This window comes from Bacillus sp. ABR (assembly GCF_056172715.1).
This window is the reverse complement of sequence record NZ_JAOYSL010000004.1, coordinates 1-230,686: the sequence shown is the minus strand read 5'-3', so window position 1 is coordinate 230,686 and position 230,686 is coordinate 1. Positions and strand designations below refer to the sequence as shown.

Genomic DNA, 230,686 nt, shown 5'->3' with positions numbered 1-230,686 from the left:
TTTTGTCTGCTTGATGATGCTTTAATTGTTCATTTTCCCAATGTACATAATCTGTCCATTCGATTTCTAAGGCTGGGAGCTGCGGCGTTTCATCTGCAATCAGTGCGTCATATGCCACTTCTAATTCCTGAATGAGCAGGCTGAGTGACCATGCATCTGAAATGATGTGATGCTGCGCGCAAAGAAGATAATATTCCTCCTTGCCCATATCTACTATCGTCCACTGCGCAAGAGGTCCTCTTTCTAAATCATAGACGCGTTCTGCCTCTTGCTGAATGAGCTGCTTCAGTCTTCTCGCTCTTGTTTTTTCATTAAATAACGAGAAATTTGCCACAGTCACAGATGGCGGAAGGTCTTCTCGAATGAGTTGGACCGGCTTGCCGCCAAGTGATTCGAATGTTGCCCGAAGTGCTTCATGCCGCTTTGTTAAAAGGCCAATCGCTTTTGTTAATGCTTGAATGTGTAATGATCCTGTCAGCTTCCAAGCACCTAATATATTGTAATGATGGCTCTTTTCTAATGTGGATAAGAACCAAATGCGCTTCTGGGCATGTGACAGCTCATAGCTTGTTTTCTTTTCAAGCTTTGGAATTTTGGCTTCCTGAACGGCTGGCGCCCCTTTGATGTCATCAATCATTTGCGCCAGATGTGCCAGATGTTTGCTTTCAAATAATATTTTTAAAGGCGCCTTCATTGAAAATTCATGATTGATCCGAGAAATGGTTTGAGTCGCTTTTAGTGAATGTCCGCCAAGGTCGAAGAATTGATCCTCTTTGTAGACGCGATCCACATCTAAAATGTCCTCCCATATGACGGCAAGAAGCTGCTCTGTCTTCGTTTCTGGCAATTGCTTTTCAAGGCTTTGTACGTTTTTGCCATGGTTCAATTTGAGAGCTTCATGATCAATTGAGCCATCTTGCTTTTTCGGTATTTCCTGTACTTGCTGAATGTCCCATTTACCTTCTGCGATGCTCTTGATCTCTTCAACATGCACTTCTTTGCCAGGCTGAACAGTGTAAAAAAGCTTTTTTTCAAAGACCGGTATTGGAGCTGGCTGAAGATACCCGGCGATGTCTGGGTTTGCTCCGTCCAATCCGATAAATAGATGCGCTTCATTCAGCCGAACACCTAGACATAATGAATGGAGACCTTGCTTCTTTCCAATCAATTGAAATCCCTTGCGAACGGTGAGAGCTGCTCCGGTATGCCCCTTAGACAAACCGAGATTATCCCACATACTGAAGTTCAAAGAAATTGCTCGTCTTCCTTGTTGAAAGGTGAGAGCGTGGGCGAGTCCATCTAAAAAGCTGTTGGCCGCAGAGTATGCCCCAAATGTCGTGCCGCCAAAAAAGCCATTGACCGATCCAAAAAAGACAAGCGGTATTGTCGGATCATACTTAAAGGCTTCCTGCAGCACCCATGCCCCGTCTGCTTTCCCTGACATTTCTTTTGTGAAATCCTCTTCTGACGTATGAGCCAGTGTATACTTGTCCGCCTGCTGAAAATGCTCAGACACATTGCCAGCACCGGCCAAATGCAGCACACCTCGGATCGATTGTCCAAAATGCTTTTCTGCTTCATAAATCGCCTGTTCGACGTCAAATAAGTTGGTCACATCCGCTTGGACATAAATGACGTCACCAAAACCTTTTAACTGTGAGAAGGCTTCTTTCTTTTCCAAGCTGCCTTCCAGAGATGTCCGTCCAATCAAGACGAGCTTTAAGCCAAATTGGAGCATCTGCTTAGACAGCTCAAACCCAATCCCGCCAAGTCCTCCAGTCAATAAATAAAGACCTTCATATTCTAAAAACCCTTCTGTTTGAGGTGCTTCCATCATATTGACTTTTTCCAGCTTTGGTACGAACCTGTCCCCATTTCGGTAAGACACTTCTGCTTTTATATGGATAGCAGACAATTCATCCGCAATATGCTTGGCATCCTGTTCTACATTCTCCGCTTCAATATCAAGATGAGACACCTCTGCTCCTTCCCATTCTTGCGGAATGGTTTTTAATAGACCTACAAGCGGCGTTTTCTCCACATGAAGATCGTCTTCAGGCTGCACAAATTGTCCACCTTTTGTCACAACGACAAAACGGCTGGGCTCTTTATTTGCTTGTCTCAATGCTTGATACAAGTACAAAATGGATTGATTGGTGCTGGCATGCAGCTCTTTGAAATGCGCAGGATCAACGATGTCTTCTTTGTCTGACACATTCCACAGATGGAGCATACGCCCGGTCTTTAGTTCATCTGCTTCAAGTGCTGCAATGAGCCTGACGTAATCCCCCTTGATTCTCGGGTTTATCTGATACATCCCTTTAGACAGACGCAAAAATTCATGCCCTTTTCTCACAGAAATATATGGCTGATTCTTTTGCTCAAATTGGGCGTAAAGCGATTGATAAAGTCCTTTTTCATCTTCGAAAACGAGTACATGGTCAGCAAAAGGCTGAGCTGGACCGATATTCTCCTTAGCCCAAATGCGTTTAAAAAACCAATCTGGGAGTGTTTGTTCATTTTCAGAAGCAAGATCCAGTGCCTGTTCAATGTCACGGAAGGCTCCATCTTTTAGTGCTGCGCCTAACTGAGCACGCTGGATTTTCCCACTCTCCGTTTTCGGAAATTGATCTTTTTTCACCGGAATGATGTGATCAGGCTCTATGCCGATTTTTCGAATGATGGCCTCTCTAATCTGTTGAATCATTGTGATTTGTTCCTCTATTGAATCCCTTTGTGAGACAAAAAAGACAGCAAGCGTGTCGTTGCTTGATTCGGGATTATAAATGCCGTACGCAGCGGCAAAGGTGACTTCAACCCCGTCCACCTCTTCTACAACCGCTTCAATTTCGTAATTTAAATAGTTAGCGCCGTTGATAACAATGATGTCTTTTTCTCGACCTGTCAGAACGAGACGCCCTTCGTGAATAAAGCCTAAATCCCCCGTGTGAAACCAGCCGTTTTCCGCAAATACTTCTTGATTGGCTTCCTCATTTTGATAGTAGCCCATCATAATTGTTGGACTCTTCACCTGCAAGCGCCCAACCTGATCTTCTGGCAGCACCTCGTGATGCTCATCTACAATTCGAATCCATACAGACGGAATCGGTGTGCCGACTTCTGTAAACGTCATCTTGTTCGGGTGATCGTGCGTCACATATTCGATCTCACTTGTTAATGAATTTTGATCAATCGTCAGCTGGCCATCCTGTTCACCGTTCCGCATAAATTTCTTTGACTGAACAATGGCTGAGGATGTTTCTGACATGCCGTAAGCAGGTACCATCGCATGACGGCTTAATCTGTGCTGACCCATGATGTGCATGAAGCGCTGTGTGACTTTCGGGACAACTGCTTCCGCTGCATTCATGATATAAGTCAGAGTAGACAGGTCCCAGCTCCCTTTACGAATGTCCTCCTCATATTCATTCATCATGGCAAAAGCAAAGTTTGGCGCCCATGTTCTTGTCACACCGTATGTTTCTACCCAATCGAGCCACACCATCGGCCGCTCGATAAATTGATCGATGGATGGACTAATCTGCTGGCAGCCAAGGTAGACGTCATGTACATGAAACATGACAATTCCACCAACATGATCAAGCGGCATCCAGTTAAGCGACACATCCTCATGTGTAAAGCCGTTTACCTGCTCAAAAGCCATAATTCTAGATAAAATGCTTTGATGATGATGACGGATACACTTTGGTACACCCGTACTTCCTGAAGACAGCAGCTGCAGCACAGGCTCATCCGGCTCCGGCTCATAATGCTGTTCATCTGGTTCATACGCCAGCAATGTTTCAATTGTTAAGATAGGCATGGTCTTTGCTTCAAATGTCTCACGCAGCCCAGCAATGTCCTCAGCATTTGCTTCATTCGTAATAATGAAAGGTTCATTTTGCAGCTGAAACACGCCCTTCAGCTTATTCACACCTTGATTCATTTCATCATAAACAGGCGGCACAGAGACCGGGGTCGGAATGATTCCTCCGAGAATACAGCCCCAGAACACCGTGATAAAATCTTGATGATCTTTCAATTGAAGTAACACTTGATCACCGTTTGTCAGTCCTGCTGCCCTTAAACCGGACAGAACCCGTTCAGCGCTTGTTAGTAATTCAGGATAGGTTTGGGTCAACGTATGCCCGTCTTCTTTGAAATAAGTCACCCCGCGGTCTGGTGACATAAAAGCTGCTCGAATCAGCACCTCTGTCAGTGTGACAGGTGTGCCTGGCTTTTTGATCACATCTCCGCCATACACAAGTGCAGGCGGCTTCTCATGTACAGATGATTGCTTTGTCTCGCTCGCTTCCTTCTTCGAAAGCGATCCGTTCCCTTGAGTATGCTGTCGATTAGGAAACAGGTCATCTAAGTGATAGGGCGTTTGTTTTTCTGACTGACTTTCAATGAAAGCGGCCGCTTCCTCTACTCCATCTATAGCTTTGGTGCGCTCTTCTATCTTTCTTAATTCCTCTTGATCTATGATTTCAATTGAAAGCAGTGCCTCTGTGTCGACTGCTCCACTTTCTGTCTTTGGCAAAGAAGGTAATAAGACAAGAGCAGCTGGCACTTCATGAGGGTGAAGTGGACCTTTCATCAGGTCCTCCCTTGTCAGCGAAGGGTCCTTCGCCTGTGCAAATAGCACAAGCGATAGACTGCCTTCTTGATTTTTCTTCGGAATGATGGCACATTCCTTAAGCGGAAAATGAAGCATCATGACTTGCTCTAATGCTTTGAGATCCATCCGTTTTCCGTTGATTCTGACGATATGATTTGCTGCATGTCCTTTTCGTCTACTCACTAACATCGTTCTTCTCCTCCTACATCCAATCCAAAATCTGAATCTTATTTTTTTCAGTCCAAACGCCGACATCACCTGTCGGATAGAGGTATTCGCCAGTTTGATGTTTGAATGGATGCGGAATTTTATGCGTCTCCATCCAATCAGCAAGCTCCCCGCAAAGTGCTTTGATATCCTTTGCGCCGATAAAAATATCTCCAGGGAATCCTATCGGCATGAGCTGATGCTCTTCGCTCAGGACATATATTTCCGTCTCACAGGAAGGATCATGCACACCTGAATAGACCTCTTCTTGATCTGGGTACAGCACACTGACTTGTGCGTTTTTCGCCCAATCGGTGATCATCCGCTCTTTTTCTTCATTCGTCACGATTGTGAAGGAAGAAAGGGGTGTCTCCATTTGTTCTGTCATCGCTTCAAGTGTGTGGATCAGCTGCTGCATCAACGATTGTATTTGCTTTTCTGTATATTGATTGAGGCGATATGTGACCCGAAGCTCCAGCGTATCTCCCGGAACTGCCACAAGGGTCAGGTCATAGTTCGTTTCTTCATGACTCGCAATGTCTACAATACGCACTCCGTATGGCTCGATAGATTCAATCGGATAGTTTTCAAACACGACAATGCTGTTAAACAATGAATCTCCATTCGGGATGTGGGTCAGCTGCTGAATATCTGGCAGTACGGTATATTCGAATTCCCGCATCTGAAAAACTGTGTCCTGCGTATGTGCCAGCAGCTTGGAAATGGTCCACTCTGGCGTGATCGGCAAACGGAGCGGCAATGTGTTAATAAAGAGCCCTGTCATGCTTTCAACCTGTGGTAAATCCGCCGGCCGTCCTGATACTGTCACTCCGAACACGACATCATCAGATCCTGAATGAAGATGCAAAAGCAGCCCCCATGCTGTCTGAATCAGGGTGCTCATTGTCACCTTCTGCTTGCCTGTCATCTTTTCGAGTTTCTCCTGCATCTCGGGCGTTAGTTTGATACTTAGCTGATCAACACCTGCATCTTCATCTGAAGCATGCCCATCGTCTCCTGGAAGTGGCGTAGTCTCCTCTACTCCTGACATATAATGTTTCCAGAACGCTAGCGCCTTCTCTTGATCCTGCTTTTGCAGCCACTCGATAAAATCTTTATATGGACGGACAGCAGGAAGATCCACCTCCCGTTCATCCACAAGAGAGCGGTACAAAGAAAAGGATTCTTCAATAAAGCTGAACAAGCTCCAACCATCGATTAAAATATGATGAAAGCTAAAAACAAACGTGCATGTGTTTTCATCACGATGGAATAAAGCAATACGAATCAGCGGTTCATCCGTATCTTCTAGTTTGAAATCCTTTAAACGATCTGTTTGCAAATATTGCTCGATGGCTTCCTTCTGATCCGTTTCACTCAGGTGGCGCACATCGTGCTGAGTGAGGTGAATGCTTCCTTCTGATTGAATCAACTGAACAGGCTCCTTTAGCCCTTCCCAAGCAAATGTTGTCCGCAAAATCGAATGACGTTCCACAAGCAGATTCCAGGCTTTTTCATAGGCTGCACCGTCCGTTAAGCCTTCGAGCGTCATATGCACTTGACCAAAATACGCCTGTGACGCTTGATCTAATAAAGCATGAAACAGCATCCCTTGCTGCATTGGAGATAGTGGATACACATCCACTACATTGTCTGGGAGATCATCGATTTGCTTTTGCGTCAGCTGAACCATTGGAAAATCAGATGGCGTAAAACCGCCTTTTGTTTCTACACAATGCGTCAGAATATCCTCCATTTTTTCTTTGAATCGTTCAGGTAACAGGCGCACCTCTTCATACTGAAGCAGTTCACGATTGATCATAAAATTCATCTGAAGCTGACCGTTCACAACATATCCGTACACATCGATCAAATGCTGTCTTTCTGCTTTTGGATCATGTACATGTCCATTTCGTTCATCAGCTATATAAAGGTGTGTCTCACCGTCTATTTGATCTAACTGTCCAAGGTAATTAAAGCTCATCTGCGGCGCTGCCTTTTTGAGTAAACGAGATGCTGTCATGTATTGAAGTAAGCCATAGCCTATTCCCTTTTGCGGCACAGCTCTTAAGGTTTCTTTGACATCTTTGATTTGTCTCTCAACATCGGTTTGAATAAAAGGAATAAAAATAGGATAAGAGCTTGTAAACCATCCGACTGTTCGTGACAAATCCATCTGTTCAAATAAATCCTCGCGTCCGTGCCCTTCTAACGTAATAAGCAGCGGCTTTCCAACGGCTTGCGTGAGTCCTGATAAAAGTAAATCGTTTACCTCTGTTCGATACGCTTGAGATGCCTGTCTTAGTAAAATATCTGTTTGATCCTTCGTTAATTGAATAGACAGGATCTCTGCATGTTCTTCTATATTGAAAAGCGCAGGTGTTTGAAAAGGAGAACCCTCTTCCTCTTGACTGATGATATTTTGCCAAAAAGGAACCTGCTCTTGTAATTGATCGGTTTGTGCATATTCATAAAGAGCCTCAGCCCACTGCTGATAGGACGCAGTTTTCTTTGCAAGCGCGATTTCCTGCCCTGCCGCAAGCTGCTTCAGTCCATTTAATAGGTCTTCCTGTATGATGCGCCATGAGATTCCATCCATCACAAGATGATGGGCAGCGATAAAGAGTTCAGACATACCATCACTTGTGTGAAAAAGAACGGCTTTGATGACTTCCCCTCGCTCTAATGACAACGTTCCTTGACAAGCGGCGGTCTCCATGCGGATTTGTTCCAGCGCTTCCTCCTGAGAAACACCCGTCAGATCAAAGAAGGTGACACAAGGGGTGATGCCAGGCGCACGAATGGTTTGAATCCACGAGCCATCTGCTGCTTTTGTATAAATCGCTCTCAGCATATCGTGATGATCGACAATGTTTGAGAGAACCTGTGTCAGCTGCTTGAGTTGTATGGATTGCTTGAATTCCATATACGCAGATAAATTCCAGTAATCTTGGTTTGTCAATGATTGCTCAAAGAACCATGATTGGATCGGAAGCAGACGAACAACTCCTGTGACAGGCGACTGATCATAGAACGCAGCAGCATCTGACTTTTTCATAGCCAGTGCCAGTTGTGAAATCGTCTGTTTTTCAAATACATCTCTCGGCTGAATGACGTAGCCTTCCTGTGCTAAGCGCGCCACCATTTGTATGACAATAATCGAATCTCCACCAAGCTCAAAGTAGTTATCATGTACGCCAATCGAAGGAGCGCCGAGCAACTGAGTCCACACTTTTTCCAGTACACGTTCTTCCTCACTGAGTGCCTTGTCAGCCGGTTTGTCTACTTCTTCCTGTCTCCACTCTGGCGGCGGGAGACGTTTTTGGTCTACCTTGCCATTTGCCGTGAGCGGGAGTTCCTCCAGCTCTATTAATAGGCTTGGCACCATATAATCTGGCAGTATTTCTTTTAATTGATGGCGAATGTCTTGCGTGGTCACGCTGCCCTTTTGGACAAAATAACCGATCAACCGCTTGTGGCCACTCTCATGCTGGTGCGGAATGACTGCACATTCTATGATGTCTTCAAAGCGCAGCATAGCGGCTTCAATTTCCCCGCATTCGACGCGGTGTCCGCGAATTTTCACCTGATGATCGATTCTTCCTAGGCAGTCGATGATGCCGTTTGGCAGCCAGCGGCCCATATCGCCTGTTTTATATAAACGCGCTCCTTCTTGGAAAGGATGCGGGATAAATGATTGTGATGTTTTTTCTTCATCTCCAAGGTAACCGAGTGCAAGCCCTGTACCGCCTACATAGATCTCTCCAATGACACCTTGCGGAACCGGCTGCAGCTGGTCGTCTAGTACATAAGCTTGTGAATACGCAATTGGCTGACCGATAGGAACCGCCACCTGCCCCTCATCCACTGCCCGAATGTGATGCACACAGGAGAACGTCGTATTCTCAGTTGGTCCATAGCCGTTTAAAAGGCCTTCAGGTAAATACGGCAGCGCTTTACGGATATGAGCAGCTGACAAAGCATCACCACCGACCAATAAGGCATTGAATCCAGATAAAGCTTCTGGATGTTCCTCTGTTAATCGGTTAAACAGCGGCACTGTCAGAAATCCTGTTGTGATCTTGTAAGATGTCAGCGTGTCAGCCAGCGTATCCATTGATAAAATCGTATTTCGATCGGTCAGTATCAGCCTTCCTCCGTTGAGCAGGGCTCCCCATATTTCATACGTAAAGGCATCAAAGGAAAAGCTAGCGATTTGTAAAATACGCGTATGTTCATCAAGGGTGACATAATCTGTTTCACATACAAGCCGGATGACCGCTTGATGCGGAATCAAAACCCCTTTTGGCTGACCGGTTGATCCTGATGTGTAATTGATATAAGCGAGTCCATCAGGTTTGAGGGCAGCAGGTTGGAGTTCTCCCTCCGATAAAAACTCTTCATATCCCTGATCAAGACAAATGAGCTCGGTTTGACTGATCGAGACTTGTTTCAGCCATTCATTTTTTGTTAGTAACAGCTGAATACCTGTATCCCTCAGCATATAATCAATTCGTGCATCTGGATATTCAGGATCAATTGGGACATAGGCCCCGCCTGCTTTCACAATCGCCAGCACCCCAAAAATCATTTCAGGCGACCTGTCGATCAGCAGCCCTACTGGTTCATGCGGCTTCACTCCTCGCTGCTGCAGATAAGCGGCAAGCCGATTGACTTTCTCTTGTAACTCCTGATACGTCCACTGGTCTTCCCCAGATTCGAGGGCAATCGCATGAGGTGTCTTTTTCACCTGTGCTTCAAACCTTTCTGTGATGAGAAGCGGGCCTGCTGGTTGTTCTGTTTTGCCGCTCCATTCATAGAGCAGCTTCTGCTTCTCTTTCTCTGGCAGATAATTCATTTGTCTGATCGGCTGTGCTGGATTTTCACAAATACACGCAAGCAGCTGTTCGTAGTAACGAAGCAACCGTTCCATCGTGTCGTCAGAAAATAAGTCTGCATCATACTCTAGTTTTAATTGAAGACCTTCCGCCCCTTCAAAAACAAACAGGGATAGATCAAACTTGGCCGTATCGTTATCTTCAATGGCTAAAACGGATGTCGCCTCACCCATCGGTGATGCTTCAAGAGGCAGGTTTTGCAGAACGAACATGACCTGAAACAGCGGCTGCTTCCCAGCCTCACGTACAATATTCAGTTCATCTACGACCATCTCAAACGGCACATCTTGATGTGCATAGGCACCCATTGTTGTTTCCTTCACTCGCTCTAATAGCTCTGTGAAAGCCGGATTCCCGCTATGATCGATCCGAAGTGCCAGCGTATTCACGAAAAATCCGATGAGCTGCTCCATCTCCGTCCGATTTCTCCCGGCAATGACGGATCCAATGACAAACTCATCCTGTGAAGACAATCGATGCAGCAAGGTAGAGAAAGCCGAAAGTAATGTCATATAAAGGGTGCTATCTGTTTTCTTAGAAAGAACCGCCAGCTGTTCTGATAACGGCTTCGACAAGCGGTATTTTTTCGTTTTTCCCCTATAGGATTGAACGGCCGGACGCGTGTAGTCATACGGCAGCATCAACTCTTCCACAGGTACCGCAAATTGCTCCTTCCAATAGGAAAGCTGCTTCTGAAGTGTTTCTCCCGTCAAATACTCCTTCTGCCATAGTGCGTAATCTGCATATTGAATTGGCAGTGGTGAGAGATCAGGCTCCCTCCCCTCGATCATCGCTGTATACCATTCGGATAGCTCCCTTGCGGCAATGCCAATCGACCAGCCATCTGACACGATGTGGTGAATGGACATCAGCAGCAAATGATCTGTTTCTGACAGCCGAATTAATTTCGCGCGAAAAAGTGCATCTTGCTCTAAGCGGAAAGGTGTGCCCGCTTCTCTTTTCGCCCATTCAGCCGCTTTTTGTTCTTTTTCTTCCTGTGATGCCAGCTCTGATACATCTACCACCTCAAGCGCTGGAAGAGTCATATGCTCATGTATGATCTGTACCGGTTCATCGCCGTTCATCGCAAAGGATGTTCTGAGCGATTCATGCCTTTGCACCATTTGCTGCAGGCTGTGCTGAAGCACCTTTACATCTAAAGGTCCATTCATCCGAAAGGAAATCGTATTATTGTATAATGCTAGATCGGGCTGTAATTGATAGAGAAACCACTGTCTTTGCTGAGCATAGGACATCGGAAGCTCCTGACCCTTTTCTATTTTCCGTATCGGAATCGCTTCATCGGCTTTGGCATATGAATCAATCCAGTCCGCTAACTCTCCAAGTCTCGTATGCTCAAAAAGAACGGCGAGCGGCACGTCAAATCCCGTTTTCTGCCTAACAGTTGACAGCATTTGCGTTGCCTTGAGCGAATGACCTCCGAGTAGAAAGAAATGATCACCACAGCTGATGTTTGAAACATCAAGCAGTTCGGACCAAATGCGCGCCAAGAGTTTTTCCGTCTCAGTTTGAGGTGCTTTGTCCTCTGAACCCTGTCCACTTTCCTTTATTAATTCATTGAAATGCACTTCGTCCGGCATCCCATCCTCTGTTTCTTTCCAGTATTCTTCAGGATAGAGATGTACGGAACATTCCCCAGATAGACGAGACTGTATACACGTATAAATGGACTGATACAGCCTTTCTTCAATAGCCGTTGTTTGATCAGTCTTGAAAAAGACATATACGGCCTGTTCTGTTTGAATATCCCCCTGTATCATTTCTTGAATATCCTGCTTCGATCGATCCAACCCGATATAAATGAGAGGAGTATCTGTCATCAAGCATGCCAGCATTGTTTGAATGCCTGCCCGCTTTGGAATCGGGAGGTAGCCTCTTTCTTTTAGCATGCCTTTGATCATTGAGCCTTCACTCATTCCCGTCTCATCCCACATACTAAAGCTAAAGCAATACGGCTTTACTGTAGAGGTGAGCCTCTGATAATGAGCAAATTGTTCAACGAACTCATTGGCCGCGCAATAAGCGCCAACGGTCATCCCGCCCTTTAACGTTCGAGCTGACGAGCTAGAAAGGAATAAGACATTCTGCCGTTTAGAAGCTGCTTCATGTAGCGCAATCGTGCCATATACCTTCGCTTCGTACATCGCATGTAATGACACAGACGTCATGTCACGAAGCAGCTCTTCTTGAATGATGCCAGCGAAATGAATGACGCCATGCAGCCTTTTGCCTAAAGCTGCCTCCTGTTTTGAGATCAAGGCTTCTATGGCTTTTGCGTCAGTGATGTCCACCTTTTCATAAAGAACTGTGCCGCCGCGCTTTTCCGCTAATTTCTCAAGTGAAATTAATACATCTTGCTGCTCCACAGATAAAGCCTCTCTCGCCTTTCTTCCAACCAGCACAAGATGCGCTTGATAGGATGTCAGCAGGTGCTCACTCAGCAACCGCCCAATACCGCCAAGCCCGCCTGTTATCACGTAAAGCCCGGATGATTCAAACGGCGGCTTCTTCCTCCTTTGTTCTTTTTCCAGATGAAGCGGCGTTAAAAGAGGAGTATAACGAACACCTTCGCGATAAGCGGCGATATGATGGCTTGTGTCATGTGTAAGCTCTGTCATAATCGATGATGCATGAGAACGGCCTGCATCTGATTCTGCCAGAGAAAAATCAAGACACCGCACCTTGATAAACGGCCATTCATGCTGAACAGCTGTCATCAATCCTGCTGTCGTTGCTTTCTCCACATCATGTGTTTGATCTTCCGGCAAATTCATCGCATGAGCAGAGACAAAGGTGATCTCTACTGGCTCCTCATAGGCAGCGATCGCTTTTGTTACATATAATGCACTCATGCTGCCAGTTTTCTGCGCTTCTTTTGCCAACGCTGCATGAAGTGTGTCTTCTTGAGTTGTGTAGTTCCAAAGGTGAATGATTTGTTTCACCGAAACGCCATACGAACGGAGCGTCTCAAAGAGTTGTTCGTAGTCAGACGGCCGATTCGGGTGGATGATGAAGTGTGTATGGGTGAGTTGTGTGAATGCTTGACCCGGTTCAACCGTAATATAGGTTTCTTCATTGCTTGAAAGGGATCTCAATTGATCTGCCAGCCCTAAAGTATCTGCAAAGATCACCGTGTTCCCTAATGTTTGTTTTTCAGCTTCATGGAGCGGAGCAGGTATCCACTTCTTTTGTAAACTCCAATCAGGCAAGGTGTGTTCATTTTCAAGTCTGATGTCCAGCTCCTTGATGATTTCATCGAATTCGCCTTCCTGCCATCGCTTCTTAAGCTGTGCCCTCTCTATTTTTCCAGAGCTTGTTTTCGGAAAGGCATGCTTCTGGACAGGGATCACACGCGATGCAGATAGACCCATTTTTGTTGCAATATGGGATTTAATATTTTGACTTGCCCTCATGATATAAGAAGGTTCATACAGCTTCGGTGTAAAAAAGAGAATCAGCTCGTCGGATGCAGATGCTTCCATCCGAGCGGAACAAGCGGCGACAAAGCTCGTTTCGACGCCAGGTACTTCCTCTGCAATGACTTCAATTTCATAGTTGTGATAATTTTTCCCGTTGATGATGATCATGTCTTTTTCTCTACCGGTTAATGTCAGCCTTCCTTCGTGCAGGAAACCTAAATCCCCCGTGTGGAACCAGCCGTCTGTTTGAAAAACTTCTTGATTCGCTTCGTCATTCTTGTAATAGCCCTTCATTGTCGTCGGCCCTTTAATTTGCACACTGCCAATATGATCTTCGGGAAGAAGCTCATGCTGATGGTTAACGATACGAATCGTAATACCCGGAATTGGTCTTCCCAGCTCTGTAAAGCTGACGGTTCCTGTCTCCCGTGCCTCCGCTGGTCTTAGCTGCTCTGTGAGTGATGTTTCCTCAAAGGTTAGGACCCCGCTGCTTTCATCTCCCCGTTCTATCGCAAAAGAGAAGACAACGGCTGAAGAGATTTCAGACATGCCGAATGCTGGTCTAATGACGTCTCCCTTTAAGCCGTGCGGAGCCAGCAAGTGTAAAAATCGGTGAATCGTCTTCGGTACGATCGCTTCTGCCCCATTGATCATACAGGTCATAGCAGAAAGATCCCAAGATCCTGACGAGATGTCTTTCTCATAATCATTGATCATCGCAAATGCAAAGTTAGGCGCCCATGTCTTCGTTGCACGGTAGCGGTCCATCCAGTCAAGCCAGCGCAGCGGCTGAGCGATAAAATCATCTGTTCTTGCCCGAACCTGCTCACAGCCCGTGTACACATTGACAAGGTGAAACATCACAATACCGCCAATATGATCTAAAGGCATCCAGTCTAACGACACATCCTCTTGTGTAAACCCGTTGGCTGCCACTGTTCCTTTGACATTCGCCAGCACGCTTCGATGAGAATGTTCTACGCATTTGGGCATCCCTGTGCTTCCAGACGTTAAGATAAAAAAGACTGAATCATCCGGTGACGCTGGATAAGCTTCTATATCTCTTTCTAAAGAAAGCATCGGCTCAACGGCTGCGACACGTAACTTGTCTGTATGCCACAATAAAGCTAAGCCTTGCACCTCATCAACCAGCGAGTCATCTGTTAAAATGAGCGGATGCTCCAGCAGGTTCCACGCATGATGAAGCTTCTTCACGGAGGCATTCATTTCCCGATAGGTCGGTGCGGCGGACACTAGTGTTGGAACAAATCCGCCTAACACACACGCCCAAAAGGCTGTTACCATCGCATGATTGGATGAAAACTGAAAGAATACAGGATCACCCGGTTCAAGTCCTAACGCCCTCAAACCTGTCAGAACCCGCTCGGCGTCCTCCTTTAACTGCGCGTAGGATTGTGTGAGTTCATTTTCACTATTGACGATATAAGTCAGACCATTTTTCGTTTTTGCCGCCTCTGTTAAGGCGTCCTGCAAGGTTTGGGCTCCTGCCTTAACATCTAGATCCCCTCCATAGGAAAGGGCGGGCGGCATGTCCGCTAAAGCAGGGGAAGCCATTTGCATCTGTATCGATTCAGCTGCGGCCTCCTGCTCCATGTGATTGTCGAGAAATAAATGAGAGAGGTGATATGGCCGCGGTCGAATGGTTTTTTCACGAGAAAAAACAGCGAAGCGTTCGATTTCGTTGGTTTGTAAAATCGTTCTCTGTACATCTTGTAAAATCGTATCCATTGATTCATGTACATTTGATTTATTTATAATTGATGGTTTCATATGAGTTCCTTTCCTTTTTTGACAGGCAGGGCTGCCAATATGCACCCCTGCCTGAACTAAAGTTTACAAAACGGCTTCTCTATTTTTTTGATTCACGATCTTTTGGATCAGCTGGGCATTTTGGGCTGCACACTCTTTGTTTTTGAACATGTCAGCGTGTTGACCATAGCCTTGATAATAGCGATATGCACCGGTCGTCGCCTTTTCCCAATGATCCATCCAGTCTGGAATCTCAATTTGCTCTTCTGATTGGATGAAATCAATATCTGCTTGTATCTTTCCTTGATTCACCCCCTTAACAAATGTTTCATAATAAGCCCGCGTTTTTTGAGCAAGCGCTTCTTGAACGAGCTCTTCTTGGGCAAGTTCACTTTGCTTTGATTGATGAACAATCGCTTGGATATCGTCCTCGATGGATCGTCCTTCTAAATCACTTTCTCCAATTTTCTTATAGGAATCGATCATGATGACCTTATCCACCGTCCGTCCTGCTTGTTCAAGCGATTGAACGAGATCAAAGGCCAGATAGCACCCGCCAGAGTAACCCATCAAAGTCAGAGGCCCTTCAGGCTGAAGATGCTGAATATGCTGAACGTATTGCGTCATGCGGTGATCAGCTTCAATAAAATCAAAGGCGATCAAACGAACACAATCGAGCGTTTTGGCGGCTTCCTGATAGATAAAGCCATAGCCCGGTAATGGCGGAAGAGCAAAGACTGTTGGCGTTTGAGATTCATTGAATACAAGATAGCCGGCAGCTTCATGATCCTGCTGTTGAATATAACGGCTGATCGCTTCAATTGTAGGTGTCTCAAACAACAAGTGAATAGGCACCTGAACATCGAATTCCTTCGACACCTTTGATAAAAGCGACATCGCTTTTAAAGAATGACCTCCAAGCTCAAAGAAATGGTCATCTGTACTGATATCATCTCGTTCAAGCACTTCACGCCACATGACAAGCAGCTTTTGTTCTACCTCATTTGCCGGAAGCTTCACATGGCGGTTTCCTTGAGGCGCTTCTGGCTTTGGCAGCTGACGTTTATCAACTTTTCCATTTGGTGTCAGCGGCATTTTCTCAAGTCTGATCAGCTCATGAGGCTGCATGTAAGCCGGAAGTTTCTCTTTCAGCCCTGACTTGATCACATCAACTTTGTCCTTCCACTCCTCCTCACATGTCATATAGGCAAGCAGTCTTGTATGCTGCGAGCCATGCTGATCCGTTATAAGGGCAGCTTGCTTTACGCCTGGATGCATGAGAAGGTGGGCTTCAATTTCTGTCAGCTCAATTCGGTGGCCGCGAATTTTCACCTGATCGTCCACTCTGCCTGCATACTCAATCAGACCGTCTGCTCGAAAATAAGCCAAATCTCCCGTACGATACAGCCTTTCTCCCGCAGCAAATGGATGTGTGATAAAGGCTTCTTTTGTCAGATCAGGACGATTCAAATACCCCTTCGCAAGCCCTTTGCCGCTGAGACAAAGTTCTCCGACCATTCCAATCGGCTGAAGCTGTCCTTGCTGGCTCAATATATAAGCACCCGTTTGGTTAATCGGCTTTCCGATTGGAATAGAATGCGCTTCTATCGGCGGAGCTTCATCTACAGGATAATAGGTGGCAAAAACGGTTGATTCGGTTGGGCCGTAGACATTGATTAGTCTGCCTTTTCCCATGACATCAAAGGCTTTTCTCACATGCTGTACAGATGCACGCTCCCCTCCGAACAACACCTTGCGCACACTGCGCATCCAATCGGTGTCTTCATCAACGAGAAGATTAAATAAAGCAGTTGGAACAAACATGACAGAAATGCTTTCTCTTTTAATGAGCTTCGTCAGCTCGTGCATATCTAAAATGGTGTCTTTTTTCGGCAGGACAAGTTTCGCACCATTTAAAAGCGCACCATATACATCAAAGGTAAAGCCATCAAATACGCTGTTGGATAGTGACAGCAGTGTATCTGTATCTGAAATGGTTAAGTAGTTCGTATTTTTGACTACCCGGGCAATATTGGAATGGGTTGTCATGATGCCTTTTGGCTGACCCGTTGTGCCTGATGTATACATGATATATGCCGTATCGTGTAAACCTGCTTCTAGCGGCAGATTCTCTGAGCTCATAAGTGAAATTTCCTGATCATCTGCAAACAGATACGTACCAGTAAACCCGAGTCCCTTCGCCTGACCAATAAAGGTTGAGTGAGTCAGAAGATGCGTCGCTCCGCTGTCTTTAAGCATGTATTGAATGCGGCTTTCTGGATAATCAGGATCAATTGGCACATAGGCTGCGCCTGCTTTTAAGACTGCAAGCAGACTGACAATGAGTTCAGGTGTTCGATCGGCTAAAATGGCGATGACCGTTTGATGTTCAGTCCCATTTTTTTGCAAATGCCTTGCCAATCGATTGGCCTGTTCATTCAGCTCGGCATATGTCATCGTTTGCTCTTCTGCTGATAGTGCCACTGCATTTGGCTGTTTGCCGACATTATGCTCAAACCATTTCGACAAATACAACTGGTCATGCTCAAGCTCAGGTGCATTCCATTCCTCAAGAATCTGCTGTTTTTCCTGCTTCGTGACGAGCGGGAGTGTATGAACCGATTGATCGGGATGCTTGACCGCCTCATGTATCAATAGACTGAGCTGTTCCTTTAACTTGTGAACAAATGGAGGATCAAACGCTCTTTTGTTAAAGGCCAGCTTCAATAGTAATTCTTCTCCAGGCGATGCGAGCAGATTGAGATCATAGTTTGATTTTTCATAGACATTCATGTTCTCCACCGTGAACCCTAACCGTGCCTCTTGCTCCTCCTTCTTTGCGGCTGGGACATTTTCAAACACGACAATATGATCAATGAGCTGCTGCTGACCTGTCTTTGCCTGAATATCATAAATCGGAATATATTGGTGCGGCTCGGCTGCAAGAGACTGCTGCTGTGTTTCTGACAGGAGTGCACGAAATGTCATGTGATCTGTCAGCTGAATTCTTCTTGGGATGACATTGATGAACAATCCAACCATCCTGTCAACGCCAGCCAAGTCTGCCGGGCGTCCTGACACAACTGTTCCAAACAGCACATCATTTGACCGCTGATACCTGCTCAGCAGAACCGACCAAACGGATTGAAGCGCACTGCTTAACGTCGCATTTTGCTGCAGCGCTAACTCTGACAAAGCAGCCGTTTCTTCTTTGCTCATGGACCATTCAATTTCGCCTAATTCATGTTCATTCGTTTGTTTTCGCTGTTCTTTAAAGGTTGATTGTCCATCAAACCCTGCTAATGATTGCTGCCAATATTGAAGTGATGCTTGTTTATCTTGTTTTTCCAGCCACTTTATATATTCTTTATATGGTTTGACCGGTTCTAGCTTATAAGGAACGTCATGTAAAAGTGCATGGTAAATCGCAAACAACTCCTGCACCACAAGTCCAAAGCACCAGCCATCCAGAAGGATATGATGATAGCTCCATATCCAGCGATAGCTGGCAGAACCCGTTTGGAAAACAGATGCCCGCATGAGAGAATCCTTCGAGAGGTCAAATCCTCTTAGCTGATCCTGTTGTTTGAATTTCTCGATACGTTCAAGCTGTTCGTCTTCAGAAAGATCTTGCAAGTCCACAACATCAAGTGTAAAAGGACGCTCCTTTAGCACAACTTGGACAGGGCGCTTTACTTTTTCGTGGAGAAACACGGTACGAAAAATATCGTACCGCTCCACGATGATATTCATGCTTTTCTCAAGTAAGTCATGATGCAGTGTGCCCTTAACGTTCATATCCATTTGCTCTACATAAAAGCCCTTTTCTTGATGATGGAGGGTATGAAACAGCATTCCTTCTTGCATCGGTGACAGATAATACATGTCTTGAACTTGATCCCTTTTAAATTGACTCATCTATTTCATCCTCCCTTCCTATTTTTATGACTGATCTCGTGTGTTGTTAAGTCAATTTCTCCTCAAGCATGTCAAAAATGTCGTCCATTTCATCCATTTCAAGGTCAGCCGCAGAGAAGTCACTTGGCGTAAATTCCCGTTCTTGCTGCGCTAAGCAATGGGTGATGATGGATTGGATTTTTTCCTTCAACAATGCCATGAACTGCTGTATCGTCTGTTCTTCATATTCACTTGCACAATAGGAGCAAGACAAAATGAATCGATTGTGTTGAACAAGACCACTAAGGTTCAGCTTATAAACAGCTTCCGAATCAGGGCTTGCTTGTCGTCCCATATCATGGATGGACGGCCCAAAGAGTTCTGTCGTCACTTCCTGATCAATCTGTCCAAGATAGTTCAAGCTGATTTCAGGATGTACATGGTGCCCTGACGGTTCAGTGGCTGTCATGTATTTTAAAATCCCGTAGCCAATCCCTTTATTTGGCACACGGCGCAGCATTTCTTTCGTTCCTTTAATAGCATCAGCTATGGTCTGATCCGGCTTCGCTTCAAGAACAACTGGATACATACTCGTAAACCAGCCAATTGTGCGAGAGACATCCAGCCCTGATAAAATATCCTCTCTTCCATGACCTTCAAGCTGCACATGTACATGGGACTCACCTGTCCACTCTTGAACAGCAAGACCGAGAGCACATAAAAGAATATCGTTCATTTCCGTTGTGTACGGCAGATGAATATCGGTCAAAAGATGCTCAGTTTCTGTTTCTGTCAGCTGCATTTGAACCGATTTGGTTTCGGCAACTCTTCTTTTCGTCACTTCATGATCAACAGGTAGTGCGGTTAATGGTTTGCTTTCAATTTCTGCCCAATACTCCTGCTGACTTTTTAATGGCTGTGACTGTGCATAACGTTCAATGGCCTCTGCCCATTCTTTAAAGGAATGAGTTTTCAGCGGCAGGACAAGGGCTTGTCTCTGAGATGCCTGCTGATATAGAGACATAAAGTCCTCTAGTAAAATTCGGCATGAGACACCGTCAATAACTAAATGGTGTGTCACGATGAGTAAATGATCGCCATCTTCTGCATGGAAACAAATCACTTTCATCAATGGACCTGTTTCTAGGTTCAGCTGACGCTGATACTCATTGGCATATGTGGAAATTACCTTTTTCACATCGTGCTCTTTTGAGACATCATGAGAAATAATCGCTATCGGTTCCGGTAGCTCCCGCTGGTTGTATTGCAGGATGCCGCTATGTTCCTGCTTGTATACCATACGCAGTGCATCATGATGTGAAAGTAGTTTTTGCATGACTTGTTCTGTAATGGAAAGGTCAAATCCATTTGGTGCATGAAGCATCATCGAGAGATTCCAATGGTGCTGATCACTGAATGCTCGTTCAAAGAACCAGCGTTGAATCGGTGTTAAAATGACTTCTCCTTCGACAGCTGATTGGTCGGCTGTGAGAAGATCGGCTTCCTCGATATATGGGCGCAGCTCCGCAATCGTCGGGTACTGGAACAGAAGTTTCATATCGAGCTTCCAACCTGCTTGCGTGAGTCTGCTTGCCATTTGGATACCTTTAATCGAATCTCCGCCAAGGAAAAAGAAGTGATCGTGAATGCCGACTTGGCTGACGCCAAGGACATCTTCCCAAATGCCGCAAAGAAGTGTCTCAACTTCGTCTCTTGGTGCTTCGTATACCGTTTGGTTCGCTTCGATATCAGGAGCTGGCAATGCTTTCAGATCAACTTTTCCATTTGCCGTCATTGGAAATTGGTCTAGCTTGATGATCCATGATGGCACCATGTATTCAGGCAACGTTCGTTTTAGGTTTTCTTTCAGGGCTGTTGTTTCTTCAGCCGCGATGACATAAGCGATAAGTGCATCTTGATCACTCACATCTTTGACTGTTGTCACGACGGCTTCTTTCACCGAATCCAGCGTCAGAAGCTGGGCTTCAATTTCTGACAGCTCAATACGGAAGCCGCGGATATTGACCTGATGGTCTATTCTGCCGAGATAGATCAGCTCGCCATCCTCTGTCCATTTCACTAAATCGCCTGTGCGGTACATGCGCTCGCCTGGATAAAATGGATCTGGGACAAATCGTTTGTCTGTTTCCTCTGGAAGATTCCAGTAGCCTCTTGCCAGTCCTTTTCCTGCAATCACGAGCTCACCCGGTACGCCTGGCGGCGACAGGTCATATAACGAACCCATGATGTAGAAACGAGTATTGGCAATCGCTGTTCCAATCGGAATCGTGCTTTGTTCTGGATCGATGACTCCACTTGTCGCTACAACTGTATTTTCAGTTGGACCGTAGTTATTGACGAGTTGATATGGAACTGACTTCACCTGTTTCAGCTTGTCTCCACCTGTTAGTAAATAGCGCAGAGAATGGTTGTTCATTGACATAAACTGCTCACATAACTGCGTTGGCAGGAAGGCAATCGTGATCCCTTCTTCATCGAAATACGCATTGAGCTTGATCATATCTAAGCGAATTGCCTCATCAATAATGTGCAGCTCTGCGCCGGCGATCCACGTCGGGAACATCTCCCAAATGGAAGCATCGAAGCCAAAGCCGGCATATTTCGCAGTTCGATCCTTGTGCGTCACTTGGAACGCATCATTGTGCCAGAACGCAAGATTCACAAGGGACTGGTGCTCGACCATGACACCCTTCGGCTGTCCCGTTGTCCCAGACGTGTAAATCATATAAGCGAGATCTGTTGGCTTCACATGAACCTGAATCTCGTGAGCTTCTCCTTCTACCGCATCTTCTATGAACAGCACATGTCCTGTGAAAGAATTTGGCGCAGTGAGTCCTTTCTGCATCAGAAGTACCTCTGCCCCGCAGTCTTCCAGCATGTACGCAATACGCTGCGCTGGATAATCCGCATCAATTGGAACGAATGCCGCACCTGCCTTGAGGACACCAAAGACAGCGGCTGTCATGTCAAGAGATGGACGGGTGAGAATGCCGACGCGGTCTCCTGGTTTTGTGCCGCTGGCGATGAGCCTTGAAGCCACTACATTCGCCCGGCTGTTCAACTCTTTATACGTCCAGCTCTTTCCACAGAAGGTCGCCGCTTTTTGATGCGGTGCTCCTTGTGCCTTCGCCTCAATCAGGGCATGAACGGTTTGATCTGACGGGACGTCTAGGACAGGTCCTGACCATTCATTGATCAGCTCTCGTTTTTCCTCTTCAGTTATGAGAGATAGCGCTGAAATCGGCTGATTCAGCTTAGTCACCATATCGTCTATGATTTTTTCAATATATCGGCTCCAGCGCTGAATGGTGCTCTTTTTAAACAGAGCCGCTGCATACTCAAAGCGCAAGCCCACTTGATCATTTTCTTCAAATACACCAAGCGTTATATCAAATTTTGCATGAACGGTATCTTGCTGCTTTTGTGACAGCTTGAGTCCATTCAAATCCGGTAACGTCAGGTCACGGTCATCTGTAGTCAGCATGACACTAAACAATGGATTGCGGCTCGTGTCTTTCGAAAGATCTAACTGAGCCACCAATTCCTCAAACGGAAATTCTTGATGTTCATAGGCTGATAGGCTGCGATCTTTCATTTTTTCAAGCAGTTGTGCTGTCGTGTCTTCTGGCTGCACTTCGTTTCGAAGAGCAAGCGTATTGACAAACATGCCTGGAACTCGTTCGATTGAAGCATGCGTACGTCCTGCGGTTACAGCGCCTATGACGATATCTGTCTGCCCAGTTAATTTCGAAAGGAAAATGGCAAATGCTGTTTGCATCACCATGTTCAAGCTCACACCTTTTTCCGCCATGAGCGTTTTGATAGATTGCACCTTTTCAGCAGACAACCATCTATCGACTCGCCCTCCTTCAAATGACTGAACTTGAGGACGCGGAAAATCAAGGGGCAGCGCTAAGTCTTCTGGCGGCTGTGCATATTGCCCCAGCCAATACTGCCGCTGCTTCTCAAGCATCGCCTGCTGATTTTCTTCCTGCTGCCATACCGCAAAATCCTTGTAATGCAGCTGAACTGGCGGTAACGTCTTTTTCTCATACAGCTCTGCCAGTTCTTGAATGAGCAGGCTGCGTGTGACACCATCTGCAATGATATGGTGCATATCCATCATGAATACATATTTCTCATCAGAAAGCTTCGCCACTTTTGCCCTCATTAATGGTGCTTGATGTAGTGAGAATGGTGTAATGAATGACTCGATAACAGACTGCTCCTGATCGCCCTCTATTTCATCAACCTCTAATGTAAACGGCACTTGGCGATAGACTTTTTGAACGGGTACGCCGTCAATTTCTACAAAGGCGGTCCGCAACGATTCATGTCTGTCGATCAAGGCTTGAAGCGCTGCTTCTAGCTGCTTCACATCAAGGCTGCCTTCCATCATTAAAACGGCTGGCATATGATAAGTGACTGCATCTGGATGCAGCTGCTGCAGTACATACATCCGCTTTTGAGCAGAAGAGACGGGATAGAAATCTTGCTTTTCTGCCGGCTCAATGGATGTAACCACCGAAGAATCCGTTTCGTCCAAGTAGGCAGCCATCGCTCGTATGGTTGGTTTTTCAAACAGAACTTTGAGCGGCACATGCTTGTTCAGCTTTGCTTGCACCTTCGAAATGAGCACCATGCCCTTGAGGGAATGACCTCCTAATTCAAAGAAGTGGTCAAGAACACCCATTTGTTCCACCCCAAGGACTTCTGACCAAATGTCACACAGCGTCCGCTCAAGTTCCGTTTCTGGTGCCACATGCGCCGTACGGTTCATATGCACTTCATGTGGAAGCGGCAAAGACTTCGCATCCACCTTTCCGTTTTGGGTAAGTGGAATGTGATCGACTTTCACAAAGTACGTTGGAATCATATAATCCGGCAGTGTCTCCGCAAGATTTTCTCTAAACGTCAGTGTTCCAATGTGTTCAGGCGCTGTGTAATAGAGTGCAAGCTCCGGCAAACCGGACAGGTGCAGAACTTTCACATAGACTTCTTGAATAGATGCCAGAGCACGTGCGGCATGCTCAATTTCCTGTTTCTCAATGCGATAGCCGCGGATTTTCACTTGATCATCGACTCTTCCAAGAAACTCAATATCTCCATTTGCATGCTGTCTGACCAAATCCCCTGTTCGATACATTCGCTCTTGAGGGTCATATGGATTTTCAAGAAAACGTTCCGCTGTTAACTCAGGCTGATTCAAATATCCTCTCGACACGCCTTCCCCAGATATATAAAGCTCTCCCGGCGCGCCATAAGGGACAAGACGCTGCTGCTGATTGCATACAAGTGCTCTTGTGTGAGCAATTGGCTGTCCGATCAAAGATCGTTCCTTCAGAGCGTCCAGCTCTTGCGGTGTGATCAGCTTGGTCACTGTACCAATGGTTGTCTCAGTCGGACCGTAATGGTTCATTACTGCCACGCATGGATGCTGCTTCATAAATGTTTCAACATCCTCAGGAATGATCGGTTCTCCTCCAAGTACCACTAGGCGTAAAGCGTTAAATGAATGTTCTTTAGAATCTGCCATCATATGAAATAAGGATGGTGTCATTTTGATATAAGTCAGCTCTTGTTCATCAATCAAACGCATCAGACGTACAGGGTCTGTATACACCTCTTCACGAGGAACATAAAGTGTCCCCCCTGCTTTTAAAACAGGGAAAATGCTTGTGTAACCAAGATCATATGCATAAGAAGAAAGCAGTGCTGTCCGATCACATTCTTGCAATGTCACCTCATTTGTCAGCCAGTTGACATAGTGTGATAGATTACGATGCGTGAGCTGTACTCCCTTCGGCTTCCCTGTTGTCCCAGATGTGTAAATCACATAAGCGAGCTGATCGACCGATACTTCTGGCAGTTCTAGTGAATAGCTTTGTTGCACTGCTTGTTCAACCTGCACCACTTGAATCGACTTGCGATTTTGATAGGAATCAGCAAGAGACTCATTTGTTACGATGACTTGTGCACCTGAATCCTCTAATGTGTAGCGGATTCGTTCAGCCGGAAAAGCTGGATCAATCGGGACAAACGCTCCTCCTGCTTTCATCACACCAAGCATGGAGACGATCACATAGACAGAGCGGTCAAGAATCAGTGCCACAGTTTTTTCTTTATCTACGCCTCGTTTCTTAAGTTCACAGCCAAGTGCATGTGACATGTCTTCCAGCTCACGGTAGGTGAGTTTTCTTTGATCATCCATGACGGCGATAGCATCCGGTGTTTCCTTAGCCTGACGTGAAAATTGGACATGGAATGGCTCATGACGATTCGTTGGCCCTTCGGCTTTTTTCTCCAGACGCTCTATTTGTTCATGCTGATCCAGTATACGGAGCAAGCCGATCTGTTCCTCTGGATGGCGAACCGCCTCACGAATAATCGCTAGGAGGTGAGTTCCGAACCGGCGGACGGTCTCTTCTTTAAATAATGCCGCTGCATAGTCAAAGCTCAGTTTTAATGCTCCCTCGCGTTCAAATGCTTCTAAAGATAAATCAAATTTGACCGAGTGATGCTGAATGGCATAAGGCGAAATGTGCAGATCGCCGAGCTTTAGCGCTGGAACCTCCATGTTCTGCATGTTAAATGACACGCTAAAAAGCGGGCTCCGAGTTGTATCACGGTCTAACGGAAGATGTGCAATTAACTCTTCGAGTGGATAACTTTGATGTGCAAAAGCGTCAACACTTGTTTCTTTTATTTCTTCAAGCAGCTGCAAAAATGTTTTGGTTTGTTCTGGTTTTCCGCGCAATGCAATGGTGTTAATAAACATCCCCGGCATGTCCTGGATATCAGGGTGTGTCCGTCCAGCAACAGGCGAACCCACAATGATATCTTCCTGACCGCTATAGGAGGCAAGCAGCACTTGAAAGGCGGATAACAAGAACATATACATGGTCGTATCGGTTTTCTGAAGCAGTTCATGAATGCGCTGAGTCGTTGCTTGATCACAGCCAAACATGAATCGTTCTCCAGAAAAATCACGTTCTGCTGGACGCGGATAATCAGTTGGCAGCTCTAAAACCGGTAAATCTCCTTCAAATTGCTTCAGCCAATATGCTTCATGTTGCTTCAGTTTCTCCGTTTCTTCTTCACTTAGCTGCCAGACAGCGTAATCTTTATAATGAATGGCTCTTTCAGCAAGAGCTTCTCCATCATAAGCCTTCGCCAAATCTTGAATGAACGTCTTCATGGAGCTGCCATCTGTAATGAGATGATGTGCTTCCAAAACGAGAAGATGACGATTCTCACTGACCTTTAGCAGCTGAGCTCGTAAAAGGGGTGCCGCTGTTAAATCAAATGGCGATTGACGTTCAGCAAGAAATGCCTCAGCCTCTTCTTCCTTGATGTCATGAACAGGAAGGTCAAATGCTGACCATTCATGCACCCTTTGGACAATGTCTTCTCCATTCATATGAAAACTCGTTCTTAAGATTTCATGCGTTTGGATTAACTGATTAAATGCTGATTTGAGCCGCTCATATTCGAGTGTTCCTTCAAGCGTTAAGACGATCGGAATATGATAATTCGTGCTGTCAGGTTCAAGTGTCTGCAAAATGTATAAACGGCGCTGAGCTGGTGATACCGGATATTCGCCCGCCTGCTCTGCTGGTAAAATAGGATGTCCAGCATCTTCTTGACCTTCCTGATCGATGTAAGCCGCTAATGAGCGAATCGTCGGCTTCTCAAAAATCATTTGAATCGGCACTTCCTTTTGAAGCGCTTCTTGAACCTTCGCAGACATCATCATCGCCTTGAGCGAGTGCCCGCCAGCCATGAAGAAATGCTCGTCTATCCCAATCGTTTTTCCAAGAAGCTCCTCCCAAATGTCAGCGAGTACCTTTTCTGTCTCGGTCTCAGGCGGCATGATTTTGATCTCTTCGCGATGCACTTCGTCCGGCTTTGGTAAAGCTTTTCGATCTAATTTCCCGTTCGTTGTCAGCGAAAAGGTATCCAGCTTCATCACATAGTGCGGCACCATATAAACTGGCAGCTTTTGATTGAATACATCTCGCACCTCTTCTTCTGTGAGCGTTCCTGTGAAGTAGGCGATGATTTCTTTTTCTTCTGAAGAAAGCTGCTGAACAAGTACAACCGCATCATCGATACCCGTTTCTTGGCGAAGCACCGTTTCAATTTCACCAAGCTCAATACGGAAGCCTCGAATTTTCACCTGATCATCTGCACGGCCAAGGAATTCAATCTGACCATCCGCACCATATCTAGCCAAGTCACCTGTTCGATACATCCGTCCTGACGGCTTAAAAGGATCTGCCATGAATACTTGATCAGTCAAATCTGGACGTTTGATGTACCCTCTTGAAACACCATCCCCGCCTACATACAGCTCTCCTGGCGCTCCAATTGGCTGAAGTCTTTGATAGTCATCTAAAATATAAGCTGACGTATGATTGATCGGCTGACCAATTGGGATCGGACCCGTTTCATCTCCTCTTACTTCGTAAATGGTCGAGATGGTTGTATTTTCTGTTGGACCATAGACATTCAGCAAGGTAAGTGATGGATGATGCTTTTTCACAAGCTCCGCACTTTTCTCATTGATCACATCACCGCCGGTGAATAATGTTTTTAACCCTTTGAACATTTGCGGCCGCTGCTGAGCGAGCTGATTAAATAAACCAGTCGTTAAAAAGAGCGCCGTGATTTGATGTGTTTGGATAAATTGTTCGAATCGGTGTATATCCAATAAAGTATCACGGTCAACAGGATAAAGCGTCGCCCCATTCAGAAGCGTAGTGAAGATTTCAAGGGTAATCGCATCGAAGCTGACAGCTCCTGTATGCGCCATACGATCCGACGTGTTCAAGCCCAATTTCTCCTGAGAGCATGCTAACCTCACAATATGCTGATGCTCAATTTGCACTCCTTTGGGCCGTCCAGTTGATCCCGATGTGAACATGATATATGCCAATTGAGATGGAGACGTCTCGACTGATAACTCCGCTTGTGAGTGATGAGTCATGCCGGTCACATGAATTGCTTTGATGCTTTCATCAACCGGCGGCTGGCTGTCAGCATAGAGCAAAATGGCTGCGCCGCTGTCTTCAAGCATCCAACGGATTCTCTCCTCAGGCTGAGCTGGATCAATCGGCACATAGGCAGCCCCTGCGTGTAAAATGGCTAAAATGGCGATCACCGCATCTGCCGATCGGTTCATATACACCGCGACAGCATCCTCCGGCTGAACGCCGTTTTCTACAAGGCTGCTGGCTAAACGACGAATTTCTTGTCCAAGCTCTTCGTATGTGAATGTTCGCTCGCCTTCGACTAATGCCAGGTGGTTTGGCTGCGCTTTGATACGCTCATTGAGCAGCTCGGGAATGGACAGGTGCTTCGGATAATCTCTCTCCGTCTGATTCCACGCTGCAATCTGCTGCTTTTCTTCTTCTGTGATACATGTCACTTCATGAAGATACATGTCAGGATTTTGAATGATTTGCTTTATGAGATTGGTCAGATGTTTCGATATATTTTCAATAACTTTTTCTTCAAACGCCACCGCATTGTATTTGATTTTCAATGTCCACGTTTCACCCGGATAGACAAGAAGATTCAGATCGAAATTCGTTTGTTCAAATCCGTCCTTTACATCAATGGCAAAACCGAGACGTGCAGACATGGTGTCACCAGACAGCTCCTGATCTAAAGGATAGTTTTCAAACCCAACCAAATGATCAAAGAGCTTTCCTCCAGCAGCTGTTTTCTGCTGAATGTCATAAAGCGGCATAAAATCATAGTTTTCCGCTTCCAGAGCATGCTGCTGAACCTTTTGAAACAGCTGTTTGAAGGTCTGTTCCTGATCCAATGTCACCCGAACAGGTATCGTATTGATAAACAGCCCTGCCATTTGCTCAATTCCAGACACACTTGGAGGTCTGCCCGATACGACTGTTCCGAATGTGACATCATCTGCTGCATGATAGGTGCTTAAAAGAACGGACCAGACAGCCTGAAAAAGGTTCGGTGCTGTCACTTGGCATTGTCTTGCCGCATCTTGAATGGCTTGTACCGTTTGTGCATCCCATGTAAACGTCCATTCCTGATGGTCATATTGTCCGTTCGCCTCTTTTTGCTGCAGCAGCCCTTGGTGCTGAACAGCACCCTCCAGCCGCTCCTTCCAATAGTCTTCCGCTTCTTGTTTGTTTTGCTTTCCAAGCCACTGGATATAGTCCGCATAAGGCTTACCTTGTGAGCGATCCGGGGTTCGGCCGTTCCGATAAGATTCATAGTAATGAAACAGTTTTTTCATCAAAACACCCATGGACCAACCATCCATGATGATGTGATGGTTGCTCCAAATCAGGTGCCAGTTTGTTTCATTTAATTGAAAAACAGCGACTTTCAACAACAGATCATTCGTTAAGTGAAATCCTTGCTTTCTCACTTGCTTTTTATATTGATCCAATACCTTTTTCTGCTCTTGATCATTCAGATGAGATAGATCCTCTCTATACACATCTAAATGACGTTCAGCCAATACAACCTGACGAGGCTTTTGTAATTGCTGATAGACAAAGGCTGTACGCAGAATGTCATATGTCCGTACGAGTTCATTGAGGCTCTTTTCAAAAAGATCGAGATCAAAATCTCCGCTTATTCCAAGCTCAAGCTGTGTGAAATAAGAGGAGGAATCAGGGTCTAGCATGGCATGATACAGCATGCCCTCTTGCATTGGTGTTAAAGGATATACCTTTTGAATTTTCTGCTTGCTCATAAGTCCACCTCTTCATTTTGCTTAAAATAGATCCATTAGCTTTTCAAGTTCATCCATGGTAAGATCATCATCCCCCACATCACTAGGTGTGATCTGACTCTCATCCTGTGATAGACAATGTGAGATCAATGTCTTCACATTCTTTTCTAGGAGTTCCTTGAACTGTTCCATCGTCCGCTCTTCGAATTCAAGGTGATGATAGGAAATCGTCACATGGAGCATTGCTTGTTCTACGAAACCAACAATATCTAGCGCATGAGGTTTCTCGGATTCAGGGCTCAGCGATTGTCCTGCATGCCATGCAGAGCGTCTCATTTCACCGCCACCGATCTGTTCATCAAACTGGCCAAGATAGTTAAAGCTGATATCTGGTGTGACTTGAAAATCAATATCGTCCTTCATCTTGTCAGGCGTTAAGTATTTTAAAACGCCATAGCCGATCCCCTTGTTCGGAATGTGTCTGAGTTCCTCTTTTAAATGCTTGATTTGATAAGAAAGATCGTCTGCATGCGACATATCCAGTAACACAGGATACATGCTAGTAAACCAGCCGATGGTCCGTGACACGTTAACCGCAGGGAGGATGTCCTCTCTCCCGTGCCCTTCAAGATGAATAAAGTGCCTGTCTTCACCTGTCCACTCTTTCATGGACAATCCTAATGCCGTCAGCAAAATATCATTGATTTCTGTTTGGTAGGCTTCATGTACATCCGTCAGCAGCCTGTGCGTTTCCTCTTCAGACAATGTAAAACGAATGGTTTCTGTATGAAGCATTCGTTGATCCTCCGTGACATGATCCTTTTGAAGCGGAGGAACGGAATGCGCAAGTACCTTTTTCCAATACTCTCTTTCCGATAGCAGCTCATCTGACACAGCATATTCAGTCAGCTTCTGGGCATATTCTTGGAAGGAGTGTGTTTTTTCAGGGAGGGTAAGAGTTTCCCCGCGCTTCGACTGTTCATAAAGAGCCATGAAATCTTCAAGGAAAATGCGCCATGACACCCCATCAATGACAAGATGGTGTATAGCAAGCAATAAATGATCCCCTTGATCCGTTCGGAAAATAGCAGATCTCACTAAAGGCCCGTCTGCTAGCGATATACTCGCCTGCACTTCATTTGCCAGCTTTTCTACCTGCCTGATTTGCTGCGACAGCTCTCCTTTTACTTCCACCACGTCAATTGCCACATTGTTTTCCTCGATTCCTCGATGACGCTGGATGACGCGCCCTTCTTCGAGCGGATACACCAGTCGCAAGGCATCATGATGAATCATGAGCTGTTCCAGTACTTGCTGAACGACTTCCTCATCCAAACCATTTGGTGCTTGGAGCATAACCGATTGGTTCCAATGATGCTGATTCGTAAAGTTTCGTTCAAAGAACCAGCGCTGAATCGGTGTTAAAATGACTTCTCCTTCGACAGGTGATTGGTCGGCTGTGAGAAGATCGGCTTCCTCGATATATGGGCGCAGCTCTGCAATCGTCGGGTACTGGAATAGAAGTTTCATATCGAGCTTCCAGCCTGCTTGCGTGAGTCGGCTTGCCATTTGGATGCCTTTAATCGAATCTCCGCCAAGGAAAAAGAAGTGATCGTGAATGCCGACTTGGCTGACGCCAAGGACATCTTCCCAAATGCCGCAAAGCAGTGTTTCAACTTCATCTCTTGGGGCTTCGTATATCGTTTGGTTCGCTTCGATATCAGGAGCTGGCAATGCTTTCAGAGCAACTTTTCCATTTGCCGTCATTGGAAATTGGTCTAGCTTGATGATCCATGATGGCACCATATATTCTGGCAACGTTCGTTTTAGGCTTTCTTTTAAGTCTTCTGCATCAGTATCGCTCTCCGTGATCACGTAAGCGGCAAGGGCGTCCTGATCACTCGCATCTTTGACCGTTGTCACGACGGCTTCTTTCACCGAATCCAGCGTTAGGAGCTGGGCTTCAATTTCTGACAGCTCAATACGGAAGCCGCGGATGTTGACCTGATGGTCTATTCTGCCGAGATAGATCAGCTCGCCATCCCCTGTCCATTTCACTAAATCGCCTGTGCGGTACATGCGCTCGCCTGGATAAAATGGATCTGGGACAAATCGTTTATCTGTTTCCTCTGGAAGATTCCAGTAGCCTCTTGCCAGTCCTTTTCCTGCAATTACGAGCTCGCCCGGTACGCCTGCCGGCGATAGGTCATATAACGAACCCATAATGTAAAAACGAGTATTGGCAATCGCTGTTCCAATCGGAATCGTGCTTTGATCTGGGTCGATGACTCCACTTGTCGCTACAACCGTATTTTCAGTTGGACCGTAGTTATTGACGAGTTCATATGGTACTGGCTTCACCTGTTTCAGCTTGTCTCCACCTGTTAGTAAATAGCGCAGAGAATGGTTGTCCATTGACATAAACTGCTCACATAACTGCGTTGGCAGGAAGGCAATGGTGATCCCTTCTTCATTGAAATACGCATTAAGCTTGATCATATCGAGGCGAATTGCTTCGTCGATGATATGCAGCTCTGCGCCGGAGATCCACGTCGGGAACATCTCCCAAATGGAGGCGTCAAAGCCAAAGCCGGCATATTTCGCAGTTCGATCTTCGTGCGTCACTTGGAACGCATCATTGTGCCAGAACGCAAGATTCACAAGGGACTGGTGCTCGACCATGACACCCTTCGGCTGTCCCGTCGTCCCAGACGTGTAAATCATGTAGGCAAGGTCTGTTGTCTTCACATGAATCTGAATCTCGTGAGCTTCTCCCTCTACCGCATCTTCTATGAACAGGATATGACCTGTGAATGAAGGTGGTGCAGTAAGTCCTTTCTGCATCAGAAGTACCTCTGCCCCGCAGTCTTCCAGCATGTATGCAATACGCTGCGCTGGATAATCTGCATCAATCGGAACAAATGCCGCACCTGACTTGAGAACGCCAAGGACAGCAGCTGTCATGTCAAGAGATGGGCGGGTGAGAATGCCGACGCGGTCTCCTGGTTTTGTGCCGTTTGCGATGAGCCTTGAAGCGACTACATTCGCCCGGCTGTTCAACTCTTTATACGTCCAGCTCTTTCCACAGAATGTCGCCGCTTTTTGATGCGGTGCTCCTTGTGCCTTCGCCTCAATCAGGGCATGAACGGTTTGATTTGACGGGACGTCTAGGACAGGTCCTGACCATTCGTTCAGCTGTTTTTGCTGCTGCTGCGGTGACAATAATTTCATTTGATCTAAAGATTGATCTGGCGCTGACACCATTTGTTCCAGCAAATGAAGGAAATATTCTTTCCACTTTTCAATTGACGTCTTTTGAAAGATAGAACAATTAAAATCAAACACGAGCTCAATTTGATCTGCGGATTCGTTTCCAGTTAAGGTCAAATCAAATTTGGCGATATTCTCCTCGAATGGCTGTGGAACAACGTGAAGCCCATCCATCGATAAATCACGAATATCCGCATTTTCCATTGAGAAGACCACATCAAAAATTGGATGACGGCTTGTGTCTCGAACCGTTTGCACCTGATCTACCAATTCTTCAAATGGGTACAGCTGATGCTCGTTTGCCTCTAACACAAGCTGATGGACATTTGACGCAAATTCAGCAGCAGTCTGATGTCCTGCTGGTCTTGTTCTAAGTGCCAGCGTGTTCACAAACATGCCAATCACAGATTGAATATCAGGATGGGTTCTACCCACAACCGGAGAACCAATGATGATATCCTCTTGTCTTGAAAGCTTGCTTAAAAGAATACTGTAGCCAGCAAGCAGGACTGTATAGGTCGTACTGTTGAGCGTTCTAACGAGTTCGTCCAATTTTGATTTAAGCGAACCTTCAATTGTAAATGAGACACGATCTCCAGCGAATGTTTGCACTTTTGGCCTTGGCAGGTCTTCCGGCAGTGCCAGTACAGGCAGCTCTCCTTGTAATTGATCCAGCCAGAATGCCTCTTCATCTGCTTTTTGCGCAGCAGATGCCTCACTTTTTGACCAAACTGCATAATCCTTATATTGAACAGGCAATTCCTCTAGTTTGTCTCCTCGATACAGGGCTGAAAGCTCCTCAATTAAAATGCCAACAGACGCCCCATCTGAAATGATATGATGCATATCAATCAGTAAATAATGGACATTTACGGAGACGGAAACTAGACCTATTCTGAGTAAAGGCGCTTTTTCTACATCAAATGGCCTGATAAAGTCATTCATCAATTGCTGTATGTCTCGGCCGTTCTGTTCAATTTTTTCAATGTTTATTGAGACATTTGTTTCAATACGTTGAACAGGTTCATTCTGAACAAAATCAAAGCTCGTTCGGAACGCTTCATGACGTTGGACTAGCTGATCAATTGCCTTTTCAAATCGTTTTTCATCAAAGACGCCTTCTAGCTTTAAGGCAGCCGGCATATGGTAGCTTTGCTCCGCATCAGTCATTTTCTCCAAAACAAACAGTCTTTTTTGAGCAGATGTCACTGGATAATAGGCCGCCTCTTTGGCAACTTCCACTCGCTTGATCTCCGTTTGATCCGCTTGATCTACCGCAAGCGCGAACGCTTCTAATGTTGGGGATTCAAATAAAGATTTCAAAGTGAGCTCCACCTGCATCTCTTCATACAACCTGTTCAGCATTTTCATGCCGCGCAGCGAATGGCCCCCGCATTCAAAGAAATGATCGTGTTTGCCGATTCGCGGTACTTCAAGAACTTCCTCCCAAATGTTCGCCAGCAGACGCTCTGTTTCTGATTGAGGAGAGGTGTATTCATTTGCCCCTTGCTCACTAAGATCAGGTGCCGGCAGCGCCCGCCTATCGACCTTGCCGTTATTCGTTAAAGGAAGCTCCTCTAATTGCATGAAAAATGCCGGCAGCATATACACGGGCAGTTCACGTCCTGCTTGCTCGCGCAAATCAGTTAATGAGACAGATCCTTCTGCTGTGAAATACGCACATAACGTGTCATTCGGAGCAGCAATCACGATAGCTTCCTTCACCTGAGGATGCTGCAGCAGTTGATGTTCAATTTCCCCAAGCTCGATACGCTGTCCGCGAATCTTCACTTGATGATCGATCCGTCCAATGAATTCAATATCTCCATTTGACAGCCAGCGTGCAAGATCGCCCGTTTTATACATGATCTCTCCAGGGCGGAAAGGATTTTTGACAAACTTTTCGCTCGTTAGTTCTGGCTGCTTATAATATCCTTTCACAAGTCCATCACCAGCGACACATAGCTCTCCTGCCACGCCCGGCGGCTGTACATGTCCAAATTCATCTACAATATAAACAGCCGTTTGACTCACTGGCTTTCCGATTGGGATGGATAACGCCTTCTTCTCAATGTGGTTCACAGGATAATATGTGGTGAAAATTGTGCTCTCAGAAGGGCCGTACATATGAACAAGCTTGTCTTTCCCCACTGTCTCAAGTGCAGTCACCACATGAGGCACGGAAGCACGTTCCCCGCCAAACAGCACTTTTCTTACGTTCTTCAGGCTGTCTTTTTTCATATCGATGAGTAAGTGAAAAAGAGCTGTCGTGATCATTAAAATACTGACTTTTTCCTTCTCAATCGCTCCAGAAAGCTCATTCATGTTTAAAATATGGTCCTTTGGCAGAACAATGAGTTTTGCTCCGTTCAATAAAGCACCAAACACATCAAACATAAAAGCATCAAATACATAGTTTGAGATGCTCATCACCGTATCTTCATGGTGAATGGTGAGATAATTCGATTGCTTCACCGTTCTCAAAATGTTCCGGTGTGTCACCATATTTCCTTTAGGTTTACCGGTTGTACCAGATGTATAGGTCAAATTCGCCAAGTCCTCAGGTAAAATATGAGCATCTATTGGGCTGTCTGACTGCTGAGCAATCGCTTGATTTTCTGTTTCTATGATGATTCCCTCAAATGCAGTGAGCACCGAGCGATGGCGCAGCACTTGATGTGTCAATAAGAATTGTGCACCGCTGTCTGTTAAAAAGTGCTTCACGCGCTCATCAGGGAAATCGGGATCAATTGGTACATAGACGCCCCCCGCCTTAAGCACAGCTAGAACAGAGAGCACCATTTCATTGGATCGTTCAAAGAATAAGGCTGCTTTCATTCCTTTTTCAAAACCATTTTTACGCAAATAATGTGCCAGCTGATTCACTCGGTCATTCAGCTCTTGATAAGAAAGGACCACATCTTCACATTGCAATGCAGGCTGATGACCAAGCTGCTGCACCTGTGCTTCAAACTGCGTCACAATGGTTTCTTCTGCTGGATAAGGCGCAGGTAACGGATTCCACCTATTTAGCTGAGCTTCTGCTTCTTGTTCAGACAATAATCGATAGGATTGGATAGCTTCCTGCGGCGTTTGAACCATCTGTTCCAGCAGATAAACATAATGTTTGAGCATCTGCTCTGCTGTACTTCGTTTAAATAGCGCCGTACTGTAATCGAGTACAAAGGATAAACCTTCATCTGACTCCATCGCTTGCAGTGTTAAATCAAACTTTGCAATATGGAAATTGGTTTCTTCGACTTCGACCAGCATGTCTCCAATATGCTGTGCTGTTGAATGACCCGGCGCAAGTGTAAAGACGGTATCAAACAATGGATGACGGCTAAAATCTCTTGGTACATTCAGTTTTTCAAGCAGCCGCTCAAACGGATATTGCTGATGCTCAAATGCCTGCATCGTCTTTTCCTTTACTTGCTCAATCAACTGAGACATGGTTCCATTCGGATCTACCTCTGACCGCAAAGCAAGTGTCTGGACAAACATACCGATCATGTCATTCAAATCTGTATGCACACGCCCTGCTGCCGGTGTTCCGACCACAAATTCCTTTTGACCCGTATATTTCGCAATCAATGTATAGTAAGCAGAAAGCAGCACCGTATACAGTGTCGTGTGATGGTTTGCTGCAATCTCCTGTAATTGATTCTTTAACGCCTCATCGATTTCTTTGATGACACGATCACCTGCGAAAGACTGGACAGCTGGACGCTGATAATCGGTCAGCAGCTGTAAAGCAGGGATATCCCCCGAAAATTCTTGCAGCCAGAATGCCTCTTCTTTTTGAAAGTCTTGGTGCTGTTGCCAAACAGCATAATCTTGATATTGAAGCTTCAATGGTTCTTTCACCGATCCCTCGTAAGCATCTGACAGCTCACGCAGTATTAAATCGATCGAAAGACCATCTGAAATCAGATGATGCATATCGAAAAAGAGCAAATGCTCCTGATCATGCAATGACTGCAATCCTATTCGAAGAAGTGGCGCACACTCAAGATCAAAAGGTCTGACAAAGTGCTGCATGTTTTCTTCCATCGTACCGCCTGTCAGCTGTTCTATTTCAAAGAAAACGGATGAAGCGATCCGCTGACGAGGGACACCTTTTATCGTATGAAAAGAAGTACGCAGCATATCATGACGTGAGATCAGTCTGTCAAAGGCTTCAGTCAGCTTCTCAAGCTGCAGAGCTCCTTTTAACCTCACAACAGCAGGCATATGATAGGCAGTGCTTTGCTCCAATTGACTCACCATATAGACGCGCTGCTGTGGAGGCGATAATGGATAATGATCTACAGCCGGCGCTTTTGGTATCTCCGTTGCTGTAGACTTTTCTGCTTGCTCAATATAAGTAGCAAGAGCAGCAATCGTCTGCTGTTCAAATAAAACAGAGAGCGGCACCTCCACTTGAAAGTCTCGCTGAACCTTTGTAAGTACGGTCATCGCTTTGAGCGAATGCCCGCCTCGATCGAAGAAAGAATCATATACACCGATTTGTTCTTGATCAAGAATGTCTTCCCACAAATGAACAAGCTTCGTTTCTATATCGTTTCTAGGTGCCGTATAAACAGCATGAACCGCTCTATCACCTTTTAAGGCAGCAAGTGCACGACGGTCGACTTTGCCGCTGACTGTGAGTGGAAAAGCATCGAGTTCTTTGAAATAAAGCGGCATCATGTAAGCTGGGAGCTGATGTTTGATAGCCGCTTGCAGCATGTCAACAGACACACCATCATGACGAGCTTGATAGTAAGCACTTAACGCCTTTTCCCCATCCGCTTCATCAACTACTAGCACGACAGCCTTATCAATTCCATCTACCTGCTCCATCACCGCTTCAATCTCACCTGTTTCTATGCGGTAACCCCTTATTTTCACTTGATCGTCCATTCTGCCAAGATAATCAATCGTGCCATCTGGAAGCCATCTGACTAGATCCCCTGTTCGATACATCCGCTCATTCGGAGAAAACGGATCTGCCGTGAATACCTTCTTCGTCAATTCAGGCTGATTCACATAGCCTCGCCCAACACCTATACCGGCAATGCAAAGTTCTCCTGCAGCCCCTGGCACCTGTAATTGATCATGTTCATTTAAAATATAAATACGATGATGACCAAGCGGTTTTCCAATCGACACATAGCGCTGTTCAGTTGATTCGCTCAGCTCACTGAGATTCAGGCGATGAACCGCCGCATCCACACACGTCTCAGTTGGACCATACACATTCCATAGAGTAAAATCAGGCTGACTCATACGAACCGCTTCGATAAGTGAACGTGCTGCTTTCGCAGGCAGCGCTTCTCCCCCAATCAACATGTGCGTCAATGACAGACCGTCCAAATCCGCTGCAAGTAAAAGCTGCACATGCGCCGGAGTTCCATCTGCCGCTTCAATTTGATGTTTTCTGTAATAAGCCGCTAGCTGCATGCCATTTCTCGTCGTTTCTCGCGGGATGATATGAAGCGTATGTCCAAATAAAAGGGCAGCAAATATTTGTTTCACCGATGCATCGAAATGGAATGGGGCTAGAAGCGCCATTTGAAGCTCATTCGCCCCTTGATACATCTCATGATGCAAAGCATGGACCAAATGATGAAGCTGAAGATGCTCAATCATGACGCCCTTCGGCTTTCCAGTCGTACCCGATGTATAAATCATGTAGGCTAAATCTTCGGGCGCCGTCTGATCGAGAAGCTCAGGCAGCCGTCCATCATCTAATAATAGTTGCTGCTGCACGATCAATTTTTCCGAGAGGGCTGGGTACTCTTGAATGAACGATTCCTCTGTTAACACGATAGAAGCACCTGAATCCTCCACAATAAATTGAATGCGCTCCTCAGGTAATGCTGGATCTATTGGTACATATGCCCCGCCAGCCTTTAGTATGCCGAAGACTGCTACCATGGCATCTACCTTCCGCTCCATCAAAACAGCAACAGGCACATCACGTGAGATACCTTTCATTTGTAGAAAACGTGCAAGCTTTTCTGCCTGTTGTTGCAGCTCTCCATAAGTAATTGTTCCATTTTCTGCTACAACAGCTGTTCGATCTGCATATTTGTTGGCTGTCTCATCAAACATGTGATGAACCGGTTTTGCTGCTGGTCTTTCAAACGATTCTCCCTCAGATAATTGCAGCAGTTCCTTTTGTTCACCTGCTGAAAGTAAAGGCAGTGTCCCGATCAGTTGATCAGGCTGAGTGACCGCCGCTTCTAGTAAAATCAAGAATCGATCAAACATCTTACTCATTTCTTCTTCTGTGAATACATCTGTACGGTAATCCAAATCAATGGTCAATGTATCAGTATCCCAGCGGTCTTTCACATGTATTGAAATATCATTCATTCCGCTCCCGCTAAAAATCGGTTCAGTAATGAACGACAGGTTCTCTTTTTTCTGCCACTGCATGACCTGATATTCTAAAGAAATATCAAAAAGGCGTCCTGTAAACCCTTCTCTTTCCCGCAAATCATTCATGAGAAGATTGTAAGGGTATTTTTGGTGTCGCAAGATCTTCATTTGATCCGCCATGACCTGCTTTACGAAATCAACAAACGATTGCGACCCTTGAACAGATGCACGCATTGGAATCGTCGATACAAACATCCCAATCATCTTTTTCTCTTTGGCATTCGTCCGGTTACCCATAAAGGTTCCAAGAACGACATCCTCCATACCGCTAAAACGATGTAAGTAAATATAGACAGTGGACATAAACATCGAAAGCATACTGACTTTCTGTTCTTCACAAAAGACACGAAGCTTCTCCTTTAAAGAATCTGGAACATCCCCTGAAAATCGCTCCGCATGTAAACTCATCTCATATCCCTTATGCGGTTTTAAAGATGCGAAGTCTGGAATATGAACAAATTGCTCATTCCAAAAAGCTTGGTCTTTTTGAAAACGTTTAGAAGATTCATAGGTCTGCTCACTCATAATGTGATCAACGAAGGAAATCTCCTCAACTGGCGAGATGTCTACTCCTTGCAGCATGTTATGATATAAATCAATAATGCGATTTCCCATTAAAATGATAGAAATCCCATCCGCGACAATATGATGTGCTTTACAGAACAGCCAGCACTCTTGATCACTGATTTGAAATACCGTAAATTCAATCAAGGGGCTGTCAATCAATGGCATCGGCTCACGAATTTGCTCGTTCGCCCAAGCCCTTACTTCCTCTTCACTCAAGCCCTTTTCCATTCGAATCGGCTGTTTTTCATAAGGTTTGATATATTGAACAGGCTCCTCCTCTTCATCTCGATACACGAGCCTCAGCCGAAGAGAGTCAGTTTGTCGAATATACGCTTGAAGCACATCGACGACCAAAGAAGGATTGAGACCTGATGCTGATCTCAACCTGGCGAATCCACCCAAATTAGAAATACTTGTACCTGGATAAAATCTTTCCGTGTAGAATACTCGCTTTTGCGCATGTGTTAAGGGGTAATAAACTGTATTCATTCTCATCCTCCGCCTCTTCTATGTTTTCTCCACCAATTTCACCCTGCACCCTCTATATCAAAAGAACCAAGTCTATTTCATTAAAATAGACGCTTTAACAGAAAAGGAGCCCACCCCGAATAAAACGGAGGGACTCCCATTTTGATTCGGTAGCCTGCCGACCTTAGCAAAAAAGAATCATTTACCTTAGGACATGGCTTTGCGTCTCTATGTTTCCATAGATTTGCCTTTTTCTTCTTTTCTTTTAGATATTTTCTATTTACGTCCACTTTATATGAAAATATTGTTTTTTTCACCGAAAAATGGGTGTAAAGATTCATGCGTTATACCGAAGGGTTTACATGATAATTGACGATATTTACCGAAAATAACTAATAATAGTTGCGTTCAACCGAAAATAATCGACTAAATACCGCAAAAATTTCATATTTTCCCTTAAATATTGAAAATATGGCCGAAAATCTAGGATAGAGGTCTCCTTTCGTTTCCCGCAAATTCTTAAATCTTAAGAACTACATTCCCTAAAAAAATGAATTTTTTTACTGTAAAAACAACAAAAAAAAGAGCTGCCATTTCAAATGACAACTCCTTGTTTCTTCATTATATTTACATCACCTTAGACAGACCAATCGTTTTCTCAATAATGAGCAGCGCAATGATAGAAATGATAATAAATATGACAGATATCGCATTGACACTTGGATCAAAGGTCTGCTCAATGTAATTAAAGGTCCTGACCGGAATTGTGATGGTTTGAGGTGAGGAAACGAATAAACTGATCGATATTTCCCCAAATGACGTCACAGCTGAAAACACTCCGCCTGCAATGATTCCCGGCTTAATCAAAGGCAATGTGACTCGAAAAAACGTGCGAATGGGTCCTGCGCCAAGATTCATTGAAGCCAGCTCAAGACGCGGATCTAAATTCGAAACACTCACACCTACCGTTCGAACCACATAGGGAAAACCAATGATGACGTGACCAATGACGAGCGCCCACAAAGACCCTGTAAAGCCCATAGCCGTAAACAAGTAAAGCATAGCAATCCCTAACACCACTTGAGGAATCATGAGAGGTGACAGAATGAAAGCTTGGACAGCCTCCTTTCCCTTAAAGGAAAGCCTTGCTAAAGCATACGAAGCCATTGTCCCTAAAAGAACCGTGAGAGGCGTCACAATGAAAAGCAGAATCACACTGATCCGAAGCGATTCCATCCATTCTGGATTTGACACGACCTCATGAAACCAGCGAACAGAGAACGAAGTCGGTGGAAATTCAGGAAAGGCATTTGGACTAAAAGCAGATAGGACGATCACAAGAACAGGAATGGTTAAAAAAAGATAAACCAATGACCCAGCAGTCCAAATCAGGATAGAAAGCAAGCGGTCACCTATTGACTTTTTACGCATGCATCCTCGCCTCCCAACGCTTCAATAAATAGCTTAGTAGACTGACCACCACAAGCACACAAACCAATAATGTAAAGGACATAGCTGCAGCAAGAGGCAGGTTATACACCTGCATCACCTGCTGATAAATTGACAGCGGCAGCAGCGGCTGCATCCGTCCGCCGACTAACAGCGGAGTGATATAACTTCCTGCTGCCAGTGAGAAGACGATGATCGCGCCTGTCACCATGCCTGGAATGGTCAGTGGTAAGGTGACATGAAAAAAGGTTCGAATCCGGCCAGCTCCAAGACTCATAGAAGCCGGTTTTAAGTGACGATCCATATCGGTTAAACTTGTTGCGATCGGCAGTACTGCAAATGGCAGCATGACTTGGACATAGGCAATAATGACCGCATTCATATTCCACAGCATCGAGAGCGGCTTCTCAATCACATGTAAATCTAGTAACATACCATTGATCAGACCATTTTGCGAAAGAAGAACAATCCATGCAAACGTCCGAATCACAACACTTGTCAAAAGCGGCGACACAAGTAAGATATAGAAAAATGCCCGCAGACGCGGATTAGGTGCCTTGACGAGCACGTATGCTGCTGGGTATGCCATCAATAAACAAATCACCGTTGTCTGTAAAGCCACCCACACGGTACTTCCAATCGCCTTTACATATGCATCTGTCGTGAACACATGAATATATTGAGAAAAGCTATACGTTTGTAATGTATTCATCATCGAATCGACATCGCGAAAACTGAGAACGAGCATCATCACAAGCGGAGCTAGTAAAAATACAACAAGAAACAAACAGGCTGGCAGCAGCATAAACCAATGAAATCGTTGATTCTTTTTCTTGATTCGCATCACGTATGCACCTTCGAATCTAAGAAAACGATATCTTCAGGCTGCCAATGGATATGGACGGTTTCTCCAACTTCAGGCAGCTCGGGAAATGCAGCATCAGAAGCATGGACAATGATTTCACCATTTTCAAGCCCCACAACCAAACGTAATGAATGTCCAATATAACTCACATCTGACAGCACGCCTGATACATGGTTTGGCTGAACTTTCTCCTGCTCAGAAGAGATGCTGATTCTTTCAGGACGCAGCATAAGCAGTTGCTTTTCCCTCTTCTCTTGATGTGCCGCAGCCTGCAGCTGAAGATGCTGACCGTTTGAATGGGTTACATGCGGAACCGTAAATGCAGCATCAGCTTCATTGTACACGGCCTCAAAGATATTCACCTGTCCGATGAATTCAGCTACAAATCGATTGTTTGGCTGGCGGTACACCTCTAAAGGCGTCCCAATCTGCTGAATTCTACCCTCTCCTAAAATTCCAACTCGATCAGAAAGGCTTAAGGCCTCCTCTTGATCATGTGTCACAAGAATGGTTGTAATCCCAACATTTCTTTGAATATTTCGCAGCTCTGTCTGCATGTTTTTTCTTAGTTTGGCATCTAGGTTGCTGAGCGGTTCATCAAGAAGGAGAACAGACGGCTGAATCGCCAGCGCTCTTGCTATCGCTACCCGCTGCTGCTGACCACCGCTTAATTGGTGGGGCATCCGTTTCGCAAATGCCTCTAATTGAACAAGAGACAAGCTTTCCATCACTTTCTCTTTGATTTCCGCCTTCTTTTTCTTTTGAACCTTAAGCCCGTACGCCACATTATCAAATACAGTCAGATGCGGAAAGAGTGCATAGCTTTGAAAGACCATACCTGTTTTTCTTTGGTAAGGCGGCAAAGCTGTCACATCCTGATCACCAATATAGACGACGCCTTTTGTTGGTTCTAAAAAACCGCCAATGATGTTTAATAACGTTGATTTCCCGCAGCCGCTAGGACCGAGAAGGGAGAAAAACTCTCCCTCATTCACAGTAAGACTGACATCGTTGAGAGCAATCTGCTCACCGAAGTGCTGACTGATGTGTTCTAAATGAATTCCACTCATGCGATCACCTATTTTCCTCCGCCTAATACTTCGTTCCATCGATTTGTCCAATTGCCCAGCTCAGAGGTTGCTGTTTCATAATCTACCCAAGTCAGCTTGCTGTAATAATTTTCTCCAACTTTCACTTTCCCCTTAATCTTGTCATTGTACTTCACATCAGAATTCGACATGCCATAATAAGATTTTTCCGAGAAAGCCTCCTGAGCTTCTTTTCCACTCAAGTAGTTTAATAGTTTGTATGCCGCTTCTTCGTGCTGACTTCCTTTCGTTAAAGCCCAGCTCGCTACAGCTGCAACAGCGCCTTCTTTCGGATATGAGAAACCAATATCCATTCCTTCTTCTTCAAGTGCAAATACTCGCCCGTCCCAATACGGAACAGCTGCGACATCCCCACGTTCTAACAAGGTTTGAATCGATCCTGGGTTATCCGGAAAAGCAGCGACATGACCTTTTAATTGCGCGAGACTTTTAAATGCTTTATCAATATCCTTAGGATTTGATTCTGTCCCCCCTTGTGCATGAACAAGTGCAGAGAAAAATTGCAAACCAGCTGAATAAGTCGGAGATGAAATGGCTACCTTCCCTTTCAACTGACTGCTCCATAGGTCTGTCCAGCTGTTTGGTTCCTGCTTGACGAGATCTTTTCTATAAGCAATTCCAAGCTGCCCCATACTAAAGCCTGCTGCATATTGTTTTCCATTCACAGTAAGCTTCTTTTGGACAGAACGGTAAAGCTTTTTGACGTTCGGCGCTTGATCTTCATCGATAGGCGCAAGAACGTTTGCTGCAATACCTCTTTGAATCGTGTCAGGCTGTAAGATTAGTAAGTCATATGGTGGATTTTTCCCATTTGACGCTTTTAATTTTGTAAACCATTCAGAATCCGCTCCAGAGACGGTCTGCACTTTAATTCCCGTATCTTTTTCAAACTTTTCAAGGATTGGTTTGATATTCTTTTCCCAATCGCCTCCATATACGCCAACAATCACAGTCTGCTGCTGTTTGCCTTGATCCTTTCCATTTCCACCACAAGCGGTCAGCAGTACAACGATGGATAGGATACCTGCAACAATAGCGATTAATCTTCTTTTCATGATTCATTTCCCCCTTTTTGTCCATTCATTTGACGAAGTGCTTGAGTAATATCTTCCTTTGTTAACGGCTCATTTCTATGACTGAAATATTGATGAACTGCATGTTTATAGTGCGTACGTTCATTAGCCGGATAGGAACGCAGCTGAACGGCTAGCTCACTACTGGCTTCGTCCGTCCATACTTTCTCATAAGCTGCTCTTTGTTCTCCGAAATCCCACACATCAGTAGCTGCAGGATCACCAGCCTTTTCACGCACCTTGCTCGTCTGCTCCTCATCAATCTTCCATTCATTTTGCTCTAAATACACTTGAACACCATATTGCTGCAGCGCTCTTTCTTCACTTAATAGACCAGCTTCCACTTCCTGAAGGACTTTTTCTTTCTTTCTGGCAAATGGATTCCCCCAGCCGCCTCCACTTGGTGAAATCAATTGAACGATATCGCCTTTTTCAAGTCGCAGAACATCTATTTTGGGCTGGTCTTGTTTCTCACCATTAGCTGTGATCAGCTTGACCTCACCAACCGCTCCTGCTCGGCCGCCCATTAAACCCCAAGGCTGAAACTTCATCCGTTCCATTCCTCGTGCTGTCACCATCGATTCAGGCTTCATCATTTCAAATTCCAAACCAATCGCATGTCCGCCTCGATTTTCACCAGCTCCACCTGTATTCGGCAGAAGCTCATATCGGTGAACATGAATATCAATATGCTGTTCCAAACTCTCAATTGGGGTATTCTTCAAAAAGCCTGACGAATGATCAATACCGTCAACTCCATCAGTACCATTTTGAGCACCGCCGCCTCCGCCTAATGGTTCGACAACGGACATTTTCCTGCCACCCGTTTGATCATCAGGTACAGAGAGAACCACAATGGCAGATTGACCTGCACCTGCTGCCGGTACTGCTTCAGGCAGCAGCTTACCAATCGCACCTAGCACGACATTGTACAGCCTCATCGTAATCGAATGACGAATCCCGACAGAGGCTGGATATTCTGGATGCACCAGCGTTCCTTTAGGAGAGATCACATCGATTGGATACGTTATTCCACCATTAATCGGTATAAAAGGATCCTTACTAATGATGTAATTAATCAACCCTTGATAAAGAAAGGAATGCTTCTGACCATTGGTAACAAGGTTAAAGGCTGTTTTTACTTGCGGGTCACACTCAGAAAAATCGAGCGTCAGCCGTTTGCCTTTGATCGTTAGCTTGATTTTCAACCGAATAGGGACGTCTGAAATCATATCATCATCTAAATAATCAGCAAATTCACTCGTTCCATCCGGTATAGCTTCAATGACCTTTCCAGCACGATCCTCGGCTTGCTTCAGCAAGTCTATCATTCCTTGTTTCACTTCGTTTTTTCCAAATTTCTCAATCATTTCTTTTAACCGAATATCTGCTGTATTCACTGCAGCAATCATCGCATTGATATCACCATCGTTTAGATGACTAGCGCGGCTGTTAGCTCTCAAAAAAGTACGTACGACCTGATTCTCTTTCCCACCTTCATAAATTTTTACTGGCGGAATTCTTAATCCTTCTTGATGAACATCCGTTGCTGTCGGTGAAATACTCGAAGGCACAAGGCCACCCACATCACTGACATGAACAAAAGACCAAGCATAGCTTACGATTTCACCATCTACAAAAATCGGCTTAATGATATGGACATCTGGCAGGTGAGTCGCCAAACCATCTGTCGTATAAGGATCATTAGTGATGATAATGTCTCCTGGCTGCATCTGTCCGCTTTCTTCAATTGCTTTTTTTAGACTCAGCCCTAAAAAGATCGTCACACCCACTGTCTTCGGATAAACAAAGAAATCTCCAGAAGGTGTGGCTAGTGCTGTCGCAAAGTCAGCAGATTCTTTGACGAAGGTCGTAAACGACGTCCGTTCAATGACATGCCCCATACCTGATGCAATCGCATTAAAATAACTGCGCATCATCTCAAGCTTTGCTGGGTCAGTTCTCATGTAAAGCCGCCTCCTTTGAAATCACTAAGTTACCTGATGGATCAATACTGCCTGTCCAGTTTGGCAAAATTAATGTTGTCGTATCATCCTGCTCAATCACGGCAGGCCCATTTACAATAGAACCTACTGACAGCGTATCCCGATTATAAACCGATGCTTCGTATTCTTTTTCTTCTATAAAAATTCGTCTATATTCATTTGGTTTCAAAGACTGTCCCATGCTTTCTTGAACAGGTGAAAAAGGCAGCGGAGGCGTCTCACCTATGACTCGAACGCGTAAATGAGTAAACTCGATTTTTGCCTGATCATCCCTATGACCATATTGACGCTGATGCAATTTGTGAAAGGCTTCAATAAGTTGGTGGATGTCTTGTTCTTGCTTTAACCAATCAATCGATAATGGCAATTCAATCTCAAATGCCTGCCCTTGATATCGTGCGTCTGCTAATAAGAGAATGGATGTCTGATTGATATGCTGAATGTTCTGCTGGCTGACCCAATCAGTCGCTTTTCGTGACAGCTTCTCATAATCTTGTTTTAGTTGGTTGATCGAATAGTCTTGTAAACATATTTTCTTCGACAGCACCGCATCATGGATAAAATCAGCTGTTAAAGCACCTAACGCACATAATGTACCAGGACTTGGAGGAACAACTACATTTTTCGCATGAATTTCTCTTGCAAGGAAATTCGCCACAACCGGTCCTGCTCCGCCAAACGCCAGCAAACTAAAATCTCTAGGGTCAAATCCTTGCTGCTCCATCACATTGCTTAATTCTGTGTACATATTGGCTACGGCTACTTGAATGAGCTGGTCAGCCGCCTCTTCAAGCGTTTTGTTGAGCTGATCAGCAATTGGCTGAAAGGCCTTTTTCGCCGCAGACAGTTGTAAATGTAAATGTCCTCCGGCAAAACGTTCTTGATTGAGATAACCGCATATGAGAAACGCATCAGTTAAAGCTGCTTTTTCTCCCTTTCCATACGAAGCTGGTCCCGGGTTTGAGCCAACTGATTCCGGCCCCGCTTTGAGAAGTCCGCCCTGATCAATCCATGCTACCGAACCTCCTCCTGCTCCTATTGAATACATCGCAACAGATGGAAGAATGATTGGGAAGCCTGAAAGCTGATTGGATTGAGCCATTGTAGGCTGTCCATTTTGAATGATTGAGATATCTGCACTCGTCCCCCCAACATCAAAAGTGATCAGATTGGGTTCACTCGCTGATGCTGCAATTCTCGCCGCACCGATGACACCAGCTGCCGGACCAGAAAAGAGAGTCTTAACAGGCGAGGTTGCCGCACTTTCTGCATCCATTAAACCACCATTTGATTGTGTAATGTATGGAGAAATTGGTACACCTTCTTCCTTCAAACGGCTTTTCAATGTTTGCAAATACTGTTTCACCTTTGGCTGAATGTACAAATTAACAACAGACATCACTGTACGCTCGTATTCCCTCATTTGAGGCCATAATTCAGATGAGGTAAGGACTTCTAACTGTGGATAATGATGATTGATATAGGCTTTTGCCTGTAATTCATGAACTGGGTTTTGATAACTATGTAAAAATGAAATGACGATACCTGCTAGCTTTTTAGATATAACATGCTGGACCGCATCATCTAATTGCTGCAGATGGAGAGGTTTTTTGATCGTACCATCGTGTATCAACCTTTCAGAGATTGGATATACATGCTTCCGTGGTATCAATGGTTCTGGCAAACGAGAATTGAAGTCATAAGGAACGGGTAGTCGTAAACGTTGAAGTGACAATATATCTTGAAATCCTTCTGTCACAAAAAGGGCTAAATCTGCTCCTTTTCGCTGTAATAATGTATTCAGACCGATTGTCATTCCGTGAACGAGGTATTGGATGTTGGATAAATCAACACCTCTTTTTTTTAGAAGATTTAACCCATTGATAATTCCTTGGGCTGGGTCATCAGTCACTGTAGGCGTTTTGAGTTCAGTCAGCTCCCCTGTTGCTTCATTTATCAGCGATAAATCAGTAAATGTTCCGCCTATGTCTATTCCGAGCCGGTATGAGACATCCGCCATTTGTACTTCCCTCCTACAATGTAATTAGAATCATATTTTGATAAATTACGACATTTTTTGATATTTGACTCCATATTATTAAAGCAGATCGGTCTAGTCAATTTTATTTTTTTGAAATTTCTGTGTGTTAAATTCTTGAAATTAGCCAAAAAAGCAGTGATAAAGCCATTTTGGATGAGCATATTCGTTTTCTGACCCACAAAATTAAAATTTTTATGAATTTCTACAAAAATGAAAAGCAAGAAATCAGGTAAAAACTGTTTTTTGAATTTTAAAAGACGTTTTTTCAAAACCAGGAGAAATTGGTAAGTAATTCTGCTATACTTCTGTTTACAAAATACGCAAACAAGAAAGAGAGCCAGCATCTATGAAACTTCTTAAAATGATTCTCTTGCTTTTATTGATTGTCATTGGTGTAGCAACAGGCTATATCCAGCTAGAGCAAGGGAAACAAGAGACAGCGAATTCATCTTATGACAAAACCATTCATTTTCCATCAGACCGCTATCCAGAAACAGCCAAGCACATAGAAGAAGCCATTGATGAAGGTCATTCGTCCATTTGTACAATTGACCGTAAACATAGTGATGAGCAGAGAGATCGATCACTACATGGCATTCCAACAAAGCGCGGGTATGATCGGGACGAATGGCCAATGGCGATGTGCAAAGAAGGAGGCAGTGGAGCTTCTGTCAAATATGTACGCCCTTCTGATAATAGAGGCGCAGGCTCGTGGGTTAGTCATCAATTATCGGATGATCCTGACGGCACAAGAATTCAATTTATCATCGATTAGCCGCCTTTCCCTTTTCTATATTAAAAAAACTTTCACATGACTGCTTGCAGGTATTTTAAACACTTTTTTCATGCCGATAATCCTTAAGGAGGGATATCCTACCTTATACCTAAAGGAGTCAAAAATCATGAAGAAAAAGGGAAAACTGAGGCTAGGCGCCAAAATTTTGCTGATCTTTTTAAGTGTCCTCATCATCTTTTCTGCGGTTGTTGGTTATGTTGTGAATCGCGAAATGACAGAAAATATTAAGCAAATGGCAACTGAAAAAGCAAAAGGTGACTTAAAACTAGGCTACGCCTACCTAAATGAAAAAGTGTCAGGCTCGTGGCAGATTAAAGAAGACAAGCTATTCAAAGGAAATACGCAAATCAATGATCATGACACATTGGTTGACCAATTAGCCGAATATACCGGTGATACCATCACGATTTTTCAAGGAAATACCCGTGTTGCTACGAATGTCATGTTAAACGGGAAACGAGCTGTAGGTACTGAAGTCTCTCCTGAAGTGAAGACCACTGTTTTAGACAAAGGAGAAAATTATTACGGGACAGCAAATGTTGCTGGGAAAGACTATCAAACGGCTTATATGCCAATCAAAAATGAAGCAGGCGAAACAATTGGTATTTTTTATACTGGCGCTAATCAAAGCATGATTTCACAAATGCTTCAGTCATTCTATATACAATTTGTCATCGTCCTTTTGTTAAGTCTGATCGTTTCAGTCATCATTATTTCTATTTTCACTAAGCGGATTCAGGTACGTCTCAAGCATTTGGCTTCTGCCATTAAGAGTGCAGGCGAAGGTCATTTAACCATCAATGTGACGGATACTGCCGGAGATGAATTGTCTGATCTGGCTGGACATTTCAATAAGATGCGTGAAAAACTAAATCAAACCATTCTAAATGTCATGAACACGTCTGAATTAGTGGCCACATCCTCTGAACAGCTGTCAGCTAGCGCAGAAGAAACGAGTGCAGCATCAGAAAAAATCACCCACACGATCCAAGAAGTGGCACAATCTTCAGAAGAACAGTCCGCTCAAATGACAGCTAGTGAGCACAAGATGATTCAAGTATCAAACGAGCTGGCAAACATCACTGAAAATGCCGGACAAATGGCTTCAAGAAGTCACTTCGCACAAGAAATTGCCCAAAAAGGTGTACACAATATCGGTGAAGTTCATTCACAAATGACATCTATTGCAAAATCAATTGAAGAAAACGGTACAGCAATTCAAGCATTGGAAACACGTTCAGCTGAAATTGATCATATTTCCAAAGTCATTACAGATATCGCCAGCCAGACAAACCTGCTAGCTCTTAATGCAGCAATTGAAGCAGCACGGGCAGGTGAGCATGGAAAAGGGTTTGCTGTTGTCGCAGACGAAGTGAGAAAGCTCGCTGAAGAATCTCAAGCATCATCAAACATGATTTCCCATCTCATTTCTGAAATACAAAAAGAGATGACTCATTCGACGAATGCCATCAAACAAGTAAGAGAAGAAGCAGCTCAAGGGGCTGTCCTTATCTCTCATACAGAAGAATCTTTTCATGATATCCAGCAGTCCATGAGAGAAATGGCAGATGGCATTAAGCATTTATCGAGTGCATCACAAAAAATCGCAGCTTATACTAACGATGCGAAACAGTCTTTTGCGTCTATTACAGAAGGCGTTAAACGAACGAGTGAACATTCACAGCAAGTAGCAGGTTTAACAGAAGAACAATTTGCTGCAATGGAAGAAGTAACAGCTTCATCAGAAGCACTTGCCCATTTAGCAGGAGATTTAAAAGCAATGGTCTCGCAATTTCACATCTAGATCCCACAACAAATAGCGCAAGACGGCTGCAATCGTCTTGCTGCCTAACTTTCTCCTCAAGAATGACTCTTTCAACCATTTACGTTTCAACGAAAATCCATGAATAAAGGAGTTTTTTATATGAATCTCTTAAATCAAACCTATTCTCTATCTATCTCCTACCACCAAATCACGGTATACACCGGAAGCGAAACACCACCTATCATTGATTGGACAGATGAGGACATTCTTCAAGGATTCGCAACTGGAGATCAAGGAGTTTCCTTTGAAGGAATCAATAATGGAAAGGCGTCTATTATTGTGACATTAAATAGCGATGAGCCCCAAGTCTCTATTGATAGAGCTATAACAGTGCCCTTTACGCATACAAGGGATCAAGTTTATATCACAAGCGTCATGGCTCATGTACTGTCTTTCCCCATTCCAAAAGGAGACTATCAGCTTACCTGCTATACCTCACAGCAGCCTGATCAAGATGTTTATTATGTAAATTTCCAAACAGTGTAGATTACGACTGATCGTATAAATCAAGCCACTTTTCCGCATAGTCTACCGATTCTCTCACTGGCAATAAATATGAACTGGCAAGTCCGATTTGATTGTGCTGATGGAGGCCTCCTGATTGCAGAAAATCACGGCCAATCTGTTCAAATAGTTCTTCTCTTGTGATGATATCTTGGTACTCTTTCCATACTCTCCACCCATTTTCTAAAATAGGGGCTCCTCTTGTCATGAGGTCCTGCTGGGGGATTCGGTATTCAGCTAGATGAAAAGCTGTCATGCTTTCAAATGTTGTACCAAGCAGCAGCACTTGAGCATGAAGATCATACATGCGACCAAGAGGCGAATGCTCTCCTAATCCAAAGGAAAGTGCATGGTGTTTCAGAATTTCATGTTTTCTTTTCCCCCAGGCTGTGAATGAAAAATGGGGATGGTTGCTTCTCGCCACGCCTGGGTATTTCCAAAATGTTTCCGCTACCTTTCCCATTGCTGTTGGCGTCGTGTAAGCTGGATCAAATGCAGGCATTGTTTCTTTGATCGATTTCCACCATGAATAAGGAACAGGCGGATCAATCCAATCGGCAGGATCAGAAAGCTCTAACGTTTGTGCCGGCATAATGAGTGTCCCCTCTTCTGTTAAGGTTTCCATCAATGCTTGTATGACGGCTACAGCGCCTCCGTTTACCCAGCCGATGGATGATAAAGATGAGTGAACACATAAAATCATGCCCTTTTTCACACCAAGTTGTTCCAAGTCTGCTTTGATTGTTTCCTTTGTCATCGGTTCAGCTTGATTTTCGATTAATTTTTGCATCGTTCCTTTTCCTCCTGCGTCTCTTCGATTATTGATGAATGAGACGTTTAACCGCAATAGACAGTTTGTAATTTGCGTAATTTGTCAGCTCCGTTAAAAACTGATCAAGCTCATCATGACTCGAGAAATGTCCTTCAGCCATATAACAGCCCTCACCACTTATTTTGAACAAATTCTTGATTTCTTCCTTTTCATAAAGAAACGACAGAAGTGGTTCATGATGATGACTCCGGGTATAGAGCTGCAAAAATGTTTGAATCGTCTTTTGCGTCTGCCAATCAATTGAAATGGTATATGCTTCGATCACGCCTTCTTCTTCTAGCTTTAACACCCGATTTGCAACAGCTTGGCCGGTTAAATGAACTTTTTCACCTAGAGCTTTCATCGTTAATCGGCTATTCTTTGATAGTTCTTTTAAAATATTCATATCTGTTTGGTCTAGCATTGGCTCACCTCTTTCAAAAATCAAGCCCTTCCGATAAAAGACTTTCATGATCCTCTGTCACATAGAACTCTTTTAATATACTGTAAACTTAATCAGAAAAAAAGGAGGCCTTTTTATGAAAATTACACTCATTCGCAATGCTACTTTATACCTTCACTATGGTCATTCAACTTTTTTAATCGATCCCTTTTTGGCAGCAAAAGGAACATATCCACCGTTCCCTCATACAGCCAATCAACATTTGAACAACCCTATTGTGGAGCTTCCTGTAAATATAGATTTAGACAGTCTGTTACACCCAGATGCTGTCTTACTCTCTCATTTACATGTGGACCACTTTGACGACGAGGCCAAAAGGAAATTAGCTCAAGATGGGCCAATTTATACTCAATCGGAGAAGGATCGAAAAGAAGTTGAAGAAGCTGGATTTCAGCATGTCACATGCATTGAAGATGAAATGGACATTTGCGGCGTTCATATTAAACGTACAGGTGGACAGCATGGGACGGGAGAAACGGCGAAGCGAATGGGGCAGGTGAGCGGTTTTGTTTTCTCTCACCCTGATGAACCTACCCTTTATATTGCAGGTGATACCATTTGGTGTGATGAACCGAAAGAGGTTGTGAATACATGCAAGCCAGACGTCATTGTGGTCAATAGCGGAGCTGCTCAATTTTTAGAAGGCGATCCGATTACCATGACTAAGGAAGAAATTTTAGACATTCACCGTTCTCAGCCAAAAGCTCAAATTGTCGCCTGTCATCTTGAAGCTGTGAATCATTGCTTGTTAACAAGAGCTGCTTTGGAAGCTTACATTCAAGAGCATCATGCAGATCAAGCCATTTTTGTCCCTCAAGATGGGGAAAGTCTCACCTTCTGATCACAATAAAAAACCGGCACCTCGCTGCCGGTTTTATCATTATTATGGGCGATGGTGCTGTGGTTTTTTCAGCAATGGAACAAATCCGTTCTTTTTCAAATGATTGTAATGCTCATCCATTCGTTTCGTGATGTGTGTGCCTTGTTCCTTTGTTAACACGCCATACTGTACATATTTCTCAATGACTGCTTTTCGTTTAGAAAGAATTTGCTGCTCAAGGATTTCAATTTGTTTTTGTTGTTCTGCTGTTAATTTCACTTGGTGTGTCACCGGGCGCTTTTCCATTTGAGGTGTTTCTCCATGAGCCGTTTCTATCTGAAAACCAAATAACAGCATCATCGACAAGATGATCAAACCGCTTATTTTTTTCATCATTGTTGTTCCCTCCTTTATTCGCCTTTATTTTGCGCTCACTTTCCTTTTTTATACATTATTTCAACACGCAAATTGCTTATAATATTCTTACTTTTTCACTTTTCTTCTGAAAACGTTGTCCTATCAGAAAAAGCGTGCTATGTTTTGTTTTGTATCAAAAATAGAGGAGGATTCTTAAATGAGTCGTTTTTATCATAAAAAATCTATATGGATCATGCTTGTTGTATCTGCTTGCATCTTTATCATGTCTGCTTGCAGCCAATCAGGCTCATCTCAATCTGGAGACACAAAGTGGGATGAGATTAAAAAGAAAGGAAAAATCGTGGTTGCAACTTCAGGCACCCTTTATCCAACTTCTTATCATGATACTTCTAATGGCAAGGATCGATTAACTGGCTATGAAGTAGAAGTTGTCAAAGAAGCGTTTAAACGTCTTGATGTGAAAGTAGAATTTAAAGAAATGGGTTATGACGGGATGCTGAGCGCCATTAATTCTGGTCAAGTGGATGCCGCTGCAAATGATATCGACATCACAGATGACAGAAAAGACAAGTTTGCCTTTTCAACCCCTTATAAGTATTCCTACGGAACGGCTATCGTACGGAAAGATGATTTATCTGGCATTAAAACTTTAAAAGATTTAAAAGGAAAGAAAGCAGCAGGTGCTGCCACGACGATTTACATGGATGTCGCTCGTAAGTACGGTGCAAAGGAAGTCATTTATGATAATGCGACAAACGAGCAATACTTAAAGGATGTTGCAAACGGCCGAACAGATGTCATTTTAAATGATTATTACTTGCAGACACTGGCTCTTGCTGCATTTCCTAAATTAAATATTACGATTCACCCTGACTTGAAATACATGCCGAATGAACAAGGTTTTGTCATGAAGAAGGACAACAAAGAGCTTCAAAAAGAATTGAATCGTGTATTAAGCGACATGAAAAAAGACGGAACAATGAAAAAGATTTCTGAGAAATTCTTTAATCATGCAGACGTCTCAAAGAAAATTGATGCTGATGTCGAAGATGTCGACATTTCCAAATAAGGAGCCGCAATCGTGGGAGATATTCATTTAGAATATATATTTAATCCTGCACTGGCAAAGGCGTCATTTCCGTTTGTCATGAAAGGCATCTGGCTGACGCTGCTCATTTCCTTTGTGAGCATGTTTTTTGGTACCATTCTTGGTTTTTTTATCGCTCTTGCCAGGATGGCGAATTCATGGATTCTTAAGCTGCCTGCACGGCTGTATATCTCATTCATGCGAGGCGTGCCCATTCTGGTGATTTTGTTTATTCTTTATTTTGGGTTCCCTTATATCGGCATTGAGTTTACAGCAGTCACTGCCGCCATTATTGGGTTCAGCTTCAATAGTGCTGCCTATATTGCAGAAATTAATCGGGCGGCCCTCTCCTCTGTTCCAAGTGGACAGGTGGAAGCGGCTAAATCATTAGGTCTCAGCTATTGGCAAACGATGCGCGGTGTCATTTTGCCTCAATCCGTCCGCATCGCCTTGCCGCCATTGACCAATGTCATGCTTGATTTAATCAAAGCTTCCTCACTGGCAGCGATGATTACTGTACCAGAGCTCTTCCAGCAAGCAAAAATTGTAGGCGGACGAGAATTTGATTATATGACCATGTATATTTTGGTCGCACTCATTTACTGGGGCATTTGCAGTGTCGTCTCATTGCTTCAGGACTTTTTAGAAAAACGCTATGCGAAATATCTGTAGCAAAAAAAAGAGCAGATCTCATGGATCTGCTCTTTTTCAGCATGATAGAAAACCTTTGCAGCCCTAAGCACCGGAGCGCAGACCTGCGGGCGAATGCGAGGGTTTGTTATACACGATAATTAATGAATAAGCCATAACCACACATATAATCCGAGTAAAGTGAGGATCAAGGTTGGGATGGTCAGGATGATTCCGGCTTTCATGTAAGCCCCCCAAGAGATATGAACGCCTTTTTTCTTTAAGACATGAAGCCACAGCAATGTCGCCAATGAGCCGATTGGGGTCATTTTCGGTCCAAGGTTGGAGCCGATAACATTGGCATAAATCAGTCCGTCTCTCATGACACCTGCTGTATCTGTATGTCCAATGGCAATCGCATCAATTAAAACGGTCGGCAGATTGTTCATCACAGAGGACAGCACTGCGGCAAGTACACCCATAAACATCGTTCCTGCAAGCAAGCCATGTGATGCCCCTTGCTCGATCCATGCCGCCAATATTTCAGTAAGGCCAACATTTTTCAGTCCATATACGACGACATACATACCGATCGAGAAAAATACAATGGACCACGGCGCTTCTTTGATCACTCGCTTTGTCGCCACTTGCGGACTTCTTCTCGCCAGCCACAAGAAAGCAAGGGCAATCCCGCCTACAATAATGGACACTGGAACACCGATCAGCTCGCCCGCAAAATAACCAACAAGCAGACAGCCGAGCACATACCAAGACAAACGGAACATACGGATATCTCGAATAGCTGATGCCGGCTCTTTCGCCTGTGACAGATCGTAGGTTTTTGGGATAAGCTTTCGGTAAAACACATACAGAACCAGCATGCTCGCCCCAAGCGACACAAGGTTTGGCACGAACATATTCGCTGTATATTCTAGAAAACCAATATGAAAATAGTCGGCTGATACGATATTGACCAGGTTACTAATGACAAATGGCAAGGAGGTTGTATCTGCAATAAAGCCGCTTGCCATCACAAAAGGTAGCACCATGCGCTCATCCAGCTTCAACGCTCTCACGACAGATAAGACGATTGGGGTCAAAATCAGTGCCGCTCCATCGTTGGCAAAAAAAGCAGCCACAACAGCGCCGAGCAATGTTAAATAAATAAACATGCGGACACCGTTGCCTCTTGCGGCTTTTGCCATATGCAGTGCAGCCCATTCAAAAAAGCCGATCTCATCTAAAATTAACGAAATGATAATAATACCAATAAAAGCAAAGGTGGCGTTCCATACAATTTGCGTAACTTCCCACACATCGCCCAGATGAACGACGCCAAAGGCAAGCGCAAGAATGGCGCCCCCACATGCTGACCATCCTATGGTGACACGTCCTGGCTGCCAAATGACAAGGACGAGGGTCATGATGAAAATCAAAATGGCTAAGGTGACTGAACCCAAAGGTGGCCCCCCTTTCATTTTTCTCATAAAATCTTTATCTATCATACAACGAAATACATCAGTTGTATGCCATTTTCGCATTTCACATGAAAATCCGCAGGTGATCCCGTGCACCTGCGGATTCCATCATATATTATTGATCTTTTTTCATCAGCATCAATTCAATAAATAACTCACACCGCTGGCTAAAATGACTTAAGTCGATCGACGTCATGTCAAAAATTTGTTTCATTCGATAGTTTAATGTATTTTGATGAATAAACAACTGCTCCGCTGCTGGCTTTAGCTTGCAGTTATTCAATAAGTAGACTTCAAGCGTTTTTAAAAACGAAGTTTGACTTTCGCGGTCTTTTTCCTTCAAACGTAACAAATCTGGATTGAAGTCGTTTTTCTTTTTTTGATGACTGTAAATGGAGTCTAAAAACCGGAAGACCCCTAAATTCTCATAATCGTATGGAATCAGTTCTTGTCCTCCAACAATTTTCACTGCCTTGACGACCTCTATCGCTTCAAATCGACTTGTACTCATTTTCATGACATCACGATACTCTCTTCCCATTCCGATATACAAAGGGGAGGGATGCGCATGCGTTTTCGATTGCAGATGTGCGATGACATCAGCGGCAGTCGCTTTCGGTGAGTGCCGATCTGACAGGCTGCCTAATATAACAACGATATCTGCTTGAACCGAATAGACGTGATTCACTTTATCCTCTAGCTGCAAATACGTTCGAATGACATCCTTCACATCTTCTGCCGTCTCACTTTTGTTATCGGCAGCGTGCACGACCATGACGGTAAATACGGCTGGCAGTGGAATGCTTAAGTTCTCAGCCTCCCATTTCAGCTCTTCTTCTGTATAAAAATGATCATCCATGACCTTTTTGAAAAACTCTTCAATCTTGCCTTCCTTTTTCTCAAGCTGTTTCTTATTCTTATATATCACTTTTCCAACCTGAAAGGAAGCTTCGTGTAAAAATTGCAGCTCTTCCTGAGTAAGGGAATCCTCAATGTCCTGCACCCAAATAAAGCCTACTACCTCTTGTTTATGCTTGGCACTCACAGCCACCCGCCGATTAAATCCGAGCTCGTCATGACCGCTCACATAAAAAGGCTTTGATTCCGCGAAAAGCCGCTCGATTACCCCTGTTTTCTTTAACCAATCGACCACAGACCCCGGACATTCCTTGGAGAAAATCGTTTGCTGATTGACTGGGTCAAACTGCTGAATGCTGTAAGAATTATAAGCAAGGAGCTGACACTCTGTGCTTTCTAAAATGACTGGCTTCTTTAAATACCCGCTAATAAATGCAATTAATTTATCGACATCAAAAAATGTATGAAGCTTTTCTAATATCTCTTCCATCCCGATTGCTCCCTGATTAAGTGATACATTTATCATACTTCTTTCCAGTCAGATTTGTATAGAAACAAGTCGCAGACAGGCAAAAAAAGCATGAACCCATCAGTGCAGGTTCATGCTTTTTCCATATTAAAACATTTCACTAATCGTTTTTGCCTGCATGTGCAGAGCTAGGTAATCTGGACCGCCTGCTTTTGAATCCGTTCCTGACATTTTGAAGCCGCCGAATGGGTGGTAACCAACGATGGCACCTGTGCAGTTACGGTTAAAGTAAAGGTTCCCCACATGGAACTCCTGCTTCGCACGGTTGATGTGATCACGATTATTCGTAATGACAGCACCTGTTAAACCGTATTCTGTGTTATTGGCTACCTCAAGTGCTTCATCAAAGCTTGAGACTTTCGAGAAAGCCAACACTGGTCCAAAGATTTCTTCTTGCATTAAACGGGAAGTCGGCTCAAGATCTGCAAAAATGGTCGGGTGGATAAAGTATCCTTCCGAATCATCACTCGTTCCGCCAGTGACTAAGCGGCCTTCCTGTTTGCCAACCTCGATATAATCCGTGATCTTGTCAAAGGACGCTTGATCAATGACAGGTCCCATGTAAACATCCGCAGAAAGCGGATTGGCTGTTGTTTTCGTTTCTGTGATTTCTTTCACTCGCTCAACCACTTGGTCATACAGCTTCTCATGGACGACTGCCCGCGATCCAGCTGAACATTTTTGACCTGAAAACCCGAAGGCTGATGTGAAAATGGCATTAGCCGCTAATTCAACATCTGCATCCGCATCAACAACTACTGTATCCTTACCGCCCATTTCAGCAATGACACGTTTTAAATGCTGCTGGCCTGGCTGCACTTTTGCCGCACGTTCAAAGATACGTGTCCCTACTTCTCTTGATCCAGTGAATGTAATCAGACTTGTTTTCGGATGATCTACTAAGTAATCCCCAACCTCTGCACCGCTTCCTGGTACAAAGTTGACAACACCCTTTGGAAGACCGGCTTGCTCAAGCTCTTCCACAAAACGGGCTGCAATGACAGGCGTCGCACTTGCTGGTTTTAAAACAACTGTATTTCCAGTGACGATTGGCGCTACTGTTGTTCCTGCCATGATGGCAAATAAGAAGTTCCACGGCGGAATGACGAGCGTCACGCCAGTTGGTGTGTACACATATTGATTGCGTTCCCCTTCGCGGCTGTTCACTGGTTTTCCTTTCGCCAGCTCCAGCATTTGACGAGCGTAATACTCTAGGAAGTCAATCGCTTCTGCTGTATCTGCATCCGCTTCATTCCAAGGCTTACCTGCTTCTTTTACAAGAAGGGCTGAATACTCATGCTTTTTACGGCGAATGCTTGCCGCAGCACGGAATAATACGCCTGCTCTTTCTTCAGGAGACGTATAGCGCCATGTTTCAAATGCTTTCGCTGCTGCTTGAACCGCTTGTTCTGCCTCTTCCTTCCCGGCCTTTGAGACGGTTCCAACCACTTCATCCTTTTTCGCTGGATTGATTGAAACGATCTTGTCTTTCGTTTCAATTCTTTCTCCATTTATCACGAGCGGATAGGTTTGACCAAGTGATTCTGTTACTTTAGCTAATGCTTGTTCAAACGCTTTGCGGTTTTCTTCCTGGCTAAAATCCGTGAATGGTTCATGCTTGTAAGGTGTTGTCATTTTTGTCACGCTCCCGTTTCAAATTATTTTTTCGTCATTCCTTTTAAAGCAAAGGCAATGTTTGCCGGCCGTTCTGCAAGACGTCTCATGTAGTAGCCATACCACTCTCGTCCATACGGAGTATAGACCCTCATTTGATAGCCTTCTTTCACAAGTGCTTGCTGTGTTTCTGATCTCATGCCGTACAGCATTTGAAATTCGAACTGACTTGTCTGTATATTGTGTTTTTTCACAATATTTTTCGTGAACTCAATCATTCGATCGTCATGTGTCGCAATGGCTGTATAGTTCCCTGAGAGCAATTGCTTTTCGATCAGCTTTTGATAATTCTGATCGACATCTTTTTTGTTTGGATACGCCACTTCGGCGGACTCCTTATAGGCACCCTTTACAAGTCTTAAAAATGGCTGCAGCTTATTTAGGTCATCAAGATCCTTTTCTGTTCTGTACAAATACGCCTGCAAGACCGTACTGACATACTCATATTGAGATTTCATCTCTTTAAAAATGTCCAGCGTTTTTTGACAGCGCTGTTCATCCTCCATATCGATTGTCACCATGATACGGTGCTTCTCTGCCGTATCTAAAATCCTTTTCATATTGCGATACACAAGGTCATCGTCAATATCCAGGCCAAGTGATGTCATTTTGAGTGACACGTGAGAATTGAGTCCCGCCTCTGCAATCCGCTGAATGGTTTGAATACACTCAGTCGTCCGTTCATTTGCAATCTCTGCCTTTGTGACAAACTCACCAAGGTGATCAACTGTCACAGCCATTCCTTGGTCATTTAATCGCTTAATCACAGGGATGGCACTCTCAAAGTCCTTCCCTCCGATGATTTTCTTAGATGCAACAGCACTTCCCCAATTACGAGCAATATGGTTCAAGAGACTGCTCTTTGACAAAAACAAGAAGAAATTTCTTGTGACCGACTCCATAAAGGGCACCTCCCACTCTTTGTAAGCTATGTCTTTATTGTAAGGCTCATAAGCTGTCCGCTACAATATTTGAAGATGACAAAAATTCTGACTTTTTTTGTGGTTTTATCACAATAACAGATAAAAAAGAGCCTGCCGCGATCCGGCTGGCTCTTCCCTGCCTACGCCCACACCTCATCAAGGGTAGACTGCAGCAGCTCATTTAATTCTTGCATCAGGTTGTCTTTCGGCTGATTGTAGCTTTTCACCAATTCATCAAATCGCTCGATCTCTTTGTCGATAAATGGATGGACATAAGCGAGGCGGTTTTCTACATCCATTTCTTCGCCGTCCATTTTACGTTTGAGCAGCTCATGGATTTCCGCTAAAAGCGGTCCTTCCTCCACTAGTTCCTCGAGCAGTTCATGAAAGTCCATCGGCGGAACCGTCCGGTAGCGTTCAATCCACTGACAGGCAAGTAGCGGACGAAGCACATAGAAATACTTCTTGATTCGCACCTGCTCTCCTCGTAAATGCCTGCTTTCATTCCGCTTCGCCATATTGAGGTAATGATACATCAATGCTGCGGGATAAAACGCTCGATCCTTTAATTCTCTTAGCTGCTTTGCCAAAGAGAAGGATTCAGCATAGATGATGTCAGAAGACAGCCATTCCATGATGGACGGATTCGATTTATTGAATAAGCGAAGTGCCTTTCTAATCTCCCAGCCGCTGATATCAAGCATGTCATCAATCGGCCGTTCAATGACATCACGATGCTCTTCCATCGCCCAATACCATTCTTTTCGAGGCACATATAAAAAACGAACATCGTAGTCACTATCAGTCGAAGGGAATCCCCATGCTCTGCTGCCTGATTCGACCGCGAGGCAAATCTTGACGTCATACGTTTCTTCGATGATTTTCAGCTCTGCCTTGATTCTCTCTCTCATCAACCATCAACTCTTTCTATAGAAATCTGCATGACTTCATCACGATTTGGTAAAATACGAATAAGACATATATGAAAAAGGAGTTGGATCTCATGTCTATATCTCGCATCATGAAATGGATCACCGGGATTTTTGAAGCCTGTCTTGCCATCCCTGTCATCGGAGGACTATTTATTATTAGCAATGGCTATTCACCGCTCATGGTCATGCTTATTCTGCATATTATCACACTCGTCTTATCGAAGCGAGACCAAGGACCAATGATTGGCAGCATCATTGGGATTATCACATCCTGCCTCGCCTGGATTCCGATACTCGGATTCATCCTGCATATCATCACAGCTCTTGCCCTGATCATCACAGCGTTAGTGCCTGATGAAAAAACGAGGCAGAATACGAGTTATTAAAAAAGAGGCCCTCCTAGAGCGGCCTCTTTGTTTTTTTATTTGAGCAAGTGCTTTTGTAAGAAGGCGAGCTTCTCTGTTTGAAAAGTCGGGATAAACTCGTGTCCAAAATAGCGATATATCTTCAGGTCTTTTTCTGCTTCTAAATGGTTGTATGCCGCAAACACAGTAGATGGCGGGGTTATTTTGTCAATCAGACCGATCGCCATCAATGTTGGCTGTTTGACCCATCCAGCTAAATTGATTAAATCAAAATAGCTTAATGTCTCAAATGCCTTTTCTTCCACTTTTGGATCACTATTTCTTCGAAAGTATGAATTGATTTCTAAATAAGGCTGCTCCAATGCCACATCCACTGCACGCTCGAAGTTTGATAAATAAGGGTAATCTGCTGCTACGACCTTCGGAATGTCTGAAAGGGCTGCGGCGGCTACCGCTAATGCACCTCCTTGGCTTCCACCAATCACGCCGATTCGGTGTTCATCTACTTCGGGGAAGGATTGAACCACTTCGAGTGCACGGACGGCATCTAAATAAACGCCGCGATAATAGTAGGTTTCCTTTGATAAAATGCCTTTTGTCATCCATCCCAAAGCGTGACCGCCTGGTGTCACTGCCTGATCTTCACTGCCGCCTTGACCGCGGACGAGCATACCAAATGTTGCATAGCCGTGCAGCGCCCAGTTGACGATGTCGTGAATGCCGCCATCATAGCTGGCATTATAGCCATGAAAACGAACGAGCGCTGGATGCGGACCAGTTTGATCAGGCACAGCATAAAAGCCTTCAATTTTAGAATGGCCAAAGCTTTGATATGTCAGGCGGTACACTTTGACGCCTTTCACTGGATAGTCATAAGGTTCAAGCGCTGGATCTGCCTTCACTTGACGCAGTTCTTCAAGCGATGCCTTCCAAAAGTCTGAGAAATCAGGACGTGCTGTTTTCTTTGGTTTATATTTTTTTAGATCTTCTAATGATAAATCGAACAATTGCATATCCTACTATTCCCCTTTGTTTTATTAGTTATATATATCATACCACTCATTTCTTGATTGAGAAAGTCATTTACCAAAACCTTCTGACATTTCTATTGGCAAAGATGATGGAAACCTTTATGATAAAGAAACTGACCATAAAGACTAGATGTTCTCAGACAGAATCATCCTTTACAATATATTCATGAAGATGATCGATCGTTCATGAATTTTCACATGACATATAGCGAAAAAAGGAGGAATCCCTATGAAAGTCGCCCTTATCCAAATGGATGTACAAATTGGAGAACCTGAATTGAACTTTAAAAAAGCAGAAGCTTTCTTAGAAGAAGCAATTCACGAGCAGCCTGACCTGATCATTTTACCTGAAATGTGGAATACCGGCTACGCCCTTGAACAAGCCGATCAACTTGCGGATGTAAACGGTGAACGCACAAAACAACTTTTCTCTTCCTTTGCACGCAAGCACCAAGTACATCTCATCGCAGGCAGTGTCTTAAATAAGCGAACAGAAGATGAAAACATCACCAACACGATGTATGTCTTTAACCGCCAAGGTGAGCTTCTGTTAGATTATGATAAAATTCACTTGTTCCGTCTAATGGATGAGCACAACTATTTAACCGCTGGTGATCAGCTTGGTTTATTTGACTATAGTGAAGATGTGAAAATTGGCGCGATGATCTGCTATGACCTCCGCTTCCCGCAGCTTTCTAGAACACTTGTGAACAAAGGGGCGAAGGTGCTCGTCAATACGGCGCAATGGCCATCAGCAAGAGTGGACCATTGGCGCAGCCTGCTCATCGCAAGAGCGATTGAAAACCAGTCATTTATGATTGCTGTAAACAGAACAGGCACAAGCAGAGACACAGAATTCCCTGGACACTCCATGGTGATTGACCCACTCGGCCGCATACTGCTTGAAACACGCGATGACGAAGACATTTATTATGCGGAAATTGATCTTCAGCTAGTGGATGAAGTCAGGCAGCAAATTCCAGTTATGACGGATCAGCGTCTGGACTTATATTAAAAAGCAGGGTGCTCCCCTGCTTTTTGCGTTTAATTAAACGTTTGTTTAAGCTTTCCCTTGATTCTGATATAGGTCCATGAAGGCTTGAGCGGCTTTCGTTAAATACCTTTCTTCCACATATGCAAACACAAGTGTGCGGGTTGGGCATGAATCAATTTGCAAATAAGTGACTTGGTTCCTATCCTCTTGTGCCACCATTTTCGGCACAACGGTCACCCCTAGTTCGTTTTTGACCAATGCCTGTGCTGTTTGAATATGGCTTGTTTCAAAAGCCACTTTTGGCTGAAAACCGTGATGACGGCACAGTTCTGTGACCACTTGCCGAAAACCGTATCCCTCTTTCAGCAAAATAAATGGGATACCTTCAAGAAGCTGAAAGGGAACGATTTCGTGACTGGTCTCTTTTTGCCCTGCCTGCTCAATGATCTCGTTCAATGCCTCTGATAACCAGGGCTGAGCAGCTTGCGGAACTGCAAGAAGGAGCGGCTCGGTCAGCATTTGTTTCGTTTTCAATGATTCGTGCTCAACAGGCATCGATAAAATAGCCAAATCCAGCTTTCCAGCCAATAGAAGTTTTTCGAGCTCACGTGGAGACTCTTCTATCAGTTGAACGTGAACATGAGGATACGTTTGACAAAAAGTTTTTAATAAACCGGGCAAGACATATCCCCCTGTGACTGCTGGCGCTCCAATGTTCAGCTCTTTCCCGATTTCATAAGCTGCTTCTTCCATTTCACGCAGCAAATCATCTCTTTCCTTCAAAATATTCTCAGCCCTTTTAATGAATCGTCTCCCTTGAGGTGTGGGCGTTACTTGTCCATATTTTCGAATAAATAGTGGTGTGTCTAATTCCTCTTCCAGCTTCTTTATTTGCTGGCTTAGAGAAGGCTGTGCAATGTGAAGTTGATCCGCTGCTTTTGTAAAACTTTGCTGCCGGTACACTTCAATGACATATTCCATCATTCGTATATCCACTTTCATCACCTCATAGGTTTTAACTATTCATGCCATATCTTTTATGTCTTAGACAAATAACAGAAGGAATTCTACGATAAAGAGACCACAAAGGGGGAAAAGAAATGAATCCATATGCTAAAGCAGAGAACCAATTCTCACAAAATGCCGAGAACTATCGAGATTCACCTATATTTGCTGCTGGAGAAGAGCTGGAATGGATGAAAACAACAGCAAATGCGAAGGGACATGAGCATTTACTTGATATTGGCTGTGCGGCAGGACATACCGTTTTTTCCTTTTCAGACGTTATCTCTAAAGGGATCGGCATAGATGTCACACAAAAAATGATCGAGGTTGCAGCAGCACTTGCGGAAGAACGCCAACTGAACCACATTACTTTTGAGCAGGCAGCCGCAGAAGCATTGCCCTTCTCTGATGAATCATTTGAATTAGTGACGTGCCGATTTGCTGCTCACCACTTTCCAAACCTTCCAGCAGCCATGTCGGAAATCAGTCGAGTCTTAAAGAAAGGCGGCAAATTTCTCCTCGTTGATCATTATGCACCCGAAAACCCTGCACAGGATTCATTTATTAATCATCTAAATAGACTGAGAGACCCTTCTCATGTGCGGGAAAGCTCGTTATCAGAATGGAAACAGCTCTTTGCTGACAACCATTTGACTAAAGAAGATATTCGTTACTGGGATCTGCATATTGATTATCAGGACTGGATTATACGTGGACGCACACCAGAGAATGTTCAAAAGGAGATCGTTTCCCACCTGCAAGCCGCAGACTCTGACACAAAGCAGCTGTTTCAGCTTCAATTCGATGCACAGCATCAGCCTATTTCCTTCTGTTTAAAAGCTGCACTGCTTCAAGGAATCAAGCATTAAACTGATAGAAAAAAGTCTACCCTAAACGGTAGACTTTTTTTATTTCGAATATAAATCCCAGCCAAGCTTGAGTGTGTCCACAATATAATTGGCGACTTCCTCAGCCTCTAAATGATCTGTTTCCACTCTGGAGTTATGAAGAGAATAAATTTCCCGGCGTTCTTCAAACAGCTCTTTCATCTCATCAAGCGTCCGGTTGTGAAGAACAGGGCGATTTTCGATTAAAATATCCAGCCGCTGCTTCCAATTCTCCCAAGACAGGTCTAGGAAAAGAACGGTACAATGCTTCAAGCAGGCGCGTTTGATTTCCTCCTGTTTGAATGCACCGCCTCCAAGGGAAACGATCTTGAGCTGTGTATGTTCACATAAATCGACGATATAATCCTTTTCAGCCTGCCTGAAGAATGCTTCTCCTTTTTGCTGAAACATCTCTGGAATCGTCATGTTGTACTTTTTCTCAATCTCCTGATCGACATCAATAAAATCTCTATATAGCTTTTTGGCAACCAGCTGCCCAATGGTTGTTTTTCCAACACCCATAAAGCCAATGAGGACAATATTCCGCTGTCTTACAGGAATTTCTCTATTGATTTTCATGGTCGTGACACGTCCTCCCTACGACAAGGAATGCTACATAATGTTTCTATTATATGATAAATGGAGCGCGAAAAGATAGACCATCTTAAAAATTGTGTTTAACGACGTAGCCGAGCTGTTCAGAGAGCCTCTGTGCTTGTTCTTTCACTTTTTGCTGCAACTGGGGAATGACTTCTTCAGTAAACCGATGGGTTGGACCAGATATGGATAAACAAGCTTTCACTTCCCCATGAATATTAAAGATTGGTGCCGCTACTGCCGCAGATCCTACCTCTCGTTCATCGATACTGCAAGAAGTATACGTGTCAAGAATATGTTTACGTTCCTTTTTCCAGTCGTCTCCCATCACATGATCAGCCTCAGCCGCAAATACTTTTTGTTGAAATTCTTCACTTTGAAATGCCAATAATACCTTTCCGCCTGCACCTGCGTATAATGGCAGCTTCTCACCAATCTTGACAAGATGCCGAATCGATTGCAGCCCTTCCGCTTGTTCAATACAAACCCTGCTTGTTGAATCGAGTACATACAGGTTGACGGTTTCCTTTGTTTCATCACGAAGTGCGTACATGAGTGGTTTAGCCAGTTCTCTCAATTGAATGGACTTCCCTGCAATGTACCCGAGGAGATAAAGCCTTTGACCCAATCGGTATTTCATTGTTTCTTGATTCTTTTCCACAAAATGATTCATTTCAAGTGCCTTGAGCAGTCTCGTTGTCGTAGACATTGCTAAATTCATCTCTTTTGAAATATCCGTTAGCGTCAGCTCTTGACGTTCTTCACTAAAACAAGAAAGAATATCCAAAGCGCGCTGAACCGTACGCAGTCCTGATTCTTCTTTTGACTTCTTATCAGCCATGTTCACTTTCTCCTTTTCCCCTTTGATTTCTTATCGACATAAACGATCGATTTTGCTATAATCCATTTTAAATGTTCCACTAAAAGAAAACAAATTCTACTAGACGGAATAAAATCAATTGAAGATGTTTGATGGAGGAGATATTTGAATGTACCTGGTCGTTTTTACACTTCTGATTAGCTTATATATTGTTCATCAACTATTTCCTGCTCCCATACTCTCCTACTTTGTTGGTCTGCTGGCCGCTATCTCGCTCACCATTTCTTTTAAGAAAGCCAGTGGGCTTTATTTGAGAACAGGTGCTGTGTTTCTCATCATTGGTTTGTTCTTATTCTTCTTATCCGGCCAGCCATTGCATACGTTTGTTCTTCACTTTCATTCCATGCTAGGCTTGCTTTCTCTATTTTTCATGCTGCCTTTTATTCATTCTCTCATACATGTTGGACATTTCGATACACAATTAAATAAACTGCTCACACTGCATACAACGAGTCCAAACCAGCTTTATCGCAAGAGTTCATTTGTCACTCATATTCTTGGCATGTTTTTAAATATCGCGACGATCCCCTTACTATATACATCACTCAAACCGTCGCTGGAATCCCTAAAAAAACAGGTGCAGCAACATCTTTATACACGCAACCTCTTAAGGTCATATGCATTATGTTTAAGCTGGAGTCCTGTTGAAGTGCTAGTCAGCGTCACCATTGATGCAACCAAACTAAAATATTATCAAATTGCACCCATTACTTTTGGTTTAATGATCGTGGTGCTGGCGACAGATTGGATGCTTTTTTCTCGGCAAAGCAAACGATTACCAAACATCATTCAGTCAGCACAAACAAACTCCAACCCTCATCGAATTAAGCGAAAAACCCTTCAGCTCTCTTTCATGCTGCTGAGTTTTATGACAGCCGTCTCACTTGTCGATGCATGGATTGGAAAAGGCTATTTATTCGCTGTGGTACTGACGATTATTCCATTTGCTCTATTATTCTCATCTGTTATCAAAAAAAGAAAACAATATATAGCGGTCTCTGTGCCTCATTGGAAAGAAAGAACCAATCAGCTCTCCAACTATATGTGTCTATTTTTAAGTGCCGGCTTCTTTGTCGATATGCTACTTGCCACAAACAGTATGCAGCCGATTCAAGCATTTATTGTCAGTATAGCAGACCATGCCATTTGGGTTTATTGTGTCATTGGGTTATATTTTCTGATCACCGCTCTTTGCGGTTTTCACCCGCTCGTCTCGCTTGCTTTATTAGTCAGCATGATGACACCTGTCATTCATGAACTGCCTGCTCTTCCCATTGCTATCATGCTGATCGTTGCTGGCACATCAACTGTTATGTTTAGCCCTTTTAATGTTTCTGTCTCCTTATTGGCAGATTTGATGAAGGTCAACCCTTACCGTATCACGCGGTGGAATATTTGGTTTGCTGGCTTTTATATCATCATGGGTATCACATGTGCAACAGTTATCACCGTTATTTTTTATTCATAAAAAAAGAGAACTCGTCTTGATATGAGTTCTCTTTTGCTTTCCCGCTACGGTTTTAATTGAATACGTTCAATTTTACCTACGATGAAAATGTACGACAATGCCCCGCCTAATGCGACTAAACTGACGAATAAAATTCCCCCGTTGTAAGAGCCTGTCGCCGACACGATGAATCCGATAATCAGCGGAGTGATGATCCCAGCTAAATTAGCAAAAAAGTTAAATACGCCGCCAGCAAGCCCAACCATTTCCCTCGGTGCCACCTCGGACAGCATCGTCCAAGAGATATTAGACAGTCCTTGCGCAAATGAAGCGATGGATAAAATGGTCAGCACAAGCGGGATATTCGTTGTAAAGTTTGCTAAAACAATGGTACTCGTCATCAGCAAGCCAACCACTACCGGCAGCTTTCTCGCTACATTCACTGATACGCCCTTTTTAAGCAGCCAATCAGACACATAACCTCCAAACAAGACCCCAAAGAATGCGGCAATATAAGGAAGAGATGCAGCAAAACCTACCTTGAGAAACGCCATATTTTTCGCCTCTGCTAAATAGGTCGGAAACCATGTTAAAAAGAAAAATAATGTAGACGCAACAGAGAATTGGCCAATATAGAGCCCGATCAATTTACGATATTTTAGAAGGGCGGCAAAGTCTGCCCATTTCAGCTTCTCCTGTGAGGCTACTGACAGCCCTTCGCCTTGCCGGATTAATTCTAACTCATTTTTATTTACCTTCGGATGCTCTTTCGGTTCGTGATAATACTTGTACCAAAAGAAAGCAAATATGATACCGAGCGCACCTGCCGTAATAAAGACGGTTCTCCAATCGAAAGTCGTCATGATCCAAAAAAGAAGAGGTGTCGCAAATGCAAGACCCACATACTCTCCAGCTGTGTATACTCCTGTTGCAAAAGCCCGTTCCCGCCTTGGAAACCATGTAGTGACAATACGATTATTTGCAGGAAATGCGGGAGATTCTGTAATCCCAATAAACAAACGGCAGCCAAATAAAAAGGCAAAGCTGTTCGCAAACGCTTGTAAGCCTGTAAAAATAGACCAAGTAACGAGTGATATCCCATACGTTACCTTTGAGCCAAATTTATCGAGAATAAAACCGCCTGGAATTTGCATCGCTGTATATGTCCAGCTAAATGCCGAAAAAATCAGACCTAATAAAGCAGGATTTAATTGCAATGAAGATTGAATAGCAGGCGCAACAATAGACACACTGGCTCGATCAATATAATTAATAGCGGTAATAAAAAACAACAGAATCAATATGCCAAAACGGGCTTTCGTTGGTTTCACATATGCGGGCTGCAATTCATTCCCCTTCAGTTCTGAATGCACTTTCATAACCATCCTCCTTTGTTTCCGCAGCGTGCGGTTCGGTTGAACGTCTTAAATAACCCCTTTTTCTTCTAACTGCTTACACTCTTCTTCTGTTAAGCCAAGCATATTTGTTAAAATCTCATAATTATGTTCGCCTAAATCAGGTGCAATGTGACGGATACTTCCAGGTGTTTTTTCAAATTTCGGAATGATCCCAGGCACCTTCACTTTTCCAAGTCGAGGGTGATGCACTTCGACGATATTCTCTCTTGCTTTAAATTGTGGATGTTCAAAAATATCCCGAATACTTAAGATCGGGCTCACAGGGACACCGTGAGTATCTAGAATTTCTAATACGTCATCCCTTGTTTTCGACGCGATCCATTGCGAAACAATCGCATCCATTTCTTTGTTATGCTTCAGCCTGGATGCATTAACCGCGAATTTTTCATTCTCTAATAAATCTAATCGATTCATCGCCTCAGCCAATCGATTGAAGGTCGAATCTGTACTTGTTACAAGAACCAAATAATGCCCATCCTTTGTCTCATAGGTTCCAGCAGGGCTTGAATGACCACTTAGCCCCGGTGAACGCTCACGCACCTTCCCAAGCTTGTCATATTCTGCAACCAAAAACTCTAACATACGAAACACAGATTCATAGAGGGCCAAATCCACCATTTGCCCCGTTCCTTCTGGATGTGTATCCCTGTAATACATCGCTGTCACAGTAGCAAATGCCACATAGATGCCAGCAATATAATCAGTTAGAGAAAATGAAGGGCTGACTGGATGCCGGTCTGGAAACCCTTGAATATATGTAAAGCCGCTAAACGCCGTCGCTGGCGTTCCAAATCCGGCCTTGTCCTTAAACGGGCCCGTTTGACCATAACCCGATACACGAATCATAATTAAACGAGGGTTGATTTCTTTTAACACATCATACCCAACGCCCCATTTTTCGAGTGTTCCAGGACGGAAATTTTCGATCAGTACATCGACCTGAGCTGCAAGCTTTTTAAAAATGTCTTTTGCTTCGTCTTTGTGCAGATCCAGTGTAAGGGATTTTTTATTCCGTGAGAGACCTGACCATCTAAGTGGTTCCCCATCTGCAAAAGGGCCGACATGCCGCAGCGTATCGCCTTTACCAGGAATCTCGACTTTGATGACTTCTGCTCCAAAATCCCCTAGAAGCACCGCGCCATAGGGTGCAGCGATCATTGTAGAGACGTCTAATATTTTTATTCCTTCGAGCGGTGTATTCATATTCATTGCTTGACTCCCTTTCATTCAAGTGATGAAGGGCTAAAATCATTTCTAATTTAGCCCTTTTCATCTTTCTGATTGACCCGTAAGGCCCTGATGATTCAAAAGCAGGGCTCACCGGTGCAGGTTTTTAATCCTTCGGAAGCTGCCCTTGCGGCGTGTAGAGCCAAATGAGCCATAAAGGTTCATCGCCTGTATTCACATGCTGGTGCGGGACACCGTCAGGAATGAACATAAAATCATTTTGTTTAAAGGGCTGCCTTTCTCCATCACAAATGACTTCGCCGGACCCTTTAATCACAAAATCAAATTCCTCTGAACCCGGGTGATTGTGCACTGAACTTGCTTCCCCTGGTTCAAAAATGGTGAGACCCGCCATCATATGTTCTGATCCAACGGTATCTGGTGTAATCGTTTGAAATACCTTTCGAATCATTTGTTCCTCTGGACGATCTAAGCCTAACCATAATGGGTTCCCATCTTGAAACGGATTCAATACTTTAATTTTCATTGTTGATTCCTCCCTAGTAATGTTTAGTTCACACTGACATGTGAGCGTTTTGTATTTGGTGAATAAATGTCATTAATATTCCAATGTCCATCCGTAGGAACAGGATCATTTTTCATCGCTACATCAATGACGCAAGGCTCCTGAGAGGCAATGGCTTCAGCCAAAGCTTCTTTGAATTCAGACGCAGAAGTGATTTTAATCCCCTTCATTCCATAACCTCTCGCAATGGCAGCAAAATCCGGAGAATAGCTTTCTCCACCTTTTCTAAAAACAGTGCCGTACGTTGTTTCATAGTGCGCCATTTGCAAGCCGGCTATTGTGCCAAACGCACTGTTATTCATCACAATCCACACAACAGGAATGTTTTCTTCAACGGCTGTTGCAAGAACGGATGGATTTTGACCAAATCCGCCGTCTCCAACGAGTGACACAACGACACGGTCAGGCTGGGCAATCTTTGCTCCAAGTGCGGCAGGGGCTCCAAATCCCATTGTTGCAAAACCGCCTGGGGTTAAAATTGTTCCTGGAGTGAATACAGGAAATTGCTGTCCTACCCCATTTTTATTCCAGCCAACATCTGTTGTAATGAAAGCATCTGGCGGCAACACTTCCCGCACTTCCTGCAAAATACGCTGCGGTTTCATTGGGAAAGACTCGTCTTGAATATTCGTCAAATTGCTCTTTTGAAATTCCTCACGATATGCCGCAATGTCCTTTTTCAGTTCAGGGCGATCGATACCTTCTGGCAGCCTTTCTTTCGCCACGCGATTGAGTACGGTCAGTGCCTGCTTGAGATCGGCTACCGCTCCAATTTCAACAGGGTAGTTCCGGCCAATTTCATTCGGATCAATGTCAATATGAATGAGCTTGGTTGATTGGAAATTGAACGTATACTCCGATTCCCACGAGCTCGCATCAGCTTCAGCAAAACGGGTCCCTAAAGCCAATATATAGTCCGCCTCTTTACACTGATCATTAATAAATTTTGTCCCCCAAAACCCCGTCATTCCAAGGGTCATTGGGTGATCATCCGGCATGGCTCCTTTCCCCATCAAAGAATGAGCAACAGGGATACTTAGATGGTCAGAAAATGCCTTTAATTCTTCAGCTGCATCAGCTAATAAAATGCCTCCCCCTACATATAAGAGCGGCCTTTCTGCCTGCAGCAATCGGTCTAATATCCGATTGGCCGTTTGATCATCAATAGAAGGTTTTTCAATGGTGTGTGTATGATGGTTCATTTGTTCAAACAGGGACACATCTAGATCTTTTGAGAAAACGTCCATCGGAACAGAAATAAGCACCGGGCCAGGACGGCCGCTTTCAGCTAACTGAAATGCTTTTGATAAAATCTCTGGAAATAATTCTGGAATATCGACTCGCCATGCTCTTTTCACAAACGGCCGGTAAATTTCGTATTGAGAGGCATCGGAATGAAGATTAATCTCTTGGTGTGGGTGCTTTCCGTAGTAATGACTTGGGACATCTCCTGCAATGACAACCATTGGAATGGAATCAAGTGCTGCATTCGCTACCCCTGTTGCCGCATTGGTGAGTCCAGGACCTAGATGACTGAGAACAACAGCCGTCTGTTTCTTTGCTCGCGCATAACCATCTGCTGCATGTGCCGCTATCTGTTCATGTCTGACATTTACAAATTGAATCGAGCTTTTTTCAAGCGCTGATAAAAAAGCAATATTCGTATGACCGCATAGACCGAAAATATGCTCGACTCCCCGATTTTCTAAGTACTGAATAACCTGTGTAGAAATATTCTTCTTCATGTTTCTCTCCTCTCACGGTGCAGCTTGAATCTGCTACTCACTTATTCTTTGAAAACACAATAGATAGAATGCTGTTCAAATCCTTTATCGCCACTTGCCCGGGAGCTGAGCTTTCTTTCCCTACAGCAAAGGTCATGACAGATCCAAAAAGTCCGCCAACCATTCTTGTAAAAGCCCCATATTCCCCCATCGCCATCGAAATCACGGGAATTGACAGCTGCTTTTTCGCATGGCTGGTCGCTGAGAGCAGTGTTAATGCATCGTCATAGGAATGCGGCATCACTGCGATCTTTGCGATGTCGGCGCCCACTGATTCTGCATTGACGAGTAGCTGCACGAGACGATCTATTTCAGGGGTGCGATGGAAATCGTGATACGACACAATCAAGGTGACGCCATTTCTTTTAGCCGCCTGACTGACTTGCTGTATATGTGCCACATCCTGCATCAATTCATAATCAACAGCGTTCACAAGCTGTGTGGAACAAAGCTTAGCAAGCAAAGAAACCTTCTCAGTTTCTGAGAGTGATATACTTTCACCGCCCTCCTTTTCAGAGCGAATGGTGAATAAAAATGGGATGCCCTTTGCCTTTTCTACCATTCCCTTAAGGGTTTCTATCACTTGTTCCTTGTCATGAAGGTGATGAAAAAAATCTGCCCGCCACTCGATCACATCAGGCTTCTTCTCTGTTAACACCTCGACCTCATGAAACAATTCTTCCTTTGTTTGTCCGATGAGCGGCGTACAAATCATTGGCTGACCGCCTGTCTGCACACTTTTTACTTTTTGTTGAAATGCATTCACATCCCTACGCTCCTTTCACAGACCATTTGGGAGCACGACCATTTTGGTTTCGGTCATCTCCTCGATGGCGAAACGCGGACCTTCTCTTCCAAGACCACTTCGCTTAATCCCACCATAAGGCCAATGATCCAGTCTAAAATTCGATGTCCCATTGATGACAACACCGCCTGTTTCAAGCTCTTTTGCAGCGTGTAATGCCACATCCAGCTGATTCGTAAAGATCCCTGCCTGCAACCCATATCGACTATCGTTTGCTTCTTTGATTGCCTCCTCCAGCTCCTCATAAGGGAGAACGCTGACAACCGGGCCGAACACTTCCTCACAGACAACCTTGGCCTGTTTCGGAGGGTTTAACAAAATAGCCGGTGTGATGCTCGCTCCATTTCTTTTTCCCCCATATAAAAGCTCAGCCCCCATGCTCTCTGCCTCTTGTATCCATGCCTCAACACGCTGCGCGGCCTGGACATCAACCATACAGCCGATATCACTCTCACTAGACAGCGGATCTCCAACGACAAGCTGCTCTACTTTTTGTTTTAATACCTCAGTAAACGACGGCATAATTTGCTGGTGGACATAAATTCTTTGAACAGAAATACAGCTTTGACCGGAATTACTAAAGCCTGTTTTGGCACAAAGGGATGCGGCTTGTTCAATATCTGCATCGTGATGAACAATTGTCGCTCCATTCCCTCCGAGTTCGAGCAGTACCTTTTTTAATCCCGCAGAGGTTGTAATATGTTCGCCTCCGGCAGCCCCGCCGGTAAAAGAGATGAGATTCGTTCTTTCATCAGTGACTAACTGTTTCCCAGCCTCGACTCCGCCAATTACAAGCTGCAATCCAGCCTCAGGAAATCCTGCTTCTAGAAGGAGTTTGACAAACGCTGTGGCAACAGCTGATGTTTGCGGTGCAGGCTTCAAAATAATGACATTCCCTCCCGCAAAGGCTGGACCGACTTTGTGACAAATTAAGTTGAGCGGTGCATTAAAAGGGGTAATCGCCAGCACAACTCCGACTGGTACTTTAAATGTCATGGCCATTGCTCCCTGTCCACGCGATGATACATTGCCAGGAATGGTCTCACCTATTAATCGATTCGCTTCTTCCGCCGACTGCGCCAGCGTCTCGATTGATCGCGACACTTCATCTCTTGTATTTTTAAGTGGTTTGCCTAGTTCTAGCGAAATCAGTTTTGCAAAGTGGTCTTTTTGTTCTTCAAGTAAGGTGGCTGCTTTTGTTAGAAGCTTTGAGCGTTCGATTGCCGATATTCCCGCTATTTGTTTTTTAGCATGCTGCGCACTAGAAAGTGCCTGTTCTATGTCTTCTGATGAGGCGAGATAGGATGTACCGATCCTTTCTCCTGAGTAAGGATTGATGATATCAGTTTTGACACGATCGGTATCCAGCCACTCGCCGTTTATATATGACAACGCTTTGAAACCACTCAAATTTTTTCTCCCTCCTTCAAGTGCCGCGTTCCATGCCCTGCATAACGAACCAATCTTTCTTCATTCGGACAAGGTCCCTTCACGAGGGCTCCCTTTGTCAGCTCCTCATATGCATGCGCCACGATGCCCATTCCTCTGGATAAGGAAAAAATGCCTTTTGCTGCTTCTGCCGGAATGTTTAATTCACATTGGATGGCAGCAGATACACCATCTATATTCATCGTGATTTTCTTCCCTTTCAGCTGTTCAAGCTCATGTCTAATCGCTTCGGCTAACCGTAAATATGTCCCGCTGATAAGACCTTGCTGGACATATGTGTGACTCAGCTCATATAGACGCCTCACCCTCGGATCATCATCATGAAGCTGATGTCCGATTCCCGGAATCTTTTCCTTGCGAGTTAACCATGTTTGGCACACTTGCTTTGCCGCAGACTGTACATCCTTTTGATCATCATAGATCGCTTTGGCTTCGTATAACATACGCATGGCCTTCTCTCCGGCTCCGCCATGAATGTCACCTAATAGATTCACCCCTGTTGCAACAGAGGAATTAAACGAAATGCCGCAAGTCACCGCCATTCTGGCTGCTGCAATAGATGGCGCCCTTGGTCCATGGTCCGCACCTGCGACAAGAACACTTTCAAAAAGAGCTGCTTTTGAATCATCCAATAATTCACCAACAAGCAGTAAATAGAGCATTTGTGGATACGAAAATTCACCAATCAGTTCTTCAATCGGATACCCTCGAAGTTCAATTGAATTTTTTTGAATATGACTAATCTCAGTCTCCCACCAAGCGCCTCCCTCTTTGTAAATTTCCAGTGCACTTCGATTTTTCATTGTGTCCATCATTCCTTTAGCTTCTTATTTGGAGGTGAACCACCCCTTTATTCCATCCAGTGGAATCTAATTTCACTTTTCGGAATGTGGTTTCATTGTAAGCGCATTCTTTTTCTTCGTCAATCATTTTTTCTGAAAATACTGTCAATAGAAATGAAATTAAGTGAATCGAACTAATGATGCTTGCTTTTTTTGATCAAAAAAACCGATATTTAGTGAAATGGACTTAAGTATATCGTTCTACTAATTTAATGAAATTTTGGTTATTTTGTCAAACCCACTTGAAATTCGACATAAAAAACCTCTCCATCTGGAGAGGTCTCTGATTATTGACAAAGGGCTAAAATGATCTTTATTTTAGCCCTTTGTCTTCTTTTCAGCGTGATAGAAAACCTTTGCAGCCCTAGGAAGGACGAGTACCGGCGCGGAGCGAATGTGACATTCGTGAGCACCGGCACGCAGACCTGACACCGAATGCGAGGGTTTGCCTACACGCTGAAACCTCTCCATCTGGAGAGGTCTCTTTTTTATTTCCACCAATCATCAAACATAGAAGCGGGTACTTGGCGTTTATGCTCTGATTGAACATAGCGCTTTTCAATCGCTTCTGCTGCTTGATCTGACACTGGTTTGCCTTCTAAGTAATCATCAATTTCATTGTACGTAATGCCGAGTTCTGTTTCATCCGTTTGCTGAGGTTTGTCGTCCAGCAGATCGGCTGTTGGTTTCTTTAAATACAGGCGTTCCGGTGCTTCTAGCGCTTCGAGTAACGTCCGACCTTGGCGTTTTGTCAGACCTGTGAGCGGAAGAACATCTGCACCGCCATCACCATACTTCGTGAAGAAGCCGGTTACTGCCTCAGCTGCATGATCTGTACCGATGACAAGCAATCCTTCCTCACCGCCGACAGCATATTGCGCGATCATTCTCATGCGTGCTTTGACATTCCCTTTATTAAAGTCAGACAATGGGCCGCCTGTTTCCTTTTGATATTGATCACTGAATGCTGATACGGCAGGTGCAATATCATATTTCCAAGACTTGTCTGGCTGAATAAATGATAGAGCAAGCTGTGCATCATCTTCATCCTGCTGCACACCATGCGGAAGGCGTACCGCAATAAAGACTGCATCCTCTTTTCCTTCTTGACGAAGCTCACTGACAGCAAGCTGTGCAAGACGTCCGGCAAGCGTTGAATCCTGCCCGCCGCTAATGCCGAGTACAAATCCTTTTGCCCCGGTTTTTTTCAAGTAATCCTTTAGAAATCCAACCCGTTTTTCGATCTCCTGCTTTGGGTCAATTGAGGGCTGCACATGCAACTCTTGGCTGATCTTTTTCTGCAAACTCATACACTTTTCCTCCTAAGCATCCTCTACATGAAGAGAACAGGTTTTACACACAATTCATTGATTTAACAACGTTTTTTGAATCTCCATTATACCATGTTTTCATCAAGAACATTTTGTTAGACGTTCCCCTATTTCTAAGATGATCAAACATTCACAAGTGAAAAAGACCACGTCTTTATGGACTGGTCCTTTTCTTTTTTAATCGATTTCTACCCGTATAGATGTACAGCTTGAACCATTACACTTCCCAATATCAGCAGGACAAGCGGACACGGCCACAATGAGATCCATTTCAGCCCTCAGGCGAATGTAGTCACCTGGCAGCGATTTTGGCAGCTCGACAGACAGCTTTCCTTTTTCATCAATGACTGTATTCATAAAGGCATTAAAAGGATAATACATATCCTCCTTTGGAATTCCAAAGGGCTCAAAGGCAGTCCGCAAATTGTCGTAGCATGTATGCATGACCTCCAAGTGCGTCCGGCCGTATAATAGCTGATACATTTCTTGCCGGCAGGCGGGCATGTATAAATCATGGCATTCTACTGTATCTTCAATGATCGTAAACATCGGTTTATATAAATTAGAATAGAGCTTATCGCCTTTTTTCACTTTGGATGAAAATAGGCTATCCATTGTGGCACCTTGGTCAAATTTTTCATAAAAATCCTTTTCATGATAGGCCATCACATCTGCTACTTGCTGGCCTTCGACATCAACCACTCGCATACATTGGCCTTTTCCTAAACGAAAGCCGAGTCTACCCTTCGGTAAAATGACGTATTCTCCGTTCATCACATGCACTCCTTTCCATGACAGTATGCCCAAAATGTCCCCTTGATCATGTATAAAAAAAAGAGGTGGTCACAAGCTAATGTCATTGAAATCGAAAGGTGTTGCACTTGCATTGAAAGAAGAACAATCTTTATCTTGGTGGCAGCTTTCTCTCATCGGAGTCGGCTGTACAATTGGCACTGGGTTCTTCCTTGGCTCCAGCATCGCCATTACAAAATCCGGTTATTCCGTCTGTATCTCCTTTTTGCTTGCTGCGGTCGGAACGTATCTCGTTTTTAAACATTTGGCTGCGATGACAGCCGATAATCCTGATAAAGGGTCGTTTTGTTCTTATGCTCGTAAAGCATACGGACGCTGGGCAGGATTTAGTAATGGCTGGGTGTATTGGTTTGCAGAAATGCTGATTACAGGAAGTCAGTTAACCGCCATTTCTCTATTTACCCGTCACTGGTTTCCTTCTGTTCCGCTTTGGGTGTTTTCTGCGATTTATTCTGCTCTTGCCCTGCTTGTCATTATCATAGGGCTTTCTTCTTTTCAAAAGACAGAAAATGTTCTGGCGGTACTGAAAACAGCGGCGATTTTTCTATTTATGATTCTTGCGGTGCTTGTATTATTCGGCATTTTGACAGAACATAAACCGACCCTTCATCTTCCTAATAAGGATCACGAATGGATGCCTCTTGGTCCGCTTGGTCTTTGGAATGGTTTGATTTATGCGTTTTATGCTTTTGGGGGAATTGAAGTCATGGGGCTGATGGCGGTTCATTTAAAGGACCCGAAAGATGCAGCAAAGGCTGGACGTGTCATGCTGATCATTCTAGCAGTCATCTATATCGTCTCAATCGGACTTGCTCTCTTGCTTGTCCCAGTGACAGCCTTTAATGAGAACAGCAGTCCATTTATTACTTCATTAGAGCCGTTTCATTTATCGATCTTTCTTCATATCTTTAATGGCATTTTTATCATTGCCGGTTTTTCGACATTGGTTGCCTCTCTCTATGCAGTCACAACGCTGCTCGGCACAATGTCAGAGCATCAGGATGCACCTGCTTGCTTTAAACAAAAAGATCCATCGCATGTGAGATGGTCTTCGATTATCTTAACTGCTGCTGGCTTAATTGTCTCGATTTTGCTTGCACTCTTTTTGTCCAAACACATCTACGAGCATCTCACAACAGCAGCCGGTCTTACCTTGCTGTATACATGGATCTTTATTCTGTTCTCAAGTAAAAAGCTATCCAAGCCATCCACTCGCCAAACGTGTGAAATGATTCTTGCGCTGCTCTTAATTGGAGCCGCCGTTTCAGGCACATTAACAGAGGCAAGCGGACGACCTGGCTTTTTTATCAGCCTTGGAATCATTGCAGTGATTGCCGTCATGGTGCTATTTATGAGAAAAAAGTGGAAACAGGATCAAACCGCATCATAATTTCATCATGTTTTTTAATGCAGTAAATGGACATTTGGCGGAGGCTGGTTTCTCCGCCTCTTCATCTGGGAGAAAGTACTGCTTCCATTCATGATTGGTCGGATCCCCGTACCATTTTAATGATGGATGAACACTGACCTCATCATATGCTTTGAGCCGCTTGCGAACGAGCTGGCTCATTTTTTGTCCAAACTTGGTCGATCCATTCAATTTCTCAAACACCCATCTAGGCTGAAATGCCATCATGACATAAGGGAAGTGGCGGCTTTTTCTGAGTTTGTGAGCAGGTGTGGAACATAAAATAAAATACGCTTCACCATGGAAGCAATACTCCCACTCATGATGATGAGTATCTAGCGGAATCTCCTCAGGCCATGGTTCTTCATCTTTATGATGCAGCCGTTGAAGCAGCGACCAAAACTGCTGCTCAAACTCTTCAAGCGAACTTTCCTTTAAATCCTGCGGTGTTTCAAAAAAACAGATAAATGAAGCATATTGACCGGTTTCTTTCGCACAGCTTTGATATTCTTTAAGCAGCTGGGCTAATTCATCCACTGCTTCCTCTTCCCTCGGGTCACCAACAAATCCATAGCGTAAATGATCGAGAAAAAATCCCTGTCTTCCGGGTACACAAGGGAATGTATCTGCTTCATCTCCGACCATCTCGCCAAATTGTTTGAAAGCATCCTGCTTCCATTCTTCTAGTGATCGTAGATTTTGATCAAGGCAACTTTTTGCATACAGCTGGGCCATTTCCTTCCACCTCGTTTTAGCGTCTTCTCCACAGCCTATGAGGTGGAAATGGCTGTGGTGACTGTCCTGAAACGACTTAGTTTTTGATCAAAAAAAGAAGCAGGCTTCAGTTTGCCTGCTTTTTATTTAGTGGTCTCATTCTTAAATTCTGATCTGTGTTAACAAAACTTCATGATATTTTGTTTAGAAGTTTCCCTATAATAATAATTAATATCGCCAAGCCAACAAAAGTACCGATAGAACTTGGTTCAATCTTGAAAAATGTAGGAAATATAAACAAATTAAATATAAATATGAACGTGGCTAATATTAGTAAAAATCTGTACAATGTACAATTCAACTCCTCATATCCTCACATTACTGCCTCCATGGAATTCCGTTAGCATGATAGATATCACCTGTTAATGGATTTCTCACCATATGATAACCTATTCCATACTTCCCATTTCCAGAAATAAGTTTTATAGCTGAACCTGCAAAAAATAATATGCCAGAAATAGCACCAATATAAGGAACAAACTTCGCAAATTTTCCAGTAGCCTTAAGAGCACCAGCTATACTGGCTATAGCTCCAGTTGATCCATAACCACCATCTATTATATTTACTATTTTTTTAGTAGTACATGAATCTAAATATAGAGTCGCTCTAGTTCCTGCCCAACTTATTTGAGTTCCATTTTTCCCTTTACACGATGCACTTGTAGATATACTTTGTTTACTATTTACTAACTCTTCTGTCGATTCGATTAAATCATTTCTTTTACTATTTTTAATTGAATACTTATTAACCTGAATTTTTTCATTTTCTTTATCTGGATTTTTAGTAATAACTTCATATTCATAGACTTCGTTATCGCTTTCAATAACATTAAACACTGTTTTATTTTTTCCTGTTTCAATTAATAAAAAATTATTAGGATCAAAATCGTGAGCTTTTGATTCAGATGCCTTAGCTGTTGCCATAGCACTTAATGATGGAAGAATTGTAGAAAATATCAATACTACCACTAACAAAATACTTACTTTCTTAAACATAAACATATCTTCCTTTCAATTAATTATACCCTAACCCTAACACCCCTAAATTATCCATTCAAATGAAAAAAGACCTAATTTTACCTAAAAAATCAGTATATTTATAACACCAAATCAAACAAACAGACTGAATAATCAGCCTGTTTGTTCACTCTTATGAACCAATCAACGCCATAATCCCTTGATACCCAAAATAGGCGCCGAAACCAAGTAACGATAGACCTGCAAGAACGGATAAACCATGTAACACACGTTCACTTAAATAACGCCTAAACGAACTAGCAAGCAGCGCCATGCTGAAATCCCAGATCAGCATGCCGATAAAAATAGCCATACTGTACATGAGCATTTGGGAAGCTCCATACTTTTCGATCGTATTGGCTAAGATGCTGCCGTAGATGCCAAGCCAAAACAAAATACTGAGCGGATTAGATAAAGAAATGAAAAATCCGGTCATGAACGAATGGCCAACTGATGTGTTTCCGCTATCCTTTTTCGGACTCTCCTGTAAATTGATTTTACGCAGACTTTCAATACCGGTATAGGTCAGAACGAAAAAGCCGAACAGCCACAAAAAGGTTTTTACAAGAGGTGCAGTCAAAAGCTGGGCGACACCAAAATAGATGAGAAGCATATAGACAATATCCGCAGCCATAGCCCCCACACCAAAAATCCACGCATGCCAAAATCCACTTTTAATCCCTCTGTCGATTTGGGCTGCATTGACTGGCCCAACAGGCGCTGAAAGTGACAACCCTAAAAAGATATAACCAAAAAACACCGCCACATAGACGTCCTCCTTTTGATGCTGACTTGTACATGTTATTCAAACTTTCTGCGTTTTAGTACAAGTCCTTTGTCATCATTTCAGGTGGACCAGCCGCTGGGTCATTCGCTTAGCGATCTGCTTTCAGTTCCGTCTGCTGCGCGTGTACTGTTTCTTTTTTCTTAGAACGATTCATTTGAATCGCAGCTGCAAACAAAAGAACAGCTAAGAAAGCAAATACAAAGACGGCACTTGCCGCTCCTGCCCATTCCAGACTAAATCCAATTAAAAAGGACAAGCAGGCTCCGCCTAAGCTCGCGGCTGCAATAAAATAACTCGTCGCCTCATCGATGGCATTTTCAATCATTAAGGCAGATGCTGTCAGTGCGATTGGGAACATGCCAGCTGCGCAAAGCCCGATGAAAAAGATGAGGATCAGCTGCGCAGTAATGTGGGTTGTCAGAGCGAATATCACAAGCAGCAAAATCATCAGTGATGCGCTTAGCTTTAAAAAACGCAGCGGATGCAGTTGATCAGCTTTTCTCGCAATCACAGTCCTGCCAATGACGATCGCTGTCCAGAAAGTAGAGACCGCAAAGAGGCCCCAATTTTCTCCCCCCTTTTCCAGCATGATCGACGGCAAAAAGTTCGCAAAGTTCGTTTCAATCCCTGCGTAGAAAAAGGCAAAACAAATCATAATGACCACGATCATTCGATTATTTCGATCAACAAGCAAGGACGGTTTCCTCATCCCTCCTGTGGAAGGAGCATCCATCTGTCCATGAGGCAGTTTGTTCATAAAAACAAGCCAGAGCATGAGGAAAAATGTCAGCGCACCCACCTGAAATAAAAACACATACTGCCATGTCTGGTCTGTGACAGTCAGCAAAATCACTAGCGGAAATAACAGTGCACCTAATCCAAAAAAGACCTCCATGATACTGATTCGCTTTGCACTATTAGCCATTGAAATGACATACGCACCGGCTGTTGTCTCAAGACTGCCTGCGCCGCTCCCAAGAAAAAAACCTGCCAGCACAAGCGTCGTCCAGCCCGGCACCAACAGCCCCAGCAGAAGTGACCCAATCATCAGCAAAAGACCCATGGTCAGCACAGCGCCATAGCCTTTTTTTCTCACTAGAATGGGGGATAGCAGAACACCTGTCAAAAAACCAATAAACTGAAAAAAAATTAAAGATGATAATTCCCCAGGACCCTTATCATAACTCGACAGCAAATAAGGCGTTAAGCTGCCAAAGAACACATGAATGGTCCCAATAAAAAAATAAAAGACACAGCCAAAATAAAATACCTTTTTCATCTTTTCACTTCCTCTAAAAAGGAGCGGAGTCATGACATCCTCCGCTCCACCTCTTTAATATGCCTGAGCAGAGACAACTGCCTCTTCCCTCTCAAAGCATGTATTGAGCGCAGCCTGCGCGCGATAACCATCTTCAAAATCAGCGACCTTCATATGAGTTGGGTATGGATCAGTATTCACCCAATGCATCAGCTGATCGCGGAATGTATCGGACCATCCGTAAAATTCATTCGGCGGATCTGTCAGCAAGGTTTGCGGCATTTGATGACGCTCCACACACAATCCATCACTGATCTCATATTCGTTTTTCATGTTCGTATGGTATTTGAATACCTTGTCATGACCAACGACTTCTACACTAAATCCACATTCCTCAGGCTGCGTACTTTTGGATGTCACCAAATGAAAGAACACTTGATTCTCCATCTGCCCGAAAATTTCGGTATGATCATCCACCTGTACCTTTTTCTCTTCTTTTTCCTTTACACGTGTCAGCATCTTGGTGTTAAGTGATTCTTTCTTCATTTCACTGCCAAATAAGTACCACAGCATATCAATCAAATGAATGCCAAGATCCCCTAGCGCACCGCTCGTACGCAGACTTTCGCCGCTGTCTCTCCATGAAAATGTTTTTCTTCTGAGGGCACTGTTTTTCTTAAAATGAGTTCTGACGGTCAAAATACGCCCTAATTCTCCATTGGCAATCAAGTTTTTCAATATATTCACAAAGGATAAATAACGATAGTTAAAGCCCATACTGGCTTGAACTTGGAACTGTTTGGCTGTCTCCACCATTTCCTTCGCTTCCTTCAGCGACACAGCCATCGGTTTTTCACATAAAATCGGCTGTCCTGCTCTTAGCGACTGAAGGGCATGGTCCTTATGACAAAAATTAGGGGAAGCAATGATCAACCCATCAGATGCATCTGCAAGTGTCTCGATACTTGAATACACACGCCCGCCGTACTGTTTAATGAATCCCTGTGCGACCGACTCATGCAAATCATAGACACCGGATAATTCTGCACCTTTGATCGTTGATAATGCTCTTGCATGTGCTTTTGCAATATTCCCTGCTCCAACAATTCCAATTTTCTTCATGAATGTGCCTCCTCATGTTTATACATCACTGTTTTCAGAGTTTCATAAATTCCTTTTGCATACCCATGATGACAAATTTGGTGATGGTGCCGTTTGGCTTCGCCTGTCGCATTTTGGACAAGGAAACCGTGCGTGACGGATTGAAGCATCCGCAAATCGTTCCCACTATCACCAAACGCAAAGCCTTCATCTTTCGATAGATCATATTGGTTCAACATAAAGCGGACAATTTCATCCTTCCCTGTTCCTACTGGTAAAAAATCGACATCATAGCAATCCGCAGGATCTCCTGCAAGCGGGTTGCATTTGTTGATGTTGACCGCCACACCCCGCTCTTTAGCCAGTGTTTGGATAAATGATAGATGATGAAGATCCGTCCGTTCATCCTGCTCTTGATAATAGAAATTCTTCTTATACCCTGAGCTGCCCAGCTGCGTTTGCGGTCTAAGGGAAATGCCCTTTTCTCGGACTGTTTCCAGGATGTCTTCGATTTTTTCATCTGAAAAGCCCTGTGCATCCAGCCGCTTCATCCACTCTGCATCTGGCTGTCCAAAATGAACATCCGACGTATATACAATCTCAGTCCCTAAGTTCGACGCAATGAAATGCGGGAATTGATGAAATCCGCCTTTTTCCATTTTGCTCGTGACAGAATCGAGGCTGCTTCCCGTCACCCAGCCCAGCAAAAGCTGTTCCGCTTCACTCTTTTCTGCTACAAAGGCTTCCAGCCGCTTGACATCCTCTCTCTGCTCCTCTGTCATTTCGTGAGAATAATACGTTTCATCAAAATCACAGAAGACGATCCACTGCGGATTCTTCGGCTGATTCAGCAGTTTTTTATTGAATGGAAGACTTGATAACATGATGAACCCCCTCGATGACCTTCTCCTGATCTTGCAGCGGCATTCCTGGGTAAAGCGGCAGGTGAAGTAATTGCTGCGCTGCCTTTTCCGTGTGCGGTAGTATTGTTTGTCTATACTTTTGAGAAACAAGATTTGTTTGATGCTGATGCGATAGGATCGGGTAATAGACATCCGTCTCTATGCCCATTTCCAGCAATTTCGCTGCAAGTTCATCTCGGTCTCCCTTCAGTACTCTAATCGGGAATAGATGCCATACATGGTCATCCGTCAGCTTCGGAAGCTTCATGTATCCTTCATCCTCAAGCGTTTGCAGCTGGTCAATATATCGCTTGGCTAAGTAAAAACGTTTAAAGTTTTGCAGTCCTAAATACTTCATTCGTTCGAGTCCGATCGCCGCCTGCAAATTATCAATTTTGGAATTAAAGCCGTAGTCACTGCGTTTGACATTTTTCTTTCCAGATTCAAAGCCGTGATAGCTGATCTCCATGCATTTTTCCGCTAAGGCCTCATCGTTTGTAGCGATGGCGCCTGCCTTTCCGCAGACCCCAAGGTTTTTGTATGGATTAAAGCTGAGAACAAGTCCATCTCCATAAGCACCAAGGCCGCTGCTGCCAATCGCTTGACAGCCATCTTCAATGATTTTCAGCCCATGCTGTTTCGCAATCGCCGAAATAGCCTTCATATCCGCTTGCTTTCCATATAAATGAACCGGTAGAATGCATACCGTTTTATCTGTGATATGCTTCTCTATTTCACTCGGTGCGAGGCAGTATGTTTCTGGATCGATATCGGCATATACCGGAACAGCCCCAATGGCAAGCACTGCATTTTCTGTCGCAGCAAAGCTGTTGGCTGGTAAAATCACCTCGTCTCCTGGATGGACGCCTGCTGATATAAGACTGATCATCAAGGCATCTGTTCCACTTGACGTGGCTATGACATATTTTTTCCCTAAGTACTCAGCAATCGCCTTTTCAAAGGTCGGAATATATGGCCCTGAAGTAAAACGGCCAGAGCTCAATACTTCCTTCAACACCAGCATAATATTATCGATTTCATCCTCGGAAATCAGTTTATCAACCGGCAGAAACGGTATCTTTTTTTCCTTATTTTGTTTATAATGGAAGAGAATTTTTTCCAAACCTGTGCGTTCTATATCTTGCTCAAGGAACGTCACCAGCTTTTCATTTGCTAGATGCTTTTCAACTGAATCGGCTTTTACTTGAACACCTTGATTGATCATATCCAGCAAAGGAAGATAATCCTTGCTTTTACCTGATATCTTCGTCAATATTTGCATTCCATTCCCTCCAATTAATCAATTCCTTTTGTTAATATTTAACTTGTTTCACATTGTAAATGATGTTATCGATTTCAGAACAATAACTTTGTGTAAAGGATTTGTTAATATGTGTACAATTTATGAAATTGCCAAACGCTGCGGGGTTTCAACCACCACCGTTTCCAGAGTGCTAAACCATCACCCATATGTGTCAGAAGAAAAGCGGCAGCTCATCTTACAGGTGATGAAAGAAATGGAATATACACCGAGTTCAGCAGCCCGCACACTAAGGTCACATCAGACAAAAACCATTGCTGTGTCTGTCCCAGCTGTGGACCATCCTTTTTTTGCACAATTGATTAAAGGCATTTCAAAAGAAGCCCTTGATCAAGGATATAAAGCCATCGTGCTTCAGACGTTTTATCAAGAAGCATTAGAGCTTGAAGGACTTCAATTATTAAAAAGAAGAGAAGTAGATGGGGTTATATTGGGGGCGTTAGAAAATACGTGGGAGAAAATTGAGCCATTTTTAACGAACGGCCCCATCGTCATGGCAAATGAATATCATCAAACAGCAAACATCCCGATTATTGGATACGATGAACGGGAAGCTGCCTATAAAGCGGTGGACTACTTGATTCGGTCGGGGCGAAAATCGATTGGGTTTTGCTTTGATACAGAAAGCAGTGAAGCGCAGAAACAAAGAAAACAGGGCTATCTTGATGCACTCTCTGCTCACGGTTTGCCGCTGCAAGATGATTGGCTGTTTGGAGAGGCTTTTACCATTGAAGACGGCTTTCGCTTAATGGAGGTCATTCATCATATGACGGATGCGCCTGATGCCATTTTCACCGGCAATGATCAAGTTGCAGCAGGGCTCATTAAACAGGCCATTTCATATGGCTATCAAATCCCCGAGGATCTAGCGGTCATCGGCTATGACAACCAAGACATATGCGAAGTGACAGCTCCAACGATCACCACGATTGACATACCGATCGTAGAGCTTGGCCAGCGGTCAGTACAGCAAATGATCTCGCTTCTGCAAGACCAAAAACCATTACAGCGCGAACATATCCAGCTGCCTACCCGGCTCGTGACAAGAGAATCTACATAAAGAAAAAAGACTGAGATCTCTCTCAGTCTTTTTTAATCTATCAACCTATAAAAATTGAGCAAGAATGAATGTCCATATACATACAATGCCGAGCAGAATGAAGCTGTACTTCACGGTCTTTTTGAAGAGCTCAGATTCTTTCCCTGTTTCTCCAACAGCTGCTGTAGCGATAGCGATAGATTGTGGAGAAATTAATTTCGCCATCACACCACCGGTCGTGTTCGCCCCAATTAACAAACCTGCCTGTGAGCCGATTTGAGAAGCAGTGACTGCTTGAAGGTTACCGAATAAGGCGTTGTTACTCACGACAGACCCCGTAATAAACACACCGATCCAGCCCAGCACCGGGCTGACAAGCGGGAACAAATCGCCTGTTTTGGCAAGAGCAAGTCCAATCGCAGAACTTAGTCCAGCAAAGTTCGCCAGGTTGGCAAAGCCCATGACAAAACAAATGGTAAGAACGGGGAGCCAAAGCTCTTTCACCGCTGCTTTTAAGCAGGCAGCGCCTTCTGTTAATGTAATATGTCTGCTAAACAGCCCTGTCAGCATCACCGCAATCAGAATGGCAGTACCCGTTGCACTGATGACATCAATTTTAAAGATCGCATCAATAGGTGTTTCCGTTTGTGCAATTGGTGGTAATTTCACAATTTGCTGATGTAAAAATGGCATTTTCACTAAAATCGTCGTCCAGTTAAGTGGTCCTCCTACAGCAAACAATGCTTTAAATGCTGGCAGACTCCATACCGTAATAACCGCAGTTAAAATATAGAACGGAGACCATGCTTTCAGTATTTCAACGCCGCGATACGTTTGTTTCTGTTCAATATCTGGCGCTCCTTCTTCTCGATAAATGTTTTTTGGCTGCCATTTCCGAAGAAATAAAGCCAAAATACCCATACTTGCTAAGGCAGAAATAATATTGGCAAGCTCAGGACCCATCGTCACCATTGTAACAGCTTGCAAAATGGTATAGGTTCCACTCACAACAAGCAAGGCTGGCAGAGTTTCTTTGATTCCTTTGAATCCATCTACAATCAGAATGAGTAGGAACGGAATACAGAATGAAATAAACGGGATCGTATATACAAGAGTTTGAGATAACGCAATCGGCGTCATATTGCCCATTTGCGCCCCTGTAATCACTGGGATTCCCACAGCACCAAATGCACCAGATGCAGCATTGGCAATTAAGCAGAGCATCGCGGCTTTCAGCGGTTTAAACCCAAGCTCTGTTAAGAGAGCGGCACTAATCGCAATCGGTACACCAAACCCAGCAGCACCTTCTAAAAATGCGTTAAAGCTAAAACCTATTAATAAGAGCTGAAGACGCTGATCTTGAGAGATTCCTGCAATACTAGAACGAATGACATCGAACTTACCAGATTTCACGGCAATTTTATAGAGCCATACCGCCATGATCACGATATATCCAATCGGCCACAGCCCATTAGATATACCGAGCAGCACAGCAGATAATGCCTTTTCAACTGGCATATGGAAGAAGAAAACAGCTGTTACAAAACTGACGATTAAGGTAAAACAAGCGGCTAAAACACCTTTTAACTTAAAAACGGTTAATGCAAGTAGGAAAAACAAGATTGGGAGCATTGCCACCAATGCACTGACGAATTCATTACCAAACGGATCATATATTTGCTGCCACATAGTGATTCATCCTTTTCTGCTCAGATAGGTTGCTTTTGATTGATTAAAAATGAGGAGCCAAAATCTCTTTTAACACATTCACACTGTGTGCAAATTTTTCTTTCTCTGTATCATCCAGAGCAAGCTCCATCACTTCTGTTGCACCATTTCGATTCACAAGGGCTGGTACACCAATGTAGACATCTTCTGCTCCGTACTCACCATCCAAGTAAGTGCTGACCGTTAAAATGCTGTTTTCATTGTGCAGGATCGCTCTTGTAATGCGGGCTAAACTCATTGCTACGCCGTAGTAAGTGGCGCCTTTTTTCTCAATGATTTGGTAAGCGGCATGACGGACATTTTCCATGATTTCATCTAAGTCTTCTTGTTTGTATTGATCATTTCTCTTCATTAATTCTGTAATTGGTACACTTCCGATATTCGCATGACTCCAAACCGCAAGCTCAGTATCCCCATGTTCGCCAATGATGTACGCATGCACATTGTGTGCCGCTGCTTCAAAATACTCACTGAGCATGTATCTAAATCTTGCCGTATCAAGCGTCGTACCACTGCCAATCACTCGTTCTTTTGGAAGTCCACTGAATTTCCAAGTCGCATATGTCAAAATATCAACTGGGTTCGTAGCAACTAAGAAAATACCATCGAATCCGCTTTTCATCACATTGTCTACAATGCCTTTAAATATATTTAAATTTTTCTCAACAAGGTCAAGTCTCGTTTCACCTGGCTTTTGGTTTGCGCCAGCACAGATACATACAATGTCTGCATCCTTACAATCCTCATAATCTCCATACCAAGTATTCACAGGATGCGGGGCAAATGCTTTTCCGTGGTTTAAATCCATCACGTCACCCATTGCTTTGTCTTGATTCAAATCGATAACAACCAATTCATCTGTGATCGCTTGATTTATTAATGTAAAGGCATAACTGCTGCCGACGAAACCTGCTCCAATAAGGGCTACTTTGTTTACTTTTTCGTTTGTCATTTATCTCATCCTCCTGAGTAAAACTAGGCTGTTTTTATTATGTGAAGTATTTCACATTCTTATTGTGCAACACTTCACAAACTTTTGCAAGGGGGTTGCTCAAAAAAAATATGTAGCGAATTTGTGAACACATTTATTGTGCTTTCAAAGCGCTGGTTCCATACATATTTCCACAAGAAAAAAGCTGCCAAACGCTCTTCGGCAGCTTCATACATGTTTAATAAGGACCCCAGTTGATCATGACCCCAATACAAATAAATACAAGACCAATGACAAACCAAATGAGGGCAAGCGGCACCATAAAACGCAGCCACTTTACATAAGGAATACCACTTGCAGCAAGCACAGCCATCAACACACCAGATGTCGGATTGATACAGTTGACCACCCCTTCACCAAGCATTACAGCTTCTACAGCTACCTGTCTTGTGATGCCCATTAAATCAGCGAGCGGCGCAAGAATCGGGATAAAGACAACGGCTTCTCCTGATCCTGATGAAATCAAAAAGTGAAGAAGCGCACTCGCAATATACATCCCGATCGCACCAGCAATTGGACTAAAGCCTGTCAGCATACTCGCCAAGCCGTTGACCACTGTATCAAGCAGCTTCCCATTTTCTAAAATGACCGAAATACAGCGTGCCATCCCAACAATAAGTGCGCCGTATACAAGGCTTTGACATCCGATAATAAACGTTTTCGCAATATCATTGGCCGCTAATCCTCCAAGCAAGCCAGCTGCAATTGCCATAAAAATGAACACACCGGCCATTTCCTTATCGGTCCAGCCAAGCTGAAGTGCGCCATATAAGAACCCTCCAAGTGACAATCCGCACACCGTTAAAATCAGCTTATGTCTGCCAGTGAATGCAGGCTTGTCCACAGATTCCGCATCTGCTCCGCCAAGCCCCTTAGCAGGAAACCATTGATCGCCAAGAATGCTTCCCTTGTCTTTATTCTTCAGACGTCTTGTATATAAATAGATGTACACAATACTAGAAATAAGGAAACAAAGATAAATGATGACACGCAGGCCAATGCCAGAAAAGATCGGCAGCTCTGCGATCGTTTGTGATAAACCTAATGGAGATGGAGATAAAATCGTTGCATTAAACCCTGCATAACAGCCGATGTATATGACAGCCGCTCCTGCTACAGCATCCCATTTCAAGGATCGTGCCACAATGATGCCAATCGGAATAAACCCAATAACAGAGTTCACGACAATTCCGGTCGTTCCAAGGACTGAAAATAATCCCCCAACAATACAAATAAACAATAACTGCTTCGTTTGAAACCGGCTGATGACATGGTGAATCATCCCGTTAATAGCACCTGTCTTCTCCAAAATGGCAATGGTTCCGCCCGTAAATAGAATCAGAAAAATAATAGATGCGGACCCTACCATTCCTTCTTGTATCGCAGTGAAAAAGCCAACTGGACTCACAGGTGATTGATCAATGCGGTGATAGCTGCCAGGAACGGCCGTTGTGATCTCCCCAGATGTCTTTCGATCAAACTCACCCGCTGGTACAAAATACGTTGCTATCGTACAAATCAATGCAATCATAAATAAGAGAACATACGCATCCGGCATTTGAAGTTTTCGTTTCTGTTTCTCTGGTGCTGATACTGTCGCAGTTTTCATGTGCCAAAACCCCTTTGTCCCGATCGGAATTTCACTTAATTTTCAGAATAATCAAATGATGTGTTATATTATAAACACTGTTGATATTTAAGATCAATATTATTTCACTAAAATAATGTTTTGGCAGATTATCTGTCAGCAAGGAGGCTCTTCATGACAACTTTGACAAACGAAATGAAACAAACCGTGACAGACATCTTCGAACACTTGCATGCCCACCCAGAAATCAGCTGGGAAGAAACAGAAACGACTGCTTATATTGAAGGTATATTGAAAAAATTGGGCTGCAAAACTCAAACATTTGACGACTGTACAGGGGTGATCGGTGAAATTGGAGAAGGCGCACCAGTGGTCGCTGTGAGAGCCGATATTGATGCACTTTGGCAGGAAGTAGATGGAGAATTTCAAGCCAATCATTCATGTGGCCACGATGCACACATGACAATGGCTCTTGGTACCTTTATGGCATTAAAGGAAAAAGAACGCCCGAACGGCACAATTCGTTTCATCTTTCAGCCTGCCGAGGAAAGAGGCGGCGGTGCGCTGAAAATGATTGAAAAAGGTGTGCTGGCAGATGTCGATTACTTATATGGCGTACATGTGCGCCCAATTCAAGAAACATTAAACGGACGCTGCGCTCCTGCTATTTTGCACGGATCAAGTAATCATTATGTCGGCACAATTACTGGAGAGGAAGCGCACGGTGCACGTCCACACCTTGGCATCAACGTAATAGAAGTGGCTTCAACCCTCGTGCAGAGACTCGCGCATATCCATGTCGATCCACGAGTCGCCCATTCTGTGAAAATGACCAATTTACATGCTGGCGGGGGCAGCTCAAACATCATCCCAGGCAAAGCTTCTTTTACATTAGATGTAAGGGCGCAAACAAACGAAGTAATGGATGAGCTAGAAAAAGAAATTGAAAGAGCAGTTCATTCTGTAGCGGATGCCTTTGGTGCTTCCATTACACTTTCAACAGACCATCGTCTGCCTGCCGCTACGTTAAATGAGGAAGCTGTCCAGATCATGTCTCATGCGATTGAACAGGTTTTAGGCCAAGAGCAGCTTGATCCCCCAATCGTCACAACAGGTGGAGAAGACTTTCACTTTTATGCAGCAAAGCTTCCGCATATCAAATCTACGATGCTCGGTTTAGGCTGTGATTTAAAGCCAGGTCTTCATCATCCGTACATGACCTTTGACCGCTCTGCAATCTTTACCGGCATTGAGATTTTGACTGAAGCTGTCTATCAAACGCTCCAGCAGCATTCATCATAAAATGAAAAAGCCACCCGCCTTCTCTTCAGGACGGGTGGTCGCTTTATATTATGCATTCAAATCTGCCATGGCTGGAACGTTGATTTCTTTCACACAAGATACCCTTGATAAGTGAATCACACATCTAGCAAGCTCCACAATATCCTGAACAGGGATTCTCGTTTCATCATATAGAGTAATGGCCTTTTCGGCTCCCTCTTCATACGGAACCTCTGCCGCCAGCTCTCCTGGATTGATACAGGTAACAGATATTTTATCTTTTCTCACATGCTCTCTCAGCGCATTCACAATTCCGCGCAGGCCAAATTTAGATGCAACAAACGAGACTTGCGGCAGGTTTGTATGATCGAGTCCAGCCGTTGAGCCAATCACGATGATTTTCCCATTCTCCGATTTCCTTACGTGCGGAAGCAGTGCCTGGATGTACGTAATGGTTGAGGTGACATTCACATTAATTAAGTGCGCAATATCCTCTGGCTGATCGTGATCAAAGGAATAATCGTCTTCAAAGCCTCGTTTTTCCCATAAACCGACGTTATAAATAAGTACATCAATCGTCTTGTTCTCCAGTGCTTCGAGCATATAAGGGATATGCGTTTGGCTTGATAAGTCGATTTTCAGCCAAATTCTATGTACACCGTCATCTATGCTCAAACTGCTTGGTTCACTTCGCGACACAATCCAAACTGTATCTCCACTTGAAGGAAGACCCTTTACAAAAGCATCTCCTAATCCTTGACTTGCACCGAATATGATATAGTTTTTACTCATAGCTCCTCCTTCTATGGCACAGAAACTGAAAGCGTTTTATACCTATATCATACAGATTCTAAGAGACCACCGCCTCTTTTATGCTTATCTTCACTTATTGATGGGTACGGCTACTGGATTTCCTTTAATTCCACTGGTAATGCACGTGCCTCTATAAAGCTTTTGATCATTTCTGTGAAAAGTTCTTTTTTCTCAAAAGTAAATGTATGCCCAATACCGGGAACGATGACACCTACTGCCTTCGGATGTGAATTTGTTATTTTTTTTGCTGACCGTGTCATAATGCCTTTTTCTTTTTCTCCCACTGTGACAAGAATGCGTGCCTTTGCTTGCTGAAACGTGTCTGGGAGCCTGTAATGGAGGTTTTCTTGAAACATCGTAAGTAGGGTTTTCTTCTGCAAATGTTTCGATTCCGCCGCATAATGATGCAGTACATGTTGCGGGAGCCCCATCTTTTCGGCTTGGAGCTGGATAAACCAATCTTTCTTTAATAATGGATACGTCAGTGGCAAGAGCGGTCTCACCATGAAATGGAGCCATGGCAGAGGCATCACGAGGGCGCTATTGATGACAGCGATGTCTACGATATCTGGCTCTCTTGATAACACATCAACGGCAATCTGTGCACCTAAAGAAAATCCAATCAGAATCACTTGACGGCCATTCGCGTTTTCCTTGATCCATGAGATGACTTCTTGGGCGCTTTCATTCATTGAAAATATCTGTTCTTTTGCTCTTGTCCCATGTCCAATGAGATCAGGGGCAAAGCATTCATACGTGTCCTTAAATATTTCAACCTGCTCCTGCCACATCCAGCTGCTTACTCCTCCACCATGCAGAAAAATCATGATTGACCTATCCATCATCGACGACAACTCCATCCTTCTATATAAGAAAAAAGCAGCCGCTTTTTGAGCAGACTGCTTTTTCCACATGCTCCCTTCTATTATAAGGGAACCATTACATCATTGACTATTTTTTCAAATCTTCAATGGAGTTTACGTTCTTCATATATTTCGGAACAACTAGCCCCATTCGAAGGCCTTTCATACTTGTACCAAGGTCGTCATATTTTCCTTTAAACTTCGCTGCATACGTTTTATGCGTATTTGGCAGCCAAGCGGATAATGATGCATCCGCACTTCCGGTTGCAATTGCTGTCCACATTGGACCTGCTTCAACCTGAGTCAAAGTCACATTAAACCCGAGTTCACGCAATACTTCTGCCGCAACATTGGTACTTGCAATCTCACTATCCCAGGCAACGTAGGCAAGATTGATTTTTCCACCATTCGACTTTTTCACGCCTTTTGTCCATTTCGCTACTTGGTCTTTATGTTTTTTCACATATTTTATGGCAGCATCCTTTGGTTTCACACCATCTTGAATATCAATCATGACTTCGCCCATGTCATCTTGAGACCATTTAAACTGACTAAGCATTTTGGCTGCTTCCGGCTCATCCTTTGCAAAGCCTTTACGTGAAATCGTATGAATTTCTTCCGCTTCACCGTAAGATTTTTTTGGATCATCTAGATATTTTAAATCATAGCGGGAAAACATCCAGTGTGGATTCCAGCCAGTGATGATGATTGGCTTTTTACGGTCGTAAGATTTTTTGAGTGTTGCCGTCATAGCTGCACTTGATGCAGACACAACCGTCCAATCCTCTAAGCCGTAATCCTTTTTCGCTTGATCTGTCAGTGCCATAATCCCTGAACCTGGATCGATTCCGATAATGGTCTTATTCACCTGCTGTGCTGCACTCGCATTTGAATCTGTCTGCGCACCGCAAGCGGCTAGTAAAAAGACAAGCAGGGCGGTCATCCCAATGTAGAGAGACTTTTTCCACATTAAGCATTCCCCCTGGTTTTTTTCGTTTTAATGTTTTGTGTAATACGGTCAAGTGTAATCGCCACAATAACAATGGCAATACCTGCTTCAAAACCAATACCTGTTTTCAGCTGGGTTACCGCACTATATACTTCTGAACCAAGTCCTGGTGCACCCACCATTGCTGCAATAACGACCATTGATAGAGCCAGCATGATACTTTGGTTAATACCAGCTAAGATGGTTTTTGTTGCAAGTGGAAGCTGAACTTTGAATAAACGCTGGAATGTCGTTGAACCAAATGCTTCTGTTGCTTCAATTAAATCAGCTGGTACTTGTTTAATACCGAGAATGGTCATACGGATGGTTGGCGGCATGGAGAAGATAACCGATGCCACAACCCCAGGAACAACCCCAATATTAAAGAAGAAGATCGCTGGTAATAGATAAACGAATGCAGGCATTGTCTGCATTAAATCTAAAATAGGTGTCACAATTTTACGCACAGTTTCCTTCTGTGATGCCCAAATACCGATCGGAACCCCGATCACAATAGAAATGACCACAGCGGTCAAAACGAGCGCAAGTGTTTGAAGCATTGGATGCCAGTAGCCTAAATAGTCGATCAGTAAAAATCCAATAAGTGTGAAAAGAGCAACTCCTCTTGTACTGATCCACCAAGCAATGCCGGCAAAAATAAGGGTTAAAATAATGGATGGAATGACGCCAAGTGCAGCCACAATCCCATTTACTGTTCCTGCTAATCCATTTGTGATGCCATCAAAGAAACCACCAAACGTTAATGTTAACCAGTCAACAAATTGATCGATATATTCCGCAAACGGAATTCTAGGTAAATCACTCATACTAAACATCTTATTCTACCTCCTGTGCAGAAGGCTCTTGTGCTTTAATTTCCTCTAGCTTGTTAGAAGACATGTTGATATACTCATCATTTCCTGATAATGCACCAATCAATGCACCTCGGACCACAATGCCCTTCATTCTGTTTTTCTCATCGACAACGGCAATCGGAATGTTCGCATCAGACACCGCATCAAAGATCTCTGTCAAATACGTAGATTCCAACACTGTCGTAAATTCTTTATCGAGAACCGTTTCAAGCGACGCTCCCGTTTCTGCTGCTTTCTTCGCTGCTTGGGCAGAAATGACACCTAATAAATGCTTTTTCTTATCTACCGCATAGATAGACGAAATCCCTAGGTTTTTCATGAGCGTAAGCGCAACACGTGCCCCTTTGTCAATCTGAACTGTTTCTGCACGTTTCATAATATGACCAGCGGTTAATACTTTAGAAAGGTCAACATCTTCAACGAAACGTTCAACATATTCATTCGATGGGTTCATTAGAATTTCTTCTGGTGTTCCGATTTGAACGATATTTCCGTCCTTCATGAGCACAATGCGGTCGCCAATACGAAGCGCCTCATCTAAATCATGGGTAATGAAAATGATCGTTTTTCCTACAGATGTATGAAGCTCAAGCAATTCATCCTGCATATCTTTACGAATTAATGGGTCTAGTGCGCTGAATGCTTCATCCATTAATAAAATGTCAGGGTCATTTGCTAACGCACGTGCCAATCCAACACGCTGTTGCATCCCACCACTTAATTGATTTGGGTATTGCTCTTCAAAGCCTTCAAGTCCAACAAGCTTTAAAGATTCAAGCGCTTTTGGTCTGCGCTCTTCTTTATCTACACCTTGCAATTCAAGACCATACTCTGTGTTCTCAAGAATTGTACGGTGCGGGAACAATGCGAAGTTTTGGAAAACCATGCTGATCTTTTTCCGTCTGACTTCACGCAATTGATCCTTTGACATATTTGTTATCATATCCCCATCAATATAAATTTCACCGGAGGTTGGTTCGATTAACCTGTTTAGCATCCGCACAAGTGTGGACTTTCCGCTCCCTGATAGCCCCATGATGACAAATATCTCGCCGTCATAAACATCAAAATTTGCTCGATTGACACCAACTGTTGCGCCGGTCTCTTTTAGGATCTCTCTTTTTGTTTTCCCGTTTTCAAGCATTTGAGATGCTTTTTTAGCATTTTTACCGAAAATTTTAGATACATTATTTATCTTGATTTTGATATTTCTCTCTTCAGAATTCATATTTTCCCTCCAAATTAGCATCTTTATAACCGTAACATAAGCGTTATGATGCGAACAATCTTTAGAATTCGCTTATTTCCCCACAATATGTATGAATTCCATATAGAGGTCTGGTCATTAGAGTTTATACGCCGTATTACTCGTAAATCCTATAGAATGCTTCATAAACTACATATTTTACGGGGTATTTCCTCTCACCAGACAATATTTTACTGGAAATTCCTAATTGTGCTAAAAAATAAGTCGAATCCTCGTCATAGCAGTTTTTTTGAATCATGGGCGAACCATTCCCCTGAACATGATTTACCCGAAAATGGTCACATAAAAACCTTTTGTCTCAAATTTTATTTAAATTCACAAAAAAACTGCCTGCAACTTTAGTTACAGACAGCTCGTTTTTTTAGGACTCTAGGGCAGCCCGCTTAATATTATCTTGAAGCTCAAGCATACGTTTTGTTCCATCTTCACGTAATCGCTTGTTCTCTTCTTCGATCTGTTTCGTCTCTTTCATCCCTTGTACAATTGTATTAAAGGAAGATTCGATCGTTTCAATGTCGATGCTTGGACGGCCGGATAATTTGGCAATCTCCACACTTTGACTTGAAATGTTTTCAGCGTTTCGTTTCAGCATTTCATTTGTTCTTCTATCCAGCTCACTCATGGAATCAGCGACAAGCTTTTGTCTCTTCGCTGTCACAGCTTGAATGATCCCATTTTTGAAGATTGGAATGGTGATAATGAAGGCAGAGTTGATTTTACCGATTAATTTTGTATTCCCACGCTGAAGTAAACGGATTTGCGGTGCCGTTTGAAGCGCGACCATTCTTGCCATATCAAGGTCATATACACGCTCTTCAAGCGCTTGAATCCCATTACGAAGCGTATCAAGTTCCATTTGTGCCAGCTGGTTTCCACTAGCTGCTTTTTCTTCATATGAAGGAACCAATTGCTTTAATTCTTCAATTTTCATTTGACCGGCTACGACATACTTTTCAAGCTCCATGTAGTATTGAATGTTATGCTCATACATTTCTTCAAGCGTCACAGTCGATTTGGTCATTTCATCTTTATATTTACTAATTTCTACATTAATTTTTTCAATCTCAGCACCGAGCGTTTGATATTTACTAAAAATCTTTTCAATCATGCTGCCGCCGCGTTTAAAGATTTTTGACAACAAACCACCCTTCGGCTCGTCAAAATCATTTTTATCAAAGCGATCCATAATCTTGCCAAGCTGCGTCAGCATTGTTCCTGAGTCAGTGACGCTTGTTGAACGCATCATTGAAAGGATACGATCAGAGAACTTAGAGATTTCAACGGCTGGCTGTTTTCCGTATTCAAGAAGCTCAAGCTGATTTTTCGCATCGATCTGTCTCGCAATATTTTGCACTTCTGGTTCGTTTCGAAGCTGAACGCGAATATCGTCTGCCTTCTCAATCGTGATTTCCTCTTTATCAATTGAAATGATGTCATTTCCGTTTGTATTTGTCATAAGCTTTGATCTCCTTATCGGTTTTTAATGGATTGAAATAACTTTCTAACGATGGACGGCTCTTTAAACTCCTGGTTCATGACCATCTCATCAAGCCAATGGGTATCAAATAATTGGTCATCGATATACCGTTCGATACACTGATATCCCGCCGGATGATATACGAAGAGATCCACACCCATTTCATTTAGGAAAATCAGGGCGGCCGCATCAGAACGAGTCAGCTCCCCATTATATTCCGTATGGTATAAAATCACTTTCGGTACGGTTTGTGCATAATCAAAGGTTTGAATCAGTTCAATGAGATCCTGGCTCAAATGCAGAACCTGCTTGAATAAATAAATGCGGACATCTAATTCGGTTTCATTGCCTTGTTTTAATAGCTTCGGATGCTGACAGATTCGAGATATCGCCTCTGCTATCGCACGCTGCGCGCCCTCATATAGATGAGAAAACTGCCACACATTGCTTTTCATTAATAATTCAGGATCAATCTCTCCAGTAGCAGACAGTGCATGCTGATAATGAAATTGATAATTCGAAGTCACTTCTTTCGTAAAAGGAAAATGGCGAATGGTCTTCGTCTCTTTCCCCTCCATTAACGTGTGAATGCGATCCCAGTATTCACGCTTGTCTCGTGTGACACCCATCATTTTCGCAAAAAGATTCGGAATCTGTATCGTGTCCCGGTCTGCTTTGAAATTCGGGCGGATAAAGGATCGTTCCTTTGCAATTAAAAACAGCTCATCATACGTTGTCTTCAGCGTAATGGAATGAGGAGTATGATCTCTGAATTGCCACGGCTTATACAGCATTGAATCTTCCGTGTGAAGCACCTCTTCAAGCTCTCTTGTCGAGCGGTACGCCACCGTTGATTTCCTCTCAGGCTTTTCAGTAGGGAACGGCTCAAGCTTTGAAGTCCCCGGGTACTGATCAATAAAAGTCAGCTTTTCTTCTGGATCTAATTCGCGAAACGAATCTACGCCTTCTGGATGAAATAGCACAACATCACAGCCAATCAGCATGACATAGTAAAGAAAATAAAGCTGACTTTTATTCGCCTCTCCATACCAAATGACAGCCGGCATTTTTTCTTCTATATTGACTTCCTTCAGCCATGGACCTAGATGGTTATTTGAAAACTTCACGACATCCAGCAAGACCCGGCGGAAATCAGGATGCTGAAATCCACCCTCATGCAGCTGCTTGAAATGCTCAAACACCTTGATCAATGAAAGACGGATATGCCGGTTCATCACAGGGTTTGGATGGCGGACAATCAGCTGTTCACCATCTAAAAAAGCCACAAAGCGATTCACGGACAATCCCTTTTCTTCTTGGTTAATCAAATGAATACGCTGCAACGCTTGAAAATGCTCTGGCTCAATATGACGATTGAGCGTTTCACTTAAAATATGCATGCCGTCTGTTTCGTATAATTCATGTAAATAAATAAAATAATCGGTTGCATCATGCGGAGTTCCAAGGACCCGGGCGGTGAGACGCGGTAAGGACAATGTATGCTCGTCCTTTACATAACCGTCTCTTTCAGGGAGCGGCTTTTTCAGCACGTTTTTCCAGGCTTCCTGCTCCGCCCGTGTATGGGTGACATTGATTTCTTTATAACTCACGCCGCTCCTTCCTTTCTCCTATATTTTCTAGAAAGCTACTACTATCATATCATTCAGCCTTCTACTTCTGCTATCGAATCGAAGGCTTTTTTGCGTTCGTCATCTGCTCAATGACAGAAGCGGTGATTTCATCCGCTGCGGCCATGCCAAAGGCTGCTGTCGGCTCAAGTCCTGGGTCAAAGTCGAGAACTTCTCCATGCCTTGGGGCAAAGCCCTTATCTGATTGACGAATGAGCCCCGCATCTAACAGGGAATCACCCGCACCATAGACGTATTCAAGCTTCAGCCTGTCCTTTAGAAAAGCAACAGCATCCCACTTATTAAGCGGCTGTGGAATAAAATAAAGCTTCCGTCCCTGAAGAGAAACCTGCCAGCCTCTCTCCTCACCCCACAGCTTCAACTCAGCAAGCGGTATGTGAGATAAATACTCATCTTTCATAATCAAATAAAGAAATCTTCCCTCTGCTGTACGGGTACGCTTCACCCAAGCCGCAACCGGAAGTTCGGAGATCGCCCTCAGCATCTCTCTGACTGGCATACACTCCCTAAGTCTCTCATCAACAATGGCCTGCCAATCCTCAAGCGGCTTGCCATGGTGAAGAATACAGCCCCCGTTTGTTGTGACAGCATACTCCGGTTGAAGCTCTTGTTGAAAGAAGGTGATCCGTTCATACTGTGCAGTCGTTCTTGTCGTCACTGGAATGAACCAGCCTGATTGATGAATCGTCTGCAAGGATCTTTTCGTTTCAACAGACATATAGGAAAGCGGCCGTTCGTCCAGCACCTCAACTAAATCATACTCTCCTTCATACGCATACTGGTCAAGCACTCGATGTGAGTAAATCAGCGTTCGGTCTAAATCACTGGCAAATGCATATGTCTTCATGACGTTTGCTCCAGCGGGCGAATTAACCCGCAGCACGTGTAGGACATATTGGCATATTCAATGACAGGAACGCCTCTGTCCTCAGCCAAAAGCAAAATATGCTTCAGCTTTTCCTGAGATCCAGGCTGAATCAAGATTTTCCACGGGATTCTTCTAAGCAGCACGCGGGTCGTCTCACCAACACCCGGCTTAATCAAATGGGTATTTTTAATTTGAAACTCCTGACCGATTGCTTCAATGGATGCCATTCCGCGCCAATCTGCCGGCGTCCCTTGCGTAAGTATGGTTTCTGCTTTCTCTTGTACATTTGCTCCGAGGCTGGAAAATGCTTCTTCAATCGTATCCACATACAGATTGGACACATCCTCATCAAGCAGCTCTTTATAATACTTTGCCCCATGGAAATCATCGGCATTGATCCAGCGGTTGTTTAGTACCGTACGACTGACAAGCCCTGATACCGTCGAATTCAGGCAGGCACTTGGAATGAGAAAGTCCTCTCTCGTTCCATATACATGTGTACAATAGCCAGGGTCAGCCAGCACAGCCAGCTCACTCGAAAGACGCACGCCATACTTTTTTTCAAAATCAATCACAGCTTTTTCGAGCTCTTTCGAAATCGCACCTTTTCCAGTCCATCCATCGATAAAAGCAATTTCAAAGCCTGGATGTTCTTTCAGCATATAATGCAGTGCATTCTCGTCTATTCCGCGGTCGCGAATAATAGAGATGCTGTAATGAGGCAGATCGATACCATATGTCTTTCGAATATATCGTTTGATTAGCACCCCGATCGGTGTTCCTGCACGCGCCAAGCTGCAAAGCACGGTTTTGAAGCCTCGCTTTTTCATAATCTGTTCTGCTACAACAGCTACTGCTTCGGCTACCTTTTCCTTACTTTCTTCAAGAGATTGATAGAATAAAGTCATATAAGATTCAGTTGGTTTATATTCAATTGGCAGCATTTCTGAATAATGCGCACCACTCTGAATGGAACGCTCCCGCTCTTCTGTACTTTTCTCCATCTCAATAGAGGATAAATCTTTGAGTAAGAAGGTTACATCCTGCTCTGGATAGCTTCCCATCTTTGTATACACGTTAGCCATTCACCTTCACCTCGTCTGATAAAGTCACAATATGCACATGCTTCACATGCCGCTCGGCAAATAAATGAATAAGCGGAAGCAATGCCTCCTGAGAGACCTTTTTCTCAAAAAAGAGAAATACATCATCATATTCACCTTTTGGAATGTTGTACACGTAGTGCTGAATTCGGGCATCCTCTGGATTCATAAAGGTAAACCCATTTTGGACAGCGTATCCATCCTTTTCGACTGGGTGAATAGGACTTCTCGTTGTTGAATGAAAGCGAATGCCTTCACCCATATGTGCAGACAGTCTCATCGGTACATACATCAGCTCACCTGTCCCTAAGCAAAGTGTTTGCTTCCCTTTGCGTTCCTGCCGCAGCTTCAAACCCGCTTCAGCAGCTGCTTGGTCAAGTGCTTCCGTATCTGCTGCGTTTAAACCAAAACGGCCCGTTTCATGTATATATGGCGAATGACCAGCCGAATTTGCTGCATGAGAAAGTGAATACGGCACTTGCTTAAAGAAAGATTGAAGAGAATGAAAAGAGAGACTTGGCCGCTTCTCTTGCTCCGCAATCTCATACGAATAAGCTGGTTCATCAAGCGTTTTGCCTCTAAAGACCATCTGCCCTTTTAATAAAGACAATGATGTGATGTGAATTCCGAGCTCCTCTTCAAGCTGGCACATGGCTTTCTCATGCTCCTCCGTCCGCCAGTCCAAAATGGAAAGAATGGTATAAGAATGCCGCGGGTACTTTGCATGAAGGTCACGAATGATGTTGATATTTGTACGGCCTGTCGTGACTTCATCATCTACTAACACGATGGGGCGGTCTGTGCGAAGTAATGCTTCATCTGCATAACAAAGCTGGTCTGTTGCATGCGAATGTTCTTCTTCAAATACCAATGACGGGTCAAGACCCAGCAGCTGTTCACGTGTCGTATGAATGTAAGATGCGCCTTCTAGCACATCATACACACCATGTCCAAGGGCTGTTGCCGTTTCCGCAAAGCCGATGACGACAGGCTCATTGCCAGCTGCTAGCTTTTCTTTTTTGAGTGTTTCATAGGCTGCCGTTAACGCCGCGTGATCATCCGTCTTGAGTGCCTCTACAAGAAAATCTTGGTACGGAGGCGTCTGTCCCGTTTGCTCTTTGGCATATGCCATCGCTAAAAGACCCGAGACAAGGAGCGGTTTCACTGGATGAACAGGAATATGCTTTCCAAGTACCTTACTAACGAATAAAAAGGCTCTTTTTTTGTTCACCCTTGCTGCCATCTCAAAAAGATGCTCTTTCTCCAGCTGGAGCGCACCTTCTTTGAGGTCAAGCTCAACCTCCATATGTTCCAAGATGTTCAGCGTATGTCGCTTCTGATTCTGTGAGTATGTCGATATAGCTTCTATTTTCATGAAACACCCCGTAAATGTCTGACTTAATTAATATCTGCTCTGCCCACCTGTAATGGGGCTTCGTTTCATTCATCTTATTAGAGAAGACACTCTTCATTACGCCAACTGTGCCGTCAGCATGTTCTAAAATACTTAATGCATCCATGTACTCTTCCTTTGTCACAACGTACATGCTTTGCACTGGCTTGAGATGTGTTGGATGGATCACTGTCTTCCCATGTATGCCGTTGGCTACATCGAGTTTTGTCTCCTTGAGTAAACCTTGTACGTCATCGAATTCAGATAAGGACAGCTCACCGCCCTTAGAAAGCGCACGGATGAATGGTTTTTGTTCCTTTCGTGCAGGGCCAAAATGCTCCCATACTGCACCTGAAACAACAAAGGAACGACCAAAATAATTGATCATATCTGTGATCAAATCAGCAATCAATCTGATTTCATAGATGGTGGTGTCACGATCACGGCGAATGCCATATAAGCCGCAAAGATCCGTTGCCCCAATACGAATATTCAAAATATATTCTTCATCATTCAGCATGATCTGCTTTAACTCAGACAGCACCGTATATCTTGTTTCTTTTTCTAATAAATCGGGTGTTTCCAAAATGGGCATACCGTACAGCTTTGTCTTCGTTTGTGCTGAAACCTGTTTCAAGCTGTCCAAATAATCCTTCGCATTATGAATAGAACACTTCGGAAATACAAAACCCGTCAATAAATGAAGAGATGAACCTAGCAAATCTGCCATTTCAAGCAGCTGCTTCGGTGAACGAACCCGAATAAATAAAAGCGGCAATTGTTCAGCCGTTTCAGGCGTATGCGTCAATTTGTCCGACAGTTTGGCGAGTTGTACCACTAGATTCTGCTCAGCCATTTCCACTTCTTGATCACCGATGGCATCCTCTAAACAAAATACAACAGAGCAAAGCGCTTCATATTTCTGCGACAGCAGCATGTCTGCTATATCCTGTCTTGTTGCAGGCATATACAAAGTAGCACCTAATGCATGCGCAAGTACGTGCCTTGGCGTCATCAAATGCATCGCCACCGGCCGTTTGAAAAAAATATCGTGCTGCCTCGCCTCTGATAAAAACTGAAAATACCGCATGCTGTGCCACCTCCTGTTGTTGAGAGAAAATCGAACAAATGACTTGATGATTCAAAAAAGGATGGAGCCGCTAATCAACTCCATTCCTTTTTGATCGTCCTATTCTTCTTTTGAAGCCGCAGCTTCGTTTGTTACACCTTGATGTTTCTTCTTATTGATTTTATGAACAATAAACGTTCCGATAAATGCTAGGATAATAATCGCAAAGAATACAAGATGCGGGATTTCAATGTGAGCAGCACTCAAGCCCATTTTGATCGCAATGATCCCGATAAGAATAAACGCTGTATTCTCGAGCTCTGGGATACGGTCAATAAGAACAAGGAACAACTGTGCCACTGTACGCATCATGAGAATTCCAAGCATTCCGCCTAATAGAAGAATCCATACTTCCTCAGATACAGCGAATGCTGCAAGAATACTATCAACCGAGAAGGCAAGGTCCATAATTTCTACAGAGATAACGGTTGCCCAGAATATACCAAATACCCGAATCAACCAGCCTTCTTTTTTCAATTCCTTCGCTTCATCATCGCCATCACCTAACCAGAAGTGCTTAATGACAAGCCATGCTAGGTAAGCAGCTCCAAGAACCTTAATCCACCAGAATTTAATAAGCAGCATCCCTACGCCAATGAATAGAAAACGGAAGAAATAAGCGCCAATTAATCCGTAGGTTAATGCCTTTTTACGCTGCTTTTCCGGTAAATGTTTCACCATCACGGCTAATACAAGTGCGTTATCTGCTGATAACAATCCTTCAAGCACGACAAGCGTCCCAATAAGCCCCCAAGAGACAGGGTCTGTTAACACCTCTGCCCACATATGCCAATCAAAAAACGAGGCATATGTATCCAACATATGTTTCAAAATGTCCAACTGGTTTTCCTCCTATAAGTGTAGAAGCATCAGCAGGCTTTCGCCTGCTGCTATTCTTGATCGCTATTTCTTTCTCACTTTGGAAAAGGCCCTCATATGAGTTTTTGACAGCACCTCTTGAATTGATTTGTTTCTCTTATTTACACTTCTAACCCATAATTTTGACAAAGAGCTGCAAGTCCGCCAGAGAATCCGCTTCCGATCGCGTTAAACTTCCAATCACTTCCGTGTCGGTACAATTCACATACCACAACAGCTGTTTCAATTGAGAAGTCTTCGCCTAAATCGAAGCGAATCAATTCTTCCCCGCCCTCTTCATTTACAACACGAACAAATGCATTAGAGACTTGTCCAAAATTTTGGCTGCGCGTCTCTGCATCATGGATCGTAACTGTAATTCCGATACGATCAATGTTAGCAGGAATTTTCGAGAAATCAACGAGAATTTGCTCGTCATCTCCATCTCCTTCACCCGTCCGGTTATCACCTGTATGAGTGACACTGCCGCTCGGATGCTGAAGGTTATTATAGAACACAAAATCTGTATCTTGCTGACAACGATTGTTTGCATCTACCAAGAAAGCCGATGCGTCCAAATCAAATTCGGCTCCGCCAGAATATTTATTCGTATCCCAGCCAAGACCGATCATCACTTTCGTCAGCCCTGGGTTGGTTTTAGTTAAATCGACACGTTGTCCTTTTGAAAGCTGAATCGCCATATTCGTATCTCTCCTGTCTTTGAAAATAGGAAACTATCGTTATCCGATATCTAAGCCGAAGTCCGTTGCAATGCGTGCAAGACCGCCTTGATAGCCTGATCCGACAGCTGAGAATTTCCATTCCCCGCCATGACGGTATAATTCACCTACAATAATGGCTGTCTCAATTGAGAAATCCTCTGCCAAATCGTAGCGAATAAGTTCTTCATTCGAAGCCGCATTTAAAATACGTACATATGCGTTAGACACTTGTCCGAAGTTTTGACTGCGCGCTTCTGCATCATGAATGGTAATGACAAATGAAATCTTCTCAATACTTGCTGGTACAGCTGCAAGGTCAACATTGACCTGCTCGTCATCTCCGTCCCCTTCACCAGTGCGGTTATCGCCTGTATGTACGACACTGCCGCCTCCGCCAGTTGTTTGGTTGTAAAAGACAAAGTCAGATGGAGAGCTTGCTTTACCTGCTGCATCTAAAAGGAATACACTTGCGTCTAGATCAAAGTCATGTCCGCCGTCATACTTATTGACGTCCCAGCCAAGACCAACGACTACTTTTGTTAAACCCGGATTCGTTTTTGTTAAATCAATTTTTTGACCTTTCGCTAAAGAAATTCCCACTAGGAACCTCTCCCTTCTGTTTAAATGTAGTTTCTCGTAATATCGGCAAGCTTCGCATCATTTGTACCATTTCCAAGAGCCGCAAACTTCCACTCATTCTCTTGACGGTAAAGTTCTCCGACGATTAACGATGTTTTTCCTGCATAGTCATCTTTTAAATTATATTTCACTAATTCTTGATTGTTTGAACGATCAACGATGCGAATGTAAGCATTTTGAATCATACCAAAGTGTTGGTTTCTTCTAAGGGCATCATAAATGTTCACGACAAACACCAATTTATTCACATTACCCGGCACCTTGCTCAAGTTGACGAGGACTTGTTCATCATCTCCGTCTCCTTCACCAGTCAGGTTGTCACCTGTATGCTCAACACTGCCGCATTTGCTTTTTAGGTTGCCAAAATAAATCAAATCTTTATTTTCCGTAAACTTATCATTTTTCAGCATGAGCACTGAAGCATCACAATCAACATCAGCGCCGCCTCCGCCGCCAAACAGCTTTCCTAAAAACCCGCCGCCTTGTGATACAGGGTCCCAGCCAAGTCCAACAAGAATATTCGTTAGCCCTGCTTTCCCTTTTGTTAAATCAATACGTTGACCTTTTTCTAATGTAATCGCCAAATCAATCACTCCTCCAGCATAATAAAAATCTATTTATTAAGCGATGGACCCTATTAAAATCATCATACATGAAAATTCGACAAAATTCATGAAATGACATTGGAGCCTCTTACTCTTTTTTCTATTTACTAGTATATACGATCTATGTTCAAGATAGGTTTCAAACACTTTATATTTTTTTAAAGAAAGATGCACAATGAAAATAGTTCATGTCGTAAATGAAGTGTTTCATGTGAAACATTGTCGAAAGGTCCCGGCGAGCAGCTCTTGCTGATAAGGAGCGTAAGATGTGGTTTCATATGTTGATATAGAAAACATAAAAGCATGTGTTCAAAGGATAAACCCTTTCGTTTCCTTCCACCCATTGATTTCTTTATACTTATATTCAGCATGTTGTTGAAAGGATGTTGATGATGCCATCACTTCATATATTAGATCAAGTCGCCATTCCTAAAGGTCAGTCTGCTCAGGAGACATTGATTCATACAACGCAGCTGGCTCAGCTGGCTGAAACGCTTGGGTATGAGCGCTATTGGTTCGCTGAACACCACAGCACAAGGGGGCTCGCTAGTACAGCACCTGAAATATTAATGGCTCATATTGCGGCTCATACATCGACCTTGCGTACCGGATCTGGCGGCATTTTACTTCCTCAGTACAGTCCTTTTAAAGTAGCAGAGGTCACGCGGCAGCTTGAAGCCCTTTATCCTGGACGGATTGAGATCGGAGTCGGCAAATCCCCCGGCGGGATCGAAAGGACGAGACTCGCATTGACGGACGGCGTGCATAAAGATTTGTCTCAGTTTGACCGCCAGCTGAAGGATCTTCTTTTTTACTTATCAGACAGCCTGCCTTCTGGTCATCCGCATGCAGGTGTGAAAGCTGCTCCGCTTGTTGATGCTAATCCGCCGGTTTGGCTGCTTGGACTAGGAGAAAATAGTGCCATGCAGGCGGCGGAGCTTGGAATCAACTATATTTTTGGCCACTTTATTCATCCTGCACGCGGCAAACAAGCATTTGAGACGTATCGATCACACTTTTCTCCATCTGTCTTTTCTAGGCAGCCACAATCTATGTTTGCCGTCTTTGTCATCTGCGGTGAAACAGATGAAGAAGCAGACCGGATCGCCAGCAGTACAGATTTATGGCTGCTGCGTGTTGAAAAAGGACTGGACAGCCGCGTTCCTTCTATAGAAGAAGCAAATGCCTATCACTACACCACGCAGGAAAAGAAAAAAGTGCTGCAAAACCGCCAGCGGATGATTGTCGGCTCGAAGAAAACGGTGAAAGAGCAATTACAGACCTTGATGGACCGCTATCAAACGGATGACATCATGATTCTGAACAATTCCTTTGATCCGATTGAAAAACAACGCTCCTACAAGCGAATAGCAGAATTATTTTGAAGCCAGCTTTTCAGGCTTCTGGCTTCTTTTTTTACATTGTCATAAAAAATGGGAAATGTAACATCAAGATGTCAAAATCCTTCCGTCTGTCATCTAATCGCAAATGTGTCTTCTAATCGTTAGCGAACTGTAAACGCATAAGAGGTGTACCTTTTATATAGTAGAGGTACATATTCAATGAACGGTTTACGACGCTGAGAAAAAGGAGATGACAGACATGAAAAAGAGACTCGATTGGGTAGATGCAGCTAAAGGAATCGGCATTCTGCTCGTGGTTATGGCGCATGTGCCCATTCCAGATTCGCTCAAGCAATTCATTTACTCTTTTCATATGCCGCTTTTCTTTTTACTATCAGGCATGATGTTTCGGTCATCCTCATCCCCTGCTTTGTCATTTATTCAGAAAAAAGCCAAAAGCTTACTCCTGCCCTATCTCTATTTCTCCATCATTACGTATGTATTTTGGTTCTCCGTTACTCGTTTTTTCGCATTCAAGGGACAAACGGATATCGACCCTTTCGTTCCGTTTACAGGTATTTTCATATCCAATGCAGATGAAGCAAGACTTACACATAACCCAGCGATTTGGTTTTTAACGACACTCTTTTTAGTGGAAATTTTATTTTTCTTTATGCATCGTCTTTCAAAAGGGAGACCCGCTGCCTTAATCTTGCTGACTGTTCTTTGCGGAGGTGCTGGATATGTTTCTACCTTGCTTTTAGATCAAAGTCTTCCTTGGAATGCCAATGTTGCTTTGACGGCTGTTGTGTTTTATTCGATTGGATTTTTAGCAAAGCAGTGGTTTGTGGAATTAAAAACAGATCCAACCCTGCTTTTATGTACAGGTCTGCTTGTGCTGACGGCTTACATGCAGAGCTTTAATTCACGGATCGATATGCGCGTCAACGACTACGGTGATCTCTTTATTTTCTATGCATGTGCTCTGCTCGGTTCAGCTGCCGTGATTTATTTAAGCTTTAAATTGAAAACATCCCCTATTTTGACGTATCTAGGACGAAATTCTATTGTCATTCTTGTCTTGCAGTTTGCCGGCATTGATATCATGAAAGCATTTGTTTTTTATGGACTTGGTATCAATATTGCTGATACAGCGCAGCTCTCTTGGACACTTTTTTATACGATCGGCACATTGCTGCTCATGGTGCCATGTATCTCCTTCCTGGGCAAGTACCCGATGCTGCTCGGCAAACGAGCCAAAGCTACACAACGCTACGAACAAAAAACATCCGCCGGCTGAACAGGCGGATGTTTTTCGGATTAATCATTGATTTGAGAAGGATAAAGTGTCATTCCACCATCCACAAATAAGGTGGTGCCTGTGATATATGCCGCTTCCTTAGAAACGAGGAATGCCGCAGCGGACCCAATCTCCTTCGGTTCACCAAAGGTCCTCATCGGAATTTTCTCAAGCTGCTTTTGTTTTTTCTGTTCATCCTGCAAATCATCATTTGATTCGGTTGCCATGGTACCTGGCGCAATCGCATTGATTCGAATACCTGATTCTGCATAATCAAGAGCCAGCGTCTTTGTCATCATATTCATTCCGCCCTTTGAAGTGGAATAATGAACGTTGAATGGGCGCGGAATCTCCTGATGGACACTGGAAATATTTAAAATAGATCCTTTGATGTCATGCTCCATCATATAGGCAAGCGCAGCCTTTGCGCCTAAAAATGCACCTGTTATGTTCACATCGATGACGTTTTGCCATTGCTCCAGCGTCATCTCATGCGGCAGCGCTTCTTCGCCGTTGAAGCCTGAATTATTGACGAATACATCTACTGTACCGAAATGTTCCAATGCTGTATCCATGATGGCTTGGATGCCTTCCTCTTTGGAGACATCTGCGTGTACTTTCACCGCCCCACCTCCGTGCTTCTGAATGGCTTGTACCGTCTCTTCAGCTCCATCTTCATCGCCTTTATAGTTCACAACCACATTCATTTCCTCTTGTCCAAACCGCAATGCGATCGCTTGTCCAATTCCTTTTGAAGAGCCTGTGACAATGGCTGTTTTCCCTTTTAAATCTTGATACATCATCATTTCCTCCATTCACGTGCTTCATCTTGTTGATACACAATGGTTACCCATTTTGGAAAAAACAAAAACACAACCCTCTGCATTCGTACTCTAAGAGGATTGTGCGTTTCATCAAGCTAAAAGGTGTTATAGACATTTTCACACGTTTCGGCGGTTGGCTGATAAAAGCAATGCGACTTATACCTTGCCACAAACGGCTGATTATACCATGTCGCTGGACAATTGCCAGGCGGTTTAAAATACCAAAGGCTGAATTTTGCCGGCCAAAAACGTTCTCCGTTAATATTTCTCCGCGCAAGTGTTTTTTCAGTTTCTCGTGCTCGTTGATAAAAGTACCCATGCGTGACCGCTTCGAATGCATGCTCCTGATAAATCATTTGTGGAATCGTACGCAGCCCTTTAAAGTCAGAGCAGTTGGCACGCAGCCGATTGATGCCCACATTTCCTACGAGCAGCATCCCTTGCTTCCCTTCACCTTCTGCCTCCGCTCTCAGCAGTCTGGCCATTAAATCAATATCAGAGCTTGTCGCTCTTACCACTGCCATACATCCACCTCCAGTTCGTTTCTCTTTTATTTTATGTAGCGTTTCTGTGTAGATGACTGCCATTTTGACATGAAAAAGCACGTTCAGTGTCGGCAGCCTGTCTAAATTTGCTGGACATGTGTCTTGCTGTCAACAACACACAAACCAAGTGATCATCCACATAGCAGGAAAAAATATTCATTACTATATACTCATTTACAAGTCATAAAAATCCTTCTAATTGCGACATCATCTTCAAAAACAGTCATTTGAACCTATTCAATAATCCGACTCAAAACCTTAAAATATAAAATGTTGAGTTTCTACAGGAGATATCAAATAATAAATTACAAGTTTCTCCTCTCAACTTAGTGTCATTTTTACTACTTGAAGCCAATCAACCTCGGAAACGCACTGAGGTATTGACAGTACTTTCGCTTCATTCTACAGTAAAAAACATACAGTATTTTTCTTTTTGTGCAAAAAGAACGATATGAACTACAGCTTTTCAATGAAATTCACCATAAACCCGAGGAGGAAAACACGACATGTTTAAAAAGAAATTATCCCTGTTTCTTCTGATCTTGTGTGTAACTGTTGTCGCTGCCGCTTGTAGTGGTGGTAAAGACAAAACAGCTGCGAAAGAAAACGATACCAAAAAATCTCTTGATGCAGCAGAGGTAAAGGTAGAAAGTGCTGAGTACACATTACCACCTCAATACGATACATCTGTACAGGATGATCAGTATGTACTAAAAGTGAATGTATCTGTAAAAAATATCAGCAAAGAGCCTCTCAATGTTGATAAAAGCAACTTCACACTTTACCAAGATGACGCACAAGTATCTACGATCTCTCCAGATGACTACAATGAAGTATTATCTTCAAGCTCTTTAAATGCAGACAAAGTAACAAAAGGCGGTCTATTCTTTGTTGTTGACAAAGACAAAGACTATCAGCTTGTTTACACAGAGCCAGGCAGTGGATCGAAAAAAGATGACAAAACACTAGAATTCGATATTAAAGGAAAAGACTTAATGAAAAAAGCAGATACACTACAAGCATCTGCAAAAGCTCTTTCTTCTTATATTGATGTGATGATTTTTGGTAAGAAAAACGACGATTTCGAAAAACTAACAGGTGATAACAAATCAACTGTTGTGAATGAATTCGATAAATCATTCAAACAAGGTTATATCACTTCATCAGGTATTTCTTCTAGCTCAGCGAAGGACGAAAACCTTGATAAGCTTTTAAAAGCAGTAAAAGAAACATTAGCTGAAAAATCAAAAGTATCAACAAAAACAAAAGCGATCAGTGGTGATAAAGCTGTCGTGACTGTGACTCTTACACCGATTGATGCAAGTCCGCTTGTCGATCGTTTGAAAGAGAAAGCGACTGAGTTCTACAGCAAAAACCGTTCAGCATCTTATGATGATGCACAGAAATATCTACTTTCTATCTATCCAGATGAATTTAAAAAATTAGGACCATCATCTTCTGAAGAAACAGTAGAAGTGAACATGAAGAAAAATGATATCGACCAATGGAAACTTGATTTGAACGACTACAAAACAAGCTCATTAGTTGAGAAATTCATCAAGAACTAAAGAAAAACCCCCGATTCCGGGGGTTTCAGATTGTTGACAAAGGGCTAAAATGATCTTTATTTTAGCCCTTTGTCTTCTTTTCAGCGTGATAGAAAACCTTTGCAGTCTTGGAAGGGCGAGCACCGGAGCGCAGAACTGACAAAGAATGCGAGGGTTTGTCTACACGCTGAAACCCCCGATCCCGGGGGTTTTTTTAATATGATGAACACAAGCGTATTGGTTGCGGCGTATATCAACATTTCTTATTTTAAGGGTGGGAGTCAATGCTAAAGTCTAATCAAAACATCACCTACACGGGTGATGAAATGTTAGAGGTATTAAAAGAAATGAATTTGATTCTTTTGTCTTTGCATAACATGGGTTCTTATTATGGTGAAAAATTTCATCAGTATGGTGAGGAAGCATATAGAGGAGAATATGAAACAGAAACCACACGATTTATAGATGAGTGGGAGGTCACTCAAAGACTCGCTAAAGTACGAAAGATACTATCTTCGAAATTTGATAGTACTTTAGGAATTGACGATATGGATGACATTGAAAGAGCATTGGAAGACATCAAGTACTGGACAAAACCCAATGACAAGCCAAATCCATAGACATTTGATTCACTAGCAAACGAGTTCACAAGCAGGGGAATCTCTTTATAAGGAATTCCCCTTTTCAGCTTCATATTCTTTAATGATCTCAATTGGATCAACCGCATCTTCCTCTTGTGCGTATTCCTCTACATAAGGAGTCGTTAATTTTTTAAACCTTTGCTCCTCGTCTACTAAAGCAACATAGACATCATATCCTTCATAATCAGAAGGGAATAACGCTGCAGTAGAACAACCGGTTTCTAAAGCCTTGTCTATTGCATTTCTTAGTTCTAATAAGCCTTTCCTATTTCCCAAAATAAAGGCTTCAAAATGGTGTGTTTGCTGAGCATATATATTACATAGTCCTAACACATCATCGTCATCTGTTTGATAAGGCATATCTTCACCCCCTCTTTAGTGAAAATAGGATGATTATGTCATTTCCTCTTCCATTATGCCATAACAATTCTATCCCGAGCCTTTTTTATATGAATCTCCGAATATAAAAAAACTTGTAGAAAAAATCTACAAGCTTTCCTTTCTTTATTTCGCAAGCATCCATTTTTCTTTCATAAACAAGCTTCTGACGATGACAAACAGGATAACGACTGCCAAGGCTGAGGAGCCGAGTGTCAGAGTGACAGCCACCGGATCGATGATACCAAACATCAGTTGCTTACAAAGCGCATGAATATTAAGGAATGGGACCGCAAAGTAATACGTATCTAGCTGCGTAGCACCTGCTCTCATGGTAAAGAACATTGGGATCACACCTAGTGTAATGATCATGGACATGTACGACTGTGCTTCTTTGACTGAGCCCGAAATGACGCTGAGCAGCAATTCAATCATGGATACCATGAAGGAGAAGATGATTAACGCCGCAAACATGACGCCAATAATGCTCCACATTTGATCACCAAAGTTCAGAGCCTGCTTCAGCTTTTCTGTAAAGAGCAAAGTGGATAGAAGCAGCATACCGATCGCCACAATCCCACTTAAAATACCAAACATAGAGACAGCGAGCCATTTCCCGATGAGAATCTGGAGTCTGCTGGCAGGTGTCAGGAACAACGCTTCAATGGATTTCCGGTCTTTTTCACCTGCTACAATATCAAGCGCAGCCGGCAAAGCTCCTGAGATGACGGAGGTCACCAAAATCATCGGAAGGAGAATCGACAACAGCATAGCGGTCACTCCGTTTTCCCCTTCATCCCCTTCTTCTACATCAACGGACTGCACCTCAAAAGGATGAATAACGGACGTATCGATTTGATCGGCTGCTAATCGCTTTTCGACCACTTGGTTTTGATATTGCTCCAGCAATGATTGCAGCATTTGAACAGTGATGACCGAATCATCATCTGTCGTATATCCATGGATTTTAATAGCGAATGGCTTTTGTTGTTTGAGCATATCGCCTGCCTCTTTCGGCATTTCAAGGTAAGCATTTGCCTCTCCATCTTTGACCGCTTGCTGCGGATCATCAAATGTTTCAAGGTTTAGGTTTTTGACCTCTTTGATCATTTGGTTCATTTCGGCTGGAAGCTGTTCATTGATGGCGACTGTATAGGCTTCATCCCCTGGATCTGCAATCATGCTTTCATAAAAGAACACCAGTCCAAGCATGGTCAAAAGAGGAATCAGCACGGTTAAGAGCAACGTTTTTCGATCTCTCAGCGCATCTGTCATTTCTTTCAAAAAGACGGTTTTCCACATTATGAAATCCCCCTAGCGAGCTTCGACATAAAGATATAGTTCAAGTCATCACTTTGTTCCTGAGTATATAATTCTGAAAGTGTCCCTTTGTACACAAGCTCTCCTTGATGAATCATCATGACACTGTCACAAAGCTGGCTGACTTCTTCCATGATGTGGCTTGAAAAGAGGATGGTTTTGTTTTGCTGCTTGAGCTGATGGATAAAATCTCTGAAAATATTACTCGACGTGATATCTAAGCCTGTTGTCGGCTCATCAAATAAGATAATGTCAGGATCATGAATTAACGTTCTGGCAATCGCCACCTTTTGTTTCATCCCTCTTGAGAATCCTTTCACCTTGCGATCCATATATTGTCTCATTCCAAAACGCTTTGCCAAATCCTCTATTCTTGCTTTGATTTCATGCTGATCTAAGCCATACAATTTGCCAAAGTATTCAAGGTTTTCTCGTGCCGTCAAACGATCGTAAAGCCCCGTCTCACCGCCAAACAAGACACCAATTCGCTTTTTCACTTCCGTTGATTCTTTCACCGTATCAAAGCCTGCGACAGTGACTGACCCGTGCGTAGGCTCTAATAATGTGGCTACGGCGCGCAATAATGTCGTTTTCCCTGCACCATTTTCTCCTAGAATACCAACGACTTCCCCTTCCTTCACGGAGAACGTCATATGTTTCATCGCTTTCACGACTTTTTTCTTATCTTTAAACCAGCAGCTGCAATCGCTGAGAGTAATCATTTGGTTCGCCCCTTTCAACTTTACTTTCTAAGTCTATGATAGAAAAAATAATGCCTGTCTGATATAAAAATGTCGCGAAACGTCCTTTTTCTGTCTTGAAATGATCTATTTCAAAAAAACAAATGGTAAAATAGACAAATAATAAGAAGAGTCATAGGTGATTTTTATGATAAAAGTAGGTCTCGTCGATGATTACCGAGTAGATTTAGAAAAGCTGCACGCCATTGTAAGCAGGATGGAGGCTGTGGACATTGTCTTTGTCACGCAGTCAGCAGAGGATGCATATGAGAAGGTCAAACAAGGAGACATTGATCTGTTGTTCGCTGACATTGAAATGCCTGGAATGTCCGGCTATGAATTAGCGGACCTCATTCACTCTCACGCACTGAATGTCGATGTGGTCTTTGTGACAGGAAACAGTGGTTATGCAGTCCATGCGTTTGATTTGAATGTACATGATTATATTATGAAGCCCTACCAAGCTGATCGAATTGCCAAATGCTTAGAGCGCTATATGTCCACCAAGCAGGAGAAAAGCATTCATGGACGGCTTCTCATTAAGCAGCAGTCAGATATTCATGTGCTGCAGAAAAAGGATGTCATTTTTGTTGAGCGAACGGGCCGGTCAACAACTATCGTGACAACATCAGGAGAAATCCAGACATATCAAACTTTAAACGAGTTAAAGGGTGATCTGGCTGAAAAAGATTTTATCCGCTCCCATCGATCGTTTATCATCAATATTCATTACATTAAGAATTTCTCGGCGTATGCTAAAAATTCGTTTATCGTGTCTTTTGAAGGGACAGATAAAAAAGCCATGATGACCAAGCAGCAATTAGAATTCTTTAAGAAATACTATTTTTAAGGAGAACGAACGTGAACGCTTTCTATCTTGGATTTCGCATTTATGCCCTCATATGGCTGGGTCTTGCGTTTCATGCAGCTGCTGAAGCCTTTCTACCGCTATCATCAATTGTGTTGTGGATTCTTACCTTTTGCGTAATATGTGTTTATACATTCTTCATGTACAAAAGATTTTTACCTCATACGAGTGGTTATGTGATATTAGGTGCTTTTATACTCATCACCTGTGCAGGCTTTTTGCTGTTTCTAACGCAAGAGAATGGGCTGAGCTGTCTTTTAGCAATCATCATGATGGTGACAGTCGATATCCTCTCATTGAAGGTGATGCAGACAGAGAAACAGTTAAATGGACGGCTTCAAGAGCTTATAAACGCAGAAGCTAGAACCAACGAATTACTTCTTGAGCTGCGGAGTAAACATCATGAAACAGCCAGACATTTAAATGCCTTTTCGGCGTCGAACGACGAGTATGAGATTAAAGATTTGATTCAGCAATACGTCAAACATTTCCCATGGATGAAAGGAGAAAATGCATATTTAGCCTCTACCCTTCACATCTTTTTGGAGCGGGCTGAGAAAGAGAACATTGCACTTTCACTAGACCTTCAAGCTCCCTTTTCATCGCTTCCCTTTTCAAAGGCGGATCAGGTTAGTTTTACTGGCAACCTGCTTGATAATGCCCTAGATGCAGCGATTGAAGCAAAGAAAGCTGGAAAAGAGGGCAGCATTTCGGTCACAACCTCTATTCGGAGCGGGCTATTTTTAATCCATTGTGAAAACAGCACAAAGGGTATGGAAAAACATGAGTTAGATCATTTATTCAAAACTTTTGGCCGCTCGACAAAAGGCGGCGATCATCAAGGCATGGGGACGTATATCATTCATCAGCTTGTTGAAAAGGCAGACGGTACACTGGATTTCACTTACCGTTCTCCAAATTTACGGCTCGTCATCAAAATCCCTCTTACAATGTCATAAAAAAAAGGTGCATAGCTGCACCTTTTTTTCGTGTTAAGAAAAAATCTTGTCGATTTGATTAATTTCCTCTTCAGTTAGTTGAACATCATTTGTTTTTAAATTTTGCAGCACTTGGTCTGCTCGTTTTGCCCCTGGAATAATAGCATCAATGCCATCCTGAGCTAAGAGCCAAGCGAGTGCGACGTGTGCCGTTTCTGCATTCTTTGATTGGGCAATCGCCTTCAGCTTGTCTACTTTTTCAAGATTTGAAAGGAATGCATCACCTTGGAAAAGTGGGTCTTTTGCTCGAATATCATCAAATGTGGCATCCTTTGTAAATTTGCCAGTCAACAAGCCTGATGCCAATGGGAAATAAGGAATAAAGGAGATACCATGCTCGACGCAGTATGGAAGAAGATCCTGCTCCGCCTGACGTTTCAGCAGAGAATACTCCGACTGAAGCACGTCTAAGTAGCCATCTCGGTTAAAGGCTTGAAGCTGTTCAAAATCAAGGTTGGATGCACCGATCGCCTTGATTTTCCCTTCGTCCTTTAATTCCTTTAATGTGCCTGCTACTTCTTCGAGCGGGGTGCGCCCATCCGGGAAATGCATATAGTACAAGTCAATATAATCTGTTTGCAGTCGTTTTAGGCTATTTTCGACCTGCTCTCTTAAGAAATCACGGCTGTTATCAAGTTCAATTTGCCCGTTTACTTCCTTATGAGCTCCTTTTGTCGCAAGGACAAGCTTTTCTCTGCCGCCTCTTTTGGCAATGATCTCACCGATTAATTCCTCTGAACGGCCCAGCCCATAAATAAAAGCAGAATCTAAGAAATTGACACCTTGATCAAGAGCCGTCTCCACAAGCTCCCGTCCAGCATCCTCACTAAGATTCGGGAATAAATTATGTCCACCTACTGCATTCGTACCAAGCCCTATCGGATTCACCTGTAATTCAGTTCGTCCAAGCGTTACCTTTTTCAAAAGCTCATCTCCCTTATCTACGTAATCATCCTTATTTTCCCATGAATCAATTCCAACATTCAAGTATCCCGCTCTCTGAAAATCAACCTGCAGGTGGACGCCGAGAAAATAGTTGATGCGTATGATGAAGATAGACTAAAGCGAAAAGGAGATCTTGTCATGACCATTCAAATTGTCATCATTATCATTATCCTGCTTTTAAGAACAGGCAAGGAAAAAGAAATCCGCCCCATCAGGCTTCTCATAGGGCCGCTCATTTTATTAGGCACTCTCTCTTATTCCTTTACCCAGCATATTGAAATCACGGCGATGAGCCTGCTTGTGATGACTGGCTTTGCATTCGCAGGTTTTGCAATCGGGCTTTGGAGAGGTAAACTATACAAAGTAACATATGATCAACAGTCGGGACGTATCACCGCCGCCAGCTCACTCTATGGAACACTTTTTTTCATCGGAATCATTCTTATCCGGATGACAGTAGGTTCAGTTGTACAGGATGGCGGTCATTCCCTGATCATTTTCGCAAATGGCCTGACATTCCTTCCAATTGGCAGTATGATCGGATTACGTTTTATTCTTTTAAAAAGATATATGAACATCAAGGCATCTGCTGCTATTTAACTGACAGACAGGAGTTTTTGATATGAACCTTCAGCAGCCAATCAAGCTTTTAGGTCAAATAAGGCGAAAATTCGTATTAGGCCTTGTATTGACCTATATGTATATTCAAATGTATGAGCCCCTTTCAATAGGCGAATTGGTGTTTCGCACCTTCGTCTATTTAGTGTTTCTCCTTTGTCTTTTTCCAAAAAGCAAGCTGTCACCTAAAAAGCAAATTTCTATGCTCCTCTCGATGTGGATTCTGACACATCTCTTGTGGATGGTGACAGGTCAGATTCAAGACAGTATTGGGCTGACCTTTTTTATGATTGGCTTTATCGCTTTTCGTTTTTCAGAGGCGCATCATCCCTATCTATTTGCTATCATCTTTTTCACTAGTGGGGTCAGTTATTATGTAAATGATTTTTCTTGGAACATGGTGATCACTCTCCCGCTATTCCAGCTGCTTGTGTATACACTTGTCTTGATCTCTAGAATGCGCCGGCGTGAACAGGAATTAAAGGATGAACACTTCGGAGAACTGCAATTGGTTCACAAGGAATTATCAGATGCCCATGAACAATTAAAAAAGGCGCATATAGAGCTTGAAGAAGCGACCGTTCAGTCACTCCAATTTGCTGTGCTGGAGGAGCGGAGCAGAATTGCACGTGACCTGCATGACAGCATCGGTCACCAATTAACCTCAATGATTGTCCAGCTGCAGTCTTTGCCCTATCGTTTAAAACAGGAAGAACCAGAGCAGATGGCGCAGACGTTTCAGGAGCTGATCAATATTTCTAAAAATTGTCTCACCGAAGTTCGTTCTGTGGTTCATCATATGGCGTCAGATGATGCAGGTCTCGGACTTGCCGGACTTCGCAGTCTCATCAAGCAAGGAGAGATATCAGGAGAGCTAGATATTCAGTTTCATACAGAGCAGCTTACGTATAAAAAATGGCCGCTCTCCGTATCTGAACTGCTTTACCGCATTTTACAAGAAGCCATCACCAATACAATTCGCCATGCCAAGGCGACCGCGATGACCATTACACTCTATAACCACCAGCATGAGCTGATGATGAACATTGAAGACGATGGAAATTTGACCAGCGAAAAAGATATTTCATTTGGATTTGGACTGTCAGGCATGAAAGCACGGTGTGACGCAGCAGGCGGTTCCCTCAAGACGTCCATACGCGAGCCGCACGGCTTTTGTATCCATGTTCAAATTCCTATCAAGGAGGACTCTGAGACATGACAACCCCTATTAAGATTGGCATTATTGATGATCAGCCGCTGATCCGCCAAGGATTTCGTTATATTGCAAGCGCTCAAGAGGATATTGACGTCATATGGGAGGCGTCAGACGGTCAGGAGGCGGTTGAGCTTTGCTTGACCAACAAACCCGACGTACTGCTCATGGATGTACAAATGCCTGGAATGGATGGCATCACGGCAACAGAGCACATTTTAAAAAAGCACCCAGATGTAAAAGTTGTGATTCTCACGACCTTTGATACGGAAGAATACGTCTTTGACGGGATTCGTGCAGGGGCAGTCGGTTATTTGCTGAAGGATACAATGCCTGAGGAATTAATTCAGGCCATCCGCACCGCCTTTGCTGGTGAATCTGTCTTTCGAACGGCAGCCTCTGAGCACATGATGGCACGAGCTCTTCAGCAAGCAAATGATACACATCACACTCATCTGCTTCACGAATCATTTACAGAACGTGAACGCGATGTTTTACAGCAAATGGCCTATGGTTTAAAGAATGAAGACATCGCTGATCAATTATTTATCAGCAAAAGTACGGTAAAAACGCATGTGCACCGTATATTACAAAAGCTCAATGCACAAGACCGCACACAGGCTGTCGTCTTCGCCATCCGGCACCGCCTCGTCAAATAAAAAACTACCTTTATTTCAAGATTTTTATACAAAAAACATTTAAAACCCAAAATAAATCTATAAATCAATACTTATTAACCAGTATATTATGCTTATTTAATTCCTTATTTTATAGGTAAATGTGTTAAAAACTATTAAAAATAGGGACTAAAACCTATTCCTCATCATGAATGAATTTCGATAGAATGAATAGTGCAAATCGTCATTAGGATATTTTCCCCTTTAACACCCGAATATACCATTCTATCTGTTTCTTTTTTCATAGTCAGATAGCGGGAATGAAATGACGAAAGAAAAGCAAAGGAGCATCAACTGTGAATTTTAAAAAAATAAGTGCCCTCCTCATGATTTCATTCGTGATGATCATCTCTGCAGCCTGCCAGAGCTCAGCCAAATCAACAGACACTGACCAAAAGTCAACGAAAACAGCAGAGGTAAAAGTCAATAGCTACGAATATACGTTACCAGAAGACTCAACCACTACCCTGAGAGACAATGAATTGGTACTAAAAGTCAACCTAACGATCACAAACAAAGGTGACAAAGCCCTTTCATTATATAACTCTGACTTCTCCCTTTATCAGGACGATGCCAAAGTATCTGATTTAAAATTCTACGGCAGTAAAGACCGTCTTGACCTTGGTTCACTGAACAAAGGCAAGTCACTTTCAGGAGCTCTATATTTCCTAGTAGACAAAGGGAAAAAATATCAGTTCGTGTATCAGGACAGCATCAAGAAAAACAGTGATTCCATCCAAATCGATCTAGATGGAAACAAAATACTCGATTCAGCAAAAAAGCTGGATAACCCAGCAAAAGCGTTATCAGCATATACCGATATTATTGTTTTTGACAAAAAGAACGATGAATTCGCAGATTTAACGGGTGACAACCAATCGGATGTCGTCAATAAATACCATGAAATGTTTGTTAAAGACTTCAAAAGAAGTGCAGGAATATACGGTAATGAAGTGAGTGACCGTGATATTCTGTCGATGTACAAACGCATTCAAAACACTATGAAGGATAAAGCCAAAGTAGAAACAAGTGTAAAAACCATCTCTGATGACGAAGCAAAGGTTGTCGCTCAAGTAACAGGCATTGATGCTTCTAACTTAAAAGACAAACTAGACAAGAAAAGAGACGAGTTTTACAACGGAAAGATCCGTTCTAAAGAAGAATTGTATAAAAAAAGCTTAAACATGTACGCATCTGAATTCGAAAAGCTTCCTCCCGTCTCCAGCCCAGCTGAATATGAAGTGAAAATGAAACGTAATGGGGATGGTCAATGGAAAATCGACCTAAACGATTATAATACAGAGCAGTACATGAGTGGTTTTATTAAAACAAGATAATCTAAAAAAAAGACGCTGGCCTCTGAAGGTGCCGCGTCTTTTTTAGATTATACTGTCGCTTCTTGCTCTTCTTTCACCGCTTTTTCGATATCTTTAAAACGGCTCGATACAGTCGACGCACTAATGCCATACTTCTTCGCTACTTGTGCTTGAGAAAGCGGAGCATCGCTTGCAAGTGAATGAATATAGTATTCGATTCCTGCAGCAAATGACGCTGCTTTACGGATCACAGGTGATTTCTGATCACAGTAGGCTTTCCAAACCGTTAAAGCACCATCTGTCAGGCTTTGGTCACCATGCTCCTTCATTCCGTCTTCAATCAACTTAGCTGTTTCCAGCTGGACGTCACTTGCCCAGTCCATACGATCTGCTGATAGACCTGCATCGCCTTCTGTTTGAGCAGATGCTTCTGATTCTTCTACTTCTTGCTTCGCAAACATACACTTCAGCACATCAGGGAATGATTCTCTCATAAATGTGCTGCGCGCTCCTCCATTTGCTTCATATGCGTCAACAAGCTGGCGGACCTGAAGAAGAAGAGTATCCGTGAACTCTTTTGCAAACATCGTATACTGAATGAAAAACTCTGCTTTTTCTTCAAATTGAACAGGAAAACCAAGCACGAGACTTCCCTTTTCAGGCAGTACCGTTTGATCCGGTTTTACATCTACTTCAACCTTCTCAGCTGTTACCATATCTTCAAAGTAAAGAGACTCGTCCGTTTTTTCATTTAATAAAAGCAAAGATGGTTCCATGTCTGTCCAAGATTGGACCACTTGTCTTGTTTTCGGACGGGTAATATCTTCTGCTTTCTTTGTCAGGAATTCTTGGAAAATGGTTTCTTTCTGATCAGTTAATGGACGGAAGAAGATGCCCCATACACTCAAATGAAAAACTGAGATTTGTTGCGTTTCTTTATCCATATCTGCAAGGAAAGAAAACTCATTAATGAATTGATTGATCGCTCTTTGATGTTTAGAAAAAGCATAATTCATTAAATCCTTTTGAACTTGTACAGCTTCCTTAAACACAAGCTCAGACGTTTGTTCTCCGCCTGATTTTTGACCACAGCAATGTTTATATTTTTTTCCGCTTCCGCATGGGCAGAGCGCATTTCGTTTAATTTTTCCCAAAATAAAACCTCCGACATTCTAGTCTAACCTCACTATTTTAACAAACGATTGTACAGGAGGGTTTTATTTTCAAGAAAAAAGAAAAATCAGAATGATCAGATAAATCATAAAGACACCTGAAGATCAAGACAGATCATAGGAAAGACAGACTTTCTCTGTTTATTTTCTCCAATCATACCAACAGATTTTCCTCAGCTCATTTCTTCGAATAACTGCTTTGCTTCAAAATAAAAGATTTGAACGAATTTTTTTGTATTGACTCTGCCCGTTGATCCTGCGGGAGAAGATGTCTTCTGCATTTCTTTCATTCTTTGGCTGACATCGGTAAAATCGAAAAACTTCGACGCGTAGTGCTCGAACTTAGGATTTGAGAAATCTGTTAATCCTAGTGAGGCAAAATGATTCAAGGAATGATGAATAGCGCGTCTAATCCGCTGCTCCGCCGCTTTCACTTCCCGCATCACCTCTACATCGGTTGCACCATGATCCAGCTTTCTTTCTGCGGTTTTGATAAACAGCTGCTTTAGCGGCGGGAAATTGACCTCATGAGAATTGGCTGACTGAGTTTCATGTAAATAGAGAAGTATCTCCAGTAGATCCTTAGAGCCGTTCTCACCGACAATTCCGAGCTCAGATAAGAGGAATTCCCCTGCCTCTTTCATCGTCCTTCTCTTCGCTCCAGCGCCGGCACCTTGAGAAAACACAGGCTCTAATGGCAGTACGTGGCGAAGGGAGGCTTGTATATCGTAAATCGATTTTTCCAGTTTGATACGCTCCATGACTTTTCGAATCACACTGACGATTTCAATGCGATTGACAGGCTTATGGATATAATATTCAATCCCCAGTTCATAGGCTTCTGCCATCATCTCTTTCGCCTCTACTTGGGAAATCATAATGACCTTGCCTTTGAATTCAGGGTGAATATGGCGGATGGTTTGAATGCCATCTCTAGCAGGCATTAAAAGATCAATCAAAAGGATGTCTACTTTCTTGAGGTTCAGTGAATGTGCCTCTAATCCAACTCCGTCACCCGCTTCATCTACGACCTCTCCCAAATCCTCATCCTCTATGATTTGACCTAAAATCGAGCGTATTGCACGATCATCATCTGCAATGAAGAATCGCATACACTCACCCTCTCTGTATTAAATTTTGTATAGGAAGGACAAGCAGAAAAGCTGTACCTTTTGTTTCTTTTGGTTCGATTTGAATATGACCGCCTAGCTCTTGAACCAGCTCTCTCACATAGGATAAGCCTATCCCAGTAGACGGTGTTCCAAATGCATCAAATTTGGAAGTATAGCCTGGATCAAACACAATCTCTCTCATTTTTTTAGGAATCCCCGGTCCATCATCTTCAATCCGAATCTCTATTTTATCATGACTTCCTTTCAATTCGAGTGAGATCATGCCGGTATCCTTTATAGCTTCCACTGCATTGGCCATTAAATTATTAATCAGCGATAAGAAAATAAACACATGATAATCATGTAGATGAATGCCCCTTATATCAGAGGTAAAGGAGATGTTTTTCCCAAGAGATAGAGCATACTTCTCTTGAATACGGATCACAATTTGAACGAGTTCTTCCGCCTTCATGTAATCTTGCATATTTTCCTTCGAAATCAGCTTTGAAAGCCCAGCATAAATACGCTGATTGTCCTTTTTCACTTCATGAATTTCTCCAGCGAGTTTTAACAGCTCCTGACTCACTTTTTTCCCTGCTTCGTGTTCATGCAGAAGACGATAAAGCCGGTATGATTCCTGCGTAATATGCTCTGTATGTTTTAATGTTTTCTTTAAGTGCACCGTTTCTTCATATAAATTTGAAATGACCATCATCATATGCTCATTTTGTTTCATGATCTGCTTCTCTCTTGATTGTGCCTCATACAGCTTCATCATATTAAAAAAACTGATCACCACAAAGCTGTGAGCAAACGCAATGAGGAACATATCGCTCAGCTTTGATAAAGTCATCGTTGTATCAAACACTAGAAATTGTACAAACAGCTCGACAAAATCAGCAACTAATTCGATCATCAGACCGATGATCCCAATGAAAATAGAGCGCTGTTTAAAGCGACCCGTTCGGACGGCAAAAAACAGGAACGCATACGTGAAATAGAAAAAGAAGCTTGGGAATTGCTGATAAAATGATAAAGCCAGATCAGCATTCTGCTGAATCAAATCTAGGCCTACACGAAAAAGCACAATGGCTGCGCCTGTTAAAAATCCTGGCAATAGCGGTCTAGATGTTCTTAAAAGTAATAAACAAAAGAAAAACGCAGGCGCACCAAAGCTGATGCGAAACGTCTCATTCACAGGATAAAACTTCAGCTCTCCTGCAAGCGGCACAATGACCATCATAAAAATTAAAATGAATGCGTCCTTTTTGACAAGCTGATTTAAACTCAAATGACTGACATCCCTTCCCCTGTTTGCATAGCCACAGTATACAAGGAGACTCTTTTCTCCACAATGTGCAAAAAAATAATTTTCACCGCTCTTTTTATCTCCAAAATCCTTTTTTATGACTATTCTCCGGGGCAGCAAGGTGACCTTTCAGCTATTCAGTGTTTTGATCATTGACGACAATAATAGGAATTGTTTAGACAATAGTCGACAGACAGATTTTTATTTGTAAGTTTTTCTGTAGATTTACGTCAGATTGTGTAGTTTCCAAGATAAATTGAATGAATAATTTTAGTGAAACTAGATGTAAGCGTTTTCTTAATTTTCACTAAAAACCCTTTTTGTTTTTCCGCCGACAATGCCTTCATTTGTACATATATTTAGGTGTAAAGGAGTGGTGCAAGCAGCGCATGACAAGTTCTTTGAAGATGTGTAACATGTTTTCGTGCCTATTTGATCGCATTTTTTGTCATCCGCCAATTCAATAGGGTACTTTTTGATTTTTGATTGGAGGAATCGTATGAAAACAGCAATTTCTAATAATACACAACACGCATGCCAGTCTTCTGTTGATCAATGGGCAGAAGAAATACGTCCGTATTACAAGAACGGGCAGAATGCTGGCTACATTCCAGCACTCGGAAAAGTGAATTCCTCTCAACTTGGTATCAGCGTGATAGGCCCAGATGGATCATCTGTACGATATGGTGATTGGGACGTTCCCTTTACCCTGCAAAGTATCTCAAAAGTCATCAGCTTTATAGCTGCCTGTTTAGGAAGAGGCGTACCTTACGTCTTGGATCGGGTAGATGTAGAGCCAACTGGTGATGCATTTAATTCCATCTACCGTCTTGAGATGCATAAACCAGGGAAGCCCTTTAATCCAATGATTAATGCTGGAGCTATTACCGTATCCTCCATCCTTCCCGGAAAGACTTCTACAGAAAAGCTAGCATATATTTTCGATTTAATCGAAAACTTAAAAGGTAAGCGTCCTTCTGTCAATGAAGAGGTTTATCAATCAGAATGGGCAACTGCGCATCGCAACCGGGCACTTGCTTATTATTTAAAAGAAACCAATTATTTAGAATCGGATGTCGAGGACACGTTAGAAGTGTATTTAAAGCAATGTTCCATCGAGGTCACAACAGAGGACATCGCCTTGATTGGACTGATTATATCAAGTGATGGTTACCATCCCTTTAAACAAGTCCAAGTCATCCCAAAAGATATCGCCAGACTAACAAAGGCATTGATGCTGACATGCGGCATGTATAATGCGTCTGGGAATTTTGCAGCTTTCGTAGGCGTTCCAGCCAAAAGTGGTGTGTCTGGAGGAATTATGGCTTGCGTTCCGCCAAGCGCAAGAAGAGAGTTCCCGTTTCAGACAGGCTGTGGCATTGGCATTTACGGTCCTGCCATTGACGATTGTGGAAATAGTATTACCGGTGTCATGATGCTGAAAAAGCTCGCTAAAGAGTGGGATCTCAGTATTTTTTAAAAAGAACAGTGATGAATTCGAAGAGGTGATGTTATGAACGAAAAAGCTTTGCTATCTTATTTAACACATACAAATGATTTTATTTGGACTTATATTGTGATTGCTCTGTTACTTGGTGTTGGGGTGTACTTCACATATAGAACACGCTTCCTGCAAGTGAGAATGATTAAAGAAATGCTGCGTGTCCTGAAAGAAGGAAGAAAAGAAAAAGAGGGAATATCACCGTTCCAAGCATTCGCCATCAGTATGGCAGCACGCGTAGGGACAGGGAATATCACAGGGATTGCCATCGCTATTGCCATTGGTGGCCCTGGTGCCATCTTTTGGATGTGGATCGTAGCCATTATCGGATCTGCTTCAAGTTTCGTTGAAAGTACACTAGCTCAAGTATATAAAGTAAAAGACAAAACAGGCTTCCGAGGTGGACCTGCTTATTACATGGAAAAAGGGTTAAACAAGCGCTGGATGGGGATTTTATTTGCGATCCTGATCACGATTTCTTTTGGAATCGTCTTTAACGCGGTTCAATCCAATACGATCACTGTCGCTTTTAAAAATTCCTTTGGTTTAGACCGTTTAACCGTCGGTATTGTGATGGCAGTCATTTTTGCAGCGATCATTTTCAAAGGCATCCAGGCGATTGCAAAAGCTTCTGAATACATTGTGGTTGTGCTTGCAGTTGCCTACATCGGTATTGCGTTCTTTGTCATTGTCACAAATATCACAGAACTTCCTGGTGTCATCAGCACGATTGTGAAACACGCCTTCGGGTTTGAACAGTTCGCTGGCGGTACGCTGGGCGGTGCTTTATTACAAGGGATTAAACGCGGTCTCTTCTCAAATGAAGCTGGTATGGGTAGTGCACCTAACGCAGCAGCAACGGCTGTAACGAGCCACCCTGTTAAACAAGGATTAATTCAAGCATTCGGCGTGTTAACAGATACGTTAATTATTTGTACAAGCACAGCCTTCCTTGTCCTGTTTTCTGATGCGTATAAAACAACAAATCTGCAAGGAATTGAATTAACACAGGCTTCTCTCAGTCAGCACATTGGACCATGGGCCTCTGGCTTCCTTGCCATCATGATTTTCCTATTCGCGTTTAGTACATTGATCGGTAACTATTACTATGGGGAAACGAACATTGAATTCCTTGGAGCGAACAAAATTTGGCTTAACATCTATCGAATTGCCGTTATTGGAATGGTTCTGTTCGGTGCGGTTGCCACTGTTCCTCTCGTTTGGGGTCTAGCCGATCTCTTTATGGGACTCATGGTCATCGTCAACCTCATCGCCATTACCATGCTGTCTAAGGTCGCCTTCGCAGCACTGAAGGATTACACGAGACAGAAAAAAGAAGGCAAAGATCCTGTTTTCTATAAAAATGCCGTTCCAAACAATGAGAAAATTGAATGCTGGGACGACGAACCTGCTGCATTGAAAAAGAATCAAATCGGATAAATCAAAAAAGCTCTGGTCAACTGATCAGAGCTTTTTTCTTTATGTCAAAAATTCAAGTATAAGTTTGTTGACGACGTCTGGTTTTTCATGATTGATCCAATGAGAGGCATCATCGACAAAGATCAGCTGGCCATTTGGACAGATCTTAATCGTTTCCTTCGCCAGCTTTCTGCTTAAAAATTTGTCCTCCATCCCCCAGATCATGCGAACAGGAACGAGAATTCGTTTTGAAATTGGCTTTTCAAAGCCGCCTTTTTTAATGGCTCGGTACCAATTCAGCATTGAGGTCAAGGCGCCTGGCTGCGTCCAAGCGAGCTTGTAGCTTGAGACATCTTCCTTCGTGAACAAATGTGGTCTTGCAGTAAGCCCAATGGCTTCATCCAGCTTTTGAAAGTGATTTTCTTGAAGTGCTGCCTCTGGAACATTTGGGAGCTGAAAAAAAGCGATATAAGAGCTTTTCTTCCACTGCGGCGGATAAAAAGGAAGAACCTTCATCATCACCCGCGGATGCGGCATATTCACAATGATTAATTTCTCGACATATTGAGAACGGGTCGAAGCCAAATGCCAAGCAACAGCCCCGCCCCAGTCATGTCCGCCGACAATCGCCTTTTGGTTCGGGCTCAGCGTCTTGATCAAACCCACAATATCATCTCTCAATTGATCTAATACGTAGGATTCGACTCCTTCTGGCTTGTCACTTAGATGGTAGCCTCTTTGATCAGGAACGACAACACGATAGCCTGCCTCAGCCAAGGGGATGATTTGATTTTTCCAGCCGTACCAAAACTCAGGAAACCCGTGGAGCAGTACAAGCAGCGGGCCATTTTCCGGTCCAGCCATTGCAGTATGAAGTGTTACACCATTTGTTTGGATTGATTGAAACTCAATTTGTTCCATTCCTTTGCCACCCTTCTCCTTGTCCTTTTATTCTTCCAACATAGCATATTTTCCATTTTTCAGAAAATAAAAACACTCACAAAAAAACCTTCACACTCGTGAAGGTCTTAGTCTCTATTTCATATAATTCAGAACCCAGATTAACCCGTTTTTCCGGTCCTGTACTTGTCCGTGAAGTGCGCCAAAGAAGGTATCCTGTAATTCAACCAGTACATCTCCATCAGCTTCCAGTGCTTCATAGACAGCCTTTAGTTCTTCTTCATTGTCAAACTGCATGATCAATCTGAGATTCTCTGGCTTTGGCGTGCGTCCAAACGTATCTGAAAAATGAAGCAGCGATTCCCCAAGATGCAATTCAGCATGCAGGACACGGTCTTGATGTTCATTTAAGATTTGAATATCCCCACCAAAAATCCCTTGATAATATTGAAGAGATTCTTTCACATCATCTACAACAATATAAGGACTAACACTAATCATATCCCTCATCCTCCTCTTGTTCCGTCCATTATCTCTTTTATAGCTTATCCCAAATCGTATGAAAAAAGGCACAAATCGTCAACGGATTTGCACCTTTTTCTCATGAAGATTTCGCTAATTCACTGTGTTTGTTTGAATACGCTGCGTACATGACGACGCCGATTAACAGCCAAACCCCAAAGTAAAGCCATGTCCGGCCTGGTAAGTTGAGCATAAGGAACAAGCAGCAGCCCATTGATATAATCGGCAGAACCGGCACAAAAGGAACCCTGAAGCCCCTCTCAAGCTGCTGATGTGTCTTTCTCAAAATAAGCACAGATAAACTGACCATGGCAAACGTTAATAACGCACCGATATTCGCTAAGTTGGACAGATCCTTCAAATCAATAAAGCCTGAAATAACAGCTGTCATTCCGCCAATCATCCATATGCTAGCAACAGGCGTATCGCTTTTGTTTGTTTTTGAAAACACTTTAGGCAAAAGTCCGTCTCGGCCCATCGCATAGGCAATTCGAGTTGCCGCATAATTATTGGCGAAAATCACAGCCATCAATCCAATGACCGCACCAACAGAAATAATACCAGCCACGCTATTTTGATGTACACTTTGCAGGACATAGGACATAGCTTCTGTAACATTCAGCTTTGTATAATGCACCATGCCTGTCATGACCAAACAAACGACAATGTAAATGACCGTACAAATAAGTAATGAACCTATGATCCCAATTGGCAGGTTCCGCTGCGGATTTTTCACCTCTTCAGCTGAAGCAGAAATCGCATCAAATCCTAAAAAGGCAAAAAATACAGCAGCAGCACCGGCAATAACGCCTTCTGCGCCAAACGGCATAAATGGCTGCCAATTGGCTGGCTGTACATAAAAGCCGCCTACTACAATGAAAAGAACAATAATACCGAGTTTCACAAACACCATGATATTATTAAATTTTTTACTTTCCTTCGTTCCTCTAGATAAGATCCACGCAATCAGTAAAGCAATGATAATCGCCGGCAGATTCATATATCCGCCTTGCTCCGGCCCCGCTAAGAATTGATGCGGAATCGAAATTCCAAATCCCTCAAGCAGGCTGTTGAAATAACTCGACCAGCCGCTGGCGACAGCTGAAGCAGTCAGCATATAAACAGATAATAAGGTCCAGCCCATCAAATGGCCTACAAGCTCGCCCATGGTTGTATATGAATAAATGTATGCACTGCCGAATACAGGGAGCGCTGACGCCATTTCTGCATAGCAAAGTGCTGCCAAACTGCACACAATGGCTGCAATCGCAAAGGAGAAAATGACAGCTGGTCCAGCATCCTTAGCTGCTGTAATTCCAGTTAATACCATAACCCCTGTACCAATCACTGCCCCTATACCAAGAAGCGTGAGATCAAGCCCGCCCAGCGTTTTCTTTACCTTTTGCTGTCTGCTCTGTTCCAACAAATCGTGAATGTGTTTCTTACGAAGAATATGTCGCAAACCCTTTCCCTCCAAAACGTTAGAAAAACAAAAAATCATTCAAATTTCATTATAGCAGAATAGGTACTAAGCATTCACAACCAATTCACGTAAATCTTTCTTCATGATTTTACCAAGCTTGTTTTTTGGCAGTTCACTGATGAAATGAATGGATGGCACTTTGTAATCGGCCAAACGTTCCTGACAATAGTTCACCACATCTTCCTCGCAGAAATCGGCGGATTCGTCTTTTATGATATATGCACTTGGCACTTCACCATATAATTCGTCCGGCACCCCGATGACAGCTGATTCAATCACACCCGGAATTTGTTCAATGACTTCTTCTACTTGATCAGGGTAGATATTATCTCCGCCGTATAAAATCACATCTTTGTATCTGCCTGTGATAAATAGAAAACCGTCTTCGTCTAGATAGCCTGCATCTCCCATATGGAACCAGCCATCTTTGAGTACCTTCGCAGTTGCGTCAGGCTGATGATAATAGCCTAAGAAATAAAACGGACTTCTCATGACGACTTCGCCAATTTCTCCAGCTGGCAGTGTTTCCTCTGTCTCAGGATGAACGATTTTCACTTCTACATCTGGATCCACTTTACCAGCAGAGCCCATTTTATCCTCGCCCATCGCAGGATGCCACGCACTGACAACCCATGCTTCCGTGCTTCCGTAGCCATGCATCATCTGAATGCCTGCTTCTTTGTAGTCCTTAATCAAACGGACCGGCACCTTCGTACCGCCAGAAATCGCAATTTCAAAGGATGAAAGATCATACGAACCACGCTTCATTTCTTCCAACATGTACGTATAAGCTGAAGGGAAAGCCATCATGAACGTAATTCTTTCTTTTTCAATTGTTTCTAAAATGCGCTTCGGTGTTGCATCATGTAAGAAAACAAGCGTATACCCTTCAATCGCAGCGGCGATCAGGTGATTAATTGAACTCATATGATACAGAGGGTGACTCGCTAAGTACCGCTTTCCTTTCAAGTCAAATCCTCGATTCCCACGTCTTGTTAAAAATTGATAGATTCGTCCATGTCCAACCATACAGCCTTTTGGATTACCCGTTGTCCCAGAGGTAAATAAGATCATCGCTAGATCCTCCTCTGATACCTCTTCTGCAAGATCACTGCCATCATTTGAAGCCAATATATCTTCAAACAGCTGCGTTGTTTTCGCATTCACACCAGATTCTACCATGAGGCAGTTGTCTAAAGAAACATCCGCCGCAGCAATAATGTCACGGAATTCTCGATCAAAGAATAAAGCCTTTGGATCTGCTTTTTTCAAAATCCCTTCCAGCTCAAAAGAAGTAAGCTGCCAGCTAAGCGGAACTGCGACTGCACCTGCTTTAATGGCTGCCAGCATAATCGTTGAAAAGTGATGATGGTTTTGACAAATAAAGCAAACGCGATCGCCTTTTCGAATTCCTTTTTGATGTAAGTAATGAGCGAGCTGGTCGATGCGTTTTGCATATTCTTCAAATGTATAAGACACACCTCCGCCAGTTACCGCCTCAATTTGTGAAGAGCGTTCCATTCTGTCGTTTAGTAATGCCTGTAAAGTATTCAATATCTTCATCTCCAAACGTTTGATTTCCAATAGCCAATTTCCAGCGAATTGGGTTGGCAGATTTTATCTCATTCACATTCTAAAATAAAAACAGCTGAAAGTAAAATCATTTCATTTTGGAATTGTTCCTTTTATTAATTGATAATATAGGTAATTTTATAGCCGTCTTCCATTTTGGTTTAAATCATGATGATTATTATGATAAGATAGACCTAGTAATTGATCGGAAAATGCGAATGCAATAGGAAAAGAGGTATGGAGAATGCAACATTTCGAGCTAGAGGCAAGTTTGTTAGACCATGCACTGACAAAGTATTTAAAGGCGACGAAACAATTAGATGAAGAAAATATTCCGAAAAACGTCACGAATGTTAAAGGATTTATTTTACGTATCATCTACCGCCATCAATCATGTACTGTGAAAAATATTCTTCAGGAAGTTTCATTATCTCCCTCTGCAACAACAACCGCTCTCAATCACTTAGAAGACGAAGGGCTGATTATCCGCTCTCGAAATAATAATGACCGCCGGACTGTGTGGATTGAACTCTCTGAATTGGGTGAACAAATTGCTAAACAAATGATCGACAATCGCCAGCTGCTTGTGAATCAATTGTTCAACCACCTTTCAGAGGAAGATAAAAAAACATTTTTTGAATTAATCGAAAAAATGATGGACGAGCACACATTAAAGGCTTAGGAATACTCCTAAGCCTTTAGATTTTTGACAAAGGGCTAAACTTCTTTTCAGAGTGATCGAAAACCTTTGCAGCCCTAGGAAGGATGAGTAATGGAGCGGAGCGAATTGAACATTCGTGAGCACCGGCACACAGACCTGGCACCGAATGCGAGGGTTTGTCTATACGCCCTAAGCCTTCTTTTTATGGCTTTAAGACGACCTTTATACAATCATCCTGTTTGTCATTGAAGATGTGGTACGCATGAGCAGCTTCATCTAATGGCAATTTGTGTGTGATAATGGCTCTTGGATCGATTTCACCGCTTGTCACTTTTTGATAGAGTTTTGACATGTATCCTCGAGCAGGGGCTTGGCCCATTTTCAAGGTGACGTTTCTTGCGAAAAAAGCACCTAATGGGAACATATTGTACAGGCCGCCGTACACACCCGTCATCTGCACTGTTCCGCACTTGCGAACGGCTTTTGTGGCAATTTGAATGGGTCCGATCGTTCCGCCTTGCAGCTTGAGCTTTTGCTCAATTTTTTCAAGCGGCGACTTCTTCCCGTCCATTCCCACACAATCAATCACAACATCGGCCCCGCCCTTTGTGAGCTCCTTTAACGTTTCTCCCATGTCGGGATCTTCTGTAAAGTCAAAAACCTCCACGCCGCTCATCCGTTTTGCATGCCGCAGGCGGTAATCGATGTAATCGACGGCTATCACACGTTCCGCCCCTTTTTGCCAAGCAAATTGCTGTGCCATTAACCCAACAGGTCCGCAGCCTAGCACGATGACCGTATCGCCTTTTTTCACACCTGCGTGCTCTACGCTCCAATAGGCGGTTGGCAGGACATCTGATAAGAACAGCAATTGTTCATCCTCCAGCTCACAATCCTCTGGAATCTTAAACGGGGTGTAATTTCCAAAAGGTACGCGTAAATACTCTGCCTGTCCTCCGGGATAATTCCCATATTTCTCACTATAGCCAAAAAGTCCACCCGAGTCGTAGTGCGGGTTTGAGTTGTCGCATTGGCTTTCTAAGTGATGATCGCAATATTGGCATTTACCACATGCAACGGTAAATGGAATGACGACACGGTCTCCCTTTTTTACGGCTGTGACATCCGGGCCAACTTCCTCCACAATCCCCATTGGTTCATGCCCAATCACATAGCCGATTGGAAGCGGGAAATTCCCCTGATACAAATGTAAATCTGATCCACAAATTGATGTCGATGTAATCCGTATAATCACATCTTCTCGATCTTGAATCGACGGTGCATCTACTTTTTTCACTGCAATGCTATTTTTCCCTTGATAAGTAACGGCTCTCACATGCATTTCCTCCTTTAGCTCAAGTCATCTTTACATAGCTTCACCTTGAATGAATGCTTCATTCATCAAATGAGAAATTTATGTGGAGGAGGCAAAAAACAAAAAAAGCCTGTCGATTGTTTCGACAGACTCATAATGTTGTGTAACGCGTTACACACTTATTCCTTTTCGACAAAAAACAAATCATATTGAGTTGAAGTCTCCCGATTGAACATGAAATTCCCTTCTTGAATAAAATAGGGACATATACTTTGTCTTGGAGATTCTTCAAACTGCTCATACACCTGCTCAATTTCTCCTGGTAGCAGCAAAACCAACATTTTATTTGAATGAGACATAAATTCATAAGAGTGAATCGTATCAGGCGGGATATAGGCAAAGTCACCCGGCATCAAGCAAATATCTTCTCCATTCAAATGAAGGTTCATTTTCCCTTCAACACAATAGAGCGCTTCAGTATGAACTTGATGATAATGCGGCGGGAAATATTTCTCCTTCGCTCCTTCAATCACAAAATGACTGAATCCGCCCCCTGTTGTTTCTACTGTTGCAATCAGCTCATGAATCTGACCATCAATGATGTATTGCTTCCCTTCACCAGCCTCTAATACATAAGGCTGCACCTTTTGAGGGAGCTGACTATGAAATAAAACGGAGGGCCTCGTTGTATTGGACAGTTCTCTGATTCCATGCATCAGGATGATATCGCTTTCTTTTTCAGCCTGCTGAAAACTGGCTGCATCGAAAGCATGATTCATCATAGAACATTCATTCTGAAAAAGCCTCTTCCCAATTTGCTGATAGACATCTGTCATTTTTCCGCCCAGCGTATATGAAATAAATCTTGTTTTATGACTATGCATTCTGTAGCCATGAATCGTTTTGGGCGGGATATGAATATAATCAAAGGCAGTTACCATGTATTTTTTACCGTCCAGCATCACTTCAAGCTTTCCTTCCAGCACAAAAATGGTTTCAAATAAGTGCTCATGACAGTGCAGCGGGAAATAAGCTCCTTTCCCACCTGTGATTAAGGCAAGCTCAAACAGCTGATTCGTTTGATTTGCTTCTGCCAGCATTTGAACAAGCTGATTCTCCAGCCCATACAGTTTTCCTGAACCAGACATGGTATAAAAAGAGGTACCTTCGGATTGCTTGATCGATTGCGGTTGCTCCGACATCCCATCACTCCTCATGACGAATTGACTATCTATATTATATAGACCAATTGATATAATAGATAGACAATATGCGAGAGATTTTACTCTTCTCGCATAAATAAGTGTCTAAGGTAACTTTTTACGTGTTCTAAAGGGGTCGTTTGTTTGAGTGCAGTCGTCATCGATAGACCACCGATTACCATTGAGTGAAGGAGAGAAGCCAGCTCACCCGCTTTGTTTTCTTCATACCCGCTGTTCATTAGCTTTTCTTTTACAAGCTCCTGCCAGCGGATCATTTCTTGTTTGCATGCAACATGGAGCTGCGTGTTTTCCGGCTTTGACTCTGCCGCCAGCAAGACAATTGGAATCCCTCTTTCACCTTCTTTCTCCATAAATCCTCGAATGATGTTTGTCATAAAACGATCGATGGCAATATACGGATCATCCGAATAAGCAAAGCCTTCTTCAATTTGATTGATGACCTTTTGACTAATGTATTCAACAGATGCAATGGCCAGCTCTTCTTTTCCATTTGGAAAGTAATAATAAAGAGAGCCTTTAGGTGTGCCGCTCTCTCTGATAATTTGATTCAATCCTGTCGCATGGTATCCCTGTTTACGTAAAAGAAGTGCTGCCGTTTGAATGATTTTATCCTTCGTACTCACGTGTGACACTCTTTTCCCTCCATAGACCAAAGTCGCTTATCATGCGTTATCGATTTAATTGTCTAGTTCCTTTCCAAATCGAGGATGTCTCCATTTCCGCCGCAAGCCTGAGCAGCCAGTCCTCTTTCCCTTTAGGCGCTGTCACCTGTACCCCTAAAGGCATGCCCGCGCTAGTGAGATGAACCGGTACACTCATTGATGGCTGACCTGTTAAGTTGGCAAGCTGTGTAAATGGGGTGTAGGTCAAGCTCTTGAGGAACATATCATAAATAAGATCCTGCTGTGCTTGCATTGAAAGAGATGACACACATAAAAGTTCGGCTGTTTCCTGATCTGAATGCATAAGCTCACCAACCTTTGGAGCTGAATAGGCAGTAGCTGGTGTCACATAGAGATCGTAGGTTTGATGAAATGACGCCATTTGTGCAGCAGCCCGATCCCACGCATCAAGACTTTCTGTATAAGCAGCTGCGGTCACATTCTTGCCAGCCTCCGCCAGCACCCATGCCACGATGTCCGTTTCCTCCGGCTTTACTGGACGCCCTAAGGAACGAGCCAAGGAAGTGAATAACGCAGACATTTCTCCGCTGTTCATCACGTAATATTGCTGCATGAGATGAACCCCATCAATTTCCGGCTTGGCTTCTTCTACTTGATGACCTTGCTCACTCAGCCATTTCACTGTTTGCTGAACCGCCTGCTTCGCTTCCTCACTGACCTTCGTGCCAACTGGAGATTCTACACTGTAAGCAATTCGCATAGAAGATGTACGTTTCACCAGATCCTCTTGGTAACTGCCATCGTATAACGGAGTTTGGAAAGCAGCTTCGGGCTGAATGACTTGAAGAAGATCAAGAAGGGCTGCACTGTCCCGCACGGTTTTTGTGAGTGTAAAGTCGATGGAAGCCCCTTGCCACTGCCTTCCTGCGCCTGGGCCTACCGGCGTTCTTCCCCGCGTAGGCTTAAGACCGAACAAACCGGTAAAGGAGGCTGGAATCCGAATGGAACCACCGCCATCACTTGCTCCGCCAGCAGGTACAATGCCGCTTGCAACAGCTGCTGCTGTCCCGCCGCTTGAGCCGCCTGGAGAATAGTCCGTATTCCAAGGATTTCTCGTTGGCCCATGTAACGCAGGTTCCGTCACATTTCTTAAACCGAATTCCGGTGTATTTGTATGCCCAATCATGAGAAAACCAGCCTGCTTCAATCGATCAACAAAGTGCGAATCCGAGTTGGCTTTTACATCCTTTAACAGCAAAGCGCCTGCTGTCAGCGGTTCGTTTTTAATCCCTTGTGATATATTTTTCAGCACAAACGGAACGCCTGCAAATGGCTGATACTCATGTAACTCCTTGATATCTTTTAAAACTTGATCTTGTCTCGTCTGTATCACAGCGTTTAGTTCTGGATTGACCTCATTCAATCTATTAAATGCAGCCTGCATAAGCTCCTCGGGCGTTACCTGCCTATTCCGCACAAGTGCTGCTAAGCCAGTCGCATCATACGTCATATACTCTTTTACGTTCATCAGCATGTCCTTCTTTCTCTTATCTTGATGTCTCTATTGTCTACTAGAATTCTATGAATTTCAATTTCAGATTACTAGTAAAAATAACTTTCTCAACAAGACGACAATTCTACTATCCCATCCCTCTGCTTTCTCCGATATAATAGAGAAAAAAAGACCGAGATCATCGGATGAGAGGAGCCACGCCTTGAAAAGGAAAATATTGATCGTCATCGCGTTTCTTCTTGCGCTGACAACTGCTTTGCCCTTCCATTCGCAGGCAGCTGCACCGTCAAAAGAAACAGATGTTATCATCGTCTATAAAAATCAAAAAGGGAAACAAACAGCTATTGAGGAAAGTGAGAAAGTGAACGCACAGTACATACATCTTCCCGCGGTCGCTGTGACAGCAGATGAACAAGCGGTCACCTCACTCAAAAAAGACCCAAACATCGCTTACGTCTCAAAAAACGTAAAGGTTAAACTCGCAGCTTCTACTGTGAAGAAAACAGCCGCTGCTACTAATCAGGATGCATTGGTACAAAAATCTTACAACCTGCAAAAACTCAATATAAAACAAGCAATAAAAGAAGGCGTCACTGGTAAAAATGTAAAAGTAGCCGTTTTAGATACTGGCATTTTCTCACACGAGGATTTAAAGGTAGCCGGCGGTAAATCATTCGTGAACTACACATCCTCTTATAAAGATGATGAAGGACATGGCACACATGTCGCCGGCACGATTGGTGCGCTTAATAACGATTATGGAACAGTTGGCGTCGCTTCTGGTGTGAAGCTGTATGCTGTGAAAGTGTTAGATAAAACGGGAGAAGGCGATCTATATAGTCTGCTTCGAGGCATCGATTGGGCGATTACCAACAAGATGGACATTATTAATTTAAGTTTAGGCTTTGAAGACAATATCCCCATCTTGCGTTCAGCAGTGGATGAAGCCTATAAAAAAGGACTACTTGTAGTCGCTGCAAGCGGAAATGATGGGAAAAAGAATCATATTAGCTACCCTGCCGCTTACAATAGCGTCATTGCCGTATCTGCAACGACTGACAAAGACAAACTCGCGTCTATCTCGAATACAGGGAAAGGGATTGAATTTTCTGCCCCTGGCCAGAACGTCATCAGCACTTATTTAAAAAATGAATATTGGTATGCAACGGGTACATCACAAGCTGCACCGCATGTCACAGGAATGCTGGCACTGTTAAAGCAGCTTCATCCGAAGAAAACAAATGCACAGCTTCGCACTTTATTGCGCAGCTATACAGTGGATCTTGGTGCAAAAGGGAGGGATCCACAATTCGGCTATGGCCGCGTGCAATATGTGCCGCAATCCTCCTTTTTAAAGGCTGCTGCCAGTGCTGTTAAAAAAGCCGAAACATCTAAAAAGCAGGAAGATGTCAATCAAGCCAAAACAAGAATTGGCCGGCTCACTGCAAGCAAACAAAAAACAGCACTCACAGAACGGGTGAAGAAAGTCCAAGCAGCCATTGATATCCGCTCGGCACGTGCAAAGGTCAAAACAGCCGAAAAAAACAAAACACAGGGCGCTATTAAAAGTGCTCAAACGGCCATCAAAAAACTAAACAAAGGCAAAGAAAAAACAAGCCTGCAAAACCGGCTCGACAAAGTCAAAAAACAAGTCGCTTATCAAAAGAAAGTGACAGACGCTAAACAAAAGGTCAAAAAAGCGGAAGCGAAACGAACAAAGAAAACAAAAGCAGCGGCCCAAAGCGCTGTCAAACAGCTAAAAGCCTCCAAAACAAAAACCAATTTACAAAAACGATTAAACCGTATTAAGGTTTAACAAAAAAAAACGATTCCTTTCAGCGAGGAATCGTTTTTTCTATTTCAACATCGGCTCAAACAAACTGTGATGATATTTTCCTTCGGCATCTGCCCTCACTTGATCGAGAATGCTTTCTAACGAAGCCATCACGCCCTTTAATGCCCGTTGCACCGAACCATGTTCAAAATCCGCTAAACTCTCCGGCAATTCATCTTCATCCAGCACAAAGACATCACCATTCGGAAGAACGAGGAGATCAATAATGAGGTCTTCAAACATGACCAGCTGGCCGTTGAATTGAGTGTCTCCCACCATATTAAGATAAGACCCTAGTTCCTTCCCTTGATCATCTCTCCAGAAATATATGTTGTAAGGACGATCCTTCCAATAATAAGCGGTCGTATAGCTCCCTTTTGGAATGGTCAGAGCACCATCACCTGCCCTCATCGTAAACGGGTCTTCAATCTTGTGAAACAGCACAGCCTGCTGCTTCTGTGCGTCTAACAGCTGACAGGTATGTTCCACAACTTTTTGATCGTATTTGATTTTTCTCTCGATGACTTCATCCCAACGATCCGCATGCAGCGAAAACAATATGCACAACTCCCTCTAACACTCGTTTCTTTCTAGTATACACCGATTTTTTTTGAAGAAATAAAGGATTGCGCTTTTACTTCTGGAAGATGAATAATGAGGTGAAAAGAAATGAACGGAATCACGATTCTTGAAAACTTTACACGGCTTGGACAAATTATCCTCATGATTTGCGGCTTTGCCCTTTATTGGCAGCTAGTGAAAACGAAGAGAGAACGAAAGCTGTCTCCTTATGAGCGCATGTTAAAATTCTTTGTCATGTTCGGTTTCATCTCATGGGGGGTATCATATTGGGCGCTGGCACTATGGGCGTAAATTGAAAAAAGGAAGAGCTGCCCATGGACGTAAGCTCTTCCTTTTGCTGCACGTTATATTATGAACCTGCTGGCTGTTCTTTCTTGATCACATATTGATAGCTCTTGACATGCGTCCCACTCGAGCTCACAAAATCTTTATCAAGCGCACGCTCAAAGCCCATTCTTTCATATAGGCGAATGGCGGCCTGCATTTTATCAGATGTATGCAGATACAGGACATTTTCGCCCCATGATTGCGTTAGTTCAATACTTTTACGCAGCAAGGACTCTGCAATTCCTTTTCCCCTCACATCGGGATCTACTCCTAAAAACCGGACGATGGCTGATGTAATGCCCATTTCTGGATTGTCATATGCTTGCTCTGATGAACGGAACATTTGAAGCGTCCCCACAACCTTGCCATCAAGCTCCGCCACCAGCATCAGCTCCATGTTCGGATTATCTACAGCTGCTGCAAGCGCGGCAGAATAATCTTGCCAGCCTTCCTCTGTAAATTGAGGCGCATACTGTGCATAGGATTTGATCAGCACGCTCCTGATGGCCTCATGATCTTCTTTGACTGCTTGACGAATGATTAGCTCTTGCTGCTTCATGTCAGCACCTCCTGCTCTCTATTAGTGGATATACGTATCATGCAATCACTGCATGTGATAGCCTTACTCTTTTCTCTACTCATTCAATGTAAAGAGTCTCATTCGAAAGATCAATCATTTTGCACGGAAACATCTTTGAAAATTTTTCATTGAAAAGGAACGCTCGATTCATTATGCTGTGTTGAGGAAGTATACGAGGAGTGTTGTCATCATATGAGTTCTTTATCTTATCCCCAAGAATCGAAAAAAAATCGATTTCTCCTTGCCGCATTGCTTGGATCTTTAACAGCCCTTGCTCCGCTGGCAATGGATATGTATTTACCTGCATTGCCTCATATTGCTCGTGATTTTGAGGCAAGTACGGCGCTGTCCCAATTAAGTCTCATGGCTTGTCTCATTGGACTGGCGCTTGGCCAGCTGATTGCAGGCCCGATCAGCGATACGATCGGCAGAAGAAAACCGCTGATGATTGGCTTGATTATCTTTATAGCGGCATCACTTCTTTGTACAGTGGTCACATCGATTTGGATGTTCATTCTTCTTAGATTGATTCAAGGACTTGCTGGTTCAGCAGGCATTGTGATTGCACGAGCTATCGTGCGAGATCATTATGAAGGATCAGAAATGACGAAATTCTTTGCACTGCTGATGTTAGTCAACGGGGTGGCTCCGGCAGCAGCACCTATTGCGGGCGGACAAATTTTACGCTTCACGACATGGCAGGGTGTATTTGTCCTACTCGGAATTCTCGGGGCATTGATGCTGCTGAGATCCATCTTTTCACTGCAAGAAAGCTTACCTGCGGAGCGTAGACAGACCGGGGGCTTTCAACAGATTGCAGGCGCGATGAAAATTTTAGCCAGTGATCGTCTCTTTGTTGGATATGCACTCTCACAAGGTCTTGTATTCGCAGCGATGTTTGCGTATATTTCAGGTTCACCGTTTGTGCTCCAGGATATTTTTAACCTTTCTCCACAAGGCTTTAGTGCAGCATTTGCGGTAAATAGTCTTGGAATCATCACGGCTGGACAAGTATTTGCCCGAGTCGCTGCGAAAATCGGTGAAGAGAAAGTCCTTCGCATTGGATTGCTGACAGCTGCGTTAGGGGGAGTGACTTTATTTTTCATGATCTCGATTGATGCAGGATTGTACGGTATTCTCATTCCGCTGTTTTTTGTGGTATCAAGCGTTGGAATTGTCGGCACCTCTGCACCGTCTCTTGCGATGCAGCATCACGGGGCACATGCAGGAAGTGCTGCTGCACTGATCGGTGTGGCGCAAATGCTGCTAGGCGCTTGCATGACACCTCTTGTCGGACTAGCCGGAAGCCAAACAGCCTTTCCAATGGGTCTGATCATTATGCTTTGTGATCTAGGCGCACTTTGCTGTTATTTCTTCTTTGTGGCCCGAGCGAAAAAAAGACCCGCATAAGCGGGTTTCAGACTGTTGACAAAGGGCTAAAATGATCTTGATTTAGCTCTTTGTCTTTTTTCATTTATTATGGCTTACTCCAATTGATGGTGCGGAACACGTTGTTCTGGTCATCGTTGTGATATGCATCTAGATCAAAGCCTGATATGCCAAAACCAATTGCCATGACAATTCCTCCGGCAACGGTGAAGATGATTCCCCATTTGATGACTTGCTTTTTTAAATCGTTCACGTTCATACTCTCACGACCTTCTTTTTAAACATTCCCATGAATGCCTTAGTGGTTTGAATAGTTATTTGCACAAATAGCTTTGTCAAATACGCCGTGGCTATGCCGCTTAATAATCCGGCACCTAACAGAAAAATACCAACGCCAATCTGCGTCACCACCACATGCAAACCGTCCTGAAAGATAAATGGAGAACCAATGATGCTCCAAAAACCTCCGAGCAGACCAACCAGCGTCACTGTACCTGTCACGAGTGGAATACACCAAATCACCATATACACAGAAAGAATCAACAGGAAGACTGTTGCTAGAATACTGCCCCATAACGGAAAGCCTAAAATGAGAATGGAGAGTCTTGTGGCTTTTTCTCCAAACGTCGGCACCTGAACGGTTTTTATTCCTTGTTCCTTCATAATTCCTTCAGCGATCATAGCAGGCTGCCCGACTTGTTGAACCGCTTCCTGTTCACTGTAGCCATCTTCCTGATAATCCTCAATTATTTCATCGTAGTATTCGATAAACCGATCACTATCTTTGTCGCCTAGAAGATGCAGATGCTTCTTTAGGCTGCTTAAAAATTCTTTTTTATTCATTGCCCTGTCCTCCAGAAATAAAGTCGTAAATCGCCATCACCTGATCCCATTCCTCTAAAAACTGCGCCATATGCTCCCGCCCGCTTTCTGTCATGCGGTAGTATTTTCTTAATCGACTGTTATGTTCCTGGGAATAGGTCTCCACATAATTGTTTTGCTCTAAACGCTTTAAAATCGGATACAATGTCGATTCTGAAATCTCAATACAACGGGACATATCTTTAATGATTTGATAACCATAGGAATCGCCTTTCTTTAATACCGCCAGTACACAAAACTCCAGTAATCCTTTTTTTAATTGTGCATTCATGTTTACAACTCCTAACTCTTTATACTATACATTACATAGTATTGTGTGACAAGAGGTATAGAGAATAAAAAAAGACCCTTTTTCGGGTCTTTTAGCTCTTTGTCTTATTTTCATTTTTATATATTTACAAATCCTTCTCCGAACACATCGCGCACGTCATGGACAACAACAAATGCGTCTCGATCAATTTTCTTAATAATTTTCTTGAGGCGCATGAGCTCTTGCTTTTGAATGACTGCGTAAAGAATTTCCTTCGATTCCTTTGAATAATGTCCGCGTCCGTTTAAAATTGTTACGCCTCGGTCCAGGGTGTGATTGATTTCTTCCGCAATATCATCTTTGCATGAAGAAATAATCGTCACTGCCTTTTTCGTGTTAAGTCCTTCTATCACGAAGTCCATCACCTTTGTCGCCACATACAGCATCACAATGGTAAACATTAATTTTTCCGCACCAATAATAAAGTAGGAAGCAAATACAACGATCAGATCAAAGAACAAGATGGCATAGCTCACGTTCCAGTCTAAATACTTGTTGGCAATTCTTCCGAGAATGGCAGAGCCCGCCGTTGTTCCGCCTGCTCTTAGCACTAGACCAATCCCGATACCGATGATAATTCCTGCAAAAATTGCTCCAATGATCAATTCATGAACATTCACGACCCATGTTGTGGTCAAGTGTAAAAATAGAGAGTTACTTGCGACGGCAACCACCGTATAAATCGTGGTCTTCTTGTCCAAGTATTTATATCCCACAAGTAATAAGATCGCATTCAACACAAGGTTCGTCAGCCACGGTGCAATCTCAAACAAATAATAAAAAATGATGGACAGCCCCGTTACGCCGCCTTCACCAAATTCAAGCGGAATGACAAACATGTTCACTGCTGCGGCAAATAAAAAAGAACCAACTAAAATCATCGTTATATCTTTTACACATTTTTTCAATTCTTCTTTCCTCCTTTTTTAAGCATATAAAAAACCCTCTTTCTGCACGAAAGAAGACAGTCGTTGGACAACATAAAAATCAAAAGACGGCGCCTTTTGATGAAGCTTTCTGAAATCAATCTTTCCATAATATATATCTCTTTTTAGAGGCTGTCAATGACTTGGTTTTCTATTATTTTGACTGCATTTTTATGCATCAAAACCCGCATGTTTTCAGGGTTTTCGCGCCCTAATATGCTTTTTCCTCTCCTTGACAAAAACGCTTTAGTCATTTAAACTACTGCCTCATATCATACCCATCAAATCCGATCTAAAAAGGAGGCTGTTTGATTCCGATGAATCCTATTCAAAGCCGTTTACAGGCTCACGCACCTTTGATTTTAGACGGTGCATTAGCAACAGAGCTTGAACGAAAGGGCTGTAACTTAAATGACAGTTTATGGTCAGCCAAAATACTTATTGAACAGCCACAATTGATTCAGCAAGTACACTTGGACTACTTCCAATCAGGTGCTGACTGCGCCACAACCGCCAGCTACCAAACAACGATTGAAGGCTTTGCTGAAAAAGGCTATACAAAAGAAGAAGCGCTTGAACTCATGAAACGATCTGTCACTTTAGCGAAAGAGGCACGCGATCTTTTTTGGCAGGATGAAGCGCGTCGTGAAGGGCGGACAAAACCATTTGTCGCTGGATCTGTGGGGCCATTCGGCGCTTATTTGTCTGATGGTTCAGAATATAAGGGAAATTACGGACTCTCTGAGCAGGCTCTCATTGATTTTCACAGACCAAGAATTCAGGCATTAGTAGAAGCGGGAGCAGATATCCTTGCATGTGAAACGATTCCTTGTTTGATTGAAGCAACAGCCATCGCAAAGCTGCTGCGGGATGAATTCAGCGGGGTATCAGCTTGGATCACATTCAGCGCAAAGGATGGCCTGCACATTAGTGAAGGTGACTCCATACGGGAATGTGTACAGGCACTTGAACCTTATGAACAAATTGCTGCTGTCGGCGTGAACTGTACGCCGCCGCAATTTATCACTTCTCTCATTCAAGAAATGAAAAAAGGAACAAGCAAACCGATTGTGGTGTATCCAAACTCAGGTGAAGTATATGATCCTGAAGAAAAGGTTTGGAGCGGTGATACGTCACATCTTACTTTTGGCGAATGTGCGTATCAGTGGTACAAAGACGGCGCGCATATCATCGGCGGCTGCTGCCGCACGACTCCAGAAGATATCAATGACATCTTAAAACGAACCACATCATGATTCATTACACATACTTCTAAGCAAAAGGGCGGGAAGACATGGAACAAGCAAAAGATCAGTCACAACAATATCAACGAAAAATGACGAGCCGGCACCTGTTCATGCTTTCTCTAGGCGGCGTCATTGGGACAGGGCTCTTTTTAAGCTCTGGGTATACCATCAATCAGGCCGGACCTGCGGGAACCATTCTTGCCTATCTTGTGGGGGCATTAATTGTCTACCTCGTGATGCTTTGTTTAGGTGAGCTGTCTGTCGCTATGCCGGTCACAGGGGCTTTTCATACGTACGCAACAAAATACATTGGACCTGGTACAGGCTATACGGTCGCTTGGCTATACTGGCTGACATGGACAGTGGCACTCGGTTCGGAATTTACAGCGGCAGGATTATTAATGCAGCGCTGGTTTCCAGACACTTCGGTTTGGATGTGGAGTGGTGTTTTTGCTCTTCTCATCTTTTTACTGAATGCATTTACAGTCAAATTTTTTGCAGAATCAGAGTTTTGGTTTTCCAGTATTAAAGTGATGGCTATTATTCTCTTTATTATTCTTGGCGGAGCTGCAATGTTTGGTTTGATTCCATTAAAGGGCGGTGAGGCCGCTCCGTTCTTTTCTAATTTCACTGGCGAAGGCGGACTTTTCCCAAACGGCTTTTTACCGATTTTAATGACGATGCTTGCTGTCAATTTTGCTTTTTCAGGGACGGAGTTGATTGGGATTGCTGCGGGTGAAAGCGTCAATCCTGACGAGACCATCCCAAGAGCCATTCGCACAACCGTCCTGCGTCTCGTCCTGTTTTTCGTTGGAACGATCGTTGTTTTGGCTGGCTTGATTCCAGTAGAAGAAGCCGGGGTGATCAAAAGCCCATTTGTCGTGGTATTTGATCGTATCGGAATTCCTTATGCTGCAGATTTCATGAATTTTGTCATCCTGACCGCGATCTTATCTGCCGCAAACTCAGGATTATACGCGTCATCTCGTATGCTTTGGTCGCTTTCTGAAGAACGGACACTTCCTAAAAAACTGGCGAAGCTGACATCAAAAGGAATTCCTTTGAATGCACTCATTTTAAGTATGATCGGTGGTATTCTTTCATTGCTATCGAGTGTGATCGCACCAGAAACGGTATATCTTGTTCTTGTGTCAATCTCTGGACTGGCTGTTGTGGTCGTATGGATGGGAATTGCTGCCTCACAGTTGATGTTTCGGAAAAGATTTTTACAGGAAGGCGGACAGCTTCAAGATTTATCATTTCGAACCCCGCTCTATCCAGTGGTTCCGATTGCTGCCTTCCTCCTATGTCTAGCATCTGTCATCGGCATTGCCTTTGATCCAAATCAGCGGATTGCCCTCATCTGCGGCATTCCTTTCATTGCGCTCTGCTATGCTGCGTATTACATGACAGCTTGGATTCAGAAAAAACGAGAAAAACCTGGTGTATAAACATCAGGTTTTTTCTATATAAAGCTGCTGACAGAAAAGGATATCACTAGTAAAAGAAGCACACTTTGGTATATGATAGGAATCTATGATTTTCAGGATGAACCAAGGGAGTTGTCGTGAATATGGAAATGACCATTACAAGAGCATTAAGTGAACTGAAAATGTTAGATAAAAGGATCAACCGAACCGTTGATGACGCCGTACTTGGTGGATTGATGATCGGGAAACATATACAGCACGGATTTCAGAATCAAGAAGAAGTTGAAAAAAAGGCGAAGGCTGATGATCAATCGATTCAAGCTTTAATCAAACGCCGGAATGCCATCAAATCAGCCATCGTTGTATCAAATGCAACCACAATGATTGATGTGGCAGGTGTCCGTATGACGGTGGCAGAGGCGATTGAACGTAACGATAGACTACGATATTCGTTATTTACGGAAAATGAAACAAGTGTACAAAGAGCTGGTCGACAAAGCAGAACAAACGAATGAAGATGTGAAAAGGAGACTTGATCAGCATTTAGAAACCTTGTTTGGGAAAGATGGAAAGACGCAAGCGGCTGCCAACCAAGAGATCGTGAAGTCTTTTCTAGCTGAAAATGAGGCAGTGATCATCGATCCGCTTCGCCTTCGAGTAAAAATTGAACAGCTTTCGAAAGAAATTGAAGATTTCCAAATGGAAGTTGATTTTTCCTTGTCTGAAAGCAATACACTGACGAAAATACAGATCGATTAATTGATTTTGTTAGTGAGCCGAAAATCGATAGAACTAAACACCTCCGAGGGAAAGGTCATTCCCTCCTCATCTGATGATCATCTTAGGATGATCCTTGATAAAAGCTCAAAGCTGAACATTCAAGGATCAAAGTTCAAGTGTAAAAGTTCTTATCCATCAAAGCTTAAGATTAAAAGTTAAACGCTCGATCGAATCTGGGAGTAACGGCTGATGAGTGTTTGTTTATCGACTCTTTCGGTTGCCGCCCAGCAGGTTTGCTAACAAAAAGAAAAGGATGTCACCTGATGACATCCTTTTTTCTATGAAAACGACAGGGTTTTCGCTAAGTCATCTCATCCAGCAGATTAGTTAAGAATTGATTGAATATGCCAAATGGTACACACTTGAGACATTTGAAGATAGCTTGATGTCGTTTGAAGTGAACGTGATTAGAGCGACATCAAAATAATGTTTAAACCTGCCATTATCAAAATAATCGTAGCCTGCAGCTGAAGGAACTTGAATCGTTAGTGAAAATTGTCCATTCTCGTCTGTTGTGCCTGTCGCTGTTTGAGCCAATGACTTGATCTCTGTTTCAAAATAAAGCTGGATTGGCTGATTAGCCATCAATTTACCATTTTTATCCTTCAACGTTCCTTTAAACGTAGCTGGATAACGCGGACCCACTCGATATTTACTGCCATAACCGTAATCGGCCATTCCACCATTTTTTGCTGTGACACTTGTTACTTGTACAGATGCTGGTGCTGCTCCTGTTTCCTCTGCATGTGCAAAGGTTGGGAATACGAGAAGCAATGATAAAACGAAAGCAAACAACATTTTTTTCATCGATAAATCCTCCTTTTTTTTCCTACAATATTACCATCGGCATAAATTGGTATTTTTCCAGTAAAAAACAAAAAACTTCCCTTTTTTTAGAAAGGGAAGTTTCAGATTGTTGACATTCTTTTTTATGAGATTAGTAACGTGATGTATACGCCAAATGGTACACGCTTGTGACATTTGAAGATAGTTTGATGTCGTTTGACGTGAACGTCACTGGAACGATATCGTAGTAATGTGTAGACCAGCCTGCATTATTGTATGATTGGTAGCCTGCACCTGCAGGAACTTGAAACGTGAGTGAAAACTGTCCATTCTCATCTGTTGTGCCTGTCGCTGTTTGAGCATATGATTTGATTGCTGCTTCAAAATAAAGCTGGATCGGCTGATTAGGCATGAGGTTTCCGCTTGCATCTTTTAGTGTCCCTTTAAACGTAGCTGGATAATAAGAACCCACGCGATATTTACTGCCATAGCCGTAATTCACTATACCACTATCGGCTGCTGTGACACTTGTTACTTGTACGGATGCTGGTACTGCACCTGTTTCTTCAGCATGTGCAAAGCTTGGGAATACGAGAAGCAATGATAGAAAGAAAGCAAACATGATTTTTTTCATCGATAAATCCTCCTTTTATTTCCTACTATATTACTATCGACAGGAATTGGTATTTTTCCAGTATAAAACAAAAGAACTTCCCTTTTTTAGAAAGGGAAGTTCTTCTTTTATTTTTTCACAACCACTTTTACTGCTTTGCTTTCTCTTTTTCTCACATCTGAAGCAGTCACATACAAAACCGTTTTGGCTTTTTGTGGTTTTATTTGGGCAGTAAATGTGCCCTTGCTATTGGTTTTGACTGTTTTGATGACTTTCTTTGATTTGTTTTTCACTTTAATGGTCAAGCCCGCACCCGCAGTCCCTTTGACCGCTTTACTTTTGACTGTTACTTTGCTCACTTTCGGCTTAGCTGGTGCTTTGCCTTTTTTCACGACGGTTTTGAGCGTCGTAGAGGCCTTTCCTTTTGAAATTTTAATGTGAAGGACCTTGTTTTTGTTCTGATGTTTAATCTTCACACTAAAGGTTCCTTTTTTGCCTGCTATGCCTTTTCCAAGCAGGGTTTTTCCTCTATACACAGTTATAGCAGCGCCAGCTTTTGCTTTACCTGTCACCTTTTGATGCTGATCCTCCACTTTGCTCACAGATGCATTCAATTCGACAGCACTTAATGCAGCAAATGCATTCAGTCTGCCGTGTCCTGTCATCCAATCGACACCTGGAATTTTTGGATCAACAATTGGTTCATCGTTTTCATCATAGAAAACGTCGTCTTTTCCATCAATAGATTTAAATGAGATATCATCTGCTGTATTTTGCAAAAGATTTCTCACTTGATTTGGCTTCAAGGATGGATTTTTAGAAAGCAGTAATCCTGCTGCTGCTGCCACATATGGTGTCGCCATTGATGTCCCGCTAAGGTATGAGACGTTCCCATCAGGCATTAAGCTCGGAATATCAGAACCTGGTGCTGACATGCTCAGTCCTTTGCCATAACTTGAGAACTCAGCGGCAATATCCATACGGTTGCTTGCGCCAACCGCCATTGCGTATTTTGACGTCGCAGGGTAGCCCATTTCTGGTACGCCATCATTTCCACTTGCCACGACGACTAGTACATTTCTTTGTGCAGCATAATTCATTGCATATTCAATCACTCTGCTGTAGTAGCCGCCAAGGCTCATGTTGATCACCTTTGCGCCTTTGTCCACTGCATGCTTGATGCCAAGTGCAATATGCTCTGTATCTCCAAATCCATAAGCATCCAGCACCTTCACTGGAATGATACCCGTATGTTGGTTGAGACCTGCCATTGAGTAATGGTTATCGGATTTTGCGGCAATGATGCCTGCCACATGCGTACCGTGTCCATTGTCATCAATCGCATCTTTGTTTCGCCCAATGAGATTCGCACCTAAGTCTGTACGAACAGTCCCGCTTAAATCTGTCAAACGGCTGTCTACACCTGTATCCACAACAGCAATTAATGTTTGCTTCATTTTGCTTGTGCCAATTAGTGTATTCATTTGTTCAAATTTGACGTCAGCGCCTTTTTTTCCACTGTTTTGCGCACTGTTTTTCAACGGCCACTGATAACCATACTGCGCGTCGTTGCTTAGCGCACGATAGGTTTGAACAGGCTCTGCAAATTCAACATTCGGCATGCTGGAAAGCTTTCTTGCCGTGCTCTTGATCGCCGCTTTGCCTGCTTTTAGTGTCTTTCCAGCTGATTCTTGCCCTGCTGGTACATCATAGACATACATGCCTTTGAATAAAGGACTGACTGACTGTGATGTCACACGGTTTTCTTGGATACCGTAGCTTTTCATCTTCTTTTTCGCAGATTGAAGTGTTTGACCATCCTTTAATTTAAAAATGATCTTATTCGTTTTAACCTTCTCTTCTTTTACAAGCTTTTGTTTCTCTAATACATAACCAGCTGATTTTCCTTCAAGCTGATCAATGCCAATTTTTTGACTGACAGCTTCTAATTCCTTTTTTAAATAAGCTGGACTTGCTTCTTTGAGCATATCAAAAAGGGAGCGGATCGCCTGCTGTTCTTTTTCTGTTACGATATGACCGCTAAATGCACCATTTTTCTCTACGTTACTTAGCAGTGTTTTTAATGTGAGCAGATGGTTGTATACCTTTTGCTGCTCTTTTTGATGTTTGATGAGCTTCGATTTGAGAAACGGTTTTGTTTTTTGGAGCAGACGCGAAAGCTTCCGACCTTCTGCTGTTTCATTGAATCGTTTATCTTCGATTGTACGAATCGATTGAAGAATTTCACGCCCGTACTTTTTCTCAATAATGATGATTTCAGGCTCATCTTCTTCAGGGAAAACGGGTTCAGAAGGCGGAAGATTAGCTCCTTTATATCCGATTGTATATGCTGCATCCTCTTCCTCATCACGGCTGTCTTCCTCCGACCCTAAATAGAGCACTTTGACATAATAGGGACCTGACCATGCGTGCGGGAAGTTGATCTCTGTCTCTCCGCTTGCTGTGTCCACGCGATACCTTGAATAGGTGTCATCCTTCATCGCTCTGTCCTTACTTGGATAGACCGATACGGACAGCACTTGTTTACTTTTCACAGAAATTTGCATATGTGTATGTTTTGCCACTTCTTGTGCAGATGGCGTGATTTGATACCATGACTCTTCCTTTTCATTCTGTAATGTACCTGAGATGACTTCACCATTTTTTAACCCAATGGCTTCATTGACACTTGTTCCATGACTGGCAGCTGCTGCCTCGTATCCAGGTAATGCTGCCATACATAGAATGATGGCCATGAGTACGACCACACAGGATTTGACCTGCTTTTTGAACATGAAAAGACCCCCTTATCTTTTATGATACCTTGGAAGAATATCACAGAAATACATTTAGTAGAATCTGTTTTTTATATAATTAAACTCGTTTTAAGCTAGGATTTGAGATATTCAGTCAGCAAGACGGGTAGCTTCATAAACTTTTTGCCATTTCAAACGGAAAATGATGCTATTTAACCATGCTGAAAAGTACATTACAATCAACTTGTAAGCGCTTAACAAACAAGAGAGAAGGGATCAGCTTGTTCCAAAAAGATCATGTTTTCACACAAGTAAACGGACGATCAAAGAATGAGATTTTACAATACATTTCCGAGAAAGCTGAAGACCTTCAGATTACAAACGATCAGCCGGGGCTATTAGCAGATTTGTTGACACGCGAAGACGAAGTCTCAACAGGACTTCAACAAGGCTTCGCCATTCCACATACAAAAAGCTCCGCTGTACAAACGGCTTCACTTCTTTTTTTAGAACTTGAACAACCCATTGAATGGGGAAGCTTTGATGATTTGCCCACAAGCTATTTATTTACACTGCTCGTTCCACTAGAAGAAGCAAATGTCACACATCTGAAACTACTGTCAGGTATTGCGACAAGCCTAATGGAACCTGCTTTTATCGAAAAGATTCAACCTGGTCAAACAGCTGATTACTATTACGAAGTCATTGAACAACAATTGAAAGAGGGGATTACACAATGAAAATTGTCGGTGTCACTTCATGTCCAGCAGGGTTAGCTCATACACCAATGGCAGCAAAAGCATTAGAAAATGCAGGTAAACAACTCGGACACGAGATCAAAATCGAACAGCAAGGGATTATGGGACAGGTGAACGGCATTACAGCAGAGGAAGCAAAGCAGGCAGACCTCTGCATCATTGCCTCAAATCAGCATATCAACGATGCAGAACGCTTCTCAGGCATTCCCACTGTACGTGTCGAAATCGGACGTGCCTTAAAAAATGCTGAACAAATTATCACCAAAGCCGTAGCACTTGTAGAAAAGAAAAAGTCTGAATCTCAATAAACATGAGCAATGCCATATAGAAAGGAGCAAAGAAAATGAAAGCAAAATTAAAAGTCATTGAAGGCCATCTCATGACCGGTATTTCTTATATTCTTCCTGTAATCATCGGTGCTTCACTTATCGTTGGTTTAGCAAAATTGGTCGGGTTAGGGTTTGGTGTTTCAGATTTAAACACCTATAAGGATGCTGGCGGCATATTGCACGGTGCCTATTTAATGGAGCAGGTTGGCTGGACAGGCATTGGCTTAATGAACGTCCTGCTCGCTGGATTTATCGCCTATTCCATTGCAGATAAATCAGGTCTTGCGGCTGGTTTTATCGGCGGTGCTCTTGCCAGCTCAACAAATGCCGGATTTATAGGTGCCGTCATTGCAGGCTTCTTCGCAGGATATGTTGCTCTTTTTGTGAAAAGAAAAATTCAAATTCAAGGCTCTGCAGCTGGGCTCGTCCCTCTGCTCATCCTGCCGCTGATTACCGTTGGCTTAACCGGACTTCTTATGTCAGTTCTTCTAGGCGGACCATTAGGCGCTTTGAACACGGCATTAATTGAATGGATTAAAGGCATGGTCGCTGATGGAACAAGCACACTCGCGCTCGCTCTCATTTTAGGTGCGATGATTGGCTTCGATCTTGGCGGACCGGTGAATAAATCAGCGTGGATGGCTGGTAACGCGCTCTTCCTATCAGGCGTCTACCTCCCTGCCATTCTTGTCAATATTGCGATTGTCATTCCACCGCTTGGATACGGGCTTGCGACATTGATTCGAAAACGCAACTTCTCTCCAACCTTTAGAGAAGCCGGACGAGGCGGACTTGTTATGGGCATTATCGGTATTACGGAAGGGGCGATCCCTTTTACCCTCGTCAATCCTTTGAAATTGATTCCGCTCAATGTTGTCGCATGTGCTATTGGAAGCGGGGTCGCTGCATTATTAGGAGTTCATGACATCATGCCGCCAATTGGCGGGCTATACGGCTTCTTCTCAGTCGGAAACTGGTGGACTTATTTAATCGGAGCCCTTACTGGCGCACTCGTCATCGGTATTGGCGCCAACCTGCTTGTGAATTTCTCTGAGAAAAAAGAGCCAAAAACGCCGGAACATGATCTGAAGCAGAAAGAAGAAGACGATTTTGACCTTGTGCTAGAAGGATAATTTGAACGAAGAAAGGTGTCGTTGATCAATGACTGTCAATGTACATGTGATTCCACATACTCACTGGGACCGGGAATGGTATTTCACCACCTCCCGCTCCCGTATCTACTTAATGAAAAGCGTAATGGACATTTTAGATACCCTTGAAACAGATGAAAGGTTCCATTACTTCATGCTCGATGCCCAGGCTTCCTTATTAGATGATTATTTAAAATGGCGTCCAGAGGATGAGAATCGAATCAAGAAGCTCGTCACAGCGAAACGTCTCATCATCGGCCCATGGTATACCCAAACCGACCAGCTCGTCATTTCAGGTGAATCGATTGTGCGTAACCTGCAATATGGGATTGAACGCTGTCAGCAGTTCGGCCACGTGATGAAAGTCGGCTATGTCCCTGATTCCTTCGGTCAATCGGCACAAATGCCTCAAATTTATCGCGGCTTCGGCATTGTCGATACAGCATTTTGGCGTGGCGTTTCTGACCATATGACGAATCATACTGAATTCAATTGGCGCGGCGCTGACGGCAGTGAAGTCTTTGCTGTGAACCTGCCATTTGGCTACTACTACGGCGGGAATATTCCTGAGAAGGATGAGGACTTACAAGCCTTTTTATCTGAAAAAATTGGTGCGCTGCAAGCAAAGGCCACCACAAAGAATGTCTATTTCCCGAACGGTTTTGACCAAGCACCGATCCGTAAAAACCTGCCTGACTTATTAGAAAAAGCCAATGAGCTTGACGAGCATCACTATCAAATCAGTAGTTTAGAAGATTATATTGCAGCCGTGAAAAAAGAGCGGACATCTTTTGAGACGTTACAAGGAGAGCTTATTCACGCGAAGCATATGCGGATTCACAAATCGATCTTTTCAACACGAGCGGATTTAAAAATCTTAAACAATCAAATCGAAAACTATCTCGTGAATGTGATGGAGCCTATCCTAACGATCAGCTATTCGCTTGGACACGACTATCCGCATGATACGGTTCGCGATATTTGGTACCTTATGTTTGAAAATGCAGCGCATGACAGCATTGGCGGCTGTAATAGTGACACGACAAACCAAGATGTCTTCTTCCGCTACAAGCAGGCAAAGGAAATCGCTGAGAATCTTGTAGACTTGCACATGCGTCTCATCACTATTCGACTGCAAACAGAGCAGGAAATCACGTTCACGTTGTTCAATACACTGCCTTCAAAGCGTTCTGAAGTCATTGAAGTCGAGACCTTTATCACGGAACGTCCATTTACGCTAATGGATGCAAATGGACGAACGCTTCAGTACACAGTGAAAAGCAAAACCGATGTCACAGATTATGTGCTGGCACAGCAAATTTCTCTTAACCCAAGTAAAGAAGTGTACATGCCAAAGCAAGTATGGAAAGCCGTGCTGCTAATTGAAGCCATCGACTTACCGTCAGTAGGCTATACACAAGTGAGCATGGTCTTCGATGAATCAAGCGAATCTGCGTGGGAACAAACAGAAGGACGCGTGATCGAAAATAAGCATTACCGCATTGCGGCAAATGACAACGGATCACTGGACATCACAGACAAACAAACAGGCAAGACCTTCTCTGAGCAAATGATCTTTGAAGACAACGGAGACGATGGGGATTCTTACAACTATTCACCACCGCGTGAGGATCTGTATGTGTCATCAAAAGATCTTTCATCAGCGGACATCTCAGTGTCTAAAAGCGGTCTGCAAGAGGAGCTGACCATCAAGCTTCAGCTCACTGTCCCTTATGACCTAGAGGCGCGCTCTCAGCAATCGGCTGCGACTTCACTTCCGATCACAGCGAAGGTGGCATTAAACAAAAACGATGCTGTCATCCGTTTTCATGTAGATGTCGATAACCATACATTAGATCATCGCCTTCGTGTTCTTTTTGATACAGGCATTGCATCAAACGTATCACTAAGCGATCAACAGTTTGGTACAATCGAACGCCCAACCGAGCTCACGCAAGAGCTTGAATGGTGGAACAATGAACATTGGGAAGAAAAACCGATCACCATTGAACCGATGCAATCCTTTGTCGCACTTCGTGATGAAGCATATGGTGCCGCACTGTTGACCGACTGCGTGAGAGAATACCAAATCACAGGAGAAGGTTACACAACCATTGCGTATACACTCTTCCGCTGTTTCGGAAAAATGGGGAAAGAAAATCTCCTTTATCGTCCAGGACGCGCATCTGGGGAAAAAATTGTGGAAACACCTGACGCTCAGCTGCAAGGTGCATTGTCATTCTCATTTGGTATGCACTATAGCAAGGATGCAGTCAGCGAGGGACACTTAGCGCAGCTTGCCAAACGGTATACCACCCCTGTTCAATGCTACGAGCGCGCAGATTTTTTAAACGGTCGTTTAATTTTCTCTTTCCGAGATGAAAAAGAAGACTTACAATCTACTTATAGCCTGCTTGACATCGAGACAGATGGAGCCATTCTAAGCGCTCTGAAAAAAGAGGAGCATGGATCAGGCATTGTCATTCGTCTCTTCAATCCATATTTAACGCGTCAAACAGCCGCTTCAATCAATAGTTCATCTCTACAACACGGAGAAACAGCGAATTTAGGAGAAACACCTGAAGGACAGATACTCAAAGCACAACATGGATCATTACACATTGAACCGCTTACACCTTGTCAGGTACAAACCTACATTGTAAAGAAAAAATGAACATGTAGGGGCGGGATCCATAGGATTCCGCCCCTCTTTAATGGAGGGCATTGATCATGCGAATTGGAGGCATTGAAGCAGGCGGAACGAAATTTGTCTGCGGCTACGGAACAACAGACGGAACGATTGAACACATGACTTCCTTTGCAACAGGGAATCCAGATGAAACATGCCGGCAAGTGATCGATTACTTTACAAAGAATCGTGTTGATGCAATTGGAATTGGGGCATTCGGTCCTGTCGATGTGAAAGAGCAAAGCCCAAGCTATGGGACGATTTTAGACACACCAAAAACGGCCTGGCGCCAATTTCCTTTCCTCTCTACCTTAAAACAAGCCCTCGGGATCCCGATGAAGCTTGATACCGATGTGAACTGTGCAGCACTCGGGGAAGCCCGTTTTTCAACTGAAGCAGAAAAACCTGCCTCCTTGGTCTATATTACTGTTGGGACTGGAATAGGCGGAGGTGCCTATATTGAACATCGCCTTATTCACGGATTGCTGCATCCAGAAATGGGTCATATCACCGTTCAGCGGCATCCTCATGATACCTACGGAGGCTGCTGCCCTATACATCATGATTGTTTAGAGGGACTGGCATCTGGACCTGCCATAGAAGGACGCTATCATACACTGGCACCCATGCTGCCAGAGGATCATCCTGCCTGGTCACTTCATGCTTACTATCTCGGGCAGATGACTGCTAACCTGCTGCTCACCCTTTCACCAGAACGCATCATTTTAGGTGGAGGCGTGATGAAACAGCCAGCTATGCTGCCACTTATTCTTGATGAAACAGACAAGCGGCTTCGCGGCTATTTGCAGCTGCCAAAGCCTTTACATGAAATTATCACAAAACCATCCTTTGATGGATTATCTGGTTTAATGGGCGCCATCGCTCTTGGTACGGATGCCTTACAGGCGCAAGGAGCCGCGCAATGATGATGACGGCAGATCCTCGAACCTATCAGCTGATTCAGCGGCTATTTGAAACGAAGGGGTTCGTGAAGCTGGAGGAGCTCACTGCCTCTTTTCGCTTATCTGACCGCTCTATCCGCAATTTAATCAAGGAAGCAAATGAGTATTTAAAGGAAGCTGGAGCCATGATTAAAACGATTCGCGGAAAGGGATATACTCTTTTAACGAGTGACCAAGACGCTTTCTTACTTTGGCTTCATCAACAAAAACTTCCTGCCCGCTCTCTTGTCCCCGTCATGCCAGAGGAGCGTGTACGATTTATGATGAGAAAGCTGCTGCTTCAATCAGATTACTTAAAAATTGACCAGCTGGCTGAAGAACTGTTTATCAGCCGCATGACGGTCAGCAGTGATTTGAAAAAAGGACGAGAGATGTTAGCCCGTTACGGCATGACCCTTGTATCAAAGCCTGGATTTGGTTTAAAGATTGAAGGAGACGAGCTGCAAAAAAGAACGTGCTATGCAGACTTACTTCTTGAAGAAGAGCCTGCTCTCTCTCATATCACCGAGCGGGAGCAGCTCCATTTTCCTGATATTTCTCTTGAAACCATTCGATCTATTGTGTTGACGAACCTGCATCAAGAGTCATTGCTCATTAAAGACATTGCCTTAAAAAATTTAGTCATTCATTTAGCCATTGCGATTCAGCAAACACGAAAAAACCAGCGGGTATCCGCTAGTACTGCCCGCACACAAAGATCACCAGTTTTAATGAGAATTGCACAAAAAATCATACAGCAGGTGAGTGACACTTTTTATGTGACCCTATCAGAGGATGAAACAGATTACTTAGTCATGCATCTATTGGCAAATCAAACGTGGAAAGAAGCCGCCCAGCATCAAACGACAGTGGAAGTTCAACAGGCGGTTACAGTCTTTCTACAGCACATTGAAAAAACAAGCGGCCATCGTTTTGCTGATGACAGCATTCTGCAGCAGGACTTGATGCTTCATATGAAGCCGCTATTAAATCGAATCCAATATGGCGTATCCTTACAAAATCCGCTTTTGCATGAGATCAAAGCGTCCTATCCTTACCCGTTTGATTTGGCTGTCAGCGGACTCAATGCCTTACAGCTGGTGCGTACACCAAATGAAGACGAGGCCGCATATGTTGCCTTGCATATCGCTGCTTCATTTGAAAGAAGTCAGCTCGACACCTCGCAAAAAAAGAAAGCCATTATCGTGTGCGGGTCTGGACTAGGGACGGCAAGGCTCCTTGAAATTAAATTGAAGTCAGCCTTTCAGCACGAGCTTGACATCGTTGAGCTCTATTCCTATCAGGATTATCTCATGAGCTCCTCTTTGCCGTGTGACGTCATCATCACAACTGTTCCACTCACATCAAAGGGGAAACCAGTCATTCAGGTCAGTGCCTTTTTTGAACAGCATGATATACAGCGTGTGAATGAAGTCATTCATTTATTAAATGGACACGGGGCACCCTCAAAAGAGCTGATGGCGTTTTTTCAAGAGCGATTGACTTTAATGAATGCTGACCTAAGCAGCAAGGATGAGGTATTAAATATATTATGCAGCCGTTTAGAGGCGCATCAGCTAGTATCGTCTTCATTTCGGCCTTCGGTGCTTGAGCGTGAGCAAATGTCGTCTACCTATCTTGGCAGCGGTATTGCAATGCCGCATCCGCTCATCACAAATGAAGGGACTTCCTCTGTAGCCATCGCACACTTAAAACAGCCGATTGACTGGCAGGGAGACCAAGTATCAATTGTCTTTTTATTAGCGATTCATAAGGATGACGCTGCCTGCATGAACCAATTCTTTGAACAGGCCGTCGATTTACTAGACAATCCAGACCGCATTCGCGCCCTCAAGCAAGCCAAAACATTTGATGAGCTGATGGATGCGTTGTTCCAATAAGATCAAATAAAAGGCCGCCCAGTTCATAAGGCGGCCTTTGTGTTATTTAAATATACGTAACATCAATCGTAGATGACATTTTTTCCTTCTTCACTTAATTTTTTTAAGGAGCTTAGCATATGATTGATTTCTTCATCGGAATGTCTTTCCCATGAACCTAATTCTGCGACTATTTTCAACGGAGATTTCGATCGATAAGAACGTGTTGGGTTGCCGGGAAATCTTTTGTCCGTCACATTTGGATCATTTTCAAACTCGCCTAACGGTTCTACAATATAAATTCTTTCTTTTGCCTCAGACCTGGCTAACTCAGCACCCCATTTGGCTGCGTTTAGTGTTCCGGTGAAATAAATATGGTTCGATTTTTTATCCTGATAATTGGATAAATGCAGCGGTTCAAGCAGATCCCCAATCTTCAATTCTGCCTTTGTCCCATGAAAAAATGGCCCTGGATCTAACACCTTTTGCTTGTCATTCATACAGCCACACCCCTTATCGTTTTTGACTTGCGTATAACAGTATACGGCTAGATATGGGGGGAAAACAGTCTATAAATTTCATTAAATTCGGGGTATAATGATAGTAGAGAGTTAGATGTGATTGTAATCTCCAGCCGCTATAATACCTACTGCAATCCAACCTCATTTTAAACCCAAAGGTAAGAGTTAAAGGGTTACATGTTAATATATTTATTCCTCTACACCTGCTTGTCTGTAAAACTGTGTTAACTCTCCCCAATCAAAAGAACACTTTTAGCTTATTAGATTAGCTTCATTAATAAAACATTTTGAATTTTTTATGAGATAAGAATGTAATGAACATAAAATACAAAAAATGAATGAATCCCCTATATTACTCACATTACCTATCACAGTAAAATTCATCGAACGGATGCAAAAATAAAAATATGGCTGGGTATAACTCAACCAAAAATTTTTCTCTAAATAAACCTTAATTTTCTCTTAAATCAATCAAACAACTCTTTAAACATAAGCATAGTTATGTCATAATTCAAAATACATTAAAATCCTATAAAGGAAATTAAAGGGTTTTAAAAAATTAAGAAAGGAGAATTATATTTGGGGAACTTTTCTACAAAGATTTTAAAAGCTTGGTTATCAATTCCTAGATGGTTCAGAATGTTTATACCTACTGCCATCACAATTTACGTATTATGGACACTGCTAATCAACGGGATAAAAAACATTTTTCAAATAAATTCACAGTCTTTGATTATAAGTTTGATAGCTTCCGCCATAATATTATTTATTTTCAATAAGTTTAATAAAAAAACTGAGAATAAAGGAGAAAACAACCTTGACTAAAAAAAGATATATAAAAATGACTTTGTTTTTGTTGGCAATAACAATGATAGCTTCAATTTTCCACCCTAATTCTATTTTAGCAAAATCAAGTACATCTCCAGCCAAACAGCAATATCCACCAATTGGACAAATGACACAATCTGAAATGCATATGTTCCTAAACAATGGCGCAAAATATAATCCACCGCAGCATAAAGAAGCTCAAACTAAAAATATTGTCACTACAATAGCAAAAAAACTTGCTGTGCAGGCTCTTCGCAAGTCAGGCACATATTTAGAAAAACCATTATCAAAAGTAATAGGCAAGAAATATGCAAAGAAAGCTAAATCAGGGTTTTACAAAGTAGCTGATTATATTGAAAAGGTTCAAAATGTACAAGAAAAGGGAATAGCCGCAATTTTTATACAGGTAGGCCTTCCACCTGATGTAGCATTCGAAACAGCAAAATGGATTGTTATCTTCTTCGGATTATAAAAGAAAGCAGTTTATCATTCTGTTCTTAAAAAATTTAATACTAGACTATCATTTTAGAACAACTCGAACAATATGATCTTGCCAATAAAGTGAACGAAAAAAAAGCCAGCCACCCGCATAAGGTGATTGGCTTTTTCATATGTTACTTCCCGATGTTGTCTCCATTTTGTTGAATCAAGGTTTCATACCAATAAGAGCTCTTTTTGCGAATTCTTTTGAGGTCTTTTAGGTCAAATTCGTCGCGGTTTACGTAGATGAACCCGTAGCGCTTGGAGCATCCTTGGTGTGTGCTGATTAAGTCGATGGCTGACCACGGGCAGTATCCGAATACCTCAACGCCGTCTGTGATTGCCCATTTGATTTGTTCGATATGCTTTTCTAAATAATCAATTCGATAATCATCTTGGATTGAACCATCTTCTTCTAACTTGTCGAAAGCACCCAATCCGTTTTCCGTGATAATAAGCGGCAGCTGATAGCGGTCATAAATCTCGCGCATCGTTGAACGGAAACCGACAGGGTCAATCTCCCAGCCAAACGCATTTTTGCTTAAGAATGGGTTGTTGCCGCCTTTGTAGACGCCATCTTCACCGGATTTCAAATGCTGATCTCCGCCGCGTGCAAATTCGTCGTTGCCATCTCCTTTACTCGCTTCAACCGTTTGAGAGGTGTAGTAGTTAAAGGCAATAAAGTCTGGTTTCGCGCTTTTCAAAATATCCATATCTCCATCTTCGATGACAGGAAGAATGTCTTTTTCTTTCATGTACGCCCAAGCAAGGTTGTTATAACGCCCGAACACCGCCATATCAAGATAAAGCCAGTTGCGGATCGCATTGTAATTCGCCGCAGCAAGCACATCTTCAGGCTTTGGAGAAGCCGGATAAATGAGCGCGATGTTTGGTGCTGGTCCAATTTTCGCTTCAGGCAGCATTTGATGACAAAGCGTCATAGCTTTTGCCTGTGCAACGAGCATATGATGATTCTGCTGATACAGTTCTTTTTTTGGATTTTCTAAATTCGGATCAAGTGTACCAAGCGCTGATCCATGTAAGATCATCATGTTTTGTTCATTGATGGTCAGCCAGTATTTCACCTTCTGACCATACTCCTTGAATAGCACCTCTGCATAGCGTTCAAACGCATCCACTGTCCCGCGGTTAGACCACCCGCCCTTTACTTGAAGCGCATGAGGCAGATCAAAATGATACATTGTCACGATTGGTTCAATGTCATAGCGGCGCAATTCATCGATGAGTGAATGATAGAATTCAATCCCCTTTTGATTGATCTCCCCATCTCCATCTGGAATGATCCTTGTCCACGCAATGGAAAAGCGGTAAGCCTTCAAACCCATTTCTGCAAACATCTTCACATCCTCTTTATAGCGGTGATAGTGATCGCTTGCGACTTTAAAATCCGTTGTGCCTTCAGGATAACTGGCTCTCATGTCAATGACAGAAGGCCCTTTGCCATCCTCATTCCACGCACCTTCTACTTGATAGGCGGAAGTCGATCCGCCCCAGAAAAAGTCCTTTGGAAATGGTGCTAGTGTTGAATATCTCATAATTTCTTCCTCCTCATAATTAAACTAGATGTAAAAATGACTGTCCCGGAGCAATTTGCTTCTCCTCTGTTTCAATAATATCGCTAAACTCACCGGAATTGGTAATAATCACTGGTGTTGTGACTAACAAACCGGCTGCTTGGATAGCTTCAATATCAAACTCTGCAAGCAGTTCACCTTCTGTTACGGTTTGCCCCTGAGTAACCTTCGGGGTAAAATGCTGACCGCCTAATTGTACGGTATCCAGTCCAATGTGAATGAGTACTTCTGCTCCGCTTTCAGAGGTTAGACCATACGCATGTCCCGTTGGGAACACCGTTGTCACAACTCCTGATACTGGTGCAAACAGCTTTCCTTCTGATGGAATGATGGCTGCGCCCTTTCCTAGTGCACCAGATGAGAATGCTTTATCCTGTACTTCCTCCAGCTTGATGACCTCTCCCTTTAAAGGACTTTTCACATGAGCGGCTTTGACTCCATGTTCGTTTTCAATAACTGGCACAGTACCTGCTGCCGGCGTTTCATCTTCATCTACCGGATCTTTAAATCCAATCAAATAGGTTAGGATGATAGAAAGGACGAACGAGACCGAGATTCCGATGATGAACCCTGTAAAGCCTTGACCGTAGAAGATCGGAAGTGTCAGTAAACTTGGAAGACCTGACGCAATCGCAATACTTTGTGAATAACCAATGATTGCACCACCGACTCCGGCAGAGATAACAGCTGCAATAAATGGTTTTTTCAAACGAAGCGTGACCCCGTATACAGCTGGCTCTGTGATCCCAAACACGGCAGAAACTGCTGTTGATCCAGCCAAGGATTTCAGCTTTTTATTCTTTGTTTTCAGCATAACACCGATGGAAGCACCTGCTTGTGAGAATACAGCTGGCGCAGTTGCCGGCTTGATATGATCTTTCCCATGGACTGCGATATTATTTAAAATCACTGGCACAAGTCCCCAATGGATACCGAAGATGACAAGAATCTGCCAAGCCATCGCAATTAAAGCACCTGCAAGTGTAGGACTAAAGGAGAATACTTTTAGTAAAACAGCTGCGATGCCGTTCCCTGCATACACACCAAATGGTCCGAATACGATGAGTGTCAGCGGAACAACCGTGACAAGTAAAATGAGTGGTGTAATAAAGTTTTTGACACTTTCATGAATGACTTTGTTAAAGAAACGTTCGATATATCCCATGACAAACACTGCCAAAATGATTGGGATGACCGTCGATGTATAAGACATTAAGACGACTGGAATTCCGAAGAAGGTCACATCTCCGCCGCCTTTTGACAATTCCTGAATGGTTGGGTAAATCAGTGCACCTGCAATCGTCACAGCGACAAACGGATTCGCTTTAAACTTCCTAGCAGAAGTGAATGCGAGCAATAATGGCAGGAAGTAGAACAAGCTGTCAGACGCAGCAAATAAAATTTGATACGACGTATCTTCAGGAGATAACCATTTCGCATTGATACAAATACCTAATAGACCTTTTAAAATACCTGCACCCGCCATGACACCGAGAAGTGGTGTGAAAATCCCCGATACAATGTCGACGAATTTTCCGAAAAGGCTTGTGCTCTCTTCACCTGATTTTGCAGATGAAGCAGAGGAATCCTCTAATAGATTCGTAAACTCTCCAATTTCTCGATAAACCTCTGGTACGGTATTGCCAATGACCACTTGAAACTGGCCGCCGCTTTCCATGACTGTGACGACACCATTTAATTTTTCAATGGCCGCTTTATCTGCTTTTGATCTGTCATTTAAAGTGAAGCGAAGTCTTGTAGCGCAATGCACCAATGAATGAACGTTTTTCTCTGTGCCAATGTGTTTGATAATGTCTTCTGCTAATTGACGATGACTCATACAAAAACCCCCTTTTTTTGAAAAAAATACGTTTTTGGGCAAAATAAAAACCTAAACGGGCACCAAAAATAGTCGCAGCTTGCTGTTGCGCTTTTTTAGTGAACGTTTAGGTTTTGCCTGCCGAACAGTCACAATCCTCTAAGACGATCATTGTGAAACCGTATTCTTTTATGTTTATGAGCAAATAGTACCACTCACCTTTTCTCATGTCAACGCTTTCTTTTAAAATCTATCATTATTTTTCTCGTTTGATCAGTCGATTCAAATGAATTGATAGATACAGCATCTCCTCTGATGTGAGATCTCGGTGATAGGTTTGATAGACATATTCTGCGATTTTCTTTGCGCAATCGTATGCTTTCGGATATTTCACTTTGATCAGCTGATATAAGTCCTGATCTTCGCTGACAAGCAGTGTTTCATTGATCAGACGCTGGACGAAAAAGCGCAAATGCGTGAGAAAACGATAAAAGTTGAGTGAGTCTTCATCAAATTCCATGTTGAGATGATATTTCACAATGGTGAGAATAGCATTGACTTCCTTTGTAATATTGACCGTCGTATTCATATCCTCATTGAGCTCTGCGTTAATGATATGCATGGCAATAAAACCTGCTTCATCCTCAGGCAGTTCAATATGAAGACGCTCTTTAATCATCTCAAGACATTCCTTTGCGACAAGAAATTCATCTTTGTATAAGCGTTTAATCTCCCAAATAAGCGAATTCTCAATCAGATGATTTTTCTTCAACCGTTCGATGGCGTAATGAATATGGTCTGCCAGCGATACATGCAGACTTTCATTTAATCTTCGGTTCAGCTTTGTATGTGCATATTGGATCATTTCCTCCGTCACCTTGACCACATCATACGGAACCTCTTGAAGCAGCATTTTCATCCGCTCGTGAACGGAATGATCCTCTAGGCGGAAGACTTTATCAATTAACGCTTCATCCACCGGGTCCCCGGGACGTCGCTTGAAAGCGATGCCTCTTCCCATGACGACGATTTCTTTCCCTTGTTCATCTATGACACTAATGACATTATTGTTTAGAACCTTTTGAATCTGCATTTCCAAACACCTCCGTCTATGACCAACAACTTTACTCAAAATATGCTCTCATCTTAACACAACTGTCAAATCACTTGGTGTTTTTATCTGACTTTAGCAATAGTTCTCATCAATATTCTACCTCTTCAATGCTGGTCTGATCGTGCATCAGCCTGCATACAATACTCCTGAGGAGGTGACCTTCTATGAAGGCTTTTTTCTGGTCTGCATCATTTTTATTCTTGCTTATGTTCACCCTCATCATTCTAGGCATCGTGTTCTGGCTGAGTGGACAAGGCTTAGGTCAGCTTTGGAGATATGTGCTCATTTCACTTGTCACAGCTGCCGTTTTGCGCGGCGTCACCACTTGGCTGAAGCAGCATGTGATGCATCATTCATCCAAATAAAAACGGCTGCCCGCAATGTTCAGGCAGCCGTTTCTTTATTCTTTGGTTGCCGCAGCTTCTTTCTGAGAAGCTCGCAGCTCATCATTAATTTTTTTCGCATCCTCTAAAAACTCTGTTTCATATCCACTTTTGAGTGCCCACATATAAAATAGCAGAGCAACCACTGTAATCAGTGCCATGTCCCAGCCATAATGAATGACGTTATAGCCCCCGAATTTGTCACTACCAAGGCAGGAAATCGTCATCATCACAAGCAGGTACACAACCATCCAAGCACCCGCTTTAAAGTTGCGGCCGAAGCCTTTCCACTTCGCTTTTGCTTGATAGTAAAAATAGATAGGGAGACCAATGAGAATAATGAACAGCACTTGACCTGTTAACGGCCATCTTGCCCAATACAGCGTCAATGAGGCAAAAACAAAACCGAGAGGAGCAATGATGCTGAGTCCTTTTACTCGAAGCGGTCGATATAAATCTGTCCCTGTTTTTCTCAGCGTCATGACGGTCACTGGTCCAGTCAAATAAGAAATGAGCGTTGCGACAGAGATAATTTCAGCAAGCACACCCCAGCCTCTAAATAAAAACAGAAAGATAAACGATACGGCTAAGTTAAAAAACATTGCTGGACGAGGCACGCCGTAAATAGGGTGCAGACGGCCAAGCACACTTGGCATGTATTTGTTTTTTTCCATTCCATAAATCATACGAGACGTCGTTGCGGTATACGTAATTCCTGTACCAGAAGGTGACACAAATGCATCCGCATATAAAATCAGAACAAGCCAGTTAATCCCAAGTGCAATGGCAAGGTCCGCAAATGGCGAGTTGAAATTCAAATGGCCCCATCCATTCACAATCATAGATGGATCAACAGCACCGATAAAGGCGATTTGTAAAAGGACATAAATCACAGTTGCAATGAAAATCGATCCGACAATGGCGATTGGAATCGACCGACCTGGATTTTTTGCCTCACCGGCCATATTAATCGGGCTTTGGAAGCCATTGAAGGCAAACACAATCCCTGATGTCGCAACAGCCGTCAGCACACTCGCCCAGCCGTTAGGAGCAATACTTGTTCCAGAAGTAAAATTCTCACTATGAAAACCTACGAATAAGAGCGCACCAATTGTTAATCCTGGAATAACAATTTTAAACACGGTAATGAATGTATTCGCTTTTGAAAATAACCCAACTGTCCAATAATTCAGCAGAAAGTAAATCACAAGAAGCACACTGGCAACCATAAGCCCTTCTGTCGTCAACACCCCTTTTGTAACCAAATGGGTTGTCCACTTTGCCCACTCCCAAGGCCACGAGCTCATGTACTGGACAGAAGCAACCGCCTCAACAGGAATGACAGAAACGATGGCGATCCAGTTCGCCCAAGCTGCAATAAACCCAATAAAAGATCCGTGTGAATATTGCGTATATTTCACCATTCCGCCTGCCTCTGGAAACATCGATCCGAGTTCACTATAAGACAAAGCGATAAATAAAATCACAACCATCCCAATCAGCCAGGATAAAATAGCAGCAGGGCCGGCGATTTGAGCCGCACGCCAAGCACCGAAGAGCCATCCTGAACCAATGATTGAGCCAAGACCTACCATCATTAAAGCGAAAGTTCCCATCCTACGATGCAAATGATTCATGTTCATAACACCTTTCGATTAAAATACAGAGCATGTGTCAAGCAAGCATCTCTCTTTCAAAGCAGCTCACTTTTCATTTTACTGGCAAATATTTCTTCTAATGAACCTTTACCCTTGTTCATTTTTTCGCCTGTTATATTATCTCTCAATTCTTCATTTTCTGAAATAGTCGAACATACTTATTTCAAAAGAAAGCGCTTTTTCAACTGTTCAATCTATTAGACTGAATAACTACCTTTACCCTTATTTTGAAAAAAACAAAACAAAAAAGATAGAGGAAATGACTTCCTCTCCCTTCTAAACCCCGCCATGTATAGAAAAAAAGGATAGAGGGGGTTCCCTCTATCCTTGTGAAATCGCTTGTTCTTTTTCAATGACAGCTAGTCTCTCTTGAACTTCCTCTTCAGATAAATTGTGCTGTTTCACATACAGGTTCCGTTCGCTTGTGCGGCATTCATGACTGCAGCTGCGCATATATTTATGCTCACTCTCTTCAGTGGCAATCATCTTGCGGTTACATGCAGGGTTCGCACAGTTTACATAACGCTCGCAAGGCTCACCAGTGAAGAAATCTTTTCCGACAACCACATGCTCTGTTTGATTCACTGGTACTGTTAAGCGATTATCAAATACATAGCATTGACCGTCCCATAGCTTTCCTTGTACTTCTGGGTCTTTTCCGTAAGTGACAATTCCGCCGTCAAGCTGAGAGACATCTTCAAAGCCTTCACGCTTTAACCAGCCGGAGAATTTCTCACAGCGTACGCCGCCTGTGCAATAAGTCAGGATTTTTTTTCCTTCAAGAATCTCTTTATTGTCACGAATCCACTCAGGTAATTCACGGAATGTCTCAATATCAGGACGGACTGCCCCTCTGAAGTGACCCACATCAAACTCGTAATCATTACGTGCATCAATCACAACAGTATCAGGTGATTGCATTTGCTCGTAAAATTCGACCGGGCTAAGATGTTTCCCCGTTAATTCTAACGGATTCACGTCATCCTCAAGGCTAAGGTTCACTAGTTCATTCCGATGGCGGACGTGCATTTTCTTAAATGCATGACCATCTGCTTCGTCAATTTTGATCGGCATAGACGCAAAGCGTGGATCTTCTTTTAACGCTTGCATGTACTTGTCCGTTTGCTCAATGGTTCCAGAAACCGTTCCGTTCAAGCCTTCTGCTGACACAAGAATACGGCCTAACAAACCAAGCTCCTTACAGAATGCTAAATGCTCTGCTGTAAACGTCTCTGGATCCTCAATGGGGACATATTGATAGTAAAGTAAAACGCGATATTGTTTTTCCATCTATATAAACACCTCTTAAATTTAATCAAAACATACCATTCTTTATCATACAGGAAATACATACCTAAAGGCAATGTCGGCGGCTTAATTCCATAAAACGGAAGGGCCTTTCTTCTCATATTTATTTGACAGAACTTTCTGTAAAATGAGATGATTTATGAATAATATGATGTAGTAAAGGAGCAATGATGATCCATGATCCAGCCAGAAGATATTGTCAGAAGTGGTCCTAACCAATTTATTTCTCAAAAGGGAATATATCATGAACTAGATTCCCTTGTATCTGCGTTTCAGTCACCTGCTGTGGTGACAGGGTATGATTCATACCAAGCTTTTTCACAATACACAAAGCTGCCGACCGAGTGGCCTGTCATTCAGCACAAAGGATACAGTTCACCCAATGCGGTCACACGGATCGCAGAAGAGCTTAACGGATCAGATGTGATTATCGGCATCGGAGGCGGAACGATTTTAGATACCGCCAAATCAGTTGCAGACGCTCTTCAAATCGAAGTTATCATGGTACCAACGATTCCCGGCACCTGTGCTGCCTCTACACCACTCAGCGTCATTTATGATGATAAGGGCAATTTCATGAGAGTCGATTATCATAAACGATCCAGCTACCTCACCGTAATTGACCATACTTTTTTGCTTTCCTCTCCTCTTTCCTACCTTCAAAGCGGAATTGGTGATACGCTGGCAAAATGGTATGAAGCGGAAGCGATTATTCGTAACACAAAAGGCGTCTTGCCGCTCATGGTGCATGCTGCATTAAAGCAGGCGGTATATGTTCGAGACATTCTTCTTTCTCATAGTGAAGAAGCGGTGAACAGCTTAAAAACAGGTCAGCTTTCACAAGCATTTGCAGATGTGACAGATACGATTATTACGTTAGCCGGAACAGTCGGAGGCTATGGGGGACGTTATGGAAGAATGGCAGGAGCCCATGCCGTTCATAATGGACTGACATTTATTGAAGAAACGCATCATGTGTTACATGGACAAAAAGTGGCTTATGGCATCCTTGTCCAGCTTGCCGCAGAAAATCGAATGTCCGAGGTAGAGGAATTACTTGAACTCTACCAAACACTCGGATTACCTAAAAATATGCGCGATCTTGGTATTACAACTCAGCTGGACGAGGCGGCACTTACAGTGGCAAACCATGCTGCACGTAAAGATGAAACCTTTTGTTTGATTGGAGACTATGCTAAAGAAAAGATTGTCGACGCCATTCAAATCATTGAGACCTTTCAACCTCAAAAAATATCTACACATGAAGACAAATAAAAAAGCACAGGCATCGCACCTGTGCTTTTCTTTCGATTAAAAATTAAAGTTATCTGGATCTGGACCTGTGCGCTCATCTTCATTGAGCTGATCAATGACACCCATCTCATGTGTGGACAGCTCGAAATCGAAGACTTGTGTGTTTTCGATGATTCGGCTCTTCGTCACAGATTTTGGAATGGTGATAATGCCATGCTGTAAGTCCCAGCGAAGAATCACTTGCGCTACTGACTTGTCATGTTTTTTCGCGATATCCTGAAGAACAGGATGGTTTAGAAGCTTCCCGCTTCCTAATGGTGACCACGCCTCTACATGAATTCCTTTCGATTTGCAGTAGTCTCGTAAAGGCTCCTGCGTCAGCTTCGGATGCAGCTCGATTTGATTCACCATTGGCACAACTTCAGCCTCTTCCAATAAATCCTCTAAATGATGCTGATGGAAATTACACACTCCGATCGCTCGAACGCGTCCATCCTTATATAGTTTTTCTAGCGCTTTCCATGTTTCTTTATATTTGCCTTCAACAGGCCAATGAATTAAATAAAGGTCTAATACATCTAGCCCCAGCTTGTTCATACTTGTTTCAAAGGCTTCGAGTGTTGATTCATAGCCTTGATCATTATTCCAGACCTTTGTCGTAATGAATAGATCATCGCGAGAGATGCCTGATTGCTGAATGGCTTTGCCTACCCCTTCTTCATTTTGATAGGCTGCTGCTGTATCAATGCTGCGGTAGCCCGCTTCAAGAGCGTCTTTGACGGCATTTACAGCCTCATCTCCATCTTTTACCTGCCATACACCAAAGCCTAGCTTCGGCATTTTTACTCCGTTTGCTAATGTGACTGTATCTGTTAATCCACTCATCAAACAAACCTCCGCTTCCTTTTTACTTACCAAGCACTATACCCGAATTTTCGATTGATCATGCATGACATTCTGACTGAGTTATTTGATATATTTTCCCATATCAACTTGATTGGCGTCAACGATTTGATATTCGCTGATCCGATTTTTTGTTTTAGAACCATCATATGTTTCTAAATAAGCTTGATCGTAAAAGATGAATCCGTATGTCATTTTGCCATCCTCTAACACCCTGATCCAATAAGACTCTTTTGTGTCTTTTTTAAAGTCATTTACCTTCTTTAATTTCATACCCGAAAATTCCTTGAGTAACTTTTGAATATCCGCTTTCTTTTCCACCATAACACGCTCATTATCATGCTCAATTTGAATCGAAGTCACCTTGTTATGATCAATTGAGGCCACATCATCAAAAGAGTATGTTTTTGCATTGATTATAAAATAAAGACCAATTCCTATTAAAATAATGACGACTAAACCAATGATCCACTTTTTCAACCTAACTCCTCCTTCTATTCACACCACACCTATTAAAACAGCGAAATCCAATCATCCTCCTCAGAAAATACTTGAATCCCATGCTGTTTCAGCAAGGCGGATGTCACACCATCCCCAGTTTTTGTCCTGCCGTTAAAATCACCGCGATAAATCATCCGGCTGCCGCAGGAAGGGCTGTACTCTTTTAACACAACTGCTGTCGCTTTCAGAGACTGAACCTGTTCCAGCGTGGCCGTCGCACCTTTTACATACATCTCCGTGACATCAGTTCCATGCACATCAATCACGGAGGCGAGACCCTGTAATACATCATGTCCGTCTCCGCCAATGATTTCCGCGGGAGGTCTTGGCGTGGAGAAACCGCCAAGCAGCTCAGGACAAACTGTGACTGCCTTTCCCTCTTGAACAAGCTCTTCAATACGCTGATCTAATCGATGGCTGCCATTATAACGAACCTTCATCCCAGCAAGACAAGCACTGACGACAATCATGTATGTTCCTCACTTTTTTTGCTGACTTTAAAATAAATACATACAGGCAAGAAACATATCGTATTCACTAAAAAGGGCAGAGCACAATACAAAGCAGCAGCCCAAATTGATCCTTCAACTCCTGTGATGCCAAAAAAGTAAACAAATAATAGCAAGCTGACAAACAATCCCACGAATGGCATGATGAATGCGTATTTTTTATAATTTTCTATCATTTCTTTCTCCAATGAGGCTCCCTCCCTTTCATCATGGCTAAGAACAACGTCAATATATGTTAATTTTACCATAAAAAAACCGAACCCATCATCTCCTTTTGTATGATGGTTTCGGTTTTTTATCTATATCTTTTCTTTCCAAGCCTTTAAGAAGCGCTCAATGACTTGTAATTCATCCTCATGAAACTGTTGGAGAAATTCTAAATAGGACGTGACGGCTTTATCATGTAGTTCATCATGCAGCGCAGCCAATTGCTGCCCTTCCTCTGTCAAAGAATAATAGACAGATTTCTTATCCCCTTGCCGGTGGCAATAGTCCACCATGCCTTTTTCTATTAGTTTTTTCACGGCCTTTGTAATTGCTGGCTTTGATAGTTTCAGTTGTTGAGATAGAAATGTATTATTTGATTCGTTTGGATTGGCTTGAATCATGGATAAAATGTGAAGCTGTGTGAGTGTCCATTCTTGTTTGAGTGTATCAGTCGTGGTAATCAGTGGGTCTGTTGGATCATTCCGTCTCTTTTCCCTATGCATAATCAGATCTTGAATCGCTTTTAATACAATCTGCTCTTTTGTTTCCATCTGAACCTCCACTCTTAACTGGTTAATAAAATGGTACTAATAATTAAGAAAGGAGTCAAAAGAAATGTCGACGCGAGTAAAATAATAGGTCAACAGACCCGAAAATTACATATGTACTTTTTTACTAAATTCCCCTCATCCTGTCACATGCTATAATCTTGATATCATCCAATTTATCATAATGAAAAGGTGAGCTAAATGAAACCCGAACAACAAATGGCCATTCGCCAATTAGAAGAAAAGATACACCTGTTTTCTTCTGCTGTGAACGGAACCTTTCTCGCAACTGACGATTTCGTTCTATCCAATACTCATATATCGACTGACACGTTCAATTTGCTCTTACCCACATCAGCTCAAATCCAAGATCCGAAAAAAGTGAAAGCAGCCATTGAACACATGCGGTCACAGAAACTCATCTTCAGCACATGGATCGATCACCATTTACTCCATCCTGATTGGGCTGACTTATTGAAGGAATATGAGCTTCAAGATGTCGAACGCAATACCATCATGATGCTTGAGCATACAGGTGATATTGATCCAGTCACATCCTCATCACTTACAATCAAGGAAGTACTTGATGAGCAGACACTCTTTGATTACAAACGTATCTTTATTGAACTATTCGAAGGGTCGACTGAGGCCGCCGCCTTAGAAGTTTATTTCCAGCGTTTTTCGATTGAAGCATTACACTCAAAAGCCCGCATGTTCGTGGGGTATGAACACAATAAGCCGGTCACAACAGGCTTATTATTCGAGACAAACGACAGCTACGGTATTTATGATGTCATAACAAGAGCAGAACACCGCGGTAAAGGACTTGGCAGTGACATGTTTCATTACCTTCTAACCCAGACAGAGAATAAACAAAAGTGTGTCATCTTACAAGCATCAGCGGACGGCAAAAATATTTACCAACGTGCCGGCTTCCAACCAATCAGCGAAATGGCCGTTTTTGAATAGAATGGTATTTTGAATTTGAAATGAACATAAAAAAGCTGCCTATCTTTAGGCAGCTTTAGATTGTTGACAAAGGGCTAAAATGATCTTGATTTTAGCCCTTTGTCTTCTATTCAGCATGATGCTGACGATCCATATAAAGCGGCGGTCTCTTAAGCGAAATCACCGCACAGCTAAAGGCAATCAGTACAAACACAGCACCGAATTTAGCCAGATCAACAGATGAACCGGTCATCGTAAACATGACTCCGCCAACCGCTGATCCAATCGAAATGCCGATTTGCAAGGCCGATGTATTCAAGCTCTGCTGAATATCCGACGTGACCGGATCAGTTTGAATCAAATAGCTCTGCAAAGCAGGCGTCAATGCCCAGCTGAGCGCACCCCAAAGGACAACCATCACCATAAAGAGCGCGAACACACCCGCTGTATAAGGAATGGTAAACATGACAACCGCAAACGCTATTGTCACAAGCAAAATGGCTTTCCCTGAACCCAGTCTGTCACTCAGCCAGCCGCCAAACCCATTCCCGCCTATAGACGCAAGCCCGAAGACCAAATAACAAATACTAATCCAAAACGGGGTCATATGCAGAACTTCCATCAGAAATGGCGTGAAATAAGAATAAAGCATATAATGCCCTGCAAGCATAAACAAACTAATCAGGTGTGCACTAAAAATTTTCGGATGCCCTAAAGAACGAATCTGCTCTCTAAGAGGCGTCACTTTTTCAACAGGCATTTTTTCCAATAGAAAATAGATCAGCACCATCGATATGGCAGAAAGAATACTGATTCCTAAAAACATCACTCTCCAGCCAAAGCTCTCTGTAATAAAAATACCGATCGGTACACCGAGAACAAGTGAGGAACTAATTCCTATAAAAATCAGCCCTAAAGCCTTCGCACGATGCGCTGGTTCCACTAATTTGGCAGTGATCGTCAAAGATAACACCACCACAAGCGCTGTGCTCATTGCGATCAATACCCGTGAGATCATCACAAGGGCAAAGGTCGAGCTAAAATATGTGAACACATTTCCTAATGTAAACACCAATAACGCGATTAAATAAAGACGCTTTCGTTCGATTTTGGCTGTGGCGGTCAGCAGCACGGGTGCTGAAATGGCATACACAATCGCAAATACCGTAATGAGCTGCCCCGCTGTTGCCAGAGACACATTCAAATCCTCTGCAAGGCTTGGCAGAATGCCCCCGACCACAAGCTCAACTAATCCAACCGCAAAAGTAGAAACGGCTAATAAATATACTCTCCAGTTCATGTCTAACATCCCTTCTCTATATCATCGCTTTCACTTTTGATACAGGGTGCAGACAAACAAAAAAACCCTGATTACAAAAAAGGAAAGCGCGCTTTTGTAATCAGGATTTATCGGATCCTGGTAGAAACCCTCAAACCATATTATTGAGGTTATACAAGTCTATTTTTTTCTTCAAATATATTAGCATAGCCTTTCATAACTCGCAAGCTGTAAAAATAGAAAAATACTGCCATTCCAATCCCTAAGCAAAAGGCGTCAAAAAGGGAATCAGAACAACTTGCTTTCTCCTTCATTTACAGGTAAACTGATGAAAAATCAACGAACAAGGATCAACGTAGATCTGGAATAGTAGCTTGAATCGATCTTTAACAGAGAGGGAACGGTGCTGAGAAGTTCCTACTGACATCTTCAAGTGAACCTGCCGATTTAGTTCTGTTTCATACAGCGGTTCATACCGTTATCATGATTGAGTGTAAAGCTGTGCTTTAAATTAGGGTGGTACCACCAGGAATGGTCCCTAACTTAAAGTACAGCTTTTTTGATTTTTAAAAAGGAGGAACCTGCAATGTCAAAGAAACAATTTGTTGAGAAAATTACAAGCATGGAAGACGACTTTGCCCAATGGTATACAGATGTTGTCACAAAGGCGCGGCTCGTCGATTATTCAAGCGTGAGAGGCAGTATGATCATTCAGCCGTACGGCTTTAAAATCTGGGAGAATATTCGCGACGAACTTGACCGCCAGATTAAAGAAACGGGTCATGAGAATGTCTATATGCCGCTCTTTATCCCAGAGAGCCTGCTGCAGCAGGAAAAGGATCATATCGAAGGCTTTGCTCCTGAAGTGGCGTGGGTCACACATGGCGGTGAATCCGAATTACAAGAAAGGCTCTGCGTCAGACCAACCTCTGAAGTGCTGTTCGCTGAGCATTATAAAAACATTATTCATTCCTACCGCGATTTACCAAAGCTATATAACCAATGGGCCAATGTCGTCCGCTGGGAAAAGACAACACGTCCCTTCCTTAGAACCCTTGAATTCCTATGGCAGGAAGGACACACGTGCCATGAGACTGAGCAAGAAGCGATTGAAGAAACAGAAAGAATGCTTCACACTTACGCTTCTCTTTGCGAAGATCTCCTTGCCATTCCTGTCATTAAAGGGAGAAAAACAGAGAAAGAAAAATTCGCCGGCGCCCGCTTCACCTATACAGTCGAAAGCTTGATGCATGATGGAAAAGCACTGCAAACTGCCACTTCTCATTTCTTCGGGAACGGATTTGCCAAAGCATTTGGCATTGAATTTTTAAACCGTGAAGGAAAACTAGAGCATGTCCAACAGACTTCATGGGGCTTCACAACAAGAATTATCGGCGCTATGATCATGGTGCATGGCGACGACAGAGGGCTTGTCCTCCCGCCAAATATTGCGCCAACCCAAGTGCGTATCGTGCCAATCGCTTCTCATAAAGAAGGTGTCCTCGATCATGCCTATGAATTAAAGGATCGACTCGCCCGCATCGCACGCGCTGACATCGATGCAAGCGATAAACAGCCTGGCTGGAAATTCAACGAGTGTGAAATGCAGGGAATTCCGCTACGTGTAGAAGTAGGACCAAAGGATATCGAAAAAGGACAGGTGATGCTCGCACGACGAGACACTGGTGAAAAGCAAGCCGTCACATTAGATGCCCTTGAACAAACCATCACAGCAATGCTTGAAGACATTCAGCGGACCATGTACGAAAAGGCGAAGGAACGATTACATGAAAAAACATCACAAGCCCTCACAATCGAAGACATTGAGCAAATTCTTGCAGAAGAAAACCGATTGATTAAAGCCATGTGGTGCGGTGATGAGGCCTGTGAAAACGACATTAAAGAAAGAACAGGCGCGACCTCACGCTGTATTCCATTCGAACAGGAAACCATTTCTGACACATGTGTCTGCTGCGGAAAACCTGCATCTGATATGGTGTTCTGGGCGAAAGCCTATTAAGAATATGAACGATAAAGAAGCATCTCTCATGATGCTTCTTTTTTTGTTAAAAAGACCCAAACACCCATTGACCTCACCTGCATGATCCCCTATAATTCATATTAATATAATCGGTTTTTAAGACTTTAACTGGAGTGGTGATATATGAAACGCTGGCCCTCATTCTTTGCCGAACGCTGTCCTAAATGTAGAACAGCATTAGAAGTCTCAAAGTCCAATGCCCTGCAAGGCAAAGTCGTGAAAACATGTCCCAACCTTCATTATCAAAAAGAGTACCACCCCGCACTAGAAACGTATATCGAGCACGATGACGTCAAATAAAAAAGACCAACACGTTTGCTCTGTTGGTCTTTCTTTTATAAAATATCCAGCCAAATTTTGACCGCTGTCGCTGTAATCATTATAGCAAGTGCCCATTGCAAATAGACGGCGTTGATTTTCTGACCGACCTTAGCACCAAGCGGAGCGGCTGCCAAACTTGCGGCCATCAGCACAATCGCAGGAAGAAGCATGACTTGACCCGTCAATACCTTTCCAGTCGATGCGCCTATAGCAGAAAGAAATGTAATCGCAAGTGACGACGCTATCGTCATCCGTACAGGAATTTTTAAAATAGACAGCATGACAGGCACTAAAATAAATGCACCGCCTGCGCCTAATACCCCGGAAACACTGCCAATTACAAAGGCAATACCTGATGCCAGTCCTTTATGAAAAGTGACTTCACCCTCTGCGTCTGCCCGCTGTCCTTTTTTTGGAATCAGCATGAGAATAACCGCCACAATGGCAAGTAATCCATAGACGAGGTTCATCCCTTTCTCTGGCATAAAATGTGATACATAACTGCCTAATAAGCTGCCCGCCAATATACTGCTTCCCATATATAAAATCAGCGAGCGATGTAAATATCCGCTTTTCCGATACGCCAGTACACCACCCAGCGTCGAAAAAAGCACTTGAATGGCGCCAATCCCTGAAACCTCGTGTGCTGATAATGCCATCACACCGAGAAGAGGCGGGATATAAAGCAGCATGGGATAGTTGATCACAGATCCGCCGATCCCCACCATTCCTGATAAGAAGGAACCAATACATCCGATGATAAAAAGTGTAATCAAAAACGCAAAATCCACGCTGGTCTCCTCCTTTGCAAAAGGAAAAGGGGATCTTCAGCAGATACCCCTACATCCTTTAGGACCCTTTTCTCATCCAGAACTTCAGCACGTGACCTTCTTCTGTCTGCGTGATCAATTCATGTCCGCTTGACTTCGCCCATGCAGCTAAGTCAGCTTTAGCCCCTTTATCTGTTGCATGTATTTCTAAAACTTGACCTTCCGCCAAGTCGTTCATTTTTTTCTTTGTTCGAATAATCGGCATTGGGCATGCAAGCCCTGTTACGTCTAATAGTTGATCAGATGTCATTTGATCGTTCCTCTTTTCTTATTTTATTGAACATTACCGAATCGCACAACGGTTTGGACCAATTTCCATTTCCCGCTGCTCTTCATCGTCTGGAGTCAATTTCCCCATGTTGGTATACCGGATGTCTTGATAGGCGTTTGGCTGTGCAGGAAGATTCTTCGTGACCATTTGTCTAAATACATCTTCATCTTCAATGTTCAGTCCATGATTTTCTTCAAATAGAACGCCAAGTTCCTTCCAAACGCTTCCGTCTTCATTCACTTCTTCCATGACCATGAAATGCGCAGGTAAAACAATTAATTCTTTCGAAAGCGCCATATATCGGTCATAAAGTGTTTCTCTCAAATCACCTACCCAGTCCTCCGCCAGTCCAGCGAGATCAGGTCTTCCGATGGAATCAACGAACAAAATATCACCTGAAAGAAGAAATTGATTGTCTACGATAAAAGATGTTGAGCCGATCGTATGTCCCGGGGAATAAATGGGTTGAATGTCGATGGAAGCTGTTCCAATCGTTATCCGCTGTCCTTCTTCAAGACGTTCATATTCAAAGGTTACCTCTTCTGCATCTTTTGGCGGCAGCCAGTAGGCAGCTCCTGTCTGATCAGCTAGTTTTTTCCCACCAGAAATATGATCCGCATGAAGGTGAGTATCCAACACATGCGTTACAGAAACATCATGCTTCTTCGCAAAATTGATATAGACCTCCGTCATTCGAGCTGCATCCACAACCGCAGCTTCTCCATTGGACATGATCATATAGGACAGACACCCTTTGCCCATCCGTACAAATTGATACAGCTCTCCACCGCCGCTTAAATCACCAATCTTCACTGGCTCGACATGCTCACTCCATGCCTTCATACCACCTTGTAAATAACTGACCGTTCTGCCCGCCTCTGCCAGCATCTCCGCCACCATAATAGAGGAGCCCTCTTTGGCACACACAACGAGCACTTCTCGGTCTGTTGGTACTTTCTCGATCATATCCTCTACGCCATCAAGAAGCTCAAAGTAAGGCACATTGATATAATCAACGGCTTTCCCTTCAATCTTCCAGTCCTGTACATCTGATTCGTTTCGTACATCTAACAAAAAGATGGGCACTTTGTTGATAATCTTTTTTGTTAACTGTTCTGCTGTCATTGCTTTTACAGACATCGTTTTATTCAGCTCCTATTTTTCAATCTCTCCTGTCCAGCTGTTCATGCCTGGCACTATATTCACTAATTGTTGAAATCCTTTTTCTTTTAACTTTTGCGCGGCTAATTCACTTCTTCTGCCTGAATGACAGATGAGGTAAATAAGCGTATCCTGGCTCAATTCTTCTGCACGGTGTTCGACTTCTCCAAGAGGGATGTGAACAGCTCCTGGAATATGCCCTGCCTCGTATTCATCTAGCTCCCGTACATCTAAAATAAACAAAGATTGATCTTCTTTTACCTTCTGTTGGAACGTATTCAAAGGCATTTCCGAAATCATTGACTCCCCTTCTTTCTCTTGCACTCCACCCTTACGTATCAAATGATGAAGCACCTGTCCTTCTACTTTTGTTCCTAAAAATTCGTGGCCGGCACTCTTTGACCATGCCGCTAGATCCGCTGCTGATCCTTTATCGGTAGCTTGCACCTCAAGCACGTCTCCTGGTAATAGCTCATTCATTTGTTTTTTTGTTTTCACAATCGGCATCGGACATGCCAATCCTTTTGCATCTAAAATGACAGTTGGTTGCTGCACGTGATGTCCTCCTTTATATAGGGGTGGGGGTATATTTTTATACGTACTTAATGCCAAGCATTCATACCACCCTTGATGTTTGTAATATGTGTAAATCCTTGCTTCTTCAATATTTTAGCTGCCTGCATACTTCTCATCCCGCTTTGGCATATCACATAGACCTCTTTGTCTTTCGCAAGCTGATTTGCTCGTTCTTTTAGCTGAGGTAATGGGATGTTGCGAAATCCTTTAATATGGTCTGTTTGAAATTCTACAGGAGACCGAACGTCAATCAGTTGTTGATGCTGCCTACGCAATTGAGGTTTCATATCGGCTGCATCCATTTGTTTTACACCCTTTACAGGAAGAAAACGGCTCACCAGCAAACCAATGACGATGATGATCAAAAGTGTTTGAATCATGTGTTAACACCTCACTAGATAAATAAATTCACATTCCCAATTTCAGCCTCTGCTAAATACGCCGCCACACCAGCATATTGAATATCATCTAATAACTCTTTCTCCTGCAATCCTAAAAGGTCCATCGTCATTGTACATGCCACGAGGTTAATCTCCTGTTCCTTCGCCATATCAATAAGCTGCGGCAAAGTCATGGCATTGTGCTTTTTGATCACGTGCTTAATCATCTTTGGGCCCATTCCAGCAAAATTCATCTTTGAAATGCCCATTCGATCAGCCCCGCGCGGCATCATCTTGCCAAACATTTTTTCTAAAAAACCTTTTTTCATTGGCACCAACTCATCCTTGCGCAAGGCATTCAGCCCCCAAAACGTATGAAAAATCGTCACCTCATGATCATAGGCCGCTGCACCATTGGCAATAATGTAAGCCGCCATCGCTTTATCATAATCTCCACTGAATAGCACAATCGTCGTTCGTTTTTTCTGTTCTTCCATTCTGCTCCTCCTTTTTCAATTACCCTTAGGGGTATATATAAAATAAAAAATATATACATATACCGGTAAGGGTATATTATAACAAGTAAAAAAATCCGTCAACCTTCAAAGGCTGAAGAATTTCTTACCGGCTTTTCACCAATAGCTCAACCGCTTCTTTCACAAGACCCTCCGTATCCTTCCCTTGTTCAAGACTTTCACGGACACATTGCTCAAGATTTGTACTCACAATTACACCCATTGCACGATCAATGGCATTGCGTGATGCAGACAGCTGCGTCACCACCTCGCGGCAATCCTTTCCCTGCTCCATCATCGCAAGAACCCCTTTAATCTGCCCCTCAATCCGGCGAAGACGATTCTTCATCTGCTGATTATATTCCATTCGCAAGTACCCCTTTCTATTGAATTCCTATGAACAGATAGTATACCCTAAGAGGTATTTAGTCAAACGACTTGTCCTTCTCTTTTGTAGAGAACGTATGTGAAAATAATTGCACATTCCACCATTTATTGATAAAAAGTAAATAACCATCGAACGAGAAATCATTGAAGAAAAGAGGGCAACCTATGACTTTACAGCATTATATTGGATCAAACAAAGAACTGCCGCTTGGGACCATTGGTCAAAATCCTACCTATAAACCACTCTCTGAACTCAATATCAAATTGTTTGACCAAAAACAAAAAAAGCACAAAACCTATCAAAAAGAAGATCCTTTGATAGAAGTATTCGAAACAGAAGAGGATTTCGAAGGCATTCACATTGATTATTTAGATCCTTTCTATGAAACGGTAAGAAACAAATTCACACATCCTTTTGTTTATGAATTGGACATCATTCATTCTCTTCGTGCACTTTTTAAATTCATTGAAAAAGAGCTTTCAAAAGGAGAAACCATCGAAATCTATTCTTGTCTAAATGAACTCGAAACGAAAGAAAAGGATGATCGATTGGATGTAGAAATTGACTTAAGCAAAAAACGGTTTGGAAAACATATCTATTTTAAAGACATCAATGAACTGATTGATATGTTTGAGTTAGAAAACTTACAATATGTGTTGGTGAAGAAATAGACCTCCTGTGGTAAAAGTATAGAGAAAAGGAGACACTATCATGAACTTGACATGTGAATCTAAAAATTTTGATGATTATTTATGTGAACTAGCTGAAGTTGATTATTCTCATCCTCTTATTCGAGCAAAATCAAATGAACTTTTCAACCCTTTGCAGACAGAAATAGAAAAAGCAAAAGCAGCCTATGAGTTTGTTCGAGATGAAATTCCCCATACATGGGATATCCAATCCAAACGAGTGACTTGTCATGCATCAGAGGTATTAACTTATAAAGAGGGAATTTGCTACGCAAAATCGAACCTATTGGCTGCCCTGTTGCGCTCACAAGGAATACCCACAGGTTTTTGCTATCAGCGTTTAATGTTGTTCGATACGCCAGATAAAGGATATTGTATTCACGCATTAAATGCAGTATTTCTGCAATCACTTAATAAATGGATTCGATTAGACTCTCGCGGCAACAAAACAGGAATTGATGCTCAATTCTCACTTGATCATGAAAGATTAGCTTTTCATACTCAACAAGAATTAGATGAAGTCGACTATCCTTTGATATATGTTAAACCACATCCAAAAACAATGAGCGTTTTAAAAGAACATACAGATGCGATTGAGATGTATAAACATCATTTACCAGAAACATTATAGGCTTTGGGGGCAAATAGACTTCGACAAAGCCAAACGTGAAAATAAACCGGTGCTTATCAGCATCGGTTATGCCCACTTATCACTGACGGCATAGGATCTATTTTATATTTAATAGCCATAATAACTTCATCCAAACGATAACTAGCCTTCAATCAAACGTTTCAACTTAAGCTCCGTATCAGTATCCTCAACTGGAGTATAGACACTGCATCTTAAATCAGTATCCCCATACACTTGTAATGAAGTGAGATTAAACAACATTTTACCTGCCTTAGCATGACGAAATTCAATTAATACTTCAGGCGCATAGCTGATCTCATTTTCATTCCAAATTTTACGAAACTCAGGATATGCCTGCTCCATTTCTTCGATAAATTGCTCATACCAGTCATCAGCCACATACTGTCCATAATACGTTCTAAATATGGCGATATATCCTCTAACAAAATGCTCCCAATTCACGGCTAGACTTTTAAATTCTTTTCTTGCGAATAGTAAGCGTATGATATTCCTTTCTGACGGGATGATTTGTTCAAAGTCCAAAAATACATTAGCTGCTGCTTGATTCCACCCAACAATTTGACTTCTTCTATCAGATATAATCGTTGGGCAATAACGAAGCTCCTGCAACATTTTCACTAAAGCCGGACTGATTTCCTTCTCATTCTCAATGATAAAGGATTGTTTCACTCCTTCCTCTAACGCTAAAGCGTACAAATATCTCCTTTCATCGTTATTTAATTGTAATGCTCGAGAAATCGCATCTAATACCGAAGTAGATACTTTTATATCTCTGCCTTGCTCTAACCATGTATACCAAGTAAGACTCACACCGGCTAGTTGAGCCACTTCTTCTCTTCTTAGTCCTGGTGTTCTTCTGCGGGTTCCTACAGGTAAACCAACCATTTGAGGAGTGATTTTCGAACGTTGATTCTTTAGAAATTCTGATAAAGCTTGAAGTCTAGTTTCAGGTTTCATGAAGATCTCCCTTTAAAATATTATTAATTATACTAGGATAAACAACAACTTGTAATAGGATAACACAATGGCTAAAGTTAATAAAAACAAGGAGGGAATGATCATGAAAAGAGTTGTCATTACTGGAATGGGAGTTATTTCTCCACTGGGAAATGATGTGAATAGCTTTTGGAATCAACTAATAAAAGGACAATCGGGAATATCTCTCATTGATTCTTTTGATACAACTGATTATAAAACAAAAATAGCTGGAATCGTTCGTGATTTCGATGCAGATAAAATATTGGGAAGAAAAGAAGCAAAACGATTAGATCGTTTTAGTCAGTTTGCCTTAGCAGCAGCCGAACAAGCATTAGAAAATTCACAATTACAGTTAGATCAAGTTGATCTTGAACGTTTAGGCGTATATGTTGGTTCAGGAATCGGGGGAATCCAATCGCTTGTTGATCAAGTGAATGTATTAGATAAACGAGGCCCCTCAAGAGTAAGCCCCAGCCTTGTCCCCATGATGATTTCAAATGCGGCTGCGGCCCAAATCAGCATAAGATTAGGGGCACAAGGGCCATCATTGTCACCAGTCACAGCTTGTTCTATTGGGAACACCTCTATTGGTGAAGCTTTCAATGCGATCCGAAATGATGATGCAGATATTATATTTGCCGGTGGAGCAGAAGCTGCCATCTCACAAATATCTTTGGCCAGTTTTGGAAACGCACATGCACTATCTACTAGAAACCAAGAGCCAAGCCTAGCCAGCCGTCCATTCGATACAGATAGAGATGGTTTTGTGATGAGTGAAGGCGCAGGTATCTTAGTATTAGAATCATTAGAAAACGCGATTCTTAGAGATGCACCGATATTATGTGAAGTAGTGGGATACGGAGCTAGTTCAGATGCTCATCATATGGTAGCATCACACCCAGAAGGTAAGGGTGCCTACTTAGCCATGAAAAAAGCATTGAGAAGTGCAAACATATCAACAGATGAAATTGATGTTATTAGTGCTCATGCAACAAGTACACAAGTAGGTGATCGTTCAGAAGTTCTAGCGATTAAAAAATTATTTGGTGATCGTTCAGGTGAAATTCCAACAACGGCAAACAAGTCAATGACTGGGCACATGTTTGGTGCTGCCGGCGGAGTAGAAGCCATTGCTTTAGTGGAAAGTTTGAGACGAGGAATGATTCCGCCAACTATTAATGTAGAGAATCAAGATCCAGACTGCAACTTAGATGTTGTATTAGAAGCGAGAGAGCTTTCATTGAAATATGGGCTATCCAATTCTTTTGGTTTTGGAGGACATAATTCAGCCATCTTGTTAAAGCATTACGATTGATGTAGCTATCAAGGGTTTATAGCCCTTGATTTTTTTCATTTTGGGAATACCTCACAGACAAATGATGACGGGCAACAGCAATCTGATATATTAAATAGAGAAAAGAGAATACTAAAAAACATTTAGAAAGGAAGGTGATCCCATGCCAAACAACCAAACACCCAACCCGCTCATCCATGAAAAATCACCGTATCTCCTTCAGCACGCTCACAACCCAGTACACTGGTACCCGTGGGGGCAAGAAGCGTTCGATAAAGCCAAACGTGAAAATAAACCAGTGCTTGTCAGTATTGGTTACGCTACTTGTCACTGGTGCCACGTCATGGCACACGAAAGCTTTGAAGATCAACAAGTCGCTGACATCTTAAATGAGCATTTCATTTCCATAAAAGTCGATCGTGAGGAGCGTCCAGATATCGACTCGATGTATATGTCGGTTTGTCAGATGATGACGGGGCAAGGAGGCTGGCCGCTCAACGTGTTTGTCACGCCGGATCAAAAGCCTTTTTATGCGGGAACGTACTTTCCAAAGAGAAGTGCATACGGGCGTCCTGGCTTCATCGAGGCACTGACACAATTGCTGGATGCGTACCATAACGACCGAGATCATATTGAATCATTGGCAGAGAAAGCGACAAATAATCTGCGGATTAAAGCAGCAGGGCAGACAGAAAATACGCTGTCTCAAGAGGCAATTCACAAAGCCTATTATCAGCTCATGAACAGCTTTGATACACTGTATGGCGGATTCGGCTCCGCCCCGAAATTTCCTGCACCTCATATGCTCTCATTTCTGATGCGCTATTACGAATGGACTGGACAGGAGAATGCGCTGTATGCAGTCACGAAAACGTTAGATGGGATGGCAAATGGCGGTATATATGACCATATTGGTTCCGGTTTTTCTCGTTATTCGACGGATGAAAAATGGCTGGTGCCGCATTTTGAAAAAATGCTGTATGATAACGCGCTGCTGATGGAAGCCTACACAGAAGCGTATCAGCTCACCTCAAAACCTGAGTATGAAAAGCTTGTCCGACGTCTGATTCAATTTATTAAACAAGATATGATGAATCCAGGCGGCTCCTTTCATTCAGCGATAGACGCAGATTCTGAAGGGAAAGAAGGACAATATTACGTCTGGTCAAAGGATGAAATTATCACTCATTTAGGAGAGGAGCTTGGCGCTTTATTTTGCGAAGTCTATCACATCACAGAAGAGGGGAATTTTGAAGGGGAAAACATCCCTCATACCATTTCCACCTCTTTTGAGGACATCAAAACCTCTTTTTCAATTGATGACCATACACTTCACTCTAAGCTGCAAGAAGCCCGACACATTTTACAATCAGTCAGACAGCAGCGACCCGCGCCGCTTGTCGATGACAAGGTGCTTACATCTTGGAATGCGCTGATGATCGTAGCTCTCGCCAAAGCAGGAAGGGTCTTTGATTCAGAGGAAGCGATTCTTATGGCGCAGCAGGCGATGTCTTTTCTAGAAACACATCTTGTTCAACATGAGCGGCTTATGGTCCGCTACAGAGAAGGTGACGTGAAGCATCTCGGCTTTATCGAGGATTATGCGCATATGCTAAAAGCGTATATGTCTTTATACGAAGCGACTTTTGAATTAGATTGGCTGGAAAAAGCCAAAGCCATTGCCGAGAACATGTTTGAGCTGTTTTGGGACAAGGGAAAAGGGGGCTTTTTCTTCTCAGGTTCAGATGCGGAAGCGCTCCTCGTTCGAGAAAAAGAAGTGTACGACGGTGCCATGCCTTCTGGTAACAGCACCGCACTCCACCAGCTTCTGAAGCTAAGCAGAATGACTGGACGTCAAGACTGGCTGAAAACATTAGAACAGATGTTCAAAGCCTTTTATGTCGATGTCTCTTCCTACCCAAGTGGACACACAGCGTTTCTGCAAGGGCTCTTGAGTCAATATGCGGCAAAAAGAGAAATCATCATTCTTGGGAAAAACGGAGATCCGGAAAAAGAACGGCTTTTACAGGCGATTCGGAAACGATTTATGCCATTTGATATCATTTTGACCGCCGAAACAGGAAATGACTTAGCCAAGCTCGCACCATTTGCAAAAGATTACAAAACAATCGACGGCAGCACCACCGTGTATATTTGCGAAAACTACAGCTGCCGCCAGCCGATCACCCAAATCGATGAAGTGATGGAACAGTTATTCCATGATTAAGTTTGTCATATGATGACTATGAGAAGACAAAATGAGGACAAACAGATAAAAAACATGTCAATCCGCTAACAAATCGTCTGTACGGTTTTATTTTTCCTCTAAAACGGTTAGAATGCGCACTAGATGTTCTCATACCGAAGGGAGAGAAAATGATGAAAAAGGTATCATATACACTCATCGCTTGTCTGTTATCTGTTGGGCTTGCAGCCTGCTCGTCAAACGATGCCAAACAAGATAAGCAAAACGATTCAGCCAAAAACAAGGAAACAACACAGGCTGATCAAAAAGAGCAGCAAAAGCAAATGGAAGAGATGCAAAAGAAATTAGACGCACAAAAAATCGATGATCAAAAGGTCGTTGCGACCGTCAACAAAGACAAAATCACAGGCAGTGAATACAATAGCGCCTTATCTACTATCCAAGGCCAGCTTCAGCAGTCCGGGCAAGACCCAACTTCTAAAGAAGGCGAGAAAGCAGTCAAGAAACAAACCATTGATGCGCTTGTAGGCCAAGAGCTCATCCTGCAAGATGCTGAGAAGAAGGGCTTCAAAGCCTCTGACAAAGAAGTAGATAAGCAGCTAAAGGAAGAAAAGAAACAGTTTAAAGACAACGCTCAATTCGAAGAAGCACTGAAAAAGAGCGGACTTACATTGGATCAGCTGAAAAGCGACATTGCCGACAGCATCAAGTACAGCCAATATGTCGACAAAGAAATCAAATCAGCCTCCGTCTCTGAGAAAGACGTCAAAGCGTACTATGACCAATACGCAGACCAAATGAAAAAACAAAAGCAAAAAGCACCAGAATACAAAGAGGTTAAATCACAAATTAAAAAACAGCTAGAATCTCAAGAAAAGCAGAAAGAAGTACAAAAAGAAATTGAAAAGCTAAAGAAATCTGCGAAAATTAATGTGTCTCTGTAACATCTAAGAAAAAATCCGCCATTGTGCGGATTTTTTTGTTACTTCACGAACCATTTTTCCAAATTTATGACAAAAGCCTCATCATAAACGTCTCTTTCATCCGATATGATGGGAGTACAAAAGAAAGCGCTAACAATTCTTTTGTCTCTGAAAAGGTACAGGATCAAAAGCCATTCTCGTACTTTTGCTTCAGTCAATCGGACATCTACAAAAGGAGGATCTTTATGTTCAAATGGTTTAAACCTGCTCCGCATATCGACAGGCTTGATGATGCCAAAACAGACGAGACCTATAAGCGGCTGCGGCTGCAAGTCTTTCTAGGCATCTTTATCGGGTATGCGGGCTACTATTTGCTGCGCAAAAATTTCGCTTTTGCCATTCCATATCTACAGGAAGAGGGGTTCACGAAAAGTGAATTAGGCTTTGTACTCGCAGCCGTATCCATTGCTTATGGCTTTAGTAAATTCATCATGGGGATGATCTCAGACCGCTGTAACCCCAGATACTTTTTAGCTGCCGGACTCTTTTTATCAGCTCTTATCAATATCCTATTTGTCTCATTTCCGTGGGTCACATCCAGTGTATGGATCATGTTTTTGTTCATGTTCTTAAATGGCTGGTTTCAAGGCATGGGGTGGCCGCCATGCGGACGTACGATGGCACACTGGTTTTCGGTTAGTGAACGTGGTACGAAAATGTCCATTTGGAATGTCGCTCACAATATCGGCGGGGGGATTCTTGCACCGCTTATCACATTAGGAATTGTGCTGTTTGCGACGTGGAAAAGTATCTTTTTCTTCCCTGCCATCATTGCCATTATCGTCTCCTTCGTGATCATTCTTCTCGTACGGGATACCCCGCAATCCACTGGTCTTCCGCCAATCGAGGAATATCGAAATGACTATCCGGCACAAAAATATGAGGATCAAGAAAAAGAATTAACAGTGAAAGAGATTTTATTTAAATATGTACTCAACAATAAATTCCTATGGTATATCGCCATTGCCAACGTGTTTGTGTACTTCGTCCGTTACGGTGTTGTTGACTGGGCGCCGACCTACTTAACAGAAGCGAAGGGCTTTTCACCAGAGCATTCACGCTGGTCTTATTTTCTTTATGAATATGCAGGCATCCCCGGTACATTATTGTGCGGATGGATTAGTGACCGCTTCTTTAGAAGCCGCCGCGCACCAGCTGGCGTCATCTTTATGGTCGGGGTGTTAATTGCCGTTCTCGTTTACTGGCTAAATCCTGCTGGCAATCCAATGGTCGATAACATTGCACTCATCAGCATCGGCTTTTTAATTTACGGACCTGTTATGCTCATTGGACTTCAAGCCATTGATCTCGCTCCGAAAAAAGCAGCTGGCACTGCTGCCGGACTGACAGGCTTCTTCGGCTACATTGGCGGCTCTGCATTTGCCAATGCCATGATGGGTGTCGTCGTTGATCACTATGACTGGACAGGAGGCTTCATTTTACTGGTTGGTTCTTGTGTGATTGCGATTGTTTTCCTTGCGATGACATGGAATACAGGAAAACGCGTAGAGCAAGCTTAATGAAAATCACATAAAAGATTCATATCCGCCCAACATGCTCTTTACATCTATTTCTTATGATGAAGGCAGTTACCGTAAAAGGAGGTTAAAATATGAAGAAAAGTAGATTACTTGCTTTCGTGTTGCTCTCTTTTGCTTTACTGTCTTTTGCGTGGGTGCCGGCCACCATATCGGCTCATGAACATCTTTTATCTCCAGATCGTATCCTAACCGTTGCACACCGCGGAGCATCAGGGTATGCACCAGAGCATACCCTGGCTTCCTACAAGCTGGCCACAAAGATGAATGCTGATTACCTCGAACTCGATCTTCAAATGACAAAGGATGGACATCTCATCGTGATGCACGACGAAACCGTTGACCGGACCACAAACGGAACAGGGTGGGTCAAAGACCTCACACTTGCCGAAATCAAACGGCTTGATGCGGGCACATGGTTTAACGAAGCCAATCCCGACAGACAAAATGCCCACTATATCGGACAGAGAATCCTTACATTAGATGAGGTGTTGCGCTATTTCGGAAAACGAGAGAATTATTATATTGAAACAAAAAAACCAGACCTTTATCCGCAAATGGAAGAAAAACTATTGGCCGCCTTAAAGAAACATCATCTTCTTGGGAAACACACAAGAAAAGGGCAGGTTATCATACAATCCTTTAGTCAAGACAGCCTGCTAAAGCTGCAGAAATTAGCTCCACGCCTTCCAAAAGTACAGCTATTAGACAGAGCCCAAATGACATCCATCACAGACGATCAGCTCGACTTTATTAAAACGTACGCCGTGGGAGTCGGACCGAATTTTAGAGCTTTAACACCTGAAAACGTCCAGCAGGTCAGAAGCCACGGACTGCTCCTTCATCCATATACGGTCAACAGCGAAGCAGACATGACACGTCTTCTGCAATACGGCGTCACCGGTCTTTTCACCAACTATCCAGATGTCTTTCAGCGTGTCAAAGCTTCTCTGTAAACGACAAAAGCCTCGCGGTCCACTCCGCAAGGCTTTTGATTATTTCACCGTTTGATCAGAAGAAGCTGTTTCAATCGGTTTCCGTTTCCCAATTCCAAATACAAAAAAGCTAAGCGCCACTAAAATCAAGAACCCAATTGCTACAATAAGAGAAATACGCGTATCCTGATTAATGAGCATAAACACAAGTACCATTACTAAGAATCCGATTGTAAGATAGTTAGAAAACGGTGCTAGCGGCATCTTGAACGGATGCTGATCAAGCGCTGCTCCCTTCGCCTTTCTGAAGCCAATATGACTAATCAAAATGACAAACCAAGGCACCATCCCAGGAAGAACACTCGCACTATACACATAGACGAAAATGTTTGGCGGAGAAACATAATTCAGAACAACTCCTATCGCTAGACCAATCAGCACAGCGAATGTCCCAAAATACGGTACACCATTTTTCGAAATTTTTGTAAAGAAAGCAGGCGCCTGACCATTTACACCTAATGTATAAAGCATACGGCCCGCACTGAAAATACCACTATTACAGCCTGACATCGCTGCTGTAATCACAACAAAGTTAATAATACCTGCCGCTGCTGTAATTCCGATCTTCGCAAACGTCGCCACAAATGGACTGCCAAGCGTATTCAGCTGATCCCACGGATACACAGTCACAATGACAAAGATCGCACCGATATAGAAAATCAAAATACGCCAGATGATACTTTTGATGGCATTGGTCAGCGTCTTTTCTGGATTTTGTGCTTCACCTGCTGTAATCCCAATCAGCTCAACACCCTGGTAGGCAGCAATGACGAGCGACAATGCAAACAAGAACCCGGTAAATCCACCTGTAAAGAACCCGCCGTGCGCCCACAGATTAGACAAGCCAATAGGCGTCCCGCCATTTCCAAATCCGAAGAAAATAATGCCTAGACCTGCAACAATCATCAAGATAATCGTCACAATTTTGATCATCGCAAACCAAAATTCAAATTCACCGAACGACTTAACCGAAATCAAGTTGGCCGCTCCTAAAATGATCATCGCAATTAACCCTGGAATCCACGCAGGCAGCTCTGGGAACCAATATTTCATATAAGCCCCAACAGCAATAATTTCAGACATTCCAACAATGACCCACTGGAACCAGTTACTCCAAGCCGTCATATACCCTGCAAGCGGATGAATATATTGATGCCCGAATGTAGCAAACGACCCTGTACTCGGCTCAAGATATAACATTTCTCCCATCGCTCGCATAATAAAAAAGATAAAAATACCACACACTGCGTACGCTAGAAGAACCGATGGACCTGTCCATTGAATGGCCTTCGCTGACCCCATAAATAAGCCAACACCGATTGTGCCGCCAAGAGCGATCATTTGAATATGGCGGGCACTTAACCCTCTCTTTAATTCCTTTTGAGCCACTTTTCTTCCCCCTCATCAACAAACAACATAAAAAATAAAAATCAGAATTTTCATTCTGATTGAGAAACATCAATCTTTCGATGTATATTATCATAATAAATCTACCCTTAAAAAACAATTGTTTTTTTGAGGAAAACACTATTAACAAAATATTCTGACATAAAAAGAGTTTCAAATTGTTTTATATTGATATATTGAATCAAGGGAAGAAAGTTCCTTCAATGCTGATGACTTAATAGAAAATGACCACCTCTTATATCAACCTCAAAGGATCTTTGTCCATTCTTATGCACCAAGTTTTTCTGCTCTCGATAACAAAGAAAGTCATTCTGAAAAGTGCCAGATCTTTTCTTTACATAACAAGTAAACCCATCATTTTCTGGAATCGCCACTTTGACATATGCTCCAGTTGAAATAGACTTAAGTGAATGTAGCATGCTTGTAGAATGAATTTGTATCCTTCTACCTGTTACATGCAGATCAACATCTGAGAAAGCACCCGTCAACTCACCTTTTGACGATGTGGCGTGCAATGACAATGTCTGCGCGGCCAGCTGCCGGCTAGAAATAAGTCCACCAACTGTCTCTAAATGGAGACGCTTGATTTCACCTGCTAGCAACGTCTTTCCAGAAGTTAAATGAACATAGGCATTTTCCACATTCAGTTCTTCCGCCTGAAGATTTGCTCCTTTACAACGAATGGACATAGACTGTATTTGATTTTTCGGAAGATAAATAGTGAGATCTGTTTGATAAAGGTGCAGTCCTAAGCTGAATATTCTTTTTCGTCTATCTTGAATGACCAGCCGCCCACCTTTTACCTGATGATGCAGCAAATAGCGCTTTGGAAAGACTTGATTGGTCGTTTGACGAATGATGAGATAAGGATGATCATGGTGATGGATACGCACCTCTCCGAGCAGCCAATCAAGCGATAATTCTACGACCAATTCTTCAATTTGAACCGTATGCTCCACATGTCTCCCTCCTTTTTCATCGTGGCTTATCTCGCTTGAAGCCGGGTGATACTGGCCCACAATTCCAACATTACAATCAGAACAGCTGCGACCATGACTCCTGACAAAATGACATTCATTTGATCATTTCCATCAACTGCGATACATACGTTTCCTAAAACAGCACATAGAACAATCGCAGTCATGATCGTCATGAAGGTAGATTTCTTCATTAATCCCACTCTCATCGCAATCATGCCAATGCCATTGATACAGCAAGTAAATACTAGGTACGTTTTGATCACATTGAACATCACATCAGCAGTCAGCGCATCCTGAACGATAGGGAAGAACGTTTCAGTAACACTAAACACAATAAATGAAGGAATGATGCTACACAGCATAGCAATCGTAGAAAAACACAGCATCCAGACCATTCTCGGAAGGAGTGATGCTTTCAAACTTGGTGAATGAGTTTCATAGTCTTTCAATGTATTCACCACTACTCGACAATACATCCATGATGTGACGATCGAAAAAAAGATCATCCATACTATACTGGTCAACAAATAGATATTCGGATATTGCTGAAAACCTATTTCCTGTTCAACCCGTGCAGCAAACGCTGCAAAATAGATAAACACCAGCAGTACAATGCTTGCGATCATACTAGCTTGAATGTAATTTTTCATATGATTTTTTCTTAGCTCTAGTTTTATGAAGTGAAGCATAAGGCATCCTCCTATGAAATGAATTCTCCTTTTGTCTCTTATTTGACCAGTTAGATTTCAGGCTGATCATATCCACCAATCCCAGCATAATGCGCTGTGACCTTTTGAATGAATAGATCACTCACCACATCCACTCCAAGCCCTCTCATCATCTGTTGTAAAAACAGCAAACGCTGATTAGTTTCCTGTTGATCACGGGCAAATAGTGTTGGGTTCAGCCATATATTCACGAGAAGCATAAACACTTCTGCCACTTCACCAGGAAAAGCAGTCGTTATCGAACCATCCTCAATCCCTTCAAGAATCAGCTGTTTGATTTTAAGCGCATCCTCATTTACGCCTGCCTTCATTCCCTCAACCACAAATTGCGGGTTTTTGATCTGATCAACCAAGATCCCATCAATCGAATGAGATTGCGGATCTGCCACAAGCTGCTCTAAAATACGCTGCAGCTTCTCTTTCGCATGCGCTGCCTCTGTATGCTCAATCAAATCTTCAAGCTTCTCAGTCGCATGGCGAAATTGCCTCTCCATCACAGCACGTAATATTTCTTCCTTCGATTTGAAATGATGATAAATAGCCCCTTTAGACATATTCAATTCATGGATGATATCCTGCAAACTTGTCTTTTCGAATCCTTTTTCCTGAAACAGCTTCGTCGACACATCTAAAATTTGCTGGATCGTCTTTTCTGGATATTTATTTCTGGCCAATTAAAACGCCTCCTTTTACATACCGACCGTTGGTATGTATTTTAATCCACTACATGATAAACTGTCAATATCGGTTCTTTATATAAAATAAAAAAAGACCGCTCACACGGTCTTCTCGAGTTCAAACTGAACATCGGCAATGCCGAAGCCCCACCAGAGAATCCCTCACTATCGGTGACTCTCGTTGATAGATAGAAATTCTCTAAAATCAGCTGCTATTTCCTTAGATTTCGTATGATGCAAATAATGGCCGCCTTTGAAAGTAACAACTTTTCCGTGATCTACATTTTTCAGAAGATCTTCATGCATTGGTTTCCAGCTTGGTGTTTCTTCCTCCGTTTCATCCGCTAAGTAGAAAACAACGGGGAGATTCTTAGGTAAATGTAAGCGTTGAGCGTTTTTAAAATTATTCGTGATGTTTTCTGCCTCGCTAGCTTGGCTTTCATCCAAGAAATTTCGGAAGGTCAGCATTTTAATCTGATCTTTCGTTTGATCATCCACGTTAGGCATCACGAGTTGATCTGGATTCATTTTCACTATCAATCTGTAAAAACCGGATTGATGAAGCAGCTGCAAGCTGGAAACCGGCAATTCATCCGTTTCCTGCTTCGGAACACTATTATCAATTCCAACAAATGCTTTCACTTCTTTTTCATATTGATTTACATATTCTAGTCCATAAATGCCAAAAATCGAATGCCCCATCAACGTATACCTTTTAATGTTGAGCTTCTGCAAACATTCATGAATCTCATCTACAATGTTTTGACTTGTGCGTACTTTATCTGTATCGTCACTTAAACCATATCCAAATGGTTCAATCACTACGACTCTATAATATGGTGATAATTCATTTACTAGCGGCATAAAATCCAGCACGGGTGAAGCAGTTCCATAGCCCGGGAGAAGTACAATCGTTTCTTTCCCATCGCCTTGAATGAGCACATTCATCTGCTTCCCGTCCACCAAAACCTTTTGCCCATAATCTTCTATTTTCCCCTTCTCCCTTTCATTACTAATGAGGTTTACAAAGTAAACAGTAGCTAGAAAAACAACCATGACCGTGATAAGAGTACATATAGATATCAACATGATTCTCAATATTTTTTTCATTGGTTTTTCTCTTCCCTTCATGATGAAGAACTCCAGTTTACATCCAGCGATGAGTTAATATTTCCTTTCACAATAGATGATACCGATTGTATTTGCGCAAACACTTGATACATACATAGAAGTAATCGCTATATAAAACCATTCTCTTGGAGATGAGAATTGATGGACCGAAGCTTGGATAACAGCAACCAATATATAGGCTATGGCAATACCTATAATAGAAAAACTTCCTGCTTTCGCTAAAATAAATTGACCTCGTTCATCATGTTTATATTCACGACTTTTCTTAAATTGAAAGGCCGTGCTTATAACAGAAAGGAAAATCAAAGAATAAAGAATGATCGTCGTCATCATTGTTGTTCCTCCTTGTCGACCTCTTGAAAAACATCATACAAATCAACTTCAAATGTTCTAGCAATTTGAAATGCTAGTTTTAAAGACAAAGAATATTTACCATTTTCAATCGCTGCCACTGTTTGACGAGTCACACCTAACTTCTCTGCCAAATCCTTTTGTGTCCAGTCTTTTTCAGCTCGTAACACCTTGATTCTATTTTTTATCTCCATTTCAAATTCCTTTCTTGAAGGATACTTTACTTAACATAATGTTAAAAATAATTAACATTATGTTAAGTAATCATAACCTCTTTTCTAATGTATGTCAATTTCCCTTGATTCAAAAAAGAAGAATCATCCATTTTGAAAGCTCTGCCTCAAAATGAATGATTCTCGATAAATGATATGATCATCTGAATTAAAACACTTTCCTCTGGTAAATCGCAGTAGAAAGCCCCCAAGACAGCAGGTAGAAAAGCATAATCAGCACAGCTGACCCCGTATATAAAATAGGGATCGATAAATTCATAATAAAATCAGTGATCCCACTGAATTGCTCTGCTAAATAGAGAACAACAGGCGGTCCCATAGCAGATAATACAATAAAGCCAATGATCACTGCCGTTGTGATATAACCAGGCTTTAAGATATAAAACAATGGAAACGTACACGCCGCGAACAATAAAAACAACCCGCTGCCAATCGCAATATCTGACAGCGAAAACAGCTTCCCAAACACAAATAATGCAGCACTTGTCAGCACGATCGCAATACTCATATAGAAAATGGCGCCAAGATAACGTGATGCGATAATTTCTTTACGTGTATAAGGTAAGGAGTTTAATAGAATATTCGTTTCTGCCTTTTCATCATACGCATATGTGTTAAATGGAATGAAGACACTAGCGACTAGAAACGTCAATACCGGATGGACATCCATGAAAATAAAAAATAAGATAAACGGAATAAAAATAAGTAACTGCTTCTTTTGCAAAATCACATCACGCTTAATTAAATGAAACATGCGCAACCCCGCCTTTCAAATAAAACATGATATCCTCAAGCGACGCCGGTTCAATCACAACAGCATCCCCAAAAATAAGTTTTACTTCATCAATCCGATCCGTTAATGCTTCAAACCCGGCTGCTGTACGCTGGATATGGACAAAGGCCTTTTCTGTGTCTCGATCCAATAACTCCAGGCTTCCTTTCACAAGCGCATAACTTTCTGCCACTTCATGAATCGACTGTTGAAACACCAATCTTCCATTTTGTATAAACGCAATATAATCAGCAATCCGGTCTAAATCAGTCGTCACATGCGTCGAGAAAAAGATCGTCCGATTTCCATCAATCATCAATTCTTGTAACGTGCTGAGCAGCTCTCTTCTAAAAACCGGATCTAAACCAGCAGTTGGCTCATCCATGATAATCAGCTCTGCATGATGCGACAGCGCAATCGCAAGCGACGCCTTCATCTGCATCCCTTTTGAGAATGTTTTGATCGCTTTATTCAGCGGCAGACCAAACTGCTCAATATATTGCTCAAAAAGCCGGTCATCCCAACGTTTATAGGCAGGTGCTACAATTCGTTTGATGTCCTTTAAATTCAATCCTGGGAAAAAAACATTAGCATCGTAAACAAATCCGATCCGTTCCTTAATCTCTTTTTCATGAGTATGATAATCCAATCCAAAAACCTTGATGTCACCTGAATCGGGTTTTAACAAATTCATGATCATTTTAATGGTGGTCGACTTACCCGCTCCATTCTCTCCAATAAACCCTGTAACAAATCCTTTCTTAACCTGTAAATCGAGATTCTGAACTGAAAAATCCTTGAATCGTTTCGAAACTCCTTTGAATTCAATCACATGCTCCACTCATCTCACTCCTCATATAAGAACTTTAATAACTGCTGCAATTCATCAAAAGATAAGCCTAATTCTTTCCCGTTTGTGACAACCGCTCCAAGCTGTTCCTCGATCACCTTCAATTTCTTCTCTCTCATCACTTCTACGTTTTGTTCAGCAACAAAAGATCCCTTGCCTACAATTGAATAAATAAATCCTGCCTTCTCTAACTCTTCATACGCTCGCTTCGTTGTAATCACGCTAATTTGTAGATCCTTCGCCAGCTTGCGAATAGACGGCAGTGCTGCGCCTTCTGCAAGCTCACCCATTAAAATCATCGATTTGATTTGATTCGTAATTTGCTCATAGATGGGCTCCTTAGAATGGTTTGAAATCGTAATTTGCATATAAAAACCTCTTTTTTCACATAGTTAGAACAAAATAATGTATATATACTATATATACATTATATACACATTAAAAGAATATTCAACTATTTTAAAAAATGTTCTCCTCATTTTTTTAAAATAAAAAACCGCACAGCCCAAAAGCCATACGGTTCTTTAACAAAATGCTTTATTTCCAATATACCCATTTTCCCATAAGCCACTCCACAGGACCTCTTCTCCATTTTTTCAAATAGAGATAGCTGATGAACAGCTGTGCTGTGTACAGTCCGACAGCAAGAAGCAGCCCAAACATTGACCCCAATTGTCCAAATAGACCAAGTCCATAAGAATAGAAAATCGTTGTACAAATAATCGACTGCGCCAAATAGTTTGATAGAGACAAACGGCCAAGCCCTGCAAGCAGACGTTTGAGGCCTTCGGCTGCCTTCGAATAGTAGAAAACAATAAAAGCCTGAATATAACCGATCGCCAGCACATAACCACCAAGAATCAGCACCAATTCACTCCAAGGCGCATCAATGAACGTCGCACATTTTAGTGCAAGGCCGACGACAATGACCCAGACCCAGCCTTTGCGATAGGCCATCCCTCGATCTTCTTCTGTGAGATGCCCTCGTTTACCAATCACCATACCTAGCAAGGTGAACGGTCCCACCATCATAGTACCGAAAAGAAACCCTAGTATTGGCATGAACATAATGGTCACGATCGCCAGAATAATAGTCACAATCATCATATCGTCCTCAACCGTAATCCGGCTGAGCAAAATATCCCCATAAGCACCCTTCGCATACACATCAGTTAAAAGTTCATCGTTCCCATAAACGAGGTTCATCATATATGGCACAACGACTAAAGATAACGCCCCTAACACACCAGACCAAATAAGCATTGTTTTAATCCGGCTTCTCAAAAACATCATTAAGAAAAACGTACAAGCTCCATAATAAAGAAGAATGTCACCATTCCAAATAAAGATGTAATGCAGCATTCCAAGCACAATCAGACCAAAACCACGGCGAACGACAATGGCATTCGTATTTAGTCCCTTGGCCTTCGTCGATTCAATCAGCTTGATAAAAGAATACCCAAACAAAAAGGAAAAGATCGGATAAAAAGACCCCTGGAACAAAATTTCCGTCACATATACACCGAATTCCTGCCCCCAAAAACTCGAATCAAACATTTTCTCAAAATCATAATCATATTGAAAATTAAGCATATTCACGATCAAAATACCTAATAAACTAAAACCACGTAAACTATCAATAAACTCAACCCTAGATCCCTTCAACTCGACAGCTCCTTCGGACAATATAAAGATAAAGCATATTTATCCTACCACACTTTTAAAAAATTGGTTTACATACCCATGCGAAAATATGTTTTTTAAGGTAAATTTAATAAAAAGACCTAGAATATATATTCTAGGTCTCATACTGATGAATGATGACTTTCTTCTTTCCGTATCACACGCTTCAAATAAAACAATATTCCCAAACCGAATAAAATCAACGTCAGCTCCCCGTCCGCAGAAATCGGTAACCATTTCAGCATCAAATGAATTAAAAAGACAACTCCCACACCAGCGAAAAAAACGACGTTACTTTTTAATTTTTTGTTTGATTGAAACACAAAAACACCCCTATTTATGTAAAATCACTTTCTATCATCACCCTACACCATCTCCTGACACGCCCAAGCATCTACCTCTACCTTTAAAGCAGGGGAAGCCAATGCCACCACATAAATCATCGTCATACAAGGCAGGTGCCCGCCTAAAAACTGCCCCATGATTTGTTTCCTGCTCTCAGCATCGAACTCTCCCACGAGATAAAATACTAGTTTCGTTATATCTTCCACAGCTATATTTGCCGCTTCTACGTTTCGCTTCACATTCTCTAACGCTAGTTCGAGCTGCTTTAACGGGCTCTCTGGGATAGTCCCATCCGCCTCCATTCCTACCTGACCTGATAGTGTTAACCAACGCTGTGGTCCTGTTGTTTCTATTTGATGGGTATATGGTGCGACTGGCGGATGAATGGTCTCAGGATTACGTGATGTTCTCATAAATAAAAACCCCTTTTCTGAAAATACAGTCAATTTTTATCATCATATCAAACTTTCTACCATATTCAGATTTTTATGCTCAAAGTAAACCTGAAGAAACAATCGCAACAGCCTGCTATAATTCTTGTTTTCTAAAAAGAAACCATCCAATGAGAAAAAAGAAAACAATCAATACCGATACACCTAGAAAGCTAGTAAGTGCCTGATCCGAATAAGTCCCCTTATGAATCATCTCTTCGGCTGCACTTGTCACGCCTTTAGGCGCAAACTTCCCTAATGTCTCTTCATAAAATGAAGGAACGGTAAACAGAATAAGGTTGATCAAAAGCGACACACCGCCAGCTGTGACAGAACGTTGAAAGAACGCCGAAGCACAAATGGTCGATACCACAATAAGCAATAAATTTGGGTAATAAAGAAGTGTTCCTTTTAACACATTGACCCAATCCACATGCCCAAATTGAATATCCACATAATAAACAGAGACAAGCACCGCCAATACCAAACTAAACAAAGTCAAACAGGCATAGGCACATATTTTTGATACATAATAATTCGTTCGACTGATCGGTTTCACCATAATCATCGCAGTCACTCCAGAGGCACGCTCTCCAGCGATCGTCCCCATCACGATCATAATTAGGATAAACACACCTAGCGAATCAAATTTACTCAATGCACTCGCCAAAGCCTCTCCAGCACTAGGCTCTGGTATATAAAATGTAGACCCTTCAGGTAAATTAGCTGATTTCGATAGAAGATCCGGCAGCATTTTGAGCGTAATAGGCTGCGTAATCATTAAAATCGTAAAAATGATTGGCACAAACAAAATTTTATAACTAGTGAATAACTCCCTAAATTCCCTTTTCAACATCATCATGCACTCACAACCTTCATGAAAATATCTTCAAGCGTCAGCTTAGATAGTCGATATTGGAGAAGAACACCGCCAGTTTCAGTGATGAGACCCGGCAGCTCCTTCAATGCCATTTGTTGATCATTCACTCGCACCTGATAAGCATCTCCTGTCTCAAAGCATTCCTCCACCCAATCCCGCTCTTTTAGCAAAGCCAATAATTTCGTATCCTGTTGTTCTAATTGAAATTCAATCACTGGCTGGATATAGTCTTCTTTGATCTGTTTCATGGAAGAAGACATCTCAATTTTGCCACTGTTGATCATGATAATATGATCTGCCACACGTTCAATGTCATCTAAAATATGGGTCGACATAAAGATCAACATCTCTTGTTTCAGACGCTCAATCAATGTCAGAACGTCTTTTCTCCCCATGGGATCAAGTGCAGACACAGGTTCATCCAAGATGAGAACCTTCGGGCTGTTGATAAGCGCTTGCGCAATGGCAAGCCTCTGCTTCATCCCTCCGCTATAGCTGCCAATGGCACGATCCTTCGCCTCATATATACGGCAAAGCTTCAACAGCTCCTCTGTTTTGGAGCGAATGATTTTTTTCTCTAAATGAAATAACCCGCCAACCCAATGCATCCACTCCTGCCCCGTCATATCCTGATAAAATGCAGGATGCTGCGGACAATACCCTATCACATGACTGATTTGATCCATCTCCTTTGTGACATCCAAACCTGCCACCTTCACGACCCCAGACGTAGGACGAGCAAGCCCTGTGAGAATCCGGATCGTTGTTGTCTTCCCCGCTCCATTGGCACCTAAAAAGCCAACACATCCAACCTCCTCAACAGAAAACGAAACATCTTTTAACACTTTATTCGGGCCATACGATTTCGTCAGCCCGTGACACTCCAGCATATTCAAGTGAATCACCCCTACTAAGATTGTTTACGACCAAAAATGAAATACGCAATAGGACCGGCACTCGCCACAAACACAATTACCAAAGCCCAAACCCATTTCACCTCTCCTCTGATTCTCGATGGGTCTCTTTTCAACAAATCAAACAAACCAATCACCATCAAAATCGCTTGCAGCAAAATAAGAGGTAATATCATCTTCATATCCATCCACGCCACTCCCTTTTCAAACGCCAATTTGTTTTAATATCACTTCTTTTGACGACATGAAGAAAGGATTCGTTCAAACGGATTTTATTTTTATCGATCGATTGATCTATAAATATAAAAAAAGCCCAGTGAAGGTTATTCACTGGGCTTATATATATATATATATTTAAAAACTTGCTCGTCGATTTAACTCTTTTCAACAACTGAACACATCAATTTTTTACTCTTTTTAAACTCTAAATGCATTACATAGTAAAATATTTTCTCATAAAAAATCAAACTAAATTTAAAAATCTATTAAAATCTCCACTGTTTATTTTCTTTGAAAAAAATATAAATTCCTGACCTTTAGTTGGTTTAGAAATTGAATAATTCAAAAAGTACTTTAAATAATAGTAATTCTTATAAAGTTCTTTTATTTGATCAGATATATCATAAGTCAAAATCCAATATCGTCTATTCATTTCATTTTTTATGACTTTTGCTAGTTCTACATGATCATCGTGTGAATAAAAATTCGTGTATAAATCAGGTCCTTTATCATAATATGGTGGATCAAAAAAAGTTAGTGAATTTCGAGTTTGTTTTATTTCTTTTTTTATAAATTCTTTGGCATCATAATTACATACTCTTATCTGCTTTGAATAGGAAGAAATAAGTTCAATCCTTCTAATAATTGCTTGTTTATTAAATCTGCAATCAATTTTATAGTCACCTGTTTGATTTTTACCACCAATAACACCTGCTTTAATAATTCCAGATCTGTTCGTTCTATTCAAGAAAAGAGTAGATAGGGCTAGGGATAACTCATCAATACTATTTTTCTGTCCTTGAATTTCCTTTTGAATATACCACTGATCAATATTTATAGGTATATCAATTATACGTTTAATTAATTCTTCTGGATTATTAACAACTACATTCCAAAATGCATATATACTTCTATCATAATCATTGATAATGATTTTATTTACATCTCCATTTATTAATAAACGAAGAGCTACAGCTGCCCCTCCAGCAAAAGGCTCTATATAAGATGAAATATTATTAGTATTTACAAGATACCTTACATATTGATAAACTTTATCTTTCCCACCAGGATACCTTAGTGGAGAAACACTAGCCATTTTCGCCATCACCTCTTATGTTAAGAATGATTTAAATTAGAAAGAAGTTGATTTCACTTAATATGAAGATCCATATGGAGATAATTATGAAAAACGGCTAGAATAGGCATAATTTCTAAATTTACTTTCTCTACTAAAACATTGTACACTGTTGCGTAACTATCATGAGTAATCAAATTTAAATAGTCATACAACTTATTAGTATCAATAGCACCTATTAAATTTTTTATAGCTTGATATTTTAAATGATTTTCTCCTCGACATATTTCATGCAAATTTGATTTCTCAGAGAGTTTCTCTACTAAAAATTTTAGATTTTGCTTCGGATTACCGTGATTTTTTATTTCTTTACTATTCATTACTTCTTCAATAGATAGTTCCATCAATTGCCTTAAAGACGAAGCAATCATATATCTATAGTCTACTGCATTTTCCAAAGATTGTATCTCTTTTATCAACGTATCAACTGTATTATTTATCTTTAATTTTGCATCACCTATTATAAATGAAGCTACTGATGTAAAGAATTCATTCTTTGGTTGATTTGTCTCAATTCTTTTGTTTGGAACTCTTACCTTTATTTCAATTCTTCTAGAGATAGATTCACCTTTATAATTTAATTTGGCTTGTACACTATAATCACCAATAGAAGCATCTCCAGAAAAGATATTGTTTCTGATGTAATTACTCTCAGTAGAGAAAATCACCTTATTTTTTAAATTCTCTCCGTTGGAGTCCGTTGCATTTTCAATCAACTCTAATAAATTGTAATCATTATATAAATAAACAATCTTTTTATTTGTTATCAAATTTAAAATCAATTTATATTGTTCTTCTGATTTTGGGTTTCCTTCTGTCTCTTTTCCTTCTGGGTTTCCTTCTGTCTCTTTTCCTTCTGGATTTCCTTCTATCTCTTTTCCTTTTGGGTTTCCTTCTATCTCTTTTCCTTCTGGATTTCCTTCTATCTCTTTTCCTTCTGGATTTCCTTCTATCTCTTTTCCTTCTGGATTTCCTTCTATCTCTTTTCCTTTTGGGTTTCCTTCTATCTCTTTTCCTTCTGGGTTTCCTTGAGAAATAGGTTTTATTTCCTCAAAAAAATTAGAAGCCATTTCCGCAGTGTATACATCAGCCACAGTCGCATTTTTTGAAATGAAAAATTCTATCATTTCACATATTTTATTAAAGTGGACACTATCAGTTAAATCAACTTTTAAACCTCGATCTAATTGAAATATTCTTTTACGTATATTAGAATAGCCAAAAATTCTATTCAGGGTTGTAGCAAAGCTTCCTTTTTGCAGTTTATTGTACAGTTCTCTCTTTTCAGCAGTTTTCTCTAGTTTTTTATATATTAAATTTCCTAATCCTAATGGTTGATTAAGGTGTTGAGAATTGAAAGTGTCTTTTTCATTAGAATCCCAATTAATTTGACCTTTTCCATTTTGTTCTCCAGAGTGTAACTTTGCTACATGATTCGCCATAGAGTTAGAATCAGTATATACTTGAACATTGAGTTTCAGCTTTCTAACATCAAAATTCTCTTTCATTATTTTTAAGTTTTCATAGACTTTTGGATAATCGTTTTTTATAATTTCAGATGTATTATTATATAATAACTTTAACGCTGTTAATCTTCTATTTCCATCATGAACTATAAATTCACCATCTTTTTTGAGTACAATGAAATTTTCAAGAACTATACCTGTCTCAACAATGTCTTCTATTAAAGACATTATTTTACCAGGCCCAACTTTTTTCAATTGAAAAAAAGTAAGAATTGCTTCTGCCTCACTTTTTACCTCTCTTGGAAACCTAGGATTTGTCATAGATAAAGTTAGATCAGTTATATACATTTCTTTTAATTGTGGCTGCTCATACATTTAAATTGACCCCTTTAATATGAAATCTACACATTTTTAAAACTTCAGTATTTCTCTTATATTTTATCAGGTGTAATATTTGAACAAAAAACTCCTCTAGATAATAATATCTAAAGGAGTTTTTAATTACAATATTTTTCTAAATTTAAATGAAAATTGACCTATCTCTTGTCTACTCCACCGTCACGCTCTTCGCAAGGTTACGTGGTTTATCCACATCACACCCGCGGTGAAGTGCTGCGTAGTAAGCGATTAGCTGTAATGGAACAACAGATGCAAGTGGTGCAAGTGCTGGGTGTACAGCTGGAAGGACGAAACGGTCGCCTTCGTCTTCTAGGCCTTTTAGTGAGATGACACATGGGTTTGCTCCGCGTGCAACGACTTCTTTGACGTTACCGCGAATGCTGAGGTTCACGTGCTCTTGCGTTGCAAGGGCAATGACCGGTGTGCCTTCTTCAATTAAAGCAATTGTGCCGTGTTTGAGTTCTCCGCCAGCAAAGCCTTCTGCTTGGATGTAAGAGATCTCTTTTAGTTTTAGTGAACCTTCAAGGCACACATAGTAGTCAAGTCCTCTTCCGATAAAGAATGCGTTACGTGTCACTGTGAAGAAGTCACGAGCGATTTGTTCCATTTCATCCTTTTGATCGACAAGGGCTTCCATTGCGTTTGCTACAATACCAAGCTCTTTGACAAGATCAAAGTCAAGAGATTGACCATTTAATTCAGCTGCAACAGATGCAAGGATTGCAAGGACAGCGATTTGAGCTGTGTAGGCTTTTGTTGAAGCCACTGCGATTTCTGGTCCTGCATGAAGAAGCAATGTGAAGTCCGCTTCACGAGAAAGCGTAGATCCTGGTACGTTTGTGATCGTTAATGCTTTATGACCAAGCTCTTTGACTTGAACAAGTACAGCACGGCTGTCCGCAGTCTCTCCAGATTGAGAAAGGAAGATGAACAGCGGCTTTTTCGATAGAAGCGGCATGTTGTAAGAGAATTCACTTGCTACATGGACTTCTACAGGTACTTTCGCCCAGTCTTCAATGTATTGTTTACCGACAAGTCCAGCATGGTAGCTCGTTCCGCAAGCCACAATGTAAATGCGGTCTGCTTCTGCTACCGCGCTTGCGATATCGCCAGCGACTGACAGTTTGCCGTTTTCGTCTTGATATTCTTGGATGATTTTGCGCATAACAAGCGGCTGTTCATCCGTTTCTTTTAACATGTAGTGAGGATATGTGCCTTTCTCAATGTCGCTTGCATCAAGCTCAGCGATATAAGAAGGACGTGTCATGATATCACCGTCAAGGTTTTTAATAATAACCTCGTCTTTTGTGACAATGACCATTTCTTTATCCATTAATTCCGCATATTCGTTTGTTACTTGAAGCATCGCCATTGCGTCAGAAGCCACAACGTTGAATCCTTCGCCGAAACCAACCAATAATGGGCTTTTGTTTTTCGCCACATAGATTGTTTCTTTGTTTTCGTTATCGAAAAGGGCAATTGCGTAAGAGCCTTTTAGTTGAAGAAGCGTTTGACGGAAAGCTTCCTCTGTATCAAGACCTCTGCTGACAAATTGTTCGATGACTTGAACAACAACCTCTGTATCTGTGTCGCTTTTTAGTGTGACGTCTTGTAAATATTCGCGTGTCAATTGTACATAGTTCTCAATGACACCGTTATGAACAAGCGTAAAACGGCCAGAAGCACTTTGATGCGGATGTGCATTTAAATGGCTTGGTACACCGTGAGTTGCCCAGCGTGTATGTCCGATTCCTGCTGAAGATGCTACGTTTGCATCTACGACTTCACGAAGCTCAGCGATACGTCCTTTTTCTTTGAACACATGCACGCCATCTTCGTTTGCCACAGCGATACCTGCTGAATCATACCCGCGGTACTCAAGCTTCTCTAAACCTTTTAATAAGATTTCCTTCGCATCATTCTGACCAATATAACCTACGATTCCACACATAAATATTCTTCCTCCCGATCATGTGAAAGGGACAAAGAAAGCCTACTAAAATAGAAGGGACATTTCTTTGTCCCTCTCTACATGTTTAATTTGGGAGATCATGTGTATTCCCTTTGTACAAAGAGTCACCTCTTTGCTTTAAAGAAACACTTACGGCTGTGATCTCTTTTTTGATCAGCCGGGAGGCATCCGCCGAAAATTCGATAACCTCCATCCTCGTCAACTAAGCATCTTTCGTCCGATCGCTTAGTTCGGGCGCTATAATTATAAGAGAGTTTCTGAACATCTACCCTGCCTTTCCTGATAGAATAAAAATCCAGTAACACAAGGATGATTGTACTATAAGGTCTGACCTCCGTCAATCACAATTTAGCGGGTGATCCCCTTCATTTGAGAAAGTGAGACCTCCATACACTATATGCGATGAGGCTTGTCACGTTCTACCTTTGATGTGCTCTCCTATGTATGAAGGCAGCTTCAAGTTGCCCTCGCTTATATCATTCGTATAGATCCATCCAATTATGTCGTTTATTCAAAAAAAAGCAAACCGCTGGCAGCGGTTTGCCTTCACCTATTACTCAATACCCATTTCTTCTTTCACAACAGCTGTAATTCGAGCCACATATTCATTACACAGCTCTTTTGTTTTCGCCTCTGCCATGACACGTACAAGCGGCTCTGTCCCCGATGGACGAACAAGGATACGGCCGTCACCATTCATCTCTTTTTCGACCTCTTGGATCACCGATTTTACTTTTTCATTTTCTTCTACTTTATATTTATCAGACACTTTCACATTCACTAAAAGCTGCGGGAACTTTTCCATTTCCGCTGCAAGCTCTGATAATGTTTTCCCTGTCGCTTTGAGCGTATTCACAAGCATGATCGCAGAAAGCATGCCATCACCTGTCGTATTATAATCAAGGAAAATCAAATGACCTGACTGCTCGCCGCCGACATTATAGCCGTCTTTTTTCATCGCTTCAACCACATAGCGGTCACCAACAGCAGTTTGAATGCTCTTAATGCCTTGCTTCTCAAGCGCTTTATAGAAACCAAGGTTACTCATAACCGTTGACACGACGGTGTCATCCTTTAATCGGCCTTCATCCTTCAAATAACGTGCACATATGTACATAATTTGATCACCGTCTACGATATCACCTTTTTCATCGACTGCAATTAAACGGTCACCGTCACCATCAAACGCAAGACCAATATCTGCACCCTTCTCCTTCACAAAAGCAGAAAGTGCTTCTGGATGAGTGGAGCCTACACCATCATTGATATTCAATCCGTTTGGAGATGTTCCCATTGTGGACACATCAGCATCTAAATCTGCAAATAAATGTGTCGCTAGAGAAGAGGTTGCACCATGTGCACAGTCAAGCGCCACGTGAATACCTGTAAAATCCTCGTCCGCTGTCTGCTTTAAGAATTGCAAGTATTTCTGACCGCCTTCAAAGTAGTCGTTCACCGTTCCAAGATCGGCTCCAACTGGGCGTGGTAATTGATCGACTGGCTGATCCATCAGCTGCTCAATTTCGTTTTCCTGTTCATCTGACAGCTTAAAGCCGTCACCGCCGAAGAATTTAATGCCGTTGTCTTGAACTGGATTGTGTGAAGCAGAAATCATGACACCCGCTTCAGCATCCATTGCCTTCGTTAAATAAGACACACCAGGTGTTGAGATCACACCTAGACGCATCACTTCAGCTCCAATTGAAAGTAAGCCTGCAACAAGCGCTCCTTCTAACATATGACCAGATACACGTGTGTCTCGACCAACGAGTACCTTTGGACGTTCTTTATCCTTCGTGAGCACATAGCCGCCAAATCTCCCAACTTTAAATGCGAGCTCTGGCGTTAATTCGCTATTCGCTACACCCCTTACACCATCAGTTCCAAAGTACTTGCCCATGTTTCAATCGCTCCTTTTTTACCATTCAAGAGGACGCATCGTCCTCTTTTTTATCTTCTTTGACCCGCTGTCTTTGACTCGATTCTTTCTTTGCTTTATCTTGCGTGGATTCTTCTTTACTCTTCTCACCCTGATCATCGTCATCAGTTGATGGATCTTGTTGATCTTTTTGATCCTTCCGATCATTCGTCGAAGCCGGCTGATCCTCTGTATCAGTAGAAGTGAGTTTCACTTTGACCTTTGATCTCGATAATGTCCAAGTCACATTTTGAGGACCATTTACTTGAACTTTGACCTCATGGGTTCCTTCGTTCAAGTCCCCTGCATTGATATAGGCTTCAACATCTGAAGCCTTTAGTTTATCAATCGCACTCTTTGATCCCTTTGCTGTTAACGTGATCCGTCCAGAAGATGGGCTCACAAAATCAGATGTGAGATCCTTGCTCAAACCCACGACAGAAATCGGTACATTATCGATCTTTTTTTCTTCAGCTGTTGCAACCTTCACTTTGATCTTAACGGTTTCGGGTGATACCTTTTTCACACCATCTGGCAGGGGAATATCGGCATCAATCTCCGTATCATCTTTGATCTTGCTTAGGTCCAGCTTGACGCCATCAATAAAATCAAGGGCATCCAGCACCTTTTGAGAGCCGTACACTGTGACCTCACTCGGGCTTGTCTCAATGCTTGAGATGCTGATCCCTTCTGGCAAGCTGCCCGTCCGCTCAATTTTAAAAGGGACCTTTTTGCTTGGACTCGAGATTGGGACCGTAATATCCACCACGGACGGACTTACTTCAACTGGCAGCTCATTCCCGCTGCTATCATACACAGTGAGCTTCGCCTCTTTTTCAATTTGCTGATCGACATCTTCTAAGTTCACAAAAGCTTTAATGACAGAAATTTTGTCGATGACGTCCTTTGATCCAGTAACTGTGACCTTTTTCGGATTCACAATGGGCTGTTCAGGTGTATAGCCGTCTTTGATTTTATTTTGATTATAAAACTCGGTTTCAACAGGAAATTCAGCTGTTGTTTTTTCTTGTATCGTCACAGTCGTCACAGATGGATTAATCGATAGTGTGAGTCCCTTCGATACATCTCTTGCCTTCAGCTCCACTTTATGTGTACCTGTCGATAAGTTCTGCATGTCTGCGTAAATTTCAAAATTCTTTGTTTGTCTTGCTGTTTTCACAGCACTAGTTGATCCTTTAATCGTGACATTGACTGTCTGCGGCACACCAGTGACGACGTACTTCTCATCATCATAATACGCTTTAACAGGAATGTCGGTTAAAGTTGCTTCATCTGTCGTCGATGTTGGGAAAAAGGATTCACCGATTTTTTTCGGCGTGGGCGCTTGCGCTGAATTGACTGCACCATACAGCAATAAAGCGAAGACCAATGCAAGAAGCTTAACGGCCCAGCGATTATTCAAAATCTTATCCATTTTTCTTGCCCCTCCAATACCATTTGGTCGAGGAAGCATCTTTGCTGTTCTTACTAAATTCAGCAATCAGCATTTCTTCAAGCGCTTCTTCTGTCAATTCTCGGTGGAGATCACCATTCCTTGCGACAGAAATACCGCCAGTTTCCTCAGAAACGATGACAGTTAAGCTGTCTGTCACTTCACTAATTCCGACTGCCGCCCTATGACGCGTCCCCAGCTCCTTAGAGATAAAAGGGCTTTCTGACAGCGGTAAATAGCAAGCTGCAGCTGCAATCTCATCCCGCTTCATAATGACAGCACCGTCATGAAGCGGTGTATTCGGAATGAAAATATTAATGAGCAGCTCTGAACTCACCTTTGCATTCAAAGGAATTCCTGTCTCTATGTAATCATTCATTCCGGTATCGCGCTCAATTGTCAGCAGTGCGCCGATTCTGCGTTTCGCCATATAGTTAATTGCTTTTGTAATTGCCTCGATCGTTTTCTGCTGCTGCTCCTCTACAGGTGTCCCGCTTCTTGAGAAGAAACGGCCGCGCCCAAGCTGCTCAAGCGCTCTCCTTAGCTCTGGCTGAAAAATAATAATGATCGCAAGGAATCCCCACGTAATCGCTTGATCCATCAGCCATTGAAGTGTGTTAAGACCGAGATACGCACTTCCCATCCTGACGAGAACAATGACCACAATTCCCTTTAAAAGCTGAACCGCTTTTGTTCCGCGGATGACCATCATTAATTTATATATCACATACCAAACAACGAGAATATCAACAGCATTACCGAGGTACTGCAAAAAAGGAATATCCCCTAAAGCCATTTCCTCGTCCTCCAGAATTTTCAGTTATTCTTCGTTTGATGCATTTTTTAATATAAAAATAGCCTATGTATCAATACATAGCGTGGCTATTATACCACATTTTGTTTCAGCAAGGAAAATAGTTGCCATATCTGGCTGAGTTGCTAGTATGCGTGAATCCCACCAATGTATAGAAAAAGAGCAGCCCCCTTAGAGACTGCTCTTTAAGCCGATTGAGTTACTTTTGCTCCTCTGGCCCAATGACCCGCATTACGTTTTGTGCTGTTGATTTCATTTTGTACCAGATCCAATCAAATACTTCATTAATTTCATTAATTTGACCAGTGACTTGTCCGGCAGAAGCAGTCAACTGTTCCCCATTGACGACGGTGACATTTCCATCAACCTTGCCTTCTACAATCAGCTTGCCATTTTTGACAGTGACATCACCCTTTACGGTTTCCCCTTTAGGTACGGTCACTGTATCATTTTCAACGACGAGATTCGGCTGCTTTGACACACTGAAATTATGATCGGTATTCCAGCTCGTAAACAGACTGCCTCCCATTAAAATGAGAAAGAGGGCAGCGGCTACCATCAGCGGGTGAGCTTTGATCCATCTTTGAACCGACACACGCTTTTTCTCCTTTGGAAGACCTGCCATCACCTTTGCAGTGAAATCAGATGGTGCTTCTATATGAGATGTACTCTGCACTAGCGCGATGGATTTCTCAATTTGTTGAAAATGAGTACGGCACTCCTCACACGATTGCAGATGGCTTTTTAATTCTTTTTCGTCTTGGGGCTCAATGTCCCCGTCTAAATACTGATGCATAAGCTGGACGATTCTATCCTGACAGCTCATCAAAATCACCTCACTCAAAGGTCTCTCAACTGTTTCCGGAGAGCCTCTCTACCCCTGTGTATTCTCGTTTTCACCGTACCAACTGGTATATTCAGAATCTCACTAATTTCTTTTAACGAGAGTTCATCAATATACTTTAATACGATGACCGAACGATATTTGTCGGGTAATCTTAAAATTTTTTGCTGAATGGTACTCGATAATTCAAGAGACACCACCTCATCCTCTGGCAAAATGCCATCAGCAGCAATTTGAGAATACATATTTAATCCTTCTGTTCCTGCCACCTCTGCATCTAAATAATAATCCGGCTTTTTTTTGCGAATACGGTCGATGGTCAGGTTGGTTGCAATGCGGTACAGCCACGTGGAAAACTTACGGTTCACATCAAAGCTTTCGATATTCACATAAGCACGAATAAACGCCTCCTGCGCAATATCCTCCGCTTCATGTGCATTCCCAAGCATACGGTAGCACAGCTGATAAATTTTGTCTTTATACAGGTCTACGATGTCTGCAAATGCGTTCTGGTCGCCTTTTTTCACTTGCTTAATTCTCTTTTTAATCATTGTGTCCATAGTATATTCAACCTCTGCCTTCACCGGTCTTTATGTATACGAACCTCTTTCCAAAAGGTTTCATTCTCCTCTAAAAAATAGTGTAACAAATTTTTGACAGTGTGTTACGCTTATCAACCGGTAAAAACCTTAACATATCCTTAAATTTTCCCAAAACAAAAAAAGAACGGGAACAAGTCCCGCTCTACAATAGCTTTTCACCCATTAATGAACCAATTAACGCAACTGCCGCTTCAGCGGTTTTGTTTTTCTCATCTAAAACCGGATTTACTTCAACAAATTCAGCAGACGTTAAAATACCCGCCTCCTCTAAAAGCTCCATTGCGAGATGACTCTCCCGGTAACTAATGCCCCCTGCTACCGGAGTACCTACACCAGGGCATTCCGCTGGATCTAATCCATCTAAATCAAGCGACAGATGGACACCATCTGTTCTCTCCTTTAGATACGCAATCGCTTCCTCCATCACCCTTGTCATCCCTAAACGATCAATTTCATGCATCGTATACACTTTAATGCCTTTCTCTCGAATCAATGCCCGCTCTCCTTCATCTAAAGATCGAGCACCAATTATAACGACATTTTCAGGCTTCAATTTAGGCGAATAACCGCCAATATTCGTTAAATCAGCATGCCCAAAACCGAGACTGACAGCAAGCGGCATGCCATGAATATTTCCAGAAGGAGAGGTTTCCTCCGTATTCAAATCCCCGTGTGCATCATACCAAATGACCCCTAAGTTTTCATAATGCTTGGCTACCCCAGCAAGTGTGCCAATCGCAATGCTGTGATCACCGCCTAAAATGAGCGGAAACGAACCAGATTGCACAATACTGTCAACCTTCTCAGCAAGCAGCTGATTTGCCCCAGCATTCTCCGTCAAATTTTTCAGCTTTTCACTTGTATATAAACCTTTCTCATCATCTCTTTGTTCAACTGGAATATCTCCAAGATCCTCTACATCAAATGAGAGCGTTTCCAATTTTTCTTTTACGCCTGCACAACGAATCGCACTCGGGCCCATATCGACGCCCCTTCTCGTTTGACCCAAGTCCATTGGAACTCCAATAATCGTGACCTTCTTTTGCTCTCCCATATGTACATCCCCTTTCCGTTCATGCTTATATTTTACTTTCTTGATGCCTTCTGACTCAACTCGACAACATTTTGAATAGTTATACAGTCCCTCTGCCAACATAAAAAAAGACACCTTTTTCAAAAAGGTGTCTTAACTGGGCTAGCTGGATTCGAACCAACGCATGACGGAGTCAAAGTCCGTTGCCTTACCGCTTGGCTATAGCCCAAAAATGGTGGAGGGGGACGGATTCGAACCGCCGAACCCGGAGGGAGCGGATTTACAGTCCGCCGCGTTTAGCCACTTCGCTACCCCTCCACATATGGAATTGATAAAGATAAAACAGTGCCGGCAAGAGGACTTGAACCCCCAACCTACTGATTACAAGTCAGTTGCTCTACCAGTTGAGCTACACCGGCATATGGTGGAGGATGACGGGCTCGAACCGCCGACCCTCTGCTTGTAAGGCAGATGCTCTCCCAGCTGAGCTAATCCTCCACATCATGGTGACCCGTACGGGATTCGAACCCGTGTTACCGCCGTGAAAGGGCGGTGTCTTAACCGCTTGACCAACGGGCCAGTTTGTCAAGTTTGTTGTTTCCGTGAAGCTGACAAAAGTTATTATATACAGGTTGTCCCCCTTTTGTAAAGGGGATTTTTATTTTTTTTATTTTCTAACTATTTACTCCCTATTTATTCAACATTTCGGCTGAAATATAATTTCAATATTCAAATATAATATTGAAATTTCATATCATACTCAATATACTGAAAATGAAGAAATAAGGAGGTATGTCACATGCAGCCATCTCAACTGCGTTCTTTGACAACAGAATCAAGAAACCCCAACACAATGGGAATTTCTCAAGCAAATCCGCTTGAAATACTCCAGATGATTAATGAAGAAGATAGGAAGGTCGCTCAAGCAGTCAACCTTGTACTTCCCCATGTCAAAACAGCAAGTGACTTTGCCTATGAATCCATCTCAAATGGAGGCAGACTCGTTTATTTAGGCGCCGGAACAAGCGGCCGAATTGGCGTAATGGATGCTGTCGAATGTCCCCCAACCTATAGCGTCTCACCTGATGTCATTGTAGGCATCATGGCAGGCGGAGACTCAGCTTTTTCTCAAGCTGCCGAAGATGTGGAAGATAGTGAAGAAGCCGGCAAACAGGATTTAGTACACATCCACCTGACATCAAAAGATACAGTCGTCGGAATTGCCGCAAGCGGCAGGACACCTTATATCATCGGCGCTTTAAACTATGCAAAGTCAATTGGAGCTAAAACAGTAGCACTCAGCTGCAATGAACAAGCAGAAATTAGCGAGCTTGCAGATTGCGCCATTGAGGTCATTGTAGGACCAGAAGCCATCACTGGGTCAACAAGAATGAAAGCAGCATCCGCTCATAAAATGATTTTAAATATGCTTTCCACCTCAGTCATGATCAGACAAGGCAAAGTATATGAAAACTTGATGGTTGATGTAAAAGTCAGCAATCATAAATTAAAAGAACGCGCCATCACCATCATTCAACATGTGACAAATGCTTCCTACGAACAAGCCGTGAAGACTCTCGAAGCAGCAGACTTAGAAGTCAAAACCGCCATCGTCATGCTCCAAACAAACACAGACAAGAAAACAGCCAAAGATTTACTGAGCAAAACGAATGGTCATATCGACAAAGCGATCTCACGTTATCAATCCTAAAGGAGGCAGAGCTCATGTCAGCAGGCGGACTTACCCTACTACACACAATCAAATCAAAGCTCCCCCAATCTGAAAAAATCATTGCAGACTATATCCTTGCCCATCCTGACAAAGTCATTAAAAGTACAGTACACGAAATCAGTCAGGCAGCCGGCGCAAGCAGCTCTGCAGTCATCCGTCTTTGTAAATCTCTCGGGCTGGATGGCTATCAAGATTTAAAAATGCGGATCGCTGGAGACTTGATGCATGACGATAAACAAGGCTACAGAGATATCGAACAAGATGAACCACTTCAATCCATTATTCAAAAAACAGCTGGAAACTCGATTCAATCGATTAAGGACACCGCTTCTATTTTAAATGCAGATGCTTTAGAAAAGGCTGTTCAATTACTGCTGAATGCAAACCAAATTCATTTTATCGGTGTTGGTGCATCTGGCATCGTCGCAGCTGATGCCCAGCAGAAATTTCTCAGAATTAACTATGCAGCGACAGCCTTCACTGACATGCACATTGCATCTACGGTCATCGCAAATGCAGGAGAGAATGACATTGTGTTTGGTATCTCCTTTTCAGGAGAAACGTTAGACATCATTCAAGCCCTTCAGCTCGCAAAAGACAACCAAGTGAAAACCATTGCTTTAACACATCCAGGTCATACTAGCGTTTCTGCTTTATGTGATGTTCACCTATCGACGTCCGGTTCCAATGAAGCACCTTTTCGCAGTGCTGCCACTTCCTCTAGAATGGCACAGCTCTACTTAATTGATGTCTTGTTCCTCAGTTTAGCTTCTCGTCAATATGAAGAGACAGCCCAATATATTGACAAGACAAGGCATGCCATCCGCTCCATGAAACGAAAAACAAAGGGGGATTCAACATGAGTCATCAAAAGAAATATCAGCAGTTGGCGAAAGACATTCTTTCACTCTGTGGTGGTTCTGAAAATATCTCTTCCCATACACATTGTATGACACGTCTTCGAATTACACCGATCGATAATGAAAAAGTTCACATCACAGCAATCAAAGAACTCGATGGCGTCATTGGCGTCGTCGAAGCAGAAACGCTTCAAATCATTTTAGGTACCGGCGTTGTCAACCAAGTATCAAGTGCGTTTGAACAGCTTCTAAATGCGTCTGGCTCTTATGATTTAAACAACGAAGCACAAAAAAACAAGCAAGCCATTTCACAAAAAAACCGCACACCGTTCAAGCTGTTCTTACGGCGGATTGCCAGCATTTTCATTCCAATCATTCCGGCACTTGTTGCTTCAGGGCTTATTACTGGGATTACAAAAGCGATCGTGCAAGCAGGCTGGCTTGACGAAAAATCTCAAGCCGCAGTTATTTTAACAGTTATAGGTTCTGGCCTTTTCGCCTACCTAGGGATATTAGTCGGAACAAACGCCGCAAAGGAATTTGGAGGCTCTCCTGCATTAGGCGCATTAGCTGGTATTCTCATTATTAACCCAGCCTCCGCAGACATTATGTTATTTGGCACAAATATTCTACCAGGCAGAGGCGGACTCATCGGTGTTCTTCTAGCCGCCATCTTTATGGCACTTGTGGAAACCCGAATTAGACGCTTCGTCCCGCAATCTCTTGATATCATCGTCACACCTACCATCACACTACTCATTACAGGCATTTTCACGTATGTTGTCTTCATGCCAGTCGGCGGATTTATATCTGATGCCATCACCTCAGGACTGACTTACTTATTAAATATGGGCGGAATCTTCGCAGGATTTGTTCTTGGTGCGACCTTCCTTCCACTTGTTGTAACAGGACTTCATCAAGGGCTGACACCGATTCATATGGAACTCATCAATTCAATTGGAGATGACCCGCTTCTGCCAATTCTCGCTATGGGCGGTGCAGGACAGGTAGGCGCTGCATTCGCCATATATATGAAAACAAAAAAGAAAAAGCTCAAAAGAGCCATTGCTGGTGGACTTCCTTCTGGGATGCTGGGCATTGGTGAACCACTCATTTTTGGTGTCACACTCCCGCTAGGACGACCATTTCTCACCGCTTGTCTTGGTGCAGGAATCGGCGGCGCTTTTCAAGCCTACTTCCAAATCGCGACGAAAGCCATCGGTGTATCTGGTCTTCCATTAACCTTTATTGTTCACACACATCAAATGCTTCTTTACTTAATTGGACTATTTATCGCATATGTTGCTGGATTTTTCTTCACATACTTATTTGGATTTCATGATGATATGGCTGTTGAATTCGAGGATCACAATCAATAAGGAGGTCTAGACCTTGAAGAAATGTTTTCTCTTGATCACATGTCTGCTCATGCTCCTTGGGTTACCAGTACAAACATTTGCAACTAGCTCCCATCCTGTATCGTCTTTGTCTAAAACAGCACCTGAAGAATATCCCGTCTTAAAAAAAGCAAAACGACCGGAACAAGTAGGTTTTTCTTCCAGGCAGCTGAGGAAGGTTGATCAAATGATTCAAAATGACATCAAAGCAGGATTTCCAGGAGCCGCTCTCATCATTATCAAGGACGGAAAGATCGTCCATCAAAAAGCCTATGGCTACCGGCAAAAATACGATGGTACAACAGCGCTCAAATCATATAAAAAAATGAAAAAGGATACACTATTCGATTTGGCATCCAATACAAAAATGTATGCGACCAACTATGCCCTGCAAAAGCTTGTCTACGAGAAAAAACTTGATGTCAACGAAAAAATACAGACCATCCTTCCAGATTTTCAGGATGAACCTGATGCAAAGGTAACCGGTAAAGACCAGCTCCGGGTAAAGGATCTTCTCACCCATTCTGCCGGTCTCCCTTCCAGTGTCTTATTTTATAGCAAAGAATCAGCTGGCTCTTTTTATTCTCAAGATAGAAAAACAACGATGAAATGGCTGCCAAAAGTACCGCTGCAATACAAGCCAGGTACCCAGCACATTTATAGTGACATTGATTACATGCTGCTAGGCATGATCATCGAGAAGAAAACAGGCATGCCTCTTGATCAATATGTCGAGTCAACCATTTATCGGCCGTTAGGTCTCAAACACACAATGTTCAATCCGCTGCAAAAAGGCTTCAAGCCGAAGCATTTTGCAGCAACAGAACGTTTAGGCAATTCACGAGACGGTGTAATCGATTTTGAAAACATCCGACGGTACACCCTGCTAGGTGAAGTACACGACGAGAAAGCATATTACTCAATGGCAGGTATCTCCGGCCACGCTGGACTTTTCTCGAATACCTCAGATATGGCCGTGCTGCTTCAGCTGATGCTTAACAAAGGAGGCTATGGAAAAACAACCATCTTTGATCAAGCTTCCATCGATCTCTTTACAGCCTCCTCTGATACGAACCCAACTTACGGGCTAGGCTGGAGAAAAAACGGTCATACTGACATGGAATGGATGTTTGGAAAATATGCAAGTAACGAAGCCTATGGACATACTGGCTGGACCGGCACAATGACGTTGATTGATCCTAAACACAATTTAGGTGTCGTCTTGCTGACGAATAAGAAACATTCACCCGTTGTTTCACCAGAAACCAATCCTAATCAATTTGAAGGTGACCTGTTCCCAACTGGTACTTATGGAAGCATCATGACTGCAATCTACGAATCTTTTAAGTAAAAGGAGGAATTCGATGTTGAAAGCTCTCTTTCCCGCTGCACTAGTTTTAGCCCTGCTAACCTCTTCCATTCCAACGGAAAAGGTTAGCTCTGCCTCTCTGCCCACCGCTAAACAAATGGTTCAAGACATGTCACTGGATGAAAAGATAGGTCAAATGCTCATGCCGGACTTTCGCAATTGGCAAACAAAAGATGAATCCGCACCTACAGGCTTCACAAAGATGAATAACGAAGTATCTCACCTTGTAGAAAAATATCATCTAGGTGGTGTCATCTTATTTGCGGAGAATGTCGTTGATACGGAACAAACCGTGAAACTCACCCACGAATTTCAAAAAGCATCACCAAACATTCCTTTACTCATTTCTATTGATCAAGAAGGCGGAATCGTCACAAGGTTACAAAAGGGAACACATTTCCCAGGAAATATGTCGATTGGTGCCTCTAGAAGCAAAAAAAATGCATATGACACAGGAAAAATCATCGGAAAAGAATTAAACGCCTTGGGGATTAATACAAACTTCTCTCCTGTGCTTGATGTGAATAACAACCCAAACAACCCCGTCATTGGTGTCCGTTCCTTTAGCTCTGATCCTGCTCTTGTCTCTAGACTTGGCCTTCAAACCATGAAAGGACTTCAAAAGGAAAAGACCATTTCCACACTAAAACATTTCCCGGGACATGGTGATACAGCGGTCGACAGTCACTATGGCTTGCCGCTCGTAGAGCATGACCTAGATCGTTTAAAAAAGGTTGAGCTGTATCCGTTCCAACAAGCGATCAATGCTGGTGCAGATATGGTCATGACCGCTCATGTGCAATTTCCTGCCATTGATGACACAACGTATCGAAGCAAGAAAGATGGCGAGGACATCATGGTTCCAGCAACCTTATCAAAAAAAGTCATCACACACTTATTAAAAGAAGAGATGGGCTTTCAAGGTGTTGTTGTGACAGACGCCCTAAACATGAAAGCGATTGCAGATAATTTTGGACAGGAAGAAGCCATAGTGATGGCCATTAAAGCAGGCGTCGACATCGCTCTCATGCCAGCACCAGTTACCTCATTAAAAACAGAGAAAAACCTGGAGAATGTATTTAATGCGGTCAAACAAGCGATTTTAAAGAAAGAAATTCCGATGTCGCAGATTAACGAATCCGTCGAAAAAATTCTTCAATTGAAAATCAAACGCGGCATTATTTCCTCCAAAAAACCAATCAGTCTTGAGAAAAAAATCAAAAAAGCCACTCAAGTCGTCGGGAAAAAATCGCACCGTCAAGCAGAACAAAAAATGGCACGTGAAGGAATCACCCTGCTTAAAAACAACAAAAAAACCTTACCTTTCAAGCCTAAAAAGAATGACAAAATCGTGGTCATGGCACCTTACGAAGATCAGACAAAAGCAATGTCTGTCACAGTCGAATCTCTCATAAAACAAAAAAAGATCAAGCCTGTACGCATCCAGTCATATGCTTTTGCGGATAAAACGTTCACCAAAGACTCTGCCAAACTAATTCAAGAAGCTGACTATGTCATCACTGGCTCTTACGTTGTCCAAAATGACCCAGCTGTAAATGATGGCGTAATTGATGACAATGTCCAGGACCCAAAAAAATGGGCAACTGCCTTCCCTCGTGCTGTCATGAAAGAAGCAGCAGCACAAAATAAAAAAATGGTCATCATGAGTCTTAGAAACCCTTATGATGCGGCAAATTTTGAAGAAGCTGATGCCTTACTAGCTGTGTACGGTTTTAAAGGCTACTCAAACGGACAATTCAATCAGCCAAATATTCCTGCTGGACTAGAAGTGATATTTGGAGCTGCATCACCTAAAGGGAAACTGCCAGTTGATATCCCATCTGTCACTCATCCAAATCAAACCCTTTACCCATTCGGCTATGGACTCAATTTGAAAGGGAAACAGATCAAATAGGAGGGATTCTCTTGAAGAAAACAGCAAGTTTCATAATCGCAAGCATTCTCATGATGAGCACATTGACCGCCGCCTCTCCCGCAGATCAAGAACGAACAGACACAAAAGGAAAAAAAGCAGCAGTCAAAACAGGGATCGAAACACTACTCTCAAGCAATCTTTCATGGCTAAAAGGGAAAAGGGTTGGTCTCATTACCAACCCGACTGGCATTGATGCAAATATGAAAAGCAGTGTCGACCTCCTATTTGAACATCCAAATATCAAGCTCACCGCTTTATATGGGCCTGAACACGGCGTGCGCGGCGATGCACAAGCAGGAGAAGGCGTCGAATCCTATACCGATGAAAAAACAGGTCTTCCTGTTTACTCTCTTTATGGAAAAACAAGAAAACCAACTCCTGAAATGCTGAAAAATGTAGATGTCCTGCTGTTTGATATTCAAGACGTTGGTACTCGTTATTACACCTATATTTACACAATGGCCTATGCGATGGAAGCAGCTAAAGAAAACAACATTCCCTTTGTTGTCCTAGACCGCCCAAATCCCATTGGCGGACTAAAAGTAGAAGGACCTGTTTTAGAGCCTGAACACGCCTCATTTGTAGGGCTCTATCCAATCCCGCTAAGACATGGAATGACTACTGGTGAGCTTGCAAAACTGTTTAACAAAGAGTTTCATATCAATGCTGATGTAACAGTCATCAAAATGAAGAATTGGAAGCGGTCCATGACATTTGATGACACGAAGCTGCCGTTCGTCCTTCCTTCCCCTAACATGCCAACAGTGGATAGTACCTTTGTATATCCTGCCACAGGATTAATTGAAGGCACAAATGTCTCTGAAGGCAGAGGAACGACAAAACCATTCGAGCTCATTGGTGCACCATATATCAATAGCAGCGAGCTGGCAGATCATTTAAATCAGCTAAAACTAAAAGGCGTTCAATTTAGACCTGTGTCATTCACCCCCACATTTTCTAAACATGCCGGTACACTATCTCACGGTGTGCAGTTATACGTCACAGACCGCTCATCCTTCGAAGCGGTGAAAACGGGGTTATCCATCATCACAGCAATACATGATTTATATCCGAACGACTTTCAGTTCCTTCAAACAGGCAGCTTTGACAAACTCATCGGGAATGGCTGGATGAAAGAAGAAATCAAAAAAGGAACTTCCGTCAAACACATCATGAAACGTTATCATCATGACCTCAAAACATTCGAAAAGAAGCGAAAAAAATATCTCATCTATTAAATCACAAAAAACCCTCCATCCTTTGATAGATGGAGGGTTTTTCATGAGAAAGATTTGGTCACAGAAGGTGCTTTCAGCTCAAAACGATTGAGTAAGAAGCCAAACAAGGCAGCAAGCACTTGCTGAAACAGCATGCCAATCACCACCGGAACAGCGACAGCAGGCGGGAAAAAGCTAATGGCAAGCACAGCCCCCGCACTAATGTTTCTCATACCGCCCGTATACACGATGGCCACAATCTCTCCTTGAGTACATTTCATCGCCTTCCCAATCAACCATGCAAACACATATCCGCTCATCGCAATGAGAAACACCGTTGCTGCTTTGCTAAAAAATGCGGCATCCAGTTCACGTAAGTAAGGCGCAACAACAGAACTGTTGATCGACACCACTACAAACAAGCCTATTTTTGAAAAAGGTGACAGTGTCTGACTGATCTTTTTCGTCACATCAGGCTTTGCATAGTGACGAACAAGCATACCTAAAATAGATGGAAGCACCACCATCCCAAACAGCCCTTTCATGATCGCCACCATGTCCATATGAACTTGTGTACCGGCCAAAAGTGACAAACTGGCTGGCACAATTAATGGCGAAAGCATTGTATCAATTAAAATAATGGATAACGTTAATCCAACATTCCCTTTATACATTGCCGCCCATATTAAACTAGAGACTCCTGTGGGAATCACCATTGCAAGTGTCAAACCAGTGATCGTCATGGCATCTCCCGCAAATATGAGATGTCCCGCTGACCAAGCATAAAGAGGCATCAACACATGCAAAATCATAAACGATAAAATCAAAGGCAATGGGTGCATCACCGTATGCTTTAAAGCCGAAAAAGTAGAAGACAAACTCCCTGCAAAGGTCATCACAGCAAATACCCATGGCACTAAAAACGTATAATCCTTTAAGTAAGCCGCCAATAAAACACCGAGTAACACACTAAAAGGTGTAATGAGCGGCATCATCCGGCCGAGCACTTGATTCAAACGCAAAAGCATGCCGGCCACCTCCATCCTTCACTTTCTTACCTTTTCTATTGTAACAGACAGAAAGGCCTTTTTAAGAACCATTCACTTGTTTCACAAGCTTTCGACTTGATGTATCCATTCCAACTACGTCCACCTGGACGCCATTTGCTTGATATCTCTCCTTTATACGTTCTATTGCTGCTACGCCTGATTCATCCCATATACGCGCTTCAGACAAATCAATCACAACAGATTGGAGTTCTTTCCCCTGATGGAAAGCTTGGATCAAGTCAGTGACAGAAGCAAAGAAAATTTGCCCTTTAACTCGATATACCCAAGTACCTGCCTGGCTTTCATTAGACGTAATATGAAGCTTCGATATCTTTGCGACAAAGAATACCGCACTAAGCAGTACACCTGCAAAAACACCTTTTGATAAATCATGAGTCAACACCACCGTCATGACCGTGACAACCATCACAATAGAATCTGTTTTCGGATTCTTTTTTAGCTGCTGAAAGGAACTCCAATCAAATGTGCCAATGGAAACCATGAACATCACAGCCACTAGAGCAGCCATCGGAATTTGAACCACGACATCACCTAGTACAAAAATCAACACCATTAAAAAAGCACCCGCTACAAAGGTAGAAAGCCGGCCTCGTCCTCCTGCCTTCGTATTAATCACAGATTGGCCAATCATCGCACAGCCAGCCATACCACCAAAGAATCCCGCAACCACATTGGCAATCCCTTGACCTCTCGCTTCCTTGTTCTTATTACTAGACGTCTCTGTCATATCATCGACAATCTGTGCGGTTAAAAGAGACTCAAGTAAACCAACCATCGCAAGTGCTAAAGAATAAGGAAAAATAATAGCAAGTGTTTCCCAGTTAAACGGAACTTGAGGTATCAGAAAAACAGGCAAAGAACTAGGAAGCTCTCCCATATCTCCAACTGTTCTAACATCAATATGTCCAAATACAGCCAATATCGTCATTACAATAATGGCAATGAGTGGGGAAGGTATCACTTTTATCACCATAGGCAATAAATAAATGATCAGCAAGGCGCCCCCTGTCATCATATACATAGCCATTGATTCCCCAACGAAATGTGGAAGCTGAGCCATGAAGATCATAATAGCCAACGCATTAACAAAGCCAACCATGACGGACCTCGGAATAAATTTCATCAAACGAGACACTCGGCACAATCCAAACACAATTTGAATCAAACCCGTCAAAATCGTAGCTGCAAACAAATATTGCAACCCATAATCAGCGACCAAGTTAACCATGACGAGAGCCATAGCCCCTGTTGCAGCCGAAATCATGCCTGGGCGTCCACCAACAAACGAAATCACAATCGCGATACAAAATGATGCATACAAGCCGACCTTCGGATCAACGCCCGCAATAATCGAAAACGCAATTGCCTCAGGAATTAAAGCCAGTGCGACTAATATACCCGCAAGCACGTCCTGACGTACATGTCCAAACCATTCTTGCTTTACAAATAAATCTTTCAAACCATCTACTCCTTTTTATATACATACCGTACATGGAAAAAGAAGATCAACTATACCTGGAGATAAAGAAAGGGAAAACAAACGATACTTCACTTTCGGGGGAAAAGAGGAACGTACAGAGTCTTTTGATATAGAGGATATCACTTTAGTAAGAATAAAAGAAAGAGAATGAAGAATCAAGAACAAAAAGAAGGAGATAAGTAAAAAATCGATGCAACAATACTGTGCAAGCCGTTTTATTCGCTTTCCTAATGTCATCAGTCTACTGATCATTGAGCAATTCAGTATATATGTAAACAAACAAAAAAAGCCTTCTCATCATAGAGAAACCTTGTCATATCAACATATAGAGGAAAGCTTCCAAGCGGGCTCGAACCGCTGACCTCTTCCTTACCATGGAAGTGCTCTACCTACTGAGCTATGGAAGCATGGCTCCGCAGGTAGGACTCGAACCTACGACCGATCGGTTAACAGCCGATAGCTCTACCACTGAGCTACTGCGGAATGATAAAGTAACTTCTTCCATTGGAAGGATATAAATAAA

The 230,686-nt window shown here is 42.8% G+C and carries 186 protein-coding genes, 7 tRNA genes, 1 pseudogene, 2 riboswitches and 1 other annotated feature (1 of these 197 cut by a window edge); of the genes and pseudogenes, 57 read left to right on the top strand and 137 right to left on the bottom strand.

From position 1 onward, the window contains the following. The 11 genes from OIT90_RS14435 to OIT90_RS14385 form a co-directional block, all read right to left on the bottom strand. Positions 1 to 4,810: the 5' portion of an amino acid adenylation domain-containing protein gene (locus OIT90_RS14435; protein WP_474892665.1), read on the bottom strand. 3,386 nt of this gene lie to the left of the window's left edge; only the first 4,810 of its 8,196 coding nucleotides appear in the window; the start codon lies at positions 4,808 to 4,810; the stop codon falls past the left edge of the window. 13 nt (positions 4,811 to 4,823) lie between these two features. Next, positions 4,824 to 14,957 carry an amino acid adenylation domain-containing protein gene (locus OIT90_RS14430; RefSeq protein ID WP_474892664.1) on the bottom strand — a complete coding sequence of 3,378 codons (10,134 nt, stop codon included), beginning with the start codon at positions 14,955 to 14,957 and terminating at the stop codon, positions 4,824 to 4,826. Between the two features lie 63 nt (positions 14,958 to 15,020). Further along, complete coding sequence (locus tag OIT90_RS14425) at positions 15,021 to 18,854, bottom strand: non-ribosomal peptide synthetase (RefSeq protein ID WP_474892663.1); 3,834 nt, start codon at positions 18,852 to 18,854, stop codon at positions 15,021 to 15,023. Between the two features lie 46 nt (positions 18,855 to 18,900). Next, positions 18,901 to 29,595 carry a non-ribosomal peptide synthetase gene (locus tag OIT90_RS14420; protein ID WP_474892662.1) on the bottom strand — a complete coding sequence of 3,565 codons (10,695 nt, stop codon included), beginning with the start codon at positions 29,593 to 29,595 and terminating at the stop codon, positions 18,901 to 18,903. Between the two features lie 21 nt (positions 29,596 to 29,616). Further along, on the bottom strand, positions 29,617 to 40,329 hold the full coding sequence (locus OIT90_RS14415) for a non-ribosomal peptide synthetase (RefSeq protein ID WP_474892661.1): 10,713 nt from the start codon (positions 40,327 to 40,329) through the stop codon (positions 29,617 to 29,619). 145 nt (positions 40,330 to 40,474) lie between these two features. Then, positions 40,475 to 40,567: riboswitch (cyclic di-GMP riboswitch) on the bottom strand. A gap of 368 nt (positions 40,568 to 40,935) precedes the next feature. Further along, positions 40,936 to 41,739, bottom strand: coding sequence for an ABC transporter permease (locus tag OIT90_RS14410; protein ID WP_024424298.1), 804 nt, complete (start codon positions 41,737 to 41,739; stop codon positions 40,936 to 40,938). Continuing rightward, positions 41,732 to 42,601, bottom strand: a complete 870-nt coding sequence (locus tag OIT90_RS14405; protein WP_039176427.1) for an ABC transporter permease — start codon at positions 42,599 to 42,601, stop codon at positions 41,732 to 41,734. The genes OIT90_RS14410 and OIT90_RS14405 overlap by 8 nt, the downstream gene beginning before the upstream one ends. After that, a complete protein-coding gene (locus OIT90_RS14400) occupies positions 42,601 to 43,692 on the bottom strand; it encodes an ABC transporter ATP-binding protein (RefSeq protein WP_268502138.1) in 1,092 nt (363 codons plus the stop codon). The genes OIT90_RS14405 and OIT90_RS14400 overlap by 1 nt, the downstream gene beginning before the upstream one ends. An 8-nt stretch (positions 43,693 to 43,700) precedes the next feature. Further along, entirely contained in the window at positions 43,701 to 44,786 is a 1,086-nt protein-coding gene (locus OIT90_RS14395; protein WP_058837302.1) for an ABC transporter substrate-binding protein, read from the bottom strand. Beyond that, positions 44,783 to 46,771 carry a hydantoinase B/oxoprolinase family protein gene (locus OIT90_RS14390; RefSeq protein WP_058837301.1) on the bottom strand — a complete coding sequence of 663 codons (1,989 nt, stop codon included), beginning with the start codon at positions 46,769 to 46,771 and terminating at the stop codon, positions 44,783 to 44,785. The genes OIT90_RS14395 and OIT90_RS14390 overlap by 4 nt, the downstream gene beginning before the upstream one ends. Continuing rightward, positions 46,761 to 48,830 carry a hydantoinase/oxoprolinase family protein gene (locus tag OIT90_RS14385; protein WP_058837300.1) on the bottom strand — a complete coding sequence of 690 codons (2,070 nt, stop codon included), beginning with the start codon at positions 48,828 to 48,830 and terminating at the stop codon, positions 46,761 to 46,763. Before OIT90_RS14385 ends, OIT90_RS14390 begins: the two co-directional genes overlap by 11 nt. Positions 48,831 to 49,197: 367 nt before the next feature. On the opposite strand from OIT90_RS14385, the gene OIT90_RS14380 reads away from it, so the two are divergent. The 3 genes from OIT90_RS14380 (at position 49,198) to OIT90_RS14370 (ending at position 51,958) form a co-directional block, all read left to right on the top strand. After that, positions 49,198 to 49,626, top strand: a complete 429-nt coding sequence (locus OIT90_RS14380) for a NucA/NucB deoxyribonuclease domain-containing protein (RefSeq protein ID WP_039176411.1) — start codon at positions 49,198 to 49,200, stop codon at positions 49,624 to 49,626. A 127-nt stretch (positions 49,627 to 49,753) separates the two neighbouring features. After that, positions 49,754 to 51,451, top strand: coding sequence for a methyl-accepting chemotaxis protein (locus OIT90_RS14375; RefSeq protein WP_126682175.1), 1,698 nt, complete (start codon positions 49,754 to 49,756; stop codon positions 51,449 to 51,451). 120 nt (positions 51,452 to 51,571) lie between these two features. After that, positions 51,572 to 51,958 (top strand): competence protein ComJ, encoded by a 387-nt coding sequence (locus OIT90_RS14370; protein WP_064498646.1) that lies wholly within the window; start codon positions 51,572 to 51,574, stop codon positions 51,956 to 51,958. A 1-nt stretch (position 51,959) separates the two neighbouring features. On the opposite strand, the gene OIT90_RS14365 is transcribed toward OIT90_RS14370, so the two are convergent. Together OIT90_RS14365 and OIT90_RS14360 are read right to left on the bottom strand one after the other, a co-directional pair. Then, entirely contained in the window at positions 51,960 to 52,766 is an 807-nt protein-coding gene (locus OIT90_RS14365; protein WP_064498645.1) for an AAC(3) family N-acetyltransferase, read from the bottom strand. 28 nt (positions 52,767 to 52,794) lie between these two features. After that, positions 52,795 to 53,211 carry an Lrp/AsnC family transcriptional regulator gene (locus OIT90_RS14360; RefSeq protein ID WP_039176401.1) on the bottom strand — a complete coding sequence of 139 codons (417 nt, stop codon included), beginning with the start codon at positions 53,209 to 53,211 and terminating at the stop codon, positions 52,795 to 52,797. Between the two features lie 115 nt (positions 53,212 to 53,326). Here OIT90_RS14360 and OIT90_RS14355 point away from each other — a divergent pair, with 115 nt between their 5' ends. Continuing rightward, the gene (locus OIT90_RS14355) at positions 53,327 to 54,091 is read left to right on the top strand and encodes an MBL fold metallo-hydrolase (RefSeq protein ID WP_058837296.1); all 765 of its coding nucleotides are present in this window, start codon (positions 53,327 to 53,329) and stop codon (positions 54,089 to 54,091) included. 42 nt (positions 54,092 to 54,133) lie between these two features. Here the strand turns inward: OIT90_RS14355 and OIT90_RS14350 are convergent, their stop codons facing one another. Next, complete coding sequence (locus OIT90_RS14350; protein ID WP_039182972.1) at positions 54,134 to 54,463, bottom strand: YckD family protein; 330 nt, start codon at positions 54,461 to 54,463, stop codon at positions 54,134 to 54,136. 247 nt (positions 54,464 to 54,710) lie between these two features. Between OIT90_RS14350 and OIT90_RS14345 the strand changes: the two genes are divergently transcribed. Together OIT90_RS14345 and OIT90_RS14340 are read left to right on the top strand one after the other, a co-directional pair. Next, positions 54,711 to 55,517 (top strand): transporter substrate-binding domain-containing protein, encoded by an 807-nt coding sequence (locus tag OIT90_RS14345; RefSeq protein WP_372556208.1) that lies wholly within the window; start codon positions 54,711 to 54,713, stop codon positions 55,515 to 55,517. A 12-nt stretch (positions 55,518 to 55,529) separates the two neighbouring features. Beyond that, positions 55,530 to 56,207, top strand: a complete 678-nt coding sequence (locus OIT90_RS14340) for an amino acid ABC transporter permease (RefSeq protein WP_047203935.1) — start codon at positions 55,530 to 55,532, stop codon at positions 56,205 to 56,207. Positions 56,208 to 56,326: 119 nt separating this feature from the next. Here the strand turns inward: OIT90_RS14340 and OIT90_RS14335 are convergent, their stop codons facing one another. The 5 genes from OIT90_RS14335 to OIT90_RS14315 all read right to left on the bottom strand — a co-directional run bounded on the left by OIT90_RS14335 (position 56,327) and on the right by OIT90_RS14315 (position 62,538). Beyond that, positions 56,327 to 57,625: an arsenic transporter gene (locus tag OIT90_RS14335; RefSeq protein WP_039176390.1), complete on the bottom strand. Its 1,299-nt coding sequence runs from the start codon at positions 57,623 to 57,625 to the stop codon at positions 56,327 to 56,329. A gap of 133 nt (positions 57,626 to 57,758) precedes the next feature. After that, positions 57,759 to 58,991 carry a PucR family transcriptional regulator gene (locus tag OIT90_RS14330; RefSeq protein ID WP_058837294.1) on the bottom strand — a complete coding sequence of 411 codons (1,233 nt, stop codon included), beginning with the start codon at positions 58,989 to 58,991 and terminating at the stop codon, positions 57,759 to 57,761. A gap of 126 nt (positions 58,992 to 59,117) precedes the next feature. Continuing rightward, a complete protein-coding gene (gene pruA / locus OIT90_RS14325; RefSeq protein ID WP_047202099.1) occupies positions 59,118 to 60,665 on the bottom strand; it encodes an L-glutamate gamma-semialdehyde dehydrogenase in 1,548 nt (515 codons plus the stop codon). A gap of 23 nt (positions 60,666 to 60,688) precedes the next feature. Next, complete coding sequence (locus OIT90_RS14320) at positions 60,689 to 61,606, bottom strand: proline dehydrogenase family protein (protein WP_058837292.1); 918 nt, start codon at positions 61,604 to 61,606, stop codon at positions 60,689 to 60,691. A 161-nt stretch (positions 61,607 to 61,767) separates the two neighbouring features. Next, positions 61,768 to 62,538 carry a nucleotidyltransferase domain-containing protein gene (locus OIT90_RS14315; protein WP_058837291.1) on the bottom strand — a complete coding sequence of 257 codons (771 nt, stop codon included), beginning with the start codon at positions 62,536 to 62,538 and terminating at the stop codon, positions 61,768 to 61,770. A 92-nt stretch (positions 62,539 to 62,630) separates the two neighbouring features. Between OIT90_RS14315 and OIT90_RS14310 the strand changes: the two genes are divergently transcribed. Beyond that, on the top strand, positions 62,631 to 62,945 hold the full coding sequence (locus tag OIT90_RS14310; protein ID WP_024424319.1) for a hypothetical protein: 315 nt from the start codon (positions 62,631 to 62,633) through the stop codon (positions 62,943 to 62,945). 35 nt (positions 62,946 to 62,980) lie between these two features. Here OIT90_RS14310 and OIT90_RS14305 read toward each other — a convergent pair whose 3' ends face one another. After that, positions 62,981 to 63,937, bottom strand: a complete 957-nt coding sequence (locus tag OIT90_RS14305; protein ID WP_474892660.1) for an acetylxylan esterase — start codon at positions 63,935 to 63,937, stop codon at positions 62,981 to 62,983. A 247-nt stretch (positions 63,938 to 64,184) separates the two neighbouring features. Here OIT90_RS14305 and OIT90_RS14300 point away from each other — a divergent pair, with 247 nt between their 5' ends. Next, on the top strand, positions 64,185 to 64,970 hold the full coding sequence (locus OIT90_RS14300) for a carbon-nitrogen family hydrolase (protein ID WP_474892659.1): 786 nt from the start codon (positions 64,185 to 64,187) through the stop codon (positions 64,968 to 64,970). 45 nt (positions 64,971 to 65,015) lie between these two features. Here OIT90_RS14300 and OIT90_RS14295 read toward each other — a convergent pair whose 3' ends face one another. After that, positions 65,016 to 65,933 carry a LysR substrate-binding domain-containing protein gene (locus OIT90_RS14295; RefSeq protein WP_064498638.1) on the bottom strand — a complete coding sequence of 306 codons (918 nt, stop codon included), beginning with the start codon at positions 65,931 to 65,933 and terminating at the stop codon, positions 65,016 to 65,018. 116 nt (positions 65,934 to 66,049) lie between these two features. Between OIT90_RS14295 and OIT90_RS14290 the strand changes: the two genes are divergently transcribed. Further along, positions 66,050 to 66,823 (top strand): class I SAM-dependent methyltransferase, encoded by a 774-nt coding sequence (locus OIT90_RS14290; protein WP_474892658.1) that lies wholly within the window; start codon positions 66,050 to 66,052, stop codon positions 66,821 to 66,823. A gap of 39 nt (positions 66,824 to 66,862) precedes the next feature. Here the strand turns inward: OIT90_RS14290 and OIT90_RS14285 are convergent, their stop codons facing one another. Together OIT90_RS14285 and OIT90_RS14280 are read right to left on the bottom strand one after the other, a co-directional pair. Further along, positions 66,863 to 67,420, bottom strand: a complete 558-nt coding sequence (locus OIT90_RS14285) for a shikimate kinase (protein WP_003214270.1) — start codon at positions 67,418 to 67,420, stop codon at positions 66,863 to 66,865. Positions 67,421 to 67,505: 85 nt separating this feature from the next. Beyond that, positions 67,506 to 68,279 carry an IclR family transcriptional regulator gene (locus OIT90_RS14280; RefSeq protein WP_039176354.1) on the bottom strand — a complete coding sequence of 258 codons (774 nt, stop codon included), beginning with the start codon at positions 68,277 to 68,279 and terminating at the stop codon, positions 67,506 to 67,508. Between the two features lie 148 nt (positions 68,280 to 68,427). Between OIT90_RS14280 and OIT90_RS14275 the strand changes: the two genes are divergently transcribed. Further along, positions 68,428 to 69,786: a hypothetical protein gene (locus OIT90_RS14275; protein WP_474892657.1), complete on the top strand. Its 1,359-nt coding sequence runs from the start codon at positions 68,428 to 68,430 to the stop codon at positions 69,784 to 69,786. 44 nt (positions 69,787 to 69,830) lie between these two features. Here OIT90_RS14275 and OIT90_RS14270 read toward each other — a convergent pair whose 3' ends face one another. The 9 genes from OIT90_RS14270 to OIT90_RS14230 form a co-directional block, all read right to left on the bottom strand. Next, the gene (locus OIT90_RS14270) at positions 69,831 to 71,144 is read right to left on the bottom strand and encodes an MFS transporter (RefSeq protein ID WP_474892656.1); all 1,314 of its coding nucleotides are present in this window, start codon (positions 71,142 to 71,144) and stop codon (positions 69,831 to 69,833) included. A 45-nt stretch (positions 71,145 to 71,189) separates the two neighbouring features. Continuing rightward, complete coding sequence (locus OIT90_RS14265; protein ID WP_081378194.1) at positions 71,190 to 72,392, bottom strand: CaiB/BaiF CoA transferase family protein; 1,203 nt, start codon at positions 72,390 to 72,392, stop codon at positions 71,190 to 71,192. Between the two features lie 124 nt (positions 72,393 to 72,516). Beyond that, complete coding sequence (locus OIT90_RS14260; protein WP_039176346.1) at positions 72,517 to 72,897, bottom strand: cupin domain-containing protein; 381 nt, start codon at positions 72,895 to 72,897, stop codon at positions 72,517 to 72,519. Between the two features lie 23 nt (positions 72,898 to 72,920). After that, positions 72,921 to 74,681 (bottom strand): thiamine pyrophosphate-binding protein, encoded by a 1,761-nt coding sequence (locus tag OIT90_RS14255; RefSeq protein ID WP_224930183.1) that lies wholly within the window; start codon positions 74,679 to 74,681, stop codon positions 72,921 to 72,923. 37 nt (positions 74,682 to 74,718) lie between these two features. After that, positions 74,719 to 75,435, bottom strand: a complete 717-nt coding sequence (aroD, locus tag OIT90_RS14250) for a type I 3-dehydroquinate dehydratase (protein WP_047202225.1) — start codon at positions 75,433 to 75,435, stop codon at positions 74,719 to 74,721. Between the two features lie 66 nt (positions 75,436 to 75,501). Next, positions 75,502 to 76,935: an aldehyde dehydrogenase family protein gene (locus OIT90_RS14245; protein ID WP_474892655.1), complete on the bottom strand. Its 1,434-nt coding sequence runs from the start codon at positions 76,933 to 76,935 to the stop codon at positions 75,502 to 75,504. Continuing rightward, a complete protein-coding gene (locus OIT90_RS14240) occupies positions 76,932 to 77,789 on the bottom strand; it encodes a citryl-CoA lyase (protein WP_410558870.1) in 858 nt (285 codons plus the stop codon). Before OIT90_RS14240 ends, OIT90_RS14245 begins: the two co-directional genes overlap by 4 nt. A gap of 515 nt (positions 77,790 to 78,304) precedes the next feature. Continuing rightward, positions 78,305 to 79,126, bottom strand: coding sequence for an ammonia-dependent NAD(+) synthetase (nadE, locus tag OIT90_RS14235; protein ID WP_410558869.1), 822 nt, complete (start codon positions 79,124 to 79,126; stop codon positions 78,305 to 78,307). A 198-nt stretch (positions 79,127 to 79,324) separates the two neighbouring features. Continuing rightward, the gene (locus OIT90_RS14230; protein WP_047202087.1) at positions 79,325 to 79,921 is read right to left on the bottom strand and encodes a DUF1989 domain-containing protein; all 597 of its coding nucleotides are present in this window, start codon (positions 79,919 to 79,921) and stop codon (positions 79,325 to 79,327) included. Between the two features lie 79 nt (positions 79,922 to 80,000). Here OIT90_RS14230 and OIT90_RS14225 point away from each other — a divergent pair, with 79 nt between their 5' ends. Beyond that, positions 80,001 to 81,350 carry an amino acid permease gene (locus OIT90_RS14225; RefSeq protein ID WP_064498613.1) on the top strand — a complete coding sequence of 450 codons (1,350 nt, stop codon included), beginning with the start codon at positions 80,001 to 80,003 and terminating at the stop codon, positions 81,348 to 81,350. On the opposite strand, the gene OIT90_RS14220 is transcribed toward OIT90_RS14225, so the two are convergent. The 7 genes from OIT90_RS14220 to OIT90_RS14190 all read right to left on the bottom strand — a co-directional run bounded on the left by OIT90_RS14220 (position 81,345) and on the right by OIT90_RS14190 (position 88,489). Then, positions 81,345 to 82,103, bottom strand: a complete 759-nt coding sequence (locus OIT90_RS14220) for a YqcI/YcgG family protein (protein WP_059374380.1) — start codon at positions 82,101 to 82,103, stop codon at positions 81,345 to 81,347. The two genes, OIT90_RS14225 and OIT90_RS14220, sit on opposite strands and share 6 nt — an antisense overlap. Positions 82,104 to 82,460: 357 nt before the next feature. After that, positions 82,461 to 83,138 (bottom strand): hypothetical protein, encoded by a 678-nt coding sequence (locus tag OIT90_RS14215; RefSeq protein ID WP_394722367.1) that lies wholly within the window; start codon positions 83,136 to 83,138, stop codon positions 82,461 to 82,463. Between the two features lie 154 nt (positions 83,139 to 83,292). Next, complete coding sequence (locus OIT90_RS14210) at positions 83,293 to 83,925, bottom strand: LysE family translocator (protein ID WP_474892654.1); 633 nt, start codon at positions 83,923 to 83,925, stop codon at positions 83,293 to 83,295. Positions 83,926 to 84,034: 109 nt separating this feature from the next. Beyond that, positions 84,035 to 85,225 carry an MFS transporter gene (locus OIT90_RS14205; protein ID WP_474892653.1) on the bottom strand — a complete coding sequence of 397 codons (1,191 nt, stop codon included), beginning with the start codon at positions 85,223 to 85,225 and terminating at the stop codon, positions 84,035 to 84,037. 54 nt (positions 85,226 to 85,279) lie between these two features. Beyond that, on the bottom strand, positions 85,280 to 86,326 hold the full coding sequence (locus OIT90_RS14200) for a Gfo/Idh/MocA family protein (protein ID WP_039176319.1): 1,047 nt from the start codon (positions 86,324 to 86,326) through the stop codon (positions 85,280 to 85,282). Beyond that, positions 86,323 to 87,189 carry an HAD-IIB family hydrolase gene (locus OIT90_RS14195; protein ID WP_474892652.1) on the bottom strand — a complete coding sequence of 289 codons (867 nt, stop codon included), beginning with the start codon at positions 87,187 to 87,189 and terminating at the stop codon, positions 86,323 to 86,325. Before OIT90_RS14195 ends, OIT90_RS14200 begins: the two co-directional genes overlap by 4 nt. Next, on the bottom strand, positions 87,164 to 88,489 hold the full coding sequence (locus tag OIT90_RS14190) for a DegT/DnrJ/EryC1/StrS family aminotransferase (protein WP_474892651.1): 1,326 nt from the start codon (positions 88,487 to 88,489) through the stop codon (positions 87,164 to 87,166). The genes OIT90_RS14195 and OIT90_RS14190 overlap by 26 nt, the downstream gene beginning before the upstream one ends. Positions 88,490 to 88,598: 109 nt before the next feature. Between OIT90_RS14190 and OIT90_RS14185 the strand changes: the two genes are divergently transcribed. Further along, entirely contained in the window at positions 88,599 to 89,588 is a 990-nt protein-coding gene (locus OIT90_RS14185) for a LacI family DNA-binding transcriptional regulator (protein WP_039176311.1), read from the top strand. Between the two features lie 45 nt (positions 89,589 to 89,633). Here the strand turns inward: OIT90_RS14185 and OIT90_RS14180 are convergent, their stop codons facing one another. From OIT90_RS14180 to OIT90_RS14170, 3 genes are all read right to left on the bottom strand, one after another. Next, entirely contained in the window at positions 89,634 to 91,256 is a 1,623-nt protein-coding gene (locus OIT90_RS14180; protein ID WP_474892650.1) for an L-lactate permease, read from the bottom strand. A 43-nt stretch (positions 91,257 to 91,299) separates the two neighbouring features. Beyond that, on the bottom strand, positions 91,300 to 92,247 hold the full coding sequence (locus tag OIT90_RS14175) for an L-lactate dehydrogenase (RefSeq protein WP_064498609.1): 948 nt from the start codon (positions 92,245 to 92,247) through the stop codon (positions 91,300 to 91,302). 217 nt (positions 92,248 to 92,464) lie between these two features. After that, complete coding sequence (locus tag OIT90_RS14170) at positions 92,465 to 93,895, bottom strand: YfcC family protein (protein WP_474892649.1); 1,431 nt, start codon at positions 93,893 to 93,895, stop codon at positions 92,465 to 92,467. A gap of 153 nt (positions 93,896 to 94,048) precedes the next feature. Here OIT90_RS14170 and OIT90_RS14165 point away from each other — a divergent pair, with 153 nt between their 5' ends. Then, positions 94,049 to 95,176, top strand: a complete 1,128-nt coding sequence (locus tag OIT90_RS14165; protein ID WP_039176301.1) for a M20 peptidase aminoacylase family protein — start codon at positions 94,049 to 94,051, stop codon at positions 95,174 to 95,176. 48 nt (positions 95,177 to 95,224) lie between these two features. Here OIT90_RS14165 and OIT90_RS14160 read toward each other — a convergent pair whose 3' ends face one another. The 15 genes from OIT90_RS14160 to OIT90_RS14090 all read right to left on the bottom strand — a co-directional run bounded on the left by OIT90_RS14160 (position 95,225) and on the right by OIT90_RS14090 (position 110,383). After that, positions 95,225 to 95,947 (bottom strand): SDR family NAD(P)-dependent oxidoreductase, encoded by a 723-nt coding sequence (locus OIT90_RS14160; RefSeq protein WP_058837272.1) that lies wholly within the window; start codon positions 95,945 to 95,947, stop codon positions 95,225 to 95,227. Between the two features lie 110 nt (positions 95,948 to 96,057). After that, the gene (locus OIT90_RS14155; RefSeq protein ID WP_260980337.1) at positions 96,058 to 96,813 is read right to left on the bottom strand and encodes an alpha/beta fold hydrolase; all 756 of its coding nucleotides are present in this window, start codon (positions 96,811 to 96,813) and stop codon (positions 96,058 to 96,060) included. 106 nt (positions 96,814 to 96,919) lie between these two features. After that, positions 96,920 to 97,801, bottom strand: coding sequence for a glycine betaine ABC transporter substrate-binding protein (locus OIT90_RS14150; protein WP_144490693.1), 882 nt, complete (start codon positions 97,799 to 97,801; stop codon positions 96,920 to 96,922). Beyond that, complete coding sequence (gene opuAB, locus OIT90_RS14145; protein WP_039182966.1) at positions 97,801 to 98,646, bottom strand: glycine/proline betaine ABC transporter permease subunit OpuAB; 846 nt, start codon at positions 98,644 to 98,646, stop codon at positions 97,801 to 97,803. Before opuAB ends, OIT90_RS14150 begins: the two co-directional genes overlap by 1 nt. Positions 98,647 to 98,656: 10 nt before the next feature. After that, the gene (opuAA, locus tag OIT90_RS14140; RefSeq protein WP_039176292.1) at positions 98,657 to 99,922 is read right to left on the bottom strand and encodes a glycine/proline betaine ABC transporter ATP-binding protein OpuAA; all 1,266 of its coding nucleotides are present in this window, start codon (positions 99,920 to 99,922) and stop codon (positions 98,657 to 98,659) included. A gap of 400 nt (positions 99,923 to 100,322) precedes the next feature. Beyond that, positions 100,323 to 101,417 (bottom strand): toxic anion resistance protein, encoded by a 1,095-nt coding sequence (locus OIT90_RS14135; protein WP_034283225.1) that lies wholly within the window; start codon positions 101,415 to 101,417, stop codon positions 100,323 to 100,325. Between the two features lie 14 nt (positions 101,418 to 101,431). Further along, entirely contained in the window at positions 101,432 to 103,048 is a 1,617-nt protein-coding gene (locus OIT90_RS14130) for a YceG family protein (RefSeq protein ID WP_474892648.1), read from the bottom strand. A gap of 70 nt (positions 103,049 to 103,118) precedes the next feature. After that, positions 103,119 to 103,934, bottom strand: coding sequence for an HAD family hydrolase (locus tag OIT90_RS14125; RefSeq protein ID WP_342503058.1), 816 nt, complete (start codon positions 103,932 to 103,934; stop codon positions 103,119 to 103,121). After that, complete coding sequence (locus OIT90_RS14120; RefSeq protein ID WP_474892647.1) at positions 103,931 to 105,040, bottom strand: cysteine protease StiP family protein; 1,110 nt, start codon at positions 105,038 to 105,040, stop codon at positions 103,931 to 103,933. Before OIT90_RS14120 ends, OIT90_RS14125 begins: the two co-directional genes overlap by 4 nt. Continuing rightward, entirely contained in the window at positions 105,033 to 106,364 is a 1,332-nt protein-coding gene (locus OIT90_RS14115) for a phosphoribosyltransferase family protein (protein ID WP_144516442.1), read from the bottom strand. The genes OIT90_RS14120 and OIT90_RS14115 overlap by 8 nt, the downstream gene beginning before the upstream one ends. Continuing rightward, a complete protein-coding gene (locus tag OIT90_RS14110; RefSeq protein ID WP_144490692.1) occupies positions 106,354 to 107,541 on the bottom strand; it encodes an HpcH/HpaI aldolase/citrate lyase family protein in 1,188 nt (395 codons plus the stop codon). Before OIT90_RS14110 ends, OIT90_RS14115 begins: the two co-directional genes overlap by 11 nt. A gap of 99 nt (positions 107,542 to 107,640) precedes the next feature. Further along, positions 107,641 to 108,420 (bottom strand): TerC family protein, encoded by a 780-nt coding sequence (locus tag OIT90_RS14105; RefSeq protein ID WP_039176272.1) that lies wholly within the window; start codon positions 108,418 to 108,420, stop codon positions 107,641 to 107,643. A gap of 140 nt (positions 108,421 to 108,560) precedes the next feature. After that, positions 108,561 to 109,139: a TerD family protein gene (locus tag OIT90_RS14100; RefSeq protein ID WP_034664245.1), complete on the bottom strand. Its 579-nt coding sequence runs from the start codon at positions 109,137 to 109,139 to the stop codon at positions 108,561 to 108,563. A 39-nt stretch (positions 109,140 to 109,178) separates the two neighbouring features. Beyond that, positions 109,179 to 109,760, bottom strand: a complete 582-nt coding sequence (locus OIT90_RS14095) for a TerD family protein (protein ID WP_039176267.1) — start codon at positions 109,758 to 109,760, stop codon at positions 109,179 to 109,181. A gap of 20 nt (positions 109,761 to 109,780) precedes the next feature. After that, complete coding sequence (locus OIT90_RS14090) at positions 109,781 to 110,383, bottom strand: TerD family protein (RefSeq protein WP_039176264.1); 603 nt, start codon at positions 110,381 to 110,383, stop codon at positions 109,781 to 109,783. A gap of 413 nt (positions 110,384 to 110,796) precedes the next feature. Here OIT90_RS14090 and OIT90_RS14085 point away from each other — a divergent pair, with 413 nt between their 5' ends. Continuing rightward, positions 110,797 to 111,789 carry an LLM class flavin-dependent oxidoreductase gene (locus tag OIT90_RS14085; protein WP_474892646.1) on the top strand — a complete coding sequence of 331 codons (993 nt, stop codon included), beginning with the start codon at positions 110,797 to 110,799 and terminating at the stop codon, positions 111,787 to 111,789. 217 nt (positions 111,790 to 112,006) lie between these two features. Beyond that, the gene (locus tag OIT90_RS14080) at positions 112,007 to 113,047 is read left to right on the top strand and encodes an acyltransferase family protein (RefSeq protein WP_330545862.1); all 1,041 of its coding nucleotides are present in this window, start codon (positions 112,007 to 112,009) and stop codon (positions 113,045 to 113,047) included. A gap of 20 nt (positions 113,048 to 113,067) precedes the next feature. On the opposite strand, the gene OIT90_RS14075 is transcribed toward OIT90_RS14080, so the two are convergent. Further along, positions 113,068 to 113,847 (bottom strand): glucose 1-dehydrogenase, encoded by a 780-nt coding sequence (locus tag OIT90_RS14075; RefSeq protein WP_039176252.1) that lies wholly within the window; start codon positions 113,845 to 113,847, stop codon positions 113,068 to 113,070. Between the two features lie 119 nt (positions 113,848 to 113,966). Further along, the gene (locus OIT90_RS14070) at positions 113,967 to 114,395 is read right to left on the bottom strand and encodes a cell wall hydrolase (protein WP_039176249.1); all 429 of its coding nucleotides are present in this window, start codon (positions 114,393 to 114,395) and stop codon (positions 113,967 to 113,969) included. 527 nt (positions 114,396 to 114,922) lie between these two features. On the opposite strand from OIT90_RS14070, the gene OIT90_RS14065 reads away from it, so the two are divergent. Together OIT90_RS14065 and OIT90_RS14060 are read left to right on the top strand one after the other, a co-directional pair. Further along, on the top strand, positions 114,923 to 115,984 hold the full coding sequence (locus tag OIT90_RS14065; protein WP_039176247.1) for a DUF4352 domain-containing protein: 1,062 nt from the start codon (positions 114,923 to 114,925) through the stop codon (positions 115,982 to 115,984). A gap of 263 nt (positions 115,985 to 116,247) precedes the next feature. Next, complete coding sequence (locus OIT90_RS14060; protein WP_064498775.1) at positions 116,248 to 116,583, top strand: hypothetical protein; 336 nt, start codon at positions 116,248 to 116,250, stop codon at positions 116,581 to 116,583. 45 nt (positions 116,584 to 116,628) lie between these two features. On the opposite strand, the gene OIT90_RS14055 is transcribed toward OIT90_RS14060, so the two are convergent. The 3 genes from OIT90_RS14055 to OIT90_RS14045 form a co-directional block, all read right to left on the bottom strand. Then, the gene (locus tag OIT90_RS14055; RefSeq protein WP_366204375.1) at positions 116,629 to 116,964 is read right to left on the bottom strand and encodes a hypothetical protein; all 336 of its coding nucleotides are present in this window, start codon (positions 116,962 to 116,964) and stop codon (positions 116,629 to 116,631) included. 144 nt (positions 116,965 to 117,108) lie between these two features. Beyond that, on the bottom strand, positions 117,109 to 118,284 hold the full coding sequence (locus OIT90_RS14050; RefSeq protein WP_039176241.1) for an ABC transporter permease: 1,176 nt from the start codon (positions 118,282 to 118,284) through the stop codon (positions 117,109 to 117,111). Continuing rightward, positions 118,284 to 119,024 (bottom strand): ATP-binding cassette domain-containing protein, encoded by a 741-nt coding sequence (locus OIT90_RS14045; protein ID WP_039176238.1) that lies wholly within the window; start codon positions 119,022 to 119,024, stop codon positions 118,284 to 118,286. Before OIT90_RS14045 ends, OIT90_RS14050 begins: the two co-directional genes overlap by 1 nt. Before the next feature lie 166 nt (positions 119,025 to 119,190). Here OIT90_RS14045 and OIT90_RS14040 point away from each other — a divergent pair, with 166 nt between their 5' ends. Both OIT90_RS14040 and OIT90_RS14035 read left to right on the top strand, forming a co-directional pair. Then, positions 119,191 to 119,892 (top strand): LytR/AlgR family response regulator transcription factor, encoded by a 702-nt coding sequence (locus tag OIT90_RS14040; protein ID WP_144495724.1) that lies wholly within the window; start codon positions 119,191 to 119,193, stop codon positions 119,890 to 119,892. Positions 119,893 to 119,903: 11 nt separating this feature from the next. Beyond that, complete coding sequence (locus OIT90_RS14035; RefSeq protein ID WP_474892645.1) at positions 119,904 to 120,869, top strand: sensor histidine kinase; 966 nt, start codon at positions 119,904 to 119,906, stop codon at positions 120,867 to 120,869. Between the two features lie 33 nt (positions 120,870 to 120,902). Here the strand turns inward: OIT90_RS14035 and OIT90_RS14030 are convergent, their stop codons facing one another. Then, positions 120,903 to 121,832: an aldo/keto reductase gene (locus OIT90_RS14030; RefSeq protein WP_260776049.1), complete on the bottom strand. Its 930-nt coding sequence runs from the start codon at positions 121,830 to 121,832 to the stop codon at positions 120,903 to 120,905. 159 nt (positions 121,833 to 121,991) lie between these two features. On the opposite strand from OIT90_RS14030, the gene OIT90_RS14025 reads away from it, so the two are divergent. From OIT90_RS14025 to OIT90_RS14010, 4 genes are all read left to right on the top strand, one after another. Beyond that, the gene (locus OIT90_RS14025; RefSeq protein WP_260981899.1) at positions 121,992 to 122,453 is read left to right on the top strand and encodes a DUF1453 domain-containing protein; all 462 of its coding nucleotides are present in this window, start codon (positions 121,992 to 121,994) and stop codon (positions 122,451 to 122,453) included. 22 nt (positions 122,454 to 122,475) lie between these two features. Next, the gene (locus OIT90_RS14020) at positions 122,476 to 123,690 is read left to right on the top strand and encodes a sensor histidine kinase (RefSeq protein ID WP_474892644.1); all 1,215 of its coding nucleotides are present in this window, start codon (positions 122,476 to 122,478) and stop codon (positions 123,688 to 123,690) included. Beyond that, on the top strand, positions 123,687 to 124,343 hold the full coding sequence (locus tag OIT90_RS14015) for a response regulator (RefSeq protein WP_058837260.1): 657 nt from the start codon (positions 123,687 to 123,689) through the stop codon (positions 124,341 to 124,343). The genes OIT90_RS14020 and OIT90_RS14015 overlap by 4 nt, the downstream gene beginning before the upstream one ends. Positions 124,344 to 124,657: 314 nt before the next feature. Then, positions 124,658 to 125,698, top strand: coding sequence for a DUF4352 domain-containing protein (locus tag OIT90_RS14010; RefSeq protein WP_058837259.1), 1,041 nt, complete (start codon positions 124,658 to 124,660; stop codon positions 125,696 to 125,698). Positions 125,699 to 125,745: 47 nt separating this feature from the next. Here OIT90_RS14010 and OIT90_RS14005 read toward each other — a convergent pair whose 3' ends face one another. The 3 genes from OIT90_RS14005 to OIT90_RS13995 all read right to left on the bottom strand — a co-directional run bounded on the left by OIT90_RS14005 (position 125,746) and on the right by OIT90_RS13995 (position 129,252). Further along, complete coding sequence (locus tag OIT90_RS14005; RefSeq protein ID WP_144495709.1) at positions 125,746 to 126,831, bottom strand: SEC-C metal-binding domain-containing protein; 1,086 nt, start codon at positions 126,829 to 126,831, stop codon at positions 125,746 to 125,748. Between the two features lie 191 nt (positions 126,832 to 127,022). Continuing rightward, positions 127,023 to 127,961 (bottom strand): response regulator, encoded by a 939-nt coding sequence (locus tag OIT90_RS14000; protein WP_039176221.1) that lies wholly within the window; start codon positions 127,959 to 127,961, stop codon positions 127,023 to 127,025. Between the two features lie 4 nt (positions 127,962 to 127,965). Beyond that, entirely contained in the window at positions 127,966 to 129,252 is a 1,287-nt protein-coding gene (locus OIT90_RS13995) for an ATP-binding protein (RefSeq protein WP_474892643.1), read from the bottom strand. Between the two features lie 517 nt (positions 129,253 to 129,769). On the opposite strand from OIT90_RS13995, the gene OIT90_RS13990 reads away from it, so the two are divergent. Together OIT90_RS13990 and OIT90_RS13985 are read left to right on the top strand one after the other, a co-directional pair. Then, a complete protein-coding gene (locus OIT90_RS13990) occupies positions 129,770 to 130,750 on the top strand; it encodes a glutaminase (RefSeq protein WP_474892642.1) in 981 nt (326 codons plus the stop codon). Positions 130,751 to 130,783: 33 nt separating this feature from the next. Then, the gene (locus tag OIT90_RS13985) at positions 130,784 to 132,211 is read left to right on the top strand and encodes an alanine/glycine:cation symporter family protein (protein WP_024427211.1); all 1,428 of its coding nucleotides are present in this window, start codon (positions 130,784 to 130,786) and stop codon (positions 132,209 to 132,211) included. Positions 132,212 to 132,250: 39 nt separating this feature from the next. On the opposite strand, the gene OIT90_RS13980 is transcribed toward OIT90_RS13985, so the two are convergent. The 4 genes from OIT90_RS13980 to OIT90_RS13965 all read right to left on the bottom strand — a co-directional run bounded on the left by OIT90_RS13980 (position 132,251) and on the right by OIT90_RS13965 (position 136,649). After that, positions 132,251 to 133,111 (bottom strand): alpha/beta fold hydrolase, encoded by an 861-nt coding sequence (locus OIT90_RS13980; protein WP_474892641.1) that lies wholly within the window; start codon positions 133,109 to 133,111, stop codon positions 132,251 to 132,253. 114 nt (positions 133,112 to 133,225) lie between these two features. After that, positions 133,226 to 133,591, bottom strand: coding sequence for a VOC family protein (locus OIT90_RS13975; protein ID WP_039176211.1), 366 nt, complete (start codon positions 133,589 to 133,591; stop codon positions 133,226 to 133,228). Positions 133,592 to 133,691: 100 nt separating this feature from the next. Then, a complete protein-coding gene (locus OIT90_RS13970; RefSeq protein ID WP_039176209.1) occupies positions 133,692 to 135,074 on the bottom strand; it encodes an amino acid permease in 1,383 nt (460 codons plus the stop codon). A 66-nt stretch (positions 135,075 to 135,140) separates the two neighbouring features. After that, complete coding sequence (locus OIT90_RS13965) at positions 135,141 to 136,649, bottom strand: class I adenylate-forming enzyme family protein (RefSeq protein ID WP_059374539.1); 1,509 nt, start codon at positions 136,647 to 136,649, stop codon at positions 135,141 to 135,143. A 262-nt stretch (positions 136,650 to 136,911) separates the two neighbouring features. Between OIT90_RS13965 and OIT90_RS13960 the strand changes: the two genes are divergently transcribed. Continuing rightward, positions 136,912 to 137,349, top strand: a complete 438-nt coding sequence (locus OIT90_RS13960) for a MarR family winged helix-turn-helix transcriptional regulator (RefSeq protein WP_039176203.1) — start codon at positions 136,912 to 136,914, stop codon at positions 137,347 to 137,349. Positions 137,350 to 137,530: 181 nt separating this feature from the next. Here the strand turns inward: OIT90_RS13960 and OIT90_RS13955 are convergent, their stop codons facing one another. The 4 genes from OIT90_RS13955 to OIT90_RS13940 form a co-directional block, all read right to left on the bottom strand. Beyond that, on the bottom strand, positions 137,531 to 138,664 hold the full coding sequence (locus tag OIT90_RS13955; protein WP_047203435.1) for a zinc-dependent alcohol dehydrogenase: 1,134 nt from the start codon (positions 138,662 to 138,664) through the stop codon (positions 137,531 to 137,533). A 158-nt stretch (positions 138,665 to 138,822) separates the two neighbouring features. After that, positions 138,823 to 139,845 (bottom strand): quercetin 2,3-dioxygenase, encoded by a 1,023-nt coding sequence (locus tag OIT90_RS13950; RefSeq protein ID WP_058837254.1) that lies wholly within the window; start codon positions 139,843 to 139,845, stop codon positions 138,823 to 138,825. Between the two features lie 80 nt (positions 139,846 to 139,925). Continuing rightward, positions 139,926 to 140,498 carry a TetR/AcrR family transcriptional regulator gene (locus tag OIT90_RS13945; protein WP_474892640.1) on the bottom strand — a complete coding sequence of 191 codons (573 nt, stop codon included), beginning with the start codon at positions 140,496 to 140,498 and terminating at the stop codon, positions 139,926 to 139,928. A gap of 37 nt (positions 140,499 to 140,535) precedes the next feature. Then, a complete protein-coding gene (locus OIT90_RS13940; protein ID WP_058837253.1) occupies positions 140,536 to 142,017 on the bottom strand; it encodes an amidase in 1,482 nt (493 codons plus the stop codon). A 187-nt stretch (positions 142,018 to 142,204) separates the two neighbouring features. Here OIT90_RS13940 and OIT90_RS13935 point away from each other — a divergent pair, with 187 nt between their 5' ends. After that, on the top strand, positions 142,205 to 143,818 hold the full coding sequence (locus OIT90_RS13935) for a S8 family peptidase (RefSeq protein ID WP_039176194.1): 1,614 nt from the start codon (positions 142,205 to 142,207) through the stop codon (positions 143,816 to 143,818). 39 nt (positions 143,819 to 143,857) lie between these two features. Here the strand turns inward: OIT90_RS13935 and OIT90_RS13930 are convergent, their stop codons facing one another. Continuing rightward, complete coding sequence (locus tag OIT90_RS13930; RefSeq protein WP_107163928.1) at positions 143,858 to 144,394, bottom strand: ribonuclease FAU-1 family protein; 537 nt, start codon at positions 144,392 to 144,394, stop codon at positions 143,858 to 143,860. A gap of 111 nt (positions 144,395 to 144,505) precedes the next feature. On the opposite strand from OIT90_RS13930, the gene OIT90_RS13925 reads away from it, so the two are divergent. Then, entirely contained in the window at positions 144,506 to 144,709 is a 204-nt protein-coding gene (locus OIT90_RS13925; protein ID WP_058837251.1) for a hypothetical protein, read from the top strand. 58 nt (positions 144,710 to 144,767) lie between these two features. Here the strand turns inward: OIT90_RS13925 and OIT90_RS13920 are convergent, their stop codons facing one another. After that, positions 144,768 to 145,304: a GNAT family N-acetyltransferase gene (locus OIT90_RS13920; RefSeq protein WP_058837250.1), complete on the bottom strand. Its 537-nt coding sequence runs from the start codon at positions 145,302 to 145,304 to the stop codon at positions 144,768 to 144,770. Between the two features lie 213 nt (positions 145,305 to 145,517). Between OIT90_RS13920 and OIT90_RS13915 the strand changes: the two genes are divergently transcribed. Next, positions 145,518 to 146,735: a multidrug effflux MFS transporter gene (locus OIT90_RS13915; protein ID WP_058837249.1), complete on the top strand. Its 1,218-nt coding sequence runs from the start codon at positions 145,518 to 145,520 to the stop codon at positions 146,733 to 146,735. A 67-nt stretch (positions 146,736 to 146,802) separates the two neighbouring features. On the opposite strand, the gene OIT90_RS13910 is transcribed toward OIT90_RS13915, so the two are convergent. The 4 genes from OIT90_RS13910 to OIT90_RS13895 all read right to left on the bottom strand — a co-directional run bounded on the left by OIT90_RS13910 (position 146,803) and on the right by OIT90_RS13895 (position 148,814). Beyond that, a complete protein-coding gene (locus tag OIT90_RS13910; protein WP_186315137.1) occupies positions 146,803 to 146,973 on the bottom strand; it encodes a hypothetical protein in 171 nt (56 codons plus the stop codon). After that, positions 146,970 to 147,557, bottom strand: a complete 588-nt coding sequence (locus OIT90_RS13905; protein WP_058837248.1) for a DUF1700 domain-containing protein — start codon at positions 147,555 to 147,557, stop codon at positions 146,970 to 146,972. Before OIT90_RS13905 ends, OIT90_RS13910 begins: the two co-directional genes overlap by 4 nt. Beyond that, complete coding sequence (locus tag OIT90_RS13900) at positions 147,550 to 147,867, bottom strand: PadR family transcriptional regulator (RefSeq protein WP_039176181.1); 318 nt, start codon at positions 147,865 to 147,867, stop codon at positions 147,550 to 147,552. Before OIT90_RS13900 ends, OIT90_RS13905 begins: the two co-directional genes overlap by 8 nt. A 116-nt stretch (positions 147,868 to 147,983) precedes the next feature. Further along, complete coding sequence (locus OIT90_RS13895; RefSeq protein WP_039176179.1) at positions 147,984 to 148,814, bottom strand: YitT family protein; 831 nt, start codon at positions 148,812 to 148,814, stop codon at positions 147,984 to 147,986. Between the two features lie 335 nt (positions 148,815 to 149,149). On the opposite strand from OIT90_RS13895, the gene mmuM reads away from it, so the two are divergent. The 3 genes and pseudogenes from mmuM (at position 149,150) to OIT90_RS13880 (ending at position 152,268) form a co-directional block, all read left to right on the top strand. Then, the gene (mmuM, locus tag OIT90_RS13890) at positions 149,150 to 150,088 is read left to right on the top strand and encodes a homocysteine S-methyltransferase (RefSeq protein ID WP_039182957.1); all 939 of its coding nucleotides are present in this window, start codon (positions 149,150 to 149,152) and stop codon (positions 150,086 to 150,088) included. 38 nt (positions 150,089 to 150,126) lie between these two features. After that, on the top strand, positions 150,127 to 151,530 hold the full coding sequence (gene mmuP / locus OIT90_RS13885; RefSeq protein ID WP_039176176.1) for an S-methylmethionine permease: 1,404 nt from the start codon (positions 150,127 to 150,129) through the stop codon (positions 151,528 to 151,530). 122 nt (positions 151,531 to 151,652) lie between these two features. Then, positions 151,653 to 152,268 (top strand): annotated as a pseudogene (locus OIT90_RS13880) (hypothetical protein). Positions 152,269 to 152,616: 348 nt separating this feature from the next. On the opposite strand, the gene OIT90_RS13875 reads toward OIT90_RS13880, so the two are convergent. The 3 genes from OIT90_RS13875 to OIT90_RS13865 all read right to left on the bottom strand — a co-directional run bounded on the left by OIT90_RS13875 (position 152,617) and on the right by OIT90_RS13865 (position 156,483). Further along, positions 152,617 to 153,096, bottom strand: a complete 480-nt coding sequence (locus OIT90_RS13875; protein WP_268464120.1) for a hypothetical protein — start codon at positions 153,094 to 153,096, stop codon at positions 152,617 to 152,619. A 130-nt stretch (positions 153,097 to 153,226) separates the two neighbouring features. Then, the gene (locus OIT90_RS13870; RefSeq protein WP_058837247.1) at positions 153,227 to 153,709 is read right to left on the bottom strand and encodes an Ig-like domain-containing protein; all 483 of its coding nucleotides are present in this window, start codon (positions 153,707 to 153,709) and stop codon (positions 153,227 to 153,229) included. A gap of 107 nt (positions 153,710 to 153,816) precedes the next feature. After that, positions 153,817 to 156,483: a S8 family peptidase gene (locus OIT90_RS13865; RefSeq protein ID WP_474892639.1), complete on the bottom strand. Its 2,667-nt coding sequence runs from the start codon at positions 156,481 to 156,483 to the stop codon at positions 153,817 to 153,819. Positions 156,484 to 156,662: 179 nt separating this feature from the next. On the opposite strand from OIT90_RS13865, the gene OIT90_RS13860 reads away from it, so the two are divergent. The 6 genes from OIT90_RS13860 to OIT90_RS13835 are packed head-to-tail and all read left to right on the top strand — an operon-like array spanning position 156,663 to position 164,213. Beyond that, positions 156,663 to 157,184: a PTS sugar transporter subunit IIA gene (locus OIT90_RS13860; RefSeq protein ID WP_251181458.1), complete on the top strand. Its 522-nt coding sequence runs from the start codon at positions 156,663 to 156,665 to the stop codon at positions 157,182 to 157,184. Further along, complete coding sequence (locus tag OIT90_RS13855; protein WP_007498438.1) at positions 157,181 to 157,510, top strand: PTS fructose transporter subunit IIB; 330 nt, start codon at positions 157,181 to 157,183, stop codon at positions 157,508 to 157,510. Before OIT90_RS13860 ends, OIT90_RS13855 begins: the two co-directional genes overlap by 4 nt. 35 nt (positions 157,511 to 157,545) lie before the next feature. Further along, positions 157,546 to 158,664, top strand: coding sequence for a PTS fructose transporter subunit IIC (locus OIT90_RS13850; RefSeq protein ID WP_474892638.1), 1,119 nt, complete (start codon positions 157,546 to 157,548; stop codon positions 158,662 to 158,664). Between the two features lie 28 nt (positions 158,665 to 158,692). Beyond that, positions 158,693 to 161,356, top strand: a complete 2,664-nt coding sequence (gene mngB / locus OIT90_RS13845) for a mannosylglycerate hydrolase (protein ID WP_474892637.1) — start codon at positions 158,693 to 158,695, stop codon at positions 161,354 to 161,356. A gap of 56 nt (positions 161,357 to 161,412) precedes the next feature. Then, entirely contained in the window at positions 161,413 to 162,297 is an 885-nt protein-coding gene (locus tag OIT90_RS13840; RefSeq protein ID WP_075612298.1) for an ROK family protein, read from the top strand. After that, positions 162,294 to 164,213 (top strand): BglG family transcription antiterminator, encoded by a 1,920-nt coding sequence (locus tag OIT90_RS13835; RefSeq protein ID WP_144491685.1) that lies wholly within the window; start codon positions 162,294 to 162,296, stop codon positions 164,211 to 164,213. The genes OIT90_RS13840 and OIT90_RS13835 overlap by 4 nt, the downstream gene beginning before the upstream one ends. A 62-nt stretch (positions 164,214 to 164,275) precedes the next feature. On the opposite strand, the gene arr is transcribed toward OIT90_RS13835, so the two are convergent. Beyond that, positions 164,276 to 164,692, bottom strand: a complete 417-nt coding sequence (gene arr, locus OIT90_RS13830) for an NAD(+)--rifampin ADP-ribosyltransferase (RefSeq protein WP_151283964.1) — start codon at positions 164,690 to 164,692, stop codon at positions 164,276 to 164,278. 838 nt (positions 164,693 to 165,530) lie between these two features. Here arr and OIT90_RS13825 point away from each other — a divergent pair. Next, positions 165,531 to 166,013, top strand: coding sequence for a hypothetical protein (locus tag OIT90_RS13825; protein ID WP_144495021.1), 483 nt, complete (start codon positions 165,531 to 165,533; stop codon positions 166,011 to 166,013). 142 nt (positions 166,014 to 166,155) lie between these two features. Here OIT90_RS13825 and OIT90_RS13820 read toward each other — a convergent pair whose 3' ends face one another. From OIT90_RS13820 to licT, 3 genes are all read right to left on the bottom strand, one after another. Next, entirely contained in the window at positions 166,156 to 167,577 is a 1,422-nt protein-coding gene (locus tag OIT90_RS13820; protein ID WP_461199022.1) for a glycoside hydrolase family 1 protein, read from the bottom strand. Between the two features lie 19 nt (positions 167,578 to 167,596). After that, on the bottom strand, positions 167,597 to 169,456 hold the full coding sequence (locus OIT90_RS13815) for a beta-glucoside-specific PTS transporter subunit IIABC (protein ID WP_064498753.1): 1,860 nt from the start codon (positions 169,454 to 169,456) through the stop codon (positions 167,597 to 167,599). Positions 169,457 to 169,691: 235 nt separating this feature from the next. Further along, a complete protein-coding gene (gene licT, locus OIT90_RS13810) occupies positions 169,692 to 170,528 on the bottom strand; it encodes a BglG family transcription antiterminator LicT (RefSeq protein ID WP_039176153.1) in 837 nt (278 codons plus the stop codon). A gap of 185 nt (positions 170,529 to 170,713) precedes the next feature. Between licT and OIT90_RS13805 the strand changes: the two genes are divergently transcribed. Beyond that, positions 170,714 to 170,914, top strand: coding sequence for a hypothetical protein (locus OIT90_RS13805; RefSeq protein WP_039176151.1), 201 nt, complete (start codon positions 170,714 to 170,716; stop codon positions 170,912 to 170,914). 35 nt (positions 170,915 to 170,949) lie between these two features. On the opposite strand, the gene OIT90_RS13800 is transcribed toward OIT90_RS13805, so the two are convergent. Both OIT90_RS13800 and trhO read right to left on the bottom strand, forming a co-directional pair. Beyond that, complete coding sequence (locus tag OIT90_RS13800; protein ID WP_039176149.1) at positions 170,950 to 172,569, bottom strand: APC family permease; 1,620 nt, start codon at positions 172,567 to 172,569, stop codon at positions 170,950 to 170,952. Between the two features lie 342 nt (positions 172,570 to 172,911). Next, positions 172,912 to 173,880 carry an oxygen-dependent tRNA uridine(34) hydroxylase TrhO gene (trhO, locus tag OIT90_RS13795; protein WP_039176148.1) on the bottom strand — a complete coding sequence of 323 codons (969 nt, stop codon included), beginning with the start codon at positions 173,878 to 173,880 and terminating at the stop codon, positions 172,912 to 172,914. Positions 173,881 to 174,075: 195 nt separating this feature from the next. Between trhO and OIT90_RS13790 the strand changes: the two genes are divergently transcribed. Then, positions 174,076 to 175,173: an iron-containing alcohol dehydrogenase family protein gene (locus OIT90_RS13790; protein ID WP_474892636.1), complete on the top strand. Its 1,098-nt coding sequence runs from the start codon at positions 174,076 to 174,078 to the stop codon at positions 175,171 to 175,173. A gap of 36 nt (positions 175,174 to 175,209) precedes the next feature. Here the strand turns inward: OIT90_RS13790 and OIT90_RS13785 are convergent, their stop codons facing one another. The 5 genes from OIT90_RS13785 to OIT90_RS13765 all read right to left on the bottom strand — a co-directional run bounded on the left by OIT90_RS13785 (position 175,210) and on the right by OIT90_RS13765 (position 177,823). After that, positions 175,210 to 176,037, bottom strand: coding sequence for an aldo/keto reductase (locus OIT90_RS13785; protein ID WP_039176146.1), 828 nt, complete (start codon positions 176,035 to 176,037; stop codon positions 175,210 to 175,212). Positions 176,038 to 176,118: 81 nt separating this feature from the next. After that, the gene (locus OIT90_RS13780) at positions 176,119 to 176,535 is read right to left on the bottom strand and encodes a hypothetical protein (protein WP_474892635.1); all 417 of its coding nucleotides are present in this window, start codon (positions 176,533 to 176,535) and stop codon (positions 176,119 to 176,121) included. 32 nt (positions 176,536 to 176,567) lie between these two features. Then, positions 176,568 to 177,026 carry a 2-thiouracil desulfurase family protein gene (locus OIT90_RS13775; protein WP_474892634.1) on the bottom strand — a complete coding sequence of 153 codons (459 nt, stop codon included), beginning with the start codon at positions 177,024 to 177,026 and terminating at the stop codon, positions 176,568 to 176,570. Next, complete coding sequence (locus tag OIT90_RS13770) at positions 177,023 to 177,253, bottom strand: hypothetical protein (protein WP_052468281.1); 231 nt, start codon at positions 177,251 to 177,253, stop codon at positions 177,023 to 177,025. Before OIT90_RS13770 ends, OIT90_RS13775 begins: the two co-directional genes overlap by 4 nt. A gap of 111 nt (positions 177,254 to 177,364) precedes the next feature. Next, the gene (locus OIT90_RS13765) at positions 177,365 to 177,823 is read right to left on the bottom strand and encodes a MarR family transcriptional regulator (protein WP_106025744.1); all 459 of its coding nucleotides are present in this window, start codon (positions 177,821 to 177,823) and stop codon (positions 177,365 to 177,367) included. A 198-nt stretch (positions 177,824 to 178,021) separates the two neighbouring features. Here OIT90_RS13765 and OIT90_RS13760 point away from each other — a divergent pair, with 198 nt between their 5' ends. Next, positions 178,022 to 178,789: a GNAT family N-acetyltransferase gene (locus OIT90_RS13760; RefSeq protein ID WP_474892633.1), complete on the top strand. Its 768-nt coding sequence runs from the start codon at positions 178,022 to 178,024 to the stop codon at positions 178,787 to 178,789. A gap of 106 nt (positions 178,790 to 178,895) precedes the next feature. On the opposite strand, the gene OIT90_RS13755 is transcribed toward OIT90_RS13760, so the two are convergent. Continuing rightward, positions 178,896 to 180,068 (bottom strand): MFS transporter, encoded by a 1,173-nt coding sequence (locus OIT90_RS13755; RefSeq protein ID WP_039176133.1) that lies wholly within the window; start codon positions 180,066 to 180,068, stop codon positions 178,896 to 178,898. Positions 180,069 to 180,145: 77 nt separating this feature from the next. Further along, positions 180,146 to 180,245, bottom strand: a riboswitch (purine riboswitch). A gap of 149 nt (positions 180,246 to 180,394) precedes the next feature. Then, positions 180,395 to 180,590 (top strand) — a binding site (T-box leader). A gap of 43 nt (positions 180,591 to 180,633) precedes the next feature. Between OIT90_RS13755 and proS the strand changes: the two genes are divergently transcribed. Next, a complete protein-coding gene (proS, locus tag OIT90_RS13750) occupies positions 180,634 to 182,067 on the top strand; it encodes a proline--tRNA ligase (protein WP_254806266.1) in 1,434 nt (477 codons plus the stop codon). Between the two features lie 144 nt (positions 182,068 to 182,211). Continuing rightward, a complete protein-coding gene (locus tag OIT90_RS13745; protein ID WP_164512187.1) occupies positions 182,212 to 182,388 on the top strand; it encodes a hypothetical protein in 177 nt (58 codons plus the stop codon). Positions 182,389 to 182,423: 35 nt separating this feature from the next. On the opposite strand, the gene OIT90_RS13740 is transcribed toward OIT90_RS13745, so the two are convergent. From OIT90_RS13740 to OIT90_RS13710, 7 genes are all read right to left on the bottom strand, one after another. Continuing rightward, on the bottom strand, positions 182,424 to 183,200 hold the full coding sequence (locus OIT90_RS13740; protein WP_058837230.1) for a sulfite exporter TauE/SafE family protein: 777 nt from the start codon (positions 183,198 to 183,200) through the stop codon (positions 182,424 to 182,426). 58 nt (positions 183,201 to 183,258) lie between these two features. Beyond that, the gene (locus tag OIT90_RS13735) at positions 183,259 to 183,489 is read right to left on the bottom strand and encodes a sulfurtransferase TusA family protein (protein WP_024427452.1); all 231 of its coding nucleotides are present in this window, start codon (positions 183,487 to 183,489) and stop codon (positions 183,259 to 183,261) included. Positions 183,490 to 183,522: 33 nt separating this feature from the next. Continuing rightward, on the bottom strand, positions 183,523 to 184,650 hold the full coding sequence (locus OIT90_RS13730) for an MBL fold metallo-hydrolase (RefSeq protein ID WP_474892632.1): 1,128 nt from the start codon (positions 184,648 to 184,650) through the stop codon (positions 183,523 to 183,525). Positions 184,651 to 184,665: 15 nt separating this feature from the next. Continuing rightward, positions 184,666 to 185,226 carry a sulfurtransferase TusA family protein gene (locus OIT90_RS13725; RefSeq protein WP_106025747.1) on the bottom strand — a complete coding sequence of 187 codons (561 nt, stop codon included), beginning with the start codon at positions 185,224 to 185,226 and terminating at the stop codon, positions 184,666 to 184,668. Between the two features lie 47 nt (positions 185,227 to 185,273). Next, positions 185,274 to 185,627 carry a rhodanese-like domain-containing protein gene (locus tag OIT90_RS13720; RefSeq protein WP_474892631.1) on the bottom strand — a complete coding sequence of 118 codons (354 nt, stop codon included), beginning with the start codon at positions 185,625 to 185,627 and terminating at the stop codon, positions 185,274 to 185,276. A gap of 14 nt (positions 185,628 to 185,641) precedes the next feature. Next, entirely contained in the window at positions 185,642 to 186,124 is a 483-nt protein-coding gene (locus tag OIT90_RS13715) for a DsrE/DsrF/DrsH-like family protein (protein ID WP_039176122.1), read from the bottom strand. 124 nt (positions 186,125 to 186,248) lie between these two features. Beyond that, positions 186,249 to 186,509: a metal-sensitive transcriptional regulator gene (locus OIT90_RS13710; RefSeq protein WP_003217059.1), complete on the bottom strand. Its 261-nt coding sequence runs from the start codon at positions 186,507 to 186,509 to the stop codon at positions 186,249 to 186,251. A 185-nt stretch (positions 186,510 to 186,694) separates the two neighbouring features. On the opposite strand from OIT90_RS13710, the gene OIT90_RS13705 reads away from it, so the two are divergent. Both OIT90_RS13705 and OIT90_RS13700 read left to right on the top strand, forming a co-directional pair. Then, complete coding sequence (locus OIT90_RS13705; protein WP_151283954.1) at positions 186,695 to 187,201, top strand: hypothetical protein; 507 nt, start codon at positions 186,695 to 186,697, stop codon at positions 187,199 to 187,201. 40 nt (positions 187,202 to 187,241) lie between these two features. Then, on the top strand, positions 187,242 to 187,850 hold the full coding sequence (locus OIT90_RS13700; protein ID WP_474892630.1) for a transglutaminase-like domain-containing protein: 609 nt from the start codon (positions 187,242 to 187,244) through the stop codon (positions 187,848 to 187,850). Between the two features lie 141 nt (positions 187,851 to 187,991). Here OIT90_RS13700 and OIT90_RS13695 read toward each other — a convergent pair whose 3' ends face one another. Continuing rightward, on the bottom strand, positions 187,992 to 188,828 hold the full coding sequence (locus tag OIT90_RS13695; protein ID WP_059374499.1) for a helix-turn-helix transcriptional regulator: 837 nt from the start codon (positions 188,826 to 188,828) through the stop codon (positions 187,992 to 187,994). 103 nt (positions 188,829 to 188,931) lie between these two features. Between OIT90_RS13695 and fabF the strand changes: the two genes are divergently transcribed. From fabF to OIT90_RS13670, 5 genes are all read left to right on the top strand, one after another. Beyond that, positions 188,932 to 190,164 carry a beta-ketoacyl-ACP synthase II gene (gene fabF / locus OIT90_RS13690; protein ID WP_474892629.1) on the top strand — a complete coding sequence of 411 codons (1,233 nt, stop codon included), beginning with the start codon at positions 188,932 to 188,934 and terminating at the stop codon, positions 190,162 to 190,164. Between the two features lie 142 nt (positions 190,165 to 190,306). Next, positions 190,307 to 192,370, top strand: a complete 2,064-nt coding sequence (locus OIT90_RS13685) for a thioredoxin domain-containing protein (RefSeq protein ID WP_474892628.1) — start codon at positions 190,307 to 190,309, stop codon at positions 192,368 to 192,370. Between the two features lie 152 nt (positions 192,371 to 192,522). Next, positions 192,523 to 193,293, top strand: a complete 771-nt coding sequence (locus OIT90_RS13680) for a SurA N-terminal domain-containing protein (protein ID WP_024424429.1) — start codon at positions 192,523 to 192,525, stop codon at positions 193,291 to 193,293. A gap of 224 nt (positions 193,294 to 193,517) precedes the next feature. Next, a complete protein-coding gene (gene glpT / locus OIT90_RS13675) occupies positions 193,518 to 194,852 on the top strand; it encodes a glycerol-3-phosphate transporter (protein WP_474892627.1) in 1,335 nt (444 codons plus the stop codon). A 92-nt stretch (positions 194,853 to 194,944) separates the two neighbouring features. Continuing rightward, positions 194,945 to 195,826, top strand: coding sequence for a glycerophosphodiester phosphodiesterase (locus OIT90_RS13670; RefSeq protein ID WP_327842353.1), 882 nt, complete (start codon positions 194,945 to 194,947; stop codon positions 195,824 to 195,826). Between the two features lie 39 nt (positions 195,827 to 195,865). Here the strand turns inward: OIT90_RS13670 and OIT90_RS13665 are convergent, their stop codons facing one another. The 30 genes from OIT90_RS13665 to OIT90_RS13520 all read right to left on the bottom strand — a co-directional run bounded on the left by OIT90_RS13665 (position 195,866) and on the right by OIT90_RS13520 (position 219,681). Then, entirely contained in the window at positions 195,866 to 197,254 is a 1,389-nt protein-coding gene (locus OIT90_RS13665; protein WP_039176097.1) for an amino acid permease, read from the bottom strand. 218 nt (positions 197,255 to 197,472) lie between these two features. Continuing rightward, the gene (locus tag OIT90_RS13660; protein ID WP_144495638.1) at positions 197,473 to 198,231 is read right to left on the bottom strand and encodes a DUF4097 family beta strand repeat-containing protein; all 759 of its coding nucleotides are present in this window, start codon (positions 198,229 to 198,231) and stop codon (positions 197,473 to 197,475) included. Between the two features lie 26 nt (positions 198,232 to 198,257). Next, positions 198,258 to 198,941, bottom strand: a complete 684-nt coding sequence (locus tag OIT90_RS13655) for a bacitracin ABC transporter permease (RefSeq protein ID WP_268473039.1) — start codon at positions 198,939 to 198,941, stop codon at positions 198,258 to 198,260. Between the two features lie 50 nt (positions 198,942 to 198,991). Further along, positions 198,992 to 199,624 (bottom strand): TetR/AcrR family transcriptional regulator, encoded by a 633-nt coding sequence (locus tag OIT90_RS13650; protein ID WP_474892713.1) that lies wholly within the window; start codon positions 199,622 to 199,624, stop codon positions 198,992 to 198,994. A 198-nt stretch (positions 199,625 to 199,822) separates the two neighbouring features. Then, entirely contained in the window at positions 199,823 to 200,767 is a 945-nt protein-coding gene (locus OIT90_RS13645; protein WP_474892712.1) for an alpha/beta fold hydrolase, read from the bottom strand. 54 nt (positions 200,768 to 200,821) lie between these two features. Continuing rightward, the gene (locus OIT90_RS13640) at positions 200,822 to 201,121 is read right to left on the bottom strand and encodes a hypothetical protein (protein WP_144491676.1); all 300 of its coding nucleotides are present in this window, start codon (positions 201,119 to 201,121) and stop codon (positions 200,822 to 200,824) included. After that, positions 201,118 to 201,333 carry a helix-turn-helix transcriptional regulator gene (locus tag OIT90_RS13635; protein WP_039176085.1) on the bottom strand — a complete coding sequence of 72 codons (216 nt, stop codon included), beginning with the start codon at positions 201,331 to 201,333 and terminating at the stop codon, positions 201,118 to 201,120. Before OIT90_RS13635 ends, OIT90_RS13640 begins: the two co-directional genes overlap by 4 nt. Positions 201,334 to 201,520: 187 nt before the next feature. Beyond that, entirely contained in the window at positions 201,521 to 202,126 is a 606-nt protein-coding gene (locus OIT90_RS13630) for an ABC-2 transporter permease (protein ID WP_058837211.1), read from the bottom strand. Continuing rightward, positions 202,110 to 202,985, bottom strand: a complete 876-nt coding sequence (locus tag OIT90_RS13625) for an ABC transporter ATP-binding protein (protein WP_039176080.1) — start codon at positions 202,983 to 202,985, stop codon at positions 202,110 to 202,112. Before OIT90_RS13625 ends, OIT90_RS13630 begins: the two co-directional genes overlap by 17 nt. Positions 202,986 to 202,990: 5 nt before the next feature. After that, the gene (locus OIT90_RS13620; protein ID WP_144490662.1) at positions 202,991 to 203,362 is read right to left on the bottom strand and encodes a GntR family transcriptional regulator; all 372 of its coding nucleotides are present in this window, start codon (positions 203,360 to 203,362) and stop codon (positions 202,991 to 202,993) included. Between the two features lie 169 nt (positions 203,363 to 203,531). Further along, on the bottom strand, positions 203,532 to 204,659 hold the full coding sequence (locus tag OIT90_RS13615) for a DUF418 domain-containing protein (RefSeq protein WP_474892626.1): 1,128 nt from the start codon (positions 204,657 to 204,659) through the stop codon (positions 203,532 to 203,534). A gap of 140 nt (positions 204,660 to 204,799) precedes the next feature. Then, positions 204,800 to 205,000 carry a hypothetical protein gene (locus OIT90_RS13610; RefSeq protein WP_413598593.1) on the bottom strand — a complete coding sequence of 67 codons (201 nt, stop codon included), beginning with the start codon at positions 204,998 to 205,000 and terminating at the stop codon, positions 204,800 to 204,802. Between the two features lie 42 nt (positions 205,001 to 205,042). Next, positions 205,043 to 205,435, bottom strand: coding sequence for a RidA family protein (locus OIT90_RS13605; RefSeq protein WP_474892625.1), 393 nt, complete (start codon positions 205,433 to 205,435; stop codon positions 205,043 to 205,045). 115 nt (positions 205,436 to 205,550) lie between these two features. Next, complete coding sequence (locus OIT90_RS13600) at positions 205,551 to 206,315, bottom strand: ABC transporter permease (RefSeq protein WP_474892624.1); 765 nt, start codon at positions 206,313 to 206,315, stop codon at positions 205,551 to 205,553. Beyond that, positions 206,312 to 207,229 carry an ABC transporter ATP-binding protein gene (locus OIT90_RS13595; RefSeq protein ID WP_474892623.1) on the bottom strand — a complete coding sequence of 306 codons (918 nt, stop codon included), beginning with the start codon at positions 207,227 to 207,229 and terminating at the stop codon, positions 206,312 to 206,314. The genes OIT90_RS13600 and OIT90_RS13595 overlap by 4 nt, the downstream gene beginning before the upstream one ends. 14 nt (positions 207,230 to 207,243) lie before the next feature. Continuing rightward, positions 207,244 to 207,435: a PLD nuclease N-terminal domain-containing protein gene (locus OIT90_RS13590; protein WP_003217265.1), complete on the bottom strand. Its 192-nt coding sequence runs from the start codon at positions 207,433 to 207,435 to the stop codon at positions 207,244 to 207,246. A 275-nt stretch (positions 207,436 to 207,710) separates the two neighbouring features. Further along, positions 207,711 to 208,562 carry a DNA adenine methylase gene (locus OIT90_RS13585; protein WP_163116238.1) on the bottom strand — a complete coding sequence of 284 codons (852 nt, stop codon included), beginning with the start codon at positions 208,560 to 208,562 and terminating at the stop codon, positions 207,711 to 207,713. 53 nt (positions 208,563 to 208,615) lie between these two features. Further along, positions 208,616 to 210,442 (bottom strand): ParB N-terminal domain-containing protein, encoded by a 1,827-nt coding sequence (locus OIT90_RS13580; protein WP_474892622.1) that lies wholly within the window; start codon positions 210,440 to 210,442, stop codon positions 208,616 to 208,618. A gap of 172 nt (positions 210,443 to 210,614) precedes the next feature. Then, complete coding sequence (gene glmS, locus OIT90_RS13575; RefSeq protein WP_034621707.1) at positions 210,615 to 212,417, bottom strand: glutamine--fructose-6-phosphate transaminase (isomerizing); 1,803 nt, start codon at positions 212,415 to 212,417, stop codon at positions 210,615 to 210,617. Between the two features lie 574 nt (positions 212,418 to 212,991). Beyond that, positions 212,992 to 214,338: a phosphoglucosamine mutase gene (glmM, locus tag OIT90_RS13570; protein WP_024424446.1), complete on the bottom strand. Its 1,347-nt coding sequence runs from the start codon at positions 214,336 to 214,338 to the stop codon at positions 212,992 to 212,994. 25 nt (positions 214,339 to 214,363) lie between these two features. Then, complete coding sequence (locus OIT90_RS13565) at positions 214,364 to 215,791, bottom strand: CdaR family protein (RefSeq protein ID WP_285706903.1); 1,428 nt, start codon at positions 215,789 to 215,791, stop codon at positions 214,364 to 214,366. Beyond that, positions 215,784 to 216,605 (bottom strand): diadenylate cyclase CdaA, encoded by an 822-nt coding sequence (gene cdaA / locus OIT90_RS13560; RefSeq protein ID WP_008344027.1) that lies wholly within the window; start codon positions 216,603 to 216,605, stop codon positions 215,784 to 215,786. Before cdaA ends, OIT90_RS13565 begins: the two co-directional genes overlap by 8 nt. A 217-nt stretch (positions 216,606 to 216,822) precedes the next feature. Beyond that, complete coding sequence (rsiW, locus tag OIT90_RS13555; RefSeq protein WP_024424448.1) at positions 216,823 to 217,449, bottom strand: anti-sigma-W factor RsiW; 627 nt, start codon at positions 217,447 to 217,449, stop codon at positions 216,823 to 216,825. Positions 217,450 to 217,463: 14 nt separating this feature from the next. Then, on the bottom strand, positions 217,464 to 218,027 hold the full coding sequence (sigW, locus tag OIT90_RS13550) for an RNA polymerase sigma factor SigW (protein ID WP_024424449.1): 564 nt from the start codon (positions 218,025 to 218,027) through the stop codon (positions 217,464 to 217,466). Between the two features lie 184 nt (positions 218,028 to 218,211). Next, positions 218,212 to 219,123: an arginase gene (gene rocF / locus OIT90_RS13545; RefSeq protein WP_024424450.1), complete on the bottom strand. Its 912-nt coding sequence runs from the start codon at positions 219,121 to 219,123 to the stop codon at positions 218,212 to 218,214. A gap of 136 nt (positions 219,124 to 219,259) precedes the next feature. Beyond that, positions 219,260 to 219,331: transfer RNA gene (locus OIT90_RS13540), tRNA-Gln, on the bottom strand. Between the two features lie 4 nt (positions 219,332 to 219,335). Continuing rightward, positions 219,336 to 219,420, bottom strand: a tRNA-Tyr gene (locus OIT90_RS13535). Between the two features lie 28 nt (positions 219,421 to 219,448). Then, positions 219,449 to 219,521: transfer RNA gene (locus tag OIT90_RS13530), tRNA-Thr, on the bottom strand. Between the two features lie 3 nt (positions 219,522 to 219,524). Then, positions 219,525 to 219,600, bottom strand: a tRNA-Val gene (locus OIT90_RS13525). A gap of 6 nt (positions 219,601 to 219,606) precedes the next feature. Beyond that, a tRNA-Glu gene (locus OIT90_RS13520) sits at positions 219,607 to 219,681 on the bottom strand. 220 nt (positions 219,682 to 219,901) lie between these two features. On the opposite strand from OIT90_RS13520, the gene murQ reads away from it, so the two are divergent. The 6 genes from murQ to OIT90_RS13490 are packed head-to-tail and all read left to right on the top strand — an operon-like array spanning position 219,902 to position 227,634. After that, positions 219,902 to 220,813: an N-acetylmuramic acid 6-phosphate etherase gene (gene murQ, locus OIT90_RS13515; protein WP_039176040.1), complete on the top strand. Its 912-nt coding sequence runs from the start codon at positions 219,902 to 219,904 to the stop codon at positions 220,811 to 220,813. Positions 220,814 to 220,827: 14 nt separating this feature from the next. Next, positions 220,828 to 221,697 carry a MurR/RpiR family transcriptional regulator gene (locus OIT90_RS13510; RefSeq protein ID WP_058837196.1) on the top strand — a complete coding sequence of 290 codons (870 nt, stop codon included), beginning with the start codon at positions 220,828 to 220,830 and terminating at the stop codon, positions 221,695 to 221,697. Continuing rightward, positions 221,694 to 223,073: a PTS transporter subunit EIIC gene (locus OIT90_RS13505; RefSeq protein ID WP_064498206.1), complete on the top strand. Its 1,380-nt coding sequence runs from the start codon at positions 221,694 to 221,696 to the stop codon at positions 223,071 to 223,073. The genes OIT90_RS13510 and OIT90_RS13505 overlap by 4 nt, the downstream gene beginning before the upstream one ends. A 13-nt stretch (positions 223,074 to 223,086) precedes the next feature. After that, positions 223,087 to 224,442 (top strand): penicillin binding protein PBP4B, encoded by a 1,356-nt coding sequence (pbp4b, locus tag OIT90_RS13500; RefSeq protein ID WP_126682112.1) that lies wholly within the window; start codon positions 223,087 to 223,089, stop codon positions 224,440 to 224,442. Between the two features lie 13 nt (positions 224,443 to 224,455). Next, positions 224,456 to 226,375: a glycoside hydrolase family 3 protein gene (locus OIT90_RS13495; RefSeq protein ID WP_126682111.1), complete on the top strand. Its 1,920-nt coding sequence runs from the start codon at positions 224,456 to 224,458 to the stop codon at positions 226,373 to 226,375. 50 nt (positions 226,376 to 226,425) lie between these two features. Continuing rightward, entirely contained in the window at positions 226,426 to 227,634 is a 1,209-nt protein-coding gene (locus OIT90_RS13490) for an exo-beta-N-acetylmuramidase NamZ family protein (RefSeq protein ID WP_372556209.1), read from the top strand. Between the two features lie 41 nt (positions 227,635 to 227,675). On the opposite strand, the gene OIT90_RS13485 is transcribed toward OIT90_RS13490, so the two are convergent. The 4 genes from OIT90_RS13485 to OIT90_RS13470 form a co-directional block, all read right to left on the bottom strand. Continuing rightward, entirely contained in the window at positions 227,676 to 228,641 is a 966-nt protein-coding gene (locus OIT90_RS13485) for a bile acid:sodium symporter family protein (RefSeq protein WP_474892621.1), read from the bottom strand. Between the two features lie 61 nt (positions 228,642 to 228,702). Next, entirely contained in the window at positions 228,703 to 230,142 is a 1,440-nt protein-coding gene (locus OIT90_RS13480; RefSeq protein WP_268464061.1) for a SulP family inorganic anion transporter, read from the bottom strand. A gap of 355 nt (positions 230,143 to 230,497) precedes the next feature. Continuing rightward, a tRNA-Thr gene (locus tag OIT90_RS13475) sits at positions 230,498 to 230,570 on the bottom strand. 1 nt (position 230,571) lies between these two features. Then, positions 230,572 to 230,646: transfer RNA gene (locus tag OIT90_RS13470), tRNA-Asn, on the bottom strand. Positions 230,647 to 230,686: the final 40 nt, after the last annotated feature.

Bases quoted from the DNA above. Each gene is read 5' to 3' on its own strand.
- OIT90_RS14430 (WP_474892664.1), bottom strand. From the start codon at position 14,957: ATGAAACCATCAATTATAAATAAATCAAATGTACATGAATCAATGGAT.
- OIT90_RS14425 (WP_474892663.1), bottom strand. From the start codon at position 18,854: ATGAGTCAATTTAAAAGGGATCAAGTTCAAGACATGTATTATCTGTCA.
- OIT90_RS14420 (WP_474892662.1), bottom strand. From the start codon at position 29,595: ATGAGCAAGCAGAAAATTCAAAAGGTATATCCTTTAACACCAATGCAA.
- OIT90_RS14415 (WP_474892661.1), bottom strand. From the start codon at position 40,329: ATGAATACAGTTTATTACCCCTTAACACATGCGCAAAAGCGAGTATTC.
- OIT90_RS14410 (WP_024424298.1), bottom strand. From the start codon at position 41,739: ATGCGTAAAAAGTCAATAGGTGACCGCTTGCTTTCTATCCTGATTTGG.
- OIT90_RS14405 (WP_039176427.1), bottom strand. From the start codon at position 42,601: ATGCGAATCAAGAAAAAGAATCAACGATTTCATTGGTTTATGCTGCTG.
- OIT90_RS14400 (WP_268502138.1), bottom strand. From the start codon at position 43,692: ATGAGTGGAATTCATTTAGAACACATCAGTCAGCACTTCGGTGAGCAG.
- OIT90_RS14395 (WP_058837302.1), bottom strand. From the start codon at position 44,786: ATGAAAAGAAGATTAATCGCTATTGTTGCAGGTATCCTATCCATCGTT.
- OIT90_RS14390 (WP_058837301.1), bottom strand. From the start codon at position 46,771: ATGAGAACTGACCCAGCAAAGCTTGAGATGATGCGCAGTTATTTTAAT.
- OIT90_RS14385 (WP_058837300.1), bottom strand. From the start codon at position 48,830: ATGGCGGATGTCTCATACCGGCTCGGAATAGACATAGGCGGAACATTT.
- OIT90_RS14380 (WP_039176411.1), top strand. From the start codon at position 49,198: ATGAAACTTCTTAAAATGATTCTCTTGCTTTTATTGATTGTCATTGGT.
- OIT90_RS14375 (WP_126682175.1), top strand. From the start codon at position 49,754: ATGAAGAAAAAGGGAAAACTGAGGCTAGGCGCCAAAATTTTGCTGATC.
- OIT90_RS14370 (WP_064498646.1), top strand. From the start codon at position 51,572: ATGAATCTCTTAAATCAAACCTATTCTCTATCTATCTCCTACCACCAA.
- OIT90_RS14365 (WP_064498645.1), bottom strand. From the start codon at position 52,766: ATGCAAAAATTAATCGAAAATCAAGCTGAACCGATGACAAAGGAAACA.
- OIT90_RS14360 (WP_039176401.1), bottom strand. From the start codon at position 53,211: ATGCTAGACCAAACAGATATGAATATTTTAAAAGAACTATCAAAGAAT.
- OIT90_RS14355 (WP_058837296.1), top strand. From the start codon at position 53,327: ATGAAAATTACACTCATTCGCAATGCTACTTTATACCTTCACTATGGT.
- OIT90_RS14350 (WP_039182972.1), bottom strand. From the start codon at position 54,463: ATGAAAAAAATAAGCGGTTTGATCATCTTGTCGATGATGCTGTTATTT.
- OIT90_RS14345 (WP_372556208.1), top strand. From the start codon at position 54,711: ATGTCTGCTTGCAGCCAATCAGGCTCATCTCAATCTGGAGACACAAAG.
- OIT90_RS14330 (WP_058837294.1), bottom strand. From the start codon at position 58,991: ATGGAAGAGATATTAGAAAAGCTTCATACATTTTTTGATGTCGATAAA.
- pruA (WP_047202099.1), bottom strand. From the start codon at position 60,665: ATGACAACACCTTACAAGCATGAACCATTCACGGATTTTAGCCAGGAA.
- OIT90_RS14320 (WP_058837292.1), bottom strand. From the start codon at position 61,606: ATGGAGTCGGTCACAAGAAATTTCTTCTTGTTTTTGTCAAAGAGCAGT.
- OIT90_RS14315 (WP_058837291.1), bottom strand. From the start codon at position 62,538: ATGAGAGAGAGAATCAAGGCAGAGCTGAAAATCATCGAAGAAACGTAT.
- OIT90_RS14310 (WP_024424319.1), top strand. From the start codon at position 62,631: ATGTCTATATCTCGCATCATGAAATGGATCACCGGGATTTTTGAAGCC.
- OIT90_RS14305 (WP_474892660.1), bottom strand. From the start codon at position 63,937: ATGCAATTGTTCGATTTATCATTAGAAGATCTAAAAAAATATAAACCA.
- OIT90_RS14300 (WP_474892659.1), top strand. From the start codon at position 64,185: ATGAAAGTCGCCCTTATCCAAATGGATGTACAAATTGGAGAACCTGAA.
- OIT90_RS14295 (WP_064498638.1), bottom strand. From the start codon at position 65,933: ATGATGGAATATGTCATTGAAGTGTACCGGCAGCAAAGTTTTACAAAA.
- OIT90_RS14290 (WP_474892658.1), top strand. From the start codon at position 66,050: ATGAATCCATATGCTAAAGCAGAGAACCAATTCTCACAAAATGCCGAG.
- OIT90_RS14285 (WP_003214270.1), bottom strand. From the start codon at position 67,420: ATGAAAATCAATAGAGAAATTCCTGTAAGACAGCGGAATATTGTCCTC.
- OIT90_RS14280 (WP_039176354.1), bottom strand. From the start codon at position 68,279: ATGGCTGATAAGAAGTCAAAAGAAGAATCAGGACTGCGTACGGTTCAG.
- OIT90_RS14275 (WP_474892657.1), top strand. From the start codon at position 68,428: ATGTACCTGGTCGTTTTTACACTTCTGATTAGCTTATATATTGTTCAT.
- OIT90_RS14270 (WP_474892656.1), bottom strand. From the start codon at position 71,144: ATGAAAGTGCATTCAGAACTGAAGGGGAATGAATTGCAGCCCGCATAT.
- OIT90_RS14265 (WP_081378194.1), bottom strand. From the start codon at position 72,392: ATGAATATGAATACACCGCTCGAAGGAATAAAAATATTAGACGTCTCT.
- OIT90_RS14260 (WP_039176346.1), bottom strand. From the start codon at position 72,897: ATGAAAATTAAAGTATTGAATCCGTTTCAAGATGGGAACCCATTATGG.
- OIT90_RS14255 (WP_224930183.1), bottom strand. From the start codon at position 74,681: ATGAAGAAGAATATTTCTACACAGGTTATTCAGTACTTAGAAAATCGG.
- aroD (WP_047202225.1), bottom strand. From the start codon at position 75,435: ATGATTTGTACGCCGCTCATCGGACAAACAAAGGAAGAATTGTTTCAT.
- OIT90_RS14240 (WP_410558870.1), bottom strand. From the start codon at position 77,789: ATGATGGACACAATGAAAAATCGAAGTGCACTGGAAATTTACAAAGAG.
- nadE (WP_410558869.1), bottom strand. From the start codon at position 79,126: ATGAGTTTGCAGAAAAAGATCAGCCAAGAGTTGCATGTGCAGCCCTCA.
- OIT90_RS14230 (WP_047202087.1), bottom strand. From the start codon at position 79,921: ATGAACGGAGAATACGTCATTTTACCGAAGGGTAGACTCGGCTTTCGT.
- OIT90_RS14225 (WP_064498613.1), top strand. From the start codon at position 80,001: ATGTCATTGAAATCGAAAGGTGTTGCACTTGCATTGAAAGAAGAACAA.
- OIT90_RS14220 (WP_059374380.1), bottom strand. From the start codon at position 82,103: ATGGCCCAGCTGTATGCAAAAAGTTGCCTTGATCAAAATCTACGATCA.
- OIT90_RS14215 (WP_394722367.1), bottom strand. From the start codon at position 83,138: ATGTTTAAGAAAGTAAGTATTTTGTTAGTGGTAGTATTGATATTTTCT.
- OIT90_RS14205 (WP_474892653.1), bottom strand. From the start codon at position 85,225: ATGAAAAAGGTATTTTATTTTGGCTGTGTCTTTTATTTTTTTATTGGG.
- OIT90_RS14200 (WP_039176319.1), bottom strand. From the start codon at position 86,326: ATGAAGAAAATTGGAATTGTTGGAGCAGGGAATATTGCAAAAGCACAT.
- OIT90_RS14195 (WP_474892652.1), bottom strand. From the start codon at position 87,189: ATGTTATCAAGTCTTCCATTCAATAAAAAACTGCTGAATCAGCCGAAG.
- OIT90_RS14190 (WP_474892651.1), bottom strand. From the start codon at position 88,489: ATGCAAATATTGACGAAGATATCAGGTAAAAGCAAGGATTATCTTCCT.
- OIT90_RS14185 (WP_039176311.1), top strand. From the start codon at position 88,599: ATGTGTACAATTTATGAAATTGCCAAACGCTGCGGGGTTTCAACCACC.
- OIT90_RS14180 (WP_474892650.1), bottom strand. From the start codon at position 91,256: ATGTGGCAGCAAATATATGATCCGTTTGGTAATGAATTCGTCAGTGCA.
- OIT90_RS14175 (WP_064498609.1), bottom strand. From the start codon at position 92,247: ATGACAAACGAAAAAGTAAACAAAGTAGCCCTTATTGGAGCAGGTTTC.
- OIT90_RS14170 (WP_474892649.1), bottom strand. From the start codon at position 93,895: ATGAAAACTGCGACAGTATCAGCACCAGAGAAACAGAAACGAAAACTT.
- OIT90_RS14165 (WP_039176301.1), top strand. From the start codon at position 94,049: ATGACAACTTTGACAAACGAAATGAAACAAACCGTGACAGACATCTTC.
- OIT90_RS14160 (WP_058837272.1), bottom strand. From the start codon at position 95,947: ATGAGTAAAAACTATATCATATTCGGTGCAAGTCAAGGATTAGGAGAT.
- OIT90_RS14155 (WP_260980337.1), bottom strand. From the start codon at position 96,813: ATGATGGATAGGTCAATCATGATTTTTCTGCATGGTGGAGGAGTAAGC.
- OIT90_RS14150 (WP_144490693.1), bottom strand. From the start codon at position 97,801: ATGTGGAAAAAGTCTCTCTACATTGGGATGACCGCCCTGCTTGTCTTT.
- opuAB (WP_039182966.1), bottom strand. From the start codon at position 98,646: ATGAGTGATTTACCTAGAATTCCGTTTGCGGAATATATCGATCAATTT.
- opuAA (WP_039176292.1), bottom strand. From the start codon at position 99,922: ATGAATTCTGAAGAGAGAAATATCAAAATCAAGATAAATAATGTATCT.
- OIT90_RS14135 (WP_034283225.1), bottom strand. From the start codon at position 101,417: ATGACAAATACAAACGGAAATGACATCATTTCAATTGATAAAGAGGAA.
- OIT90_RS14125 (WP_342503058.1), bottom strand. From the start codon at position 103,934: ATGAAGACATATGCATTTGCCAGTGATTTAGACCGAACGCTGATTTAC.
- OIT90_RS14120 (WP_474892647.1), bottom strand. From the start codon at position 105,040: ATGGCTAACGTGTATACAAAGATGGGAAGCTATCCAGAGCAGGATGTA.
- OIT90_RS14115 (WP_144516442.1), bottom strand. From the start codon at position 106,364: ATGGAGGTTGAGCTTGACCTCAAAGAAGGTGCGCTCCAGCTGGAGAAA.
- OIT90_RS14110 (WP_144490692.1), bottom strand. From the start codon at position 107,541: ATGCGGTATTTTCAGTTTTTATCAGAGGCGAGGCAGCACGATATTTTT.
- OIT90_RS14100 (WP_034664245.1), bottom strand. From the start codon at position 109,139: ATGGCGATTCAGCTTTCAAAAGGACAACGTGTCGATTTAACTAAAACC.
- OIT90_RS14085 (WP_474892646.1), top strand. From the start codon at position 110,797: ATGCCATCACTTCATATATTAGATCAAGTCGCCATTCCTAAAGGTCAG.
- OIT90_RS14080 (WP_330545862.1), top strand. From the start codon at position 112,007: ATGAAAAAGAGACTCGATTGGGTAGATGCAGCTAAAGGAATCGGCATT.
- OIT90_RS14075 (WP_039176252.1), bottom strand. From the start codon at position 113,847: ATGTATCAAGATTTAAAAGGGAAAACAGCCATTGTCACAGGCTCTTCA.
- OIT90_RS14070 (WP_039176249.1), bottom strand. From the start codon at position 114,395: ATGGCAGTGGTAAGAGCGACAAGCTCTGATATTGATTTAATGGCCAGA.
- OIT90_RS14065 (WP_039176247.1), top strand. From the start codon at position 114,923: ATGTTTAAAAAGAAATTATCCCTGTTTCTTCTGATCTTGTGTGTAACT.
- OIT90_RS14060 (WP_064498775.1), top strand. From the start codon at position 116,248: ATGCTAAAGTCTAATCAAAACATCACCTACACGGGTGATGAAATGTTA.
- OIT90_RS14055 (WP_366204375.1), bottom strand. From the start codon at position 116,964: ATGCCTTATCAAACAGATGACGATGATGTGTTAGGACTATGTAATATA.
- OIT90_RS14050 (WP_039176241.1), bottom strand. From the start codon at position 118,284: ATGTGGAAAACCGTCTTTTTGAAAGAAATGACAGATGCGCTGAGAGAT.
- OIT90_RS14045 (WP_039176238.1), bottom strand. From the start codon at position 119,024: ATGATTACTCTCAGCGATTGCAGCTGCTGGTTTAAAGATAAGAAAAAA.
- OIT90_RS14040 (WP_144495724.1), top strand. From the start codon at position 119,191: ATGATAAAAGTAGGTCTCGTCGATGATTACCGAGTAGATTTAGAAAAG.
- OIT90_RS14025 (WP_260981899.1), top strand. From the start codon at position 121,992: ATGACCATTCAAATTGTCATCATTATCATTATCCTGCTTTTAAGAACA.
- OIT90_RS14020 (WP_474892644.1), top strand. From the start codon at position 122,476: ATGAACCTTCAGCAGCCAATCAAGCTTTTAGGTCAAATAAGGCGAAAA.
- OIT90_RS14015 (WP_058837260.1), top strand. From the start codon at position 123,687: ATGACAACCCCTATTAAGATTGGCATTATTGATGATCAGCCGCTGATC.
- OIT90_RS14000 (WP_039176221.1), bottom strand. From the start codon at position 127,961: ATGCGATTCTTCATTGCAGATGATGATCGTGCAATACGCTCGATTTTA.
- OIT90_RS13990 (WP_474892642.1), top strand. From the start codon at position 129,770: ATGAAAACAGCAATTTCTAATAATACACAACACGCATGCCAGTCTTCT.
- OIT90_RS13985 (WP_024427211.1), top strand. From the start codon at position 130,784: ATGAACGAAAAAGCTTTGCTATCTTATTTAACACATACAAATGATTTT.
- OIT90_RS13980 (WP_474892641.1), bottom strand. From the start codon at position 133,111: ATGGAACAAATTGAGTTTCAATCAATCCAAACAAATGGTGTAACACTT.
- OIT90_RS13975 (WP_039176211.1), bottom strand. From the start codon at position 133,591: ATGATTAGTGTTAGTCCTTATATTGTTGTAGATGATGTGAAAGAATCT.
- OIT90_RS13960 (WP_039176203.1), top strand. From the start codon at position 136,912: ATGCAACATTTCGAGCTAGAGGCAAGTTTGTTAGACCATGCACTGACA.
- OIT90_RS13950 (WP_058837254.1), bottom strand. From the start codon at position 139,845: ATGTCGGAGCAACCGCAATCGATCAAGCAATCCGAAGGTACCTCTTTT.
- OIT90_RS13940 (WP_058837253.1), bottom strand. From the start codon at position 142,017: ATGAACGTAAAAGAGTATATGACGTATGATGCGACTGGCTTAGCAGCA.
- OIT90_RS13925 (WP_058837251.1), top strand. From the start codon at position 144,506: ATGAACGGAATCACGATTCTTGAAAACTTTACACGGCTTGGACAAATT.
- OIT90_RS13920 (WP_058837250.1), bottom strand. From the start codon at position 145,304: ATGAAGCAGCAAGAGCTAATCATTCGTCAAGCAGTCAAAGAAGATCAT.
- OIT90_RS13915 (WP_058837249.1), top strand. From the start codon at position 145,518: ATGAGTTCTTTATCTTATCCCCAAGAATCGAAAAAAAATCGATTTCTC.
- OIT90_RS13910 (WP_186315137.1), bottom strand. From the start codon at position 146,973: ATGAACGTGAACGATTTAAAAAAGCAAGTCATCAAATGGGGAATCATC.
- OIT90_RS13905 (WP_058837248.1), bottom strand. From the start codon at position 147,557: ATGAATAAAAAAGAATTTTTAAGCAGCCTAAAGAAGCATCTGCATCTT.
- OIT90_RS13900 (WP_039176181.1), bottom strand. From the start codon at position 147,867: ATGAATGCACAATTAAAAAAAGGATTACTGGAGTTTTGTGTACTGGCG.
- mmuM (WP_039182957.1), top strand. From the start codon at position 149,150: ATGAATCCTATTCAAAGCCGTTTACAGGCTCACGCACCTTTGATTTTA.
- mmuP (WP_039176176.1), top strand. From the start codon at position 150,127: ATGGAACAAGCAAAAGATCAGTCACAACAATATCAACGAAAAATGACG.
- OIT90_RS13875 (WP_268464120.1), bottom strand. From the start codon at position 153,096: ATGAAAAAAATGTTGTTTGCTTTCGTTTTATCATTGCTTCTCGTATTC.
- OIT90_RS13870 (WP_058837247.1), bottom strand. From the start codon at position 153,709: ATGAAAAAAATCATGTTTGCTTTCTTTCTATCATTGCTTCTCGTATTC.
- OIT90_RS13865 (WP_474892639.1), bottom strand. From the start codon at position 156,483: ATGTTCAAAAAGCAGGTCAAATCCTGTGTGGTCGTACTCATGGCCATC.
- OIT90_RS13860 (WP_251181458.1), top strand. From the start codon at position 156,663: ATGCTGAAAAGTACATTACAATCAACTTGTAAGCGCTTAACAAACAAG.
- OIT90_RS13855 (WP_007498438.1), top strand. From the start codon at position 157,181: ATGAAAATTGTCGGTGTCACTTCATGTCCAGCAGGGTTAGCTCATACA.
- OIT90_RS13850 (WP_474892638.1), top strand. From the start codon at position 157,546: ATGAAAGCAAAATTAAAAGTCATTGAAGGCCATCTCATGACCGGTATT.
- mngB (WP_474892637.1), top strand. From the start codon at position 158,693: ATGACTGTCAATGTACATGTGATTCCACATACTCACTGGGACCGGGAA.
- OIT90_RS13840 (WP_075612298.1), top strand. From the start codon at position 161,413: ATGCGAATTGGAGGCATTGAAGCAGGCGGAACGAAATTTGTCTGCGGC.
- OIT90_RS13835 (WP_144491685.1), top strand. From the start codon at position 162,294: ATGATGATGACGGCAGATCCTCGAACCTATCAGCTGATTCAGCGGCTA.
- arr (WP_151283964.1), bottom strand. From the start codon at position 164,692: ATGAATGACAAGCAAAAGGTGTTAGATCCAGGGCCATTTTTTCATGGG.
- OIT90_RS13820 (WP_461199022.1), bottom strand. From the start codon at position 167,577: ATGAGATATTCAACACTAGCACCATTTCCAAAGGACTTTTTCTGGGGC.
- OIT90_RS13815 (WP_064498753.1), bottom strand. From the start codon at position 169,456: ATGAGTCATCGTCAATTAGCAGAAGACATTATCAAACACATTGGCACA.
- licT (WP_039176153.1), bottom strand. From the start codon at position 170,528: ATGCAGATTCAAAAGGTTCTAAACAATAATGTCATTAGTGTCATAGAT.
- OIT90_RS13805 (WP_039176151.1), top strand. From the start codon at position 170,714: ATGAAGGCTTTTTTCTGGTCTGCATCATTTTTATTCTTGCTTATGTTC.
- OIT90_RS13800 (WP_039176149.1), bottom strand. From the start codon at position 172,569: ATGAATCATTTGCATCGTAGGATGGGAACTTTCGCTTTAATGATGGTA.
- trhO (WP_039176148.1), bottom strand. From the start codon at position 173,880: ATGGAAAAACAATATCGCGTTTTACTTTACTATCAATATGTCCCCATT.
- OIT90_RS13790 (WP_474892636.1), top strand. From the start codon at position 174,076: ATGATCCAGCCAGAAGATATTGTCAGAAGTGGTCCTAACCAATTTATT.
- OIT90_RS13785 (WP_039176146.1), bottom strand. From the start codon at position 176,037: ATGAGTGGATTAACAGATACAGTCACATTAGCAAACGGAGTAAAAATG.
- OIT90_RS13775 (WP_474892634.1), bottom strand. From the start codon at position 177,026: ATGATTGTCGTCAGTGCTTGTCTTGCTGGGATGAAGGTTCGTTATAAT.
- OIT90_RS13765 (WP_106025744.1), bottom strand. From the start codon at position 177,823: ATGGAAACAAAAGAGCAGATTGTATTAAAAGCGATTCAAGATCTGATT.
- OIT90_RS13760 (WP_474892633.1), top strand. From the start codon at position 178,022: ATGAAACCCGAACAACAAATGGCCATTCGCCAATTAGAAGAAAAGATA.
- OIT90_RS13755 (WP_039176133.1), bottom strand. From the start codon at position 180,068: ATGAACTGGAGAGTATATTTATTAGCCGTTTCTACTTTTGCGGTTGGA.
- proS (WP_254806266.1), top strand. From the start codon at position 180,634: ATGTCAAAGAAACAATTTGTTGAGAAAATTACAAGCATGGAAGACGAC.
- OIT90_RS13745 (WP_164512187.1), top strand. From the start codon at position 182,212: ATGAAACGCTGGCCCTCATTCTTTGCCGAACGCTGTCCTAAATGTAGA.
- OIT90_RS13735 (WP_024427452.1), bottom strand. From the start codon at position 183,489: ATGACATCTGATCAACTATTAGACGTAACAGGGCTTGCATGCCCAATG.
- OIT90_RS13730 (WP_474892632.1), bottom strand. From the start codon at position 184,650: ATGTCTGTAAAAGCAATGACAGCAGAACAGTTAACAAAAAAGATTATC.
- OIT90_RS13720 (WP_474892631.1), bottom strand. From the start codon at position 185,627: ATGATTCAAACACTTTTGATCATCATCGTCATTGGTTTGCTGGTGAGC.
- OIT90_RS13715 (WP_039176122.1), bottom strand. From the start codon at position 186,124: ATGGAAGAACAGAAAAAACGAACGACGATTGTGCTATTCAGTGGAGAT.
- OIT90_RS13710 (WP_003217059.1), bottom strand. From the start codon at position 186,509: ATGGAATATAATCAGCAGATGAAGAATCGTCTTCGCCGGATTGAGGGG.
- OIT90_RS13705 (WP_151283954.1), top strand. From the start codon at position 186,695: ATGACTTTACAGCATTATATTGGATCAAACAAAGAACTGCCGCTTGGG.
- OIT90_RS13700 (WP_474892630.1), top strand. From the start codon at position 187,242: ATGAACTTGACATGTGAATCTAAAAATTTTGATGATTATTTATGTGAA.
- OIT90_RS13695 (WP_059374499.1), bottom strand. From the start codon at position 188,828: ATGAAACCTGAAACTAGACTTCAAGCTTTATCAGAATTTCTAAAGAAT.
- fabF (WP_474892629.1), top strand. From the start codon at position 188,932: ATGAAAAGAGTTGTCATTACTGGAATGGGAGTTATTTCTCCACTGGGA.
- OIT90_RS13685 (WP_474892628.1), top strand. From the start codon at position 190,307: ATGCCAAACAACCAAACACCCAACCCGCTCATCCATGAAAAATCACCG.
- OIT90_RS13680 (WP_024424429.1), top strand. From the start codon at position 192,523: ATGAAAAAGGTATCATATACACTCATCGCTTGTCTGTTATCTGTTGGG.
- glpT (WP_474892627.1), top strand. From the start codon at position 193,518: ATGTTCAAATGGTTTAAACCTGCTCCGCATATCGACAGGCTTGATGAT.
- OIT90_RS13670 (WP_327842353.1), top strand. From the start codon at position 194,945: ATGAAGAAAAGTAGATTACTTGCTTTCGTGTTGCTCTCTTTTGCTTTA.
- OIT90_RS13655 (WP_268473039.1), bottom strand. From the start codon at position 198,941: ATGCTTCACTTCATAAAACTAGAGCTAAGAAAAAATCATATGAAAAAT.
- OIT90_RS13645 (WP_474892712.1), bottom strand. From the start codon at position 200,767: ATGAAAAAAATATTGAGAATCATGTTGATATCTATATGTACTCTTATC.
- OIT90_RS13640 (WP_144491676.1), bottom strand. From the start codon at position 201,121: ATGATGACGACGATCATTCTTTATTCTTTGATTTTCCTTTCTGTTATA.
- OIT90_RS13635 (WP_039176085.1), bottom strand. From the start codon at position 201,333: ATGGAGATAAAAAATAGAATCAAGGTGTTACGAGCTGAAAAAGACTGG.
- OIT90_RS13630 (WP_058837211.1), bottom strand. From the start codon at position 202,126: ATGTTTCATTTAATTAAGCGTGATGTGATTTTGCAAAAGAAGCAGTTA.
- OIT90_RS13620 (WP_144490662.1), bottom strand. From the start codon at position 203,362: ATGCAAATTACGATTTCAAACCATTCTAAGGAGCCCATCTATGAGCAA.
- OIT90_RS13605 (WP_474892625.1), bottom strand. From the start codon at position 205,435: ATGAGAACATCACGTAATCCTGAGACCATTCATCCGCCAGTCGCACCA.
- OIT90_RS13600 (WP_474892624.1), bottom strand. From the start codon at position 206,315: ATGATGATGTTGAAAAGGGAATTTAGGGAGTTATTCACTAGTTATAAA.
- OIT90_RS13590 (WP_003217265.1), bottom strand. From the start codon at position 207,435: ATGGATATGAAGATGATATTACCTCTTATTTTGCTGCAAGCGATTTTG.
- OIT90_RS13585 (WP_163116238.1), bottom strand. From the start codon at position 208,562: ATGGCTAGTGTTTCTCCACTAAGGTATCCTGGTGGGAAAGATAAAGTT.
- OIT90_RS13580 (WP_474892622.1), bottom strand. From the start codon at position 210,442: ATGTATGAGCAGCCACAATTAAAAGAAATGTATATAACTGATCTAACT.
- glmS (WP_034621707.1), bottom strand. From the start codon at position 212,417: ATGTGTGGAATCGTAGGTTATATTGGTCAGAATGATGCGAAGGAAATC.
- glmM (WP_024424446.1), bottom strand. From the start codon at position 214,338: ATGGGCAAGTACTTTGGAACTGATGGTGTAAGGGGTGTAGCGAATAGC.
- OIT90_RS13565 (WP_285706903.1), bottom strand. From the start codon at position 215,791: ATGGATAAGATTTTGAATAATCGCTGGGCCGTTAAGCTTCTTGCATTG.
- cdaA (WP_008344027.1), bottom strand. From the start codon at position 216,605: ATGGCTTTAGGGGATATTCCTTTTTTGCAGTACCTCGGTAATGCTGTT.
- rsiW (WP_024424448.1), bottom strand. From the start codon at position 217,449: ATGAGCTGTCAGGATAGAATCGTCCAGCTTATGCATCAGTATTTAGAC.
- sigW (WP_024424449.1), bottom strand. From the start codon at position 218,027: ATGGACACAATGATTAAAAAGAGAATTAAGCAAGTGAAAAAAGGCGAC.
- rocF (WP_024424450.1), bottom strand. From the start codon at position 219,123: ATGGGAGAGCAAAAGAAGGTCACGATTATTGGAGTTCCAATGGACTTG.
- murQ (WP_039176040.1), top strand. From the start codon at position 219,902: ATGCAGCCATCTCAACTGCGTTCTTTGACAACAGAATCAAGAAACCCC.
- OIT90_RS13510 (WP_058837196.1), top strand. From the start codon at position 220,828: ATGTCAGCAGGCGGACTTACCCTACTACACACAATCAAATCAAAGCTC.
- OIT90_RS13505 (WP_064498206.1), top strand. From the start codon at position 221,694: ATGAGTCATCAAAAGAAATATCAGCAGTTGGCGAAAGACATTCTTTCA.
- OIT90_RS13495 (WP_126682111.1), top strand. From the start codon at position 224,456: ATGTTGAAAGCTCTCTTTCCCGCTGCACTAGTTTTAGCCCTGCTAACC.
- OIT90_RS13490 (WP_372556209.1), top strand. From the start codon at position 226,426: ATGATGAGCACATTGACCGCCGCCTCTCCCGCAGATCAAGAACGAACA.
- OIT90_RS13485 (WP_474892621.1), bottom strand. From the start codon at position 228,641: ATGCTTTTGCGTTTGAATCAAGTGCTCGGCCGGATGATGCCGCTCATT.